A 189,112-nucleotide genomic window follows, 5' to 3' on the forward strand; every position below is an offset into this window, starting at 1 on the left:
TTTTCGCCCAGATCCGGGTGGCCTATCGCCCCTTGCCGGCCCACGTTTTGGGCGGGATCGGCTTTTATGTGGAGCAAGCCTACAGCGGCCATTTGGAGGATCCCTATCGGCAGGCGGTGGTGGAGTTGACTCAGGCAAGCGCTGGGATCGTGATTCGCAACTATCGCCCTTTGGAGCCGCAGCGGTGGCGGGGCTGTGCTCGGGAGAGGGCAGACCAACTGAGTCAACTGAGGGCTGCCGATCTGGCCTATCTAGAGGGGTGTGATGTGCAGGTGAAGAGGCAGGGATCCCTCTTTGTCGGCGTGACGGAGCCGGGGTGCCGGTGTTGCGTGGTGCGCAACGGCCAAACCACTTATCTGCAGACCACCTTGCACCTGAGCGAGAGCGAGTTTTGCAGCCATGACCGAGGGATGGATCCCATCACCCACCAGCAGGTTTGGGGAGCCCTGGCAGGCGCTTTTCGCTTCCAAAAAGTGGTCGATTGGCAGGCGGAGCTAATGCTGTAGGCTGCAGCCTATCCAGCCCCACAACTCCACAGTTGACAGCGCTATTGCGCACTCTCCCTCAGCCAGCTTTGTGTACACTGTCCTTGGCCGGGATCCAAATCCCCCAGGTTTGAGCGTGCTGTTTACCGGTTGCAACCGGGCTAGGCTCCTTTTAATTCAGTGTGGGTATTCAATGCAGGCGAGGTCGGGCCCAAAGGAGGAGCCACGGTCTGGGTGGGCTTGGCACAGCCCTTGGGGAATGGTGATCGCCCTGGTTGGGATCTTGACCTTGCTGCTGCTCGGTGCCGGCTGTTCTGGCCAGGGGGAATCTGCAGCTTCCCCCCCTGCGTTGATCCCTCTCCCACCTCAACCGGGAACCGAGTCGATTCCCATGCCGGTGCGTACCCTGGGCAACAGCCGCTTCAAGCTCCTGGGCCTGACAGTGGGGGTGGCCGGGAGCGGAGCTGAGGTGTTACTGGATACCGGCTCGGCAGGTTTGCGCATCATAGCGACAGCAGCAGGTCGCTTTGGCCTGGAGCGGACGGGGATCCCTTCCACCGTGACGTTTGGAGATGGCACGCAATTTATCGGCGTGTTGGCCCGCGCCCCCTTCAGCATAGGAGGGATCCCCAGTCGGGAGCCGGTAACGATTCAGTTGATCGACCGGATCACCTGTGTGGACGCCCTGGTGGCCAGTTGTTCAGAGAACTTGTTTGGAGAAGGGCGGCCCTTCGCCGGGATCCTAGGCACGTCCTTGGATGAGCGCAGCCCCGACCGCGAGCTGTTTAGTCCGCTCACCCGCCTTCCGGGCAATTTTCGCTCTGGGTACATGATCCAAACGGGGGGCTTCAACTCCACCCAGGGCCTGTTCACGGTTGGCCTAACGGCTGCCAACACCGTCGGCTTCAATTTCCGGCAGTTTCCCCAGGTGGGAAGCTTTCCCGATGGCACACCCATCTGGCGGGATGAGGCTTTGCAAGTGGCCTACAGCATTAGCAACACTTCCATTCAAAATGCCCTCAGCCCCACCGTTTTTGACAGTGGTTCTTCCGACATTTTTCTCAATGTCAGGCTGTTGGGGGCAGCTCCCTTCTCCACCTCGACCTTACCCCCTGGGGCAGAGTGGCGAGCGGTATTGGCGGGAGCTTTCGAGTATCGCATTCGAGTTGGCTTTCCCATTACGCCCAGTCGAGATCGGATTTTCGTCAACGGCAACCAGGGGGTGCAACTGTTGGGCATGCCGCTGTTTTTCAATATCGACGTTGCCTTTGATATTGAAGGCGGTCGGATCGGCTTTCGCGTGCGTTGAGACAAAGTTGTTTTGAACCATCCCAAACGTTAACGTTGGGTTCAATTGCGGAGAAAAACTTGCCATGTTCGGTCGAGCCTTGAAAACCGGGAACAGCACGCCGCGCAGATGGCCTTGGGTTTGGGGACTGCTGTTGTTGTGTTGGTTGGGGCTAGGTGGGCCAGGGTGGGCCGTGAGCTTAGGGGATCCCTTGCCGGAGTGGGCTGAGTCTGTGCAGGTGGGACGACAGCGGCTGCGCGGGGTGGAGCAATACCGCGGCCAGGAACAAATCCGCGCCTATGGCAACGAAGCAGGACGGGTGTTTTGGATTCAAATCAACAGCAGCGCTGACTTGCCCCCGGATTACCGAGACTATTTGGGCGAATACCAACAATTTCTGGTAGAAGCTGTAGAAGTGGTGCCGTTGCGAGCCCGACGGCTACGCTTCCGCCAGGGAAATCGCAGCGCCGAGTGGCAGGTGGTGGGCATGAGCGGTCGGTTTCAGGCGGAGGCGATCAGCAGAGATTTGGCTCCGCCAGGGTTGTTTGGAGATCCCTCGTGAAGAGCAGGAGAATTAGAGCTTATCCTAGAGATCCTAGAGAGAAACTTGAAACTAGAGTCTGCCAATGAATTTACTCCAGAAGAAAGTTGAGGTTACTCTTAATCGCTTCTTCGTTAAGAGGCTAACTCAGGAGGATCTCACCTTCTACGGATACCATTGCAAGCCAAACCCTCTCCCCGCTCCGGGGGAAGAGCACAAAGCCCTCGCAAGGGTTTGTAATCAGCTAGGTGTAGTGGCTGTTCCTCTAGAGGGCTGCATTATAGCCCGGGAAAAGGTTGACCCCGATAAACTTAAGACAAAGGACGGGGAACTAGAGGAAATTGGACAGAGAGTTCTAAACTGCACCAATGTCCAAGAAAAAGATGCCCTCGAAAGCTTTGAGCGTAGGAGGCTACGGCTGTGTCTCAAATCTTTGTACTCTGGGAAAACCGAAGTTGAAACATCAGGAGGCAGCTTACTTTGGTGGAAGAAGGAAGAAGTTGATTGTGGAAAGGGTTGGAAAATCCACGAAGGAAGAAGAATAGATGTTGTTGTCAACCAGGACAGTGAGCTGTACATAGAGATAGATGTTCAGTACCATTTCTACACGCCATGGACCTTGCATGAGTGGCTTGAGAACTATCCAGATGTCCCGATCCAGTGGGTCCAGAATACATACGATAAACGCCAGACTTGGGAATATCTGGGTATCCTTTCCAAACAGTCGCCGTGGGAGATTCAATTGCCAGAGCTGAACATGAGTCTAGCGGAGTATCATTTGCAGAAGCACAGTGCACCTAGAGAGGAAGTGGAAAGCTCCTGGGTAGTCGAAGTATCTTCAGGTCGAGGGTGTTTTCCCCATCTGTCTCGAAGGCTATCGCCTGTCTTAACTTTGGAGATGCTGGCCAGCATAGAAGATGCTAGAAATCCTGGTAAAAAAGTCAGTGCTTCGGTCATCGAGCATTCTAGAAAAAGTTTAGAATATAGACTTCAAGGGTCTAAAAAAGTTGCAGAGACTATCATAAGAAGAATCTACAAATCTCCCATTGCTCAAGAGAGAATTCAGCCTCTGAAAATAGAGGGCTATATCCTGCCAAGGCCAAGACTACTGGGTCGCAACAATCAAGCAATCGAGAACCCAGCCAGAGTTAGGTACCAAGGATGTGCAAGAGTTGGCGAGACAAAGTTTGGACTTCTAAATCTTGACGATAATAAACGTGAGTATCCTACTGAGGTTCGCAAGTGCCTACTTGAAGTAGCTAAAAAGAGCGGAGCAAGAGTTGAAATAGACTTTTACGCAACCCGTCAAGATTTGCCTGAAGGCGACCTTGCTCAACAGAGGTTTTGGCAAAGCTGGGCCGACAAAGGGATCAAAACCGTTCTGGTTGTCATGCCCTTGTCGCCTAATGAGCACAAGCAAAAGATCCGCTTGCAAGCACTTCGAGCAGGAATAGCAACTCAGTTTATGATTCCTGGAGCTGACCCCTACAAAGCTCTAAATGTCGTACTAGGACTTCTGTGTAAAGCTGCGTGGCAACCCGTGTTGCTTGAACCCCTCGATCATCCTGAGTGCTCCGAGCTTACCATTGGTTTTGATGTGGGGACGAATCGAGAGCTTTACTACGGAACCTCTGCCTTCGCGGTACTGGCCAATGGTCAAAGCTTAGGCTGGGAGTTGCCCGATATACAAAGAGGAGAAACTTTTTCCGGCGAGGCAATTTATCAAACCGTGTCCAAGCTCGTCAATAGATTCTACAACAAATTTCATCGATACCCTAGAAAGGTTCTTTTGATGAGGGATGGCTTAGTTCAAAGAGGCGAATTTGATAAAACAATTGAGGAACTAAGAAAAGAAAAGATTGCTGTGGATATTGTTGGAGTGCGCAAAAGTGGCACAGTCAGAATGGGAAGAGAGGAAAAAGGAAGCTATAGAGACGCTGCAATGGGCACTGTCATTTTTGACCATGAACGAAGGTCATTTATGCTCGTAACAAGCCAGCCCATTAAGAAGTCCTCGGTGCCAATTGGCAGCGCAAGACCGCTGCGAGTTGTCCATGAACACGGCAACACTCCTTTGGAAGTTCTGGCTATACAAACTTACCATCTCTCCCAGCTTCATCCCGCCAGTGGTTTTCAAGCCTGTAGGCTTCCTTGGGTATTGCACTTTGCCGACAAAAGCAGTAAAGAGTTCCAGCGCATTGGCAACAGCATTTTTAGTGTGCTGCAGAACATAAACCGAGAGAAGTTGATTGCCGTCTAGCCAAGGGAGGGGATCCCCACCTGCCGGCCTTGCTAGGATTGGGGGGGTGGTTGGTGTTGCGGCTATGGAGATGAATGAGGTCTGGAAGACCTTTCTGAGCAATCCTGTTCCGTTCTGTGGCGGTTTTCTCAGCGGCCTGCTGCGTTTGGATGTGAAGCAAGATCCGCTGCGCAGTTGGCTGGAGTCCCAGGGGCTGAGGGTGGAGGAGCCCCCGCCTTCCGGTCGCTCCGACGGCCCCCAATCCATTTCCATTGAATAGGCGTACTCAATCGGCGGGCAGAGAGTAGGGATCCCTTCCGAACGCTTTCTCTCAGGTGTGGGAAGCGCTCTGATCCGGGCACAAGCAGCGACAAGAAGGGCAGCAAGAGCGGTGTTGCGAGGTGAGCTGATGTTCCCTGAACCCTCCCAATTTAGGAAGCGGCAGGGATCCCTTCGAGGCTGGGGCTATCTCGGCGGGGTGGTGTTCCTGGCAACGGGACTGGTCGGTCTGCCGTCAGGGGATCCAGCCGTGGCCCAATCGGCTCCCTCTTCTCTTGCCAGCCCTAAGCAGGATCCCCAAGCTTGGCTGGAGCGCTACAACGCCGCTCTAGAGCAATTGCCCCCTTTGCCCAACTTGCAATATCGCCAGCAGGTGCGGGTGGAGGGATCCCAAACCTTCACAGCCACGTTGGATGTGCTCTACCGCCGCGACGGCAGTTGGCAGGCTTGGGTAGCCGAAGGGGATCGCATCCGCCTCTTGGATTCGCGCCAATTGGAAGTGGTGAACCAGTCGGATCTGCTGCAGCTGTACTCGGTGTATGTGAGCCGACCGGAAGCCCTCTTGCCCTCGGTGAGCTTTTACTTGAAGGCGGATCCCAGCCGCTACCGCGTCCTCTCCTCAGAACGGGTGGATTTGGCTGGATCCCCTGTCCAACACTTGCGCCTAGAGCCCATTCAGGAAGGCCAGTTGCGGGAGCTGTGGCTGGATCCGCAGTCGGGGCTGCCGCGGCAGGTGTTGCTGTTTTTGTCGGGGGTGTGGGGGCAGGCCTATGTCCTGATGGGGTTTACGGCGGTGCCAGCTCCCGAGGGAGGGGAGCGCTACTGGCTGCCGGAGAGCACCCGCATCAATTTGGGCTATGGCTTTTGGACCCTGGAGGGCCTGAACCGCCGCGTGTTCAGGGGATCCCTGTCCATCCAGCATGACTACCAGGACTACCGCATTTTGCCAGAAGGGACGCAGTTGCGCTTTTTGCCTTCGCAGCCGCCGGTGGATGCGCCGCCGGTGGTAGCCGGCCTGCCGGGGAGCGCTCCTCAAGCGGAGTTGGGAGATGTGCGGGCCTTGGGAGTGGATGAGCAGGGCAACCAGCAGTTCAGCATTGGCCTGGGCCGGCGCTCCAGCCCGGACAATTCCTTGGAAGACCGAATCGTTGCTTTCAACCTAACCCGACCCACCAGCCGCAACGCCCTGACCCAAATCGATACTTTAGCTCTTTTGCCTCTGGGGAATGGCCAGTTGCCCATCTATCTCTTCCAATTCGACACCGGTCGCCCCCTCTCGCCCCTGCAGGGGGTAGAGCGCCCGCAGGTGGATCCCAACGAGGTCTTCGCTCCTAAGCCGCCAGCCATCAAACTCTTTGGAGATTAGCTCCCCAATGCTGATAGATGCTGCCTATGGGGTGATCCCCATCCTGCCCCACCCACCCGCCCAGGAAGCTCCCGGACCCGGCTCTTCGCATTTGTATCTGCTCATCCAGCACCAGAAGGGGCATTGGGCTTTCCCAAAAGGGCACAAGGATGGCTCCGAAAGCGACCTGGAGGCGGCACAGCGAGAATTGCGAGAGGAAACCGGCTTGACCGACTACCAGCTTCTGACCCTGCCCGGCCAGCCTGACCCTCTGACGCTGCAGGAAGCCTACACCTTTACGGATCCCGAGGGGAACCGAGTGGCCAAAACCGTTACCTACTACGTGGCCTTGTTGCCGCCCCAATTTCCTCCTCCGGCCCTGCAGGTGCAACCGGAGGAGGTGGCCGCCTACCGCTGGTGCTCCTACCCCGAAGCCTTGGAGCAGATCAGCTTTGAAGAAAGTCGGCAACTGCTGCGCCGCTGCCAAGCCCACCTGGAGCAGCTTTGGAAATTGGAGAAGACCTAAGTTCCGTATTTTTACGGAAGAGGTTTATCGGGGTTACCTTTATTATCTTGTCCTGCAGGCTTTCCGTGGGAAGTTCCCGAGTAAGAAAGCCAGCAGACAATCTGAGGGCTAGCCTTCACCTTTAGAGATTGGCTGATGAGCAATAGTCATCGATCTCCCCAGGAGGAGAGTTTTTCTGAATACGGATTGAACGCTGAAACTGCCTTTGAGTTCGTGCAGCCTTGGCCGTCTTGTTGGGCTTGGCTCATCTAAAGATCTCGTCTGGGTCAGGGCTGGGCTTGAACTGTATTCTGGAAAGCATTTTTTCACCGGCTTGTGGGGTAGCTAAGACTTCAGTCGTGTCATCAACCTCAGCGCAGGAAATTGTCCGAGCACGTCCTCTCGACCCATGAACTGTCCCCCCGTCTGTACAGAAGTCTCGGCCCATCTGCTGAACGCAGAGGTCAGCTTCACAGGAGTTGTTCGGTATTTCAGTGCCTTGGACAAAGGGGAGGGGCTGGGCACTTGGTCATTGGTGTTTCACCAAGGTCGCCTGGGGTTTGCTCACCACAGCTTGGAGCCCTTGGAGCGCTTGGATCGCCACCTGCGTCGGCTCAGCCATCAAGTCTTTTCTCTGACTCGCCAAAATTGCCTACGCATCCATCGGCAGGTGGAGGCGCTATTGGCTCAGGAGACTGGGCCTCTACCTGCAGACCTTCTGGGGCTGAGTTGGATGGTAACGGAGCAACTGCTGCCTTGGGAAGCTGCGCGCAGGTTGAATGCTTGGATCGGCGAGGAGGTGCTGCAAAATCTGTTGCTGGTTCCAGGGGGCTTTCAGCAGGAGATCATCCCACTGGACAACGTGCCCACCCTGGGCCAGTGGGATGGGGGATCCCTGCTCGACCTGATCCAAAAGCGGCTACGGGCATGGCAATCTTTGGGGCCTGAGATCACCTCCCCCTACCAACGGCCCTACTTTGCCAGCCGGGCCCAGGCAGAACGCCTTCCCGCCGAGCAACAGGAACGGCTAGGCCGGTTACTGAAGGGGTTTAGCTTCCGCCAGTTGAGCGCCCTTCTCGATCAAGACGACCTCCAGATCGCTCGCCGCCTACATCCTCTGGTCAAAGCCGGTATCCTTGTCCTGCGGGATCCCCAGCCCCCCTTTGATCGGCTGCCCAAAACCTACTCGGCCAAGCTTGAGACAGAATCACAGCCCTCAGAAACTCCCACCGTCCCTCTTCACCTGGCCAACGGGCTTGCAGATCTAGGCCCATCTCCCCAAGCCTCGAAAACCTGGATTGTGGCCTGTATTGACGACAGCGAAGCCATGCTCAGCGAGTTGCAGCGGTTGTTGGAAGGGCACAACCTGGTCATTCACACCATCAGCGACTCTTTGAAAGCCCTGATGAAGCTGACCACCCTCAAGCCAGATTTGATCCTGCTGGACGTGGGTATGCCCAACGTGGATGGCTACCAATTGTGCAGCCTCATCCGCAAATCCTCCGTGTTAAAGGATGTGCCGGTGGTGATGGTCACAGGCCACAAAGGTCTGATCGATCGGGTGAAGGCGCGCCTGGCCGGTGCCACCGATTACCTGACCAAGCCCTTTCGGCAGGAAGAATTGCTGCAGATGGTGTTTCGCTATCTCAGCTAGGGATCCCTCTAAAGGTTCGTCGAAAAAGAGATAAGGAGATGTCGATCATGGTGAAAGTTCTTGTGGTGGAAGATGTGGCCTCGGAGCGACAGCTCATCAGCGATTACCTCCGCTCAGAAGGCTATCAGGTGGTAGCGGTGGCCAACGCCCAAGAGGCATTGCAGCAGATCCGCAACGACAAACCCGATGTGGTGCTGACGGACTTGGTCATGGAAGGCATGAGCGGGCTGGAATTGTGCCGCCAAATCAAGAAAAACCCGGAAACCCAAAAGTTGCCCGTTGTGGCCTGTACTTCTAAAAATCAAGAGCTGGACAAACTCTGGGGCATGAAGCAAGGGATCGATCTTTATCTGACCAAGCCTTTTACCCGCGAAGACATTTTGCGGGCCGTGAAATCAGTAGTGCTCAGCCCGAGCTCATGATTTTTGCCACTCCTGTCCTTGCTGAGCTGCGCCTCCAGTTAGGATCCCTGTGATTATCACGAATTGTTCTTAGGAGATGTCTTAGAATTGGCAGAGCGAGAACGGCAATGGCGGTAGCTTTCTCCCCACACAGCCCTACTTCTACCCGTACCGGCGAGCTGTACTTACATCTACAGTTGGGGGTAGACTGTCGGGCCCTTTTGCCCATGGCATTTGCCCAGGAAGCTCTAATTGTTGGCCCGCACCACTTTACCCTTCTCCCCAACCAGCCCGCATGGGTGCTGGGCTTGTTCAACTATCGCAATCGCATTCTCTGGGGACTGGATCTGCCGCAATTTCTCGGCCTAGAGCCCTTGGACTTTGGGCAGCCCGAACACCACTTGGTGGTGATGCGCCCAGAATTTGGGGGCTCTGCATCGCCAGTGCGAACAGGCTTGGGCCTGGCAACCCAACACGTGAAAGGAGTAGCTCGAGTGCCCGCCGAGGAGATCCAACCCTTAACAAAAGCCCAGGCAGCACAAAACAACTTTCGACTGGAGAACTTCTACGACTCTTGCAAAGGGCTGGTGTTGGAAGGGGATGAGCCTCTCTGGGTGCTCGACCCTCTTGCCATTGTCCAAAAGCTCAACTCAGTTGATTCCTCGGCAAACCCTTGATCTTGGCGACCTTTTCCCCGACTTACCCTCACTTAAAGGCAAAATTCTATGGTTTCCTTCCGTCCCCTCTTTCTCAGGCCTGCTCCATCTTCCCGGCCCCAACGCAAAGTCGCAGGATCCCGCCTGGCCCTGGCAATCAGTTTTCCTCTGGGCATCAGCTCCCTGCTGTTTGCCGTCTCTGCCGGCAGCGTAGCCCGCACCTATTTCGAGTTCGAGCCGGCGATCTCGCGGCAGTTCACCCTGCAAAACCTGAGCGATCAGGTGATCTATTTGGATGAAGTCTTGACCATGTCTGCCCGCATGGCCGCTGCCAGCGGGGATCTGTCCTGGGAAGAGCGCTACAACATCCATGTCCCTCAGTTGGATGAGGTGCTGGCGGAGATTCAGCAATTGGATCCCGCCTCTTACGAAGCCTATGCAGCCAAAACCACAGCAGCCAACATCAAGCTGGTGGAGTGGGAAGTGCAGGCTTTTGATCTGATTCGGGCCGGCGAGCAGGAACGGGCTTTCAACTTGCTGCACAGCCCTGAGTACGAAGAGCAAAAGCGCATCTACGCCGAAGGGATCAACCAAACCCTGGAGGCCATTCGCAGCAACATTCAGGCCAGCGTCCAGCTTTACGAGCAAAATCTGCTGCAGGCTTTGATCTTTTCCGGCATCAGCTTCCCGATTCTGCTGCTGAGCTGGGGGATCATTTTGATCCTGGTGCGCAACTTTGTGCGGGAACGCAACGCCACCTACGAGCGACAAGTTTCCGACACCCGACTGGCCCAGCGGTTTGCCGATATTGCCCGGATTCGCCAAGAGCAAGAGCTGATCGATCCCCTAACTGACTTGTTGGGCGAGATGCGCCAGCGCTTCGGTGCCGAACGAGTGGCCTTCTATCGCTTGACCGCTCCCGAAGAGGCGCAGGTTATCGCTGAATCTCACGACAGCCGCCTGCCCGACACCTTGGGCACCCTCCTCCGCAGGATCCCGGCTCCGATCCAGCAGGCTCTCCACGGCGGGCAAGTTTACGCTTTTGGCCCGGTGCCTAGGCCAGATCTGGGCGCCGACTACCTGCAGAGGCTGGCCACAGCCCAACTGAAAGCCGAGATGATAGCGCCGGTGGTGCGTGGCGATGAGCTTTACGGTTTTTTGGCAATAGGCCGCGCCCAAAGCCAGAGCTGGTCTGACGAAGAACAGAAAACCTTGGCAGAGCTGGCCAACCGCCTGGGTCAAGCTTTGGGTAACCTGGGGGCGCTGGAGCAAAAAGCCGTGGCCGCCCAGGAACGGGAGCGGTCGGAAGCGCTGCAAAGAGAGCTGCTGCAGCTTATCAGCGAGGTCACAGAAGCCTCGCGGGGGGATCTCACGGTGCGGGCGCAGCTAACAGCCGGACAAGTTGGCATCATGGCGGACTTTTTCAACGTCATTATCGAGAGCTTACGCGACATCGTGATTCAAGTGCAGCAGGCCGCCGGTCAAGTCAACCAATCCATTGGTCGTGACGAGGCAGCCATTCGCGAGTTGGCCGAAGCCGCTCTCCGACAGGCCACCCAAATCGAAGAGACCTTGCGCTCTGTCGAGCAAATGACGCTCTCAATCGAGGAGGTAGCCGATAAAGCCCAACAGGCCGCCACCGTTGCCGAATCTGCCGCCGCCACGGCCATCAACAGCAGCTTGACTATGGATCGCACAGTGCAAAACATCCTGCAACTGCGGGAAACGGTGGCCGAAACGGCCAAGAAGGTGAAGCGGCTGGGGGAATCTTCCCAGCAGATTTCCAAGGTGGTGTCCTTGATCAACCAGATTGCGCTGAAAACCAACCTCTTGGCGGTGAACGCCAGTATCGAGGCAGCCCGTGCCGGCGAAGAAGGGCGAGGTTTTGCGGTGGTCGCCGAGGAAGTCGGGGCACTGGCGGCCCAGTCGGCAGAAGCCACCCGCGAGATCGAGCGCATTGTGGAAGGGATCCAACGGGAAACCGGCGAGGTGGTACAGGCGATGGAAACCAGCACCGGCCAGGTGGTGGAGGGAACCCGCTTGGTGGAAGCAGCCAAGCAGAGCCTGGGACAAATTGTGGAAGTCTCGCGGCAGGTGAACCAGCTCTTTCAGGCCATTGCCCGCTCCACTGATGCCCAGGCAGATGCATCTCAAACGGTGCGCCAGTTGATGCAGCAAATCGCCAACATTGCCGCCCAGACGGCGGCAGCCTCGCAGCAGGTGGCCAACTCTCTCCAGGCTACGGTGGCGGTTGCCCGTCAGTTGCAGACTTCTGTGTCCACCTTCAAGGTGGGGGAGGCGGTTTAGCATGGGGCCGAATCCCACTTCCCTCGACCCACGCGAGTGGCAGGTTAGGCTGCAGTTTTTGGACGAAGCCCAGGCTTACCTCGACACCCTGGAGGCAGGGGTGTTGGGCCTGGGATCCCAGAGTTTGGATCGCCCCCGTTTGGATCGCTTGCTGCGGGCTGCTCATTCCATCAAGGGCGGGGCGGCCATGATGGGCTTTCCGGTGCTTAGCGACTTGGCCCATCGCCTGGAAGATGGTTTCAAGATCTTGCAGGTGGATCCCCAAAAAGCCGACCCCGCAGTGGAGCGCAACCTCTTGGCGGCGTTGGATTGCATGCGCCAAATAGCCCAGCAGCACCGCCAGCAGCGGCTTTTGGACGAATCTTGGCTGGCAGAGCGGGTGCAGCCTCTTTTCGATCAATTGCGAGAGCAGTTGGGAGAGTTGCAGCCTGAGGACAACGTCCAAGTCCTGGCAGCAGAGGCCGGGGGCGATATGCGGGTGCTGCTGTTTGCAACCGAGGTGGAGGCCTGTCTGCAGCGGTTGGAAGGTGTGCTGGCCCACCCCGAGCAGCCCTGTTTGCGGGAGGAGTTTCTCATTGCTGCCCAAGAGCTGGGGGCGCTGGGGGAAATGTTGGATCTGCCTGCCTTTGCCACCCTGTGCGGCTCAGTAGTCCAAGCTCTGGAGACGCTGCCGCCAAACGCCAAGGAGCAGGTGTTGCCCGTTGCTCAGGCGGCTTTACAAGCTTGGCGACGCTCGCAGGCCCTGGTGCTGGTCGGTCAGGTCGCTCTTCTCCCCAGCTCCTGGGATCCGGCAGAGCCTCCAGTTTCCCCCCCGCCAGAAGCCCCTCCCCCTGCAATGGCAGGAGCCACCGAGCTGCCGGATTCGATTCCAGCCGGGGCCAAAAGCGCTGCCGAGATGCTACGGGTGCCGGCTCGCCCTCTGGAACAGTTGGGGGAGCTGTTGGGAGAGCTCATAGGGGAGCGCAACCGCTTAAACAGTCGCCTGCAACGGCTGCGGGAGCTGGTCAGCTTGTTCAAACGGCGGGTTCGCACTCTAGAAGAAACCAACAGCCGCCTGCGCAGCAGCTACGACCGCGTCGCTGCCACCGTGCCTGCTTCTGTGCTCTTGAAAAAAGAAGGGGATCCCGGCCTGACCTTGGCCGATACCTTTGACCTCTTGGAGATGGATCGCTATGGAGAGATGCACCTGCTGACCCAAGAGGTGATGGAAACCGTTGTGCAAATTGATGAGGTAACCCACGATATCGACACCACCCTGCAGGAGACCGAAGGCAGCGCCCGCCAGCTCAGCCGCCTCTCCAGGCAAATGCAAACCCGTCTCGACCAGGTGCGCATGCAGCCTCTATCGGATTTGACGGATCGCTTCCCCAGAGCGCTGCGGGAGCTGAGCTTAGCCCATGGCAAGCCCGTGGAGCTGCGGGTCTTGGGGGGATCCACCCTAATCGAGCGCTCGATTTTGGAGGCCTTGGCGGATCCCTTGTTGCACTTGGTGCGCAACGCCTTTGACCACGGCATCGAGGCTCCAGACACCCGCCTGGCCCAGGGCAAGCCGGCCAAGGGCCTCATCGAAATTGCCGCCAGCCAACGGGGCAACCGCACTCTGATCACGGTGCGAGACGATGGGGCAGGGATCTGTCTGGATAAAATCCGGGCCCGCGCCTTGCAGATAGGGTTTTCCGCTGCCGACCTGGCTGAGGCCAGCTCCCAGGAGCTGCTGGAGTTGATCTTCCAGCCGGGCTTCAGCACCGCCGAGCGAGTCAGCGAGCTATCTGGACGGGGAGTGGGTCTAGACGTGGTACGCACCAACCTGCAACGAATTGGCGGCCAGGTGCAGGTGGAATCTTGGCCGGGACGGGGCACGCTGTTTACCCTCACTCTGCCCGTTTCTTTGAGCGTCACCCGCGTGCTGCTGACAGAATGCCAGGGGTTGATGTTGGCTTTTCCGGCCAACGCAGTGGAAGAATTGCTTATCCCCCCGCAGTTGCCTGCCGATTCCTTTCTCTGGGAAGGGGAGCAGATCCCTTTAATTCCTGTGGGCCACTGGTTTCGCTTCGCGCGCTGGCAGCCTCGCCGGGAAATTGACGAGACCCCCCTTCTCGACCGACCTGTGGTGCTGCTGGTGGTAGAAGACAACCGGCCCTATGGCCTGTTGGTGGATCGCTTTTGGCGGGAGCAAGAGGTAACTCTGCGCCCGGTGGAGGGAGGTCTGCCTCTGCCGTCGGGATTCTCCGGCTGTACGGTTTTGGCCGATGGGCGAATCGCTCTTTTCGTGGATCCGCCTGCCCTCTTGAGCTGGCTGCTCGCCCAGCGGGATCAGCCCTGTCAGTCGGCAAGGGATCCCCTTCCCCAGCCCAGGTTTGCCGCCCAGCCCACCCTGCTGGTGGTGGAAGATTCGGTCAACGTGCGCCGCTTCTTGGCCATGACCCTAGAAAGAGCAGGGTTCCGGGTTGAACAGGCTCGCGACGGACAAGAGGCCCTCGAGCACTTGCAGAGAGGAATTCCCATCCGAGCGGTGATTACCGACATTGAAATGCCGCGGCTGGATGGCTTTGGCTTGCTGGCCCAGATTCGTGCCCACCCCCTGTATGACCAGCTTCCCGTGGTCATGCTCACCTCCCGCAGTGGCGAGAAACACCGCCAACTGGCCCAGCGGCTGGGAGCCAGCGCCTACCTCTCCAAGCCCTTCCAGGAACAGGAGCTGATCCAAAAGCTGCGGCAACTGCTGCAACCAGCCTCTTCGGCACCTTCCACCGGCGTTTTGATGGCGAGGTAGTCCATGCCCCTGCTTTCCCCTCTGCGCCTGCGTCGTCTGGCTCGGCAAGAACAACTGAGAAACCGGCAGACCTTGATTACTTTCCAACTGGGCTCCTACTGCTTCGGCCTCCCTGTTGATCGGGCGCGGCGAGTTTTTAGCTGGGCAGAGTTTCAGCTTGCTCAGGAGGGCGGCCCCCAGCTTTTGGATACCGGTCGTTTGTTGCTGGGCCGAGGGATCCCTTTTCAACCGGAAGGGGTTATTCTGTTGCAGCCAGGCAGTTCTGAGGACGGATTGTCCGACCAGATCGACAACCCAGAAACAGGGGCTCTGCCCATTCCCACTCAGCCCCTCCTGCGCCGTCTGCCCTCTTCCCAGTTGCAGCCTCTCCCCAGCCGCTATGCAGCTCAGGCCCGCCAACGGGGTATTGTGCAGTGGATCCCGCCAGCCGAAGGCCAGCTCCCCCTGTTGGTGTTCGACCCTCATCTCTGGCCTGTCTGTTCTTGAGCGGGGAGAGGGGGCAGTTGCAGTTCTGGATTCTCCACGCGGGTTAGCTCCCAGCGGAAGTGCTCCCCACCCCGTCGCTGCCAATTCAATCGGAAGGGTTGCTCCAAGGCGTTCACCTGATCCCGCGTCAGGTTGGCTAAGGGGCCGCCGGATCCCTCGATCACAAACCAGAGAGTGGCCTGTCCTTGGCGACTGGGATCCCCTGGGCCGAGCTGCACCTGCAGCGCTTGGGGTTGGAGGCGCAAGCGAAAAAATTGCCCGAAGATCTCGCGGCTGTAGGCCAGCGCCCGCTGCTTATCCAGGCCCCAACCATCGCTATAGGCCTCAGAGACCAGCATCTCCACCTGATCCCAGTTGCGCTGCTCCACCGCCCGCAGCAATCTCTCCGTGTGGACGCGGATTTGTCGCTCAGGCCGCCCGTATTGCCAAAAGGCTCCCACCCCGATAGCCAAGACGACGGATCCCACCACCCCCCAGCGCAGCCAGGGGGGAAGGGGTGAAGGGGGAGAAGAGACAGAAGCAGACAAGGGATCCCTCTTGGGCAGTAGGGGGATTGCTCCCTCTAGCCTACGGGATCTACATGTGAGAAGATCAAAGCCTGACCCCGAAATCTGTGCAGCCTCTGCCGGTCACAGCACGCTCCCGAAATTTAGCCAACCGGTCATGACCAAGTCCAACGACCGCCTACTGCTGGAGTTTGAGCAGCCTGTTGCCGCCCTGGAGCAACGAATTCAAGAAATTCGGGCCTTGGCAGAAGAAAACGACATCGATGCTTCTGAGCAGATTCGCCAATTGGAAGCCAAAGCCGAAGAGCTGCGCCGTGAGATCTTCAGCCAGCTCACGCCGGTAGAACGGCTCCAGGTGGCCCGTCACCCCCGCCGCCCCACCACCCTGGATTACGTACAGACCATCTGTGACGACTGGTTTGAGCTACACGGGGATCGCCACGGCCAGGACGATCCAGCCATTGTGGGCGGGTTGGCCAAGCTAGGGGAGCAGCCGGTGATGATCCTGGGCCACCAAAAGGGTCGCGACACCAAAGACAACATCCACCGCAACTTTGGGATGCCCAATCCCGCCGGCTACCGCAAAGCCCTGCGGCTAATGGAACATGCCCACCGCTTCGGCCTGCCCCTGCTCACCTTCATCGATACGCCGGGGGCTTACCCAGGCGTTAAGGCGGAAGCCGAGGGCCAAGGAGAGGCCATTGCCACCAACCTGCAGACCCTGTTTCGGTTGGAGATCCCCATCATCTGCACTGTCATCGGCGAAGGGGGATCCGGCGGAGCCTTGGCCATTGGGGTGGGCAACCGCATCCTGATGTTCGAGCACGCCGTCTACTCCGTGATCTCGCCGGAAGGCTGCGCGGCTATTCTCTGGAAGGATGCCAAGAAGGCTCCCCAAGCGGCGGCAGCCCTGCGCATTACCGCCCAAGACCTGCTGCAACTGGAGGTGATCGACGAGATCCTGCCAGAGCCGGTTGGCGGCGCCCACCGCGCGCCCTTGGAAGCTGCTCAAACCCTCAAAGAGGCTCTTCTCAGGCATCTCAAGGAACTTTCTAGCCTGAGCGGGCGAGAATTGCGCGAGGAGCGCTACCAAAAGTTTCGCCGCATGGGAGCGTTTCTGGAGCTTTCTGAATAGACTTATGCATCCCTGATTTATAGTCGTTTCAGATTAGGGTGAGACACCTGGGCCATTGATCGCGCCAGCGGGACGGAGTCCTTGAAAAGCCTTTTGGCCCCCTGCATTATTGCTCTGCAACGCCGATGCGACCAACATTTTAGGCGTGGGTGCAGTGTCCTGGTTTGAACTGAAATGACTATATTTGGGGTTTAATTTGGGGTTTATTCGAGGGGAGAGGCCCTTTAGGAGCTGCTCTGGGATGAACTTCCGAAAGCACTCCGCGCCCTCAACCTGACCAAGAGGGGGCTAACTCCTACCAGGTTACCCGATCCCGCAGCTGCTCAATCCGGGCTGGGCCAATGCCATTGACCCGTTGCAGATCCTCCAAAGAGGAGAAGGGGCGGGCCTCGATAATGCGCTGCGCCAGGGCGGGGCCAATGCCGGGCAACTGTTCCAGCTCCGCCGCCGTGGCCGTATTCAGGTTAACGCGAGGGGATCCCCCAGGAGACGCCACCGGAAAAGCAACCGACGGGGAAGGGGATCCCGCCTCAGGAGGAAGAACGACCTCGACTTCCAGCAGCTCCGGCTCCGGTTCAGGCAAGGAAGCGGCAACGGGGACGGGGTTGGGGCAGCGACGGGACGCCTCTTCTGCCTGCTGTTGCAAGCGGCGGCTGGGGCCAAAACGGGCCTCGGCCATCAGCCGGTCGAACTCCCGCACAAAGTGATCCACCACTCGGCTATTGCGGATGATCAGGAAGTTTTCGTCGTTGAGGTGGTTGGCCGAGACCGACCAGTTGTTGGATCCGGTGATCACCGTGGCCTGAGGAGCGCTGGGATCGATGATGGCAAACTTATGGTGCAGCTTATCGCCGGGGGCGAGGTTGGGTATGCCTACAGACTGGGCCGGCAGCGTCCAGGGCAGGCGCGCCGCCTCCACCTGGCACTTTTCGTCGGGGAGCAACAGCCCCCACATCTCCAGGGTGCGGCTGTAGTCTCGGAAGGCAAAACCGGGGTCGAACACCCCGCGGATTTCTACGTTGCGCTCCTGGCGCAGTTGCCTGAGTTGGTTGGCAATGCCCGGATCCGTAAAGACGAACAGAGCCAGATCCACCTGTTGCCGGGCTTGGGCCAGGGTGGCGGCAATAATGCCGTTGGAGGTGGCTTCGTAGGGCAGGGAGCGACTGGCAGGAGAAAAGTGAACCCCCACAATGGCATCGTCAATGTACACCGTTTCCAGGGGACGCTTGAGCTTTTGCACGCCGAAGCGGCTATCGGTCAAGCCACCGGGGCCATCGCCCCACATGAGATCGAATTCCTCGGTGTAGAGGCGGGCCAGCTCCGGGCTGTCCAGCAGCAGCAGATGGTTGGCATTGCCGACACTGCCAGGCGCATCAAAGTCCCCGTGAATATCAGAGAGCGTGAAATTGGCCGATCCGGTCAAGACTTTCTGCCCGTCGATCACCACAAATTTGTGGTGCATCAGGCCGCTGCCCTTGGAGCCATCGGCGGTATCATCCAGCCAGGGCACCTGGCCTCCATCCAGCAAGGCGTACACATCCCGCGTGGCGACCTCCTCAGCCGAAAACCGTCCATCGCGGTTCACATCCACCAGGTTGCGGTACTCCTCGAACTTGCGACGGCTGCGCTCGTCCAGCGCCCGCACTTCGGCAGGGGTGAGCTGGTGCCAGGCTCGCACGTAGGTGTTTTCAGTAATAAAACGCACAGGGATCCCCGCCTGCCGCCGCTCCACCAGAGCCTGGGCAATCAGGGGTAGGTTCAGCTCCTGCACGGCAATATCCACCGACTGCCGAGCGGAGCGAATCTGGGAAATGATCAACTCTTCCAGGTTGTAGCCGTAGCGGCGGATCTGGCGGTAGGGATCCCGATAGGTGCTCTCGCGGCTTTGGTTGAACACCACCCGGATGCGGGGGTGCTGCGGCAGAGGGGCCAGGGTGGGCAGCTCCGGCTCTTGGGGGTAGGGTCTGGGCCGAGGACCCACCCAGTAGCCGATCAAGACCAGAATGAGAAGCAGAGCAGCCCAGGGCAGCCAGCGGCGGAGTTGCCGCAACCACGACGGGATCCCGTTCATGGCCTTTCTCCTCTCCAGCAATCACGCCCCCAGGATACCAAACTTTATCGCAGCCACTTCTACGCGAAGGCGATCCCTGCTCTGCTCTACAGCTAACCGTGCGAGAGCGGCTGCTACCCCTAAGATGATGACAAATGTTTTAGAGTATTAACTTTTGTTATGAACTACAAAGCCCTCACCCTTGGGCTGACGGCGGCTGCTTGCTTAGCCTTGGTAGGCTGTGCCAGTTCCAGCGGCGATACGGCCATTGCCCCGCCGACGCCTACCCCAACTCTCTCTCCCAGCCCTACGCCGCTGCCCAACCTCGTCGCCGTTGCCGCCGCCAACCCCGACTTCAGTACCTTGGTGACGGCCCTGCAGGCAGCGGGCTTGGTGGGGACTTTGCAGCGGGAAGGTCCCTTCACGGTATTCGCTCCCACCAATGCTGCTTTTGCCGCTTTGCCCCCTGGCACGGTGGAATCTTTGCTGCGACCTGAGAACCGGGCAGAGCTGGTGCGCATTCTCACTTACCACGTGGTTCCTGGCTTGGCTCCTTCCAGTGCCCTCAGATCCGGCCAGCAGGTAACGACTTTGCAGGGATCCCCCGTCACCGTCACGCTTCTTGAGGGCGGACGGATTCGCATCAACAACGCCAACGTGATCGCCGCGGATATTCAAGCTTCCAACGGCATCATCCACGTCATCGACACCGTCTTGATCCCGCCTCGCTAGGGGTTTCGGGCATCATAGGATAAAGTCAAGTTCGGCGGTTGACCGAGGAGGCCCGGCGTGGAAAGGCCGAAGTGGGTAGCCATTGTTACAGGGATCCTGGCCATTGCTCTGGGGGTGGGCTACTTGCTGCTGGCACAGCTGTTGGATTATCGCGGGGGCGAGTTTTTGCCGGCACCGCTGGAGCCGCCGGCGATTTTGGGAGAGGGGATCCCTGGCTCATGGGGCCGGTTGAGCTGAGGGCGCTTTTGACTTCCTGCTTCCCCTTCCTCTTTTACTTGCGGGTGGCTGATCCCCAGCAAAACTCTTGACAAAATTGTATGCTCAGCTACAGCAAGCCCTATGCTGGAGAAGCGACTCGGATGGCTCAGCAATTTTGGGTTGCTTGATTTGAAGATTTGGGCAGGCTGTGGGTTGGGATGGTGCTGTCGCGCTCCACTTGGGTGTGGTTGTGGGCAGGGCTGGGTTTGGCGGCCCTGAGCCAATATCTGCAATGGGTTAGCGGGATCTATAGCTTTATCGCCCCCCATTCGTTGCCGCTGGCGGATCTGGCAGTGGCCGGGATCCTGGGAGGGACAGCAGCAGCAGGTCTGGCAGCGCGCCATTGGTGGCAGCAGGCTGGCCGACGGCAAAGTACTCCAAACCAGCGGACACAACCGCTGCGGCGGGTTAAGTTAACTCGGAATCAGGTGCAAGCCGATCTGGAAGATGCCGATCGCCTGATCCAGAAGCTGCAGAATGACATCAGTCGCCGTGCCCTGCGTGCCAAGCTGCAAGAGATCAATCAGCGGCTTAACCAGGAGGAATTGCATCTGGTGGTGTTCGGCACCAGTTCCGCCGGCAAGACCTCGTTGATCAATGCCTTGATGGGCCGACCAGTGGGCGAAACAGCCCCCACCCTGGGCACCACCCGTCAGGGATCCATCCACACCTACCAATTGGAGGGCTGGAACGGCCCCATTTCCCTTACCGACACACCTGGGCTGCTGACGATTGGGGGAGCAGGTGAAGCGGAAGCCCGCGCCCTGGCCCAGAAGGCGGATCTGCTGATCTTGGTGGTGGCCGGAGACCTGCTGGCTTCGGAATATGCCGAAATGCTGGAGCTGGCCCGGCTGGGCAAATCCACCATCCTGGCCCTCAACAAAACCGATCAGATGCTGCCGGAGGATGTGGAGACCATCTTGACCCATTTGCGCCGGCGCACTGCCGGTGTTATCCCTGCCGAACAGGTGGTGGCCATCGCCGCCGATCCAGAGCCCCTCAAGGTTCGCTACTACTCCGAAGATGGCTCTGTGTGGGAAACTTGGGAGCCGCAGCCCCCCGAGACAGAGGCCCTCATTCAACAAATGGCTCACCTGCTGCAGCAGAAGGGATCCCACCTGCGCTTGGCCAATGCCTTGTTGCAAACCCGAACTCTCAGCGAAGCCGTCCAGCAGGCCCTCCAAGAAGAACGTCGCCAACAGGGTCGCCAGATCGTGGAACGGATGCAGTGGGCCACCGCTGCTGCCCTGGCGGCAACCCCTCTTCCTGCTTTGGATGTGCTGGCAGGAGTGGCCATTCAGGCACGCATGATCGGGGAACTGCACCAGGTGTTTGACCGACGCATTACCTTACGCCGGGCCCAGCAAATCGCCCAGAGTTTGGCGCAAATGGTGGTGCAACTGGGGGGGCTGGAGCTGGCCACTCAGGCTTTGGGCTCTCTGCTCAAGGCCAGCCCCTTGATGGTGATGGGGATCCCCCTGCAGGCGGTGACAGGGGCCTACCTGACGCGGGTGGCGGGGCTCAGCTACCTAGAGTGGCTGTCTTCTGGGGATCCCTGGCAAGAGGAAATCCTGCAAGAGCGGGTTAGGCAGCAGCTCCAAAACCGTCATCCTCTGGCTTTTCTCACCCAACTGGCCCGCCAAGCCCATTCCAATAGCTAGTCGAAGCATCCATCTTTTCGCCGCCGCAGGCCCAACCTATCCCGTTCTCCGCCCGCCGCAGAAAATCCATTACACTGAGTACAGCTTTTTCTAACTTAACTTTGTAGAAGTTCTGTAGATTAGCAGGCTCCAGGTCACACAAGAGAGAACATTTGTACCAGCCATACTCAGTGTTGCCGGAAAAAGTTGCACAATTTGTTAATCACAAGTCAAGCCCAGTCCATCATTTTGTAGTCTGCTGCCCTAAACTGGCTCCGTTTGCGCCTTATGTCTTCCATCAACCCGACCTTGCCCATTCAGTGGATCGACGCGGATTCGGGAGAGGTGGTGGAAGAATGCCCTTGGGAGAGCAGTCCCCATCCGGGCACCTACGTCCAACTGGCAGAGCAGCACTACCTAGTTCTGGAAAAGCGTCATTCCTACCGGCTCCGGCAAGGCAAATACCACCTGTGTGGGATCCGCGCCCTGGTGCGTTCGGTCACCCCACCTCAGGAAGTGGGAAGGTTCCTGGGGGATCCCTCCTGTCGGTTTAATGCTCACTCGCCCTTGCTGCGTTGTGCCGTCAACCCCAGCGGGCCCTGTCAGGGCTGCCCCCACTACGAGTCGGCCCCGCGTTGCTAGCCCTCCAGCTCCAGAGCCAACACCTGGGTCAGCGCACGGTTGGTCTTTTCGCGAAACTCGGCCACGCTCACCCGTCCCAGCAAATACACGGCCAGCAACATCACCGCTGCCTCCACCCCAAAGACGGTGGCATAGGCAAGCACTGAAGAAGTGGGGAAGAGAATGCGCCCCAGATCGAGCAAAGCCCCGCCGAGCAAGGTGGAAACCGCCTGGGACATGGCCTGGGCCAGACCCCAAGCCCCGATAAAGGTGCCTGCCGTCTCCGCTGCCGTCAAGTCCAACATGAGGGTAATGGCGCCGTTGGTGGTGATCCCAGAAGCCAAACCAAACAGGATCATGCACAGTTGCAACAGCCGTGAATTGCCTGTAAACCCTGAGGCAATGGTCAGCCCAAAAGAGATGGCCACCAGCAGGCAGCCCAGACGAGCCGTTGTCTGCTTGCCCAGCTTGGGCACAATGAAAAATCCGGTCAGCACAATCCCTGCCAAAATACCCAGGCTCCAAAAGGCATTGAGCTGGGTGCTCTGGGCCACCGTCATGCCAAACACCTCGCCGCCATAGGGTTCTAGGATCGGCTGTTGGATAAACAGGCCCATGGTCATCAACACCAAGAAGCCGAAAAAGATCAGGGTTTGGCGGCTGGCGGTCAGCACCTTGATGGCCGTGCCAAGGGTGATTTGGTCTTCCCGTCCGGCCAAGGTGGAACGGGATCCGTAGCGGGAATAGCGCTTTTCCACTCCCCAGGTGGCAATCACCCCCAGCAGGATCACCACGGCTGGAATGATGACGAAGAGGCGGTTGACGGTGCTCTGCAGGTTGTCTGGCTGCAAGCCCCGCAGCAGCACCGCCGAGCCAATCGCCCCCCCAGCAATCCCCACCATCAACATAGACCAGACGATCCCCACCAACTTAGAGCGGTTGTCCTCGTCTGACACATCCACCAGCAAAGCCGCAAAAGGCGTGGAGCAGGCGCTGAGGCAGAGACCATAGAGGGCAAACATCAAACAGGCCAAGCCTACCCAGCCATAGGTGGCTCCAGACCAACCCGTGGCCGCAAAGCTCTCCCCCAAACCCCACACCACCTGCACCCCCAGGAAGATACAAACGGCAAATAGCACTGATCCCAGGCGCACATAGCCGGTGCGATGCAGGCCAAACAAGGGCTTAGCATCCGAGAGCTGCCCAAACCAAACCCGAGCCGGGGAGACCAACTGGTGCATGGCCAGGGATCCCCCCACCACCGTTGCCGGGATGGCCAGCAGATCCGTGTCGATCATGACACGGTTCAGCACTCCCAAAGTGAGCAACGACATCATTCCCAAGCCCATCTGAAACAGGCCCAGGCGGAACATAACATGCAGCGGCAAGGGCTGAACCTGCGCCTGAGGCTCTGGAGAAGTTGAAGTTACAGAAGCGTTGACCTCGGGATCCCGGCGAATACTGGCCATGATCTGGAATATTTCGAAAGGGTGCTACAGCTTTTTATCGTAGCCCAGGCGGCCTGGGATCCCGGCAAAAGCATGGGGTTGCCAAAAGTGAAACCGCCACACCCTCTCCCCTTTTGGGAGCTATTGTCAGGGTATAGTCCCCCAATTTCCAATCCTCAGGAATATTGCTATGCGCGCCCCCATCCCCTGGCTGCTGAGTTCACTGAGCTGGGTGGGCATTTCCCTGGCCGCTCCGCCGATGGTGTCTACTTCTCAGGCAACCCCTATGGATTTTCCCCTCCACCAGTCCCTTTCTTCCCCCTCGCCTTCAGAGTGGGCGGAATACTTGGCCTACAGGCAGGTCATCGACCGGACGATCTCCATGACCTGGGATCCGCAAGCGCGAGCCTTGGCAGAGCCCTACGGGCTGGATATCGTCGACGTCACTTGGGAAGATACCGGACGCCACAAGGGATCTGCCCTTGGCCCCAACATCAGCGACATGACCATCCAGGTACAACAGCTCAACCCCAGAACGGGTCACTACGAGCTGAGCTTGATGCCGGTGATCCGCTACCCCAACTTTGCCGATCTGTCTGCCGACCTGCCCCTCGACAGCCTACAGGTGCTGGTGGGCAACGAAAAAGGAAAGCCCTTGCAACCCGTGTCGTTGCGAGAGCTGCTGGGGAATCTGCGCCGCTACTTACATGATCCCGGCTCTTGGGCCGGCAACCGCAACTCTCTGCTGGCCCCACGGGATAGCCATGTGTTGGTGAGCGCCCAAGCTGCCTTTTTGCCCATCCCTGCTGGGGGATCCGCTCAATTCAACCCGGTGCTGTTCAACTACCAATCCCATCCCGGCAACCCAGCCGTGCTGGCAATCTTGGCCACCCGCGAGGGCACCAGCATTACGGTGATCGAGAACCGCACTGAAGATAAGGTAGATAAGGTGGGCGAAGCTATTTGGGGCCAGCGCCTTTTCTTCAACCAAAATGGTGAACGGGCCAGCCTCACCGGGCAGCGCCTCAGCGATTTTCGGGCTGAGCAAGCCGCCGACCCAACCCCTCAGGATCCCGATGCTGCGGAAGTGGCAGAAGAAGCCCTGAATCTGGTGATGCTGATCCAAGTGCCTCTTCATCAGCGGCAGCCGCCGCGAAGGGAAGTTGAGGATATCTCTGTCAAGTTTTTCGGACCCGCAGACGACCTGGCCGGCCTCAGCAATGTAGAAGCCGCTGTCATCGGACATGGGCCGGTGGAAGGCCCCTTCACCGAGATCAACAACCTGGACATCGAGCGGGATCCCCGCTTTCCCATTCGGGTCACGGTCCAGTTCTACAAAGCCACCGACAATGGTGTGGTCTCCGCCGAGGACATGGCCCAAATTCACCATCAAATTGCCCGCGTCTATCGAGAGGCCGACTATGTGGGCAGCTTGGTGATTCAGCCGGATACAGGCCGACCTACGGAGTACGACCGTGATGCAGAGACAGAGCGCCCCTTTCCCTTTCCTGGGTGGCCGTGGCGTTAGGGCCTACTGCGCATTCTTCCCACAACCTGCAAGCGAGGGGCAGCATCTTCTCGCCCTAGAGTTTCTCTACTACACTGACAACTGACCTGGTGCCAAGAGGAGGGGGTGTCGGCCCGATATCCTCGGCAAGGTCTGGGTCTGTAGAGGCGGTTGCCAAGGTCTCATTTCTTGAGGCCATGGTGCTTGTCTGTGCCAGCTCTTGCCCAAGGCAGTGGGGAGCTTTTCCTGCAACACTATGGCTGACGCAGTTCCCGTTCGGCGCTACGACCTGTTTGTGCAGGCTTCCCGGCTGCTGCAGCGCTACCGGCAGCTCACGCCGGAACTGCGTCCCATAGGGCTGGAGGTGGCCCTGGCCATCCAGTATCACCGCGCTCAGGCCGGATCGGGATCCCTGCTGCCTTGGGTGGGATCCCCTCGCGGACTGCCCTTGCAGCAAGTGGCCCAGCGCATTTGCGACCCGTTTTACAGCAAAACCCATCCTCTTTTGCCGACCCTACCCGAAACCGGCGAGCCTTTGGTGTGGCCTCTGTTCAACCAAGGGGAAAACGGCTTGATCCGGCCCCTGGCCCCAAGCAAAGTGGGCGGGAAACTGGCGGAACGGCGCTGGCTCAAAGCCTGCAACAGCCAGGAAGGGATCGGCTGTCATGCCTTGGCGGCCCACCTGTGGCAAGACGAGCGCTTTTTGGCCGAAGACCGGGATCTCTGTCCTTTCCGCCTTTATGATGGGCGCTACCCCTTGAGCGTGGATCAAGGGCGGCAGACTTGCGGCTTTGACGATCACCCCTGTGGCTGGCAGCCGGGACACCCCAAAATGTTGCAGGTGGTGGGCAAAGGCAAACAGGCCGAGATCCTGCTCCCCCACTGGACGGATGACATGTGGACGATGCTCATTCCCTCCCATCGTCCGCTGCCGATTTACCCGCTCTTGGTGATGCTTTACTTTGGCCAAGAAACTTTGCAAAAGGGGCGGAGCAGCCTCTCCATCGAGCAATTTCGTCTGGATTTTCAGTTTAGCCAGTCTCAACTGCGCCTGTTGTTCGACACCCACCCTGAGCACCCCTTGAATCGACACCTGCTTACCTGGGCTCAGCAGCCAGAGGTGGAGTGGGGATCCACAGAACTCTTGCCCCAGATGCCGCCCCTCCTGCATCAACCTGCTGGGGGCAAGGTAGTTTTGGATCCCGATGAGCCGCCCCAGTTCCGCAGCAGTGGGATCCCTCACAGCGCCGGGACAGACCCGCTGATGGCAGAACGCCGCCGTCGACGTCAGTTGGAGCGCAGCGAGCGCCACAACGAGATCTTGCACCAGTTTCGCCGCTGGTTCCGCCTGGCAGGATTGGAAGTCCGGGAGGATCAGCATACCTTTGACTTTTTGGCCGTGGCGGACGGGCATCTGCTTTTGGCCGAAGTGAAGCTCCTGCACCACAAGGATGCGGCAGAGGCTTTGCAGGAAGTGGTGGGACAGTTGCTCTACTACGAGCGCTTTGCCCTTGGCCCCTGGATCGAGCAGGGCTTTTCCGTTCAGAAGGCCGCCGTTTTCGATGGACCGCCGCCGGATCCCTATGTGCGATTTCTAGAAGACCTGGGCATTGCCACCTACTGGATCAACGAGCAGCAGATGATCGATGGGCCAGAAAACTCTTTACGCCTGCTGCGCCAGATGGGGGTGCGGGTACGACCGGATCCCGAATTGGGGGATTAGGGGAAAAAGCCTGCCCATGTTCTCCCCTGAGTTTTGACTCAGGCGGGGGTAACTTCTTGTCTTCTTAAGCGTACCTTAGCTGCCCCTTTACTCAGATTCCTTCTTGAAGATGGTATCCATATAGTCCATATAGACGGTAAAAATACGGGATCCTTTGAAGTTTCGGGAGGAGTGAAGCAGATGTGGTCTAGGGTTACTTCGCGTCGTGTTGCCCAATCAATTGCGGTGCTAGTTTTTGGTTTGGTGCTTTTGGTTTCTCTGCAAGGGCGCGGCTCCAGAAGAACTCTTTTGCCAATACTTACACCTGTGCCAGCACCGACCCCGACTTCAACACCCACAGCCACGCCAACACCGACGCCCACGCCGGGAGGCTGTGATCCCAACGCCAACCTGATCCCAGTTGGCACTGTCCAGGGCACTGGCTTCACTTCCCCCCTGGTGAACCAAACAGTCACGGTTTCTGGAATCGTAGTAGGAGACTTTGAAAATGAGGGGGTGGCTGGCCAAACCTATCTCCAGGGCTACTACCTACAAGATGATGGTGACGGGAATCCCGCCACATCAGATGGCATCTTCGTTTTCAGTGGCACAGCTAATAACGTCAGGCTTGGGGATAGGGTTCAGGTGACCGGAACGGTTGCTGAGTTCCGCCAGCAAACCCAGCTCTCCAACGTCACCAGCTTTACTGTCTGTAGCTCTGACAATCCGTTGCCGGCCCCAGTGCAGATCTCTCTACCGCTGACTGCGGAGCAAAGGGAAGCTCTGGAAGGAATGCTGGTCACATTTGGAAATCAGCCCCTGTTTGTAACCGACTCCTTCTTGCTGGGACGCCACGGGGAGCTGAGTGTGGCCACAGAGCGGTTGTTCACTCCTACGCAAATTGCGGCTCCCAGCCAGGCAGCTGCCATTCAAGCGGAAAACGACCGAAAGCGGATTCGCATTGATGACCGGCTGCTCACCCAAAACCCAGATCCGGTTATCTACCCCACTCCGGGTGGCCTGAGCGCGGCTAACACTGTGCGCGGCGGCGATCGCGTCAGCAACATCACCGGGATCATGACCCAGTTGCGAGGCCGGAATGTCAGTGGCGATGTGGATGCGACCATCGACTACCGTATCCACCCCAATGATCCCAACAACTTGCCCAGGTTTACAGCCACCAACCCTCGCCCGCAAAACCCACCCTCAGTAGGGGGCTCCCTGAGGGTAGCTAGCTTTAACCTGTTCAACTACTTCAACACCTTCGGCAACGCCTGCTTCCCCAATAACTCCTCCTGTCGGGGAGCCAGCAACGCCACCGAGTTCACCCGCCAGCGGGATAAGCTCATCGAGGCTATTCGCCGCATGGATGCCGATATCGTAGGCCTCAACGAGTTAGAAAACGATGGATACGGTTCGAATAGTTCCATTCAGGATTTGGTGAACGGGCTCAACCAGGTCATGGGGGCAGGAACCTACGCCTTTGTGAATGTTGGAGTGCCCAACCTGGGCGGCGATGCCATCACCAACGGCTTTATCTACAAGCCAGCTACGGTTGAAATTGCCCCCGGCACTAACCCGGCCTTCCTGGACACAGGGGAATTCACCCAAGGCCCCGGACGCTTCCATCGTCCTCCTCTGGCTGTAACCTTCCGGCAGCGGAGCAACAACGCCACCTTCACTGTTGTGGTCAACCACTTCAAGTCCAAGGGTTCTCCCTGCGATCCTATTGACAACGATCCCTTCCAAGGCAATTGCAACGGCAACCGCACCCGGGCCGCTCAGCAACTCTTGAGCTGGCTCGCCACCAATCCAACTGGCTCCACCGATCCGGATGTGTTGATTATGGGGGATCTCAACTCCTACGCTATGGAGGATCCGATCAAAACTCTGGAGGCGGGCGGGTTCATCAACCTCAATGGCTCCAACAGCTACTCCTTTAGCTTCCAAGGACAGTGGGGATCTCTGGATCATGCCCTGGCCAACAGCAGTCTGAGACCCCAAGTTACAGGCTCAGCTAAGTGGCACATCAACGCTGATGAGCCCGTGAGCTTGGACTACACCCTGAGCTTCAAGAGTCCCTCTCAGCAGAGCCTCTTCTACGCCAGCGATCCCTTCCGCTCTTCCGACCACGATCCGGTGCTCGTTGGCTTGAACCTGACTCCGGCCCCAACACCGACGCCGACGCCCACACCGACACCAACTCCTCCTTCCGTTAACCTGCCTTTGACAGAAGGCTTTGATAACTGCAACCCTGCTCCAGCCGGCTGGCAGATTGTGGATGTGGACGGCGACACCAGTCGTTCCTGGCGTTGTGTCAACTCCCTTGCCGAGGCCAACGCTTTCAACGGTCAGCAACCGGGTAATGACTGGCTGATCACTCCTCCTCTGAACCTGGCTTCCGTCAGCAACCCAGTTCTGACCTTCCGCAATCGGAGTTCTTTTAGCGATAACAGCCTTCCTCCTTCGCAACAACTAAGCGTTCTTTACTCCACCAACTACAGCGGTGCAGGCACTCCAGCGGCAGTGAATGCAGCCACTTGGACTGCTCTGACGATTCCCACTCTCTCTACGGGCAGCTTCGTCGACTCCGGCCCGATTTCTCTGGCTGGGATCCAGCCTTCCAACCGTGTTTACATTGCCTTCCGCTATCGCTCTTCTGGTACAGCTTCCGGCTCGGCCACTCGCTGGCGGGTGGATAGTGTCAACATCTCCGGGAACTAGGTGTGGGATCCTAGTGCCAACCTGAGTCTGATTGGCAGTGGCTGGGAAAGTGGATCTGCTTCCTCAGCCGTAACGCTCTCCTATGTGGTCTTGGCCGGGATCCACCGTTGCTCAGCGGGTTTCGAGCAGAGGGATTGACTTTTGGAGCACGGACTAAAGGGAGAGGAGCCGGGGGTGGTTGCCTTTGGCGGCACGGAGCGCTTAAGACACTTCGGGAGAAAAATGGTTGAGGATCCGGGGGGATTGCAATGTCCTCGTCTCAATCGAAATGACCTCATTATGGGATCCCAGCCTGGGCGCAGATTTGCCCCTGTCGGTCGAACAACGTCACCGCCAACAGCAGGGATCGACCGGCATACTTTTGCACATAGCCTGTGGCTCGCTCCAGGATTTGGCGAGCCAACTCCTGCATCACGGGTGCTGCCCAGCCAAGGCCATCCAGATGGTGCACCGCTGCCTCTACTGTCCGCAACTCCAGCACTTGCCGTGCCTGTTCTGCCGTTCCCCCACGCCGGATCAGGGCTGCCGCCAGAATTTCCAAGCGGGCATCGGCCACGTGGCTGGAAGTGGTGAAGATCCCCCCTGCCAGCTTGATCAGCTTGCCGTGGTAGCCGATCAAATGAATGGACTCCGCCCCCCGCAGCGCCGCTTCCACCAGCAACGGCCCTATCCAATTGGCTACTCGCAGGATCTGGTCTTCCGGGATCCCTTGCCCCAGCGCCACCTGCTGCCCATGGCTGCCCACGCAGAAGATCAAATGCTTGTGCCGCTCCAACTTTTGTTGCAGCTCTTGGCGGGCTTGCTCTAAGCTCTCAACACTTGAGGAAGGCTCCACCTCCGCCCGCGTTCCCAACAGGGCCAGCCCTTCCAGCACCCCAAAAGCAGCATTGGAGGTGCGCTCGGCCAGCAGCTTTCCTTCCGGCAAAATGATGCGCACCCGCAGGCGGCAGCCCTCTGGGATCCCGGGCAAAAGATTGATCTCAAACAAACGGCGGGCATAGGCATAAATGGCCGGGCTGCCATCGGTGCGTCGCCCCAGCCCTTCTCCGGCTTCCAAGATCAAGGGGGGATCCTCGGGATCCCTCTCCTCCAACCTCACCCAAGCCCAGACCGGTGTGTCGCGGGTGAGATCCAGGTGGGGGCCGGGATCCGAGCGGGTAATGGCCAGAGCTGTTGCCTTCTCCAAGGCAGCTACCTGCTCCACCGGGATGTGGATCCGAGCCTCAGGGGACTGGGGCTCAGCCTGCACCGCAATCGCCAAGCGCCCCCCTTCCTTCTCCAAAGGGATCCCCAGAAGGTGGTGAAGAGCAGCTCTGGCCGAAGCAACGGCGAAAACCGGCAAGGTATAGCCCCGCGGTCGGGATCCCTGAACAGCATCCTGCATCTGCACAGATTTTTGCTTGGGAAATGGGTAACCGGAAAACCAAAATCTCCGGAAAATGCACACCTCAATTGTGGCTTGTGAGAGAACCCAGGAGTTTCGGGGAACACCTCCCGGAAGCAATCGTTAAATGATCTGGGGGAAGAAGAGGGGATCCGAAATTTGCCTTTTTCAATGAAGGTAGTCGAAAACTGGGGCAGCTATGAGCGAAGCAGTGCAGCACTACCTTGAGCGTCTGGAGTCGCAAATACAGGAGCTAAAAGCTGCCATCGAGCGGATGCCCGAGCAGGTGGTGGCCGTTCTCCTGGCTACCCAGGAAGCCAAAAAAAACACCCCCGCCCCCTCCCGTTACAGCGTTCTAATCTCAGACTTGGTGGAAGATGGCAGCCACAACTTCCTGCTGGATGATGAACCCACCGTGGTGAGCAACCGCAGCATAGGGCATGAGCTGGCCCCCGAAGCCCAAATACAGCGCCTGAGTGCCCAGTTAACCGCTGCCTACAACCGTATTGCCGCTCTGGAAGAGCAGCTCTTGGCCCAGCGCTTGCAACACTAAACCAAACCGACAGTCGTCCGGACCGGTCTGGAAAGGCTTCAACGGGGAACAGCAGAGGGCTTGCCTTTGCGTTGCACATCCTGCATCTGGAAGCCGTGTTTGCGCAGCTCTTGATCCAGCACCAGCTCGTTTTCCACGTGATCCACAAACAACACGCCGTTGAGGTGGTCGATTTCGTGCTGGATCACCCGCGCCAGCAAATCGTCCGCTCGAAGGGTGCGGGGCCGCCCCGTTTCATCCTTAAACGAAACCACAATCCCTTCTGGGCGCACGACCTCGCAAAACACCCCCGGAATGCTCAGGCAACCCTCCTGCCCGGCAACGGCCTCGCCAATGTACTCCCGGATCTCCGGGTTGATCAGCACCAGGGGTGGCACCTCCGGCTTATCGGGATAAAGATCCACCACAATCATGCGCTTAGGAATGCCAACTTGCGGAGCCGCCAGACCAATCCCATCGAAGCTGTACATGGTCTGTAGCATGTCCCGGGCAAGCTGGCGGATCTCCTCATTGACCTGGCTAACGCGCTTGGCCGGCTGCCGCAGCACCTTGTCCCCCATGCGATAAATGCGCAGGGGCGGATGCTTCAGCTTCACTTTGGGAACAGCAACAGAAAGGGTAGCCACCATCTGGCAGATCTCACAGAATAACAGCAGGTATCAGGCCTGGATCCCCATTCTACATTCAGTCCCAGTTGCGCCGAAACCACTGTTGCCTAACTCTCTTCTCCTTTTTGATTGATTTTGAAGAGGGGGTAGGGACCTGTTTGGGATGATCATGGCTCAGGGTTGCCGTCGCCAGCCTCTGGAAGTCGTTGGGCCTGTTGGTCAATTCCCTGCTTAAAGCCCAAGGCCACCAAAATATTGGAGAGGGTGAGAAAAGCCTCTGCCCCTCCATGCAAGGGATCCACATTGGCCAGGGAAGTGCCGTAGTGCATCTGAGCGTACAGCCCTGCCGGGATGCTGACGGCCACAAAAAGCAACAACAGCCAAAATCCAACCAAAGCCAAACGTGGGATCCGGCGCAGCCGCGACAGGAAGAATAAAAAGACCAGGTAGGGGAACAAAGAAAGGGCAAATAAACTGTTCATCGCCTAGTCGGGATCCCCCTTCTGTGCAGGCTCATCCACCCTTTCAGCCCGCCAAATGCGGTAAGCAGCCCAAGCCAGGGTACAGTTGCCCAGCAAGGTGAAGCTGGCCTGTGCAGTCACCACCCAGTCCAACTTGGGGTCGTTGTCAAACCAGTGCCAGGTGATCGCGCACATCGCCCCCGACAAAGCGGGCAGCATCGCCCAGCTCAAACTTCGCCATTCGGGCTGGCCCACCCGCTCCCCAAATTGCCACACGAGAACAACAGCAGCGATCCACTCCAAAACACTGGCAACGTGAATCCACCAGGTGGGAAGCGAAAGGGCGTGCATCAGGCGCTGAGAGAATGACGCAGCAGTTGGCGGTAAGTGGCCTCCTGCAACAGCATTTGCTTGTGCAGTTTGACCAAAATGTCTTTGGCCTGCTCGAGGCTCATGCGAGAAACCAAGGTCTCGAAAGCCCGCTGGCGAAATTGCTGCTCCAAAGAGAGCTCTAGCGTCTCATCCATCATTATCACCTCAGGGTGCTCAGGTAGAGAGGTCTGCAAAGAGTTCCAACAGCGCAGATCTGGCCAGGTAGTGCAAGCAGGATAATACATATCTTAACAAATCGCAACAACGTGACAAGATGCCGGATCTCGGTGGTGTCTGAGGGTCTGAAGAGGTTTGGCCGAGGCGAGAGCAGAGGCATTCAACCCAATGGCAGAAAAAGCACAGGCCCGTCAAGTTTGACGAAAGCGCATTTTGGATGGGGAAGTGGGAAGATTCTCCGGCAGGGATCCCTTTACATCCCGTCATGTTCGGCGATTCGGCAGGGCTCCATGATAGAAGTGAAGTACTCTGGAGCTTTGTTGCCACCCTTGCTGATTGGTGACTTACTTTGCTTGAATTGCCATGACCATTTTTGTGGGGAACCTAAACTATAAAGCCTCAACAGAAGAACTGAAAGCTTTCTTCCAGCAGAGGTGGAACGTTAAGTCGGTTACAATTCCGATAGACCGAGAGACAGGTCAGACACGAGGCTTCGCGTTTGTGGATCTGGCAACCGAAGCTGAGGAGGACGAAGCCATCGAGAGCGCGAACGGGCAGGAATTCATGGGCCGGCCTCTGCGTTTGGATCGAGCCAGGCCCCGCCGCCAAGCCTAAGCAAAGATTGTTCAACCCTGGGTTTGCCATTCTGGACAACCAAAGGACTCCGTCCCGCTAACGCGAACGGCAAGGTTTATCCCAACAGATGGGAGAGCTGCAAAGTCTCCAAGAGCGCCCAAGATGGTAAGGTTGCTACATCTTTCCGACATTCATCTGGGCAGTGGTCTTGCCTACGGCCACATTAACCCAGCTACCGGCCTGAATACCCGTTTGGAAGATTTTGTAGCTTCTTTGCGCTTGTGCATTGACCATGCTCTCAACCAAGCGGTGGATCTGGTGTTGTTTGGGGGCGATGCTTTCCCCGATGCGACACCCCCCCCTCTCCATCAAGAGCTTTTTGCCCAGCAGTTTCGCCGCCTGGCCGATGCAGGGATCCCAACCGTCCTGTTGGTGGGCAACCACGATCAGTACGGGCAGGGACAGGGAGGCAACAGCCTGGCTATCTACCGCGCTTTGGGGGTCTCAGGCTTTATTGTGGGGGACAGACTGGAAACTCATCGGATCGAAACTCGCGGTGGCCCGGTGCAGGTGACCACTTTACCTTGGCTGAGTCGCTCTGCTCTACTCGCCCAACAGGAAAGCTTGGCGCTTGAAGGGGAAATCCTCGCGCATCAGCTCCTGCAGCGCCTCCGCCTAGCCCTAGAAGGGGAGATCCGCACCCTGCAGCCAGGGATCCCGGCAATTTTGTTGGCTCACGTCATGGTGGAGACAGCCCGCTACGGAGCAGAACGCCATCTTTCGGTGGGCAGAGGATTTACGGTGCCCCTTTCGCTGCTGGCTCGGCCTGCCTATCAATATGTTGCCTTGGGGCATGTCCACCGTCACCAGGTGCTGTGTCGGGATCCCTTGATGCTCTATCCCGGCAGCATTGAGCGGGTGGATTTTGGCGAAGAAAAAGAGGAAAAAGGCTGTGTGCTGGTGGAAGTCACCCCTACGGGGGCCAGCTATGAATTTTTGCCCCTGCCAACCCGTACCTTTCACACCATTCGCCTGGATCTGAGCGCAGATCCACCCCAGCAGGCGCAGTCCAAGCTGCTGGCCGCCATCGCCAAGGCCCCCGTGGCCGGCTCCATCCTGCGGTTGATCTACCGCATACGGCCCGACCAGCTAGAGTGCATTGATGAGCGGGCTCTGCACAACGCTCTTGCCCCTGCTTTTAGCTACACCATCGCCCCAGAAGTGGTCAGCCCCAGCCGCATCCGTCTGCCGGGATGGGATCCCAGCCGACTTGAGCCCCTGACGGCTCTGGAGCAGTATTTGGCCAACCGCAGCGATCTGGCCCCCTTGCACAACGATTTGCTGGCCGCCGCCCGTCAGTTGTTGGAGGAATATGTGGATCCTTTACAAGACTGGGCCCCCAACTGGGAGGAGCTGGGATCTTCAAGCCTTGCCCCAGTGGAAGAGGAGCAGTTGCCTTTGTTTTGATTGGTTTTGAGATGCTCTCTTTGTCGCCTCAGGGTTCATAGGGGTGGGGATGGGGGATCCCTGTACGAAGAAATCAGGACAGGAGTGCTTGCCAAAGCTGCGGGCTCCTCAAGTTTCAAGTGATCTGAATCACTTCGAAATGGCAAAAAGCAACACAAACTGGGAATCGGGTTGAAGACGTTGGCAACGACGGCATCAGCTCACTCACAGGGAACTGACTCAGACTGGTAGACCTCACACTGCCAGTCTTTTTTTGTTTAGGGCCTGGGGGCTGTGAAGTCGCAGCGAGCGGGGGATCCCTTTCTAGCATTCATGAAATTCCCATCTTCTTTTCTATAGAGTCAGCTGGAAATCGCAGGAGCCCCGCACTGTACACGTAGGGTCAGTGCCGGGAGGAATGCGAGGTTACAATAGAACCATGACCCAAGTCCTGACCGTCTCCTGCAAGCTCAAGGTAGCCCAGTCGCAAGCCGCCAAATTGGACGCGACGATGGATGTCTTTGTGCAGGCATTGAACTGGGTCAACCAGAACACGCCGGAGAAGATCGTCAACGCGGTCAAGCTGCAATCCCTTTGCTACTACGAGATTCGAGCCCGGTTTGGCTTGTCCAGTAACTTGGCTCAACAGGTGTGCAGACGGGTAGCGGGTTCCCGCAAAGTGGCTAAGCAGAAAAAGCGTCCCGTCAAGGAGTTTAAGAGCGGCTTTGTTACCTACGACGCTCGCATCTTTTCGTTCCGTCAAAAAGACTGGACGGTGTCGCTGACCACGGTGGAAGGGAGAGAACGCTTTGAACTGGCCATTGGCAACTACCAGTGTGGGATGCTGGCTGGTTCCAACCCCAAATCTGCCACGCTGGTCAAGCGCAAAGATGGCTCCTACTACATCCAGATTTGCGTAGAGAAAAAGCCACCCAAGCAACAAGATACCGACAAGGTGATCGGGGTGGACTTGGGAAGGACAGATATTGCCCATACGTCAGAGGGTGATAACTGGAATGGACAGCAGTTGAACCGAATCCGAGACCACTACTCCCGACTGAGGGCGGCACTCCAACGCAAAGCCAGTAAGGGCACACGCAGTTCGCGGCGCAGATGCCGTCAACTGTTGCAACGGCTGTCTGGCAAGGAGAGACGCTTTCAGTCGCGTCAGCGTTGCGTAGCAAAAACGTGGGTCAATCATCGCATCTCTAAAGCTATTGTCTCTAGGGCAAAAGCTACCAACAGCGCTATCGCTCTGGAAGACCTGACAGGGATCCGTGAAAGGGTCAATCAACAACCCCGCAGCAAAACCGAAAGGCGCAGGGCCAACAGTTGGGCGTTCTACCAGCTACGCCAGTTTCTGGAATACAAGGCGAGAGTTGCAGGGGTTTCTCTGATTCTTGTGCCGCCCGCCTACACGTCGCAGACCTGCCACAAGTGTTTGCATATCCATCCCGATCCTGCGCAATCCTACCGCAGTGGCAAGTCGTTCAAGTGTGGGCACTGTGGATGGGAAGGAGATGCGGACTTGAATGGTGCAAACGTAATTGCGCTCTTGGGGGCTGTCGTAAACCAGCCTAGAGGTCCGGGCTTGTTTTGTTCTCTGGTAGAGCAGAACAGGCTCAGGGCTACTGAAAGCCCGCTCCGTACCGCTTAGCGGTCGGAGTCGGGTAGTTTACTGCAAGTAGGTGTAGGCCCGCAGATTGTCTTCAAAGTGCTGCTGCAAGGCGCGGGCTTGATCCAGCGTGATCTGCCCTCGCTGCAGGGCGGTCTCGGTGGCGTGGTGGAGGGTCTCCACCAGATCTTCGCTGTTGTACTGCACCCAGCTCAGCACCTCGCCGATGGTGTCCCCCTTGATGACTTGGGAAACGTGGTAGCCGCCGGGGCGGGAGCGAATATGCACCGCGTTGGTATCGCCAAACAGGTTGTGCAGATCCCCTAGGATCTCCTGGTAGGCACCCCCCAGAAACACCCCCAGCAGGTAGGGATGCCCGTCAGGATCATGCAGCGGCAAGACCGAGGTGATCTGCCCGTCTTCGCCAAAGAAGCGGTTGATCTTGCCGTCGCTGTCGCAGGTGAGATCGGCCAGGGTGGCCCATTGGCGTGGCTCCTCATCCAGACGGTGGATGGGCATGATGGGGAATACCTGGTCGATGGCCCAGCTATCCGGCAGGGATTGGAATAGAGAGAAATTGCCGTAGTAGATGCTGGCCAACATTTCGTCCAGATCCAAGAGATCCACCGCCACCGGATGCCCCGCTTGGTGCTGCTCGTAGGCCAAGGTGCAGATCTTGTCGGAGCAGTTCCAGAACAGCCGCTCCACTTCAGCTCGCTCCTGCAAGCTGAGGGATCCCTCAGTGAACTGGCGCAGGGCGGCCTCCTTCAGCTCCTGACAACGGCGATAGTTGACCACCAGAGTATCGGGCTGGATTTGGTAGTAGAGCTGGTTTAGCTTCTGGATCACCTCTGCATCGGAAGTAAGCTGGGTGGGCATGGGGTAGGGGCTGGCAGCGTTGACATCTTGCACGTCAAACACCAGCACCGACTGGTGGGACATCAGGGCGCGTCCGCTTTCGGTCACCAGTACCGGCGGCTGGATCCCGTGGGGTTCCAGGGCGGTCAGCACGGTCTGCACCACGGTGGCGGCGTAGTCCTCCATGCTGTAGCTCTGGGAAAAAGGATTGGGGGACTGGGATCCGTCGTAATCAACCCCCAAGCCACCGCCGATATCCAGGTAGCCCATGGGTGCCCCCAGCTTGGTGAGTTCGATGTAGATTTGGCTGGCTTCCCGCACGGCTCGTCCATGCACGCTCACCATCGAGATCTGGGAGCCGATGTGGTAGTGCAACAGGCGTAGACAATGCAGCTTGCCCGCTTCCCGCAGCCGTTCCACCACTTGCAAAATCTCGGTGGCCGTGAGGCCGAACTTAGCCCGATCCCCAGCCGAGGTGCCCCAGCGCCCGCTCCCTTGGGCCGAGAGTTTGGCCCGCACCCCCAAGATGGGGTCGATGCCCAGTTGGTCGGCAGCCTGCAGCACCAGCTCCAGCTCTTGCAGCCGCTCCAAAACGATGATCGGGGTGCGCCCCAGCCGCTGGGCCAAGAGGGCCGTCTCCATAAAGTCGCGGTCTTTGTAGCCGTTGCAGATCAACAAAGCCCCAGGAGTATCCAGCAGAGCCAGGGCAATCAACAGCTCCGGTTTGGATCCCGCCTCCAGGCCAAAGTGGTAGGCACGACCGTGTTTCACCACTTCTTCTACCAGGTGGCGCTGCTGGTTCACCTTGACGGGATAGACCCCTCGATACACGTTGGGGTAGCCAAAGCGCTGGATGGCCTGCTGAAAGCTCTCGCAAATTTGCCGCATGCGGTCGGCCACGATCTCGGGAAAGCGAATCAAGAGGGGCAACTGCAGGCCCCGCGCCACCAGATCCATCACCAAGTGGTACAGGTCAATGCCCGGTTCCTGCTGCTGTAAGCCCTGTGGGGTCACCTCCACATGACCGGCGGCGTTGATACGGAAGTAGGGATCCCCCCAACCTGAGATGCGATAGAGCTTTTCGCTGTCTCGCAGTGTCCAGGGAGAACGAGTCAAAGTCGGCATAGTAGTCCCCCAGATACCGAGATGTGAACAGCGCAGGATTTCTGCACAGAATCCACAATATATTGCCTTATTCCAGAATATGTCAAGATTTTTCTGGTGCGGGGGGACTCAGGCCCAAAAACCGCTAAGCCTTGCCAGACAAGGCTTTGGCTTGAGGATCTCTGTGCAACTGCCGCAGAACTCAGCTCGCTCAATCTCTTGTTTGCGCTGTTTTTCTTGATTTTCCTCTTGAATTCTCCGTTTTCCGTCTCTCCTTTCTGAGCTTGGGTCGGATCCCGACTTTTGCTGGGAAGCGTAGCGAGGAATACGGGGATGGCGCAGAGGGAAAAGACAGCCACCTGGGGAAAGTGGGCCACGCACGGGATCCCAAGAGCTCTCGCCGGCAACCCTTGACAGGGCCCCGTGGGCAAGACAAGGATCGGGGCGGTGACCTCGGAGAACCTGAACCATGGCTCAACTGCCCCGCTTCCGTCGCCGAGAAGTGTTGCTTTCTTTATTGGCCACCGGCGCTACCTTGAGCGCCTGCCAAAGGGGATCCCGTTCTGACCAACCCAGCGGCAGGGATCCCGTTCCTGCCTCCGGCAGCCAGTCCTCCGACAAAGTTTTGCTGATCAACGGAGCCGGGGCCACCTTTCCGGCTCCTCTTTACTTGCGCTGGTTTTCCGATTACCGCCAGGTGGATCCCAAGGTGGAGATCAACTTCCAACCGGTGGGCAGCGCCGCCGGGATCCGGCAATTTATCGACCAAACGGTGGACTTTGCCGCCAGCGACGTGGCCATGACCGACGCCGAGATCGCCGAGGTGAAGCGGGGTGTGGTCATGATCCCGATGACCGCAGGCAGCATTGCCGTAGGCTACAACCTGCCGGGGATCCCTTCTGGACTCAAGCTGTCTCGACCCGTTTTGGTGAAGATCTTTCGCGGCCAAATCGACCAGTGGCGGGATCCGGAGATCCTGGCCCTGAACCCGGAGCTAACCATTCCCGATCTGCCCATCACCGTCTGCTACCGCTCCGATGGCAGCGGCACCACCGATACCTTTACCCGCCACCTGGCGGCCATCGATCCGGCTTGGGCCTCGGAAGTCGGTGCTGGCATGTCGCTGGAGTGGCCGGTGGGCATTGGGGTGAAAGGCAACGAGGGCATGAGCGCCCAAATGCTTCTCAGCGAAGGGGTGATCGGCTACGTGGAGTCGGTCTATGCCTGCGAGCTGGATCTGTCGGTGGCAGCTCTGGAGAACCGCCGCGGCGAGTTCATTCTCCCCTCCCCGGAAGCCTCGGCCCTGGCCTTGAGCGAAATTGAGCTGCCGGAAAACCTGCGGGCTTTTGTGCCGGATCCCGCTGGCCCTGGAGCGTATCCCATCGTCACCTACACCTGGATCCTGACCTACCGCCGGTACTCGGATCCCGCCATGGCCGCTGCCTTGCAAGCCGTGCTCCGCTGGGCCCTCACCGAAGGGCAATCCCTGGCCAAAACTATGGGTTACCTTCCCCTGGCTGAAACCGTTGTGGCCCGCGGCCTGGAGGCGCTGCAGCTTATCCAGAGCTAGCCTGGCAGCAGTCCCCCAAGAGTTGCCAATAGCTGCCAACCCAGGCCATACCCCAAGCGGCACCGAAAGCAAGGCTGCTGCAGGTACGGAGATCCGTAACCGGTCTGCCCTTCAGCCCCGAGAAATGGGCGGCATTCTCGCCCTGGCCTCGCCAACCAGCTGGTTAGGATCGACCCAGGAAGTGACCAAGCATCTGCCGGATTTTCACAGATTGGCTGCCCAAGCTACTTCACACAGGCTGGCGGCGGTAACCGAAGCAATGTACTCAAGAAGAGGAGAATAAGGAGCCGATGGGAAAAGTTGTAGGAATTGACCTGGGCACAACCAACTCGGTTGTCGCCGTAATGGAAGGGGGTGTCCCCACCGTCATCGCCAATGCTGAGGGTACTCGCACCACACCCTCGGTGGTCGCCTTCACCAAAGATGGAGAGCGCCTGGTGGGCCAAATGGCCCGCCGCCAAGCGGTGCTCAACCCGGAAAACACGTTTTACTCGGTTAAGCGGTTCATCGGTCGTAGGTACGATGAGCTGAATGCCGACTCCAAGCGGGTCTCCTACCAGGTGCGGCGGGACGAGCGGGGCAATGTCAAACTGTACGCACCCCGCCTGAACAAGGAATTTGCGCCGGAAGAGATTTCGGCCATGGTGCTGCGCAAGCTAGCGGATGATGCCAGCCGCTACCTGGGCCAACCGGTCACCCAAGCGGTGATCACGGTTCCTGCTTACTTTAATGACTCGCAGCGGCAGGCCACCAAAGATGCGGGCCGCATTGCCGGTTTGGAAGTGCTGCGCATCATCAACGAGCCGACAGCAGCCTCTTTGGCCTACGGCTTGGACAAGCGCAACAACGAGACCATCCTCGTCTTCGACCTGGGCGGTGGCACTTTCGATGTGTCCATCTTGGAAGTGGGGGATGGTGTTTTCGAGGTGAAATCCACCAGCGGCGATACGCAGTTGGGCGGCGATGACTTCGACAAGAAGATCGTCGATTGGATGGCCGAGCAGTTTAAGCAAATGGAAGGGATCGACCTGCGGCAAGACCGGCAGGCGCTGCAACGGCTAACGGAAGCTGCGGAAAAAGCCAAGATCGAGCTGTCCAGCGTTTCCGAAACCACCATCAACCTGCCCTTCATCACTGCCACTGCCGATGGGCCCAAACACCTGGAGCTGAAGCTCTCCCGCGCTCAATTTGAACACCTCTGTGCCGACCTGCTGGAGCGCTGCAAGGGGCCGGTGGAACAAGCCCTGCGGGATGCCAAGCTCACCAAGGCCGACATCAACGAAGTGGTGCTGGTGGGGGGATCCACCCGCATTCCGGCAGTGCAGCGGCTGGTGAGGGAGCTGCTGGGCAAAGAACCCAACCAAAGTGTCAACCCCGATGAGGTGGTGGCGGTTGGGGCGGCCATCCAAGCGGGTGTGCTGGCGGGCGAAGTCAAAGACGTGCTGCTGCTGGATGTCACCCCCTTGTCCTTGGGGGTGGAAACCCTGGGCGGCGTGGCCACCAAGCTCATCCCGCGCAACACCACCATCCCCACCCGCAAGTCGGAGATCTTCTCCACTGCCGAAGATGGGCAGACCTCTGTGGAAATCCACGTGGTGCAAGGGGAGCGGGAGCTGGCCCGCGACAACAAATCTCTGGGCCGCTTCAAGCTGGACGGGATCCCGCCGGCCCCCCGCGGTGTGCCGCAGATCGAGGTCACCTTCGACATCGACGCCAACGGCATCCTGAAGGTGACGGCCAAAGACAAAGGCAGCGGCAAAGAGCAGAGCATCTCCATCACCGGCGCCTCTACTTTGGATAGCAAAGAGGTGGAGCGCATGATTGCTGAGGCAGAAAAATACGCTGCCGAAGACCGGGCCCGCCGGGAGAAAATTGAGCGCCGCAACAAGGCCGACTCGCTGGCCTACCAAGCCGAGCGGCAGTTGAAGGAGTTGGGCGACAAGATCTCCTCCAGCAAACGCAGCCAAATCGAGACTCTGGTGCGAGAACTGCGGGAGGCCATCCAGCGGGAGGACGACAGCGCCATCCAGAGCAAAGAGCGGGAGCTGCAAGAGGCTCTCTACGCCATGAGCAGCGAGCTGTATCAACAGCCGGGGGCCTCCTCTGGCCCCACTCCCGGCTCAGGGAAAACCTCCGGCGGCAGCGATGATGTGATCGATGCCGACTTCACCGAGAGCAAGTGACTGCTCAGGGATCCCTCCGTGGGCCGCGGGCCCAGGGTGGATCCCGCCCTTACTTGTAGCGCCGATAATGAGGAGGGACGGGATGGGCGATGGCGTCTAGCCCGCCTCCTCATTTTCTTCAGTAGGTCGGAGGGAAGGAGCCCTTGCCAGGGACGCCTAGCCTCGTGGTTTTCTGCCCACTCTCAGCGATTTGCCTGCGGACGCCTCCATGCAAAACTTTAAGGACTACTACAAGATTTTGGGGGTCAGCAAAACGGCCACTGCCGATGAGGTGAAACAAGCCTATCGGCGCCTAGCCCGCAAGTATCACCCAGATGTCAACCCCAACGACAAAGCGGCTGAAGAGAAATTCAAAGACATTAACGAAGCCTACGAAGTTCTCTCGGATCCCAGCAAGCGCAGGCAATACGACCAATTTGGCCAATACTATCAGCAGGGCGGGTTTCGCTCCAGCCGCGATGCCTACACCTACAGCAGCAGCCCCTTCAGCCAAGACTTTGGGGGGAGCGGATTTGGGGGGAGTGGCGTCGATTTCAGCCAATTTGATGATTTTCAAGACTTCATCGATCAACTGCTGGGCCGGGTGCGCAGCCAAACCACAGACCGCAGCAGCGGATTTTCGGGATCCACTGGCAACACCAGTTACGATGCTGAGGCCACCATCCAGATCAGCATTCCAGAAGCTTTTGAGGGGGGCAAGCGTCGCCTGCGGGTGGGCGGGGATCGCGTGCTCGAGGTAAACATCCCGCCGGGAATTACGCCAGGGAAGCGGATTCGCCTGCGCGGCCAAGGCCACCCCAACCCCAACGGCGGTGCCGGTGATCTGTACCTTAAAATTGAGCTGAAAGACCACCCCTTCTATCGCCTAGAGGGATTCGACGTTTACTGCGATCTGCCCATCAGCCCCAGCGAAGCGGTTTTGGGCGCCCAGGTGGAGGTGCCCACCTTGGATGGGGTGGTGAAGCTGCGGATCCCACCTGGCATGCAGCCGGGGCGAAAGTTGCGGCTGGCGGAAAGGGGATTTCCCAAAGGCAACGGAGAACGGGGGGATTTTTACGTGGTGGTGCAGATCCATTTGCCCACCCAGATCTCCGAAGAAGAGCGAGAACTTTACGAAAGGCTGCAGCGGGTTCAATCCTACGATCCCCGCGCCACCCTTAAGCTCTAGCATTGATATTCTCCGATATTCTCCCACGGCCAAAGCCTCAAGATTCTTGACAAGCGCTCCGCGCCGCCTGAAAGCAGGAAGCCGCCCTTCTAGCTTGCTTCCGGTAGCGGTAGGGCGGGGCTGGAGGCCCAGCCTTGGGGTCAAGATGGGGTCCTGCTGGAATCTGGTTGCGTCGGCGGGACGGGAGCTGCATTTGCTTCCAGAGGTTCCTGACGAGAGCATCCCTGGCTCCATTGCAGTTGCCGCAGGATCCCGCGCAACAAGGCCACCTCGGCTACGGTCAGGCCGGCTCGCTGGAACAGGGCGCGAAACTTGAGCATTTTGCGGCGGGCTGTGTGGGGGTGCAGGTAGCCAATTTGCAGCAACAGCGCTTCTAAGTGGTCGAAAAATCCCTCCAGCAGCTCGAAGGGGGCAAGCCTTTGAGGCGAGGGCATAGGAGGAGCAGGGGAAGGGCTCTGGCAGACGAGGGTGTACAGCTCATAGCAACAAATGGCCACGGCTTGGGCCAAGTTTAAAGAGGGATAGGTCGCATCGGTGGGGATCTGGATCTGGCGATGGCAAAGGGCCAGCTCCTCGTTGCTCAAGCCGCGATCTTCGGGGCCAAACACGAGGGCGGCAGGGCCGGCGGCCAGCAGAGCGGGAAAGGCTTGGCGGGGGGACTGAATTTGCCATTCGGGTGGGTAGGTTTGGCTGCGCCCCGTTGTCCCGAAAACCTGCACACACCCTTGCAGGGCTTCGGGCAAAGTTTGCACCTTCCGGGCTTGATGGAGCAGGTCTGCCCCATGCACGGCTGTGGTGATCGCTTCCATATCGAGGGGATCGCATTGGGGATCCACCAGCACCCACTGCCTGAAGCCCATGTTTTTCATCACGCGGGCAATGGCGCCGAGGTTGCGCGGCCCAGCCGGCTGCACCAATACAAGCCGTACCTGCGCCAGTTGTTCAGGGCCAGAGTGGGGTAATATCGGCATCAGGTTGGGATCCCCCAGAGTGCCTAGAGTAGAGAAGAGGAGCTTGATTTTGTCATAGATTGCATCCATGGGATCCGCATACCGTTGTTGGCTGAGCTTGATTTGTCTGGTGTTGGTGGGATGCTGCTGGGGATCCCCGGCGCTGGCTGCCCCTTCATCGCTGGCAGGGCCGGCTCAGGTATCGCCCCAGCTCGTTCGCGATAGCGACTCAGAGCGGTTTTCTCTGGCCGAGGCGCGGCAGCGGCTGGAAGCCATTGCCGAGGTCATGCGCTCGATTCGCCTGTGCAATCGGCCCAACTGCCGCTACCGAGATATCGCTGTGGACGTGTGGCCTGTGGACATATCCATCCCCAATGGTGGTGCCGAGCCGTTCTACGAGGGCAGCATCGACGCCATTATCGACCGTCCTTCCGGCAGCTTGGATAAAGCCCACTACCGGCTGCAGTTTCGCCAGGGGCGCTGGCAGTTGCTGGGGGGCGAAGAGGTGTCCGATGTCTCTTCCTTTTTCTTTGAGGGAGATACCTACGAGGTGTTCAGCGCCTACGGCACCCGCAGCCACAAAGCCAAGTTGGCAGATGCCAGCAGCAACCTGCGCGTGGGCTATCGGGAGCTGTATTACCGCGTTTTCGACCAGGGCCAAGAGCGTTTGCACTAGCGCTGCGGAGCACGATGAGAGGCCGGCAACACACCTTAGCCAGCTCTATTGCCCTAGAAGGCGTTGGCCTGCACACCGGCCTGCCAATTGGCTGCAGTCTGCATCCAGCTCCTGCCGGCAGCGGTCGGGTGTTTGTGCGGGTGGATCAACCGGGATCCCCTGAGATCCCGGCTCGGTTGGGATCCCTGGCCCCTGCCCATCTCTGCACCCTGTTGCAGCAGGGATCCCCCTCTGTTCAAGTGCAGACGGTGGAACACCTGCTGGCCGCCCTTTACATCCTGGGCATTGACAACTGCCGCATCGAGGTGGAGGGGCCGGAGCTGCCGATTCTGGATGGCTCTGCCCTGCCCTTTGTAGAGGCCATTGCCCAGGCCGGGATCCAGGCCCAAGATCAGCCAGCCCTGCTGGGGGTGATCCAAGAACCGGTCACTGTCTGGGCGGGGGAAGCCTTTGTCAGCGCCCTCCCCCATCCTACAGCCCGCTTTACCTATGGCATCGATTTTGCCGATTGCCCGATTGGAGAACAGTGGCTGAGCTGGAGGGAGAACAGGCCGGATTTTGTCCAGTCCATTGCGCCGGCCCGCACCTTCGCCCGCCAGCAGGATGTGGAGCTGGCCCGGGAACGGGGGCTAATCCAGGGGGGCAGCCTGGAAAATGCCATTGTCTGTAGCCAAACCGAGTGGTTGGGGCCATTGCGCTACCCAGATGAGCCGGTGCGCCATAAGCTGATAGATTTACTAGGAGATCTCAGCCTCCTGGGCTGCCGACTGCAGGGGCACATTGTGGCCTACAAGGCGGGCCATGCCCTGCACCACCGTTTGGCCGAGCAGTTGCTCAAGAGTGGATCCCTGCTGATCCATGAAGAGTGAGGGGGAGCAAGGGATCCGGTTGCGCAGCCACAACCCTGCCATCCTCAGTTGCGAGAGCGGTGCGGAGCACTTGTCTTCAAGGGGATCCCCAGGGTGGGATCCGCTTCATTCCCCTCCTTTCCGCAGCTCCCTGGGTGCTCTTTTGGCTGAGTTCTGGCCTGCCGTCCTCCCCGTCCGGGATTTGGTTTTGTCCTCTGCCTCTGTGGGTTCACCATGTCCTCTGATGTCTCTCCTCCTCCCCTTCTCTCGGCTGAAGCAGCCGCTCAATTGGCAACCGCTCCCCCCGTCTTCACAACGGAGCAGATTTTGGAGATCTTGCCCCATCGCTATCCTTTCTTGCTGGTGGATCGGGTTGTGGAGTATCAACCGGGGCAACGGGCGGTGGGCCTGAAAAACGTCACCTTCAACGAGCCTTTTTTTCAAGGGCATTTCCCCAACCGACCCATCATGCCCGGCGTCCTAATCGTCGAGGCCATGGCCCAGATAGGGGGGATCGTGTTGACCAAGTTGCCGGACGTGGCCGGGCGCTTGGCCCTGTTTGCCGGGATCGATGGTGTTCGCTTTCGCCGCCCGGTGCTGCCGGGGGATCAACTGCTGCTCTCTGCCGACTTGCTCACCATTCGCCAGAGGCGCATTGGCAAGATGTTCTGCCGCGCTCAGGTGGGAGGGCAACTGGTGACCGAGGGGGAACTGATGTTTTCCCTGGTGGATTGAGGGACAAACAGCGGCCATCCGAGAGGCGCTCTGCTGTGGGTCTTCTCACCAATTGAGATAAAGTGTTGGCATAGGGAGATGGCTCGGGGACTGCTTGCGCCTTTCTGTCGGGATACGGTAGACATATTGCTGCGTTGGGGTGGCAGCCTATTGGTCACGATGGCGGAGCGTAGCTCTAAGGTTGATCTCCCCCGGAGTCAAGCCTTGGTGATCCTTCGCGGGGTTGGGAGCGTAACCACAGTTGCTGGCTAGGTTGGAAATGAGTTCGTTCGCTTCAGCGGGATCCACTCCCAACATCTCTGCAAGTGCGCCGCACCGCTCACGGGAGCGGATTCATCCCACTGCGGTGATCCATCCGAAAGCTGAGCTGCACGAAACGGTGCAGGTTGGCCCCTATGCGGTGATCGGCGAGCATGTTCGCATTGCTGCCCATACGGTGGTGGGGGCCCATGTGGTGATCGATGGCTGGACGGAAATCGGCGAGGGCAACCACATTTTTCCGGGAGCAGTTGTGGGCACCGAGCCTCAGGATCTGAAGTACAGCGGCGCCCCCTCTCAAGTGGTAATCGGCAGAGGCAATCGCATCCGCGAGTTCGTCACCATCAACCGGGCTACCAATGAAGGGGAAGCCACCCTGATTGGAGATTACAACCTGCTGATGGCCTACACCCATGTCGCCCACAACTGCGTCATCGAAAATCAGGTGGTGATTACCAATGCTGTTTCCTTGGCCGGCCATATCCACATCGAGTCTCAAGCCCGCATTGGCGGCATGGTCGGGATCCACCAGTTCACCCGCATCGGGCGCTTGGCCATGGTGGGGGCGATGAGCCGGGTTGACCGCGACGTTCCCCCCTACATGTTGGTGGAAGGACATCCGGCTCGCATCCGCGGTCTGAACTTGGTGGGGCTGCGGCGAGCCCAAGGGATGGAGGGATCCCTGCCCTTGCTGCGGCAGGTCTACCGATTTTTGTACCGCTCAGGGTTGCCTTTGGAAAAAGCGCTGCAAACACTGCGCAGCAGCCTGTGTGTCGTTTGTAACAGCGGTGCGGAGGGAGAGCGCCATGTCCTTTCCCTACAGGGGAAAGAGTGGGTGGACGAGACGGGATCCCTGCAACATCTGCTGCAATTTTTGGAAGACTCCCTCTCCCAGCCCCAACGACGTGGCCCTCTGCCGGCCCTGCGCGGGAGGGGGGAAGATCCGCCGGTGCAGAGCACTTCAGAGCTGGATGATTGAGAACTGCGGTCGGGAGTGTAGCTCTGGTGAGCCACCTGTTCATCTGCACGGGCGAGGTCTCAGGGGATCTGCAGGCCGGCCATCTGATTGAAGAATTGCTGCGCCAGCGCCCTCAGCTGCGCATCACAGCGGTCGGGGGAGAGCGCATGGCTGCTGCCGGGGCCCGTTTATTGCACCGCACTACCGAGATCAGCTCCGTTGGCATTTTAGAGGCTCTTCCCTTTATCGGCCCCGCCCTCTGGACGGAGTGGAAGATTCGCCGCTTTTTAGCCCAAGACCCGCCAGATGTGGCCGTGCTGGTGGACTACATCGGCGTCAACAGCCGCATTGCCCGTCTGCTGCAACGGCGGCAGATCCCTGCCGTCTATTACATTGCTCCCCAAGAGTGGGTGTGGTCGCAGGATGCCCGCCTCACCTACCAACTGGCCCAGCAGATGCGGCTGATGTTGGCGATTTTCCCTGAGGAAGCCCGCTACTACGCGGCGGCAGGAGCCCATGTCCAGTATGTGGGCCATCCCCTGTTGGATATTTTGGCCGCTGTGCCCAGCCGTGCTGCCGCCAGAGCCCAGTTGGGGATCCCTGCCGAGGCTACGGTGGTGGTGGTGGTGCCGGCTTCGCGGCGGCAAGAGCTGCGCTCGGTTCTGCCTGTCCTGCTCAAGGCGGCCCAGTTGCTGCAAGCTCACCTGCCTCAGGCACAGTTTTGGGTGCCCCTGGCCTCGCCCCGTTTTGCTGCCCCGATTGCGCGGGCTGCCCGCCGCCTTGGGCTCAACCTCACCCTTTTGGATCCCCAAGCTCTGCCCTTCTTCTCCCCCCACAAAGCTCATCACCTCGCCTTGGCAGCGGCTGATTTGGTGTTGGCCAAGTCGGGCACGGTGAACTTGGAGACGGCCATCTTGGGGATCCCCCAGGTGGTGATCTATCGCCTCAACCCCCTCACCTTCTGGATCGCCCGCCATTGGCTGAGGGTGTCGGTGCCCTTCATGTCTCCGCCCAACCTCGTGCAGATGCGCCCCATTGTGCCGGAGTTGCTGCAGGAGCAGGCCCAGCCAGAGAAGATTGCCCAACTGGCGCTGGAGTTGCTAACTCGGCCCGAACGCAAAGCCCAACTGCAAGCCGACTACGCCGCGATGCGGGCAGCCCTAGGAGAACCCGGCGTTCTGGCTCGCGCTGCCAAGGCCATCCTAGAGGTGTTGGATGGCGAAGCTGGATCGAAGCAGGATCCCTTCCGCCGCTAACTCCGGCGACCCAGCACCTGGGGCACGGCCCGTCCTCCCGCCAAGGCCGCTGTCGAATCCGCCTCTTCCAGATACTCAGCATCTTGGTTGACCCGCCACCCATCGTAGCGCCGTTCCCCCGCCACAATGTTGCGAGCGGCCAAAAGGCCCGTCATCATGGCGTGATCCTGGTTATTGTAGCGGTGCATGCCGTTGCGGCCTGCCACCTGCAAATTGGGCAGTGCTTCTTCCAAAAAGGTTCGAATGGTCTGGATGTGAGCTTGATAGCCGTGATTGTAAACCGGGTAGGCTTTCGGGGCGCGAATGACTGTGCCGCCCAAAACCTTTGCCTTCCCCAGCAGGCCCAACCGCTGCAATTCCAGCGTTGCCAAGGCCATCAAATCCCCATCGGTTTGTCCCCAAAAGGGATCCGTCGCTGAGCAAAAATACTCCAAACCCAAGCAGGTGACCGAGGGATCCGGAACCATGTCCGCGCTCCAATTCTTGAAGTTTTGGATACGCCCCACCCGCACCGAGGGATCGTGAATGTAGATCCAGTGATCTGGAAATAGGTTGGGCTCATCCACCAGCAAAGCCACCGTCAAAAAATCCCGATACCGCAGTTGTTCGGCAGCCTCTCGCACCGGCTCCGGTGCTGCAGGTACCAAAGCCCGCACCAGAGAGCGCAGCGGCATGGTGGAAATGAACTGCTCGCCGGTCACCCAAAAGGTCTCTCCCCCTTGAGAACGGGCTTGTACAGCTTGAACTCCGGCCCGGTTCCAGTGGATTGCCGTAACCTTGCGATCCAGTTGTACCGGCTGCCCGGCTTCTGCCAGCAAGGTTTGAACGCGCTCCCACATCTGGCCTGGCCCTAGGCGAGGATAGCGAAAGCGATCGATCAGGGTTTTGATCACCCCCTCTCGGTTGGGGAAAAAGGTTTTACGGATCAAAGAAGCCATCGACAGACCCTTGATCCGCTGGGCTGCCCAGTCGGCGCTGATCTCGTGACAAGGGATCCCCCACACTTTCTCGGTGTAGGTCTTAAAAAAAGTGCGATACAGCCGTTCCCCAAATTGGTTAATGACCCAATCTTCAAAAGATACAGGATTGGGCCTGGGAAAGAGGCGCGCCTTTAGGTAACTGAGCAGACAGAGGGTGGTAAACCCTGGCCCCAGTTTGGCAAAAACATCCGTAGGTCGAATTGGATAATCAAAGAAAACACCTCGGTAAAAAATGTGGGAAAGCCGACGGCAAACCTGCATTTCCGAGCCCAAAATCTCCGTCCACAGGGCCTCAATTTCCGCCGACTTGGAGAAAAAGCGGTGCCCACCGATATCAAAGCGATAGCCTTGGTAGGTTACAGTGCGGGATAGCCCCCCTACCTGCACCGGATCCGCTTCCAAAACCGTTACCGGGTAGCCCTGCTTGTTCAGCTCGTAGGCGGCACTCAATCCAGCTGGCCCCGCCCCGATCACCACTGTGGACTGCACTCTGGATAGCTGCCTTGAGGTACAATCTGGTAGTATAGCAAAGGGATTGCAGTTTGACGGCGTTGGCTGTCTTTTGTGGTGTGTTCTGATTCACCCAGTTCAACGCCTGCACAAAGGCATCTATTGTCGCATCCAATTTTGCAGCTTGCGACTGGGACACCTTGAGTTTGCAAGCTACAGTCAGGACTTGGGTCATGCGCCGATTGTACTTCATCAAGGAAGGCCGCATTCCTTCCGGCACTGACCCTGGATAGCGGTGAGTGGGTAGTGACTAGCCACTAGTCACTAGCCACTAATAGAGTGCGGGGCTCCTGCGGGTTCTAGCTGAAAACAACACGTCCCGGTTGGCTGGCCACCAATCAGGATCTGATCTTGGCCCTGGCCGATCACCTCTCCATCGCCATTCGGCAGGCGGAATTGCTCCAACAGGTTCAGGAGCTGAACCGCACCCTGGAAGAAAAGGTACAGGCCCGCACCGCCCAACTGGATCGCCAAGTACAGGAATTGCAGCGGCTGGATCGCCTGAAAAATGACTTCCTTAGCACGGTGTCCCACGAGCTGCGCACCCCTCTTTCCAACATGAAAATGGCCATCCACCTGCTCAGCTCCGTCCTGCTGCCTGCCCAGGGCGCTCCCAGATCCCCGGATCCGGCCAAAATCTCTCAGTACTTGAAGGTGTTGGACAACGAATGTGAGCGGGAGATCAGACTGGTCGAGGATCTGCTGGAACTGCAGCAGTTAGAGGTGCTCAAGGGACTCCGTCCCGCTAACGCGAACGGTTCACAGCAGCCCTGCTGGTTGGAGCTGAAAGAGTGGTTGCCCCAGATCGCAGAGCCCTTTGCTCAGGAGGCCCATAGCCGCCATCAGCGCTTCAGCCTTGGGATCCCTCCAGGACTGTCTGCCATTTTTACCCTGCCGGGAGTGCTAAAGTCGGTGCTGGCGGAATTGCTGAAAAATGCATGTAAATTCACCCCTGCTGGGCACCTGATCAGCCTTCAGGCCACCTGCCATTCCGACCACCTGGACATCCAAGTCCTCAACACCGGCGTAACCATTCCCCTGGAAGAGCAAAAGCGGGTATTTGAGAAGTTCTATCGGGTGCCCAGCGCGGATCCCTGGCGGCAAGGGGGGACAGGGTTGGGGTTGGCCCTTGTGCGGCAGCGGGTAAGCCTGTTGCAAGGAAGCATTCACCTCAACAGCGAGGCCAACCACACCTGCTTTACCTTGCGGCTGCCTCGGGTTCTCCCTGCCTTTGGCCAAGGCAAGCCAGCTCAGCCTAGGGTGTAGGCGTCGGGGTGGCCGGCTTTGGAGAGTTGGAAGCTTCCCCTTCCTGCAAAACTTCTTGCAAGCGGGCCCGAACCCGCTGGTTGAGAACAGGATTTTCGTTCGCCAAGGTCATCAATTCGCGGTATTGAAGCACTGTCAGCCCTTGCTCCTCGACAATGCGGCTGGCTTGGGTTTCTGTGCGCTGCATAATTTGCTCGTACTCCTCCTCGTTCTGGGTTTCCCGCAGTTGGGCGCTCGCTTCCCGGATCAGGGGATCCAACTCCAACAGAATCCGCACCAACTGTTCCACCTGGGCATCGGTGACTTGCTCTGGGGTCAGGGCTGGAGATGCCAGAGGGCTAGGAGTTGCTGTGGCCGGAGCCTCCCCCGAAGTTGGAGAAGCGGTGGCAGCAGGGCTAGGCGACGGGGTTGCTCCCTGTGCCCAAGCCGGCAGGGATCCCAAGCTGAGTCCCAGACCCATCAGCAACGCGAATTTCATCATGCCCAAAACTCCCCAAACCCAGACAAGATAGACCTAAGCCCTTGAGGTGCAGCCAAACCTGAAGCCAGACTAGCAAGATGCCTGAATTCCGTCTAATCGGTTCAACGCAGTCCTGAATGCCCATCAAGCTCATCCCAGCTTGTCGGCACCTGAGGCGGGATCCATCCAATCCCTACGGTACCAGAACTCCTCACTCCAGGGCTCCCAGGATGAACTCGCGAAAGGGCTGTGTGGACATGCTGGGGATCTCTTGTAGAAACAAGAAGTTGGTTGTAGACTTAGCTGATACACTTATAGTGCACTGTTCGAGGGTAGCCTGGCACTGGAGTGCCCTTCTTTCTCGGCAGTTAAGCAGCTTCAGACTTGCAATTGACTCAGCACCTCAACCCAAGGAGGAGCCTCTTAAATCTGAGTTTAGGTATATGTTCTGTTGAGTATCGTTTCTGTTAATGTTAAACTTGAGGGCAAACTTGATGAGGATATCCTACGTCGGCACCTGACTTTCTTTGTAGGCGTCAGAGCCACTGGATTCCCATCAATGTCAACGGTCAACCTAGCATCAGTATAAACGGTCAACATAAAGGGTCAACCTAGCGAGCGCCCAGTCGCCGGCCCTTTTTATAGGCGGTCCTTGCGGGGTTTCTGATTGGATTTTTTAGGGCGCGCCCATAGCTAGCCTTTCGTGGGCGTTGGGGGTAGTTTCTGTTTTTATCGCCTTTGTAAAAGATGATAACAAAAATGGGTAAAAGTTATTGCTTTTCTTAAGCAGCGCTGATATATTCTTTGCGGTTGCGGTTGTTCGGTCATCCTTCTACAGGAGGCTTACATTGGTTAGGAGAAGAAAGCGTAAGAGTCGCCGTCGTCTGGAAGGGCGCAAGATTTTAGATCACATTCCTCAATTTAATTTGGACAGTGGTGAAGAGAAGTCTGTAACCGCTGCTCGAAAGTATATTCAGGAAAAGTCTATTCAGCCCCCCGCGCTGATTTTGGTGCGGCGAAATGAGCATACCGTTGATCGGTTTTTTTGGGCGGAGAAGGGGTTGTTCGGCGCGCAATATGTCGAGGAGAACCACTTCCTTTTTCCCAGCCTTCGAGCTTTGTTAGCAGAGGTTGCGGCTGAAAAGCCAGAGAAAAAATCCTCGAAGACCCTTGCAACTGCCGCTCGCTAGCTTCTGGCCAGCTTTTCCTACAGCAGGAGCCCAGGAAACAGCCCCCCTACCCTGGGGGGTTTGTTGCAGCCGCTCTCAGAAGATCGAAAGAACTGACCCTGTGTACGGGATCCCTCCCCACGGGTTGAGCTTCTGATACCTCACTCCCCATGCTGGATCTGCTGGCGGCAGCGAGGGAGCCACGCGCTACCCTACAAGGGATCCCGTCGGGAGATGCCGGATGAGCCGACTGCCTCAAACCACTGCCCATATCCAAATTACCCGCCGCTCTTGGCAAGAGGGTGCCATTGAGGGGGAAGTCAATGCCAATGGTTGGGTTTGGCGCTTTTGCTGGCGCTTTCGGGCCGGGGAACTCAGAGTGGAGCCTTCTGTGGGGCGAGCTTTGATTTGCGAGCCCTTGAGCCGCTTTCTGGAAAAATCCGACTATCTGCTGGAACCGGGCAGCAACTACTCGTTTGTGATTCGCAGCAGCTTGTGAACTCTCAATCTGAGCAGATCTGAGCAGAGCTTTTGCCCAGCACCAAAGACCGGGGCTGAGCAATGGAAGGCACCTGCTACGGTGACCCAGAAACCAGGTCTCAAGCCCCGTGGGCGAAGAGTGCCTCCCCTCTCACTCCTGTTGCGCCCAAGCTGTTCGCACTTGAAAGAATCCTCGCCCTCTAGGCAGGGGGGTAGTCAATAAAGCTGCAGCAGCCTTTGGTCTTCGGCGGGGGAGGAGGCACATCCAGAGCTGGGTTGCACTCAAAGAAGCCCAGGGGCTTGAGCATAAAGCCGATGTAGCTAACCGGCATCACTGGCCAGTCCTCGGTGCGGGGGAAGTGATTGCAGCCAAAGCTATACCAGAGCACCAGGCGGGTGTTTTCCAGGGAGCGGTTCGCTTGCGTCCATTTCACCAGCCCTTCGCCACCGGGGTGTTGGTTGGGGTAGTCCCCTGCTGGGAACTTCTCGCCGGGATGGTAGGGCGTGGCCCAGAGGTGGTGGGCCAGATAGCCCGCCCGTCGGTACAGCCAAGAGTCGGGGTGGGCCAAAAGCTGGACGTTTTCCCCCGGCATCAGTTTGTAGGCCACCGGCTGTCCCAGGCGGTTGTGGCGATTGGGGTTGACAATCTTCCAATAGCGGCCCCGCAAGGGATCCACCGTTTGCTTAGCCTCCTGCTCGGTTTTGAGCAGGGTGGAGCGGGCGCGAAAGGCGTTGCCGTGAGGGTTATCCGGCCCCAGAGGCAGAGGTTCTGCATGCACTTCATAGAGGGAGTTGCACGGCCCATCCACCGCCATATCGAGGCGGACAGTGAAAAAGTGCTGGTGGTTGAGGCCAGACAATTGGGGTGCCACCAAGACGCCAAACTCCGGCTCTTCCCCCGGCAACGTGGCGCAAGTGTTGATGATGCCGGTGAGCTTGGCTTCAAACTCCAGCGTGCCATCCTGGTAGAAGTACCAGAAAAAGCCGTAGTCGTAGTTGCCAATGGTGGTGAAAAAGGAAAGCACCAACCGCCGCGAGCGCCGCACCTGCGCCCGTTCCGTGCGCCAGTCGGTGTGCTTCCAGAGCACCCCAAAATCCTCCTCGTGCATGCAGACGGCATTTTTCAAAAGCATGGGCTCACCGCTGTTAGTGGGCAGCCAGGCATCGAAGTAGTAGATTTCCCCCAGACAGTCGCAGCCCAGCTGCAGGGAGTTGGCCTGCATCCCGATGCCGTATTCCCCCACATCGAAGGCATTTTTGCGGAAGTGGGGATCCCGCGGATCCCCGTAGGGCACCACCATCTCGGCTACCGAGGCGCGGTAGAGAATGGGGCGAAGGCGGCCTTGATCCTCGTAGCTCACCTGGTGGAGGACGAGCCCCTCTCGCGGGTTAAAGCTGATGCGCAGATCCCACTTCTGCCAGCGGATGTGGTGCCCCTCCACCTGGAAGCTCACCCCTTGGGGCTGAGTGATTTCTAGTGGCTTCAAGTCTTGGCGAAAATCTTTGAAAAACAGCTCGTCGAAGTTACCGGACTCCGGCGGCAAGGGCCACAGACCCCGATCCTCCACCTTGACAACTTGCATGCGGTTGAGGTCAATCCAGGGGTAGAGCCCCTCGATGGGGCGGGCATAGCCGTTGTCGCAAGGGGAAGTACGTAGGAAACAAAAGCCTCGCACCAGCCGCCGCCCTTCTTCTTCCGGGATCCCGAAGTAGCCCACCGTCCAGTAGTCCACCATCACCAAATCCACATCGGCAATCCCCCGCCGCTGCAGAGCCGCCAAAAATTGGGGATCCTCCTTGAGCAGGCGGTCGCAGGCGTACACCTCATCGTCGAGCAGAGGGGGCTGCACGCCCGGAACGAGCTGCCAAGAGCGCACCTGCTGTGTTGACAGAGAGACCACCGCTTCGTAGGTGTTGCCAGCGGCGGGATCCAAAAGCACCACAAAAGCCTGCCGATCCCACGGCTGCCCCGGCTGCCAAGTTTCCATCCAAGGCCGATCCGGCTCGTGTAGCTGGATGGTTACAAAGCGCCCCTGAGAACTGAGGGGCCGTTGCCGGCGCAGGATCTGCACCACTTGCCGCATCTCCTCAGCACTGAGGGGATCCAAGGGGTGGCCTTGGGGCAATGAAGCCTGGCCAAGCAAAGCAGATTCACTCGACTGGCTATGTCGATCCAAACTGGGAGAAACTTTACAAACCACAGCAATAACCTTGAATTCTTCGGTTGGAAAATGATTGAGTTGAGCTAGGAAAAAATAGGGAGAAGTCTGCTGAGAAAGGTCAAAGGGATCCCTTCGCTCGCCATGCCGCGGGCCAGCCCATCAACCCAACTCAGAGAATCCAGAAAACCTAACAGCAGGCTAAACAGACTATCCTGTTGCCATCGCCAACATCGGGCAACTTTGCAAGATATACCCGGGGAAAGGAAAACTTAAGCCAAAGCCCAAGGAAGTGAAGACAACCTCGGCTCTGCCCATTGTCCAGATCTGGAAATCTTCCTACTTCCCTGCCCGCTAACCAAACGAAGAGGGCAGCGGCACTTTGAGAAGCCGCGCCAGGGCGAACAGGAAACCGTCAACCCATCGGGAAAATCTGAATACAGGTCTTACTACAGATAAACCCAAACTCGAGAGCAGGAGAAGTTTTCTGTGATTAAACGTCAGGCTTAACGTTGCACAGGAAAGCATAAAAAAGAGAAAACGCTTCACGCAGGCTAAGGGCAGGATCACACCGAGAAAGCTCAACGCAACGTCAACTCTCGCAAGAGTGCAAAGACATCTCGAAGCCTGCCCTGACCCTACCTGCCAGGGGGATCCCACCACTTGGGATCCGAAATGCAACCGACCATCACTATAGCAGAGGCACCCCCCTTTCCCACAAGCCCGGCCCAGAGTTCCCCGGTCGCATCAGCAGGGTGTGACCCTAGGCCTTCTCCCCGTGAAGTTGAAGTCCAGCTCAAGTTGAAGGTTTGGTGTCGGAGAACACATATCTAAGAGTTACCCTGAAGCCATGCTTAAGGTTAGGAATTTCTAGCAATTCGAATAGTAGGATCCCTCACGTCTCCTGAAAATCGTCCACAATAAGGCAGGGCTTGCGGCAAATTAACCGTCTGGTGAGGGAGATGGCTTCAACTCGATACCGCCTGGTGCCGGTGCGGCCAGGAGACGGCAGCTTTTATCCAGAGCATCTCTATTTGGCCTTAGAAGCCACCCAACTGGGCTATTGGCAACTGGATTTGCGCACCTGGGAGTTGAGTGCCTCTCCCCAATGCAAGGCCAAATACGGGCTGGATCCCGGCCAAGATCTCACCTTAGAAGTGTTTTTGCAGCACGTTCACCCGGAAGATCGCCAAAGGGTGAAAGAAGCTTTGCAGACGGCTGGGCCCAGGGCGGTAGAGGGGGATCCCAACTTTTCGGTGGAATATCGGGTTTACCAGGCCGACGGCCAGATGCGCTGGCAGCTTTCCCAGGGGATTGTGCTCTTGGGGCCGAAAGGGGATCCCGGCCAGGTTGTCGGGGTGACCCTGGATATCAGCGAGCGCAAGCAACTAGAGATCACCTTGGCCGAGCGAGAGCGCCACTATCGCCAGCTCCTGGAAGCCCTGCCCGACATGCTGCTTCGTCTGGATCGCCAGGGCCGATGTCTGGAGTTCAAGCCGCCCAGCCATTTTTCTGTCCCCCATCCCCCTGCCTACTATTTGGGCAAAACCCTTGAAGAGCTGTTTCCTGATACCGGTTGCACCGGTGGGGCGGAACCCATAGCCCAAGCCATTCGCGAGCATCTGGAGCTGGCCTTGGCAACCCGGCAAGCTCAAGAGATCGAATACCCCTGCCCAGAGGGATCCCCTCAGCCCCAATATCGGCAGGCTCGCATCGTCCCCTATGGGGAAGATCAAGTGCTGATGATCATTAGAAACATCACCCCTCGTAAGCAAGCCGAGCTGAAGCTGCAGCGGCAATTGCAGCGAGAAAGGCTGTTCAGCCAGCTCATTCAGGCCATCAACACCTCTCTGGACTTACCCACCCTATTTGATGTGGCGGTGCGGGAAGTGGGGGCAGTGTTGCAGGCAGCACGAGTTACCCTTTATCAGTACCTGCCCGCTGAGGCCGTGTGGTTGGGCATTGCCAGCCATAGCCGATTTCCTAATTTGCCCAACAATCTGAACCTGCGACTGCCGGATAGCAGGGATTTTATGGTTTTCGATCATTTGAAACGGCTGCAAATTTTTCATGTCCAGGATCCGGAGCAGATTGCCGATCCCTTTGCCATTTATGAGAAGCGAGAATACCAACTGGGCCCTTGGCTGGTGATCCCGGTGGCTTGTCAGGAACAAATGTGGGGCGGGCTATCGCTGCGGCGCCTGACTTCAGATCCGGATTGGCAAACCGATGAGATCGAGTTGGCCAAGGCCATTGGGGATCACCTGGCGGTGGCCATTCAGCAGGCAGAGCTTTATCAAAAGCTGCAACAGACAAATGCTGAATTGGATTACCAAGTGCGGGTGTGCAATGCAGAGCTCGAACAAGCTTACAACGACGAAGCGCTACTCCAGCTCATCACCGAAGAAATTCGCTCCACTTTGGACGAACAAAAAATCTTGGAAACGGTAGCCCGAGAACTGGCCCTCAGCTTGAACCTATCCAATTGCACCATTGCCCTCCATGGCCCAGAGCGGCAGGTCAGCGTTTTGGCGGTGGACTATTTGGCCGGAGAAGGGATCCGGCGCTTTCCCCTGGAGATCCCGTTTGCAGATTTTGCCGATGTGCTTCGTCAGCTCCAGCGCGGACAGCTTTGCCACTTCAGCAATCTCCATCACCCCTGCTGGCCCAACCATGACCGCTGTACCCTGATCGTCGCCCCCATCTGTGAAAAAAGGGATCTGGCAGGGCAAGACGAGGAACTGCTTGTTTTGGGGAATATTTGTGGATCCCGTCCGCCAGAGCAGATATTTACCGAGCGGGAACAACGGCTTATCCAACGGGTAGCCGGCCAATGTGCCATCGCCATTCGCCAAGCACGTCTTTATCAAACGATCCAGCGTCAGGTGCAACAGTTGCAGGAGCTCAACCAACTCAAAGATGAGTTTCTGCACATGGTCTCCCACGAAATGCGCACACCTCTCACCAACATGAAGCTGGCCATTGGGTTTTTATCCAAAGCCAACCTAACCGAGCGGGAAAGGCGCTACTTGCAGATTTTGGAGATGGAGACCAACCGCGAGCTGGAGTTGATCAACGACTTATTGGAATTGCAAGCCATCGAGTCCGGAAACAAAGCCCTCAGACTTACCTGTTTATCTCCCCAGGAGTGGATCCCCAATCTTGCCGAGCCCTTCCGGCTGCGGGCTGCGCAGCAAGGCCAACAGTTCCAGGTGGAATGGGATCCCGACCTTTGGCCCCTCTGCACGGATGAGAGCCTCTTGTCGCGGGTGGTCAGCGAGCTTTTAAACAATGCGTGTAAGTACACCCCCACTGGGGAAAGCATCTATTTGAGTGTGAGCCAGGCTAACTCCAATGGCCGTCCCGGCTGGCTGATCACGGTGCGCAATACAGGGGTGGAAATTCCTGCAGAAGCGTTGCCCCGCCTTTTTGAAAAGTTCTATCGCCTCCCCCAGTTGGATTGCCGCAACGCCGGGGGAACGGGCTTGGGTCTATCGCTGGTTCAAAAGGCAGTGGAGCTGATGGGCGGATCCCTGCGGGTGGAAAGCCACTCTCGGCAGGTGATGGTTCAGATGTGGTGCCCCCATCAGGGCAGCTTGTCGGAAACCCCAAGCAAGGCTTAGAGGGCAAGGCCAGCGCCTTGCGCAGGACTCGAACCTGCAACCATCGACTTAGAAGGTCGGTGCTCTATCCTTTGAGCTAGCAAGGCCGAAGAAAAGGGTGCAGAGCCATTATATCCCCGACCCAGTTCCCATTCTCTGACCCCGACCAACCTGCCTCTGACCTTGAGTTCTGCATTGTTGCTTGGGCAAATTGCGCGGTTTGCCTTGGGGAGCCAGGGCGGGATCCCTTCACCATGGGAATGTTGGTTTTCGCTCAGGATATGAACGTCAAAGAGATCGTCTGCCAAGCTCTTGGAACGGGACGTCTGGGCGTCTCTCAGGAAACTTGACTGTACGGATAAGGAAGACTTGCAGACGGCAGATGCTTTGAGCAGATGCTTTGATCAGTGCCTTTTTGGATGGCGCTGTGCAGCGGGAGAGCCACAACTGGGCTCCCTGTGCATCGATCCCTTAAAATGGGCGAGCCGAAAGCAGAAAAGTACTCGTTTGAGTTCGAGGATCCCATGCAACCGAGCTATTGCGTCGGAGATAAGTCCAAAATGGGTGTTGAGGTGTCGAAAATTGGGATCCCCATGCCCTTGCTCCCTGATCCTGGCTCAGTTGGGCGAAAGAAAGCTTCTTCCGGCACTCAATCCCTGTCTCCGGCAGCCAAGCGCCTGTTGCGCCTCTACCACGGCGGTAGCTTCATCTTTCTGGGCCTGTTGTGGCTGGTGGTCGGGATCCCTAGCCTTTGGGCTTTGCGAGCGGATATAGCCCGCCTGTGGGATTACTTTACTTGGACGGGCCTGCGATATGCCTTGTTTCACCGCCCAGGGTGGCCCACCTTGGGGTTATTGCTCTGTGTCAGCTTCACGATGGGGATCCTGATTGCCCAAAGCCGCTATGAGCTGTTCGGCCTGTATCCGGTGGAGCGTCTCATGCTGGAGCAGCAATCCCGCTGGATCCTATCCTTGCCGGTGTGGCATCCGCTGCGGCGCTGGTTGGTGCGCAGGTTGGATACTCAAGATTAGGTTTTGGCTGCTACTTGGGATCCCTGCCGGCATTGAGGCAAAATCTCGTTTGCGTGCGGCTGAAATCCCGCACAAGCACCACTTCCGAAGCAGCAGGAGAAGTCAATCACGCCCACCCAAAGCCTCAGCCTGGGATTTTTCCGAGGAAGCCACAGATAGCTTCACAATCCGGGCCAGCCGAGCCTTACGACGAGCGGCTGTGTTTTTGTGCAGGACGCCGGTTTTGGCAGCTTTATCAATGCGGCTGAAAGCAGCACTCATCGCCGACTGGATTTCCTGCAGAGTTTCTTGCTGTGGGTTGGCGGCATAGGCAGTTGAGAGGGAGATCACTTTCTTCATCAGAGCGCGCACCATGGCTTTGGTGGCTTTATTGCGCAGCCGATTACGCTCTGCGATCTGAACGCGCTTGATGGCAGATTTGATGCGTGGCATGGTTGAAGGGGAAGTTCCAGCGAAGATCCAGCATACCATCAGAGCTGGAAGCTCCACCAGTTCCTATTGTTCTCCGATGGGATCCCCATGTTCCAAGATTGCAGCTCGCAGATCCGCTTTAACCCACCTGCCCTTTTCTACGGGGTTGCCGCTTGCGATTTGGATCGGGATGGGGCCTTTGAGCTGTTTGTGTGCGGGTTCCGCGGCTCCAATCGAGTCTTGAAGTGGGATGGGCAAACCCTGGTGGATCAAGCAGACGACACCCTGGCCGATGCAGGGCGCATGGCAATTGGGGTGGCTGCCGCCGACTTTGACGGGGACGGGCAGGAAGAACTTTATGTCTTGAACACCGATACCTTCGGCGGGCGCAAGCGCTTTGGGGATCGCCTCTTCGACTGGCAGGGATCCGCCTGGGTGGACCTGTTCTCCCTGCCGCAAAACCAAGATGCCCTCAACTTGACGGCAGGTCGCTCTGTAGCTTGTGTGGATCGTCTTGGCCAGGGGAGCTATGGATTTTTCGTAGCCAACTACGGCGGCCCTATGCGCCTCTACGAGTTGGGCCCTAACCAAATGATCGCCGATGTGGCGCCAGAAGCGGGATTGAATCGGGTGACGGGCGGGCGGGGTCTGGTGGCCTTGCCCTTGGTCTCGCAGCGGATGGACATTTTTGCCGTCAATGAGCAGGGACCTAACTTTCTGTTTCGCAACCGGGGGGATGGCACCTTTGAAGAGATTGCCGCTGAGGTGGGCCTGGCGGATCCGGACGAGCACGGACGTGGCGTGGCGGCGGTGGATCTGGATGGGGATGGACGGCTGGATTTGCTCTATGGCAACTGGGAAGGCCCCCATCGCCTCTGGATCCAGACCCCCGGCGGTTTTTTTAAGGATGTAGCCCCCCCGGAGTTGGCTAGGCCCTCCCGCATTCGCACAGTCATCGCTGCCGACTTCGACAACGACGGCTATCCGGAGCTGTTTTTCAACAACATCGGCGAGCCCAACCGTCTGTTTGCATGGCGCTCAGGCCGTTGGCAAGCCATTGACATTGGAGATGCTGCCGAGCCGCAGGGATTGGGGACAGGAGCAGCGGTGGCCGATGTGGATGGGGACGGTCGTCTGGAATTGTTGATTGCCCATGGGGAGTCTGGCGCCCAGCCTCTCAGCTTCTATCGCCCTCAGGCCAATGCCAACAACTGGCTGAGGGTTCTGCCCCTCACCCGCCAAGGAGCCCCGGCCCGCGGCGCGTTGGTAAGGCTGCTCACCTCCACCCGTACCCAGATCCAGGCCATCGACGCCGGCAGCGGCTACCTCTGTCAGATGGAGCCGGTGGCCCACTTTGGCCTGGGATCCGAAACAGGGGTCAAGGAAATCCAGATCCAGTGGCCGGATGGGAAACAGTTGCAGGTGGCCCACCCACCGGTCAACCAGCTTTTGCGGATCCCTTATCCCCGCTAGCCGCCAATCTGAGACATGGTGCGCCGGTAGGATCCCTGGCTGCCGGTGTCCCGTCCTTTGAAGTTGATGTCCGGCTTGATGTCCAGCAGTTCTCGCACCTGCTGTCTTAGCCTTTCGGCAGGGATCCCAGCTCGCAGCGGATCCCGCAGGTTGATTTGGCCGGATTCGTTGAGCAGGCAAGGGCGCAGCCAACCGTCGCTGGACAGCCGCATGCGGTTGCATCGATCACAAAAGCACTCCGACATCTGGCTGATAAAGCCCAAGGTGCCTTTTGCCCCCGGGATTCGAAACACATCCGCCGGCCCATTGCCGGCCACAAACCCAGGTTCCAGGCCAAAGCGAGCGCGAATTCGCTGTCGCAGCACCTCAGACTCCACCCAGCCGGCCTGCTGAAAGAGGGCGGCATTGCCAATGGGCATAAACTCGATGAAGCGCACATGCCATTGTCGCTCCAGAGTAAGGGCAGCCAGATCTTCCACTTCCGATTCGTTGAGCCCAGGGATCACCACCACATTCAACTTGAGGGGATCAAACCCCACTTGGTGGGCAACTTGGATCCCGGCCCAGACCTGCCGCCAGCGATCCCGCCCCGTGATCAGTCGAAAGGTCTCGGGGTTGAGGGAATCAAAGCTGATGTTGATGCGGCGCAACCCCGCTTCATAGAGGAGTTGAGCTTTTTGGCTGAGGTTGAAGCCGTTGGTGGTAAGGGCCACATCTCTCACCCCAGGCAGGCTGCATAGAGCCCGGATGAGGTGCTCCAGCCCCGGCCTGAGCAGGGGTTCGCCGCCGGTGAGGCGAAAGCAATCGATCCCCAACGGCAAAAACACCTCTCGAACCAACGTGAGGATTTCCTCATCCGTTAAACGCTCTGGGGCTTGCAGCCACGTCAACTCCGCCTCGTCAGGCATGCAGTACTGGCAGCGGAAATTGCAGCGATCGATCAAGCTGATGCGCAGATAGTTAACGGTCGGCATGGCAACCTAGGCCAGAAACAGATGGGGCACCCCTCCCCCCAGAGTGCCGAGCAACGCCGAGGACCCTTTCCGTTGCCTCTGGAAAACCTCCCAGCGTCTCCATCCGCAAAGGCAGCGGGGGAACTGTCCCGAGGCTTGCAACTTGCAGTGGCCACACCTCCAGTTTGCAGGATACTACGAAGATTGAGGTGCAAATCTCTACTCGGCAGAGCCAGGGATCCCTGCCCATTCGGGTTGAACAGGCCGCTGCCAGCGTTCCCACCAGGCCAGCACAGACTCAGGTGGGTGGCTGTCGTGGCTGCCGTTGGCATTGGCGGGGAGGGGGGGAGAGGGAGGTGGGGCCGGCGGTGTCAGCCAACTGACAGGCGCGGGGATCAGACAACTGGGGTGGAGAGGGCGCAGATCGCGGTAGTGGCTGCTGCGAATGGCCAGGATCTCCTGCTGAATGATGTCTGGGGGTTCTCCCAATTCCAGCAACACATGGCTGCACAGACCCAAGCTGGCCTCGAATTCGGGATGGACAACTTCTCTGGCCCCCAACTGATAGAGCTGTTCGATGTCTTCCTTGTCGGTAGCTCGCACCACCACATCCAATCGCGGCGCCAACTCCAGAGCTCGTTTTAGGCAGAGGCGGATGCTCATGCGATCCGGCAGAGCAATAACCAGGGCGCGGGCCTGGGGCAGGCAAGCTTTCTCCAGCACCAAGGCGCTGGCGGCATTCCCATACAAGTAAGGGATCCCACGGGAACGCAGGTGTTGGATCACCCGTTCTGACTGATCAATGACCAAGAGGGGGTGACGACGGGCTTCCAGAATGCGCACAATATCTTGCCCCACCTGCCCATAGCCGCACACCACCACGTGCCCCTGTTGAGGAGCATCGGGGGCCAAAGCGCGGGGCCGCTCGCCCGATTCCAACCAGCGGGCCAAGAAGGGGATCCCGTGTAGCCCGGAAAACAGTCGAGGAGCGCCCCTCAGCAGAAAGGGAGTGAGCAGAAGGGTAACGGCTGTGGTGCTGACAATCAACAAATAGATCTGCCGCGACACCAATCCCAAAGCCTGCCCCTCGCTGGCCAGCACAAAGGAGAATTCGCCGATTTGCGATAGGCCCAGCCCCACCACCACCGCTGCCGGCAGAGTGTAACCAAACAGCCGCGCCAAGGGAGCCACGATGCAAAACTTGCCCACCATCACCAGACCCACCAGCCCCAGGATCAGCAACAGATGGCCGAGGATAAAGCTGGGATCGATGAGCATGCCGATGGCCGCAAAAAAGAGAGCGGCAAACACATCCCGCAAAGGCTCCACATAGTCCAGGGTTTGGTCGGCGTATTCCACCTCCGAGATCATCAGCCCGGCAATGAAGGCCCCAATCTCGCTGGAAATGCCCAGCCGCTCCGTCAACAGGGCAATCCCCACGCAGAGGCTGATCACCCCCAGCAGAAACACCTCTTTGCTCTCCTGCTGAGCCAGCAGACGCAGGAAACCGGGAACCAGCCAAATCCCGCCTACCACCGCCCCCAGCCCCACCAAGCCGATTTCTGCCAAGGCCCTGGCCAGGGATCCCGCCAGCTCCGGCAAGGGACAATCCAAAGCCGGCAACACCGCCAGCATCAGCCCCACCGCCAAGTCCTGCACAATCAGGATCCCCAACATGGCTTGGGCTTGGGGAGTGTCCATCTGGTTGGTCTCGGTGAGGCTTTTGAGCACCACCGCCGTGGAAGACAAGGAGAGTACGGCCCCCAAAAAGATCCCTTGCACCGGCGTCAACCAGCCGCTGACCACTGCCAGCACCGCCGTGATCAAAATCGTCAGGCCAATTTGCAAAATGCCTCCGCCAACGGCGATCCCCCGCACTTTGCGCAATTCTTTCAGGGAAAACTCCACCCCCAAGGTGAACAGCAAAAAGGTCACCCCAAATTGAGCCAGGGTTTCCACCTGAACCAACTCTTTGATCCACCCCAACCCGGTTGGCCCCACCAAGATCCCGGCCAGTAAGTAGCCGAGCAACACCGGCTGCCTCAGCAGCGAAGCCAAGAATCCACCTGCTGCCGCTGCCGCCAATACCGTCACAATGTCCAAAATCAGGCGAAAGTCTTCCTGCACAGGGCACCCACCAAGGAATGTGAACTTTTGTAGCCAATCCTGAGGATTCTTCCACGATAATGCTTCCTCTGGCATCTCGGACAGAGTGGAGAACCTGGCCCCAAGCCCTGCACCTTACTTCCCCCAGGGATCCCGGCTGACTAGTCCCGATTAGAGGAAGCTGGCCAGAAACTCAGTGGAAATTTTTGTTAAAAGTTGCTGACAACACCCCAAAACCGTAGCTTATAATACAGAATACAGATAGAAATCGTTCATCCTCTCGCGTGCTGGGCGGCTCATCATGGGTAAAGCGACATCGCAGCCAGAGGACGGAAGTAGGGAGAGATCCCGAAGGAACGCGCCTCAACTCTTCTGGTAACCGTGGGGCTTCTCTTGGGAGAAGGCGAACGGATGAAAACTCAACTCATTTGGAGGCGAAGATCATGGCACTCTTTTACCGTGGCGTCGATTACACCCCCTCTTCTGCAACTGCAGCGGTTTCTCCCGGCAAAGTGGGGGGTCGTTACCGGGGGCTGGACTGGCGGTTCCGCCACCTGAGCAAGCCGGTGGTTTTGCCCACCAACCTTGACCTGCTCTATCGGGGTGTTGCTCATCATCTCAAGGCGGCCGAAGGGCCGGCTCAACCCGTTCAGACGGCAGAGGCATCTGCCCCGGTGGCTGCCAATGGCCGTTCTCATGTCTTGGATGAGCTGTCTCGCCGCTTGATGATGAGCCATCAACGCTTGATTCGGATTCGCCAGCAATCCATGCTGCTCCGCGGTACAGAGCAGATTGGCCTGCATGTCAACGTGCGCAACTTCTGGAACCGCATCCAAGGAAAAGTGCATCCCACCTTCCGGCTCAACTACGACCGTAGCCGTGTCAGCATGAGCTGATCTGTCTGTAACTGTTGATGCTCTGGCATGAGCTCAGCGAGAAGGGATCCCGGCTGGGGATCCCCTTTTGGTTTCTGGGTTGAGCTTCCTCAGGTCGATGGACGGCACAGGACGCTTCAACGCTGGCACGAGGTGCTGTTGACCAAAAGTAGCTAAGTTGCCCAAGGGATCCACAATTGAGGGGTGCTATTTCCTCGGAAAAAAACGGGATCCCATCAGGGATCCCGCTGCAGAATCGGCCACACCGCTTAGGCGTCGAAGTAAAGGGCGAACTCGTAGGGGTGAGGCCGCAGATTGATGGGGTTGATCTCGTTGTCGATCTTGTACTCGATGTAGGTCTGGATCAGATCCTCAGTAAAGACACCGCCCTCTAGCAAGAAGGCATGATCCTTCTGCAAGCTTTCCAGAGCATCCAGCAGGGATCCGGGTGTGGAAGGGATCTTGGCCAGCTCTTCCGGCTCCAGATCGTAGATATCTTTGTCCAGAGGCTCGCCGGGGTGGATCTTATTCTTGATCCCGTCCAGACCTGCCATCAACATGGCCGAGAAGGCGATGTAGGGATTGCAGGTGGCATCCGGGCAGCGGAACTCCAGACGCTTGGCTTTGGGATTGTTGCCGGTCACCGGAATGCGAATGGCAGCGGAACGGTTGCCCTGGGAGTAAGCCAGGTTCACCGGCGCCTCGAAGCCGGGCACCAAGCGCTTGTAGGAGTTGGTGGTGGGGTTGGTGAAGGCCAGGATTGCCGGGGCATGCTTGAGCAGGCCACCGATGTAGTAGAGAGCTGTCTCGCTCAGGTTGGCATAGGTGCCTTCGCTGTAGAACAGGGGCTGGCCATCCTTCCAGAGGGACTGGTGGGTGTGCATGCCGGTGCCGTTGTCGTTAAATAGGGGCTTGGGCATGAAGGTGACGGTTTTGCCGTGCTTGCGGGCCACGTTCCGGATCACGTATTTGTAAACCATCATGTAGTCGGCAGCCGTGATCAGATCGGCAAAGCGATAGCCCAACTCCCCTTGCCCGCCGGTAGCCACCTCGTGGTGATGCTTCTCGATGGGCACCCCCAACTTGCCCATGGTCAGCAGCATCTCGGTGCGGATGTTTTGATGGGCATCGGTGGGCGGGGCCGGGAAATAGCCCTCTTTGTAGCGAGGCTTGTAGCCCAGGTTGCCACCTTTCTCCTCGCGGCCCGAGTTCCAGCGACCTTCGATGGAATCCACGAAGTAGTAGGCCGAGTTTTGGGTTTGGTCGAAGCGAACATCCTCAAAAATGAAAAACTCCGCTTCCGGCCCGAAGTAAGCCGTATCGGCAATGCCCGTCGATTGCAGATAGGCAACGGCACGGGCGGCAAGGCTGCGGGGACAGCGGCTATAGGGCTGGCCAGTGCGCGGCTCAACAATGCTGCAAGTTATGCTGAGGGTGGGCACCTCCAGAAAGGGATCGATCCAAGCCGTTTTGGGATCCGGCACCATGTACATGTCCGACTCGTTGATCGCTTTCCAGCCCCGGATACTGGATCCGTCAAAGGGAAGCCCCTCGGTGAAGGTTTCTTCCTTGATCATCGAGGTGTGGAAGGAAACATGCTGCCAGGTGCCAAAGATATCCACAAACTTGAGATCCACTATCTGGACGTTGTTGTCCTGGATCATCTGAAGCACTTCTTGGGGCGTGGATGCCATTACTCTCTCCTGATTGGGTTGCGGTTAAGACTGGGGGAACTGTGGCTGAAACAAATGGGATCCCAGCAGGTGATCCCCACGCTTCGACCCAGACAGGCCAAAAACGCTCACTCATCCTAGAAAGGCCAACACGGGTATTTTGTAGTTTCTGATACAAAATTCATTTGAGCTCCGCTTTCTGACCAAGACCAAATTGCTGGCCATCTCAGACACCTCTTTTCCTTCTGGCTTGGGTCAATCGGGATTGGGTGTTGGGGATCCAGAACTTGGGCAATGGCCGCCACCCTGCCAACCTCTGGGCAGAAATAACCGGATGGGGCGGGCAAAACCCTGCCCCGGTTGCCTGAGGCGAGCGAAAATTAGGATCAGCAGGCCCCCAGCTCGCCCGGTTTGCCAAAGGGTGTTAAGCTAAAGCGTAGTCGTTATGAGTTTGGCTTTTATTCCCATTGCAGAAGGAGAGACATCGGATGACAGAGCAAAGTCGGGTTGAGAATGTGGTGATTATCGGCTCCGGCCCTGCTGGGTTTACAGCAGCCATTTACGCTGGGCGTGCCAACCTGAAGCCGGTTGTGTTTGAGGGGTTCCAGGCGGGCGGGATCCCGGGCGGGCAACTGATGACCACCACCGAGGTGGAGAACTTTCCGGGCTTTCCCGAGGGCATCACCGGCCCCCAACTGATGAAGAACATGCGGGCTCAAGCGCAGCGGTGGGGGGCAGAACTTTACACCGAAGATGTCACCTTTGTGGATTTAAGCCAGCGGCCCTTTGTCGTCCGTTCTGACGAGCGGGAATTGCGCACCCACAGCCTGATCATCGCCACCGGGGCCACAGCCAAGCGCCTACACCTGCCGGGGGAGGAGACCTACTGGAACCGGGGCATGTCAGCTTGTGCTGTCTGCGATGGGGCTATGCCCATGTTCAGAGGGGTGGAATTGGTGGTGATCGGCGGCGGCGATACTGCCTGTGAGGAGGCCACCTACCTGACCAAGTTTGGATCCCACGTGCACATGCTGGTGCGCAGCGACAAAATGCGGGCCAGCAAGGCCATGCAGGATCGTGTTCTCAACAACCCCAAGATCACTGTGCACTGGAACACCGAGGCGGTGGAAGTGATGGGCGACGGCCTGCGCCTGACCGGGGTGAAAGTGCGGAACAACCAAACCGGCGAAATACGCGAGATGTCAGTGGGTGGCCTATTTTATGCCATTGGCCACAAGCCCAACACCGACTTGTTCAAAGGACAACTGGAACTGGATGAAGTCGGCTACATCGTCACCCGCCCGGGATCCGTGGCCACCAGTGTGGAGGGGGTGTTTGCCGCCGGCGACGTGCAGGATCACGAGTTTCGTCAGGCGATTACCGCTGCCGGCACCGGCTGTATGGCGGCCATGTTGGCAGAGCGCTGGCTCTCGGAACACGGCTTGGCCCAGGAGTATCACGTCCTTCCCCAAAGCCATCCTGAACCCAGCCCTGCTGCGACTTCTGCGGCAGAGTCTGCTGGGGATCCTGCTGTTGAGGAGGCCAGCTTTGAGGAGAATGGACAGGATGACTTAGACTTCAGCAAGACTTGCCATGAGGGGAGCTATGCCCTGCGGCGACTCTACCACGAAAGCGATCGCCTGCTCATGGTCAAGTACACCGCCCCCACCTGTGCCCCTTGTCATGCCCTCAAGCCGATCTTGAACAAGATCATCGATGAGTTCTCGGACAAGCTGCACGTGGTGGAGATCGATATTGAGAAAGATCCGGAGATTGCAGAGGCAGGGGGGGTGGCGGGCACCCCGACGGTGCAATTTTTCAAAAACAAGACGCTGGTGGCCCAGTTGGTGGGCGTTAAGCCCAAGTCCCAATATCGAGAGGTGATCCAGGCCAATTTGTGTGAGGAAAAATCCCCCTAAGGATGTTGTCCTCTCCAACCTCTGGCCCCTCTCCCCAAGGGAGAAGGGAGCTGGGCGCAGAAAACGGTTTCCCAACCGAGGCTCAGCTAGTCCGAAAAGGCACCGTGGTAGGCGGCCTGCATAGCTGCCAAAGACACCACCAGTAAGGGATCCCCTTCTGCCGTCCTTAAGAGCAGGGGATCCGCAGGGGATCCCACCTGTCCCACAAGCTGCCACTGGCCGGCAAGCTGCGCTTCTAAATAGGCTTCCCAAGCAGAGCGCTGGGCCGGATCCACAGAAACCAGGATGCGGCTGGATCCCTCGCCAAACAGGGCCTGATCCCAGCGCAAGGATCCAGGAGCCAGGGAGAGGGTTGCGCCGCGGCCTCCGCTCAAGCAGGCTTCTGCCAAAGCCACAGCCAATCCCCCCTCGCTGCAGTCGTGGGCAGAGCGCACCCAGCCCTGGCGGATTCCATGGCGACAGGCAGCTTGCACCCGCTTTTCCAATTCCAGATCCACTGGCGCGGGCCGGCCCGTAACTTGCTGGTGGATGACCGCCAAATACTCGCTGCCCCCCAAGCTGGTGAGGGCCTGGGATCCCAGGAGGTAAATGAGATCCCCTTCTTGCTGCCACCCCTGGCCACAGATGCATTTCAAGTCGGGAATAAGACCCACCATGCCAATGACAGGGGTAGGGTAGATAGCCTGCGATCCCTGGGGGGTGAGGGTCTCGTTGTAGAGAGAAACGTTTCCCCCCGTTACCGGCGTACCGAGGGCACGGCAGGCATCTCCAATCCCCCGACAGGCCAGGGCCAGCTGCCAGTACACCACCGGGTTTTCGGGATTGCCAAAGTTAAGGTTATCGGTAACAGCTAGGGGATCCGCCCCCACACAGGTGAGGTTGCGGGCAGCTTCCGCCACGGCTGCCTTGGCCCCCTCGTAGGGATCCAAATACACCCAGCGGCCATTGCCATCCAGGGTGGCAGCGATGGCCTTGCGGGAAGCTCGCAGGGGCGGCACCTCGCCCACGCCAAACTTTTGGGAACGGATGCGGATAACCGCCGCATCTCCCTGGCCCGGCCAAAGGACGGTGTTGTTTTGCACCTGGTGGTCGTATTGGCGATAGATCCAGGCTTTGCTGGCCAGGGTGGGGCTGGCCAAAAGCTGCAGCAGCACCTCTTTCCATGCCAGCGTTGCCTGAGCGAGGTGGATCCCCTGGCAATCACAAGAGGGTAGAGTGGCGGGATCCCATTGCCACGCTGCCTGCACGTAGGCTGGCGGCTCTGGCAACACCGGACGGACATAGACGGGGGTGTCTTCGGCCAAAGCCCGCGCCGGCACCTGCACCACGCAGGATCCCTGGTGCCAGATCTCCACCAGCGGCTCGGCAATGACTTCCCCGGCCACACTAGCTTGCAAACCCCAGCGGTGGAAGATCTCCATCACCTCCGCCTCGCGGCCTTTTTGCACCACCAGCAGCATCCGCTCCTGGGATTCCGAGAGCAGGTATTCCCAGGCAGCCATGCCGCTTTCCCGCGCCGGCACTCTGTCGAGGTCAAAGCGGATCCCCACCCCTCCCTTGGCGGCCATCTCCGCGGTGGAGCAGGTGATCCCGGCTGCCCCCATATCCTGGGCAGCCACCACAGCTCCTGTGGCAAAGGCCTCCAGACAGGCCTCGATGAGGCACTTGCCCAGGAAGGGATCCCCCACCTGCACTGCCGGCCGATCCTGCTGCGCATCCTCCTTGAGCTCGGCGCTGGCAAAGCTGGCGCCGCGGATCCCATCCCGCCCGGTGGTGGCGCCCACGTACAAGACCGGGTTCCCCACCCCCCGCGCTGCCGATTTCACCACTGCCGGCGTCTCCAGCAGCCCCAGGGCCATGACGTTGACCAAGGGATTGCCGCTGTAGCAGGGATCCACCGCCACTTCTCCCCCCACTGTGGGTACCCCGACACAGTTGCCGTAGTGGGCGATCCCTTCCACCACCCTGGCCATGAGGCGGCGGTTGCGGGGATCTGTTAGCGGCCCAAAGCGCAGCGAGTTAAGCAGGGCAATGGGACGGGCGCCCAGGGTAAAGATATCCCGCAGGATCCCTCCCACGCCGGTAGCTGCCCCCTGGAAGGGCTCCACTGCCGAAGGATGGTTGTGGGACTCGATCTTAAACGCCAGCCAATCCCCCTCCCCCAGATCCACTACGCCGGCATTTTCCCCCGGCCCCACCACTACCCGCTCGCCCGTGGTGGGAAAGTTTTTCAGCAGAGGGCGGGAGTTTTTGTAGCAGCAGTGCTCTGACCACATCACCCCAAACATGGCCAGCTCGTTGGGGTTGGGATCCCGGCCCAGCTGCTGCTGGATCTGTTGATATTCCGCCGGGGAAAGGCTGTGGGCTTTTAAGTCTTCGAGAGTATAGGGCATAGTGCTCCAATTGCCCCTAGCTTAGGTCAACAACCCAGGGCCCAAGAGACGGGCCTGACGCTCTTCCAGTATGCGGCTTAAGGGGGGCCAGCGCTTCAGGTCGGGGTCTTGGACAATAAGCTGCTCTGCCGCCTGGCGGGCCAGCTGCAGCACCTCTTGATCCTCCATGAGACTGGCCAGGGCAAAATCGGGTAGCCCCGACTGGCGGGTGCCCATCACCTCCCCTGGGCCGCGGAAGCGCAGATCCATCTCGGCAATGAAAAACCCGTCGTGGGACTGCTCCAGCACCTTGAGCCGCCGCAGGGCCTCCTCGCTTTTGGATCCTGTCATCAGGATGCAGTAGGCCTGGTCAGATCCCCGCCCTACCCGCCCCCGCAGTTGGTGCAGTTGGGAGAGCCCAAAGCGCTCCGCATGCTCCACCAGCATCACCGAGGCATTGGGCACATCTACCCCCACCTCCACCACCGTGGTAGAGACCAGAATATCCAGCTCCCGCCGGCGAAAGGCCGCAATGACAGCTTCCTTCTCGCTACTGGTCAAGCGCCCGTGCAGCAGGCCCACCCGAAATTGGGGGAAGACCTTTTCCTGCAGACGCTGGTGTTCCTCGATGGCAGATTTGAGATCCAGCTTCTCCGACTCTTCAATCAACGGCAGCACCACGTAGGCCTGCCGCCCTTGGGCAATTTCCCGCTCGATAAGCCGCATCACCTGCAGGCGATCCCCTGGCCGGGCCACCAGGGTGTGCACGGGCTTACGCCCCGGCGGCAGCTCGTCAATTTGGGTAACATCCAGATCCCCATGCAGGGCCAGGGTGAGGGTGCGGGGGATGGGGGTAGCGGTCATGGTGAGAACATCGGGGTGATCCCCTTTTTGTTGCAGGGCGGCCCGCTGCTCCACGCCAAAGCGGTGCTGCTCGTCGATGACCACCAAGCCCAGGTTGCGAAACTGCACTGCCGGCTGGATGAGAGCATGGGTGCCCACCACCAAGGGCAACTCCCCGGTCTGCAACTGCCGCAGGATCTCCCGGCGCTTAGCAGGGGGCGTGGATCCAGTCAACAGTTCAACGGGCACCTGCAGCTGGCTGAGCCATTCCACCAACTTGCGGTAGTGTTGCTCGGCCAAAACCTCGGTGGGAGCCATGAGGGCCGCCTGCCAACCGGATTGAATGGCTGCCAGCACAGCTGCCACCGCCACCACGGTTTTGCCGGATCCCACATCTCCCTGCAAGAGGCGGTTCATGGGCAAGGGATCCCGCAGATCCGCTAGGATCTCGTCGATGGCCCGCTGCTGGGCAGCGGTAAGCTGAAAGGGCAGGATTTGGTAGAAGCGATCCAACAGCTCCCCTCTAGCCGGCTGGTAACGAGGTATGGCCTGAGCTTGGGCACGATAGCGGTGTCGCCGCTGCAATAGGCTTAGTTGTAGGTAGAAAAACTCATCGAACACCAGCCGCCGCCGGGCCTGGGCCAGCAGCTCTCGGGTCTCAGGAAAGTGGATCTGCTGCAGGGCAACAGGCAAGTCCAAAAGCTGCAACTGCCGCTTGAGATCCGCCGGCAAGGGATCCTCCACCAAGGCCGCCGCCGGCAAAGCCAGTTGCACCGCCTTGCGCACCAGATCGGCGGGGATCCCTTCTGAGAGAGGGTAAACTGGCAAGATCTTGCCCAGCCTGTCCAGCTCCTCGCCCTCTCCCCCCAGCACCTCCAGTTGCGGGTTATCCAGCGTTAGGCCCAACCGGCCCTTTTTGACCAGGCCGCTGGCAGCCACCAGGGCCCCCTTGGGGTATTGCCGCTCCAGGGAAGCTTGCCAACTGCGCTGGGCAAACTGCCGCCCGCTGTAGAAGCGGCTGAGGGTAATTACACCACTTTTGTCGGCAATCTTTAGGTTGAAGATGGTCAGCGAGGGATTCTTGGGGCTGGTAAAGCAACTGCAACTTTTCACCGTCCCTACAAGGGTAACGGTCTCCCCCACCTTGGCTTGGCGGATGAGCACCCGCCGGGAATAGTCCAGGTAGTCGCGGGGGAAGTAGTAGAGGGCATCCCGCACGCTGTGTAGGCCCAGTTGTGCCAGTTTCTCCGCTGACTTGGGACCAATGCCTTTGAGAAACTGCAGCGGCTGCTCCAGGCTGAGGCCGGCGGGGAGAGATGGGGAAATCGTGCTCCGCCCTGCCTCTGGGGGGGTTGTTGCTACGCCTACGGCAGGGAAACCAGAGCGCTGTGGCAACGAGGCTGCAAACGAGCCAGGTTGGTGGGAACTCGGTCGGGACAGCTCTTGCTGACGTCGGACTCGCTCCAGCCAGCGGCGGGTTTCGGCCACCAGGTGCTGGCGTTCGGGCAGCTCCAGCTCGGAATACAGGGTATAGCGGGATCCCAGTTCTTTCCATCGCCGCCGGTCATCTCCATTCAGCACCCAGTCAGAGGGGGGATCCTGTCCGAACACGCTCCCCAAAAATTGGGAGAAGGTCTGCTCTCGCCCCCGCAGGTCGGTAAACCCCACCTCTGCTTCTAGGGAAAGGGCGCGCTGAAGCCGCTGTAGATCCACCTGGCTCAAGTTGCTTGGCTGCCGGGAGTGCTCCTTATCAATCCAACTTTAGCCAACAACGGCAGGACAACCGAAGGAGTGCAGCAGCGCAAGCCACACTTTCCATTCCTTGATAAAGAAAAAAGCCTGCCTTATTACTCCGCAACACTGTCGTGACGGGGCAGGCCGAAGGGATCCAGAGGCACTTTTTGGGAGATGCAGGAGCTTTAGCTGCGGGCCAGGGCGGATCCCAAAAGCAGAGCCATCACTGCCGGCACCAAGGCAATCGCCAGGATGGTGAAAACTTGTGCGTCCGTCATAACCAACTCCCTAACAGTGGAATTGCACAAAAGTCAGCCCCCTCACTCTACCGTAGCTTGAGGGGTAGCCTTGACACCGAGAAGAAAAGCTCAACATTCTTTACAAAGCAGCCCTTGCCCATCCCGCTTGACCGTGGCTCCCAGATCCTCTGCTTGGATCGATGTTGCTCCGCAACGCTGTCGCGACTGACATTCTCCCCACCCCTAAAGCAAGGGATTCTTTCTCAGTTTTGGGGTTTTACCCCAGGCAGAAAGGCCGGGGCCTGCACTGCTGGTTTGCGGGTCATGCTACGATGTTGCTTCGCAACGCTGTTGCGACGGCGAAGCAGTTCTTGCCCATTTCTCCTGCGAAGTTCGGTCTTGGCGTCATCATGGTAGCTGCTCCCCAGAGTCTGACCACCCTACGGGATAACCTGGCCATCCTGGCGGAAACGGATCCCTTGGTTTACCGCCTGATCCAGCAAGAGCTCAACCGACAGCGGGATCACCTGGAGATGATCGCCAGCGAGAACTTCACCTCTCCTGCTGTCTTGGCCGCCCAAGGCTCGGTGCTCACCAACAAGTATGCGGAAGGGTTGCCCGGCAAGCGCTACTACGGCGGCTGCGAGTTTATCGACGAGATTGAGCAGTTGGCCATCGACCGCGCCAAGCAACTGTTTGGGGCGGCTCACGCCAACGTGCAACCCCACTCCGGGGCGCAGGCCAATTTTGCTGTTTTCTTGGCCCTGCTGCAGCCGGGGGACACGATCATGGGCATGGATTTGTCTCATGGCGGCCACCTCACCCACGGCTCGCCGGTGAATGTCTCCGGCAAATGGTTCCAGGTGGTGCATTACGGGGTGGATCCCCAAACGGAGCGGATCGATTTCGATCAAGTGCGGGATCTGGCTTTGCAGCATCGGCCTAAGCTGATCATCTGCGGCTACTCCGCCTACCCGCGGGCAATCGACTTTGCTGCTTTCCGCACCATTGCCGATGAGGTGGGAGCTTATCTGCTGGCCGACATTGCCCACATTGCCGGCTTGGTGGCCACTGGACATCACCCCAACCCCGTGCCCCTCTGCGATGTGGTGACCACCACTACCCACAAGACGCTGCGCGGGCCGCGCGGGGGACTCATTCTCACCCGCGACCCAGAATTGGGCAAAAAGCTGGATAAGGCAGTGTTCCCCGGCAGCCAGGGAGGGCCGCTGGAGCATGTTATTGCTGGCAAGGCGGTGGCCTTTGGAGAAGCCCTGCAGCCCAGCTTTGCCCAGTACTCGGCCCAAGTTATCGCCAATGCCCAAGCCCTGGCGGGATCCCTGCAACGGCGAGGCATTCGACTGGTTTCCGGGGGCACCGACAATCACCTGATGTTGCTGGATCTGCGCTCGGTTTCGGCGGTGCTGGAAAAAACTGGGGCGGCGGATCCGGTAATGACGGGCAAACGGGCGGATCGGCTGATGGGGGAGATCCACATCACCGCCAATAAGAACACCATTCCCTTCGACCCACAGCCGCCCTTTGTAGCTAGCGGCCTGCGTCTGGGATCCCCAGCCTTGACCACCCGCGGCTTGGGGCCAGTAGAATTTGAGGAAATTGGGGAGATCATCGCCGATTGTCTGTTTCAGCCTGAGGAGTCTGCTGTGTTGGAAGAGTGTCGCCAGCGGGTAGCCCGGCTCTGTCGCCGTTTCCCCCTCTACCCCCATCTGGGCTAACCGTCTGCGTAGCGGGACAGAGTCCTCGATACATCTCTGCGGCTTGCCATGCCCTACTTGGTCGCGTTCCTTGCTGCTGCCTGTGTGGTTCTGTGGGCAACCCCAATGGTGAAGGCAGTCGGGATCCGCAGTGGCCAGTTGGATTTTCCCGATGAGCGCAAGATCCACCGGCAGCCGATGGTACGCCTGGGGGGGGTTTCCATCTTTTTTGGGAACTTGGTGGCCCTGCTGTTGCTCTGGGGAGCCGGAGCTTTTGGGGGCTTGCGCACCGAGCAGGAGTACGAGATTTGGGGGGTGACAATTGGCGGGGTTTTGTTTTTCTCAATCGGCTTGGCGGACGACCTGTTTCACCTGTCGCCCTTTTCCCGCTTGTTGATGCAATTCGGCGTGGCTGCTGCCGCCTGGGGGGTGGGGGTGCGCATTGAGTTCGTCAACCTGCCCGGGAGAGGGATCTGGCCCTTTCCGGTGTGGTTGAGCCTGCTGATTACCTTGCTCTGGCTGGTGGGGATGGCCAACGCCATCAACTTTATGGATGGGCTGGATGGGCTGGCGGCAGGGGTGTCGGGAATCGCGGCGGTGGTGATGCTGATCGTAACCCTGCTGCTGGATCGACCGGCGGCGGCCATGCTGGCGGCGGCCTTGGCGGGGGCTTGCCTGGGGTTTTTGCGCTACAACTTCAACCCGGCGCAGATCTTCATGGGGGATGGAGGGGCCTATTTTTTGGGCTTTACCCTGGCTGGGATTGGGGTGATCGGGGTGGCCAAGGGGGTGACCACGCTGGCAGTAGCCCTGCCTTTCTTTATCCTGGCGGTGCCGATCCTGGATATGTCCACCGTGATCCTCAAACGGCTGGCCAGGGGGAAGTCGCCTTTCCATCCCGACAAAGGCCACCTGCACCACCGTCTGCTCAAAGCTGGCCTATCCCAGCGGCATTCGGTGCTGCTGATCTATGCCATGACCCTTTGGGGGGGATCCCTGGCTTTGGCTTTGGCGGGCTTGCCGGCAGGAGGCACCTACCTGGGGGGAGCCTCGCTGGTGCTGGGGGGGGTGGCCTGGGGGGCTTGGCAACGGCATCGCCAACGGCGACGAGCTTTGCCCTCGGAGGACAGGCCCGAACAGGGATATGTTGCTTCGCGCCATCACGACCAGGAATGTCAAGAAGATTGAGCCGGGCTTGTTCTCCATCGCTCGCCTGCCTAGACTGGAGCTGTTTTAGCGTTTTAGCTCTGTGTTGCCCCATGCGCCCCACACCTGAGTTGGCGGCTCTCCTGCGCCGCACCGCGGATCGTATCCAATCCCAACACTGGGGCTTCTGGGACTGGGAGTATTGTTGGCGGGACAGCACCCGCTGCAATTGCGGCCTGCTGGTGCGAGAAGCCCTGGGATGGAACCGGCACCAATTGAGCCTGCGCATTCACCGCGGCACCTGGCGCTCCATTGCCCAAACCGCCTACCGAACTGCTGCCCTGGCCCTGCGGGATCCCTGGCAACCGGAAGGGCGCTGCGAGTCCACGGGCCTACGGCTGGGGTACGTGTTTGAGAAAATGGCAGAGCTGGGGTTTGACCAACCGGAAGACTTTGCCGCCCTGGAAGAGCTGAGCCACCCCGTCATCCTGGCCCGCCTGGCAGAAAAAGGTGTGGAGCCAGCACAGCGCGACCAGGCGATCCATGTGGCGCTTTACATGCGGGAACTGGCGGACTGGATTGACGAACAACTGCAGGCGCAGGCTCAGATCAGCCGCTTGAGCCAACCTTTGCCCAAAACACCAGGGATCCTCGTCCAACAGTCGGTGCACCTTACTTGAGGAACTCAGTTGCCTTCCTCTACCATCACCACATGGGCAGGGATCCCAGGGGGAAGAGCCTTGCAGCCGGACAAAAAGGCCAGCTCGATTAAGAAGGCAAATCCCCCCACCTCAGCGCCGCTCTGGGCCACCAATTGGGCGGTGGCAGCGGCTGTACCCCCGGTGGCAATGACATCATCCACGATCAACACCCGCTCTCCAGGCCGCAGGGCGTGGGCGTGCAGTTGGAGCTGGTCTTGGCCGTATTCCAGGCTGTAGGTCTGGCTGAGCACCGGCGGCGGCAGTTTGCCTGGCTTGCGAACCGGGACAAAGCCCAAGCCCAGGTGTTGTGCCAAAGCAGCCCCTAAAATGAACCCCCGCGACTCGATGCCGACCACATAATCTAGGGATCCCATGCCGGTGGTGCCGGCGGCCAACTGTTCAATAGCCGCCCGGAAGCCTGCCGGATCCTGCAGCAGGGGGGTCATATCCCGAAAGAGGATGCCGGGTCTGGGAAAATCGGGCACCAAGCGAATGAGGGCTCGCAGATCCATCCTGTTTTCCTCGCTGGCCAGTGGCTTGCTGTTCGCGTTAGCGGGACGGAGTCCTCAAAGGACGCTCCAAGCAACCCATCATACTCGGTTAGCTAATGGGCAGATGGGATCCCTTTTGGTCAGTCGAGCAACGGGGAAGATTTTTTATAATTGGCAAGGCTAGGGGCCGCGGCTCACCTGGTCACCCATCTGTGAACTCGGAGACTTCTCATGCGCTACTACATGGCCATCGACTCCAATCCCCTAGCCAGTTTGCCGCTGGCTCTGTTTGGGGTGAGCAGCGAGGCGGCCTATGTCGATCTGCTGCAGGACAAGCTCATTGTGCGGGCGGGCAGCCTGTTCAACGAGACGTTCTCCTTGAGCGAGTTGGGGCGAGGGGAGCGCTTTCCCTGGCCCTGGTACTACGGGGTGGGCGTGCGCACCGATTTTCAGGGGATCGTTGGCCCGGTCACCAGCACCCAAGGGGTAATTGCCATTCCACTGGTGCAGGAAAAGCCTCTTTTTATTCCGTTGCTGGGGCCGGTGGGGCTGCAAGTGCCCTGCAAAAAGCTGGTCTTCAGCCTCAAAGATCCAGACACCTTCCTGGCCAACTTCAATCAGGGTCGCCCAGAGGTGAACGCCGGCCCGAAGAGTGTGGTGATTGAGTAGATGGGGATCCCTGTGAAACCTGAGAGACGGCGGCCTGTCAAGAGCCTACAGAGATCCCCCAGGGGTTGGGGTGACAGGCCCAGAAGCAACGCGGCTTATGCGACGCAAGCCCGGCAAGCCGGCATCCACCACCACCACACTGCCATCCGCTAAGACTACCAAGCCGGCAGGCTGCTCAAACCGGGCCACCGAGGTGGGGCCATCCTGCCAACCGCGCTGATTCTGTCCGGCCAAGGTGGAAACTTGTCCCCCAGGCTGAAGACGACGAATGCGATGGTTATCTCGGTCGGCCACCCAGAGGTTGCCTGCCGCATCGAAGGCCAGCCCCCCCAGGGTTTGAAAACGGGCCTCTGCCAGGGGGCCATCCCGATAGCCTGGCTCTGCCCCGGAGAGGGTGGTCACTCGTCCGCCAGCAGAGAGCCGGCGCAGGCGATGTCCATCGGCAATCCAGAGGTTCCCCTCCTTATCCACCGCCAGAGCCGTGGGCTGCAGGAGCTGGGCCTGTTCTGCTGGGCCATCGACGGATCCCGGCTGGCCGGTGCCGGCAACCGTGGTCACTTCACCTGCAGGGGTGATGCGGCGGATGCGGCGATTGGCGCGGTCGGCAACGTAGAGGCTGCCATCTGAACCCAAAGCCAGCCCAGATGGCTCCCGGAACTGAGCTCGGTCAAGCCCCCCATCTCGGTATCCGGCTATACAAGTGCCGGCAAAGGTGCTCACCTGTCGTTGCAGGTTGATATAGCGCAGGCAATGGTTGCCGCTGTCGGCCACCCACAATCCCCCCTTGGGATCCCAGAGCAGCCCCTGTGGGGAGTCAAACTGAGCTTGATTGGCTGCTCCGTCGCGGCGGCCTGCTTGGCCTGTGCCGGCCCAAACTTCCAATTCCCCCTCTGGAGACAGCCGGAAGATGCGGTGCTGGGCTCTATCGGCTAAATAGAAGGCTCCTTCAGGATCCACAGCAATGCCGCTGATTTGCTGCAGGTAGATCCTGGACTCGGTGCCGGTGTTATCAGGGGCGTTGCCGACAGGATCTGCCGCGGGCGAGGTGCGGCCATCCAGCAAAGTTTCCACCACCCAGGCCGATGCTGCCGGAGCAGTGGGGGTGGGAGAGGGGCTGGGGGAAGGAGTAGCGGCAGGCCAATCGTAGACCAGAGTGCCCAACCCTTGCCCGGAAGCATCCGCAACAGCAACCCAAACTGAGCCGGAAAGAGAAGAAGGCGGCATCACCACCAAACGGTCACCGCTGCGGGAGCGAATTTCCCCCCTCAGGATGCGCTCGGGATTGGCTGCTGCAGCAAAGAGAACTGTTTCCACCCGCTCCAAATTTTCCCCTGAGAGCAGCAACGGCTGGCCAAGGGTGGGCGCTGCCGAGCTGGTGTGCAGCAGCGGTACCCCCACCTCAGAGAGCACCAACATCGAAAGGCGGCGCTGGCGCTCTGTGTCTTGGGGAGGACGATTGACACTGCCAGAACTCCCAGAGCGGACAGAAAGGGTCAGGGATCCCTTCCCCTGCGCCAGAGTGGTGGATCCCCGATAGGCGATGGCGCTGAGCTCCGCTTCTCCGGCAGGGGGGTTGGTGAAGGTGAAGGTGGCCGGTTGCCCTGGGCGCAGAGGGGCAGTGGCGGTTTGGCGATAGGTGCCCAGGGTAATGCTCAGGTCGATCCCTTCCACCCCTGGCCAGGTGGGGGTGCGAGCCAGCCAGCGATCCACCTCTGAGGCCGGTAGCTGGGCCACCAGATCGGATCCCTGTTCCTGGAGCAGCAGAACGATGCGGTTGCTGGGCACCGACAAGCCGGCCTGACGCGCTTGCTCGAAAGTCAGAGAAAGCGGGGAGAGAGGGAGAGGAGTTGGGGTTGAAACCGGCTGTAGGGCCGCAGGGGGAAGAACGCTGGGAGACAGACTAGAAGAAGGAAACTCGCCACAGCCTGAGAGAGCCAGCACCAAGGCACTCAGCGCAGGCCAAGGTAGCGGTGTCAGGGAAGCCCGTCGTGGCATGATGCAGCTCATCCCCTCCCACAAACTGGGAAATGGCGGAAACCCAAACCCCCACGCTTACCTTCATCAGCGTACAAACCGGCGAGAATTGCCCAGCACCCTCTCTGCCGCAGGAGCCACCTCGACCAATGCCTTGGCCCCTGAACCGCATTCCTATTCATGACCAACCATCCTCACCCGCAGGTGAGTCGCACTCCTCACTCCATCTATCCTTACTCAAATCCCCACCGAAAGACCAGATAGCAGTTTCAGCGGCCAGGAAATCATCCAGGCCATAGCGGTAGCGCTGTAAGTCGATGCTGCCCGCGTTCGCCCGGTTCGGCTATAGAGTGGGGACAGGCCACTCTCGCGGATGAATCAAGTAGACGGTACCCCCGGAGTGCTCCAGCCACAACGACTCTAGCTGTTCGCGGCGGTAGGTACGGCGAACCTCTTCGTTGGTTTTGGCCGCCGGATCGTGGACGATGGGATCCCCATGGCTAAACTGCTCCGCACCGCTGCCGCGAGCAAACCCCACCAGCACCGCCAGATGGCCGTTGCTTCTGGGAATTGGCGCCCCTTCCAGTTCTCCCTCACCCCAAGCATAGCTGAGGACCACCGGAACCCCTGCCGCGATCCAGGCTTCTGCTTGGGCCAAGCTCTCCAGCCGCGCCACCACGCCGGACAAACCCTGCTCGGCAGCATGGGCGACGTTGAAAACCCAGTTGCCATGGCCGTCGTAGACCCGGTCGTACACACCGGCCACCGCTGCGCGCACCAACACCTCACAGGGGCGGGGATCCCGCTTCCAGTAGGCCATCACCATCGCCAAAGAGGTGGGGCTACACCAGACTTCTCCCCCATCGGGGTACACCATCTGGGAGCACCAAGGCAGATCCAAGATTTTGCCCCAGCGGCTGGGATCCCCAGGGGATAGGCGGCTGGGCCTGACCGGCTCGTTGGAAATGGCAACTGCCACCTGATCCACAACGGCAGAACGGCCTGGCTCTTGCGTGAACAGGCGCACCCTGACCTGGAAGGCTTCTGCTCCGTTGAGGGTATCCTTGAGCACCAGCAAGTCCGTGTACAGGTTGCCATCCTCATCCCCTTGTCCTTGCACTGAGTGGCTGGCCAGAGTCAAGGGATCCGCAGCCCATACCCCGCCGTGATACCACTTTGTCCAGCGGTCTGAAAGCTTGGCCCGAATCCACAGTTCCAACCAGGTGCCGGGGGGCGTGGTGGCATTCCAGGAAGCGATTGCCCCGACCATAGGGAAGCTGGTGGGGACTGCTGGGCTGGTGGCTTCTCCCACCCAGTAGGGGCCAAGGGGATAGAAAGGGCGCCCCCGTTCGCGTAAGCGGTGCGGAGCATTATCGCGTAAGCGGGACGGAGTCCTTAGCGCCACCTCAGGCTCTTCAAGGCTGACTTCTTGCCGCAAACCCTCTGGATCCAAGACCAATTGCCCTCGGGCGTTCAGGCAGATCCCTTGGGTTGACCAGTCCTGAAACCCCTGAGCTTCTCCTGCCCGCCAGCGCTGAAACCCGGTGCGATAGGTGGAGTGGGTCTGGGCTTGCATCGTCAAGAGTCCTGGAGAAGTTGGGACAGGCTGGGCCAACGTGGGCAACCCGAGCAAGAGCAGCACAACCCCACTGACCAGCCCAGGCAGCCCCTGCCGTTCGCGTAAGCGGGACGGAGTCCTTTAGCCACTGCCTTCTGCGAGCATTGTCCGCCTGCCTCCACTAATAGCGCGACACCGCCGGATGTCCACCAATGTACCAGCGCCAGGGGATCTCGGCTCCTTGGGTGATGCCGATGCGGGTGGTTTGGACGATGGACAACTGCGTTTGCCAAGAGGGGGATCCCTCCAGCCAAATGCCTTCCTGGCCGGCTTCCGCCCGCTCTAGCCGCCAGCCGTTGTGGGATCCGTCGATGCGCAGGGCTTGACAGAGCAGGCCCGGCCCCGCCGCCGCCCGTGCTGGCTGATTCTGTTTGTTGGCCGGGATCCAGTCTGGCAGGCGATCCAACTGAGCTGCCCGGATCAGAACCGCCGCCGGGATCCCTTCTGGCTCGGTAACGATATTTAGACAGTGGTAGAGGCCGTAGATGCGATAGATGTAGAGATGCCCTGGCGGGCCAAACATGACCTGGTTACGTTGGGTCTTGCGGCGGTAGGCATGGCAGGCCGGATCCCCAGCCGTGTAGGCCTCCGTCTCTACGATCTGGGCCCGCACCTGCAGCCCATCGGCAAATTGCCGCACCAGAACCATGCCCAGCAAGGCAGGTGCCACCAGCGGGGCCGGCTGGCTCAACCACTCCACAGCGTCCACGGCAGGCTTGGCAGCCCTCAGCCCCCAGCAACGGCAGGGACGATGCTCACCTCATCCCCATCTTGCAGAGGGGTGTCACATCCCTTGAGGAAGCGAATGTCTTCGCTGTTCACATAAAAGTTGACGAAGCGGCGCAATTCCCCCTTCTCATCGCACAGCCGCGCCTTAATCCCCGGACAGCGTTGTTCCAAAGCATCCAGCAATTCGCGGATGGTGGATCCCTCGCAATTCACCACCCCCTGATCCTGGGTGAGCACCCGCAGCGTGTTGGGAATCAGCACCTTGACTGCCATAGCCCAATGCCTCGTCCATTAACCAACATCAAAAAACTAGGGTAGCAGCACCCCATCGATGCCGTGAATCACGCCGTTGGAAACTGGAATATCCGCCAGGTTCACGTTAGCCCCGTTGACCCGGATGCTGCCATCGGATCCCACCTGCACCTGCAGCGGCAGCCCTGCCAAGGTGGTCAGAGTGGTCGATTGGCCGGGCCGCAGGTCAAACGAGGTAATCCGCCCCGGCACCACATGATACGTGAGAATGCGGGTGAGCTGAGCCCGGCTGGCCGGCTGCAACAGCGTCTCCACCGTACCCGGCGGCAGTTGCCCAAAGGCCACATCGGAAGGGGCAAAGACCGTGAACGGCCCCGGCCCTGCCAACGCCGTATTCAGGCCCGTCGCCCGCAAAGCTGCCGCCAGCGTCGAGTAGCTGCTGGGCAAAGTTTCCAGCTCAACGGCAATGGTGTTTAGCCCTTGAGGCTGGGCCGCAGGAGCAAAGACAAGCGGGGCCACTACAGCCGCCAACGGGATCCAACGGCGAACAAGGCGTTGAACAGAAGGAAAGATAGGCATTGTGCAAAGCTCCTGAGCCAATAGGTCTACGCCAGGGATCTTAACAGTTCTTCATTAAGATTCTGCTAAGAGGCAATGGAGAGGGTCTTCCCTGCAAACCGAGTTCATACTGATGCCTCCTGCCAGTCCAGCCGCTCCAGGGTGCGGGCCCGCTCCAAAGCCTGTTCAAAGCTCTCCAGCCTGGGCGAGATCACCAGCGGATGGCCTACGTGGGGTTGAACCGCCTCCTGGGTCTTCAGGCCGTTGCCGGTAATGTAGGCTACTGTAACCGCCTCCGGATCGATTTGACCGGATTCTGCCAGGTGTTTGAGCACGGCAATGGTGGTGCCGCCGGCGGTTTCGGTGAAGATGCCTTCGGTCTCGGCCAGGAGCTTAATGCCGGCGATGATCTCGGGATCCGTGGCCGTTGCGATCTGCCCACCGGTTCTGCGGGCAATGTCCAGGGCGTAGATCCCGTCGGCAGGGTTGCCGATGGCGATGGATTTGGCGATGGTATTGGGCTTAACCGGAGTGACAAAATCCCGTCCCTCGCGGAAGGCTTGGGCAATGGGCGAACATCCCTGCGCCTGGGCGCCGTGGAAGGTGACCGGCTTATCCGCCACCAGCCCCACCTTCACAAACTCCTGGAAGCCTTTATAAACCTTGGTGTACAGGGATCCCGAGGCCAATGGGATCACCACCTGATCCGGCAGTTGCCAGCCCAGTTGCTCCACCACCTCGTAGGCCAGGGTTTTGGAGCCTTCCGAGTAGTAGGGGCGCAGGTTGATATTGACGAAGCCCCAGCCGTAGCGATCCGCCACCTCGGCGCAGAGGCGGTTCACCTGGTCGTAGTTGCCCTCCACCGCCATGACGGTGGGGTTGTAAATCAGGGATCCCAGCACTTTGCCCGCTTCTAAGTCCGCCGGGATGAAGATGGTGCAGTCCAAGCCGGCGTGGGCGGCAATAGCAGCGGTGGAGTTGGCCAGATTGCCCGTGCTGGCGCAGGAAACGGTGGTAAAACCCAGCTCCTTGGCGCGGGTCAGCGCCACCGACACCACCCGATCCTTGAAGCTAAGGGTGGGCATGTTGACGGCATCGTTCTTGATGTAAAGATTTTTTAACCCCAGCCGCCGACCCAGCCGCTCCGCCTTAACCAGCGGGGTCATGCCGGTGCCCACATCGATGGGCTTTTCAGAAGTTACTGGCAGAAAAGGCCGATAGCGCCAGATAGACAGCGGCCCAGCTTGGATGCTCTGCCGGCTGACGCTGTGCCTCAGCCAGTCGTAGTCATAAGCCACTTCGAGGGGGCCGAAACACAGCTCACAAACATGCTTGGCGACCGGCTCATACTCGGCGCCACACTCCCGACAGCGCAAACGGCTGAAGCCCACCTTGGAGCTGTGCAAGGCAGAGGCCAACGGGGAATCGGCAGGGCTGAGCGGGTGTTGCGAAAGGGTTTGGGACATGGGCAGCCTCAAGGTGAAGGAAAGGGTGGGCGCTGGATTGAACTTACCTATCGTTGGGGGGAATCTTATCACCCGCAATCTGCCGCGTCAACTAAACCCGACTAAAATGGTCTGGATTAGATCCGGTTGAGGATAATGGAATCGGTGCTTGGCTCTCTCAGGCGGGCTGTCTGGTGTTTGTATGAGCCGCAACATCCCTTGGGCGACTCTGCCCTTTCCTCTGGGATCCCCTGCTATCGGCAGCCTTGGGGGAGCTGATCCCAGCGCCCTGAGGTCTCTTCAACTCTTCAATCAGGTGACTTAGGCTGGGAACTGAGCCTCTACCCAACTTTATTTCCCAGGGCAACAGAAAACTTTCCCTACTGCTCTGCCTGCCTCAGGCCGGTCGCAAATAACCCTATCCGTTGCCGCCATCGCTAAGCTGGATAAGCGAGCTGAAATAACCTGAAAATTAAAAGACCGGGGATCCCGGCTATTCATTTTGGAATTGCCACCCTATGCTCAGAGTTGGACGGGACAGCATTGATTTTCTCGATCACTACGATGTGGTGGTGGTCGGCGGGGGGCACTCCGGCTGCGAGGCAGCGTTGGCAGCAGCGCGGCTGGGCTGTAACACCCTCATGCTGACGTTGAATCTGGACAAGATCGCCTGGCAACCCTGTAACCCTGCCGTCGGCGGCCCGGCCAAATCGCAGCTGGTGCACGAAATCGATGCCCTCGGCGGCGAGATGGGCAAAGTTACCGACCGCACCTATTTGCAAAAGCGGGTGCTCAACCGTTCGCGGGGGCCGGCGGTGTGGGCGCTGCGGGCGCAAACCGACAAAAGGGAATATGCGCGGGTGATGCGCTCGGTGGTGGAAAACCAGCCTAACCTGACGATTCGCGAGGGCACTGTCACCGATTTGGTGTTGGGGCGCAACGACGAGGTGGTGGGCGTGGTCACCCATTTCGGCACCATCTTCGGCTGTCGGGCGGTGATCCTGACCACCGGTACGTTTTTGGGGGGGCGCATCTGGATTGGTCGCCACTGGCAAGCTGCCGGACGGGCAGGGGAATTTGCCGTGGAAGGGCTGACCGACACCCTGCGCCAACTGGGCTTTGAAACGGGCCGGCTGAAAACCGGCACCCCTGCCCGCGTGGATCGGCGCAGCGTGGATTTTTCGGTCATGGAGCGGCAACCGGGGGATCCCGATGTGCGCTGGTTTAGCTTCGACCCCGAGGTGTGGGTGCCAAGGGAGCAGATGGATTGCTACTTGACCCGCACCACCCCAGAGACCCACCGCATCATCCGGGAAAATCTCCACGAAACCCCCGTCTATGGCGGCTGGGTAGAGGCCAAAGGGCCCCGCTATTGCCCCAGCATCGAAGATAAAATTGTCCGCTTTGCCGACAAGGAAAGCCATCAGATTTTTATCGAACCGGAAGGGCGGGATCTGCCGGAGCTCTACATCCAGGGGTTCTCCACGGGGATGCCTGAGAAAATCCAGATCCAGATGTTGCGCTCCTTGCCTGGCCTGGAGCGGTGCGTCATGCTGCGGCCTGCCTATGCGGTGGAATACGACTATCTGCCGGCCACCCAGCTCTACCCCACTCTGATGACCAAAAAGGTGCAGGGGTTGTTTTGCGCCGGCCAGATCAACGGCACCACCGGCTACGAAGAGGCGGCAGCTCAGGGGCTCATAGCCGGGATCAACGCCGCCCGCCTGGTTCAAGGCAAGCCCCTGGTCACCCTGCCGCGGGAGTCCAGCTACATCGGCACCCTCATCGACGATCTCTGCACCAAAGAACTGCGGGAGCCCTACCGCATGCTCACCAGCCGCTCCGAATACCGCCTCATCCTGCGCTCCGACAATGCCGACCAACGGCTCACCCCCCTGGGGCGAGAATGGGGCTTGATCGATGACCGGCGCTGGGCCCTGTTCCAAGCCAAGCAAGCCCGTATCGCAGCCGAAATTCAACGGCTGGAAACGCAGCGGGTGAAGGCCCACGACCTGGCCGGCATCCAACTAAGCCAACTGACGGGGCAGGGGATCAAGGGATCCGCCACCCTGGCCGAGATCTTGCGCCGCAACCAGATTCACTACTCCGATCTCCTGGAACTGGGGCTGGGGGATGCGGAGCTGGATCCCTTTGAGCAGGAGGCGGCAGAGATTGCCGTCAAATACAGCGGCTACATCCAGCGGCAGCAGAGCCAAATTGAGCAGGTGAGCAAGCAGTACCACCGCCCTCTGCCCCCCGATCTGGACTACCACTCCATCCCCACCCTCTCCAAAGAGTCGCGGGATAAGCTCTCGGCGGTGCGCCCGCTAACCGTGGGCCAGGCGGCCCGCATCGGCGGTGTCAACCCCGCCGACATCAACGCGCTGCTCATCTACCTGGAAGTGAGGCAACGTCAGAGGACGGCTGCGGCAGATCCCGTCTGTTCTTCTGTATGAGCTCCGCCCCCACCCAGGTAGAGGGAAGGGATCCCTTCCAGGGGCAGGCGAGAGGCCACCCCCAGCTCCAGCGGCGAGACCTCCCCTCTCAGCCAATGGCAGAGACCAGCCGCCCCGATCATGGCCGCATTGTCGGTACAAAGGGCAATCGGCGGGATCACCACCCGCAACCCCTTTTGCCGGGCTGCTTCCCTGAGGCGGGCCCTCAGCTCCCGATTGGCAGCCACCCCTCCGGTCAGCAGCAGTGTCGAGAGGCCCAGCGCTTCGGCACAGGCCACCGCTTTTTGGGCAAGTGCACCGGTCAGGCGGGCTTGAAAGCTGGCGGCAATATCGGCAATGGGCAACTCCTGGCCCTCTTGCCGCAACTGCTGTACTAGGCGCAACACCGCCGTTTTTAGGCCACTGAAGCTGCTGTCGTAGGGATGATCCACTTTGCCCTCTGGCAGCGGGAACCGCTCTGGATCCCCCTGCTGGGCCCAACGGTCGATCTGCGGCCCCCCCGGGTAGCCCAGCCCCAACAGCCGCGCCACCTTATCAAATGCCTCGCCGGCAGCATCGTCGCGGGTGCGGCCCACCGTCTGGTAGTCCCCGTAGTCCTTCATCCAAATCAGGCTGGTATGGCCTCCCGATACCAAAAGGCATAGGCAGGGGGGGCGCAAATCGGGCTCTGCCAAGAAGCCGCTGAAGAGATGGCCCTCCAGATGATGCACCCCGATCAGGGGCTTGTCGTAAAGCAAAGCCAGGGTCTTGGCCCCCATCAGCCCCACCAGCAGGGATCCCACCAGGCCCGGCGCACAGGTTACGGCAATGGCATCTACCTCGGCCACCTCCAATCCTGCCTGTTGCAGAGCCCTCTCCAGCACAAAGGGCAAGGTTTCTACATGCTGACGAGAGGCCACCTCCGGCACCACCCCCCCGTAAGCAGCATGAAGGTCGATTTGGCTGGCCACCACGGAGCTGAGCTGCCGTGGGGCAAACCCCGGCCAGGCTGCATCCGCCGCCACCACAGCCACAGCCGTTTCGTCACAACTGGTTTCGATGGCAAGGACGCGGGGCATGGGAGAGCAAGCTGGGGAAAGGAATAGGAAAGCCTTGGGATCCTTAAATTAAGAATTGTGTGAGCTAAAACTCAGGATCCGTCGGGGCGAGGCGCTCAGGAGTATGATACTAACCGTTTAGTGCCTGTTGCTGCACTTAGCATCCCTTAGCATTTGGACAGATCCTAGACCCCTACCTCAAGGACACATCCTGCTATGCGAACCTTTTTAAGCCTTCTTTTGGCCCTTTGCATCGCGCTTGGCCTCGCCCAATCTGTGCAGGCAGAGCCCTTGATCGGTCTGAAACCTTGCAGCGAAGTTCCCGCCTTTCAGGCCCTGATGAACGAACGCCTGAGCAGCCTAGAGGAGAAGATCCTCAACGCCAGCCCTGCTATGGCCCCTGTTTACCAGCAAAAGCTGGCCCAAACCAGCAAGCGCTTTGAGCGCTACAGCAAGCTGCTCTGCGGCGAAGAGGGCCTGCCCCACCTGGTTACGGATGGTCGGTTGAACCATGCGGGCGAGTTTCTCATCCCCGGCTTGCTTTTTCTCTACATCGCCGGTTGGCTGGGCTGGGCAGGGCGCTCTTATCTGATTGCCGTGCGGAATAGCGACGAACCGGAGATGAAAGAAAGCATCATCGACGTTCCCTTGGCGCTGCGCTGTTTCCTCACGGCTTTGGCTTGGCCTGCTGCTGCTTTCAAGGAGATTGCCAGCGGCGAAATTCAAGAGCCGGAAGCGGCTGTGCCCATCTCGCCCCGCTGAGGAGCTGAGCCCGGCTTTCTAACTCGATTTATTTAACTTTTGAGAGGCGTCTATGGCTGATTTCACCAAGTTTCTCACCACTGCTCCGGTGGCATTTATCCTGTTTTCCAGCTTTGTTTTTGCCCTGTTCATCGAGATCAATCGCTTCTTCCCCGACATTTTGACGTTCTGAGTGTAGGCCAGGGATCCCCAGCGCAACCTACGCCCGGTGGGATCCCTGCTTTTTTAGGCTTTTTTCCATCCTCCTTTGAACTGGACACAGAGTTGCTGAAATGGTCGAACCCAATGCCGATCCTGCTCCGTTGAATAGGTTGAACATGAATAAGGGATACGTCACCGTCCCTGAGGGAGATCCGCAAATTGGGGATCTCTGGACACCGATCAACCACGCGCCTGTTGTCCGGCTGTTGATCGACTGGCTGCCCATCAACCGACCGGGATTGAGTTCCATTTGGCGGGGCTTGGAAATCGGTATGGCCCACGGCTATTGGCTGGTAGGCCCCTTTGCCAAGCTGGGGCCGCTGCGCAACGAGCCCATCGGTCTGCTGAGCGGCTTTTTGGGAGCCTGTGGCCTGATCTTGATTCTGACGGCGGCCCTTTCTCTCTACGGCACTGTCACTTCGCAGCGCAACATAGGGCCGGTAGGGGGATCCCAATCTTGGAGCGAATTGGCTGCCGGCTTCTTGGTAGGGGGCATGGGGGGGGCGGTCGTCGCCTACCTGCTTTTGCTGAATGCAGATCTCCTTGTCCCCGCATCTTAACTGGAGCTATTGGCCATCCGTTGGATCATCCACAACGTCTTTAATCGCTTCTCGAGCATCCTCGACTCCAGGGTGGGTGGCTGCCTTTGTTTGCTCGGCCTTACCTTCCAGCCTTTCACGCTGATCGCTGGCCAGCTCACCCACAATTTCTTGGATTTTGCTCTCCAGATTCTTGGCAGTAACTCCAACTGGCTTTTCAAGGCTCATAACATCAGCCCCTTAACCGGCTTTGCCCTGTCTACTCGATAGCACCTTTTCTCTCTGGGCCTCGTGATCCAAATCACCTGCAAGGGGGGAAAGAGCGCGAGTCAGGCTAGCAGACCAGAGGAAGCTTGTCTTAGCATGGACTGAATCCTGCAATGAGCCGATGACAGCGGTTCTAGACATTTTTTCTGCCTATCTTTCGTGAGCTGCTGTGAACGATCTGCTGTTCGAGCCCACTTCCGAAAGGCCCTCCTTGGCCGAGATTCGCCGCCTATCGCCCGCAGCCTTGGCCTACTTGGGAGACGCCATTTACGAACTGCATGTGCGGCGGCAACGGCTATTTCCTCCGGATCGACTGGAGCGCTATCATCAGCAGGTGGTGAGGCGGGTGCGCGGCTCGGCTCAGGCTAAGCTGCTGTTGGCCCTGTTGCCCCATCTCAACCCCGAAGAGCAGGAAATTGTCCGCTGGGGTCGCAATGGCTGCGGTCGCCCACCCCGGCATCTGCCTCTGGCCGATTACCAAAACGCCAGCGGCCTGGAAACAGTTCTGGGCTATCTCTACCTGGCCAATCCCGAACGGCTGCGCCATATCCTCGCCCTCACTGATGTTTTGGCTGAGACCCTAGGCGAGTGGGAAGGTTAGGATAGTCTTTCCGTCTTTCCATCTTCCACGCCCATGCCCAAGACTTCTCAGCGCAAACCTGCTTCACGGCTGTCTCGCTCGGGCAAACTGCAGCCGCGAAGGGCAGGGCAATCCGTTAGCAAGCGGGTACAGCGGCCCAAACGCCGAGACGGGGATCCCAAGCTTGCCACCCAAGAGGCTCCGGTGAAGCCGATCCGCCGCAACGCACAGCGGCAGTGGCCCCAGGGCAAGGTGGCTCCTCAACCAGTAGGCGAGCTGGATCCCGGCCTCTCTACTGGCGAGACAGGGATCTTGCCAGGGGAAGTTCAGCCTCAGGCCGACGGGAATCCGCAGACCGAGCTGGAGCAAGAGATTATCTACGGTCGCCAGACAGTACTGGCTGCTTTGAAAAGTCAAGCCACCCTCAATCGGGTTTGGATCTTGCCGAAGTTGCGCTACAGCCCCCAATTTTTGTCTCTGTTGGAAGAAGCCAAAGCGCGGGGCACCGTTATCGACGAAGTGTCTCCAAAGCGGCTGAACGCCCTCACGGCTGGCGCCAACCACCAGGGTATCGCTGCCCAAGCCACGCCTTATCAGTACGTGGCCCTGGAGGATTTGGTGGAAAGAAGCCGGCAGGCCAGCCCCAATCCAGTGCTGGTAGTCCTAGACGGGATCCAGGATCCCCATAACTTGGGAGCCATTGCCCGTAGTGTGGAGGCTTTTGGCATGCAGGGGATGGTGATCCCACAACGGCGGGCAGCAGGGGTAACCTCGACGGTGATGAAGGTAGCGGCGGGAGCCCTCTCCACCTTGCCGGTGGCGCGGGTGGTGAATTTGAATCGGGCTTTGGAATACCTCAAAGAGCAGGGGTTTTGGGTTTATGGCACCACCAGCCGAGGGACTGACCTCATCTATAGAGCCGATTTTCAACGGCCCATTGCCTTGGTGGTGGGATCCGAGGGGGAAGGGATTAGCCTGCTCACACAGCGCCATTGTGACCAACTGCTGTCCATTCCCTTGGCAGGCCGTACTGAAAGCTTGAATGCTTCTGTGGCCGCCGGCATTGCCCTCTACGAAATCCACCGGCAGCGCTCTCCCCACCACCTCAAACGCCCTGAGGTTGATACATTCCTCAACAAATCGTCAATAAAAGTAGTAGAATCTAGGGGATTGCAAAAGGACATCCAATGATTGCTAGACTTGATAATGGGGGATGGATCCCGTGAGCAACCTTTTGGCCAATCTGTTGGATAAGCTGCGCGGCCTATCGGTCTGGATCGAGATCACCACCGAGGACTGCACCTACTACTACGGCCCCTTCTCCGATGAAGCCGAGGCAGAGCGGCTCAAAGGCCACTACATCGCCGACCTGCAAAAGGAAGGAGCCAAAAAGATCCAGGCTCTGGTGAAGAAAATGCGCCAGCCACAGTCTCTGACGGTGACCCGTACCCCGTCGGGAGCCTGTTCCTGATGTCTGCTACGGCTTATCAAGTAACCCTTCATCACCGCGGCCAAACCTACCGCTTCCCTGCCTCTGCGGATCAGACGGTTTTACAAGCTGCTCTTGAACACGGGATAGAGCTACCTTCCTCTTGTCAGGCGGGGGTTTGCACCACCTGTGCGGGGCGGCTGAAGTCGGGATCTGTGACTCAGACAGAGGCAATGGGGATTGGGCCAGAACTGCAGGCCCAAGGGTTTGTGCTGCTGTGTGTAGCCTATGCTACCTCCGATTTGGAGGTGGAGACCGATCAAGAGGAGGAGGTTTACCGTTTGCAGTTTGGCTCCTAACCGTGCCGGATTTCTGTTCAGGTCTACTTGTTAGCTTATGGGGGTGTGGGGGTAGCTAAGCCCCGCACTGTAGCCGTAGGGTCAGTGCCGGGATACAGATACCCCCATATGGTGTATGATAGGAGTAGTTGCACAAAACGGCTTTTGCCGGAATCTGGTGCAACTACGCGGTAGGACATTCCGTGTCTGCTCGTGGAGGGTTCTTGCGTAGGCTCCCCGATGAAGCGAGAAGCCCGCTCCGTACTGCCAGCAGTCGGGGTCGGGAGTATGTCACTAGGTGTTGTAGTCATTTCGATTCAAACTAGGACACTGTACCCACAACTAAAACCTTGGTCGCGTCTTCGCGTCAGCGTTGCGGAGCAATAGCGTTGCGGAGCAATAATGCAGGGGCCCAAAAGGTTTTTCTCAGTAGCCCGGCTGTCTCAGCCTAATCTGAAAATACTACATTAGTTTATATTGTTGGATTCTTAGTGTTAGAAGTTATCGCAAGTAAGTCTGTTTCCTTGGCGAGATCAGTTCTCGACTCCTGTGAAGTTGCATTTGTTGCACCTATCTCTGCCGTTGAGCTCGCCTCTCTCTGCCCCGCAACTGGAGCAATCCCTCTGTCAGCAAGTTGACCGGGAGCTGGGCCAGCCGGCTCGGCTTCTGCGCTGGAGCTTGACGGCGGTGGAAGGGAATCAAGCCTGGGTTGAGGTGGTCGCCACCACTGATGAGGGCTACTCGGATTTAGACTAGGACAACTCACTCTTAGTCAGCTTCTTGACAGACGTCTGCAAGAGTTTTCCCAATACCCCAGTGGTCTCAGACCAATCGAGAACCAACAGTTTCATTGCTACGTTAAAGAGATGGTTCATATTGATTGATGGAAATGGCTATCGGTACCCTTGCCCATTTTTGTCGTTTGGCCAATGTCTGTCTCTGCATCTGAACCAACTCCGGCTCCACTGCTGGCCGAGCAGCACCCCCCTGTCGCCCTCACCATCGCTGGATCCGACAGTGGTGGAGGGGCAGGGATCCAAGCGGATTTGCGCACCTTTGCTTTCCAACGGGTACACGGTACCTCTGCCTTGACCTGCGTGACTGCCCAAAATACCCTTGGGGTGAGCCGGGTCGATGCGCTGCCCCCCGAAGCCGTGGCCGCCCAAATTGAGGCCGTGGTGCAGGATATCGGGGTGCAAGGGATCAAGACGGGCATGTTGCTGAATGCCGAGATCGTGCTGGAGGTAGCCCGTCAGGTGGAGCGCTGGGCGTTGCGGCCTCTGGTGGTGGATCCGGTGATGGTGTCCCGCACGGGAGCGAAGTTGTTGGCAGATGAGGCCATTCAGGCCATCCGCGAGCGGCTGATCCCCTTGGCCCAGGTGCTGACCCCCAATCGCTATGAGGCGCAAATTTTAACGGGGCTGGAGCTGCAGTCCCTGGCAGATATGCAAACGGCGGCCCAGCAGATTCACGCCTTAGGCTGTGGAGCGGTGTTGGTCAAAGGTGGGGGTATGCCGGGGGAACTGCAGGGGGTGGATGTGTGGTTCGATGGCGAGCGACTGGAAGTGCTGAAAACAGAGCGGATCCCCACCCGCCACACCCACGGCACCGGCTGTACCCTCTCGGCGGCCATTGCAGCACAGATGGCCTGGGGCAGGGATCCCTTGGCGGCCACGGTGGCGGCCAAAGCCTATGTAACAGAAGCGCTGCGACATCCTTTGGCCATCGGGTCAGGGCAGGGGCCGGTGGGGCACTTCTACCCGCTTCTGTCCGGGATTGGCAAACCTGTGCCATAAGAGAGAGGTCACTCTCTCTGGCTGCTATGGCTAGCCCGTCGAATCTTTCTCAGAAGGGATCCCTGCCCAAATGGCGGTTTTGGCTACCCCTACTGCTGCAGCTGGGTATCGTTCTGCTGATACCGGCTCGGCAAGCGTTGACCCTCGCTGTCGGAACCACGATCTACCTGCAAACGGCCCCCGTGGATCCCTATGACCTTTTGCGGGGCCGGTACGTGACCTTGGGCTACGTCGTCGCTCGACGCTCCACCCTAGAGCAACTGCCGGGTTGGTTACCTGATTTGGAGACGCCAGGGATCCTTTATCTGCGCTTAGCTCCCCCCGCAGGGGATCCCACTCAACCTTGGCGAGCAATCGGTGTCAGCCGGGAGATGCCCAAAGATTTGCAGCCTGAAGAGAAAGTGCTGCGAGGCTGGTTTGACGGGCAGCAGCTCAAGTTGGGAATCGAAGAATTTTTTATTCCCGAAGCGATTGGAGATGCCTTGGAAGAGGATATTCGGCGTTACCCTGAAGCCACGCGGGCAGAAGTGAAAGTGGATCCCTGGGGCAAGGCAGCATTGGTTGGCCTCTGGGTAGGGGAGCATCGGTACTAAGTGCTCATTCTGCCCGGCTTTAACGCTTTAACAATTAATCACCATATTCTGACATCCGAACCCGAAGGAGAGCCGGAAAACTGAATGGGGCAGGGATCCCTATCACTTGCCCCTCGAAACCCTGAAGATGGCGAGAACCGGAGCTGTGCCATTGAGGAGCTTGCTAAGTGCTGCACAGCCTTGCTCACACCTGAATTAGGGTCATCCCAATTGGGTCAAACTTCTTCAGCTAGAAATCGCAGGAGCCCCGCACTGTACCCGTAGGGTCAGTGTCGGGAGGAATGCGGAAGTCACAATAGAACCATGACCCAAGTCCTGACCGTATCCTGCAAGCTCAAGGTGTCCCCGTCGCAAGCCGCCAAATTGGACGCGACTTTGGAGGCTTTTGGCCAAGCCTTGAATTGGGTCAACCAGAACACGCCGGAGAAAGTCGTCAACGCCGTTAAGCTTCAGTCTCTGTGCTACCGCGAAATCCGCGCCCGGTTCGACTTGTCCAGTAACTTGGCAAGGACTACGTCCCGCTTACGCGACCAGCAGGTCTGCAGACGGCTGGCCGGCGCCCGTAAAGTTGCCCAACAGAAAAACCGCCCCGTCAAAGCGTTCAAGGGTGGCTTCGCTACCTACGATGCACGTATCTTTTCGTTCCGCGAGAAAGACTGGACGGTGTCGCTGACCACGGTGGAGGGTCGGGAGCGCTTTGAGCTGGCGATTGGCCGCTACCAGAGAGAACGGCTGGCGGGCTCCAATCCCAAATCGGCCACTCTGGTCAAGCGTAAAGACGGCTCCTACTCTATTCAGATCTGTGTGGAAGCGGAGCCATCCCCACCGCAACGCACGGGTAGAGTGCTGGGGGTGGACTTGGGAAGGACAGATATTGCCCATACGTCAGAGGGGGATAACTGGAATGGACAGCAGTTGAACCGAGTCCGAGACCACTACTCCAAGCTGAGGGCGGCACTCCAGCGCAAAGCCAGTAAGGGCACACGCAGTTCGCGGCGCAGATGCAGAGAACTGTTGCAACGGCTGTCTGGCAAGGAGAGGCGCTTTCAGTCGCGTCAGCGTTGCGTAGCAAAAACGTGGGTCAATCATCGCATCTCTAAAGCTATTGTCTCTAGGGCAAAAGCTACCAACAGCGCTATCGCCCTGGAAGACCTGACAGGGATCCGGGAGCGCATCAACCAACAACCCCGCAGTAAAACTGAACGGCGCAGGGCCAACAGTTGGGCGTTTTATCAACTCCGTCAATTTTTGGAGTACAAGGCTCTGCGTGCAGGGGTTGCTTTGATTCTGGTGCCGCCTGCCTACACGTCGCAGACCTGCCACCGGTGTTTGCACATTCATCCCGACCCTGCGCAATCCTACCGCAGTGGAAAGAAGTTTAAGTGTGGACACTGTGGATGGGAAGGGGATGCGGATTTGAATGGTGCGAATGTGATTGCGCTTTTGGGGGCTGCTGTAAACCAGCCTAGAGGTTCGTGGTTGGCTTGCCAACTGCAGGGCTACCGAAAGCCCGCTCCGTACCGCTTCAGCGGTCGGAGTCGGGTAGTTTACGTTTTCACTTCCGAATCTCTCCTATCCAACAGGTTTTGCAACCACACCTGAATATCCCGCAGGCTCTCCGGGGAAACTTCATGGCCCATCTCGTACTCGCGATAGGTAAAGTTCAGTGGCAGCGGGGCAAAATAATCCCGGATCTGACGGCCAAAAGCAATCGGCAAAACAGCATCAGCAGTGCCATGAACCACCAGGATGGCCAGGTGTTTCATCCGCTCCGGCTCCACCGCCTCGGCCAGGATCTCTGGAGATAGGCGCCCACTCATTGCCACCACCCCCGCCAGCTTCTCCGGCTGGGTCAGAGCCAAGTACAGGCTCATGATCGCCCCCTGGCTAAACCCCAGCAAATACACCTGCCTGGGATCCAGGGCAATACCCGGGATCCCACTGGGCAGCGTCTGTTCTAGAAAGCGGCTCAGGAGCTGGAGGCTATTGCGCGCTTGCTGGGGATCCCCCACCAGCCCTTCTGGCGTCCAGGCCATTTCAAACCAGGCAAACCCGCCCACACTCCAAGGAATAGGGGCTCTCAAGCTAATCACCGCCAACCGGGGATCCAGATAGGGGGCCAACTGGAACAAATCCCCCTCGTGGCTGCCGATCCCGTGCAGCATCACCAACACAGGTGCGGATCCCAAGCCGACCTGTCGAGGCGGCTGAAAGCGGTAGGTGAGGGGCAAAGAAGAAGGCACGCAGCGGATCCTCAAAGGCGGAGACAAGGTATGGCCGGCCTACGCCCAATCCTGGGGCTGGCGGAGCACCTGGTAGAGCTTAGCTTCCCACGTGTCCGGCTGGGGCTCGTAGCCATATTCCCAGCGCACCAATGGCGGCAAAGACATCAAGATCGACTCGGTGCGGCCCTGGGTCTGGAGTCCAAAGATCGTGCCGCGGTCATAGACCAAGTTGAACTCCACGTAGCGCCCGCGACGATAGAGCTGGAATTGCCGTTCTCTCTCCCCCCATTCCATCCCCTGCCGCCGCTCCACAATCGGCACATAGGCCGGCAAGAAGGCGTCGCCACAGGTTTGCACCAACTGGAAAAGATGTTCCCAACTGCGGGATCCCACCCGCACCTGTAACGATGGTGGCTCAGAAGCCAGTTGTTCGGGATCCCCTTCCGCCTGGCCTTCAGGCCGATAGAGCAGCCCAGGGCGTTCATCCTGATAGTCGAAGAAAATGCCGCCAACGCCGCGCGCCTCGCCGCGATGAGGTAGGAAAAAGTAGCGATCGCACCAGATCTTGAAAACCGGGTAGTAGGCGGGATCCAAGCGGTCACAGGCTGCCTTGAGGGTGCGGTGAAAATGGGCCGCATCCTCCTCAAACAGGTAATAGGGGGTGAGATCCATCCCGCCCCCAAACCACCAAACCGGCCCCGCCTCGAAATAGCGATAGTTCAGGTGTACCGTCGGCACATAGGGGTTGCGAGGATGCAACACCATAGAGGTGCCTGTGGCGTAGAAAGGATGCCCTGCCGCTTCTGGACGCTGCTTCAGAATCGAAGGGGGCAGATGGGACCCGAACACCTCGGAAAAATTGACCCCCCCCTGCTCAAACACATCTCCCTGCTGAATGACCCGCGAGCGCCCACCCCCTCCTCCAGGGCGTTCCCAACGGTCTTCCCGAAACTTGGCTTTTCTGTCCAGGGCCTCCAGACGGGCACAGATGTCATCTTGTAGGCGCTGCATGAATTGGCTCACCTGTTGACGGGCATCCACTGGCAGCGCTGTAGGGCTTGAGGCCAGCATCATAGTCTTCCAATCTCTCGAAACTCGACAAAAACCTCTCCAGCCCCCATCAAACCTCTCAGACTGGGAGAGCCGAACTGCCAAACTGAAGAGTTCTAACCTGGCCGGGCAAGAAACTCCCTGGAAATCCAGGCCGCTCTTGGATCTTACGTGGGAACCGCCTCATAGGGACGAAGTCGCGCCCATTTGTTCCGTTCCTCGCGAAAGCTCTGGCAGCCCACCACATCCCATTCCATCTCGGTGCCCCCATTGCGGATATTGACATTGATCTGGGGGCCCTGCGGCTCAAAATCCGGCGTCAGTGTGAGATGAGGTTGCTGATGCTGCGCTTCCACGGCATGGTAGGTGGTACAGCGATCCACGTAGTAGCAGTGAATACAAATACACATGGCTGCTGCCTGCAAGAAACGGTTCCCAATCTTGAGGGTAGCATCCTGCCTCCTTCCAGACGGCGGATCCCCTCTTTCTCAGCCGATTCTTGAGATATTTCTTAGCAAAGAGAGGCATCTCCTCGTCTCTCGTCTAAAATCTCGACATATTTCTCAGGATGGGGCTTGATCTGTCCTTAGGATCGAACCATCCAGGCTATCCAGAGGAACTGCCATGAACACCCACACCCGCTACCGCTTCACCTGCACCCTCTCCTTTGGAGATATCTACGGCCAGATCATCGTTTGGCTGATTGTCATCTTTGCCAGCTTGGCCGCTGCCCTCTCCCTGATGAATAGCCCCCTCTACGCTTTTCTCACCATTGCTCTGATTTTGGTGATCTCCCTGCCTTTCCTGCTCTTCGCCTTCGTGACCACCCTGCTCAATCACATCGAGTTTGCCGTTGTCCCTCCTGAGGAAGAGGAAAATCGCGCTGCTGCTGCCGCTAAGTCGCCCGTGGCCGTCAGTTAGAAACAACTGGCAGTCGGTTGGCGCTTGTCGGATGGATCCCTTGCCCCAAAGACACCTGTGCTGAGTTAAAAAAACCTTGGCTCTCTTGGTCTAGCGCTTGAGTTGGCCCCTGCAAGGCGAGCAAGCGGGTAGCCTTTTATTGGCATTTTATTGGCAATTGTTTTACCAAAGAATTGGGTCTAAAGCCCTGCCGTTCACGGCAGCTTTTGTGCTGTACTCTAGACCAGTAGTAGAGTAGTCAACCACTTAAAAAACCCGGTAGTCCGGCGACTACGCAAGCAACCTGAATAGGTTTTGCCCTTTCTCTTCAACGGTACTTAGGGCAGAAGGGAACTGCCCCGCTTGGGGAGATGGGCACCGCTGTCGTAAAGGGGCAACCCGATACGGCAAGTGCTGTCTTGGAACCAAGAGCCAGAATCCTCTGCCTTTGGGCAGGGGAGTATGGTGACATCCTCCCGGCGCTCGTCCTGTGGACAGAGCGCGGGCCACCCTTCCCGTCAGCAGGACGGAGTCCTTACCTCGCGGTCGGGCATTCCTGCCCCACGCCACTTGTCTGGGTCTACAACCCCCGACAGACCGACTGAACAGGCAGTTTCCCTTCCCCAGCCTCCCTGGCTACTGCCAGCTCGCAAAACAAGTCTAATCCCAGGGAACGGTGCATCGGCAGACAGGATGGACTCCTGCACCCAGGAACCCCTGTCCACCGGCCAAGAGCAAGATGCTATCCACTCGTTGATTTCCGGCAAAGTGTAGTTGTATACGCGCCGGCCAATCTCCAGCCACGCCAACAGCAAGGCCTCCGTCCCGCTGACGCGAGCGGCTTGTTGGGAGGCATCTGGATCAATCCGGTGCTTGTAGGTTACACCAGCATAAGTAGGTTTTGCTACAGATTTCGCTCAGGGGTATGGTGGGGATCCCTGTATCCCGGTGCTTACCCTGCGGGTAGAGCGCAGGACTGATTGCCCCCGCACCACCGTTAGCTAAATCGTTGAGTTGCTCTGCAAGCTAAGATCGGCAAACCCTGTTCCATCGATGAGGATCCGCGTCGGCCATGATGACCGTAATGGAGTTTTTCGCCCTCAGTGCTGGGGAGTGGATGTGCCAACGCACCAGCCATCACTTGGCTTTTCGCCGCTCTGAGGGTGGGAGGTCGCGGCTACAAATTGCCACCCTTGCGGCAACCGATCCAGCAGTCATCCGGGTTTGCGAGTTGTTCAGGGTGGATCCCCGACGAGCTGTGGGAGCAGCGCGGGTGCGGTGGGATGGCGAGCAGGAGTGGGACAACGAAGAGTACAAGGGAGATGTGGTGCTGGTACCTATCCCCGATGAGACCGATCCCATGCGCGGGCAGTTGCTGCGGGATCAGGGCTACGCCGAGAAAGTGCCGGTGGCCAGTACCTATGTCATGGGATCCGATGGCGCCCTTACCCTTTACACCCAGTATGAGATGACTGAGTCGGAAGAGCGCATTTGGTTTGCCAGCCCCAACTTGCGCCTGCGGGCCAGCACTGTCAAGCGGTTCGGCGGCTTCAGCATGGCCTCTTTCTGCTCAGAGGTGCGTAAACTCTCCGCCGGCCCTTCTCCCACCCCTACGGTGGCCGAATCCAGCCCTTTCCGCAGCTAGAGCGTTTTCTCCTCAACCGCAACACGGGTTGTGCCATGCACCAAGTCTTGGATCTGGGGATTGACCTGCTCCACGCCAATCAACACCAGGCCGACCACAACCGGGAGCATTTTGATGCCTGGGGAGTAACCTGTCTGAACCTCATGAGCGCGCCGGGGGCGGGTAAGACGTCTTTGCTGGAGAAAACCGTGGTCGCTCTTGCCGGCTCGCTGCGCCTGGCGGTGATCGAGGGAGACATGACGACCCAACTGGACGCGGAGCGGTTGCGTCGCTACGGGATCCCGGTGATTGCCATCAACACGGGGCGGGCCTGTCATTTGGATGCGGCCATGGTGGCCGGGGGCTTGCAGCAATTGGAAGCACTGCTGGATCCCCAACAACTGGATTTGCTGCTGGTGGAAAATGTCGGCAACTTGGTCTGCCCGGCGGAGTTTGAGGTGGGGGAACACGCCAAGGTAGCCCTGCTCAGCGTCACAGAAGGGGAAGACAAGCCTCTCAAGTACCCAATCATGTTTCGAGAGGCGGATTGTCTGCTGATCACCAAAGTGGATCTGGTTCCTGTGTTGGAGGTGGATTTGGATCGGATCCAGGCCAATATCCGCGAGATCAACCCTTCTGTGCTGATTTTTTGTCTTTCTGCCAAGACGGGTGACGGGCTGGAGCCCTGGCTGGGCTGGATCCGAGAGCAGATTCTCCTTGCCCAACACCGACGGCAGCCGCAGTGAAGGGTATCATACTGAGCATCTAGCCGTGGAACTGATACATTTACGCTGAACACTGCTGAACATCACTGTTCAACTATGCAGCGATAGCATTCTGTTTGTTTCCAACCAGAATGGCGGTATCCCGCAAAGCTTTGAGTAGAATACCCAAAGCGCAGTTTCCGTGTCGTCTTACTACCAATTTTCTGCTTTGCTTTGGCTACCATGTTGGCAGACTCGAAAGTAAACAGAAAGATCAACTGGTAGTAATCCGTACTGAACATATTATACATTATTTTCAGTATAGTTGAGCTTATTATTGACTAGAGTCATGCTCTCCTCACCTGAGCTGGCCAGGCAGGGGATGAGTTAGCACCTCTGGCGGGTCAATTTGCAGATAACTTGTGTGGATGGAAAATCCCGGCTATGGCCAATTTAAGTGACTTTGTACAGGGCATTGAGCAGTTGATCGAGCTGGCTCAGAAGCTGGACGAGAAAAAGCAAAGTGGAGAGCTGCGAACCGAAGTCCGCATCCAGGCCCGTCCTCTGGGCAGTTCTATTCCCCCTTCCGGCTCCATCCCCCGCCGCCGCAGCCCTGCCCAAACGGGGGATCCCCCCTGGAGCAGCGAGCCCCAAGTGATGTCTGCGGTTCGCTTCCAGGAACCGTCCAAGGCCGCTGTGCCCGACCCGCCAGCAACTTCTGCCGACCGCCCAGAGTCTTGGGCTGGGCCACGCCTCAAGGATGTGGGGGGACTGAGGGAACAGCTCCAAGCGCTGCGGGAGATGGTGGAGATCCCCCTCAAGCGGCCCGATCTGCTGGCCAAGCTGGGGTTGGATCCGCCCCGCGGCGTGTTGTTGGTAGGCCCCCCCGGCACCGGCAAAACCCTGACGGCCCGCGCCCTGGCCGAGAGCCTGGGGGTGAACTACATCGCCATTGTCGGCCCGGAGCTGATCGGCAAGTACTACGGCGAGGCGGAGGCGCGCCTGCGGCAACTGTTTGAAAAGGCAGCCAAATCGGCTCCCTGTCTGGTGTTTATTGACGAAATCGATGCCCTAGTGCCCAACCGCGCCACTGTCGAGGGGGAGGTGGAAAAACGCCTGGTGGCCCAGATGCTGGGGCTGATGGACGGGTTTGTGGCCCAAAAGGGGATCGTGGTGCTGGCAGCCACCAACCGGCCCGAGGCTCTGGATCCGGCTCTGCGGCGACCGGGGCGCTTTGATCGGGAGGTGATCTTCAAGGTGCCGGATCGGGAGGGGCGGCGGGAGATCTTGGCCATCCACACCCGCGACATGCCCTTGGCGGAGGATGTGGATCTGGACAGCCTGGCGGATCAGACGCTGGGCTTTGTGGGGGCAGATCTGCGGGGCCTGTGCCAGGCAGCAGCCTATGCGGCTTTGCGGCGGCAGGTGCCCGATTTGGGATCCCCCATCCCCGACTCGTTGACGGTCTCGGCGGCAGATTTTCAACAGGCTCTGCAACAGGTGAAGCCGGCGGTGCTGCGCTCGGTGGAGATTGAATCCCCGCAGGTGAGCTGGGATCAAATTGGCGGCCTGGAGCACGCCAAGCAGATTTTGCAAGAGGCCATCGAGGGATCCCTGCTGCACCCTGAGTTGTACGAGCAGGCTCAGGCCCAAGCGCCCAAGGGCATCCTCCTCAGCGGCCCCCCTGGCACTGGCAAAACCCTGTTGGCCAAAGCCATCGCTTCCCAGGCCAAGGCTAACTTCATTGCCGTCTCCGGCCCGGAGCTCTTGAGCAAATGGGTGGGATCCTCCGAGCAGGCGGTACGGGAACTTTTTGCCCGCGCCCGCCAATGTGCCCCCTGTGTCATCTTCATCGACGAGATCGACACCCTCGCCCCGGCGCGGGGAAGCTACTCCGGGGATAGTGGGGTCAGCGACCGCGTTCTGGGGCAGCTGCTGGCAGAGCTGGACGGGATCCGCCCCAGCCAGGGGGTGTTGGTGGTGGCCGCCACCAACCGCAAAGCCAGTTTGGATCCCGCCCTCACTCGGGCCGGCAGGTTGGAGCTGCACCTGAGCGTGGAGCTGCCGGATCGCAGCGGGCGACGGGAAATTTTGGCCGTTCACAACCGCAAGCGTCCCCTGGGGCCTGATGTGGACTTACAGGGGTGGGCCGAGCAGACCGAAGGTTGGAGTGGTGCCGACCTGGCCCTGCTCAGCAACCGCGCCGCCATTGCCGCCATCCGCCGCCACCGCGCCACTTCCGAGGCGGTGGATGCCAAAACCCTGGTCATCCAACAGGAAGACTTCTGTCGAGCCTTTGCCGAGCTGCAGCAGCAACGCCAAGCCGGCTGATCCCAGCCTGAGGGCTATTCCCATCACGCCAGCGGTTCGGAGCACCTTCAAACTTTCAAAATCAAAAGACTGGGATCCCTTGCCATTCTGGTTGGCTGTGGGCGTGGGCTGACTCACCGCAGGTGCGGGGGGTGGGAAAGATCTTGCCGGGGTTGGCGATGTGCTGGGGGTCGAACACCTGCCGCACCCATTGCATGCTCTCCAGATCCGCAGGCGTAAACATTTCCGGCATGTAGCAGCGTTTGTCTGCCCCGATGCCATGTTCGCCGGAGATGCTGCCCCCCAAGCGCACGCAGAGCTTAAGGATCTCGCCCCCCAGTTTCTCCACCTGCTCCAGGGATCCCGGCACCGACTCGTCGTAGAGGATCAAGGGGTGCAGATTGCCGTCGCCAGCGTGAAACACATTGGCCACCGGATAACCGTACTCACGGCTGAGGCGCTCGATTTCCTTCAAGACAAAGGCTAGCTGGCTGCGGGGGATCACCCCATCCTGAACATAGTAGTTGGGGCTGAGCTTGCCCATGGCGGCAAATGCTGCCTTACGTCCTTTCCACACCCGCGCCCGCTCTTCCGGGTCGGATGCGACTTGCACCTGTCGCGCCCCATTTTTGAAGCACAGCGCCCTCACCTGTTGGCTGGCTTCTTCCACCTCCAGTTCCAGCCCATCCACCTCCACCAACAAAATGGCCGCCGCATCCCGCGGATAGTAGCCCAACTGCACCACATCCTCCACGGCATTGATGCTGAAGTTGTCCATAATCTCCAGGCCGGCGGGGATGATCCCGGCAGCAATGATGTCGGAGACGGTGGATCCCGCCGCTTCCACACTGTCAAAGTCTGCCAGCAAAACCTGCACTTGAGCCGGGGCCTTGAGCAAGCGCAGGGTAATCTCGGTGGCAATGCCCAGGGTGCCCTCGGATCCCACAAACAGCCCCACCCAGTCGTAGCCGGGCATCTCCGGGATCTTGCCTCCCCAGCACACCACCTCCCCATCCGGCAGCACCACCGTCAGGCCGAGAATGTGGTTGGCTGTTACGCCGTACTTGAGGCAGTGGACACCGCCGGAGTTCTCCGCCACATTACCTCCGATGGAGCAAACCGACTGGCTAGAGGGATCCGGCGCATAAAAGTAGCCTTGGGCGGCAACGGCCTGGGTAATCCAAGTGTTGATGACCCCCGGCTGTACCACCATGCAGCGGTTGTCCAGATCGATTTCCAGGATCTGCTTCATCAGGGTGGTGGCGATGACGACGCTATTTTCCACCGGCAGGGCTCCCCCTGAGAGGCCCGTACCGGATCCCCGCGCCACGAAGGGCACCTGGTAGCGGCTGCACAGCTTCACCACCTGCGCTACCTCTTCTGTTGTGCGAGGCAACACCACCAGCGCCGGCCTTTGCCGGTAGCTGACCAGCCCATCGCATTCGTAAACCAGCAGCTCCTCTGGCTTGTTGATCACCCGCTTGGGATCCAAAATCTTTTTGAGCTCAGCCGTCAGCCTAATCCAGTCGAAGGTGAGGCCGGTTTGCAGAGGATGAGAAGAAGTTTTTGCGCTGGCAGTGCGAAGCACTTTCATAACAGTAGGCTCAGCAGGAGTTTGGGAGGGGGATATTGTCACTATAGTCTTGCTGGCTCCAACAGATAGTCCATGCAGCCCAACTCCCCCAGCGCCGAACAAATCCTCAACCAAGTGCGGCAGCTCTACGAGCTCTACCCCTTCCCCCCGCAGCCCATCGGCACTGTTCCCCCGCCAGGGTGGAATTGGCGCTGGAGTTGGCCCCAGGCCCATGCCTTTTGTACGGGATCCCATCCGGGTCGGCGCAAGGTGCGCATTCTGGATGCGGGCTGTGGCTCGGGAGTGGGAACAGAATACATTGCCCACCAAAACCCCAACGCAGAAATTTGGGCCTTTGATCTGAGCAGCCGCGCCCTGGAGATTGCCGAGGCCCGTTGTCGGGCTTCCCAGGCACCGCCGGTGCAGTTTCGCCAGCTCAACGTCTACGACATCGACCAGCTGCCGGGGCAGTTTGACTTCATCAACTGCGTGGGCGTGCTCCACCACCTGCCCGATCCGCTAGCGGGGCTGCAGGCTTTGGCCGGCAAATTGGCTCCCGGCGGGATCCTGCACCTGTTTGTATACGGCGAGCTGGGCCGCCACGAAATCCGCCTCATGCAAAAGGCCATCCGCCTGCTGGTAACAGGTTCTGAACACCAGACCCTTGCCTCGGCGGAGCAATTGCAGAGGGGTCTCCAGGTGGGCCGCCGCCTTTTCGAGATCTTGCCGGAAACCAACCGCATCCAGCAGCAAGAACGGGCCCGCTGGGCCATCGAGAACGTGGACGACGAATGCTTCGCCGATATGTACCTGCACCCCCAGGAAGTGAATTACACCATCGAGACTCTGTTTGAATTAATCCGGGCTTCTGGACTGCAGTTTTTACGCTTTTCCAACCCGGAGTTTTGGCGGCTGGAGCGGGTGTTGGGCCAGGACGAGGCCCTGCTGGCTCAGGCGGCTCAGCTGCCGGAACCGGAACGCTATCGCTTGATCGAGCTGCTGGATCCGGTGGTGGCCCACTACGAGCTGTTTCTCGGCAAGCCCCCCATCTGCTGCTGGGAATGGACAAGCCCGGAAAGTGTAGCATCAGCCATTGCCCACCTCAGCCCCTGTCTGGGCCTGTGGCCGGGGCGGAGCATTTTCAACTATGCTTACGAAGCCATCTCCCTGAGCGAAGAAGCCTTCGCCTTTCTCCAACAGGTGGACGGGATCCGCACCGTCCAAGAGATCCAGGCTGGCCTAGAGTGCCCCCTGAGCTTCGAGCAACTGCAACGCCTGCTGCGCTGGCAAGTGCTGCTGCTGGAGCCGCAAAACTCGGTCTCTTGAGAGTTTCTCGACTGCTGTCATTTGCCTCGGCGGAACGGAGTCCTCGGCATTTGCCCTCTTGTTCTTCTATGGCTTATCCTAGAAAGCTGTGACCTTTAGCTCTGGCCCCGCATATTCTGGGGTTGTCATCATGCCCAAAATCAAAACCCGCAAGGCAGCAGCCAAGCGCTTCCGCCTGACCGGCAGCGGCAAGTTTATGCGTCGCAGGGCCGGGCACAACCACTTGCTGGAGCACAAAACCAGCAAGCGCAAACGCAAATTGGCCGGTGTGGCCCTGGTGGACAAGCGGGATGTGGTCAATGTGCGCCTGATGTTGCCCAACACCCACTAGCCGGGATACCGCTCGCGCCGGCAAGAAGATTTCAGGGGCTGGCATTGGCGACAGCAGTTCCGATCCCGTTAGCAGGACGGAGTGCTTCTACCCTTCAGTTTGAGTTTGTTCAAGTTCCTATTGAGTTACTGCCATGAGAGTCAAACGGGGCAATGTCGCCCGCAAGCGCCGCAAAAAGATCCTCAAGCTGGCCAAAGGCTTTCGGGGAGCTGGTTCAAAGCTGTTCCGCACCGCCAACCAGCAGGTGATGAAGGCTTTGCGCAGCGCCTACCGGGATCGCCGCCGCAAGAAGCGGGATTTTCGTCGCCTATGGATTACCCGCATCAACGCGGCCACCCGTGCCCAGGGCCTGCGTTACCACGAGTTCATCGATGGTCTCAAAAAAGCCAATATCCAGCTCAACCGCAAAATGTTGGCCCGCTTGGCTTTCCTGGATCCAGAGGCCTTTACCCAGGTGGTGGAGGCAGCGCGCCAGTCTCGCGCCTCCTGAGGAGGTTCCGACGGCTATCCAGAAGTCCTTCCTGGCAGCCATTCTGGCCCTCGCCTGCCTGGGGAGAGGGATCCCTACTGTGGCTCGTCCTTGGTCGGAGATTGTGGATTCTGGGCGGCTGCGCGTTGCCGTAAAAGACAACTTGAGGCCGCTGGGGTTTCGCACTCCCCAAGGGGATCTGCAGGGGTTTGAGATCGAGCTGGCTTGTGAGCTGGGATCCCGGCTGTTGGGCTCGGCAGAGGCTGTGGAGTTGGTGCCGGTCTCGAATGTAGAGCGGCTGCAGGTGCTGGCTGACGGCCAGGTGGATTTGGCCATTGCTCAGATCGGCATTACCCCGGATCGGGCGCGCCAGGTGGAGTTCACTTCTGCTTACTATCAGGATGGCCCCAGCTTGGTTGTGGCTCGTTCCCACAACTGGGAAAGCTGGTCGGACTTGCGGGGCGGTCGCGTTGCAGTCTTGCGCGGTTCCAGCGCCATTCCCCTGCTGAATCGATACCTGCCAGGGGTGGAGTTGGTGCCTGTCGATTCCTACCGAGAAGGGGCGGAACTGCTCCTGAAAGGGGCGGTGCAGGGGTGGGCAGCAGATCGCTCGGTGCTGGCAGGGTGGCTAGCAGAGCATCCCCGTCGCGAAAGCGCTGCGGAGCCACAGTTTCAATTTCTGGGATCCCCCTTGGCAACGGTGGGGCTGGGCATTGCCATGCCCAAGGGGCTGCAGCACGCCGAATTGCGGCTGCGGGTGCGCCGAGAACTGGAGAATTTGCGGGCTGAGGGCTGGCTGGCAGAGCGGGCCAGAGCCTGGGGGTTGCCCTAAAGTTGAGGATACTCCCTACTGATACATTTACGCTGAACACTGCTGAACATCACTGTTCAACTATGCAGCGATAGCATTCTGTTTGTTTCCAACCAGAATGGCGGTATCCCGCAAAGCTTTGAGTAGAATACCCAAAGCGCAGTTTCCGTGTCGTCTTACTACCAATTTTCTGCTTTGCTTTGGCTACCATGTTGGCAGACTCGAAAGTAAACAGAAAGATCAACTGGTAGTAATCCGTACTGAACATATTATACATTATTTTCAGTATAGTTGAGCTTATTATTGACTAGAGTCATGCTCTTTGTCTCTCTTGGGAAGATTTCTCTCTTGAGCAGAAAGGCGGGCTCAGTGCAGAAAGTGACGTATGCCGGTGCAAACCATGGCAATACCGGCAGCGTTGGCAGCAGCAATGGAATCGGCATCGCGGATGCTCCCCCCCGGCTGGATGATGGCGCGGATCCCTGCTTGGGCAGCCATCTCCACGCTGTCGGCAAAGGGGAAGAAGCCATCGCTGGCCAAAACAGCTCCTGCTGCTTGGGATCCCGCCTGCTGGAGAGCGATCTCCGCTGCTCCCACCCGATTCATTTGTCCGGCTCCGACGCCGAGCGTCTGTCCCTGCTTGGCAACGACAATGGCGTTGGATTTCACATGTTTGCAGACTATCCAGGCAAATTCCAGATCCGCCCACTCCTCCGGTGTGGGCTGGCGCTGGGTGACCACTTGCCAAGAAGGGGGGCTGTCGGTTTGCGTCGGTTCCTGGTCGCGACAGCGTTGCAGAGCAACAGGTGAATCGGCATCCTGCACCAGAAAGCCCCCGGCCAGGGTGCGGATTGTTTGGGCAGGCCCCACACACAAGTCCGGCAAGATCAAGACCCGCAAGTTCTTTTTGACTGACAGTAGCTCAGCCGCTTCTGGAGTGCAATCGGGAGCCACCACACACTCCAAAAAAGGCTCCACCAGCCGTCGGGCGGTCTCTGCGTCCAAGGGTTGGTTGAGGGCGACGATGCCCCCAAAGGCCGAAACTGGATCAGCAGCCAGGGCAGCCTCGAGGGCGGCAGCCGGCGATGGGCGAATGGCCACCCCGCAGGGGTTGTTGTGCTTAACCACCACCGCCACCGCTTGTTCAGGTTGCAAGAACTCCCTCCGAGCAGAGCCAGAAGACACAGAGCCCTTCCCGTCAGTGGGCCGCGTCGCATCAGCATTGCGGAGTAACAAGGTTAACTCTGCCGCCAGGGCACGGGCCGCCTCCAGATCCAGCAGGTTGTTGTAGCTCAGCTCCTTCCCCTGCAACTGCTTAGCCCGGTGCCAGCCGGGGGCAGCCGGATCCGTCACATACCAAGTGGCAGTTTGATGGGGATTTTCCCCGTAGCGCAGGCGTTGCCACAGGATCCCTTGCAGTTGAAACCTGTCTTCAGCGGCAGCTGCGGAGGACTGGGAGGGACCTGCTAGCTCCAGGCGAGCCAGGTAGGTGACGATGGCGCGGTCGTAGGCCAGCACCTGCTCAAAGGCCCGACGAGCACACTGGAAGCGAAACGCCAGCCGCTCTGTTTCCCCATAGGCCCCGGAGAGCAGTTGCAAATACTGGGGGTACTGGCTGGGATCCGTCAGCACCGTAACGTAGGGATAATTTTTGGCTGCCGCCCGCGCCAAAGTGGGCCCGCCGATATCGATCTGCTCAAAAGCTTCCTCCAGAGACACTCCTGCCTGGGCCACTGTCTGTTCAAAAGGGTAGAAGTTGACCACCACCAGTTGGATGGGAGGGATCCCCAGCGCCTCTAGGTCTGCCCGGTCTTCGCTGCATTCCAGGCGGGCCAAAATGCCGCCGTGGATGCGGGGGTGCAGCGTCTTCACCCTTCCCCCCAAGATTTCCGGCGCGCCAGTGTGGGCAGAGACAGGGGTGACCGGGATCCCAGCTTCTGAGAGCGCCTTGGCGGTTCCCCCACTGCTGAGCAGTTGAAAGCCATGCTCTTGCACGAGGGACTGGGCCAGCGGGATCAGTCCGGTTTTGTCGGATACACTCAACAAAGCCAACGGTACAGAATCCTGTTCGCGACAGCGTTGCGCAGTAGCAAGGGGCATTGGAGGCGTTATCCAGTAGAGAAGGGCCCAGAGGAAAAAGCTGGCCGGGATACCCAGCCCAGCGCTCTCACAGCATACCCCGAAAGCTGGACCCTCTTGTCCAGCCACCTGGTTCAGACAAATCTTCAGATCGTTCGCATCAGCAGGACGGATCAGGAATATTCTGCTTCGCCTCTCACCTGATCCTGCCGGACCTGTTCCTGCTCCCGGTTAAGGCGGGCCACCTGGGCTTCCAGATCTTGGATACGGTGCAGCAACTGTTCGATAGCCCGTCCCACTGGGTCAGGCATGAGATGGTGATCCAGGTCAATGCCATGGGCGGGGATGCGGCGCTGATGGGGCGGGATGACCGCACGGCCTGGGATCCCAACCACCGTCATGCCGGGAGCTACATCCTGAATCACGACCGCGTTGGCTCCGATACGAGCTTTTTCCCCAATGCGAACCGGCCCCAAAATCTTTGCCCCCGTGCCGACAATCACCCCATTTTCCAGGGTGGGATGACGTTTGCCCTTGTTCCAAGAGGTACCCCCCAAGGTGACCCCGTGGTAGAGGGTAACATCATCGCCAATTTCTGCCGTCTCACCGATCACCACCCCACAGCCGTGGTCAATGAAAAAGCGCCGCCCAATCTTGGCTGCCGGGTGGATTTCAATCAATGTGAAAGAACGAGCCAAGAAGCTGAGCAGCCGCGCTAGGAAAAACCAGCGCCGTTTCCACAGCCAGTGGGCGATGCGGTGCAAAAACAGAGCATGCACACCGGGATAAGTGAAGATGACCTCCCAGCGATTGCGTGCTGCCGGATCCCGATCGAAGACACAATCAACATCCTCCCAAAATTGCTGCCAGAACCCCAGTTTTGGCTCCGGCTTGCCAGCAGGGAGAGAATTGCCCTCCCCCGTTTTGGGGCTTTCCACCGCCGACTGCTCGGCCTCCGTCAGCATGAATGGTCTCCGTTTAGGAACCTCCACTCCCCTTTTAGCACTTTTTGCCGGCAGCAAGGAGAGATCTCCAATCGCGCCAAGGGAGCTCCTCGCGCAACTCTCCACTGGGTCGAGCTCAAGCAAATTGCCTTCTGCCCTAGCCTTTACTCAACTGCTGAGCCACCAGTTCTCCAATGGCTTGCGCGGCTCCCGGCCTTCCCCCCAGCCGCTGCAGTTCTGTCTGCATTTGCTGACGGCGCTGGGGATCTTCCAACAGAACTCGCATTTGTGCGGCCACGGCCACCGGGCGCAAGTGGCCCCGCAACTCCGGTACCACCTCTCGCCCTGCCCAGATGTTCGGCCAAGCCAAGTGACCTAGCCAACGCAGAGCAATCCTATTGAAGACGCGGGCCAGCCAAGTGCCCAAGCCTGGAAGGCGGGTCAACAGGCCAAGAATCCCATCCCAGGCGCGCATTGCCTCCAGCTTGTTGGTAGGGATCACCACAACCATCGGCACCCCCAAATAGGCCAGCTCGGCGGTGTTGGCGCCAATGGTGGTCAGACAGAGATCACAGTTGGCCAGCACAGAATAGGCAGGGAAGCTTGTCCACAATTGCACCGTGCTGCCAAAGGGGGTAACAAACTGGGATCCCAGATTGGTCTGCTCCAGAATGGCTGAGGTGCCATAGATCAAAGCCATATCGGGATTGAGCTTGGGATGGGCATAGGCTGCCAACGACTGGGGGGTTTGTCCTGGGGCCACCGGGATCACAAAGCGGACATTCGGCAGCATCTGTCGCAGCTCATCGGCCACAGCCAACACCAATGGCACCCCCAAGGAGAGCTTGGCTGGCTTGGAGCCTGGGAGCAGCCCCACCTGATAGTGGGTGCGGTTCTCATCGCTCAGACGCTGCCAGCCGCGCGGTAGCAATTCTTCAAAGGCCTCCGGCCCGCTTACGCGATCGGTGAAGCGGTTCCCCACTCTCTCTGGCGCAGTTCTTACAGGCTCCCCCTCGCCGATGGAGCTGGGAGATGCATCTTGGAGCAGGCCAAAGGCTTGGGTTGGGGAAGAAAAGCCTGCCGTGGGTTTGGAGGCAGCGGCAGGAGATCTGCTGCCAAGCCAGCCGGAAAGGGGCACCCCCGGCAAATAGACAGCGCTGGCTACGCCATCCGCCATCAAATCCCCGACAACGTGCATTTTGTGGGCCCAAGGGTGGCCCAGCAGCCGTCCGCCATCGTAGCGGCGTTTGATGGCCTCGGTTCGCACGGCGAAAGCATGTACCCAAGGCCGCCAACGGGGTTGATGCTCAGCATAGACCACCAGCCGATAGCGCAAGCGGCGAGCAATCCAGACGGCAAAAAACTGATCCCCCCCCAGAAACAGCACCACCCCTCGCTTGGCCCAATCCCAGGCTTCTTCGGTTTGGCCGGTAAGCAAAAAAGCCAGAAAAAAATCGGGATCCTGCACCCGATCCACGTCGACGAACGCTTGCGCTATCTTCATCTCTTGCCCGGAAGCATGGGGGCAGGGGGACAGCACCAGGGAGAGGCGTGCCTGAGGCAGTTGCTGGCGCAATTCCATCACCACCGGACGCACCCAGGTGGTCAGCTCTCCAGGGCCGTTTGAGAGAATAAGAATGTCATAGGGAGGCTCACCGCTGCTCAGTGGGGCCATCGGAGGCTGGGATCCTGCAATTAATCGTCTCATTCTACCGTTTGCCCATGGCCCTGGGCCGATTCCTGCCAGTCCGGAGATTTGTCGGGATCCCTTCCCAAAGAGGCAGCCCCAGCGTCGGCTGAGGGGCAAGGCGTTCTTCAGAGAGGCATCTGGCCATGCGAGAGGCCAGGGGATCCCTCAGGCCAGCAGGGACCCGCCGATCATCCCCGCCAGCAGAATAAACCCTTGCACCACATTTTGGCCGAAGATGGCCAGGTACAAGGTGGGAGAGGCATTCCTTTGGTGGAGCTGCCAGGTTTGCCGGCCCCAGAGGACAGTGACGATGGCCAAGCTGACAAAATAAACTCCATGCAACCGTAGGCTGAGGCCTACCCCCAACAGCGCGATGGCAGTGCCCAAAAAAAATAGCCCTACCGCCGTCGGCGTCCGCTGCCCGAAAAAACGGGCGCTGGAATGGATCCCGGCCCGCTCATCGTCCTCCCGATCCGCAAGAGCATAGACGGTATCAAATCCCAGTGTCCACAACACCGTGGCCAGCCACAGCCAGCCCAGCCCCTCTTCCCACAGGGGTGTGTTGGCATCTTGGCCGCTCACCGCCGTCCAACTGATGAGCACGGCAAATCCCCACGCCAGAGCCAGCACCAACTGCGGCACCGGAAACACCCGCTTGGCCCCCGGATAGAGCAGGATCACCGGCACCGCCGCCACACAGAGGGCAAAGCTAACCGGGTTGAGAAACAGCGCCAGCCCTGCCGCACAGGCCAAACTCACCACCGCCATCAGGATCCCGACGCCAACGGTCAACTCCCGGCTGGCCAACGGGCGATGGCGGGTGCGCTCCACCAGCGGATCCAAATCTCGATCCCAAAGATCGTTGATGACACAGCCTGCCCCACTGGCAGCCAGGCTGCCCAAAATGATGATCCCGACCAACGGCCAAGGGGGTGTTCCCCGTCCGGCCAAAAAAGCTCCCCACAGAGCCGGGATCATCAAAATCAGTCGCCCTGCCGGCTTGTGCCAGCGCAACAGCCGCAGAATGGCTCCGCCGGTGGCCCAGAGTGCAGAAGGGGAAGCAGACATAACCGGTTTCCGGCCAATCGCGACAGCGGGACAGAGTCCTTAAAGCGTGAGTTGCCGTTCGCGGGAGGGGTGCAGAGCACCATGAGGCGTGGGTAGGGGCGGCTCCACATTAGAGATCTTAAATCAATCATCCTGAATTGCAGGTTTTTGGAATCCTTTCGGTTCCATTCGCCGTCTCAAGGCCCTGTGCAAGTCAGTCCGCCCCTGTTCTCTTTATTGGCCTGCCCTGGAAGTTTGATATCCTATCGGGGGGCTGCTGTTGACGGTGGCGGCACTTGCCCTTCTCACCCTGTGAGGCTGTTATCGCTACGTGACGCTTCCGCGTTCGTGACGGCGGTGCGGAGCACTTGCGTGCAGGCGCAACGGAGTTCTGTATGGAAGCAACCCTCTCCATGACCGGTCCACTTCCTCAAGCCAAGGAAGCTGCTTCCCATCTGGAGACCCTGCTGGTGGTGGATGACGAGGATGCCATTCGGGAAACGGTTGCCCTGGCTTTAGAAGAACAGGGATATCAAGTTTTACAGGCCGCCGATGGTCGGCAAGCCCTTGAGGTGGTACATACGGCTGAGCGGCTGGATTTGATGATCTTGGATTTGATGTTGCCCAGCTTGAACGGTCTGGATCTGTGCAGGCTGCTGCGCAGGGAGGGCAACACGATTCCCATCTTGATGTTGACGGCCAAAAGTAGCGAAACCGACCGGGTGGTGGGCTTGGAACTGGGGGCCGACGATTATCTGACCAAGCCCTTCGGCATGCGGGAGCTGATCGCCCGCTGTCGCTCGGTGTTGCGCCGGCAACAACTGGCCCAAGCCAGCGATGCCACGGTGCTCCGTTACGGGGATCTGTGTATGTTTACCCAGGAGTGCCGCGTGTTGGTGCGGGGCGTCGAGGTGAGTTTTTCCCCCAAAGAGTTTCGCCTGTTGGAGCTGTTTATGTCCAACCCCCGCCGCGTTTGGACGCGGGAGCAGCTTCTGGAGCGCGTCTGGGGATCCGACTTCATGGGCGACAGCAAGACCGTCGATGTACATATCCGCTGGCTGCGGGAAAAATTGGAGCTGGATCCCAGCAACCCAGAGTATTTGGTGACGGTGCGCGGCTTCGGCTATCGCTTCGGCTAGTCTTTTTGCTGGCCACGCCACCGGCGGGCAAAAGAGAGCGCCTCGGCACGAGTTTGAATCTGCCCCCAAGCCTGCGCCTCCTGGAGGTCTTGCAGCAACTGGCCTACCCAGGGGCCGGGTTTGGCCCCCAAGCTGTGCAGCAGATCGCGGCCATCCAGCAGGGGCACCAGATGGGCCAGGGGATCCTGGGGGTCTTCGTAGCGTTTGAGCCAAGACTCCAGCTTTTGAGGGTCGCCGCCCGTAGCCACCGCCAACAGCGCCAGGCCACCGAACAGGGATCCCGCCTGTTGATAAAGCCGCCACTGTTGCGCAGGGGTGGGGGAGTCCGTCAGGAGAAGCTGAAGCTGAGGCAGAAGATGGTGTAGCTTTTGGATGGCCCGCATTTCCGCTCGGCTGAAGCGCAGCCGCTCCAGCTCGGCTTCCACCCCTTCTGCCGTTTGTGTCAGCAAGACAGAGTCCTCGGTTCCCGCTGGATCCCACAACAAGGCCGCCAGCACCACTGCCAACAGCCTGCCGCGCCCTTCGCGTGAGGATGTCAAGGGCTGGGCCAGCTCTGCCAGCGTGCGGGGATAGAGCGGTTGCCAGCGCCCGGCCCACTCCCACACGGCCTGAGCTTGAGGGAAGCCCGGACTTTCCGGCTTCAGGTGGGGCAGCCAAGCCTGCAGCAACCCCGCCGCCACCGCCCCCTGTAGGTGAGCCAGCCCGGGGATCCCTGCCTCCAAGAGGGCCACTACCTCTGCCCGCACTCGTTCTGCCGCCACGTTGGCCAAAAGGGGGGCCCGCTCCCGGATCGCCTCTTGCGTAGCCGGATCCAGCACAAACCCCAGCTGAGCCGCCTGTCGATAACCCCGCAACAGCCGCACCGGATCGGCGCTGAGGTTGTCGGGGTGGATCATGCGCATCCGGCTCTGGCGAATATCGGCTTGTCCGCCTGTGGGATCCAGCAGTTGCTCCCTTTGCAGATCCAAGGCCAGGGCATTGCAGGTGAAGTCCCGCTGCCTCAGATCCGCCTCAGGGGTGGATCCCGCCTGCAGCCCCACGTCCACGGTCAACTTTGCCAACACAATGCGGGCAATCTGCCGTTCGGGATCCAACACCACAAAGCCCGCCCCCAGCCGTCGCGCCACTGCCGCTGCCCAGCCCACGGGATCCACAGCGCACATCAGGTCCAAATCCACCGACGCTGAGGACTCCATCCCACCGTCGCGAACGGGATCTCCAGCAGCACAGCTCCGCAGCCAAGCCAGGTAAGCATCCCGCAGGGATCCCCCTACCCAATAGCTTTTCTGCGGCAGCCACTCTTGGGGGAAAGGCAGCCGTTGGTAAAAATAGGTCAGCAGCCACTTCGTCAGCAAGGCTTCGCTCGGGCTTAGGGTCATTCCCAGTCAAAACTCCATGAAGATGAGACACCTGGGGTGGTAGGAGCATGACTCTAGTCAATAATAAGCTCAACTATACTGAAAATAATGTATAATATGTTCAGTACGGATTGCTACCAGTTGATCTTTCTGTTTACTTTCGAGTCTGCCAACATGGTAGCCAAAGCAAAGCAGAAAATTGGTAGTAAGACGACACGGAAACTGCGCTTTGGGTATTCTACTCAAAGCTTTGCGGGATACCGCCATTCTGTTTGGACTCCGTCCCGCTAACGCGAATGGAAACAAACAGAATGCTATCGCTGCATAGTTGAACAGTGATGTTCAGCAGTGTTCAGCGTAAATGTATCAGAACGCTTCTGGGGGTATGAAGTCAGCGTCCTCGTCTGGTCGCGTCAGCGTTGCAGAGCAACAATGAGCAGAGCAACAATGAAATGCCTGGCGTTCTTCCCTACCGCTCCAGCAGTGAGCTGCCCACAGCAGCAGGGACAAAGGCAGGAGCTGCCAAGCCCGGAGTGAGCAGATGAGGCCGCACCAGCGCCGCCAAGCCAGCAATGAACAGAGGGTCGGTATTTAAGGCGGGCACACGGCGAAAATCGGCAATCCCAGCTCGATGGGCCAGCTCCCGATACTCGATGTCAATCTCCTGCAGGGTCTCGATGTGCTCCGACACAAAGCTAATCGGCACCACCAGCAACTGCTTCACGCCTCGGGAGCCCAACTCCGGGATGACCCGTTCGGTATAGGGTTGCAGCCACCGCACCGAACCCACCCGGCTTTGATAGGAGAGGGTGTGGTCATTGGGGCGTCCCACCTGCTTCCAGATCAGCCGCACGCAGGCTTCCATTTCCCGTTGGTAGGGATCCCCGGCCTCGGTGACATAGCTTTCGGGAATGCCATGGGCGCTGAACAGCACATGCACCCCTTCGGGCTCGGCAAATCCATCCAACTGTTCCCGAATTGCTCTGGCCATCGCCTGCACGTACTGAGGCTGATCGTACCAGGAGTAGATCTGGCAGCGCTCGATGCATGCCAGCTCCGGATCTTCAGCCCAGAGCCGATCCAGCAGCTTAAAGCTGGATCCCGTCGTGCTGATGGAATACTGCGGGTAGAGCGGCAGCACCACCAAGCGGGTGATCCCATCCGACTTGATCTGCTGCACCACCGACTCGATCAGCGGATGCCAGTAGCGCATGGCCACATACACCGGCACGTCATAGCCCTCAGCCACCAGGTGGGCCTGCAGTTCTCGCGCTTGCTCAGCAGTAATGCGCCGCAAGGGGGATCCCCCCCCAATGGCCGCGTAGTTGCGGCGGGATTTTTCGGCCCGCAGTGTGGAGATGGCCCAGGCGAAGGCCCGCTGCAAGAAGGGAAACGGCAGGCGGATCAGCTCAGGATCGGCGAACAGATTGTAAAGAAAGGGCTGCACATCAGCCTGGGTCTCTGGCCCCCCCAAGTTCAGTAGGAGCACGCCGCTTTTGGACATAACAAGGCTCATTGCGTTGGCGGTGCGGAGCACCATGTTCTTCTTTATCCACTGTAGGGGCTCTTATCCCCCAGCGGGAAAGTGACCTTAAGTTTTTTTGCAGTCTTTCTCAGCTTTCCCCTCAGGAGAAACCACCCGCACCCAAACCTACAAGTCCAATCCGGAGACTCCGTCCCGCTGTCGCGAACAAAGTCCAAAAAGGGATCCCCGCCCACAAGGGGATCCCCAGCCTTAAAACTCCACTGTCGTGCAGAGCAGCAGAGCGGTGTTAAAACTCTCGACCTCGGTAAACCCGCTGCAGGGCCGGAGTGACGGGGTAGCGATCAATATCGGCCAGGCTCAACTTCAAGCGCAGCGCATTAAGAAGTCTCCAGTAGGGGGGCACAAAAGCCTTTTCAGGGATGGGTTGGGCGGTAGGAGAGGGATCCCCAGGTCGGGCAACCGTCTCCATGGGGCAGCCGCGGTAGCGGAGCGGACGGGATCCGAGGTGAGCTGAGCGCAGATCTCGGCTGGGAGCCACCGTCAAGCCGCGAAACTGGATCGCCCCCGGACGAGAGGCTTCCCGATAGCGCAGATAGCCAGCCCACACCTGAGTAATCCACTCCGGCAAAGCTTCAGGCCGAATGTGATAGCGCTCCGGCAACAGACGGTCGTTGAGAAAACCAATGAGCCCAGACCAAACTTGCCAGAGGAAAGCTCCGACAACGCCAGCAGCGGGAGACAATGAAATCTTCATGGTGGAAGCTGAAAAATGTAGAGAACCTGAAAAACCGGTGATGCAGCCAGAATTTGCCGTTGATTATATCAGCCTGGATTCATCGGAGCGCTCACTCTGAACGTTTTGGCCTCCAGTTTTTCTGCTCACTGGAAAGCAGAAGCCAGCTTGCGGCCAAGCGCGTTGAGCCACCCAAATCCATCGACTACAATAGGCCCAAGGCTTGGGTGTTGCTTTCTCTTTCCGACCTGTAGCTTGCGGGGATCCCAGAAGCGCACCGACAAGCCAGCTCCAGTAACCATTGCACCTATGGGGATCGACGGATTATGACCTGGCGCGGCGACATCACTCCCATCAATCGGCTGTGGGGATCCCTTCCCTACCTTCTGCCTTTGGTATCGGCTCTGCCCTTGGGCTTTTTGCCCTCTGGGCTGTTTCAATCTCTGCCAGGGCTGATCCCCATTTTTGCGCCCCTATTTCGTCTGGTGCCCCTGGCCACGGGCTGGCTGGGAATGGGGGTGTTTTTGGCTCTCCTGTTCCTGGTGATCCGCAACACCCGCGTAGCCCATTTTGTTCGCTTCAACACCATCCAGGCGCTCTTGCTCAACATTGCCTTGTTCTTGGTGCAGGTGCTGATGCAGGTGTTCGGCATGCTCTTTGGCAGCCTTGGTCTGGCGGCGATGGTCAGCATTTTGGCCACCACGGCTCTCTTGGGGGTGATTGCCATCACCGTCTACGCCTGGGTGCAAAACATTCGCGGCCACTACGCCGAGGTGCCGGTGCTCTCTGATGCCGCCTATGCCTGGATTCGCTACTAGTTGTCAAGTCCCTGCGGGTCTGGTTGCCGATTTGCCGACCTCATCGGAGCCTAAGCCAACTCTTCAGCTCTCAAGGATTGTGGGAGGCCGGGGTGCCATCGGATTCGAGTTCTAGTCGCGCCAGCAGGACAGAGTCCTTTGTTGGGCAAGCCCTCACCCACCTGGACGCCTCTGGCCGAGCACAAATGGTGGAAGTGGGACACAAGCCCATGGTTGCCCGCTTGGCCACTGCCCAAGGACAGGTACGCATGTCAGAAACGACTTTGCAGGCTATTCTGGCCGGTCAAGGGCCCAAAGGGAATGTGGTGGAAACAGCCCGGCTGGCCGGGATCATGGCTGCCAAGCGCACCGCCGATCTGATCCCGCTGTGTCATCCTCTCCCCTTGAGCAGCGTCACTGTGGATCTGGATCCGGATCCCCATCTGCCCGGCTTTCTGATCACCGCTACAGTGAAAACCAACGCCCAAACAGGGGTGGAGATGGAGGCTTTGACAGCAGTTTCGGTGACTGCCCTCACCCTATACGACATGGCCAAGGCCCTGGAGAAGACGATGGTGATCGAAAACATCCGGCTGTTGCGCAAGTATGGGGGGAAGTCTGGGCCCTTCGAGGTAGAGGATGGGGACAACGCCGAGAAATGCTAAAAGCGTTGTGCCAACCGGAGAGGGGTGTTGGGCTAGGGTTGTTGGTGGGCATTGGGGTGCTGCTCTGGCCCATGCTGCGCCAGGGCTATCCCATCACTCATTCCACTCACTTCAACCTCAGTTGGGCCTTTCAGTATCAGCGACAGTTTTTCAGCGGGCAGTTCTACCCCCGCTGGCTGGAGTATTCCAACTTCGGCTACGGCAATCCCACCTTTGCTTTTTATCCCCCTCTGTGCATGGTGGCCCCTTTGCCGTTTCGCCTGCTGGGGCTGGACATGCCCACCTCTTTGGTGGCCAGCATGGGCTTGGCAATGGCGATCTTCGGGACAGGGCTGTATGCCCTTCTCCGGCAACTCATCCCCTGGGCTCTGGCCCTGGTTTTGGCTCTGGCGGGTATGGCCGGCCCCTATTGGCTGGTGGATATCTATCAACGGGGGGCAATTGGGGAAGTGTGGGCCATTGCTGTCTCCCCCTGGATTTTCTGGGCCTCAGTCCAGGTGATCTGCCGGCCCCAGTCCCTTTGGCCGATTGTGGCCTTAGCCATTAGCTACGGCCTGTTGGCCTTATCTCACTTGCCCACTTTGCTGGTCTTTACGCTAACTTGGCTGCCTCTGCCTTGGGTGCTGGGCCGCTGGGATCCCCTCTGGCCCAGGGTGGGGCGCTGCTACTTGGGGTTTGGGCTGGGGCTGGGGTGGACGGCGTTTTATCTGCTGCCAGCCTTTTGGGATCAGCGCCTCATCCAGGTGGAGTTGGTGAATTTTGTCGAAGAGTACATGCCCCAACATCGTTTGATGGTGAGTGGGCTGACCCGGCTCCAGCCGCAACTGACGCAGCACTGGTTTGAAAGCGGCCTGGTAGGGTACTGGATCTGGATGGTGGCCGTTGTCTTGGGTGTTGGAATCCTGATTCTCCCAACTTGGCTGGCCCGCAGGACAAGGGGGATGACCCCGATCCATTCCGCTCGTGCTGGCGAGACGGAGTCCCATGGTGCCTTAGAATCCTCTGCTCCCCTGGCCAAAGCCATCCTGCTCTACAGCTTGGGGGCCAGCTTGGTGGCCCTGCTGATGATGACGGATTTGCTGGGTTGGCTCTACGAGTGGATTTTGCCCCTGCGGCGCATTCAGTTTTCTTGGCGCTGGATGGCGGTGACGGCGGTAACCGTGCCCTGGCTGTTGGGATCCCTGGCCGCCTGGGGGTGGGGACAAAAGGGCTTGAGGATCCTCTTGATTGTGGGGATAGGTCTGGCCATGGGGATACAAAGCTGGCAGGGCTGGCAGGTCTTGTCCAGAGCCTGGTTTGACCCGCAAACCATCCAGACTTTTCAAGAGCTGTCTGCCGCCAAGCAATTTCCCAACGAGCCCCAGCAGCGACCGGGCATTGCTTTTCTCCACATGCACTGGCGCTTTCCCGACGGGCTGGCGCTGGTGGATGTGCTGGAGTACCGACCTCGCCAGGCAACGCTGCCCATGCCGCCCCCAGAGGTGGATCCGCTGCTGCGGTGGCAGGGGGACGTAGTGGATTTTGGACAAGAGCAAGGCAATCTGGAGCCACTGTTGGAAGTGGAACGGTGGAGCTATGGCTATCGTCGTTTTCGGGCCGTTAACCCCACTGCTCAGGATCGATGGGTAGTCCTGCGCACGTTTTACTACCCTGCTTGGTGGGTACAGGTGGATGGTCGCCTCACATCTGCCGAGCACAATGGACTGGGGCTGTTGCAGGTGCGGATCCCGCCGGGGGATCATCGCGTGCAGGTGCGCTATCTGGGTACTGCAGCCGAGTGGATGGGGTGGATCTTGACCGGCCTGACGGGGGTGCTGCTGGTGAAGCTGCGGCGGCTGCTTCGTTTGTTGAATTTGAACGGAGCGCGGAGACAAGAAACTCCAGAGGAGGTAACAGCATGCTGAGTCGCGTGGCCGATTCCATCTACTGGCTCAACCGCTACGTGGAGCGCGCCGAGAACATCGCCCGCTTCATCGATGTCAATCTCAACCTCATCCTAGACTTGCCCAGCGGTCCCGCCCAGCAGTGGGATCCCATCGTCTACACCACCGGGGATCAGGAGCTGTTTTACCAACGCTATGGCCAGGCAACCCAAGAAACAGTCATCCAGTTCCTGGCTTTTGATAGGGATTACCCCAACTCCATCCTTTCCTGTTTGCGGCTGGCGCGAGAAAATGCCCGTTCTGTGCGGGAGGTCATTTCTTCAGAAATGTGGGAGCGGGTCAACCGCTTTTATTTGATGGTCAAAGAAGCGGCTCAGCAAGGCCCCCACCTGAGTCAGCTCCATGATTTTTTCACGGAAGTGAAGCTGGCCAGTCACCTATTCGCCGGGGTGATGGATGCCACCATGACCCATGGGGAAGGATGGCATTTTGGCCAGATTGGCCGTCTTTTGGAGCGGGCGGACAAAACGGCGCGCATTTTGGATGTTAAGTATTTTATTTTGCTGCCCTCTCTGCAGTATGTGGGTACGGCTTTGGATGAGTTGCAGTGGATTGCTTTGCTGAAGTCGGCCAGTGCTTATGAAATGTATCGGAAACACAGCCGCCAGCACCGCATCAATCCCAGAGAGGTGGCCTCTTTCCTGATTTTGGATCGGCAATTTCCCCGCTCTATTCAGTTTTGTCTTATTCATGCCGATCGATCCCTGCACCAGATCACCGGCACCCCAGCCGATACCTGGCGGGATCCCAGCGAGCGAGCTTTGGGCCGCCTGCGTTCTGAGCTGGACTACCTAACCATCGACGACATTATGGAGCAGGGCTTACATGAGTTTCTCGACAAATTGCAGCTACAAATGAACCACGTTGGCGATTGCATCTACGAAACTTTCTTTGCCATTCGCCCCTTGCAACCGTCTGAATCCTCTCCCCTGCTGCAACGGCAGGCTTAGCTAAAATCCCTCACCCCTAGCCCCTCTCCTACAAGAGTTAGAAATTAATCTAACGAACGCTTCCACAGCTATCGACAATGAGCCAAATGTGTTGCTTATATCTCATTGCTATTGTGCAATGGATTGACAATGGTGAAACAGGAGCAAAGGGACGGGTTGATTTTCTGGATCCCTGGCTCCTCTCTTTTTCTGGGACTGGAGGCGGCGCGGAGCGCTGGGGCAGGTCTGGAATTGCCGCACCCCCGGTAGCAGTAGGATTGGGGAAATGGAAGCCGTTGCCAAGGGCGTTTGGAAAGTGGGGTTAGAGCAGCAGCCGAGAGGGATCGACCAGGCAGCCTTTATTGCCGCCAATGCCACACTGATCGGCGATGTCCAACTTGCGGAAGCGGTGAGCATCTGGTACGGGGCCATCTTGCGGGGGGATCTCTCGCCCATTGTGATTGGCCGCCGCAGCAATATCCAAGATGGAGCCATTCTGCACGGGGATCCCGGACAGCCGACCCTGGTTGGCGAGGAAGTGACCGTAGGCCATCGAGCGGTCATCCACAGTGCCCACATCGAGGGGGGATGTCTGATCGGGATTGGGGCCGTTCTCTTGAGCGGGGTCACCATCGGGGCGGGCAGCATGGTGGGAGCTGGAGCGGTGGTCACCCGGTCTGTGCCACCTCGCTCTTTGGCGGCGGGGATCCCGGCTAAGGTTATCCGCACCCTCACCGAGGAAGAGGTCAAGCAACTGCGCCTTCACGCCCAGCACTACGTGGATCTGGCGCTTCAACATGCCAGCCGCTTTGGCCAGTGGAGCAGAGGTTCGGGCGAGCGGCTCTGAACCTATTTTGCAAGCCGTCTCTCAACAGCCGGGATCCGCGCAGAGCACCCAGGTATCTTTGCTGCCGCCCCCCTGGGAGGAGTTCACCACCAGAGATCCCTTCTTGAGGGCGACGCGGGTCAGCCCCCCTGGGTGAACGTAGATCTCTTTGCCGTAGAGGATATAGGGCCGCAAGTCCACATGACAGGGCTCCAGACAGGGGCCTTCTCCCCGATCCACCAAGGTGGGCACGCGAGAAAGGCACAGGGTGGGTTGGGCGATGTAGTTGCGCGGCTGGGCGCGGATTTTCTCAGCAAAAGCAGACCGCTCTGCCGGTGTAGCCTGGGATCCCATCAACATGCCGTAGCCGCCTGACTCGTTGGCTGCCTTCACCACCAGCTTGTCCAGGTTTTCCAGTACGTACGCCTGATCCTTAGGATCCCAGCAGAGGTAGGTGGGCACGTTGGGCAAAATGGCTTCCTCTCCCAGATAGTAGCGGATCATCTGGGGCACATAGGCGTAGATCACCTTGTCGTCCGCCACCCCCGTTCCCAAAGCGTTGGCAATCGCCAGCCGCCCCGACCGGTAGACCTCAAACAGGCCGGGTACCCCCAAGAGGGAATCAGGGCGAAAAGCAAGGGGATCGATGAAGTCATCGTCGATGCGGCGGTAGATCACATCCACCCGCTGCAGCCCTTTGGTGGTGCGCATTTGCAAATAGCCATCGGCCACCACCAGATCCCGCCCTTCCACCAGCTCCACCCCCATCTGCTGGGCGAGGAAAGAATGCTCGAAGTAGGCGGAGTTGTAGATGCCGGGGGTGAGCACCACCACCGTTGGGTTGGCTAGGTGCGGCACCAGGTTAAGCAGAGTATCCAACAAATGGCTAGGGTAGTCGTCCACCGGGCGGATCCCCATGGTGTTGAACAGGGAGGGAAAGGTGCTTTTCATCACCCGCCGATTTTCCAGCACATAAGAGATTCCCGACGGACAGCGCAGGTTGTCTTCCAACACGTACCAAGTCCCGTCCCGATCCCGCACCAAGTCGGTGCCGGTGACGTGGCACCAAATTCTCCCCGGTGGGTTGAGCCCCACACAGGGCCGCAGAAATCCCTTGGCCGTTTCGATCAGCTCGGCAGGGATCACCCCATCCTTAAGGATCTTCTGGTCGTGATAGACATCGTCGATGAACAGGTTGAGGGCGTGGATGCGCTGCTTGAGACCCTTCTCCAGCCGCTGCCACTCGGAAGCCGAGACGATGCGGGGAATGATGTCAAAGGGGAAAATTCGCTCTGTGCCCTGGCTATCGCCATAGACGTTGAAGGTCACCCCCATCTGAAAGAGGGCCGCCTGTGCTGCCGCTTGCCGCTGCTGCAGTTCCCCTTCTTCCAGAGAATGAATGCGCTCAATCAGCGGGATCGCCTCAGGACGGGGCTGGTTACGCCCCAAAAACAGCTCGTCGTAAAACCCCTCGCCCGGGTCGTAGGCATCAAAACGCACGTCTGGGATCCCTGGAACGCTATCATCTTCTTCTACTTCTTCTACTGTTGGCGGCTCTGGATCTGCATAGTGTGCTTTCAGCTACTTTTAGCCTGGTAAAAAGAAAGGACTCCGTCCCGCGAACAGTGGGTTGGCCAAACCAGGGGGGGAGCTCTAGGGATCCGCCACCTCAAAGGCCCATAGCCCCCGCTCAGCAGGGATCCGGTGCAACCGTCCGCTGGGAAAACGCCGTTGCAGTTCTGCCCCTTGCTGATCCCATACCCACTCGTTCATGAACAGGGTAAACGGTGGCTCCAGCGCCTGGATGGGCAACACCTCAGGGGAAAACACCGCTACCTTTTGTTCCCGTCCGGCAAAAAATTGGATCCAGCTTTGCCAATAGTGGGGTTCCCCCCAGCCGAAATAGGGGTAGGCAGCGCTGGCGGCCAGATAGAAGCGGTAGTCGGGATCCATTTGGCGAGCTGCCACATAGCGCCCGGTGGCCCCCACATCGTTGCCCTGCGTCCAGCCTTTGTGGACAAAGTCTCCAAAAATGGCCAGGTTCCACCCCCCAATCAGCAGGATTGCCCCCGCCATCGCCGCCGCCGGCAGCCAACTCCCGGCCCGGGATCCCCAGCGTTCCAGGAGACCTGCCAGCACTTGGATCCCTTCCAAGGTTAGATAGGCTACAAAGGGCAGGATCACCAGCAGGCGGGTGTAGTTGGGGGCTTTGGTGATGGCCAAGCTAAACAGCAGGTAGAGAAATAGGAAGCTGCCGATACAGAGCCAGTCGTGGGGTTGGCTGCGCTTCTTGAAAAGGCGGTAGAGGCCGGATCCCAGCCCCAGCCAGATCAAAATCCCCGTCAAGGGATCCACAAAAGCATGGCCGTAGTTGGGATAGATGTAGCCGCGGTCGTGCTGGCCGGGGTCGTTGAACATACTCAGGCCGTTGAAGATGTTGCGCCAGACCGCCTCCTCTGGCGTAGCCGCATTCACCCACATCTGTTGTAACGCCCGCCCTTCCGGGAAAAAGAGAAATTGTTGGCGAGAGTACTCGGCGCTCACCGCAGGTGCTGTGACCGTGGCCACCAGAATGGGCCCAGCCACCAGAAAAAAGCCCAGCGCCGCGGGCACCGTCAGCTTAGCCAGGACCCAGAGGGGATTAGCTTGCTTGTTTTCTCCTCGGAGATCCTCCCGGCCCAGGAGCAGGTACAGAACTCCAAACAGCAACCCCAGCAGGATCACCACCCGCCCCGGCAAATAGCCGTAGAGGGAGAAAGCCGCCGCTCCTCCCCCCAGATAGAGCAACAGGGGATTTTTTTCCCGCACGCCCTTGAGGAGCAAGGCCAGGGCCGCACACTCCACCAGCACAATCAGGTTTTCCCGCATGGCCATGCGGCTGATGCCCAGCAAGGCGTGGTTGGATCCCAAGAGGGCTGCCCCCGCCAAAGCCAGCCGGGATCCCCAAAATGCCCGAAAAAACCCGTAGGCCACCAGAATGGTGACGACCCCGAAGGCGGCATGTACCGTGCGCACATTGAGCAGCGTGACTCCCCCCATCAGCCGCGTCAGGCCGCCGAAGAGGCTGAACATGAAGCGGGGGAAATAGAAATACTCCGGCATCAGCCCAAAGATATCGGGATAGCGCACCCCTGAGGCGCGACGGGCCATGGAGGTGATCACAATCTCGTCAGTATTGATCTGAAAAGGGATGTTGGGCAGGTCGTAGAGGTAGATCGGGGCAAAGACCAACACCAACAGCCCCAGGTGCAACAGCTCCTGTTGCCAGCGCAGCCGCGTCGGATCCCAAGGGGGTTGAGCCGGGGAAAACTGCGCCCAGTACAGCCCCACCAGCAGGATGCTCAGCAGCCAGAGGCCAATCTGCAGCACGTGGTAGCCAAACACCCCGTACCAGAGGATCAGGGCTACCCCCAAGCCCAAGCCGGATCCCAGCAGGGGCAGATGCCGGGAGGTCATCACCCTATCCCAAACCGCCATAGAACCGATACGACTGGAATCAGGAACGAATCGATCCCTCTCAGCCTACCAGGCGCAAGATGCTCGACAAAACCAGAACTCAGTCAGCGCCCTCCCCCCTAGTCTTTCTCCCAAGGGGCGAGGGGAGATCAGAAAAGGTTGGAATCAAAACTTTGCCCCACCTGTTCTAGGGATCGCCAACAGGGATTCACAAAATCAATAACCCCGCATCGGCTCCGCCTCTGGCTCCAATTCCGGATCTATGAAGTTGGACGGATCGTAGAGGAAGCGGTTGACCTCGTCCTCAATGCGATAGATCTCGAAGGGCTCCAATTGTTTGCCAGTTCGCAAGGCCAGCAGGTAGCCATCCACCAGCAGACGTAGCTCATCGGTGCGCCGGTAGCCCCGCTGCCAGGTATCCACCAGAGCATCGGTCAAAGCCTGATAGTGCCGGATCAACTTTGGGTCTTGCAACATGGTGTTCCCTTGCCCTGCCTGTTTCTATCCTAACGTTTGGTGTCTCTTTGTAAGCGGGGATTGCGAACGGGATCCCGAAGCTTGGTCTCTTCTTGGCTTCAAGCCATGGGCAGGTGCAGCCGCGAAGGCGTCTCGCCACCGCTGCGGAGAGTGATGGTGAGAATGCGGGCCTCAATCAGCCGCTCTTCCCGCATTCCCGTGCCTGTGTTGACAGGATAGGCCGGAAAACAAGCCGCGCTAAGGCTGAGGCGCAGAGCATGACCGCAAGGAATGCGAATACAGGTGGGCTGACAGGGAATCAGAATGGGGGTACTGGGCTGGGGATCCCGTAGGCGACAATAGCCTTGGGAAAAGTTATACACCTGCCCATCGGGCCTTACCACCGAGAGCACAGCGCAAAGATCGAAACTGGGGCTGTCGGCCTCCGCGTACACCTCCACAGCAATGTCCCCGACCAGAACCAGCTCGGCTTGCAGCGGCGGAGTGGTATAGGTCAGGACATCGGTGCGGCAGTCGAGGGCGGAGCGCTCTTGCGGCCCGGCAGGCTGAACTAGGTGGCCCCCCAAGGCCGGCACCGGTCGCCAGGGATCGTGAACAAAGGTATCCGATTGTTGCGTCGGCGAGGGTTCAGGGCGAAGGGATCCCTCTGCTTCTGAAAGGGCAGCCAAGCCGGTGCTGTGTAGGTAAAAAGCTTTTGGCTCAGGGGTAGGCCAAGCATCAAAGCCGCGCCAGCGGTTGGATCCCATCTCGAACAGGCGTACCGGCGGCTCCTGGAGGATCCCTGTATCTTTGCCTTTGAGGAACTGGTCAAACCAGCGCACCTGCAGGCGATCGATGGGGCTGACAGCCTCTGGGCCAAAGTCCAACGCCCCCACTTTGCGCCCCCAAGGGAGATGGATCCAAGGGCCGATGATCAGGTATTGAGGGTTCTGGCTGCGGGCGCTCATTTCCTTGTAGAGGCGCAGGCTACCACTCAGGTAGCTGTCAAACCAGCCGGCAATGTGTAGCATCGGCAGATCCACCACCTCTAGACGGGGAGAGAGCTTGCGCCAGTATTCATCCGGCTCGCTGTGCTCCAGCCAGTCGAAGTAATAGGATTGGGGGGCATACTGCTGCAACACCCCCGGCTTGAGGGGGATAGGGTCGTAGAGGGGGAGATTGCGGGCAGCTTTCAAAAGCGCTTGGTAGGCGTTGGCATCCCCCCTGAGACGCGCCCCTTCGGTCTCCAGTTGCAAGGCCCAACTGAGGTTGTTGTAGAAGGCAAAGGCCCCCCCTGGGTAAGCGGCATCGGCATAGAGATCGTAAGGCAGCATCGCCGGGCAGATGGCCTTCAAGGCGCTGGGACGGGTAGAAGCCGCATACAGCTGGGTCATGCCCTGATAAGAGAAACCGTACATGCCCACTACGCCGTTGCTCCCCGGCAAGGCAGCCGCCCAATTGACGGCGTCAAACCCGTCTTCCACCTCATGGCGGAAAGGGTAGAAGGATCCCTTGGAAGTTCCCCGTCCGCGCACATCCTGGATGACCACAATGTACCCCTGGGCCGCATACCACCTGGGATGGGCATACACCACCGTCGAGGCAATGGCCCGCCCATAGGGCTGCCGCATCAGCAAAACCGGGTAGCTCCCCTCCCCTTGCGGGCGATAGACATCCGCGTCCAGTTGGATCCCGTCGCGGGTGAACATGGAAACGGTTTCGCGGGGGCGAACGGGCAACATGGCCTGGGTTGGGCTAGCGGATCTTGCCAAAGGGATACCAACCAAGGACAACCTAAGGGATCCCTGGGTGGATTCTTCCCAGGATAAAACAGAAGCTTTTAGGAGAGAGGAACTCCCACCTGAGTTTGAGCCTCTTCCCCGGTATTGTCCTTGATCTCCGGCCTGCTGGCGCAAACGCAGCCCCCTCCAGACCCCTCTTTTATGGCTTTTATGGATTTATGGAAACAGAGACCCTGGGAAAAGATTTGTCGGAGCATGACTCTAGTCAATAATAAGCTCAACTATACTGAAAATAATGTATAATATGTTCAGTACGGATTACTACCAGTTGATCTTTCTGTTTACTTTCGAGTCTGCCAACATGGTAGCCAAAGCAAAGCAGAAAACTGGTAGTAAGACGACACGGAAACTGCGCTTTGGGTATTCTACTCAAAGCTTTGCGGGATACCGCCATTCTGTTTGGAAACAAACAGAATGCCATCGCTGCATAGTTGAACAGTGATGTTCAGCAGTGTTCAGCGTAAATGTATCAGTACCCCTGACTTCCAACCTCTACAGCTCCCAGAGCCATTGAGGCCTAAGCCTCAGCAAATGCCCTTCTCCAGCCCCCCGACAGCACCTGCAAATCCTCCTCATCCAAGTCCGCAGGAGTGCCGGAGCGGATGAGCTCGGCAAAATCTTCGTTGGGCACCATGAAGCAGAGGGCGTAGAGGCGGCCTGGGCCGGTATTGTGGATTTCATGTACACCGGTCGGCGGTACCAGAATGCTATCTCCAGTTTTGATGGGAGCCGCTTTTCCATCGCAAATGGCCATGCCCTCACCCTTGAGGATAAAGAACATCTCTACAGCCATTTGATGGCGGTTGGGAGGGGTTTTGCCTCCCTCATCGAAGATCTCCACACAAAAAGTCAGAGAAATCTGAGCATGAGAAGGATCAAACACAATGGCCAAGCGATTGGTATCGTGGGGGCTGATGCGAAAAGCCTGATAATCGGCAGGGGTTTTAACAATTGGAATCACGCAGCGGGAAAGCGTTTGCATCCGGATCCTCCGCTCAAGAGATGAGGGGTGAATAGTGGGCAAGTGCTAACAGGGGAGAGCCGCGAGCAAATCTGAGGAGGAGGCGACAAAGCCAAAGCACTGCTTGACGTTGTAGAGGGTAGCTAGCAAACAGTATTCAGGAGAGGTGGTGGCGGCGCAGTCTTCCAGCAAAATGCAGTCGTAGCCGAGGAAATTGGCATCTTGCAGCGTGGTCATGACGCACTGGTCGATGTTCACGCCGGCAAAAAAGAGGGTGGTGCGCCCCAGGTTTCTGAGAATGCTATCGAGAGGGGTATCCCAAAAGCCGCTCATGCGGAACTTGTCCACCCAGATATCCTCGGGTTTGACTTCCAACTCCTCCACTACGGACGCACCCCAACTGCCGTGAGTGAGAACCAGAGACCCGTTCTTGGGCAAGGGATCCCCGAGTCCCACCCCTTCTCCGGTGGGGTTGTACACATGTCGCAAGCCGGCGCTGATGTTGAGCAAGTCAGGGCGATTGCCCCAGTTCACCCACACAATCGGCACTTGAGCTTGTCGCAGGCGGGGCAGCAGGGCTTTTAGAGGGCCGATGGGAGCCCGCGCCGGTGTGACATCGACGCCGATGCTGGCCAGCCAACCGTCGGGATGACAAAAGTCGTTTTGCATGTCGATCACCAGCAGCGCCGCTTTGGCCAGATCCAAGCGCAGGGTTTTGCTGGAGGTGGGCAGCAGGATGGGCCGGGGATCCAAGGGCGGACGGGTGAGGTCGGCCATTTCGGCATTCACAGCCCAGGCATTGGGAGGGATCCCAAGGGTCTTCAAGGGGCGATTGGGAGTGCTCATGGATTCTCCGCTCGCGTCGCGCAGCAGTGGGATCAGGTGGGGCGGATGACTCACAACTACGCTCGACCTTAATGCACAGCCAACCTCACTTTGGAATCGTAGGCTACACTTTCTCACCTTATTGACGCATGGGATCCCCCAGGGTCAGTCGATAGGGGCTGAGATGGAGATCAGGAGAAGAAAAACCGAGGAGATTTCCGAAAAGCTGCCCAGGGATCCCTCCCTGCACGCTATGCTGTAGAAACTTGAAATGATTATGTAGAAGCATGAGCATCCTGCGGCAATATATCTTTCCCGCTCTCATCCTGCTGGTGTTTCTGTTTACCCTGGTGGTGGTGAGCATTCGCTCGTTTCTGCCGGAGGATATGGCCCAGCCTGCCCCTCTAGAAGAAGCGACGCCTGTGGCCCTTTCTGCAAATGCCTGAGGATGGCTGAACAAGGGATCCCTTTGCCTGTGGGTTATCGTTGGCGCATCGGTTCAGCCTGGGATCGGCCCTGGGTGCGACGAGGATTGCAGGCCACGTTGCAGGAATCTTTTCCAGAGCAAAGCAACTGGGATCACCTAGAAGAGACGCTGGATCGCCTCTTCGACCCACCCCGCACCCCCTGCTGGTGGATCTTGAAAGAAGAAACTGCAGAGCCGGTGGGCTGTGTTTGGGCCGGCATCTCCACCGATCAAGCCACCCATCGGCGGGTAGCCTACATTTTTCTGCTCTGGGTGGATCCCGCCCATCGCCGGCAGGGCCTGGGCAGAGCTTTGATGCAACAGGTGGAACGCTGGGGATCCCAGCAGCAGCTAGCTGCCATTACCCTGCAGGTTTACCATCACAACCAAGCCGCCCTCCATTTCTATCAGCAGGCCCACTTTGCTGTACAAGGCTACTGGTTGTACAAGCCGCTCAGCCCCGCGCCCATAGACGCGCATGTAGAAGAGCATGAATACAAAGGTCATGAAGTTTTGTGAATAAGCCGGGATCCGCTCTCAGTTGCTCCTTTGATGAAAGCGTGATGAAAACGATGGCATCGACCGGAGGGAACGCCCATGTCCAGACCCGTCAAGCTAAGTGAAGCCGAGATCCAGGCCAAGCTGGAGAAACTGCCCGGCTGGTCTTTGCGGGAGGGAAAGCTGCATCGCCAATTTCAGTTTGGTTCCTTTGTCGAAGCCTTTGGCTGGATGAGCAGTGTGGCCTTGGTGGCCGAGAGCATGGGGCACCATCCCGAATGGACCAATGTCTACAACCGCGTGCGGGTGCATCTTACCACCCACGATGCCGGGGGCATTACAGAACTGGACTTTACCCTGGCGCAACGCATGAACGAGCTGGCCAGCTAGACGCTTCAGTACCCAACTTTGGGGATCCCTCAAAGCCGGCTTGGCAGAGGATCCCCATTGGTTTGTTGCTGCCTCTAAGGTTGTGTCGGGAGTTGCGCTGGTCTGATAGACTAAGCCTAAGGTTAAGAAATGATAATTTTATGAACGTGCTGGTTGTGGGGGCGACGGGAACGCTGGGCCGTCAAGTGGTACGCCGAGCCATCGAAGAGGGACACCAAGTTACCTGTCTGGTGCGAAATCCGGCAAAGGCTGCTTTCTTGAGTGAATGGGGCGCTCAACTGAAAGTGGGAAATCTGCTTCAGCCCAGCACCCTCAACTCCGCGATGGAAGGCATCGAGGCGGTGCTCGACTGTGCCACGGTGCGGGTGACCGACACCCTCAGCGCCCGTCAGGTGGACTGGGATGGCAAGGTTACCCTGATCAATGCGGCACGGGCTGCCCAGGTAGGGCATTTTATCTTTTTCTCCATCATGGGCGCCCACCACGAGTATCCCAATGTGCCCCTGATGAATTTCAAGCATCACATTGAGAAGTATTTGGTTGGATCCCAGATGCCCTACACCATTTTCCGGCCAGCGGGCTTTATGCAGGGGTTGATCGGCCAGTACGCCATCCCCATCTTGGAAGAACAAATCGTCTGGGTAACCGGCGAGGGCATGCCAACGGCCTACCTAGACACCCTAGATGCAGCCCGGTTTGCGGTGCGAGCTCTCACTGTAGAAGCTGCCAAGCAGCAAATCTTTCCCTTGGTGGGGCCCAAGGCTTGGACGGCTCGAGAAGTCATTGCCTTGTGCGAGCAGCTCTCCGGCAAAAAGGCCAAAGTCAGCACCATGCCGCTGGGACTGCTGAGAGGGGCGCGCAAGGTGGCGCAGTTTTTTCAGTGGAGCTGGAACATTGCCGACCGGCTGGCGTTTGTGGAGGTGATCGCGGCCAAAGAACCCATGCATGCCGACATGACGGCTGTGTGCGAAACCTTGGGGATCGAACTGGCCTCTCTGACCTCGCTTGAGGATTACCTGGCGGAGTATTTCCAGAAGATGTTGAAACGGCTTCGCGAGCTAAAGGTCAAGCAACCCAAAGTCAAGACGCCCTTCTAGGTCGTTGTTCTCAGTCTTCTCGGCAATTTCACAGCAGCTTGAGCAGCAACCTTGGGAGAAGGGGTGGACGGGGTCGTGTTTGCGTTAGCGGATGCCATAGCCCCAACTACTGGGATGAACTCCCAGACACTTTTTATTGACACTGCGCCATATTCAAGTTGGCGGAGATCAACCCGTACCATAACACAAAGCCGCTCTGTCGCGACAGCGGGCCGTAGGCCTTCGCTTTGGCGGTGCGGAGCGCTAAACCCAGTTTTCTTGATCATTCCCTGTGTCCAAACAATCGCAAATCCTTAGGTTCCCAAGGGGTTCATTTCCATCTACGCTTTAGAGAGTGAGGGGGTGACAACGACAGAGGTTATTCTGCTCCCCCTGCTTGAACTATAGATTTTTGTCTATAGTTTTTATCGGAAAGTTCAATTTTTATCTATCTCGGTTCGCAGCTAAGATGCTGCTTAAGATTTTTTACAGGATCTCAGCAAGTGTTCCAGTTTGGCCAAGATCCCTGGCCGAAGGAGGATTATGAGCTTGAACGGGCTGGTCACAACTGCATGGCTGATTCCCCTCTACGCCTTGGTGGCGTGGGCGGGAGCGCTGATCTGGTCCCCAGGAATCACCCGGCGCACGGGACCACGTCCGGCAGGTTATCTGAATGCGCTCTTGACGTTGATGGCCTTCCTGCACAGTGTGGGAGCGCTGGTGGCAATTTGGGATCAGCCGGCGCAGGTCATTCGGTTGCCCTGGCTACAGGTGGGGGATCTGATGTTAGAGCTGCCGCTGCAGGTGTCATCGGTAACTCTGGGGGCCTGCGCTGTGGTGACGGGGCTGAACCTGGTGGCCCAGATCTACGGCTTTGGCTACATGGAAATGGACTGGGGCTGGGCGCGGTTTTTCTCCCTGCTGGGCCTGTTTGAGGGGGGGATGTGTGCCTTGGCTTTGTGCGACTCCCTCTTTTTCAGCTACGTGATCCTGGAGATTTTGACCCTGGGCACTTACCTGTTGGTGGGCTTTTGGTTCAACCAATCGCTGGTGGTGACGGGAGCGCGGGACGCTTTTTTAACCAAGCGCATCGGCGACCTGTTGCTCTTGATGGGGGTAATCGCCATCTATCCCCTGACCGGCTCCTGGGAGTTTGAGGATTTGGCGGCCTGGGCAGAGGCGGTGCAGGCAGGATCTGTCACTGTGGATCCCACCCTGCTGGCCCTGGTAGGGCTGGGGTTGCTGGCCGGCCCCGTAGGCAAGTGTGCCCAATTTCCTCTGCACCTGTGGCTGGATGAGGCGATGGAAGGGCCGATCCCCTCGACGATCTTGCGCAATGCGGTGGTGGTGGGCACAGGGGCCTGGGTGTTGATTCGCCTGCAACCCCTCTACGAGCTTTCCCCAACAGTGCTGAAGGTGATGCTGACTATCGGCAGCTTGACGGCGGTGGGGGGATCCCTAGTGGCCTTGGCCCAGATCGATGCCAAGCGGGCCCTGTCTTATCTGGTGAGCGCCTACATGGGCTTGATCTTTGTGGCGGTGGGCACCGGTCATCCCCAGCAAGCCTATGGGTTGCTGCTGACCTATGCGCCCGCGATGGCCCTGTTGGTGATGGCGCTGGGCATGGTGATCTGGAACAGCATTACCCAGGATCTGCGCTATCTAGGAGGCTTGTGGTCGCGGCGCCCTATCTCGGGGCTGTGCTTCTTGACCGGGATGGCTGGAATCATCGCTTTGCCTCCCTTCGGCTCTTTTTGGGTGCTGACGGATCTGTGGCAGCAGTTGGTGCAACCGGGGCAGGGGTTGTGGGCGGCAGTTGTGCTGGTTACCAATGCTGTAACGGCCCTAGGGCTGACACGGGTGTTTGGCCTGATCTGGGGGGGCAAGCCGCAGCAGATGAGCGAGCGTTCGCCGGAGGTGCATTGGCCGATGATGCTGCCCATGACGGTCACGATGGGGGTGGCGCTGCACATGCCCATGATCCTGGCGACGCTGGGTCTGATTCCCGCTCTGGAAGGGATCCCTGTTGGGGTAATGACGGGATCCAGCCTGACGGGGATTGCCTTGGGAGCCTGGCTGTATCTGCGTCCGCAGCGGCAGCCGGTGGACTGGGCCTTCTTGGCCGACTGGCAGGATTTGTTGGCCAACGACTTCTACACCCCCAAGCTCTACCGGGCCAGTGTCGTGTTTGCGGTACGCATCATCTCTGAGGTTACAGCCTTGTTCGACCGCTATGTGGTAGACGGCTTGGTAAATTTGACCAGCTTGGCGGTATTGGCGGGTGGACAGGTTTTGAAATACACCACCTCTGGCCAGTTGCAAGCCTACGTGCTGACGATTGTGGTGGGGGTGGCCCTGCTGGGCTGGCTGATTCTCTAGGCTTGGGCAAGGTAGCGGGACGGAGTCCTTAGATAAAGAGGGAAAAGACCATGCTGAGTGCCTTGATTGTGTTGCCGATCTTGGGATCCCTGCTCCTGTTCTTAGGCTTGGGGGGGCGAAAGCTGGCGGTGGCCTTGGCCGGGATCCTGCTGGGGATCTCGCTGCTGCTGTTTGCCAACTTTGACCTGCAAGCGGAAGGGCTGCAGTGGGTGCAGCGGTGGGATTGGATCCCGGCAATTGGGCTGAGCTACTCCCTGGGCCTGGACGGGTTTTCCCTGCTGATGGTGGCTTTGAATGGGCTGCTCACGCTGATTGCGGTGCTGACAGCTGAGCCAGAGGTGAAGCGGCCCAACCTCTTATACGGCTGCATTTTGTTCATGAGCGGGTCGGTCAACGGGGCTTTTGTTGCCCAGAACCTGCTTTTGTTCTTCTTGTTTTACGAGCTGGTGCTGATCCCGATCTATCTGCTGATCTCCATCTGGGGCAGCGGCAAACGGGATTATGCTGCCATCAAGTTTTTGATTTACACCGCCGTTTCCGCCATCTTTCTGTTGGGGGCCTTTTTGGCCATCTACTGGCTGGGGGATCCCCATAGCTTTGAGCTGCTGGAGATCCGCATCACCTCTCTCAGCCCTGTTGCCCAGACCTTGACGCTGTTGGCCTTGATCGTGGCTTTCGGCATTAAGATGCCGCTGATCCCCTTCCACACCTGGTTGCCTGATGCATACGGGGAGTCGTCGCCGCCAGTGGCCATCCTCCTGGGAGGGATCCTCTCCAAGTTAGGCACGTACGGTCTGTTTCGCTTTGGGCTGCAGTTGTTTCCCCAAGCTTGGGCCGACCTGGGCGGGATCCTAGCCTGGTGGGGAGCCATTGCCGTGTTGTCCGGGGCTTTGGCAGCCATCGCCCAAAAAGACATCAAGCGCATGGTGGCCTACAGCTCCATTGGCCACATGGGCTACATCTTGCTGGGCATGGCGGCAGCCACCCCCATTAGCCTGACCGGGGCAATGGTGCAGATGGTCTCCCATGGTCTCATCTTGGCGCTGCTGTTTGATCTGGTGGGCTTGGTGGAGCGCAAAGTGGGAACGCGGGATCTGGATGTGCTCAACGGCCTGCTCAACCCCTTGCGAGGCTTGCCCACAGTGAGCGCCCTGCTCATCTTGGGGGGGATGGCCAGCGCCGGGATCCCTGGCCTGGTGGGCTTTGTGGCGGAGTTCTTGATCTTCCAGGGCAGCTACCAAGATTTTCCTCTGCCCACTTTGATCAGCATCTGTGGCACCGGCTTGACGGCGGTGTACTTTGTGATTTTGCTGAACCGCACCTGCTTTGGCAGGTTGGACAACCGCACCGCCTACTACCCGCGCGTGCATGGCTGGGAGCGGATCCCGGGGCTGATTTTGACGGCCTTGATCGTTTGGTTTGGGATCCAGCCCATGAGCCTGGTGAAATGGCCACAACCCTTGGCCTTTACCCTATCCACCCAGGTGGCTCAGGCCCAAACGCTTATCTTGGCATCAGCCGGTGACCTTGCCCCCATCACCCTCTCTGGAGCCGATCCAGGCAAGCGGGAAACTCCCAGGAATTGAGATCCCAGGGAATGACCTCAAGGAGCCAGAACTTTTGAAGAGTTGGAGACTTCTTCTATGACGACAACCCTCACAGCCCGCAAGCTGCCCCCTTCTACCCATCCTTTTGCGGATGTAGTCCACCGCCTGGAGGCAGGGGGATCCATGCTGCCAGATACGCCGGAAAACCTGATGCAAATTATCGGCCTCTACAAAGCCTATGCCGTGCCAATGGATTTCTACTGGCGGGATCTGCTCTACATTGCCGAGCAGGTGTTTGTGGATCCCTTGCCTTTTTTCAAGTTCATCATTCCTGAAGAGTATCTGAAGCTGGCCAACCACTACGCGGGGGATAACGCGGATTTGCGCATTTGGCGAGGCCAGGCTACGGCCCACCCCGAGCTGCTGGAGTTCATGGAAAAAGGGGAGCTGAAGCGCAAGCTGCCCAGAATTTTGCATCACCTCTGGCATGACCGCATCAACATGGAATTTGCCGAAGAATGTATGCGGGCCATGCTCTGGCACCGGGATATGGGGGGCTTGCTGGATCCCTACATGGATTCCGAAGAATACAAGCAAAATGCCGACCGCGCCATCCGCGCCTATTGCCAGGGCAACCCCTTGTTGATGGGGCTATACAAGCTCTTCCCTGATATGTTCTTGGAGCTGTGCCGCCAGGCCACCATGTACTCGGTGTTGGGCCTGTTTTGGGAGGTGATGGCTCCGGTCTTTTTTGAGATCAGCGATCTCTACGACGAAGGCAAAATTACCAGCGTGCCGGAGGCGATGAACTTTTTGGTCAACGGGATCTTCGCCATTGCCGGACGACCCATCTACCATCGCGTGCGCATTCGGGGAGAATGGTACGATATTGTGCCCAAATCCAAAGGATTCACCTGGCTATATGAGGCTGCCTTCCCCTATGTAGAGGCCGTGTTTTATCGCACCTCTCCTTTCCGCGGCACTAAGTCCTACAACGCCCAGGCCAACGAAGTTCCCACCAACCAGTTGGACTTCCACTACGGGATCCTCTACGCCGATAAGTTTCCGGTGGGCACCGCCGGGATCCCGCCCACGCTCTTGCACCAGGATATGTACCACTTTTTGCCCCAGTATTTGGTGGAGTATTATCGCAAGCATTGCCGCGGCGAAGAGGATATGCTGATTCAATTGGGGGTTAGCTTCCAGCGCTCCATGTACAACGTCACCTCAGCCGTGATTCAGGCGGGAAGGGCCGCTTTCTTGTATCCCCTTGATGATCCAAATCCACGGCACTTGATGATGAACCGCCGCTATTTTGAGGGACAACTCAATCGCTTCACCCGACCGGAATACGGGATCCGAGAAGCCGCCCGTCTTTCCTACATCCAGGATCAGAATTATCGCTAGCCTATGGCAACTTTAACCATCCCAAAACATTTCGAGCAGCAACTTTGTTAGCAGCAACTTCCCAGCCAAAGGATCCCAGCCATGCCCGATATTGTTGATATTGCGGTCTCTGCTGAGGGTTTTTCCACCTTGGTAACTGCCGTTAAAGCGGCAAACCTGGTGGATACTTTGAAAAGCCCCGGCCCCTTTACCGTTTTTGCCCCCACCGATGCGGCTTTTGCCAAGCTGCCCCCTGGCACCATCACCACTCTGGTGCAAAACATCCCCCAACTGACTCGCATCCTGTGTTACCACGTGGTGCCCGGCCGCTTGAAAAAGGCAGATTTGGCCAAGTACCAAAGTGTGGGCTCGGTAGAGGGATCCCCCATCGACTTGTTGATCGAAGGGGACGTTTTCGAGGTCAATAACGCCACCGTTATCCAAGCGGACATCGAAGCCGATAACGGCATCATCCACGTCATCGACACTGTCATCCTGATGCGGCCCCACTGGTTCTGGCCGATCATGAACTCTGCTTTGGCCGCCTCGGCCAGAGGATAGACAGATCTATCCTGAACGGAGGTTGGGGAAAGTGCCTGGGTGAACACTCTCCCCGGCTATGCCTTCCAATGGGTACGGTCAGAGATTTCTGCTCCGCGTGCAGTCTACACCATCCCCCGCCCCCCACAGGGTGGGGATTTTTGTCTCTCGGTAGCAGTGATGTCGCCGTCTTTTAAACCCAGAGATGAATCCGAAGCTGGGCCTGATACGTACCTTATTTAGCCTGTTCTCTGACCGAGGAGCTTTTTCCATGTTGTTGATCGGTTTTGCCCTTCGGCCTCGTTCAATTTTCGAGGCTTTTTGCGGCTTTTGCCTGGTTGCTGTCTTGTTTCTCAGCGGTTAAGGAAGCTTTACAAATCTCACAACCCCACTTCTACCCATTGCTAACTTTGGCCCTGGGCACATTCACATTGCTCAGCCGCAGCCAGGACAATCTTTCGCCCAGGCCACAGGGCCGGTGGCCTTTGTCTTGAACATGTTGCCGAATCCAGGCAATCAGTCGGGGAATTTCCGACTGGAAGCCAACCTCACCCCTGAGCAAGTCTCCAGCTTTTTGGCCGGAGCTTACTACATCAACATTCACACGCAGGCCAACCCGCCGGGCGAGTTGCGAGCCCAGGTGGTTTTCCCTCGCTAAGGTTTGATCCAGTACCCCATCTGGGATCCCCGCAGGTGAGGGGATCCCTAATTTTTGCGGACGGATTGGCTGTTCTGTGAACTCCCCCACGGTCAGTCGTGCCGGCAGGACAGAGTTTCTGTGTAGCTCCTGGCCAGCAGCTTTCGGTAGTCCTGGAGCTGGCCTGCCAGTCCCCTTTACAGAGCGAGCTGTAGGCTTCACCTCTGGGCTAGCTGTGGAGCGCCAAGGGAATAACTACACAGGTTGTTGCCCACCTACAATGGCCCGACAGCGAATGTAGGGGCCGCCCGCATCCACCTTGGCCGGTTGACCCTTGCCGCAATGGCCGGATCCCAAGTCCCACAGGAAGTCCCGCGAGACGGCATCCACCGATTGCAGCACCTCAAAAGCATTGCCGGTGATGGTGACACCGCGCAGCAACTCCGCCAGCTTGCCATCGCGAATGCGGTAGGCCCGCTCTACCCCAAACATAAACTCGCCCGTGGAGTCCGCCTGCCCGTTCCTGGCCCCATCCAGGAAGTAGCCATCGGGAGTGCTGGCGATGATTTCCTCTAGCGTTTGGGATCCGGGTTCAATGAAGGTGTTGCGCATGCGGATCAAAGGCTCATCGGCATATTCCCAGGCGCGGGCATTGCCGGTGGGCTCTACGCCAAAGTGGGCAGCAGTTTCGCGGTTGTGGAGATAGCTGACCAGAATGCCGTTTTGGATGATGGTGGTGCTTTGGGTAGGAACGCCCTCGTCGTCCACAGGAAGGGTTCCCCCTGCCCCCGGCATAAACTCTGAATGGCCGGAGTCTTTGAGGGTAACCCAGTCGCTGGCCACCCGCTGCCCCAGCTTGCCGGCAGCCACAGAACCCGCCAGAACAAAATCCGCCTCGACCGTGTGGCCAATGGCCTCGTGCACCAACAGCCCCACGATGGAAGGCGACAGAATAACCGTGGCCCATCCCCCTTCTGCGTAGCCTGCGGACAACAAGTCAACAGCGGTAGCAGCCGCCTTTTCCGCCATCTGCAAGGGATCCGAGCGGAACAGGCAATCCCATCCCCCCGTTACCCCAATGGCCTCGGAGCCACTGCTGAGCTGGCCGTCCGCTTCGGCCACCGCCTGAACTCGCAGCTCGGGGCGCACCAGACGAAAGGCCACATCCGCCCCATCGGTGGTGACGATGGCTTTTTCCTCGTAAATCTCGTTGTAGGTGCAACTGGCGGAGCTAATTTGGCGGGAAGCCTGCCGGGCCTGCGCCTCGGTTTCCAGAGCCAACTGGATCTTCGCCTCCAGCGGTTTGTTCAACACCTCCTCCACACCGGGCTCGCAGAACTCCCCTTGGGCCAGCCGCACACTGGGCAGGGATCCCAGCTTTTGTTTGCGGTAGTCGGCGCTGGCTTGGGCGGCACGGCGAGCTTCAGCGATGGCCTCCCGAATGGCAGCCGGCGAGGGATCCCCGGTGGCAGCAAAGCCCCAAGTGCCGGCCTCCAACACCCGCACCCCCACTCCGGAACGGCGACGAACCGCGGTGCGCTCAAGGCGGCCCTTCTCGGCAGTGATGCTGCGAAACACCTTGCTGTGGTAGCGCAGTTCCACAAAGCCAGAGCAGTCCCGAAGGATGTCGCGCAGAAGGTCTCGCATAGCAACAGGGAGATGGGTGTAGTCCTCAGTCCAGCATAGCCCGATCCTGGAAAGTCGATGAGCTGCCACGCCGAGTGAAAGCCCCGATCCCGTTCGTGTCAGCAGTGCGGAACATTTTGGCCAGGCCCGCCGTTAGAGGACGAAGTTAACCAGCTTTTTCGGCACCACCACCACTTTTTTGGGTGTTGCCCCCTCCAGGTATTTCTGCGCTGCTTCTGACCGAAGGGCCAACTGTTCCTGCTCCTCCGGCGTTACCTCGGCAGGGGCCTCAAACGAGCCGCGCAATTTGCCGTTCACCTGAATCACAATGGTCACCGTGTCGGCCACCAGCGCTGCCGGGTCATAGCTGGGCCAAGACTGCCGATGCACCGAGTCTGCGCCCCCCAGCGCCTGCCACAGCTCCTCCGCAATATGGGGGGCAAAAGGCGCCATCAGCAACACCAGCGTGCGGATCCCCTCTGCATAGACCGGCGAATCCGGGATCCCGGCCTCCCCCAGAGCATTGCTCAGCTTCATCAGCTCGGCAATGGCAGTGTTGAATTGATAATCGTTTTCCAGATCTTCGCTGACTTCCTTGATGGCGGTGTGGATGGCCCGGCGCAGATCTTTTTCCGCCTTGGTCAGGGATCCCACCTCGACCTTGGCCGGCAACAGCTCTGAGACCCTGCCCCGCCAGGACTCCGTCCCGCCACCCCGAACGACAAACTCGTACACCTGCCGCCAGACGCGGTTGAGAAAGCGAAATTGCCCTTCCACGTCGGCATCGTCCCACTCCAGATCCTTCTCCGGCGGGGCCTTGAACAAGATAAACATGCGGGCCGTATCCGCCCCGTAGTGGGCCAGCACCTCCTCAGGATCCACGCCGTTGCCCTTGGACTTGGACATGGTAGCGTAGATAACTTGCAGGGGCTCGCCCGTTTCCGGATCCCGCGGGTCGTTGGGATCCTTCACCAGAGCTGCCGGGATCCAGCGATCCTTGCCGGACTTGTTGGGGTTGTAGTAGGTGCGCCCTTGCACCATCCCCTGGGTGAGCAGACGCAGGAACGGCTCGTCAAAATCCAGCAGCCCCCGATCCCGCAACACCTTGGTAAAAAAGCGGGAATAGAGCAGGTGCAGGATGGCGTGCTCGATGCCGCCCACGTACTGATCCACCGGCAGCCAGGCGTTCACCTGGTCTTTGCGGAAGATCTCTCGGTCGTTGCGGGCATCGCTAAAGCGCAGGAAGTACCACGACGAGCAGACAAAGGTGTCCATGGTATCGGTTTCCCGGCGAGCCTCCGCGCCACAGGTGGGGCACTTCACCTTCACCCAGTCCTCCAACTGGGCCAACGGGGATCCCCCTCGCCCCGTCAGCTCCACATCCTCCGGCAAGAGCACCGGCAGATCCTTCTCCGGCACCGGCACAATGCCACACTGGGGACAATGGATCACCGGGATGGGACAACCCCAGTAGCGCTGCCGCGAGATCAGCCAATCCCGCAGGCGGTAGTTGATCTGCTTTTCCCCCAGCCCCTGGGCTTCCAGCCAGGCGATGGCTCTTTCCACGCTTTGCCCTGGGCCTTTGCCCACCGGGATCCCGTCTAGGGGGCCAGAGTTGATCATCACCCCTTCCCCCGTCCAGGCAGCCTGCAGTTCTGAGGACTCCGTCCCGCTGGCGCGATCCGCTGAGGCCGGAGAACCCTCCGGCGGCTGCACCACCCGCTTGATGGGCAGGCCGAACTTGCGGGCAAACTCGAAATCCCGCTGGTCGTGGGCAGGCACGGCCATGATGGCCCCCGTCCCGTAGCCCATCAACACATAGTCGGCAATCCAGATGGGGATCCGCTCTTGGTTAACGGGGTTGATGGCGTAGGATCCCGTCCAAACCCCTGTCTTTTCCCGGTCTTCGGCGCTGCGCTCGATCTCGCTGCGGGCAGCGGCCTGGGCTTGATAGGCTCTGACGGCCTGCAGTTGCTCGGCAGTGGTGAGCTTGTCCACCAAGGGGTGCTCCGGCGCCAGCACCATGAAGGTGGCCCCCCAGAGGGTATCGGGCCGGGTGGTGAACACTGCCAGCTCGTCCCCTGCCTCGGTTTTGAAAATCACCTTAGCCCCCACCGATTGGCCAATCCAGTTCTCCTGCATGGTGCGCACCCGCTCCGGCCAGCCGGAGAGCTTTTCCAGATCCGCCAGCAGTTGGTCGGCATAGGCGGTGATTTTGAAAAACCACTGCTTGAGCATGCGCTTTTCCACCAGGGCACCGGATCTCCAGGAGCGCCCCTCCGCATCCACCTGCTCGTTGGCCAACACCGTCTGATCCACCGGATCCCAGTTCACCGCCGCCTCTTTCTGGTAGGCCAAGCCGGCCTTGAAAAATTGCAGGAAGATCCACTGCGTCCACTTGTAGTAGTCCGGCGAACAACTGGTAATCTCCCGCTCCCAGTCGTAGGACAGGCCCAACCGCTGCAACTGATCCCGCATCTGGGCAATGTTTTGGTAGGTCCACTTGGCCGGTGGGATCCCCCGGTCGATGGCGGCATTCTCCGCCGGCAGGCCAAAGGCATCCCAGCCCATCGGGTGCAGCACTGCGTACCCCTGCATTCGTTTGTGGCGGGCAATTACATCGGTGATGGTGTAATTGCGCACATGCCCCATGTGCAGGTTGCCGCTGGGGTAGGGGAACATAGACAGGGCATAAAATTTGCGGCTCCCGTCCTTCAGCTCTGGGGTGCGATCCAGCCCAATTTCACGCCAGTGGGCCTGCCACTTGCTCTCAATGGCCTGGGGATTGTAGCGCGCGTCCACGGTTCGATGCTCCTGGGAAAAAAGCGCATACGCTGGGAGATAGAAGCATTTTGACATACTCCCCACGCCAGTGCTCTCAAGCAAGGAACGGGATCCCTATTGGCGCTGACAAACCGACAAGCAGGGATCACAAGCAGGGATCAGTAGGTTTCTTCGTGCCACCTGTCTGCTTTCTTCAGTTCCTTCTGGAACTTGCTCCAATCCTGACCGGCTTGTTCGGCCAAAGGCCCCATGACGTTGTTGATCCCGTCCTCCATCCCCTTGAGGCCGCAGATGTAGGTGTAGGTGTTGGGCTGTTGCAGCATCTCCCACAGCTCGGCGCCGTACTCGGCCATGCGGTTTTGCACGTACATTTTCTTGCCATCGGGGGTTTGTTGCTCGCGGCTGATGGCGTAATCGACGCGGAAGCGATCCCCGTACTGGGCTTTCCAGGCCTCCAGATCCCCGTGGTAGAGCAAGGTGGAGGTGGTGGGCACCCCAAAGAACAGCCAGATCTTGCCCTGATAGTTGGGATCCTCTTCAAACAGGTGCTTGATGAAAGCGCGAAAAGGAGCAATGCCGGTGCCGGTGGCGATCAAGATCAGGTTGGCATTCTCATCTTCAGGCAACAGGAAGGTTTTCCCCGATGGCCCCGTAATCATCACCTCATCGCCCGCCTTCAAATCGGTGAGGAAGCCGGAGCAGACCCCCACCCCCGGCTGGCCTGTCTCTCTATCGACATATTCAGCCCGCTTCACGCTCAAAGAGACGGTGCGCCCCTCGCCATCATCGCCAAAGCGGGTGGAAGCAATCGAGTAGAGGCGGGGCTTGTGGGGCTTGCCCTTGGCATCTTCGCCAGGAGGGATAATGCCAACGCTTTGCCCTTCTAGGTAGCGGTAGTTGGGATCCGGCAAGCTGAGCACAATGTGCTTAGTCAGTCCGGGTGCTCCTTCGCCGACAATGGAGTAGGTCTCCACACATTGGCCGATCAAGGGGGCGTTGGGACGATACAGATTGACGACAACCTCTCGCTTTTCTGCGCTGGCAACCATACCTGCGATCTGCTCCTGGCACTGGGAGGAAATGAGTTTACATATAGCAAAATAGCAAACACCACAGCAGCCCGGCTGCTCAAATGGAACTTGTTCAGAGGAGAAGCAGACGACCTTCGCCAGCCCCCCAGGCCGTCCTGAGAGCGGCAACCCCGGAAAAATAATCCCGGCCAAGCTCATCGGCCAAAAATATGGATTTTTTGTTAAATTGTTGCTTAGGGTGCCCACAGCTCTGGCCTGCCAGCGGCTTGTGATGTAACGGCTTTATTTGGTATCATGCAAGATCGTAACAGTTGGTAACTTTCTAGAGCCTTTTTCTCAGTTTTGCCCTGCCCGTCCCCAAGGAGTTCCCATGGCAAGCAGTCCTGATCGTGTTGTGATGATTGGTGTCGCCGGAGATTCTGGCTGTGGCAAGTCCACCTTTTTACGCCGGCTGGGGGATCTATTTGGCCGGGATCTGATTACCACCATCTGTCTGGATGACTATCACTCCTTGGATCGCTACCAGCGCAAAGAGAAGGGCATCACGGCGCTGGATCCCCGCGCCAACAACTTCGACCTGATGTACGAGCAGGCCAAGGCGCTTAAGAACGGCCAAAGTGTGATGAAGCCCATCTACAACCACGAGACGGGGCTGATTGACCCACCGGAGCTGGTGGAGCCCAACCGCATCATCGTCCTGGAGGGGCTGCATCCCATGTATGACGAGCGGGTGCGCCAGCTGCTGGACTTCAAGGTGTACTTGGATCTGGCCCCAGAGATCAAGATTGCTTGGAAAGTGAAGCGGGACATGGCGGAGCGGGGCCACACCTACGAAGATGTGTTGCGCTCAATCGAGGCTCGCCGCCCGGACTTTGAAGCCTATGTCGATGTGCAGAAGCAGTACGCCGATGCCGTCATTGAGGTTTTGCCTACCCAGTTGTTGCCGGAGCTGGATCCAGAGCACAAAGTACTGCGGGTGCGGCTGATCCAGCGGGAAGGGGTGAAGTACTTCGACCATGTTTATCTCTTTGACGAAGGCTCCACCATTGATTGGATCCCCTGCGGCAAAAAGCTGACTTGTTCCTATCCAGGGATCCGCCTCCACTATGGCCCTTCCACCTACTTCGAGCACCCGGTTTCGATTCTGGAGATCGACGGCACCTTCGACAAGCTGGAAGAGGTCATCTACATCGAGAACCACCTGAGCAACTTGTCCACCCGCTACTATGGCGAGCTGACGGAACTGTTGCGCAAGCACCCGGAATACCCGGGATCCCGCAATGGCTCTGGTCTGATTCAGATCATCGTGGGCCTGAAGCTGCGCGCCCTCTACGAGCAAATTCGGGCAGAAGCCAAAGAGCTGGCGGTGGCTTCCTAGTGTTTGCCCCGCTTAGGGGATCCCTTCGGTAAAGTGTTGGTGCAGGTCGGCTGACCCAGCATAGGTCGGCAGTAGGGCTTCGGTGTATGCAGGGATTCCAGTTGGAGATCTTTCCGGAGGGCCCCGTCTTAATCCAACGGGCCATCGAGATTTGGCAAGCTCGGTCAGCCGCTGCCATTCGCGAGCGGGGACGCTTTACGGTGGTCTTGGCCGGGGGAAGCACCCCCAAGAAGCTGTATGCTGCCCTGGCCCAAACCCCAGGGATCCCTTGGCAACAAACCTGGCTGTTCTGGGGAGACGAGCGCTATGTTCCCCCGGATCACCCTGAGAGCAACTACCGTATGGTGCGGGAAACCTTGCTGGAGCAGATCGGGATCCCGGCGGCTCAAGTTTTCCCTATGCCCACCCAAGCGGGGGATCCCCTTCGCGATGCTGCCGAATACGAGGCGACCCTGCGGCAGATTTTCGGTACAGAGTGCCCTTCTCTCGACCTGGTATGGCTGGGAGTGGGGGAAGATGGCCACACAGCTTCCTTGTTTCCCGACACAGCCGCTCTGCAGGTGCAGCACCGCTGGGTGACAGTGGGGCAAAAAGGGCAGGAGCCGCGTCTAACCTTGACCTATCCTGTTCTGAACCAGGCAGCCCAGGTGGTGTTCCTGGTAACCGGAGCGAACAAAGCCCCCATCGTGAAAGAGGCGCTGACCACCGAGGCCCACCTACCCTGCCAGCGCATAAACCCCAGAGGACGGCTGCTGTGGTTGCTGGATGCGGCGGCAGCAGCTCAACTGCCCCTGCCCTGTGTCCCGCTGCTCAGCTAAACAACAGGCGGGCTAACTGCCGATGGGATAGGATCCCCAGGCCCACCGCCCCCAAAATCATCCCAGCCCATTCCAGTGGCCACAGGTTTGATAGCCCCAGCGGCCAACCCACCAGGTTTCATGGGTCGAGAACCGGCGGGGCAGGGATCCCTCAGGGGTTGCCGGGCAAATTCTTCAGTACTGGAATCACCAGCTCTTGGACGGGCAGCGCTACGGGCTGGGCGGAGTCACTGCTCAGGGAGCTGGATGGCGCAGAAGGAGAAGAGCTGGGGATCTCGCCCATGGGCCGCAGTTGCCAGCGGATGATCTGCTCGCCGCGGTAAAAGGTGACCAACAACTGATCCCCTTGCGATTGGATTTGCCAAGTGCCATCGCCGCTGGTTACCGAAATATGGCCGCCGGAAAAGGGTGCATCCAAAGCCGGCCCCGATTGGCTCCAGATACGCCCGCCACCCGTTTCCAAGATCAATTGCACCGTCGCCCCCTGCCCCTGGCCGCTCAAAATTTGGCCGGTTCCGCTCCAAACTCGGGTTTCCGTCTGAGCCACGGCGGGTTGCCCAAGCTGCAGAACCATGAGCAACAGCCCTGCCCAGCTCCAGTGATTTCGCAGCCTCCCTCTCCCATCAGGGAAGAAGGAAGAAGAGCGAGAGAAACAAGCCATTGCACTCACGTTGATACCACGCGCCGCGATAGGTCTAAAACAGACGAAGAAGAAGGCGAAAAGGTGTCGCAGGAAGCAATCCTTTACACAGTCTTTTTCACAGTCTACCGAGAGGCTCCGGGATCCCTCTGCGCTCTCTTGGCTCTGGGTTAAGCCTGCTGCTGGAATCCTCCCTCGGCTTGATCCCAATCTAGCAATCTCCATACCCCCAGCCAGGATGTAACCTGAGACTCTGGCTGCGGGGATCCCCAGCAACTGTTTCGTCAATGCGCAGAGTCAAGGCCCAGGGTATCTCCGACGCGATCCCGATCCTCACGACTTGAGAGAAAGGAAACGCTCCAGAGCTGCCACCATCGCCGGTGGCCAACGGCGGACGGTTTTCACCCATTCCAGGTCGGCGTAGCGGGGATCCAGTCCTTGCACAGCCACCCAGTGACTTTCAGCCTCTCCCTGGCGACCCTGCGCCCAAAGAATGGCGCTGAGAGCAGCCCGCATATCTGGAAACTTCGGGTACTTGCGCACCAGAGCCCGCATCAAGCGCAGGGCAGCTTCTGTTTCGCCCACCTGGTAGAGGCTCAGAGCATAGTTGGCCTGAGCGAAGGCGTAGTCGGGAGCCAATTCTGTGGCGCGGCGGTAGTCGGCCAAAGCCTGTTGCCATCTGCCCAGCCCTGCTTCCGCATTGCCACGGTTGTTGTAGGCCGCGGCATCGTTGGGATCCAACTGCAACACCCGCTCATAATCGGCAATTGCTTCCTGCCACCGCCCCAGCCCCTCCAGAGCAGTTCCTCGATTTAGATAGGGATCCGGCGCCTCAGGGGCCAAACGAATGGCCTCAGCATAATCCTCCAGAGCTGCCTGCAGTTGGTGCTGGCTGACACGGGCATTGCCCCGGTTGCTCCACAGGGCTGGGTTGTCCGGCTGGATCTGCAACAGTTGAGTCCACAGGGCTTCCGCCTGGGCAAAATCTCCCCTCTGAGTTGCAGCAAAGGCTTCCTCAAACAGTCGATCGATCTGGCGATCCACCTTGTGGCTCGCCGCCGTTGCCACAACACCCGATCCAGGCCAGATAGGGATCCCCAACCAAAGCAGCAGCCCCAGCAACAGAGCCGAGAGGACATTGGAGACAGACTTCATGGCCGCCAAAACCACCTCAGATGGGGTGTTTCCACCTTAAGCCATTGCCACAGAAGGGGGTCTGATGGTTAGCGCGCCCTGGAGGACTCGAACCCCCGACATCCGGTTTTGGAGACCGACGTTCTACCAACTGAACTAAGGACGCATTGGCCAAAGGTTACACCCGCCTACCCAGTGTAGCAGGTACACCCACCTTTCAAAGAAGCTGTTCCTTGCTATCCGCACTCTCTGTCTTGGCCTTGATACGAGTGGCTTTGCCCACCCGATCCCGCAAATAGAACAGCTTGGCCCGACGCACTTTACCCCGCCGCAGCACCTGAATCGACTCGATGCGCGGGGAGTGAATGAGGAAAACCCGCTCCACACCGATCCCTTGGAAAACCTTGCGCACCGTAATGGTGCGGTTGATACCGGAGTGGCGCATGGCAATGACCGTGCCCTCAAAGGCTTGTACCCGCTCCTTGCCCCCCTCTTGAATGCGAACTCCCACCCGTACCTGATCCCCAACCCGAATCTCCGGCAGATCCGGCTTCATCTGGGCAGCTTCAATGGAGCGGATGATCTCCTCAGCGTTGATGCGAACGTTCATGGCCTTCCCGCGCTACCGGCAGTTAACCATGGTAACAATCGTCGCTGTTTTTTGTACAGAGCTGGCCGACATAGAGCTCAAGAGGTGGGAGACTGTGTTTACGCTTCCCCCATTTTTCCAATAGGCTAGACAAAGATAAAGCTTTTGTTACAAACGGGAGACTTTTGTGATCCTGCACACCGATGAGCCCAAGACGGGATCCCTGTCTACTCCCAGGCCTGCAGATCAGCCTCTGCCCCAGAGCAAACCCCGCCCCAAGAGATTTCCCTTCGGTTGGATGCTCTTGGGCTTGCTGTTGGCCGGCCTAGGGGGCAGCGGTCTCCTGATCCAGCGTCAGCTGCAGCAGCAGAGGGCAGAACGGCTGGAAAGATTGACGGTACCGGTTCAAGTGGTGGATCTGACCCAACGCCTGCGGGTGAGCGGCCAGGTGCAGCCGATCCGCCAGGTGAATGTCAGCCCCCGCGAGTCGGGTCGCTTGGCGGAGCTGTTGGTGGATCAGGGAGATGAAGTGGTGGCAGGGCAGTTGTTGGCCCGGATGGACTACGGCGATCTTGCCAGCGGCATTCGGCAAGCCCAGGCCCGCATTCAAGAGCTGCAAGCTCGTCTGGCGGAGCAACAGGCCGGAGAGCGCCCCCAGGTGATCGCGGCGGCCCAGGCCAGGGTGGATGCTGCCCGGTCGCAGGTGGACTTGGCTCAGAGGGAGTTAGAGCGCATCCAGGCCCTGGTGCAGGCGGGGGTGGTAGCCCGCAGCGAGCTGGATCAACGCTCGGCCCGCCTGGAACAAGCGCAAGCGGATTTGCGAGCTGCTCAACAGGAGTTGGAGCGATTGCAACTGGGGAGCCGCCCGGAAACCCTACAGCAAATTCAAGCCCAAATTGCCCAGGCACAAGCCGAGCTGGCCCAACGGCAATCCCGGCTGGCCGAGGCCGAAGTCCGCGCCCCCTTTTCCGGTGTGGTGGTGCAGCGCTTTGCCGAGGTGGGATCCTTTGTAGCTCCCACAACAGCAGCTTCCGATGCCACCGCAGCTTCTTCCAGTTCCATTTTGGCGCTGGCTCAGGGAATTGAGGTGCGGGCAGAAGTGCCAGAAGCCCAGATTGCCCAGGTGCGGGTGGGTCAGCCGGTGGAGATCCGCTCCCTGGCCTACCCCGACCGCCTGGTGCAGGGGCGGGTGAAGCGGATTGCACCCGCTACGGTGGTGGTGCGAGAGGTAACCGTCTTTCGGGTCTTCGTTGAACCGGAGCCTGGGGCCGACTTTTTGCGCACCGGCATGACTGTTTCGGTGGATTTCATTGGGGATCCCCAGCCTCAGGCTCTGACGGTGCCCTCAGTGGCTATCCTCCGGGAGGAAAGCCAGGAAGGCGTGCTCCTGCTGGATCCCCAAAGCCGGCAACCTGTCTATCGGCGCGTGGAAACGGGCATCACTCAGGGTGGAGTTACCCAAATCCTCTCTGGTCTGCAGGCAGGGGATCGGGTCTTTACTGCCCTGCCTCCTGGGGTGAACCTAGAGACCTTGATTCAAAGAGCGGAGCAACAGCCATGAGCCTGGCAACGGCGGCCAAAATGGCCTGGCAAATGGTGCGACGACATCGCCTGCGCACCGGGCTGAGCATGCTCGGGATCCTCATCGGCAATGCGGCGGTGGTGGCCATTGCCGGATTTGGCTATGCTGCCCAAGAGATGGCAGTGGATCAATTTCGCTCTCTGGGCACCAACTTGCTGATCGTCTTTTCGGCCAACTTGGGCCTGGTCGATGCCGGCAACATCCGCCCCCTCACTTTGGAGGATGTGCGAGCCATTGCTGCGGAAGTGCCTGCCGTGTCAGCAGCCGTCCCCAGCCTGGGCACCAATGTGCGCGCTGTGCGAGGTGGAGTGGATCGCCGCTATGAGGCCACCGGCACTTGGCCGGAGTACTTGTCGGTGTTGAACTTAGAGATCGAGGCAGGCCGCTTTCTCTTGCCCTCCGACATCGAGGAACAGCGCCCGGTGGTGGTGCTGGGCAGCGATGCCGCCAGCCAGTTGTTCGGCCTGGATCCCGCCGCTGCCATTGGGGAGACCGTCCTGCTGAACAACTTGCCCTTCGAGGTAATCGGCACTTTGCGCTCGAAGCCGACGGTGTTTGGCAACAGCGATGCCGGAGTGTTTCTGCCGGTGGATGTGGTGGCCAATCGGTTGGTCGGGCGACGCTCCCCCTACGGCACAGAGCTGACGGCGATTTTCGTCTCGGCCCGCTCTGAAGCCGATCTGCCTGCTGCCGAGTTCCAAATCCGCAACCTGCTGCGCCAGCGGCACCAATTGGTGGGAGAAGATGACTTCATCATCCGCAACCAAAAGGTGCTCCTGGATGGGTCGGCCAGGATTTTGAGCCTGCTGCGGGTGCTGCTGACGGGCACGGCGGCCCTCTCCCTGCTGGTGGGAGGGGTGGGGATCATGAATGTGATGCTTATCTCGGTTGCGGAACGCACCCATGAGATCGGGCTGCGCAAGGCGATTGGGGCGGATAGCCGGCAGATTTTGCAGCAGTTTGCCGCCGAAGCGATTTTCATTGCCGTGACCGGGGGGGTGCTCGGGATCCTCCTCAGCAGCGGCCTGCTGGTGGCGGTGCAGGTGTTCACCCCCTTGGCCACCCAAGTCGATGGGGTGGCAGTGGGAGTGGCGTTCTCCCTGTCCACTGGGATTGGGCTAGTCTTTGGCATTTTCCCGGCCCGCAAAGCGGCGCAACTGGATCCCATTGAGGCCCTGCGGGCTTAGAGATCGTATCCAAACAGGCGGGGATCCGCCGGCTGCCCATCGAGATCCGCCAGGCCATATTCTGCCCAGCGGCGATCCACCAAGCGGGCCACCTCCGGATCTGGAGCAAGGGGCTCCCGCCAGGGAGCATCGGTTTCTGGGGGAATTTTGGTGGTGGCATCAATGCCCATCTTGCCCCCCAGACCCCGTTTTTCGGTGGCAAAGTCCAAGGTGTCAAAGGGGTTGTCCGCCAGAATAAACACATCCCGCTGCGGATCCACCCGCGAACACAGACACCAGAGCACCTGCCGTGGATCCCGCACATTGATATCCTTGTCCACCACGATCACAAACTTGGTGTAGCTAAATTGGGGCAGGGCGCTCCAAAAAGCCAAAGCCGCCCGCCGCGCCTGGCCAGGGTAGGCCTTGTCGATGGAGAGGATGGCTGCTTTGTAGCCCAGCGCCTCCATCGGCAAGAAGAAATCCACGATCTCCGGCACCTGCTGCCTGAGGATGGGGGTGTAGATGCGGTTCAGGGCCAGCGCCATCATGTCGTTTTCTTTGGGGGGCTTGCCGCTGAAGGTGGTGAGATAGATGGGATCCCGGCGGTGGGTCAAGCAGTGGAAGCGAATCAGAGGGGCCTGCTCGTTGCGGGGGCCATAGTAGCCGATGTGATCCCCGGCAGGCCCATCGGGGGCCACTTCCCCAGGGGTGATGGTGCCCTCCAAAACGATCTCAGCATGAGCCGGCACCTGCAGATCCACCGTTTTGCACTGGGCCAGGTGCAACCCTTCTCCGGCGTAGAGACCGGCAAACAGCCACTCCGACAGATCCACCGGCAGGGGTGTGGCCGCCGCCAGAATCACCACCGGATCCACCCCCACCGCCACCGCCACCTCCAACTTTTGGCCCAGGGCCGCCGCTTTGCGCAGATGCCGAGTCGCCCCCCGCACCGACAGCCATTGCACCGTCATGGTGTTGCGGCTTTGCAACTGCAGGCGGTACACCCCCACGTTGGGGATCCCGTTTTCCGGGTCTTTGGTGACCATTAGGCCCAAGGTCAGCACCCGTCCGGCATCGCCGGGGTAGACCCGCAACAGGGGCAATTGGGTGAGATCCACTTCCTCTCCCCGCCGCACCACCTGCTGACAGGGAGGGATCAGATCCCGGCTGGGTTTAGCTTTGAGTACGCTAAACAGAGCTTGTCCCAACTCCACCGCCTGGGCAAAGCTCCGCGGTGGCCGCGGCTGGTAAAGCAGGGCCAGCTTTTTCCCCAGTTCCTCCAGATCCTGAGGCTGCTCCATTCCCAAAGCCCAGCAAATGCGCTCCACCGTGCCCAAAACATTGATCAACAGCGGCATACGGGATCCCTTCACCCGCTCAAACAGCAGCGCCGGCCCCCCGCAGGCCAAGAGGCGATCGGCGATCTCGGCAATTTCCAGATCCGGATCCACTTCTGCCGAAATGCGGCGGAGCTGACCACGGGATTCCAGCAGAGCAATAAAACGGCGTAGATCTCTGGGCATGAAAGGGAACCTAAGGGCTTACTTGTCGCGATTGAGGGCTAACCCGCTCATGAAGGGCTTCTGCAGCGCAATAAACACCAGCAGCGGCGGGATACTGGCGATGATCGCTCCCAGCATCATGGGGCCATAGGAGGCCGAGCTATCCAGATTGAGCAGGGATTGCAGCCCCACCTGCACCACTTGTCGCTCTCGGCCTTGCACGATCAAGCGGGGCCACAGGTACATATTCCAAGCGTAAACGAAGTGAATCACCGCCTGCGCCCCGATGGCGTTCCAGCTCAAGGGGATCAGCACCTGGGTGAGAAATTGCAGCGGGTTGGCCCCGTCCAGTTGGGCCGCCTCCGCCAGCTCGCGGGGAATGTTGGAAAAATGCTGGCGGAACAAAAACGTGGCCGTGGCGCTGGCCAGAAAGGGCACGATTAAAGCGTAGTAGGTGGATCCCCAGCCCAAGTTGGTGACCAACCGCAGCAGGGCAATGATCAAGATTTCTGTGGGCATCATCAGCGTGATCAGCACAAAGCCAAAGGCCAGCCCTTTGCCGGGAAAGCGGAAGTACACAAAGGCCAGCCCGGCTAGCAGCGACAAAACCGTCTTGCCCACGGTGATCGCCACCGCCACGATGGTGCTGTTGACCATGTAGTGGCCCAAGTGCCGCGCCACCATCACCTGATGCCAGTTGAAGGCAAAAGAGGAGCCAAAGGTCAATTGATAGCGGAACACCTCGGCATTGTTCTGGGTGCTCACGATCAGGGCATACAACACCGGAAATCCCAGAACCAAGCAGGCCAGCACCAGGCCCAAATGCACATACCAACGCTCCGGGATCCAGCGCCGCCAACGCCAGGGAGAAGGCTCCACCCGAGTTGAACTGGGCTGGGCTACTTGAGATCGGGGATCCTGCAACAGTTGGGCCATGGCACCTCCGGACAGCAAACGCTGATGAGCAGATGGAGTTTCTGGGTCGATCTTCGGCTTCTCTTGTGAGGATAATCTGCCAGAGTTAAGGGCAACCTAAGGAAGGCCGGTCGCCTTAGCGGTGCGGAGCACCTCTGCCCAGACTTGCGAGTGCTTTCACCGGCGATGGGGAAACGGGTAGAGTAGAACAGCAGTATCTGGATAACCCAAGAGAGGATCCCATGACTCGAGGCTTTGGCCCCTTCGGCAAAATCCAAGAAGCGCTCAAGAAAGCCCAAGAGGTGCGCGATGGCGCTCAAAGGCTGCAAAAAGAGCTGGAAGAGATGGAGATCGTCGGCGAAGCCGGCAATGGGCTGGTGAAAGTGACGGTAAACGGCAACCAAGAACCCCTTAAGGTCTCTCTGGATCCCCAAGTGCTCCAGGAGTCGGTGGATGTGGTAGAGGACTTGCTCCTGACGGCGATGGTGAACGCCTACACCCAATCTGCCGAGACGATGCGCAAACGCATGGAAGAGCTGACCGGAAACATCAGTCTGCCGGGGTTGGGACTGGGTTGAGCCCCACTTGCTTAACCCCGCTTGCTTAACTCTGTATGTACACTCATGTACACTCGCCCCTTGGCTCGCCTCATCGAAGAGCTGCAACGGCTGCCCGGCATTGGCTCCAAAACCGCTCAGCGCCTAGCTCTCCACTTGATCAACCGGCCTGCCGGCGAGATCGAGGCCCTGGCCAAAGCCCTGCTGGAAGCCAAGCAGACGGTTCGGCACTGTTCCATCTGCTTCAACTGGTCGGCGGAGGATCCCTGTGAGATTTGCCGTTCGCCACAGCGGGATCCCTCGCTGTGGTGCGTGGTGGCCGATGTCAAAGATTTGATTGCGATGGAACGCACCCGCGAGTTCAAGGGGCTTTACCACGTTTTGGGTGGCCTCATCTCCCCCATGAACGGGATCGGGGTCGATCAACTGCACATCCGCGAGCTGGTGGCTCGGGTGGCACGGGAAAAACCGCAGGAGCTGATCTTTGCCATCAGCCCCAGCGTAGAGGGGGAAGTAACCATGCACGTGGTCAAGGATTACCTGAAGCCGGTTGCCCCCACCTTGCGCATGACCCGCCTGGCCTTCGGCCTGCCCATGGGATCCGAGCTGGAATACGCCGACGAGGTCACCCTGGCCCGTGCCTTGGAAGCGCGGCAGGAGTTGTGAGCCGCCCAGCCCATCAATCGCAGCCGGTTACCCCCTCCGCGCAGTAGGTGCTCCACCAGGGGTTGAAGTTGGCAGGATCCTCGGGCAGAGTGCTGATGTTCAGAAGTTCCTGGAAGCTGCTGTTGCGGCCTCCGTAGCGCAGGTGCATGTGCACCGGATCCCCGTGGGGTGCCCGCAGAATCACATAGGTGAAGGTCTCGCAACTGGCGTCTGCTCCAGGCTGCAACTGAAACAGATCCCAGATGGAACTGAGGGAACGATCGGGGTAGTAGAAGGGATCCGGCGCAGCCCCCCGATAGGCGTAGCGACAATTTTCCGCCAGGGGCTTTTTCCCCTCCAGATCGGCGTAGAAGGAGAAGAACTCCATCTTCTCAAACTTCACCCGCTTTGGATTGCGCGGATCGTTGGCCGATTGTTCCAGGGACGTATCCAGAGTGAAAACACCATCAATTCCCAGGTAGGGCACTTTATAAGCATTGGGGGAGACAATCTGCAACTCCAAGGCTGCCGCAGCCGCTCCAAAATCCAAGAGACTCAAGCTGCCGATCAGCCAGGCTAGGGCCGTTGAAGAACAAACTTGACGAGAGGGCATAAAACTTCGTCGTGCCTGTATTGTGCAGTGAAGTCCAGACCAGTCTAAGAAAAGCTTTGAGCTCGTACTATCCCACTGGGGGGCATCTGGCGAGAAATTCGCCGACTGCAGGTGCAGCTCTGAGGAACGGGATCCTAAGACAAGGCGGTAGAATTGAGGTCAGGCTCACCGTAGAGGGGCCAGGTTGGCTGCCCAAGCCTGACTGTCTGGAAACTGTTTTGATTTGAAAGCGAGGAAAACCCCGTGGAGCTAGCTGAGATTGAGGAGTTGATGAACAAAGCTGTGCAAGCCACACAGCGCTCCTTTAATACGGTGCGCACCGGGCGGGCCAATTCCAGCCTGCTGGATCGCATTCAGGTGGAGTACTACGGCGTGCCCACTCCCCTCAAGGCCCTGGCCAGCCTCACCACGCCAGACTCCAGCACTCTCTTGATCCAGCCTTTTGATCCCTCGACCTTGGCAGCCATTGAGCGGGCCATTGTCACCTCTGACCTGGGTCTAACCCCCAGCAACGACGGCAAGGTGGTGCGGCTCAACATTCCCCCCCTGACAGAAGAGCGGCGCAAAGAGCTGAGCAAACAGGTGGCCAAGCTGGCCGAAGAGGGGCGAGTCTCGATCCGCAACATCCGGCGGGATGGCATTGACTCGGTGCGCAAGCGAGAGAAAAATGGCGAGCTGTCTGAAGATGAGTCCAAAAGCTTGCAGGATGCCATCCAGAAACTAACTGACCGCTACATTAAGAAGATCGATGAGCTGCTGGCAGAAAAAGAAAAGGAGCTGACGACCCTGTGAAGGCTCCTTGCTGGCATCCTCCCCACTCTACTGGATTGCTTCTGCGCAGCGGTAGGACGGGGTTATGACCCAATTTTTTGATAAAAACCCGGACACCCGTCCTGAAACTTAGCTTCGAGGTTTTCACTTGCCCCTCGGAGTTGAGCAGCCGTTCATTTCTTCTTGTCCGACTCCAACAAGAGGGATCCCGGCTTAGGCCAGGATGGAAGAGCGGAATACGACAACTCTTGCCGCAATGGATCTGATCCTGTGCCATCAATCGGCGGATTTCGACACCCTGGGGGCGGCGGTGGGAGCGGCCCGCCTGTATCCGGGTGCCCGCATCGCCTTGACCGGGGGATCCCTGCCGGGGGTGCAGGAGTTTTTGGCCTTGTACCGAGATGAATTTCCCCTCATCGAGCTGCGCTCTGTGGATCCGGGACAGGTGCAGCGGTGGATTGTGGTGGATTGTCACGATCCGGATCGCTTGGGAAAAGCTGCCGCTTGGTTGAGCGTCCCCGGCACCCAAATCGAGATTTTCGACCATCACCTCAGGGATCCGGAAACCCCACCGGATGGCTTTTGGCCGCAGCAGCAGGTGAACTGTCATATCGAGGCCGTGGGGGCCACCTGTACCTTGCTGGTGGAGCGGCTGCAGGCTGCTGGGATCCCTCTCAGCCCTTTTGAGCGGCTGGCGCTGGCTTTGGGCATTCACATGGATACGGGATCCCTGACCTTCCCGGAGACCACCGCCCGCGATGCTGCTGCCCTGAGCTGGCTGTTGGATCAGGGGGTGAACCTGGTCTTGTTGCGGCGCTTTTTGGGGGATGGCCTCACCCCAGAGATGCGCGAGCTGCTCAGCCAGGGGTTGGCCCAGATGCAGGTGCAGCAGGTGGGGGAGTATCGCCTGGGAGAATGGCTGCTGGAGCTGCCGGAGTTTGTGCCCGGCTTGGCCGGCCTGGTGATGCGGCTGATGGATCTGACGGGAGTGGATGTGCTGCTCTTGGTGGCGCGGCAGGGGGAGCGGCTCAGCCTGATCGGGCGGGCGCGGCAGGAGTTTGCCCAGTTGGGCAGGGTGATGGCCCCCTACGGCGGCGGTGGACACGATTGTGCTGCAGCAGCCACGTTAAAAGCCAGCCCAGAGCAGCCTTTGCCCGACCCAGCCCAAGTCATGGCGGCCCTCAGGCAGGCTGTCCAAGAGCGGATCCCGCCCCCGGTGACGGCCAAAGATTTGATGTCGGCTCCGGTGCGCACCATCCGACCGGAGATCACCATCGACGAGGCCCAGCGGGTGCTGCTGCGCTACGGCCATTCCGGCCTGGTGGTGGTGGACGCTCAAGGTCGCCTGGTGGGGGTGATCTCGCGGCGGGATATCGATATTGCCCTGCACCACGGGTTTGGCCATGCCCCCGTCAAGGGCTACATGACCACCGACGTGAAAACCCTCTCCCCCGACACCCCCTTGGCGGAGATTCAGCGGTTGATGGTGCAGTGGGATATTGGCCGCCTGCCGGTTCTCCAGGATGGACAGTTGGTGGGCATTGTAACTCGCACCGATGTGTTGCGGCACCTACACGAGTTGCCGGCCCTCTCACCCCAGTTGGCTTTGCCCACCCTTTCCTGCCCCTTGGATCTCACCTTCGCCGCTCTTTCGGAACGGCATCGACAGTTGCTGGAGCAGGCCGCCCACATCGCCGATGAGAAGGGCCTGAGGTTGTATCTGGTGGGGGGAACGGTGCGGGATCTGCTGCTGCATCGGTGGGGACGGCAGCCCTCGCCCAACCTGGAGCGGCTGGATCTGGACTTGGTGGTGGATGGGCCCTACTCTCCGGCCCCGGATGGGATCGATCCCCCGGGCTGGGGCTTGATTTTGGGACAAGCGCTCAAACAACGCTTCCCGGAAGCGCGGCTGGAGATCCACGGCAAATTCCAAACGGCGGCCTTGATCTGGCCAGGCGGCTTTTGTGTGGATATCGCCAGCGCCCGCACGGAGTTTTATCCCTACCCGGCCTCTCCCCCCGAAGTGGCCATGGGATCCATCCAGCAAGACCTCTATCGGCGGGATTTTTCCATCAACGCCTTGGCCTTGCGCCTCAACGGCCCCCAGCGAGGACAGGTGCTGGATTTTTTCGGCGGACAAGCAGATCTGCAACAGGGGATCATCCGGGCATTGCACCCCAACAGCTTCATCGAGGATCCCACCCGCATTTATCGGGCGGTGCGCTTTGCGGTGCGCTTGGGCTTCGCCCTGGACTCGACCACAGAAAAATGGATCCGCGCTGCCGTGGCCAGTGGTCTGCACGATGCCGTCGGCGGGGATCGCCTCAAGCAGGAGCTGGCCTACATTCTCGGATCCCGCGATTGGCCCCAAGCCTTTGAGCGGCTGGCAGAATGGGGAGCTTTGCGCTGTATTCACCCCGACCTGGAGTGGGATCCCTCCCTGTGCCGGCGGTTGCAACGGGTGGGCCGCTGGGCTTATCACTTTCGCCGCCGCTATCCTGAGCTGGGATCCCAGGAGATCTGGCAACTGCGCCTAGAGGCTCTCCTCCTCACCCTACCCCAAGCCCCCCAGGTGGCCAGCCAACTCCACCTCACCCAAGCAGGCATCGAACGCCTCAGCCATTCCTCCTATTACCAAACCCTGTTGGCCCAACTGGATCCCAGCACCCTCTCTCCGGCCCAGGTGGTGCAACTGCTGCAGGGGCTGCGGATCCCGGCGGTGATTTTGTTGGCCGGGATCGCCCCCAAGCCGGCCCGGCGGCTGATCTGGCGCTATTTGCAGGAGTGGTACTGGGTGAAGCCGCTGCTCAACGGCCACGATCTGCGTCGTCTGGGTTATAAGCCAGGTCGCCCCTTCCAAGCCATTTTGGAGCAACTGCGTTGCCTCACCCTGAACGGCGAACTCCTCACCCCGGCAGAAGCCGAAGCTTGGCTGCAAGAACACTTCCCCCTGCCACAGGCTGGGCCAAAGTAGAAGGTCGAATCAGTCGAAATAGAAGAGAGTCACCAACTTGTGTTGCTCCTCGGCGTGCTTGCAGGCATCCAGCAGCGTGACGCTGTCGTGGAAAACAAAGCAGATCAACTGCTGGCACTTGCCGATGATCTCCAGGTTGCACAGGCGGCTGGCCTCCGCCAAGGGAAGATGGTCGTTTTCCGGATGCTCCACCAGATGCAGCACCTGCTCCAGGCTGGCCCGCGACTCTGCCGGCTGTCGCTCCAAACTCTGCGGCAAGATCACCGTCAAGGACTTCATGTCCGCCCGCATCGCCCCCCGAATGACGGCCAAGTTGGTGCCAATGGCCCCGGATGTGAGGATCTGATTGCCGGTAAGAGCCAGGGCATAACTGAGGGTCTCGATCAAATACTGATGGGTAATGGGCACATGACGGCTGCCCAGGATGGCCACTCGCTTCGGCCCAACTTGCTGAATGGCGGCCAACTCCTGCAAAAACGTATCAACGCTGGTGGGGACATCAATAGACTGGGTCAACGGGATCCCTCGGCAGATTCTCTAGATCTTGGCTAGGCTATGCTATCTCAAATTTTCGCTTTGGGATCCGGCCAAGTTGACGCTCTACAACTTCAGCTCCGCACTTTTGGTGGAGTGCTCAGGCTGTCTGCAGCAAGCTGGGCTTGGCTGTGGGCGGAAGATCCCGCCTGAATGTGGATGGTGTAGCTCATGCTGCTGTGAACGCCCCTGCCCAGCCAATGGCCGTAGAGAGGGGCAGCATCTCTGGGATAAGCGCTGGCCGCCAAAGCCACATGACCATCGGCCACGGCCAACCCTTGGGTGGGATCAAAGCCCCGCCAACCGGCCCCTGGCAAGTACACCTCCGCCCAAGCGTGCAAATGACGGCGCACAGGCTCTGGGGGTTCTCCACCCCTGCTCTCCCCCGAAGGCTGCGAGGGGCTGACCTGGTAGCCACTGACAAAGCGCGCGGCCAAGCCTACCGTACGGCAGACCTCCATGAACACCAGGGCCAAATCGCGGCAGGCTCCGGTTTTGCGATGCCAGGTCAAGCCGGCAGGCCAGGGATCCCCCTTTTCCCGCAAGATGTGGCGGCATTCTGAATAGATGCGCTGGTTCAGCGCCGGCAGAAAAGCTGTCGTTTCCCCCTGCACGTGATCCCATAGCTCCCAGGCCAAGGCCTGGATGCCGGGATCCGCCTGAGCCGTCAGATAAGGCTGTAATTGGGCTGCCAGCGTGCTGGGATAGTCGATGGGGAGATGGGTGGCCCAATCGCAGAGCAGGTAGTCGAAGGGATTCTGCCGCAGGGTGAGCACCGTGGCCTGAGTTTGGATGCGCAAGTGCTCGGTGGGATCCCCAAACCAGAGCCGAACCGCCGCGTTGCCCTCCAGGTCCACCAGCGCCGATTGGCCCACCGGCTGCGGATCCACCTGCAACTCAAAAGCCAGGAGAGTTTGGATCCCGTCGCAGCGCGGTCGCAATCGCACCGTGTGGGGCTCCAGTTGGACTGGACGACTGTAGCGATATTCGATGAGATGGCGGATCTGAATTTGCACAGGCCAAATGACGGGCAAGGAGTTTTATCACAGGCAAAGGAGCACCGAGATCAGGCAACCCAAACTGCTCCCAGATCAAAGCCAAGAAGCGGTTGCATCGTCTGCCCGAGATCTCTAGACTTCAGGGATCCCGAGTTTGAGATCTCGGAGAGCTTTGCCCTGCCTTCCCAATCATCGAAACCTCCAGCTTAGAGCGGATGTACTCCCCAGCCTGTACAGGAGCATAGCGAGGGGGGTTTGCTGCATTCTGGCATGTGGGCAGGCATTCAATCCAAGCATCGTCCCGAGGAGCTGTAAAGTAAACCAAAGACAGGCGGCGACTGGAACCGAAAGCCGATCGGGGTGGATTGACCACGCGGTGCAACGTGGAGCGCCAACGGTCATTGGTCCAACGGGATAGCAGATCGCCAACGTTGATGACAAAGGCGTTGGGAACAGCCTGCACATCAATCCACTCTCCTGCTTTGGAGTACACCTGCAGCCCTCCCGGCGCCCCATCCTGTCGCAGAATCGTGAAGCCACCGTAGTCGGAGTGAGCCCCATAGCGTAGCTGTCCCGGGATGGGCTCCACCTCCTGTTCAGGATAATGCACAGCCCGCAGCACTCCCCCTTTCCCCTCCATAAAAGGCAGAAAATAGGTTTCCGGCAGATCCAAAGCCAACGCGCCCATGCGCATCAAGGTTTGGGTGAGCTGAAGCAGAGCCGCATCATAAGCCAGAAGAGCAGCCCGCAGTCCTGCTGGATGGGTGGGCCAAAGGTTGCCCGAATCCGGATCCACCCCTGCTTGGGGCCGTTGTGGATCTTCCCGAAACAGGTCATTGAACACCAGCGCCTCACAGAGATCGTAGGGAACCTCTGCCCCACGGGTAGCGGCTACACTTTCGATGCCAATCGGCAGGTATCCCTGGTTTTTGACGCGATCCGGAGTCACCACCTCCATTTTTTGTTCCAGCGGCAGGTCGAAGAAAGCCCTCGCTCTCTCGTAGGCTGTTTGTATGATGGCCTCCGGGATCCCATGCCCTGTGATCACCACAAACCCCACCTCCTCCAAGGCTGCCCCAAAAGCCTTTGCAACCCCTAGCGGATCCGTGCCCTCCCGAAAGGGGGTCAAATCCAGACAAGGGATCCCAGCTTGCTCAAAGGAAGAAACTGGAGACATAGCCGACATAGAGACAGGTGCTCAGAACAGCTCCTACCCTACAAAGAGAACTTGCCCCAAGACTGTGTGGGCGGATACCCCCTCAGAGCTGGCACCGGCTCAACCCCACATCCAGAAACGAAACTAGGGATATTTTTGCTTGGCCTGTTGCCAGAGGACTTCCAGCTCCTGGAGACTGCGCCCTTTCAGAAGGGAGCTTATGCCATCGCCGGGCAGGGATCCCGCTGGTTCCTGAGCCAGCTCTTCCATGCGCAAAAAACGGCGAGCAAAGCGCAGGTTGGTTTGGGTTAGAGCATGACTCTAGTCAATAATAAGCTCAACTATACTGAAAATAATGTATAATATGTTCAGTACGGATTACTACCAGTTGATCTTTCTGTTTACTTTCGAGTCTGCCGACATGGTAGCCAAAGCAAAGCAGAAAATTGGTAGTAAGACGACACGGAAACTGCGCTTTGGGTATTCTACTCAAAGCTTTGCGGGATACCGCCATTCTGGTTGGAAACAAACAGAATGCTATCGCTGCATAGTTGAACAGTGATGTTCAGCAGTGTTCAGCGTAAATGTATCAGCTTGGGCAGCATCCAAACCATACCAACGGCCCAAGTTGACCAGGGCAAAAAGCAGATCCCCCAGTTCGGCTTCCTGCCGAGTTGGATCGGGGGGATCCCTCTCCAATTCTCGACGCAGCTCGGCTTCTTCCTCGCGGATCTTGGCCCAGATCCCCTCCACCGTTGGCCACTCAAACCCTGCCCCCACCACTTTGCAGGAAATTTTCAGGGCAGCCATTAGGGGAGGCAAACTTTGGGCATAGTGCAGCAGTTTTTGGCCAAGGCTTTGATCCGGTCGCTCCCCTTGCTTGATCTGTTCCCAGGAGCGGTGCAACTCCGGAAGGTCTGCCGGCACAGCATCCCCAAACACATGGGGGTGACGGCGGATGAGCTTATCGGCAATTCCCGCAGCCACAGCTTCCAGATCAAAGTGGTTCTGCTCGGCAAAGATCTGAGACTGCAACACCACCTGCAACAACAAATCCCCCAGCTCTTCGGCAATTGCTGCCGGATCCCCGGCTCGAATGGCAGCTACCGTCTCATACGCTTCTTCAAGAATGTAGGGGGTCAGAGACTCCGGAGTTTGGGCCCGATCCCAGGGACATCCATCGGGGGCACGCAACCGAGCAACAACAGCCGCCAAACGACTCAGGTGCGAGGTAGAGGCGGAACGCTCCAGATAGAGGTGGGCAAAATGCCCCGTTGCTTGGGGATCCCAGCTTTGCAGCGTCAATGGGCCGGCCACCACCTCTAAGCCCTCCGTTAACAACGTAACAGGCTGGACAGGAGCACAGACCTGTTGCAAAACACTGCGCAGCTCCGCCGGATCCTTTCCCCCACAGCTTTTCAGCAGTAGGGATCCCTGCTCCGCAGTAGACCACCGAGCCAGAGCTTGTTGCCAGTCGGGCTGAAGACTATCCAGCGTTTGCAGCATGGTCAAAAGGGTAGGTGCGGCCCAAATCCAAAAGGCGGCTGAGCTGCTCCAGATCGATGAAACTCAACTCCAAAAGAATCATCAGCAACGGCCCTTGCTGGCGATGTTGCAGCTTCTTGGCCAGGCTCAGTTGAGAACGGTCGATGATGCCCGTTTGCAAGAGATATTCCTCAAGGGCTGGGGGGGGAATGGGATCTAGCATGGTCGTTTCGCAGCGCTGAAGTAAGGACGACTATGAAAACTGAGAAGATAGCAAACCAATGTAACTATTCTTAACACTTCTACAGAATTTCGGCAAAGATCTGGCTGGTGCGTAGGCCGAAGGCGAGCTTGCTAAGCGCTGCGCCCACAGCTCCAGGACAAGAGAACCCCTAAATTGCCTCGGCAAATGAGGTTTCCGTATCCAAGGACACAAAAAATGGGTACCAAGAGTTCATGGTATGGTAGCAAATTGGCGATCAGTTGGCAGCACCCCGAAAGGCCGACTGCTTTTTCTTTGTGGGAAAAACCAACTCACCTTGCAAGATGTTACCTTTTTATCTCGTTGAATCCTCGTGCTTGATAAAAATCTTACAACAATTCTTCGGGGATCCAATCTGTTCGGCTCCTCTGGGATCTGCCCTAATGCTGTCATCCTGCTCGGGTTCGGTTTTGGGCATACATCGTCCTACGTTCAGCTAAGCTAGAGACACTTGCCACATGGACTCCCGTTATGTCTGAAGCCCAGGGTTTACTGCCAGTGGGGGCAACGGTTCAAGTGGTGGAGATGCCTCCTTACCTAAAAACGGCTGACCCAATGCCGATGTTGCGCCCGGCCCATTTGATCCGCTTGCACGAACAAGGGGTGATCCTGCAGCGGCGGCTGTTGGGCACCTACAGCGTGCAGTTTGCCAATGGCATCTTTCTCATAGACGGAAAATATCTCGCGCCGGTGGGATCCCTGTCCTGACACGCCCATCTCTCCTCCGAGCCAGCTGGATGGGTTTGCCGACCTTTAGAACCTTTGGGAGCTGGCAGCTTTCTGCAGAAGCGAGCCTTCAACTGGCCGGCGGACTTTCGCGATAGCCTGAACCGCGGCTAGCCGCTTCTGACGCTTCAGCGAGCTCAGCTAGAAATCGCAGGAGCCCCGCACTGTACCCGTAGGGTCAGTGTCGGGAGGAATGCGGAAGTTATGATAGAACCATGACCCACGTCCTGACCGTCTCCTGCAAGCTCAAGGCGTCCCAGTCGCAAGCCGCAAAGTTGGATGCGACAATGGATGCCTTTGTGCAGGCGTTGAACTGGGTCAACCAAAACACACCAGAAAAAGTAGTCAACGCAGTCAAACTCCAGTCCCTTTGCTATTACCAGATTCGCGCTCGGTTTGGCTTGTCCAGTAATCTGGCCCAGCAGGTCTGCAGACGGCTGGCCGGTGCCCGTAAAGTTGCCCGACAGAAAAACCGTCCGGTCAAAGCGTTCAAGAGAGGCTTTGCGACCTACGATGCCCGTATCTTTTCGTTTCGCGAGAAAGACTGGACGGTGTCGCTGACCACGGTGGAGGGTCGGGAGCGCTTTGAGCTGGCGATTGGCCGCTACCAGAGAGAACGGCTGGCGGGCTCCAATCCCAAATCTGCCACCCTGGTCAAGCGTAAAGACGGCTCCTACTCCATTCAAATCTGTGTGGAAGCGGAGCCATCCCCACCGCAACGCACGGGCAGAGTGCTGGGGGTGGACTTGGGGAGGACGGATATTGCCCATACGTCAGACGGGGACAATTGGAATGGACAGCAGTTGAACAGAGTCCGAGACCACTACTCCAAGCTGAGGGCGGCACTCCAACGCAAAGCCAGTAAGGGCACCCGCAGTTCGCGGCGCAGATGCAGAGAACTGTTGCAACGGCTGTCTGGCAAGGAGAGGCGCTTTCAAGCGTGGGTTAATCATCGCATCTCCAAAGCTATTGTCTCCAGGGCAAAAGCTACCAACAGCGCTATCGCTCTGGAAGACCTGACAGGGATCCGGGAAAGGGTTAATCAACAGCCACGGAGCAAGACAGAGCGTAGACGGGCCAACAACTGGGCGTTTTATCAACTCCGTCAATTTTTGGAGTACAAGGCTCTGCGTGCGGGGGTTGCTTTGATTCTGGTGCCGCCTGCCTACACGTCGCAGACCTGCCATCGGTGTTTGCACATCCATCCCGACCCTGCGCAATCCTATCGCAGTGGTAAGTCGTTCAAGTGTGGACACTGTGGATGGGAAGGGGATGCGGATTTGAATGGTGCGAATGTGATTGCGCTTTTGGGGGCTGCTGTAAACCAGCCTAGAGGCCCGTGGTTGGCTTGCCAACTGCAGGGCTACCGAAAGCCCGCCCTGTACTGCGAAGCAGTCAGGGTCGGGTAGTTTACGTTAACTCATGTTAATTTGGGGGCGTCTTCCTCTTCTATCCTGCGATCTCTATGAGCATTCAACTTCCTCGCTGGCTAGAACTGGCCTTGCCTTTCTTTCATCCTGTGCTGATGATTTTGGCATTTGCGCTGGCCCTGTATGCCCTTTACCTGGGTCTGCAAGCGCGACGGGTGCGCACTGCCTCAGCAGAAGAACGCAAGGAGCTGATCAAAGGGAAGTTTGGTCAGCGGCATTTCCTCGCCGGATCCCTGTTCTTGGTGTTGATGGTGTTCGGGGCGCTGGGCGGCATGGGGGTTACCTACCTGAACAATGGCAAGCTGTTTGTTGGGCCTCACCTGCTGGCCGGGTTGGGCATTGTGGCCTTGGTGGCCAGCTCTGCGGCTCTAGCACCGCTGATGAAAGACGGGCAAAAGGTCTGGGCGCGTAATGTGCATGTCCTATTAAACGTGGTGATCCTGGCGATCTTGGGTTGGCAGGCGGTGACCGGCTTTCAGATTGTGCAGCGCATCGTCAACCAAATGCTGACCACACCCCAGGTGGCTTAATCTCCCCGAAAGACCCATGCAACCCTGAACAGGGCTGAGCTTTGGGAGGACTTTGTCCCGCTGGTGCGAGCCGAGAAGTCCGTCGACCCAAAGACTTCGGCCTCCCCTTTTCGGAACCCAGAGCTTCATCATGTCAGAATGGCAGAGCAGGCGCTGCATCCTTCGGCTGTAGAGGGGCGCTATCTTGCTGCTGCTACCCAGCTTCAACGCAATGGTTCTTCCCATGTCGGTTAGCCCTCTTCCCAATTGGGTCAAGCGTTCCATCGGCAAAGCCAGCGAGACTTCAGCGGTGCAGCAGGTGATCAAGCAGCGGGGCCTGCACACCATTTGCGAAGAGGGGCGCTGCCCAAACCGAGCCGAGTGCTACAGCCAAAAAACCGCTACATTTCTGTTGATGGGAGGGATCTGTACCCGCGCCTGCTCTTTTTGCCAGGTGGCCAGTGGACGGCCCGCACCGTTGGATCCCACAGAGCCGGAGAAAGTGGCCGAGGCGGTTGAGCTGCTGGGGCTCAGCTATGTGGTACTCACCTCGGTGGCCCGCGACGATCTGCCCGACCAGGGATCCGGTCGCTTTGTGGAGGTCATGGAGGCAATTCGGCGGCGCTGCCCCGGCACCCAGATCGAGGTGCTCACCCCCGACTTTCGCGGGGATCGCGAGTGCATTGCCCGTGTGGTGGCTGCCCAGCCTGTTTGCTACAACCACAACATCGAAACGGTGCGACGCCTCTCCCAGGCAGTACGGCGCAGCTCCGGCTACGACTTGTCCTTGCGGGTTTTGCGAACGGTCAAGGAGCTGAATCCCGGATTACCCACCAAGTCTGGGCTGATGCTGGGGCATGGGGAGACCCGCGCAGAAGTGCTGGAAACTTTCCGGGATCTGCTGGCGGTGGGATGCGATCGTCTGACTCTGGGGCAATACCTACAACCTTCCTTGGCCCATCGCCCTGTGGAACGCTACTGGACTCCGGAAGAGTTTGCCGAGCTGGGCCAGATAGCCCGCCAGATGGGGTTTCGCCAGGTGCGCTCGGGGCCATTGGTGCGCAGCTCCTACCACGCTGCTGAAATGGTTGAGAACTAGGCCAGGGAGCTTGGCAGAGAGGCTGTGCAGTCTGTCATAGCCAACCTTTCCCGTCCGATCAAGGCACGAAGGCCCGCTTCCAGGCCGAACGCTCGGGCTGCAAACCGGCTGAGCACCTGTGGCGCCAGGGATCCCAGGCGATACAGGCTGACCCCCGCCACCAGACCCGGCAAAAGGCCGTTGCCCCAGTCTCCCCACAGCCAGGAACTTACTCCTTCTGCTAGCAGCAGCAAAGCCCCATTGAGCAGCAGCGGTCGCCACAGCCCCTCGCGAAAGGAGACCAGCCCCCTCCACAAGGCCGTCCGGGGTAGGTGAAGCCGCACTCCCAAGCCCAACAGCCAAAGGCCATCCAGCAGTGGGGCCAACAGCAAATCCAACCCCAGCGGAGCCAAGCCCACCACAATCCCCTTGCCAAGGGCGAAAATCCTGCCCCATTGCTCCACAAAGGGGGCATGGTGCTGCCACTGTTTTTCCAGAATCTGGGCCTGAACCCGGTCCAGCCGCTTCAACACATTCAAAGCCAGGAGGGATCCCGCCTCGGTTTGCAAAATCTGCAGAATTCGCCCCCGCAGGGCTTCAATTTGGGGTGCAGGCCGTTCCCATTCCAGGGTGATGCGGCCATCCGGCCAGTGGGTGCGGACTTTCAGAGGTTTTGGGCAAGCGGCCACGGTCAAAATCTCCTGCGGCGATACCCAGCCTAGGTGGCGGCTGATCTGGGCACAAATGGCCTGCAACTCCGCTTCGGAGTAGAGATCGCATTTGTTCAACACCAGCAGGATGGGCTTGTATAGAGTGCGCAGCTCCGAGAGAGCTTGGTATTCCAACTGGGTCAGGTCGGTGGCGATGACAAACACGATCAAATCCGCCGAGCGGGCCACATCCCAGGCCAACTGTTCGCGGGCTTCTCCTTCCACTTCGTTCAAACCCGGAGTATCCACCAGCTTCACTCGCCAAGGGATCCCTGGCTCCGGCTGCCACAGCAGGGATTGGGGCTGCTGAGTGACCCCATTGAGGGGGCCCACCTTCAATCGCTCCTCGCCGGTTAGGGCGTTCAGGACGGCCGACTTGCCACGGTTGACCAGCCCAAACACCGCAATGGAAAACAGCCGCGCGGTGAGGCGCTTGCGCAAAGTGGATAGAGCCCTGAACTCCGGTTGTAAATCCCGACGGCTGGCCAGAGATTGCCAATGATCCCAGCACCTTTGCAAAACGGTTTCGGCTTGGGTCAAGGGAGTGGTCATAGACAGGGGCAATGGACTAACCCTCACTCTAGAGGGAATTGCCCCTCAGGGCTAGCCGTTTCTCCCCCCCAGCGTGGGGAATCCAAACCCCACAAAATAGGGCATGATCACCCTAGGGTTCCGCCGAATCTCCTATGCTGTGCCGCCTTCCCCAATCTCTGAAATGGCTTCGTGTGGGTGGATCCCATCGTTCTAAGCAAGAGCGCCAGATCGTGCGCAGCCTGCTGGCCTTTGCTGGGGCGCTGCTGGTTATAGATGTTGTGCTTCTGAGCGCCCTTCGCTAGTCCAACTTGGCAAGCCCATCGTTAGGTGATTCCGAACAAGTCTAAGTCTGAGGCATTCCTCTAGCACTGCTACAGGCAAGCACTCCCAGCCCCTTGCCGATTATGAGGAGAGGGGATCCCAGAATTGGCAAACAGTTGCACTGCAACTCGAAATAACCCCAACCCGATCAGAGGGTGGGAAGGGTTTTCCAAGTTACCAAGTTGCCTGTCAGGCAACTGTTAATTGACCAGCAAAAGGCTAGCTGGGATCCCTTGTGCTGCGAAGGCAAGCCGCCGGGGATGGGGGCCGGATCGGGAATAATGGAAGCGGTCCAAGCCGGGGGAGTTAGGTTTTCCCCAAGCTGAGGCTGCTGTTTCTCTTCATCTTGAGGCCGGTTATGGTTTTGCAGGAGGCGGCGGGCGTGCCCCGCATCAACGCGCGCGAGTCGGATGTTTTCGACATTTTCAACCTGAAGCATTATCTCGGCCCTAACCCCTATCTCAATACAGCCGCTTTCACCTTCGACTTTGCCCTCACCCAGTGCCCACAGCCGCTGCCCATTGATGTCTACCTGTCCAAGGTCTGCTTCCATTTCCCCCAGTTGCAGGAGGGATCCTATCCTTCCTACGCCCACTTGTTTGCCCGGCTGGTGGCGGAGGTGAACCGGTTGCAGATGGATCTCCACTTGCAGAAGTGGAGCTGTCACCTGTTTCCAGAGTATGTGCGCATCGCGGTGCAGACCTTGCATGGCCGTACCACTTGTGCCGCGGTTTATTTTGCTTGGGATTGGCTGGAAGCCATCGCCCAGGGGCAGCCCTTCGATTTTGAAGGGGAGATGCGCCGCCTGCAGCAATTGTTTCGCGACTCGGTGTACGGCGGGCCGACGGTCTATGCCCTCCTGCGGGCTGCTCACGAACGCGGGATCCCTACCTACTACCTATGGGATGAAGGGGTGATGCAGTATGGCTATGGTCGCAACCAGGTGCGAGGGGTGGCCACCACCTTTCACTGCGACAGCCATCTCGACTCTGACTTCACCACCCGCAAAGACGATTGCAAAGCCTTTCTGGCGGCGCAAGGGTTCCCCGTGCCCCAGGGAGAGGTGGTCGCCTCTTTGGCAGAAGCTTTGCAGCAAGCGCAAGAAATCGGCTATCCGGTGGTGCTCAAGCCGGTGGCCGGCCACAAGGGGATGGGGGTAACAGCAGGCATTCAAACCCCAGAAGAACTGGCCTTTGCCTACGAGGTAGCCGTGGCAGCCCTTCCCCCTGAGGAGCCCATCCGGCTGATCCTGGAAAAGCATCTGCAGGGCACTGATTTTCGCCTGTTGTGTGTGGGAGGCCGCTTTGTGGCGGCTACAGAACGACGCCCCGCCTCAGTGACGGGAGATGGCCAAAGCACCATCGGGCAGCTCATCGAGCAGGCCAACCGGGATCCCGTCCGTTGGGATACCCCTACTTCTCCCCTGGGGCCGATCCAATGGGATGAGGCAATGGAGCGCTTTCTGGCAGAGCAAGGCTTGACAGTGGACAGTGTGCTGGAACCGGGGCGGACGGTCTATCTGCGCAAGGTATCCAATCTCTCGGCGGGAGGAGTGAGCCGCGATGTCACGGCCACCGTCCATCCCGACAACGTGGTTTTGGCCCAAACCATTGCCCAGCAGTTCTCGCTGGTGTGCTTGGGCATCGATGTCATTGCCCCCAGCCTGGAGCGCTCCTGGAAGGAGGGATCCCTGGGGATCATCGAGATCAATGCTGCGCCAGGTGTGCTCATGCACCAAAAACCTGCCATTGGCGCGGGAGTGGATGTGCCGGGGGCAATCCTCGACCATCTGTTTCCCAAGACGGCCCGCATCCCGATTTTGACCTTTAACCGCCTTACCTTGGCCGAGGCGCACACCTTGGTGGAGCATATTTTGTCCCACCGCCCCAACGCATGTGTGGGATCCGTCTGTCGGGAGGGTGTGCTGCTGAACCACAGCTCTAGACCCCTGCAGGGCAGCCTCTTTCGCCAGGTGAAAACCCTGCTGCGCCATCCCCAACTGGATCTGCTTTTGGCGGAAGCCGACGAAGAGACCCTGGAGCGGGAGGGCTTGGCCTACGAAGGCAGCGATCTGGTGGTGCTGCGGGATCCCTCCGATCAAGAGCTGCAAACCCTGAAACGGGATCTCAACCCCGGCGGCGCCCTCTTCCTGCAGCGGGGATCCACCCTAACTTTGACGGTGGCGGGCCAGGCGGAGCGATTTGAATTGCCGGGGACAGACCTTCAGATGGGGATCCTGCTGCGCTCCATGACCCTGCGGATCATCTGCAGAACCATTAGCCAGATGCTGAAGAACTGGTCTGGCTGAGGGGTTTTGGATTTTCTTCAGATTCTTGTAAAAGGGTAGGCAAAACAAGGGATCCCTGCTGGGGAAAAAGGCCGGCCAGCCAGTCAGCTCTACACCCCTCGGAAAGAAGCGCTATCATAGAAGTCCGTCGAATAAACTCCCTTCGTAAAACCTCGCGAGGCAGATCGGATGGATTGGGTAGAAAAGGTGCTGGAAAAGATCCGGGAATGGGTGGAACGTGTGATCGACACCCTGCTGGGGAACCCCCAGCCTCAACCTGCTCCCATTCCGGTAGAAGATGGATCCCATCGTCGTCGTTAATCCGACTGCCATTGCCCCCGGCGGCGAGCCTCTGAGCCTTTTGGTACTGCATGGCCCCAACCTCAACCTGCTGGGGGTGCGAGAGGTGGGCATCTACGGCTCAGTATCCCTAGAGCAGATCGATCAGGCTCTGCATCGGCAGGCAGAAATGCTAGGGGCGAAGCTGGAGATTCTCCAGTCCAACCATGAGGGGGTGCTCATCGATGCCATTCACCGTGCCCGCCAGCAGCATGTCGGCATTCTGATCAACCCTGGGGCCTATACCCACACCAGCATTGCTCTCCGAGATGCCATTGCAGCCGTAGGATTGCCCACTGTGGAAGTCCACCTAAGCAACATCCATCGCCGCGAGCCCTTCCGCCAGCACTCTTACATTGCTGCCGTAGCGGTTGGGCAAATCAGCGGCTTCGGGGCACAAAGCTACCTGTTGGGACTACAGGCTCTGGTGCAACACCTGCGCCTGCAATCTGTGTAGGATCTGTGTAGGTGCCCTCAGCTCTCCAGGAACTCCTGCACGGCTGTGCGGATAAAAGCTTCATCCTCGGGGTTTTGATGAGGATTACCGGCCCGGTGCCCCCAAATGGAGGGGATGATCTTGTAAACCGCGTTCGGGATCCATTCTGCCTCAGCCCGACAATCTTCTGGGGTGAAGTACAGATCCGTTTGGGCGGGCATCACCAATGTTTGGGCCTGAATTGCCCTCAAAGCAGCCCGATAATCTCCCCGGTGAATGGGGTTGTCGCTGATATCGCAGCGGATCCAAGTTTCGATCATCGATAGCAAATTCTGCGGATCCCGGCGGCGGTAATTGGCCTCCCAGCCTCGCTCTAGATAATCTTCGAGAGAGGCATACCCCAAGGATTCATAGCATTTTTGGTTGAAAAAAGGTTGGGAAACAGCCCAACTGGCGTAGATGTGGGCAAAAGCTCGCAGACCTCGCTCCGGGACACCCGTAAATCGACGACCGTTCCAGGCGGGATCGGCAGTTAGGGCTGAGCGCAAACTCTCCAGAAAAACCCGATTGTGAACTGTGGTCTTGGCGGTGCCACAGAGGGCTACGATCCGTTCCACCCGCTCAGGAAACAGGGATCCCCAGTGATAGGCTTGCTGAGCCCCCATCGACCAGCCGTAGATCAGGCGGATGCGTTCGATCCCAAAGTGTTGGCGAATCAGGCTCTCCTGCAGGCGCACATTGTCCCAGTGGCTAAACCAGAAGCCATCTTCCCGCAAGCCACAGGCTGGATCGTTGCTGGGGGAAGTGGAAAGGCCATTGCCCAGCATATTGGGAATGAGGATAAACCACCGCTGCGGGTTGAGGATGCCGTCGGGACGAATCAGCCACTCCAGGTCGGGATGCTGAGCCCCATAGGAGGTGGGGTAGAGGATCAGGTTGTCTTTTCGGGGGGAAAGAGTCCCGTAGGTGGCGTAGGCGAGCGTGATTTGGGGCAGTTGGATCCCGCACTGTAGCTGAAAATCGTTCAGGCTCCAGGTGTAGTGAGTCATGCCTGAAATTGTTCAATCACCTGACGATGAACCCGCACATACCCCTGCCCTAGATGAGCCAGATGGGGCTTGAGGTATTGATGGGCATCGGCCAAAGCATGAAATGGAATGGAGGGGTAAAGGTGATGCTCAGCATGGTAAGGCATATTCCACATCAAAAAGCGGATTGGCCAAAGGGTAAGGGTGGTACGGGTATTGGAGAAGGGATCCTCGGTTTGGCTACAGCCTGTGTGCTCTGCCAGCAAAATGAAGCGCAAGATCGGCTGCCCTACCGCCAAAGGCAACAGCCACAGCCACACTATCCAGGGATCCCCCAGCAGAAGGGAGAGCAAGCTCCCAAGGCCGTAGACCCCTAGCTGCAACCGCACCGAACGAATGACCTCTTGGCGGGCCGATTCAGGAATGTAGGGATAGCCTTGCAACTGGCCGCTGGCTATGCGGATGTAGGTCTTCACCTTGCCGATCCACCAAGTCAAGCCGCTCAGCTCGAGCAAATACTCCGGCCAGCTCTGGGGTTTGGGATCCTCCAGCTCCGGATCCTTGCCCGGAATCTGGGTATAGCGGTGGTGCCATTTGTGGTATCGGCGATAAAAAGTGCTGTTGTAAAATGAGAGCAAGCCCGCCACCCAGGCTACCCCGTCATTCAGTTTTGGGCTGGCAAAAGCGGTGCGGTGTACACATTCGTGCAAAGCAGCAAACATCGTCGCCAAACTGGCCCCGTAAACCACCAGCGCCGGCAGGGCAATCCAGCCATTGACACCTTTCTGGGTCACCCACAGGCTGCCACTCACCGCCATCACCGCCAAATGTCCCAAAAGCTGCCGGAGCCCGGCTGAATTGGAGCGGACATTCAGCTAGAAATCGCAGGAGCCCCGCACTGTACCCGTAGGGTCAGTGTCGGGAGGAATGCGGAAGTTACGATAGAACCATGACCCAAGTCCTGACCGTCTCCTGTAAGCTCAAGGTGTCCCAGTCGCAGGCCGCAAAGTTGGACGCGACCTTGGATGCCTTTGTGCAGGCGTTGAACTGGGTCAACCAAAACACGCCCGAGAAAGTCACCAACGCCGTTAAACTTCAATCTCTGTGCTACCGCGAAATCCGTGCCCGGTTCGGCTTGTCCAGTAACTTGGCTCAGCAGGTCTGCAGACGGCTGGCCGGTGCCCGCAAGGTTGCCCGACAGAAAAACCGCCCCGTCAAAGCGTTCAAGGGGGGCTTCGCGACCTATGACGCTCGTATCTTTTCGTTCCGCGAGAAAGACTGGACGGTGTCGCTGACCACAGTGGAGGGTCGAGAGCGCTTTGAGCTGGCGATTGGCCGTTACCAGAGAGAACAGTTGGCGGGCTCCAATCCCAAATCGGCCACTCTGGTCAAGCGCAGAGACGGCTCCTACTACATCCAGATTTGCGTAGAGAAAAAACCACCCAAGCAACAAGATACCGACAAGGTGATCGGGGTGGATTTGGGAAGGATAGATATCGCTCATACCTCAGAGGGGAAGAACTGGAATGGACAGCAGTTGAACAGAGTCCGAGACCACTACTCCCGGTTGAGGGCGGCACTCCAATGCAAAGCCAGTAAGGGCACACGCAGTTCGCGGCGCAGATGCAGAGAACTGCTGCAACGGCTGTCTGGCAAGGAGAGACGCTTTCAGTCGCGTCAGCGTTGCGTAGCAAAAACGTGGGTCAATCATCGCATCTCCAAAGCTATTGTCTCTAGGGCAAAAGCCACAAACAGCGCTATTGCTCTGGAAGACTTGACAGGGATCCGGGAAAGGGTCAATCAACAGCCACGCAGCAAAGCTGAACGGCGCAGGGCCAACAGTTGGGCGTTCTACCAGCTGAGGCAGTTTCTGGAATACAAGGCTCTGCGTGCAGGGGTTACCTTGATTCTTGTTCCGCCTGCCTACACGTCGCAGACCTGCCACCGGTGTTTGCACGTCCATCCCGATCCTACGCAATCCTATCGCAGTGGGAAGCAGTTCAAGTGTGGGCACTGTGGATGGGAAGGGGATGCGGACTGGAATGGGGCCAACATGATTGCCAAGCTTGGGGCTGTCGTAAACCAGCCTAGAGGCCCGTGGTTGGCTTGCCAACTGCAGGGCTACCGAAAGCCCGCCCTGTACTGCGAAGCAGTCAGGGCCGGGTAGTTTACTTGTCTGAGGCGCTCGCTCGGGATCAACCGTTGCGGATCCGGCAAAATCGGTGTTGTCTCGACAGCCATGGCCTGTTCTTGTGAGCTACGAGAATGGATAGAAGTTATCCAATATCAAACCGAGGCCAGACCTTTCCGCCTGTGTCCAAGACAACAAAACCCTGGACCAAACTCCTAACCATGACTGCGGGGATCCGGCTGACTGGGGAGGGCGCGCCTGCCCCGCTCCAGCTCAGACACCGGCCCGATGTTGGTCAACTGCAGGGGCTGTCCAGTTGCCAGAGCCAACACATTGGCTCGCAAAATCGGCGGCGGCTGTTCTCCAATCGCCGATCCCAGCACTTCTCCCTGCCGATCCAAAAACAGAAAATGGGGGATGCCGTTCACCCGGTAGCGGCTCAGTTCTGGAAGCCACTTGGGATTATCCACATTGAGCATGACAAAGTTGACTTGATCGGCAAATTCCTTTTTGAGATTGGCCAGGAGGGGCGCCATCGCTCGGCAGGTGGTGCACCAATCGGCGTAGAACTCCACCAAAGAAGGTTTGCCATTGGCCTGAGCTTGCTCCCAAGGTATGGCCTCTTGGGCTAGAGCCTCTAGGTTGCTGCCCGCCTGACGACCCTGGCTGGCCAAAAACAAACCCACCGCTAAGAGCACAGCTGCCGCGGCAACCAGCCCGTTGCGCAACCGTTTTGCCCAGTCTTCCTTCATCTTTCCTCACCTTGCCATCCGCTGGATCTGACCTTAGCCGTCGCCTTCACCGTTTTAGCATCCCACCCTGTCCCACCGGTTCCGGCCAGAACCGGGTCTATGCCATCCCACGATCTTGGGCCGGGATCCCGGCTGGAGAAGAGGGCCAGGTGAGCGATAATGGGTGCGGCGTTTGCACCGATGGCTCAGCGATGCGCATCTCCTTGAAGTGGCTGCGAGAACTGGTGGATTTCCAACTTTCACCCGAAGAACTGGGAGAGGCCCTCACCCTGGCGGGGTTTGAAGTGGAAGAGATCGAAGACCGCCGCACCTGGGCAGATGGGGTGGTTTTGGGCAGGATCCTGGCTGCCGAGCCTCACCCCAACGCCGACAAGCTGCAGGTTTGCCAGGTGGACTTGGGATCCAATCGGCCTGCCACCATTGTCTGTGGAGCTGCCAACGCCCGCCCTGGGATCCTGGTAGCAGTGGCCACGCCCGGCACCCATTTGCCCGCCCTCTCCCTCACCATTGCCAAAGCCGACAAGCGGGGGGTGATCTCGGAGGGCATGATCTGCTCTCTGGCCGAGCTGGGGCTGGAGAAATCTTCCGAAGGGATCCACGAATTCCCGCCCGACTTGGATCTGGAGGTTCATCCGCTTGGCTCTGATGTGCGCCCCCTTCTAGGCTTGGACGATGTGGTGCTGGATCTCACTTCCACCGCCAACCGGGCCGATGCCCTGAGCATGGTGGGGATCGCCCGCGAAGTGGCTGCCCTCACCCGCAACCCGCTGCGCCTGCCCCCCGTCCAGCCTCTCCAAACCAAGCCCATCCCCAACTTTCAGTTGCGCATTGCCGACGCCAAAGCCTGCCCCGCCTACAGTGGCGTGTTGATCGAGGGGGTGAAAGTCGGCCCTTCCCCCGACTGGCTAAAACACCGACTGGCCGCCGCCGGGATGCGCTCCATCAACAACGTAGTGGATGTTACCAACCTGATCCTGCTGGAATGGGGCCAGCCCTTGCACGCCTTTGACTGGGAGCGCCTGCTCCAGGTCATGGGCAAGAAGAAACCCACCATCGAGGTGCGCTTTGCCCAGCCGGGAGAAACCTTAAAGACCTTGGACGGCCAAACCCGCACCTTGCAAGCCGATAGCCATCTCATTGTGGCCGGCAGCCAACCGGTAGCCCTGGCCGGGGTCATGGGAGGGGAAGAAACCGAGGTCGGCTCGACCACCACCCGCATTTTCTTGGAAGCAGCCGTATTCGATCCGGCGGTGACGCGGCGCTCGGCCCGGTCTCAAGGTCTGCGCACCGAGGCTTCGACTCGCTATGAGCGAGGGGTTAACTTTGCCACCCTCGATCAGGCCCGAGATCGGGCGGTGCAGTTGATCCTGGAACTGGCAGGGGGAGCAGTGGCCGGCCTCACCACCTTTGACCGGCGGCCCCCCCTGGAACGCAGCCTGAAATTGCGGCTGTCGCGGCTGATCGATGTGTTGGGGGACGAGGTGCAGGCGGCGGATGTGGAGGAGATCCTATCTGCCTTGGGCTTTCAGCTCTCCCGTTGCGAAGGGGCCAATTCCCAGAGTGCCCTCTCCCCCGCTACCGAGACGGCAACCGTGGCCAGCTGCGTTTGGCAGGTCGTCGTTCCCCCCTATCGCCTGCGGGACATTGAGCGGGAGATCGACCTCATCGAGGAGTTTGCCCGTCTCTACGGCTATGACCGCTTCTCAGAAACCCTACCCACCGAGCCGCAGGTGGGATCCCTTTCGGCGCGGGAAACATTCACCCGCCAGATCCGAGAAGTGCTGCGGGGCATTGGCCTGACGGAGGTGTATCACATCTCCCTCTGCCCAGCGGAGGAGGATGGATCTTTGGTGAGGATTGCCAATCCACTTTCGCCTGAATATTCAGCCGTGCGCAATGCGCTACTTCCCGGCCTGGTGGAGGCCTTCCGCTTCAACTGGGATCAAGGCAACGGCCCGCTCCAAGCCTTTGAAATCGGTCGTGTTTTTGCCCATGCCCTTCCCCCCAACCCCCACCCTTACCGAGAGGCCGAGCACATCGGCGGCATCTTGGGCGGGGATCCCAATCCCCACGATTGGCAGCACCGCAACCGACCCATGGACTGGTTCGAGGCCAAGGGACTGCTGGTCTCTGCCCTGGAGCGGCTGGGATTTGGCCCGGAGTTTCGTCTGGATCCCCCTGAAGAGCAATCGTCCCTGCTTCACCCCGGTCGCCAGGCCAGTTTGTGGATTGAGGGATCCCGCATCGGTTTGTTCGGGCAACTGCACCCCCGCCTCTGTCAGGAAAAGGGGCTGCCAGATCAGGTCTATGGGTTTGAGCTGCAGTTGGATCCCTTGCTGGAAAGCCTGGAGAGACGGGGCATTGTGCAATTTGTCCCCTTTTCGCCCTTTCCTGCTGCCGATCGGGATATCGCCTTCTTTGCGCCACTCGACCTTGCCGTTGGTGAGATCGAGAAGGTTATCCGTCGAGCGGGCGGAGAACTTCTCCAATCGGTGCAGCTTTTCGACGAGTACCGGGGCCAAGGAGCACCTGTAGGGCAGCGCAGCCTTGCCTTCCGCCTAGTGTACCGCGCTCCCGATCGCACCCTCACGGATGCGGAGGTAGAAGCTCTGCAAAACCAGGTGAGGGCGCAGTTGGCAACACAATTTCCGGTGACCTTGCGCAGCTAGCCGACCCCTCTGTAGCTACTATAACATCCTCCCGGCGCTCGTCCTGTGGACAGGGCGCGGGACTGATTGCCCCTGCACCCCGTTAGCTACACCGCTGGGAAGCCCCGCCCTCTATTAGGGGCTAGTGACTAGTGGCTAGCCACTATCCAGGGTGAGAGTCGGGATGAAAGGCGGGGACATGATGTTTTGTCCTTGACTGGTGCCATAAACATAAAAAGTAGCGGGGTTTTATACACTGCCGCTATAAACATCAAGTACAGGGTGGTGGGGCATCCCGTCCTTTTCGCGCTAGCAGCGCGGAGCGCTAACCGGAGTCACTGTTCGCGTTAGCGGGACGGAGTCCTTGAAGCCCGCACTCTCTCGCTTTAGCGGCGCGGAGCGCTTTGCATCAGTATGAGTGCGGGAGTATGTCACTTAAACCAGAAGCAGATCTCAGCTTTTGCCCAGCTTCAGCATCTGATCCACCACCCCTAGGGTTTCTTCGTAGAGGTAGTCGGGGCCAAGCCGCTGCAACTCGGCAGCCAGCAGGGTGTCGAGGGAGTCTTGCTCCAGGGGAGCCACCTGGCGAACCACACATCTCTGAGCACCCCCCATGGCTTCCATGCGCATACACCCTGTGATTTCGGAGCACAGCACAGTACAGGCGTCGGCTTCTTGGTTGCTGGAGGTGAGGCGCAGCCCGATGAGATCCCCCGGCTGGCTGATTTCCGAGGCCAAGGGCACAGCCGCCAGTTCTGCCATCACCTCACCGCCCATTTGGGTTTGAAAGCGGATGCGGTCAATCTTGTAATCGTGTTCTTGAGCCTGAACCCGCTCTGTGGGAGTCCATCCCAGGCGACCGGCCAGCCAGCCCAGGAAAAGGAACGCCTGGCAGGGATTGCCGGCTTTGTAGTCGAGGTTCACGCGATCTACGAGGTATAGGGACTCCCGCCGGTCGGGAGGGTCAAAGGCTTGGGCGGTGAGTTCCTGCCAAGGCAGCAGCCGCCGCCAGTTGAGATCCCCACAGTGGCGCCCCTCACCCACCAAGAGGTGGATTTCCTGCAGATCTTCTTCTGGATTGACAAAGCCCCGTGAATCGACGATGACCCGGTTGCTCAGAGCCACCAATTTTTGAAACAGCAAGCTGTTCAAATCCAGATCCCCTTGCCACCACAAAAAGGTGGGCAAGTTGGGGATCAGCAGCGAGGCAACGGTGCTGCAGGCCCGCACAAAGGCCGATTCGGGCGCTTTCAGGGTGATGTATTCGCAACAGACCAACGAGCTGCGCTGCTCACGGGTCACCGGACAGTAGGCGGCCACCTGGGCCTCGATGGCGTCGTCTGCAGATCCCTCCCGTTTGGCTCGCAGGTCAATGACGCGACAGGGGTTCTGGGTGGCGATGGCTTCGACGGTGGGGGAAGGCAGCAACAGCGCATCGTCCAGAGATTCGTACACCACCAGGGTAAAGGTGGCAGCGCGGGCGGCAACGCTCTCTCCTTTGGAAGACCAGATCTTGTTCAGCTCCTGCTCAATATCTTCGATGGAGACATCTTTCGGGGTTTGTAGGGGCAGGACGGCAGCAGATTGATCCATAGTCTCCTCCTGGAGTGGACTCTTGCTCGATTCTAGGCAGGGGGGTCGGCTGGCTGGGAAGGGCTTAAGGCCAGGTACAGATTGGCCAACTCAAGCCTGCGCTCCACACCCAATCCAGGAAATCAGAGGATCAAGCGGGCCGGGGCTGGATGCTCAGCTCCAAGGGGCAGGCGGGATCCCCTGTCAAGAGCACTCCGCGGCCATTGGCGTGCAAGTGCCGCACAATCCAGTACAGGGTTTCTATGCGCTCCGGGCAGCCCAGTTTCTCTGCCAGTTGGGGCAAAGTCAGGGATCCCTGGTGCTCCTGCACCGTCTCTAGCAATCGCCGTTGCAGCTCCAAGACAGCGCTGGCGGCTTTCTTGCCTGCTTCCACCCCCGGTTGATGGTAAGCGTTGATCTGGATTAGGGAGGCGTAGAGGCCCACGGCTCGCTCGTAGAGGGCAATCAAGGCCCCCACCGAGCGGGCATCCACCCGTGGCAGCGTCACGGTAATGGAGTCGCGACCGTTTTCGTAGAGAGCCTGGCGGGTGCCCTGCAGCAGGCCGCTCAGGTAGTCGCCACTGGTCACCTGCGGCTCCACGAAGGGGGAAGGGATCCCAGGCTCCCGATCCTGAAGCACCTCGATGAAGGTGACAAAGAAGTTGTTCAAGCCATCCCGCAACTGTTGGACGTAGGCATGTTGGTCGGTGGTGCCCTTATTGCCGTAAACGGCGATGCCCTGCTCCACGCGGTTGCCGTTTAGATCGTGGGATTTGCCCAGGGATTCCATCACCAACTGTTGTAAGTAACGGCTAAACAGCAGCAGGCGATCCTTGTAGGGCAAAACCACCATGTCCTTGCGCCCTTGCCCTTGACCGACGATGTACCAGGCCATGGCCAGTAGAGCGGCAGGGTTGCGCTCCAGGTGGGGCAGGCGGGTGGCCTCATCCATGGTGGCGGCCCCGGCCAGCAAAGCCCGGATATCAATGCCCTGCAACGCTGCCGGCAACAGGCCCACCGGGGACGTTTCGGAGGTGCGCCCCCCCACCCAGTCGAAGATGGGGAAGACCTCCAACCACCCCTCCTGCCGCGCCTGCTGCTCCAATTGGCTGCCGGGGCCGGTGATGGCCACCGCATGCGCAGAAAAAGGGATCCCAGCCTTTTGGTAGGCCAGCTTCACCTCCACCAAGCCATTGCGGGGCTCTGGGGTGCCGCCGGATTTGGAGGTGGTGATCACCAGCGTTTGCCCCAGTTGGTCTGCCAGCCGCCCCAGCACCCGATCGAACCCGTCGGGATCCGTATTGTCGATGAAGTGGATGTTCAGGGGGGGGTGCAGCGGAGCCAGGGCCTCCGCCACAAATTGCGGCCCCAGAGCTGAGCCGCCAATGCCGATGCAGAGCAGCTCGGTGAACCGTCCCCCCCCGCTGGCCGGGATGGTTCCGCGATGGATCTTTTCGGCAAAGGTTTCCACTCGCTCAATGGAATCCTGAATGGCCTGCCGGATTTCAGGGGTGGGAGCCAGCTCGGGCGCCCGCAGCCAATAGTGGCCCACCTGGCGGCCTTCGTCGGGGTTGGCAATGGCTCCTGCCTCCAAAGCCTGCATATCGGCAAAAGCCTGGGCAAAGCGAGGCCGCAGCGCTTCCACCTGAGGGGGAGTGAAACGGATGCGGCTGATATCGACGAAAATCTCCAGGCCGGGATGGTAGTAAAGCCAATCGCAGTAGCGCTGCCAGAGTTGGAGGCTGTCCATGGGATCCCTTTTGCCGAAATCCCTAACCAGCTTACCAAACTCTTTCTTACTCCCAGCCGAGGGTTGTGCGCTCCAGCCAGGACTGATCCAAACTGATGAGTGCCTCTTTGACCCCCACACCGGTCTCAGGGTGACGCCAGTCGGGAGCGATCTCCCCCAAGGGAGCTAAGACAAAAGCACGTTCCATCATGCGGGGGTGGGGCAACGTCAGCTCAGGGCTGTTCAGGATCCGGTTACCCACGGCCAGCAGATCCAAATCCAGGGTTCTGGCCTCCCAGCGGATGCGCCGCACCCGTCCTGCCTCCTGCTCGATGGCCAGCAGCGCCCTTAGTAACTCCAGGGGAGACTGGTAAGGGGGGAAGGGATCCAAGGCCACCACTGCATTGAGGTAATCAGGCTGTCCGGGTGGCCCCCCTTGGGCTGGGCTGCGGTAGAGACTGGAACGGGCCGCCACCTCTCCCAGCTGGGGCAGCTTCTGCACAGCCAGGCGCAACTGCTGCAGCGGATCCCCCAAGTTGCTTCCCAGGGCAATGTAGGCCAGGTCGGGATTCATACAGATCGGCGACGGTCGATCTCTACGTAAACATCATCGAACAGCCCCGGCAGGGGAGCTTGGGGCTTGTGAACCCGCACGGTCAGGGCCTCCAGCTGGGGATAGCTCTGCCACAGCCGCTCTGCAATCTGGTCTGCCAAGGTCTCGATCAAGCGGCGGCGCTGGCCGGTCACCTCTTGCCGCACCATCTCATACACTTGGGCATAGTCCACTGTGCCAGAGAGGTCATCCTGGATCTGGGCCAGGGAAAGCTGCATCTCCACATCCACCACAAAGCGCCCGCCCAAAACTGCTTCCTCCGGGCAGTGGCCGTGGTAAGCATGAAAGACAAGGCCCTGCAGCACCAGCCTACCCTGCATCATGGTGCAGAGCTTCCCAAGTGGCGAGGGCGGAAACATGAGCCGGCACGTTGTGAACCCGTACCAGGGCAGCTCCCCGGCTGGCCGCAAACAGGTGGACGGCCACGCTGGCGCTGTCTCGCTCGCTGGGCACGGCAATGCCGGAAAGCTTGCCCACAAAACTTTTGCGGGATGCCCCCACCAAAACTGGGTAGCCGTAGGCCACCAGCCGCGGTAGGGCTTTGAGCAGGGTTACATTCTGCTCAGCAGTTTTGGCAAAGCCCAAGCCCGGATCCAAAACAACGCTGGGCACGCCCGCTGCCAGGGCCCGCTCTGCCTGTTCCCTGAGAAAACCGAAAACCTCCCCCTCCAGGTCAGCATAGTCGGTCTGCTGCTGCATGGTGCGCGGTTCTCCCCGCATGTGCATGATCACCGCCGGCACCCCCTTTTCGGCACAGACCTGTATCATTTGGGGATCCCGCAGCCCGCTGACATCGTTGATGATGTGCGCCCCGGCAGCCAAAGCCGCAGCCGCCACCTCCGTTCTGCGCGTATCGACGCTGATGGGGATCCCGGATCCTTCCAGGGCCCGGATCACGGGCAAGACTCGGTCGCATTCCACCTCCACCGATACCGGCTCGGCTCCCGGACGGGTGGACTCGCCGCCAATATCCACGATCAAGGCCCCTGCCGCTGCCATGGCTTTGGCTGCCTGCACAGCCGCTTCTGGGGATCCCCACTGGCCGCCATCGCTGAAGCTGTCGGGGGTAACGTTTAGCACCCCCATCACCCCAACGCCCCGCCAAGAAAGACGGTAGCCCCCTGGCGTCTGTTCTGCCCCAGGCAGAGGACGTCGGGAGATCAAGCTGGTAACACCCATAACCGCTGCAGGCTGCCGTGTTGCAAAAGCAGGGGGAAAAGTCTCCCACTGCCTAGGATGGTATTGCCGTCAATCCCAAGGCTGGCGCAAGCCCAACAGGATTCTACAAAATTTTTTACAACGTCCTTACAGAGCCACGATTGGTGAAAGGCTGCCCCTGCCGGCTCAAGCGCAAGGAATGGCCCCCGCCGACAGAGGAAGCTCTCCCGCTCTGGCTAGAACATGATGTCGTCTTCCGAACGACCCCAAATACACCAAATGATAGAGGCAAAGATCGCCATGTAAACCCAGGCCATCGGGCCGTATTGCAGCAGATCCATCAATACATCCCTAAAACATTTGTTTATCTAGTCCAATTATTGTGATGTTTCGTTACAGCGTCAACCGTTTTCTTAGGAAAAGGCCCCCTCTCAGACCCAGCCGGAGCTGCGCTGGGATCCCTTGTCCAGGGCGGGTTAAGTCTTTTTGCCTAAAGACAGGGAGCAAGTCTTCAGTTTCTGAGAAAACCCAGCTTGCCTGAGAGATGCAGGAGGATAGGGAACTAGACATTGAAGCGGAAGTGCATCACGTCCCCTTCCTGGACGACGTAGTCTTTGCCTTCGCTGCGCAGCAGGCCCTTTTCTTTGGCGGCATTCAGGGATCCCGCCGCCACCAGATCGGCATAGGCCACCGTCTCGGCCCGGATGAAGCCCCGCTCAAAATCGGAGTGGATCACCCCGGCTGCCTGAGGGGCTGTGGCGCCGACTGGAATCGTCCAAGCGCGGGTTTCTTTGGGGCCAGAGGTAAAGTAGGTGCGCAAGCCCAACAGCTCGTAGGTGGCTCGGATGAGAGATTTCAGCCCGCCCTCTTTTACCCCTAACGAATCCAGATAGGCCTGTCGCTCGTCGGGGGGCAGCTCCACCAGTTCCGCCTCCACCTGGGCTGAGACCACCACCACACCTGCCCCTTCCGCCTCGGCAAATTGCCGCACCTGCTCCACCCAGGCATTGCCGCTGGCCAGATCCGTTTCCGCCACATTGGCGGCGTAGATGACTTTTTTGCGGGTGAGCAGCCCCAACCCTTTGATCAACTGCTCTTCTTCTGGGCTGAGGGGTACCAGGCGAGCCGGCTTGCCCTCGTCCAAGGCAGCCTGTAATTGTTCCAGAGCCTGCAACTCGAGTTGGGCGGTTTTGTCGGACTTTGCCTGCTTGCGCACCCGCTCTATGCGCCGCTCGATCTGGGCCAAATCCGCCAAGGCTAGCTCCAAGTTGATCACCCCGATATCCCGCAAGGGATCCACCGAACCCGCCACATGCACAATGTTCTCGTCTTGGAAGCAGCGCACCACGTGCACCACGGCGTCCACCTGGCGAATGTGGGAGAGAAACTGGTTGCCCAGACCCTCCCCCTTGCTGGCTCCAGCCACCAGCCCGGCAATATCCACAAACTCGATTTGGCTGGGGATGATCTCGGCAGAACCGCTGATCTTGGCCAGCACCTGCAAGCGCTCGTCGGGCACCGCCACCCGCCCCACATTCGGCTCAATGGTGCAGAAGGGAAAGTTGGCCGCCTCGGCTTTGGCATTTTCACAGAGGGCGTTGAACAAGGTAGATTTGCCTACGTTGGGCAGGCCGACAATTCCAGCTCTCAACATCCAGATCTTGGGGAAAAAGCCAAAAACCAGGGTAACGGGATCCCTTGCCCAGCGGAAAGATCCCTACTCTGACGTTAGCATTTGCCGCCCCTTTCCCAACCGGTGGATCCGCTCCCAAGCGCTCCGCGCCGCCAACGCCACCACCCTCGGCTCCTCTCCCAAGAGAACTGTATTTTTTGTCAGCTGCACAGTGTTGGGCAGCTGAGGTCTTTTGACATCCTCCCCGGCCTTTAGGCCGGAGATTCCTACCACGCTGCGCATGGATGGCTCCTTGCGCAGTCGTCTCGGCGGGTTCCTGCTTCCGACCGCCCGTGCAGTTCGATCCAC

General features: G+C 59.0%; 170 protein-coding genes, 2 tRNA genes, 3 pseudogenes and 1 riboswitch (1 of these 176 running past the window's edge). Of the genes and pseudogenes, 98 read left to right on the forward strand and 77 right to left on the reverse strand.

From position 1 onward, the window contains the following. The 13 genes from ACVWY9_RS01710 to ACVWY9_RS01770 form a co-directional block, all read left to right on the forward strand. A protein-coding gene (locus tag ACVWY9_RS01710; protein WP_457387328.1) for a CpcT/CpeT family chromophore lyase crosses the window boundary here: on the forward strand, window positions 1–506 show its 3' portion. The gene continues 106 nt to the left of window position 1, outside the view; only the last 506 of its 612 coding nucleotides appear in the window; the start codon falls outside the window, past its left edge; the stop codon is at window positions 504–506. A gap of 238 nt (window positions 507–744) precedes the next feature. Beyond that, window positions 745–1,794 (forward strand): hypothetical protein, encoded by a 1,050-nt coding sequence (locus tag ACVWY9_RS01715; protein ID WP_457387329.1) that lies wholly within the window; start codon window positions 745–747, stop codon window positions 1,792–1,794. 64 nt (window positions 1,795–1,858) lie between these two features. After that, on the forward strand, window positions 1,859–2,335 hold the full coding sequence (locus ACVWY9_RS01720; protein ID WP_414374281.1) for a hypothetical protein: 477 nt from the start codon (window positions 1,859–1,861) through the stop codon (window positions 2,333–2,335). A gap of 64 nt (window positions 2,336–2,399) precedes the next feature. Then, window positions 2,400–4,574, forward strand: coding sequence for an argonaute PAZ domain-containing protein (locus ACVWY9_RS01725; protein WP_457387330.1), 2,175 nt, complete (start codon window positions 2,400–2,402; stop codon window positions 4,572–4,574). Window positions 4,575–4,644: 70 nt separating this feature from the next. After that, on the forward strand, window positions 4,645–4,833 hold the full coding sequence (locus ACVWY9_RS01730) for a hypothetical protein (protein WP_414374286.1): 189 nt from the start codon (window positions 4,645–4,647) through the stop codon (window positions 4,831–4,833). Between the two features lie 129 nt (window positions 4,834–4,962). Continuing rightward, window positions 4,963–6,198 (forward strand): LolA-like protein, encoded by a 1,236-nt coding sequence (locus ACVWY9_RS01735; RefSeq protein WP_011434288.1) that lies wholly within the window; start codon window positions 4,963–4,965, stop codon window positions 6,196–6,198. A 7-nt stretch (window positions 6,199–6,205) separates the two neighbouring features. Beyond that, complete coding sequence (locus ACVWY9_RS01740; protein ID WP_457387331.1) at window positions 6,206–6,703, forward strand: bis(5'-nucleosyl)-tetraphosphatase; 498 nt, start codon at window positions 6,206–6,208, stop codon at window positions 6,701–6,703. A 388-nt stretch (window positions 6,704–7,091) separates the two neighbouring features. Further along, window positions 7,092–8,336, forward strand: a complete 1,245-nt coding sequence (locus tag ACVWY9_RS01745) for a response regulator (RefSeq protein ID WP_414413063.1) — start codon at window positions 7,092–7,094, stop codon at window positions 8,334–8,336. Between the two features lie 47 nt (window positions 8,337–8,383). Next, a complete protein-coding gene (locus ACVWY9_RS01750) occupies window positions 8,384–8,758 on the forward strand; it encodes a response regulator (RefSeq protein WP_011434291.1) in 375 nt (124 codons plus the stop codon). Window positions 8,759–8,964: 206 nt separating this feature from the next. Next, window positions 8,965–9,414 (forward strand): chemotaxis protein CheW, encoded by a 450-nt coding sequence (locus ACVWY9_RS01755; protein ID WP_240527341.1) that lies wholly within the window; start codon window positions 8,965–8,967, stop codon window positions 9,412–9,414. A gap of 48 nt (window positions 9,415–9,462) precedes the next feature. Beyond that, window positions 9,463–11,700 carry a methyl-accepting chemotaxis protein gene (locus ACVWY9_RS01760; RefSeq protein ID WP_414402785.1) on the forward strand — a complete coding sequence of 746 codons (2,238 nt, stop codon included), beginning with the start codon at window positions 9,463–9,465 and terminating at the stop codon, window positions 11,698–11,700. 1 nt (window position 11,701) lies between these two features. Next, window positions 11,702–14,473, forward strand: a complete 2,772-nt coding sequence (locus tag ACVWY9_RS01765) for a hybrid sensor histidine kinase/response regulator (protein ID WP_011434294.1) — start codon at window positions 11,702–11,704, stop codon at window positions 14,471–14,473. Between the two features lie 3 nt (window positions 14,474–14,476). Next, window positions 14,477–14,959, forward strand: coding sequence for a hypothetical protein (locus tag ACVWY9_RS01770; protein WP_099812950.1), 483 nt, complete (start codon window positions 14,477–14,479; stop codon window positions 14,957–14,959). On the opposite strand, the gene ACVWY9_RS01775 is transcribed toward ACVWY9_RS01770, so the two are convergent. Continuing rightward, the gene (locus ACVWY9_RS01775) at window positions 14,935–15,486 is read right to left on the reverse strand and encodes a hypothetical protein (protein WP_414408734.1); all 552 of its coding nucleotides are present in this window, start codon (window positions 15,484–15,486) and stop codon (window positions 14,935–14,937) included. The two genes, ACVWY9_RS01770 and ACVWY9_RS01775, sit on opposite strands and share 25 nt — an antisense overlap. A 136-nt stretch (window positions 15,487–15,622) precedes the next feature. On the opposite strand from ACVWY9_RS01775, the gene ACVWY9_RS01780 reads away from it, so the two are divergent. Next, entirely contained in the window at window positions 15,623–16,600 is a 978-nt protein-coding gene (locus ACVWY9_RS01780) for an acetyl-CoA carboxylase carboxyltransferase subunit alpha (protein WP_414349729.1), read from the forward strand. Window positions 16,601–16,895: 295 nt separating this feature from the next. On the opposite strand, the gene ACVWY9_RS01785 is transcribed toward ACVWY9_RS01780, so the two are convergent. Next, window positions 16,896–18,671 carry a phospholipase D-like domain-containing protein gene (locus ACVWY9_RS01785; protein ID WP_457387332.1) on the reverse strand — a complete coding sequence of 592 codons (1,776 nt, stop codon included), beginning with the start codon at window positions 18,669–18,671 and terminating at the stop codon, window positions 16,896–16,898. Window positions 18,672–18,830: 159 nt separating this feature from the next. On the opposite strand from ACVWY9_RS01785, the gene ACVWY9_RS01790 reads away from it, so the two are divergent. The 4 genes from ACVWY9_RS01790 (at window position 18,831) to ACVWY9_RS01805 (ending at window position 21,922) form a co-directional block, all read left to right on the forward strand. Next, window positions 18,831–19,382 (forward strand): fasciclin domain-containing protein, encoded by a 552-nt coding sequence (locus ACVWY9_RS01790; protein WP_457387333.1) that lies wholly within the window; start codon window positions 18,831–18,833, stop codon window positions 19,380–19,382. A gap of 57 nt (window positions 19,383–19,439) precedes the next feature. Next, window positions 19,440–19,619 carry a hypothetical protein gene (locus ACVWY9_RS01795; protein ID WP_414341967.1) on the forward strand — a complete coding sequence of 60 codons (180 nt, stop codon included), beginning with the start codon at window positions 19,440–19,442 and terminating at the stop codon, window positions 19,617–19,619. 179 nt (window positions 19,620–19,798) lie between these two features. Further along, the gene (locus ACVWY9_RS01800) at window positions 19,799–21,301 is read left to right on the forward strand and encodes a DUF697 domain-containing protein (protein ID WP_457387334.1); all 1,503 of its coding nucleotides are present in this window, start codon (window positions 19,799–19,801) and stop codon (window positions 21,299–21,301) included. Window positions 21,302–21,568: 267 nt separating this feature from the next. After that, window positions 21,569–21,922, forward strand: coding sequence for a DUF6464 family protein (locus tag ACVWY9_RS01805; RefSeq protein ID WP_414349734.1), 354 nt, complete (start codon window positions 21,569–21,571; stop codon window positions 21,920–21,922). Here the strand turns inward: ACVWY9_RS01805 and ACVWY9_RS01810 are convergent. After that, on the reverse strand, window positions 21,919–23,370 hold the full coding sequence (locus ACVWY9_RS01810) for a BCD family MFS transporter (protein ID WP_457387335.1): 1,452 nt from the start codon (window positions 23,368–23,370) through the stop codon (window positions 21,919–21,921). The two genes, ACVWY9_RS01805 and ACVWY9_RS01810, sit on opposite strands and share 4 nt — an antisense overlap. Window positions 23,371–23,539: 169 nt before the next feature. Here ACVWY9_RS01810 and ACVWY9_RS01815 point away from each other — a divergent pair, with 169 nt between their 5' ends. The 3 genes from ACVWY9_RS01815 to ACVWY9_RS01825 all read left to right on the forward strand — a co-directional run bounded on the left by ACVWY9_RS01815 (window position 23,540) and on the right by ACVWY9_RS01825 (window position 29,282). Beyond that, a complete protein-coding gene (locus ACVWY9_RS01815; protein WP_457387336.1) occupies window positions 23,540–24,877 on the forward strand; it encodes a hypothetical protein in 1,338 nt (445 codons plus the stop codon). A gap of 235 nt (window positions 24,878–25,112) precedes the next feature. Then, window positions 25,113–26,579: a hypothetical protein gene (locus tag ACVWY9_RS01820; RefSeq protein WP_414412658.1), complete on the forward strand. Its 1,467-nt coding sequence runs from the start codon at window positions 25,113–25,115 to the stop codon at window positions 26,577–26,579. 306 nt (window positions 26,580–26,885) lie between these two features. Further along, window positions 26,886–29,282: an ExeM/NucH family extracellular endonuclease gene (locus tag ACVWY9_RS01825; protein ID WP_457387337.1), complete on the forward strand. Its 2,397-nt coding sequence runs from the start codon at window positions 26,886–26,888 to the stop codon at window positions 29,280–29,282. 277 nt (window positions 29,283–29,559) lie between these two features. On the opposite strand, the gene cbiD is transcribed toward ACVWY9_RS01825, so the two are convergent. Next, on the reverse strand, window positions 29,560–30,666 hold the full coding sequence (gene cbiD, locus ACVWY9_RS01830; RefSeq protein WP_457387338.1) for a cobalt-precorrin-5B (C(1))-methyltransferase CbiD: 1,107 nt from the start codon (window positions 30,664–30,666) through the stop codon (window positions 29,560–29,562). Between the two features lie 199 nt (window positions 30,667–30,865). On the opposite strand from cbiD, the gene ACVWY9_RS01835 reads away from it, so the two are divergent. Then, window positions 30,866–31,219 carry a hypothetical protein gene (locus tag ACVWY9_RS01835; RefSeq protein ID WP_457387339.1) on the forward strand — a complete coding sequence of 118 codons (354 nt, stop codon included), beginning with the start codon at window positions 30,866–30,868 and terminating at the stop codon, window positions 31,217–31,219. Between the two features lie 38 nt (window positions 31,220–31,257). On the opposite strand, the gene def is transcribed toward ACVWY9_RS01835, so the two are convergent. The 4 genes from def to ACVWY9_RS01855 all read right to left on the reverse strand — a co-directional run bounded on the left by def (window position 31,258) and on the right by ACVWY9_RS01855 (window position 32,815). Next, window positions 31,258–31,848 (reverse strand): peptide deformylase, encoded by a 591-nt coding sequence (gene def / locus ACVWY9_RS01840; protein ID WP_414341682.1) that lies wholly within the window; start codon window positions 31,846–31,848, stop codon window positions 31,258–31,260. 146 nt (window positions 31,849–31,994) lie between these two features. Next, window positions 31,995–32,309, reverse strand: coding sequence for a DUF3593 domain-containing protein (locus ACVWY9_RS01845; RefSeq protein ID WP_011434312.1), 315 nt, complete (start codon window positions 32,307–32,309; stop codon window positions 31,995–31,997). Window positions 32,310–32,312: 3 nt separating this feature from the next. After that, window positions 32,313–32,639: a DUF2499 domain-containing protein gene (locus tag ACVWY9_RS01850; protein ID WP_414357678.1), complete on the reverse strand. Its 327-nt coding sequence runs from the start codon at window positions 32,637–32,639 to the stop codon at window positions 32,313–32,315. Then, window positions 32,639–32,815: an NblA/ycf18 family protein gene (locus tag ACVWY9_RS01855; RefSeq protein ID WP_457387411.1), complete on the reverse strand. Its 177-nt coding sequence runs from the start codon at window positions 32,813–32,815 to the stop codon at window positions 32,639–32,641. Before ACVWY9_RS01855 ends, ACVWY9_RS01850 begins: the two co-directional genes overlap by 1 nt. A gap of 385 nt (window positions 32,816–33,200) precedes the next feature. On the opposite strand from ACVWY9_RS01855, the gene ACVWY9_RS01860 reads away from it, so the two are divergent. The 3 genes from ACVWY9_RS01860 to ACVWY9_RS01870 all read left to right on the forward strand — a co-directional run bounded on the left by ACVWY9_RS01860 (window position 33,201) and on the right by ACVWY9_RS01870 (window position 36,516). Then, window positions 33,201–33,452: an RNA recognition motif domain-containing protein gene (locus ACVWY9_RS01860; protein ID WP_011434316.1), complete on the forward strand. Its 252-nt coding sequence runs from the start codon at window positions 33,201–33,203 to the stop codon at window positions 33,450–33,452. Between the two features lie 123 nt (window positions 33,453–33,575). Then, window positions 33,576–34,880, forward strand: coding sequence for a metallophosphoesterase family protein (locus ACVWY9_RS01865; RefSeq protein WP_457387340.1), 1,305 nt, complete (start codon window positions 33,576–33,578; stop codon window positions 34,878–34,880). Window positions 34,881–35,298: 418 nt separating this feature from the next. Beyond that, complete coding sequence (locus ACVWY9_RS01870) at window positions 35,299–36,516, forward strand: RNA-guided endonuclease InsQ/TnpB family protein (RefSeq protein WP_457387341.1); 1,218 nt, start codon at window positions 35,299–35,301, stop codon at window positions 36,514–36,516. Window positions 36,517–36,534: 18 nt separating this feature from the next. Here the strand turns inward: ACVWY9_RS01870 and speA are convergent, their stop codons facing one another. Then, window positions 36,535–38,457, reverse strand: a complete 1,923-nt coding sequence (gene speA, locus ACVWY9_RS01875) for a biosynthetic arginine decarboxylase (RefSeq protein ID WP_457383948.1) — start codon at window positions 38,455–38,457, stop codon at window positions 36,535–36,537. Window positions 38,458–38,905: 448 nt separating this feature from the next. Here speA and pstS point away from each other — a divergent pair, with 448 nt between their 5' ends. The 3 genes from pstS (at window position 38,906) to ACVWY9_RS01890 (ending at window position 43,357) form a co-directional block, all read left to right on the forward strand. Then, window positions 38,906–40,006, forward strand: coding sequence for a phosphate ABC transporter substrate-binding protein PstS (pstS, locus tag ACVWY9_RS01880; protein WP_457387342.1), 1,101 nt, complete (start codon window positions 38,906–38,908; stop codon window positions 40,004–40,006). Between the two features lie 290 nt (window positions 40,007–40,296). Next, window positions 40,297–42,189, forward strand: coding sequence for a molecular chaperone DnaK (dnaK, locus tag ACVWY9_RS01885; protein ID WP_414329477.1), 1,893 nt, complete (start codon window positions 40,297–40,299; stop codon window positions 42,187–42,189). 208 nt (window positions 42,190–42,397) lie between these two features. Beyond that, window positions 42,398–43,357, forward strand: a complete 960-nt coding sequence (locus ACVWY9_RS01890; protein ID WP_414382310.1) for a DnaJ C-terminal domain-containing protein — start codon at window positions 42,398–42,400, stop codon at window positions 43,355–43,357. A 140-nt stretch (window positions 43,358–43,497) separates the two neighbouring features. Here ACVWY9_RS01890 and ACVWY9_RS01895 read toward each other — a convergent pair whose 3' ends face one another. Continuing rightward, the gene (locus ACVWY9_RS01895; protein ID WP_414349957.1) at window positions 43,498–44,328 is read right to left on the reverse strand and encodes an RNA methyltransferase; all 831 of its coding nucleotides are present in this window, start codon (window positions 44,326–44,328) and stop codon (window positions 43,498–43,500) included. 67 nt (window positions 44,329–44,395) lie between these two features. On the opposite strand from ACVWY9_RS01895, the gene ACVWY9_RS01900 reads away from it, so the two are divergent. From ACVWY9_RS01900 to lpxB, 5 genes are all read left to right on the forward strand, one after another. Then, complete coding sequence (locus ACVWY9_RS01900) at window positions 44,396–44,983, forward strand: hypothetical protein (protein ID WP_414329482.1); 588 nt, start codon at window positions 44,396–44,398, stop codon at window positions 44,981–44,983. Window positions 44,984–44,997: 14 nt separating this feature from the next. Further along, window positions 44,998–45,852, forward strand: coding sequence for a UDP-3-O-acyl-N-acetylglucosamine deacetylase (gene lpxC / locus ACVWY9_RS01905; protein ID WP_011434326.1), 855 nt, complete (start codon window positions 44,998–45,000; stop codon window positions 45,850–45,852). Window positions 45,853–46,065: 213 nt separating this feature from the next. Continuing rightward, a complete protein-coding gene (fabZ, locus tag ACVWY9_RS01910) occupies window positions 46,066–46,566 on the forward strand; it encodes a 3-hydroxyacyl-ACP dehydratase FabZ (protein WP_011434327.1) in 501 nt (166 codons plus the stop codon). 259 nt (window positions 46,567–46,825) lie between these two features. Beyond that, a complete protein-coding gene (gene lpxA, locus ACVWY9_RS01915) occupies window positions 46,826–47,803 on the forward strand; it encodes an acyl-ACP--UDP-N-acetylglucosamine O-acyltransferase (RefSeq protein ID WP_414382304.1) in 978 nt (325 codons plus the stop codon). A 26-nt stretch (window positions 47,804–47,829) separates the two neighbouring features. Then, window positions 47,830–49,038: a lipid-A-disaccharide synthase gene (lpxB, locus tag ACVWY9_RS01920; RefSeq protein ID WP_457387343.1), complete on the forward strand. Its 1,209-nt coding sequence runs from the start codon at window positions 47,830–47,832 to the stop codon at window positions 49,036–49,038. Here the strand turns inward: lpxB and ACVWY9_RS01925 are convergent. After that, entirely contained in the window at window positions 49,035–50,507 is a 1,473-nt protein-coding gene (locus ACVWY9_RS01925) for an NAD(P)/FAD-dependent oxidoreductase (protein ID WP_457387344.1), read from the reverse strand. The genes lpxB and ACVWY9_RS01925 overlap by 4 nt on opposite strands. A 34-nt stretch (window positions 50,508–50,541) precedes the next feature. After that, window positions 50,542–50,703 (reverse strand): annotated as a pseudogene (locus ACVWY9_RS01930) (RNA-guided endonuclease TnpB family protein); the annotation flags it as partial. Window positions 50,704–50,879: 176 nt separating this feature from the next. Here ACVWY9_RS01930 and ACVWY9_RS01935 point away from each other — a divergent pair. After that, window positions 50,880–51,794 carry a sensor histidine kinase gene (locus ACVWY9_RS01935; RefSeq protein ID WP_457387345.1) on the forward strand — a complete coding sequence of 305 codons (915 nt, stop codon included), beginning with the start codon at window positions 50,880–50,882 and terminating at the stop codon, window positions 51,792–51,794. Here the strand turns inward: ACVWY9_RS01935 and ACVWY9_RS01940 are convergent. Further along, window positions 51,784–52,275 (reverse strand): DUF4168 domain-containing protein, encoded by a 492-nt coding sequence (locus tag ACVWY9_RS01940; RefSeq protein ID WP_457387346.1) that lies wholly within the window; start codon window positions 52,273–52,275, stop codon window positions 51,784–51,786. The two genes, ACVWY9_RS01935 and ACVWY9_RS01940, sit on opposite strands and share 11 nt — an antisense overlap. 827 nt (window positions 52,276–53,102) lie before the next feature. Here ACVWY9_RS01940 and ACVWY9_RS01945 point away from each other — a divergent pair. Both ACVWY9_RS01945 and ACVWY9_RS01950 read left to right on the forward strand, forming a co-directional pair. Then, window positions 53,103–53,444 (forward strand): DUF3155 domain-containing protein, encoded by a 342-nt coding sequence (locus tag ACVWY9_RS01945; RefSeq protein WP_049749658.1) that lies wholly within the window; start codon window positions 53,103–53,105, stop codon window positions 53,442–53,444. 220 nt (window positions 53,445–53,664) lie between these two features. After that, window positions 53,665–53,922 (forward strand): DUF3146 family protein, encoded by a 258-nt coding sequence (locus ACVWY9_RS01950; RefSeq protein WP_414329773.1) that lies wholly within the window; start codon window positions 53,665–53,667, stop codon window positions 53,920–53,922. Window positions 53,923–54,103: 181 nt separating this feature from the next. On the opposite strand, the gene ACVWY9_RS01955 is transcribed toward ACVWY9_RS01950, so the two are convergent. Continuing rightward, window positions 54,104–56,047: a primary-amine oxidase gene (locus ACVWY9_RS01955; RefSeq protein WP_457387412.1), complete on the reverse strand. Its 1,944-nt coding sequence runs from the start codon at window positions 56,045–56,047 to the stop codon at window positions 54,104–54,106. Between the two features lie 977 nt (window positions 56,048–57,024). Between ACVWY9_RS01955 and ACVWY9_RS01960 the strand changes: the two genes are divergently transcribed. Continuing rightward, the gene (locus ACVWY9_RS01960) at window positions 57,025–59,685 is read left to right on the forward strand and encodes a sensor histidine kinase (RefSeq protein ID WP_457387347.1); all 2,661 of its coding nucleotides are present in this window, start codon (window positions 57,025–57,027) and stop codon (window positions 59,683–59,685) included. Window positions 59,686–59,698: 13 nt separating this feature from the next. Here ACVWY9_RS01960 and ACVWY9_RS01965 read toward each other — a convergent pair. Further along, a tRNA-Arg gene (locus ACVWY9_RS01965) sits at window positions 59,699–59,771 on the reverse strand. Window positions 59,772–60,257: 486 nt separating this feature from the next. Here ACVWY9_RS01965 and ACVWY9_RS01970 point away from each other — a divergent pair. Further along, window positions 60,258–60,695, forward strand: a complete 438-nt coding sequence (locus ACVWY9_RS01970) for a hypothetical protein (RefSeq protein ID WP_414329770.1) — start codon at window positions 60,258–60,260, stop codon at window positions 60,693–60,695. Window positions 60,696–60,797: 102 nt separating this feature from the next. Here the strand turns inward: ACVWY9_RS01970 and rpsT are convergent, their stop codons facing one another. Beyond that, on the reverse strand, window positions 60,798–61,127 hold the full coding sequence (gene rpsT / locus ACVWY9_RS01975) for a 30S ribosomal protein S20 (protein ID WP_457387348.1): 330 nt from the start codon (window positions 61,125–61,127) through the stop codon (window positions 60,798–60,800). 87 nt (window positions 61,128–61,214) lie between these two features. On the opposite strand from rpsT, the gene ACVWY9_RS01980 reads away from it, so the two are divergent. Continuing rightward, window positions 61,215–62,579: a CRTAC1 family protein gene (locus ACVWY9_RS01980; protein WP_457387349.1), complete on the forward strand. Its 1,365-nt coding sequence runs from the start codon at window positions 61,215–61,217 to the stop codon at window positions 62,577–62,579. Here ACVWY9_RS01980 and moaA read toward each other — a convergent pair. Together moaA and ACVWY9_RS01990 are read right to left on the reverse strand one after the other, a co-directional pair. Continuing rightward, window positions 62,576–63,553: a GTP 3',8-cyclase MoaA gene (gene moaA, locus ACVWY9_RS01985; protein ID WP_011434340.1), complete on the reverse strand. Its 978-nt coding sequence runs from the start codon at window positions 63,551–63,553 to the stop codon at window positions 62,576–62,578. The genes ACVWY9_RS01980 and moaA overlap by 4 nt on opposite strands. 198 nt (window positions 63,554–63,751) lie before the next feature. Further along, complete coding sequence (locus ACVWY9_RS01990) at window positions 63,752–65,659, reverse strand: cation:proton antiporter (protein ID WP_457387350.1); 1,908 nt, start codon at window positions 65,657–65,659, stop codon at window positions 63,752–63,754. 246 nt (window positions 65,660–65,905) lie between these two features. Beyond that, window positions 65,906–66,001: riboswitch (Glutamine riboswitch) on the forward strand. A gap of 80 nt (window positions 66,002–66,081) precedes the next feature. Here ACVWY9_RS01990 and ACVWY9_RS01995 point away from each other — a divergent pair. Then, entirely contained in the window at window positions 66,082–66,534 is a 453-nt protein-coding gene (locus ACVWY9_RS01995) for a DUF4278 domain-containing protein (protein WP_011434342.1), read from the forward strand. Between the two features lie 248 nt (window positions 66,535–66,782). Here the strand turns inward: ACVWY9_RS01995 and glnA are convergent, their stop codons facing one another. Then, a complete protein-coding gene (gene glnA / locus ACVWY9_RS02000) occupies window positions 66,783–68,207 on the reverse strand; it encodes a type I glutamate--ammonia ligase (RefSeq protein WP_414342228.1) in 1,425 nt (474 codons plus the stop codon). Between the two features lie 467 nt (window positions 68,208–68,674). On the opposite strand from glnA, the gene trxB reads away from it, so the two are divergent. Next, window positions 68,675–70,105, forward strand: a complete 1,431-nt coding sequence (trxB, locus tag ACVWY9_RS02005; protein WP_414328790.1) for a thioredoxin-disulfide reductase — start codon at window positions 68,675–68,677, stop codon at window positions 70,103–70,105. 86 nt (window positions 70,106–70,191) lie between these two features. On the opposite strand, the gene purL is transcribed toward trxB, so the two are convergent. The 3 genes from purL to psaM form a co-directional block, all read right to left on the reverse strand. Next, on the reverse strand, window positions 70,192–72,498 hold the full coding sequence (gene purL / locus ACVWY9_RS02010) for a phosphoribosylformylglycinamidine synthase subunit PurL (RefSeq protein ID WP_457387351.1): 2,307 nt from the start codon (window positions 72,496–72,498) through the stop codon (window positions 70,192–70,194). Between the two features lie 21 nt (window positions 72,499–72,519). Beyond that, the gene (recG, locus tag ACVWY9_RS02015) at window positions 72,520–75,033 is read right to left on the reverse strand and encodes an ATP-dependent DNA helicase RecG (protein WP_414408264.1); all 2,514 of its coding nucleotides are present in this window, start codon (window positions 75,031–75,033) and stop codon (window positions 72,520–72,522) included. A gap of 206 nt (window positions 75,034–75,239) precedes the next feature. Beyond that, the gene (gene psaM, locus ACVWY9_RS02020) at window positions 75,240–75,332 is read right to left on the reverse strand and encodes a photosystem I reaction center subunit XII (RefSeq protein ID WP_011434349.1); all 93 of its coding nucleotides are present in this window, start codon (window positions 75,330–75,332) and stop codon (window positions 75,240–75,242) included. 371 nt (window positions 75,333–75,703) lie between these two features. On the opposite strand from psaM, the gene glyA reads away from it, so the two are divergent. The 3 genes from glyA (at window position 75,704) to ACVWY9_RS02035 (ending at window position 78,834) form a co-directional block, all read left to right on the forward strand. After that, a complete protein-coding gene (gene glyA, locus ACVWY9_RS02025) occupies window positions 75,704–77,029 on the forward strand; it encodes a serine hydroxymethyltransferase (RefSeq protein ID WP_457387413.1) in 1,326 nt (441 codons plus the stop codon). A 48-nt stretch (window positions 77,030–77,077) separates the two neighbouring features. After that, a complete protein-coding gene (locus ACVWY9_RS02030; RefSeq protein ID WP_414356525.1) occupies window positions 77,078–78,196 on the forward strand; it encodes a glycosyltransferase family 4 protein in 1,119 nt (372 codons plus the stop codon). A 71-nt stretch (window positions 78,197–78,267) separates the two neighbouring features. Further along, the gene (locus ACVWY9_RS02035; RefSeq protein WP_457387352.1) at window positions 78,268–78,834 is read left to right on the forward strand and encodes a hypothetical protein; all 567 of its coding nucleotides are present in this window, start codon (window positions 78,268–78,270) and stop codon (window positions 78,832–78,834) included. 5 nt (window positions 78,835–78,839) lie between these two features. On the opposite strand, the gene ACVWY9_RS02040 is transcribed toward ACVWY9_RS02035, so the two are convergent. Continuing rightward, on the reverse strand, window positions 78,840–79,367 hold the full coding sequence (locus ACVWY9_RS02040) for an adenine phosphoribosyltransferase (RefSeq protein ID WP_011434353.1): 528 nt from the start codon (window positions 79,365–79,367) through the stop codon (window positions 78,840–78,842). Between the two features lie 210 nt (window positions 79,368–79,577). Between ACVWY9_RS02040 and ACVWY9_RS02045 the strand changes: the two genes are divergently transcribed. Then, a complete protein-coding gene (locus ACVWY9_RS02045) occupies window positions 79,578–80,015 on the forward strand; it encodes a hypothetical protein (protein WP_011434354.1) in 438 nt (145 codons plus the stop codon). A 45-nt stretch (window positions 80,016–80,060) separates the two neighbouring features. On the opposite strand, the gene ACVWY9_RS02050 is transcribed toward ACVWY9_RS02045, so the two are convergent. From ACVWY9_RS02050 to thrC, 6 genes are all read right to left on the reverse strand, one after another. After that, entirely contained in the window at window positions 80,061–82,010 is a 1,950-nt protein-coding gene (locus ACVWY9_RS02050; RefSeq protein ID WP_457387353.1) for an NHL repeat-containing protein, read from the reverse strand. Window positions 82,011–82,332: 322 nt separating this feature from the next. Continuing rightward, window positions 82,333–83,565 (reverse strand): peptidase C39 family protein, encoded by a 1,233-nt coding sequence (locus tag ACVWY9_RS02055; protein WP_457387354.1) that lies wholly within the window; start codon window positions 83,563–83,565, stop codon window positions 82,333–82,335. 163 nt (window positions 83,566–83,728) lie between these two features. Then, window positions 83,729–84,307 carry a DNA-3-methyladenine glycosylase gene (locus ACVWY9_RS02060; protein WP_011434357.1) on the reverse strand — a complete coding sequence of 193 codons (579 nt, stop codon included), beginning with the start codon at window positions 84,305–84,307 and terminating at the stop codon, window positions 83,729–83,731. A gap of 26 nt (window positions 84,308–84,333) precedes the next feature. Beyond that, window positions 84,334–84,609, reverse strand: a complete 276-nt coding sequence (locus tag ACVWY9_RS02065) for a ubiquitin-like small modifier protein 1 (protein WP_457387355.1) — start codon at window positions 84,607–84,609, stop codon at window positions 84,334–84,336. Window positions 84,610–84,645: 36 nt separating this feature from the next. Beyond that, entirely contained in the window at window positions 84,646–85,167 is a 522-nt protein-coding gene (locus tag ACVWY9_RS02070; protein ID WP_011434359.1) for a fasciclin domain-containing protein, read from the reverse strand. 104 nt (window positions 85,168–85,271) lie between these two features. Further along, window positions 85,272–86,612: a threonine synthase gene (thrC, locus tag ACVWY9_RS02075; RefSeq protein ID WP_457387356.1), complete on the reverse strand. Its 1,341-nt coding sequence runs from the start codon at window positions 86,610–86,612 to the stop codon at window positions 85,272–85,274. A 497-nt stretch (window positions 86,613–87,109) separates the two neighbouring features. On the opposite strand from thrC, the gene mnmG reads away from it, so the two are divergent. Then, complete coding sequence (gene mnmG, locus ACVWY9_RS02080; protein ID WP_457387357.1) at window positions 87,110–89,047, forward strand: tRNA uridine-5-carboxymethylaminomethyl(34) synthesis enzyme MnmG; 1,938 nt, start codon at window positions 87,110–87,112, stop codon at window positions 89,045–89,047. Here the strand turns inward: mnmG and tsaD are convergent. After that, window positions 89,005–90,105, reverse strand: coding sequence for a tRNA (adenosine(37)-N6)-threonylcarbamoyltransferase complex transferase subunit TsaD (gene tsaD, locus ACVWY9_RS02085; RefSeq protein ID WP_414408198.1), 1,101 nt, complete (start codon window positions 90,103–90,105; stop codon window positions 89,005–89,007). The genes mnmG and tsaD overlap by 43 nt on opposite strands. A 195-nt stretch (window positions 90,106–90,300) precedes the next feature. On the opposite strand from tsaD, the gene ACVWY9_RS02090 reads away from it, so the two are divergent. The 3 genes from ACVWY9_RS02090 (at window position 90,301) to ACVWY9_RS02100 (ending at window position 91,607) form a co-directional block, all read left to right on the forward strand. Then, a complete protein-coding gene (locus tag ACVWY9_RS02090; protein ID WP_011434364.1) occupies window positions 90,301–90,846 on the forward strand; it encodes a photosystem I reaction center subunit III in 546 nt (181 codons plus the stop codon). A 52-nt stretch (window positions 90,847–90,898) separates the two neighbouring features. Next, window positions 90,899–91,018: a photosystem I reaction center subunit IX gene (locus ACVWY9_RS02095; protein ID WP_011434365.1), complete on the forward strand. Its 120-nt coding sequence runs from the start codon at window positions 90,899–90,901 to the stop codon at window positions 91,016–91,018. Window positions 91,019–91,118: 100 nt separating this feature from the next. Then, on the forward strand, window positions 91,119–91,607 hold the full coding sequence (locus ACVWY9_RS02100; RefSeq protein WP_414332284.1) for a photosystem I reaction center protein subunit XI: 489 nt from the start codon (window positions 91,119–91,121) through the stop codon (window positions 91,605–91,607). A 6-nt stretch (window positions 91,608–91,613) separates the two neighbouring features. Here the strand turns inward: ACVWY9_RS02100 and ACVWY9_RS02105 are convergent, their stop codons facing one another. Further along, window positions 91,614–91,814 (reverse strand): CsbD family protein, encoded by a 201-nt coding sequence (locus ACVWY9_RS02105; RefSeq protein ID WP_041436874.1) that lies wholly within the window; start codon window positions 91,812–91,814, stop codon window positions 91,614–91,616. A gap of 208 nt (window positions 91,815–92,022) precedes the next feature. On the opposite strand from ACVWY9_RS02105, the gene ACVWY9_RS02110 reads away from it, so the two are divergent. From ACVWY9_RS02110 to ACVWY9_RS02145, 8 genes are all read left to right on the forward strand, one after another. Then, complete coding sequence (locus tag ACVWY9_RS02110) at window positions 92,023–92,454, forward strand: ribonuclease III domain-containing protein (protein WP_011434368.1); 432 nt, start codon at window positions 92,023–92,025, stop codon at window positions 92,452–92,454. Between the two features lie 33 nt (window positions 92,455–92,487). Beyond that, entirely contained in the window at window positions 92,488–93,624 is a 1,137-nt protein-coding gene (gene rlmB / locus ACVWY9_RS02115) for a 23S rRNA (guanosine(2251)-2'-O)-methyltransferase RlmB (protein WP_457387358.1), read from the forward strand. 22 nt (window positions 93,625–93,646) lie between these two features. Beyond that, the gene (locus ACVWY9_RS02120; RefSeq protein ID WP_457387359.1) at window positions 93,647–93,904 is read left to right on the forward strand and encodes a DUF1816 domain-containing protein; all 258 of its coding nucleotides are present in this window, start codon (window positions 93,647–93,649) and stop codon (window positions 93,902–93,904) included. Beyond that, the gene (locus tag ACVWY9_RS02125) at window positions 93,904–94,221 is read left to right on the forward strand and encodes a 2Fe-2S iron-sulfur cluster-binding protein (protein WP_011434371.1); all 318 of its coding nucleotides are present in this window, start codon (window positions 93,904–93,906) and stop codon (window positions 94,219–94,221) included. Before ACVWY9_RS02120 ends, ACVWY9_RS02125 begins: the two co-directional genes overlap by 1 nt. Before the next feature lie 528 nt (window positions 94,222–94,749). After that, on the forward strand, window positions 94,750–94,956 hold the full coding sequence (locus tag ACVWY9_RS02130; RefSeq protein ID WP_414522991.1) for a hypothetical protein: 207 nt from the start codon (window positions 94,750–94,752) through the stop codon (window positions 94,954–94,956). A gap of 173 nt (window positions 94,957–95,129) precedes the next feature. Next, complete coding sequence (gene thiD, locus ACVWY9_RS02135) at window positions 95,130–95,996, forward strand: bifunctional hydroxymethylpyrimidine kinase/phosphomethylpyrimidine kinase (RefSeq protein ID WP_457387360.1); 867 nt, start codon at window positions 95,130–95,132, stop codon at window positions 95,994–95,996. A 26-nt stretch (window positions 95,997–96,022) separates the two neighbouring features. Further along, window positions 96,023–96,589 carry a GDYXXLXY domain-containing protein gene (locus ACVWY9_RS02140; protein WP_457387361.1) on the forward strand — a complete coding sequence of 189 codons (567 nt, stop codon included), beginning with the start codon at window positions 96,023–96,025 and terminating at the stop codon, window positions 96,587–96,589. A 303-nt stretch (window positions 96,590–96,892) separates the two neighbouring features. Next, a complete protein-coding gene (locus ACVWY9_RS02145) occupies window positions 96,893–98,191 on the forward strand; it encodes an RNA-guided endonuclease InsQ/TnpB family protein (RefSeq protein ID WP_457387362.1) in 1,299 nt (432 codons plus the stop codon). On the opposite strand, the gene ACVWY9_RS02150 is transcribed toward ACVWY9_RS02145, so the two are convergent. From ACVWY9_RS02150 to ACVWY9_RS02160, 3 genes are all read right to left on the reverse strand, one after another. Then, window positions 98,137–98,832, reverse strand: coding sequence for an alpha/beta hydrolase (locus ACVWY9_RS02150; protein WP_457387363.1), 696 nt, complete (start codon window positions 98,830–98,832; stop codon window positions 98,137–98,139). The genes ACVWY9_RS02145 and ACVWY9_RS02150 overlap by 55 nt on opposite strands. Before the next feature lie 39 nt (window positions 98,833–98,871). After that, window positions 98,872–99,885: an oxygen-dependent coproporphyrinogen oxidase gene (gene hemF, locus ACVWY9_RS02155; protein ID WP_457387414.1), complete on the reverse strand. Its 1,014-nt coding sequence runs from the start codon at window positions 99,883–99,885 to the stop codon at window positions 98,872–98,874. 146 nt (window positions 99,886–100,031) lie between these two features. Further along, on the reverse strand, window positions 100,032–100,274 hold the full coding sequence (locus tag ACVWY9_RS02160; protein ID WP_011434378.1) for a Ycf34 family protein: 243 nt from the start codon (window positions 100,272–100,274) through the stop codon (window positions 100,032–100,034). A gap of 214 nt (window positions 100,275–100,488) precedes the next feature. On the opposite strand from ACVWY9_RS02160, the gene ACVWY9_RS02165 reads away from it, so the two are divergent. The 3 genes from ACVWY9_RS02165 (at window position 100,489) to hypB (ending at window position 103,134) form a co-directional block, all read left to right on the forward strand. Continuing rightward, entirely contained in the window at window positions 100,489–100,785 is a 297-nt protein-coding gene (locus tag ACVWY9_RS02165; protein ID WP_011434379.1) for a hypothetical protein, read from the forward strand. Between the two features lie 1,054 nt (window positions 100,786–101,839). Beyond that, complete coding sequence (locus ACVWY9_RS02170; protein WP_457387415.1) at window positions 101,840–102,409, forward strand: phycobiliprotein lyase; 570 nt, start codon at window positions 101,840–101,842, stop codon at window positions 102,407–102,409. A gap of 35 nt (window positions 102,410–102,444) precedes the next feature. Beyond that, entirely contained in the window at window positions 102,445–103,134 is a 690-nt protein-coding gene (gene hypB / locus ACVWY9_RS02175) for a hydrogenase nickel incorporation protein HypB (protein WP_457387364.1), read from the forward strand. Window positions 103,135–103,207: 73 nt separating this feature from the next. Here the strand turns inward: hypB and ACVWY9_RS02180 are convergent. Beyond that, a pseudogene (locus tag ACVWY9_RS02180) lies at window positions 103,208–103,391 on the reverse strand (hypothetical protein); the annotation flags it as partial. A gap of 145 nt (window positions 103,392–103,536) precedes the next feature. On the opposite strand from ACVWY9_RS02180, the gene ACVWY9_RS02185 reads away from it, so the two are divergent. Continuing rightward, complete coding sequence (locus tag ACVWY9_RS02185) at window positions 103,537–105,423, forward strand: AAA family ATPase (RefSeq protein WP_457387365.1); 1,887 nt, start codon at window positions 103,537–103,539, stop codon at window positions 105,421–105,423. Between the two features lie 61 nt (window positions 105,424–105,484). On the opposite strand, the gene glcD is transcribed toward ACVWY9_RS02185, so the two are convergent. Beyond that, window positions 105,485–106,996 (reverse strand): glycolate oxidase subunit GlcD, encoded by a 1,512-nt coding sequence (glcD, locus tag ACVWY9_RS02190; protein ID WP_457387366.1) that lies wholly within the window; start codon window positions 106,994–106,996, stop codon window positions 105,485–105,487. A 72-nt stretch (window positions 106,997–107,068) separates the two neighbouring features. Between glcD and ACVWY9_RS02195 the strand changes: the two genes are divergently transcribed. The 4 genes from ACVWY9_RS02195 (at window position 107,069) to ACVWY9_RS02210 (ending at window position 109,933) form a co-directional block, all read left to right on the forward strand. Beyond that, entirely contained in the window at window positions 107,069–108,301 is a 1,233-nt protein-coding gene (locus tag ACVWY9_RS02195) for a class I SAM-dependent methyltransferase (protein WP_457387367.1), read from the forward strand. A gap of 130 nt (window positions 108,302–108,431) precedes the next feature. Then, window positions 108,432–108,632, forward strand: coding sequence for a 50S ribosomal protein L35 (rpmI, locus tag ACVWY9_RS02200; protein WP_011434387.1), 201 nt, complete (start codon window positions 108,432–108,434; stop codon window positions 108,630–108,632). A 133-nt stretch (window positions 108,633–108,765) separates the two neighbouring features. Next, complete coding sequence (rplT, locus tag ACVWY9_RS02205; RefSeq protein ID WP_011434388.1) at window positions 108,766–109,122, forward strand: 50S ribosomal protein L20; 357 nt, start codon at window positions 108,766–108,768, stop codon at window positions 109,120–109,122. 79 nt (window positions 109,123–109,201) lie between these two features. Continuing rightward, window positions 109,202–109,933 carry a transporter substrate-binding domain-containing protein gene (locus ACVWY9_RS02210; RefSeq protein WP_457387368.1) on the forward strand — a complete coding sequence of 244 codons (732 nt, stop codon included), beginning with the start codon at window positions 109,202–109,204 and terminating at the stop codon, window positions 109,931–109,933. A gap of 60 nt (window positions 109,934–109,993) precedes the next feature. Here ACVWY9_RS02210 and ACVWY9_RS02215 read toward each other — a convergent pair. The 5 genes and pseudogenes from ACVWY9_RS02215 to ACVWY9_RS02235 form a co-directional block, all read right to left on the reverse strand. After that, window positions 109,994–110,177: pseudogene (locus tag ACVWY9_RS02215) on the reverse strand (hypothetical protein); the annotation flags it as partial. Between the two features lie 101 nt (window positions 110,178–110,278). After that, complete coding sequence (purH, locus tag ACVWY9_RS02220) at window positions 110,279–112,012, reverse strand: bifunctional phosphoribosylaminoimidazolecarboxamide formyltransferase/IMP cyclohydrolase (protein ID WP_457387369.1); 1,734 nt, start codon at window positions 112,010–112,012, stop codon at window positions 110,279–110,281. Window positions 112,013–112,164: 152 nt separating this feature from the next. Beyond that, on the reverse strand, window positions 112,165–112,956 hold the full coding sequence (gene cysE / locus ACVWY9_RS02225; RefSeq protein WP_457387370.1) for a serine O-acetyltransferase: 792 nt from the start codon (window positions 112,954–112,956) through the stop codon (window positions 112,165–112,167). Between the two features lie 136 nt (window positions 112,957–113,092). After that, complete coding sequence (locus ACVWY9_RS02230; protein WP_457387371.1) at window positions 113,093–114,610, reverse strand: hypothetical protein; 1,518 nt, start codon at window positions 114,608–114,610, stop codon at window positions 113,093–113,095. Window positions 114,611–114,790: 180 nt separating this feature from the next. Next, a complete protein-coding gene (locus tag ACVWY9_RS02235; RefSeq protein WP_011434393.1) occupies window positions 114,791–115,693 on the reverse strand; it encodes a 4-hydroxybenzoate solanesyltransferase in 903 nt (300 codons plus the stop codon). A 392-nt stretch (window positions 115,694–116,085) separates the two neighbouring features. Between ACVWY9_RS02235 and ACVWY9_RS02240 the strand changes: the two genes are divergently transcribed. Continuing rightward, complete coding sequence (locus tag ACVWY9_RS02240; RefSeq protein ID WP_414380636.1) at window positions 116,086–116,811, forward strand: response regulator; 726 nt, start codon at window positions 116,086–116,088, stop codon at window positions 116,809–116,811. Here ACVWY9_RS02240 and ACVWY9_RS02245 read toward each other — a convergent pair. From ACVWY9_RS02245 to ACVWY9_RS02255, 3 genes are all read right to left on the reverse strand, one after another. Continuing rightward, entirely contained in the window at window positions 116,808–118,190 is a 1,383-nt protein-coding gene (locus tag ACVWY9_RS02245; protein ID WP_457387372.1) for a CCA tRNA nucleotidyltransferase, read from the reverse strand. The two genes, ACVWY9_RS02240 and ACVWY9_RS02245, sit on opposite strands and share 4 nt — an antisense overlap. Before the next feature lie 448 nt (window positions 118,191–118,638). Further along, window positions 118,639–119,673, reverse strand: a complete 1,035-nt coding sequence (hemH, locus tag ACVWY9_RS02250; RefSeq protein WP_457387416.1) for a ferrochelatase — start codon at window positions 119,671–119,673, stop codon at window positions 118,639–118,641. A gap of 268 nt (window positions 119,674–119,941) precedes the next feature. Continuing rightward, complete coding sequence (locus ACVWY9_RS02255) at window positions 119,942–120,409, reverse strand: hypothetical protein (protein WP_457387373.1); 468 nt, start codon at window positions 120,407–120,409, stop codon at window positions 119,942–119,944. 305 nt (window positions 120,410–120,714) lie between these two features. Here ACVWY9_RS02255 and ACVWY9_RS02260 point away from each other — a divergent pair, with 305 nt between their 5' ends. From ACVWY9_RS02260 to ACVWY9_RS02280, 5 genes are all read left to right on the forward strand, one after another. Continuing rightward, window positions 120,715–121,206, forward strand: a complete 492-nt coding sequence (locus ACVWY9_RS02260; RefSeq protein WP_011434398.1) for a Tic20 family protein — start codon at window positions 120,715–120,717, stop codon at window positions 121,204–121,206. Between the two features lie 92 nt (window positions 121,207–121,298). Beyond that, window positions 121,299–121,850 (forward strand): cyclic pyranopterin monophosphate synthase MoaC, encoded by a 552-nt coding sequence (gene moaC / locus ACVWY9_RS02265; RefSeq protein WP_457387374.1) that lies wholly within the window; start codon window positions 121,299–121,301, stop codon window positions 121,848–121,850. After that, a complete protein-coding gene (locus tag ACVWY9_RS02270; RefSeq protein WP_457387375.1) occupies window positions 121,844–123,754 on the forward strand; it encodes a hypothetical protein in 1,911 nt (636 codons plus the stop codon). Before moaC ends, ACVWY9_RS02270 begins: the two co-directional genes overlap by 7 nt. After that, window positions 123,748–124,743: an alpha-E domain-containing protein gene (locus ACVWY9_RS02275; RefSeq protein ID WP_414375235.1), complete on the forward strand. Its 996-nt coding sequence runs from the start codon at window positions 123,748–123,750 to the stop codon at window positions 124,741–124,743. The genes ACVWY9_RS02270 and ACVWY9_RS02275 overlap by 7 nt, the downstream gene beginning before the upstream one ends. 265 nt (window positions 124,744–125,008) lie before the next feature. Then, window positions 125,009–125,569 (forward strand): gamma carbonic anhydrase family protein, encoded by a 561-nt coding sequence (locus ACVWY9_RS02280; protein WP_457387376.1) that lies wholly within the window; start codon window positions 125,009–125,011, stop codon window positions 125,567–125,569. Between the two features lie 21 nt (window positions 125,570–125,590). Here ACVWY9_RS02280 and ACVWY9_RS02285 read toward each other — a convergent pair whose 3' ends face one another. The 6 genes from ACVWY9_RS02285 to ACVWY9_RS02310 form a co-directional block, all read right to left on the reverse strand. Then, a complete protein-coding gene (locus ACVWY9_RS02285; RefSeq protein ID WP_414351103.1) occupies window positions 125,591–127,048 on the reverse strand; it encodes a circularly permuted type 2 ATP-grasp protein in 1,458 nt (485 codons plus the stop codon). Window positions 127,049–127,201: 153 nt separating this feature from the next. After that, complete coding sequence (locus tag ACVWY9_RS02290; protein ID WP_457387377.1) at window positions 127,202–129,004, reverse strand: glycosyltransferase family 39 protein; 1,803 nt, start codon at window positions 129,002–129,004, stop codon at window positions 127,202–127,204. Between the two features lie 216 nt (window positions 129,005–129,220). Further along, complete coding sequence (locus ACVWY9_RS02295; RefSeq protein ID WP_011434405.1) at window positions 129,221–129,481, reverse strand: DUF6761 family protein; 261 nt, start codon at window positions 129,479–129,481, stop codon at window positions 129,221–129,223. Between the two features lie 98 nt (window positions 129,482–129,579). Then, window positions 129,580–131,202, reverse strand: coding sequence for a CocE/NonD family hydrolase (locus tag ACVWY9_RS02300; protein WP_457387378.1), 1,623 nt, complete (start codon window positions 131,200–131,202; stop codon window positions 129,580–129,582). Window positions 131,203–131,779: 577 nt separating this feature from the next. Continuing rightward, complete coding sequence (locus ACVWY9_RS02305) at window positions 131,780–132,244, reverse strand: cupin domain-containing protein (RefSeq protein WP_457387379.1); 465 nt, start codon at window positions 132,242–132,244, stop codon at window positions 131,780–131,782. Between the two features lie 45 nt (window positions 132,245–132,289). Next, on the reverse strand, window positions 132,290–133,069 hold the full coding sequence (locus ACVWY9_RS02310; RefSeq protein ID WP_457387417.1) for a cysteine hydrolase family protein: 780 nt from the start codon (window positions 133,067–133,069) through the stop codon (window positions 132,290–132,292). Between the two features lie 266 nt (window positions 133,070–133,335). On the opposite strand from ACVWY9_RS02310, the gene ACVWY9_RS02315 reads away from it, so the two are divergent. The 9 genes from ACVWY9_RS02315 to ACVWY9_RS02355 all read left to right on the forward strand — a co-directional run bounded on the left by ACVWY9_RS02315 (window position 133,336) and on the right by ACVWY9_RS02355 (window position 141,988). Further along, complete coding sequence (locus ACVWY9_RS02315; protein WP_011434410.1) at window positions 133,336–133,494, forward strand: hypothetical protein; 159 nt, start codon at window positions 133,336–133,338, stop codon at window positions 133,492–133,494. A 2-nt stretch (window positions 133,495–133,496) separates the two neighbouring features. Next, window positions 133,497–134,033: a GNAT family N-acetyltransferase gene (locus tag ACVWY9_RS02320; RefSeq protein WP_011434411.1), complete on the forward strand. Its 537-nt coding sequence runs from the start codon at window positions 133,497–133,499 to the stop codon at window positions 134,031–134,033. Window positions 134,034–134,111: 78 nt separating this feature from the next. Further along, window positions 134,112–134,402, forward strand: a complete 291-nt coding sequence (locus tag ACVWY9_RS02325; protein ID WP_457387380.1) for a 4a-hydroxytetrahydrobiopterin dehydratase — start codon at window positions 134,112–134,114, stop codon at window positions 134,400–134,402. A 140-nt stretch (window positions 134,403–134,542) separates the two neighbouring features. Then, the gene (locus tag ACVWY9_RS02330; RefSeq protein WP_457387381.1) at window positions 134,543–135,499 is read left to right on the forward strand and encodes an NAD(P)H-binding protein; all 957 of its coding nucleotides are present in this window, start codon (window positions 134,543–134,545) and stop codon (window positions 135,497–135,499) included. 522 nt (window positions 135,500–136,021) lie between these two features. Further along, the gene (locus ACVWY9_RS02335; protein WP_457387382.1) at window positions 136,022–137,857 is read left to right on the forward strand and encodes an NAD(P)H-quinone oxidoreductase subunit F; all 1,836 of its coding nucleotides are present in this window, start codon (window positions 136,022–136,024) and stop codon (window positions 137,855–137,857) included. A 50-nt stretch (window positions 137,858–137,907) separates the two neighbouring features. Beyond that, window positions 137,908–139,443 (forward strand): NADH-quinone oxidoreductase subunit M, encoded by a 1,536-nt coding sequence (locus ACVWY9_RS02340; protein WP_457387383.1) that lies wholly within the window; start codon window positions 137,908–137,910, stop codon window positions 139,441–139,443. Between the two features lie 57 nt (window positions 139,444–139,500). Continuing rightward, the gene (locus tag ACVWY9_RS02345; RefSeq protein WP_457387384.1) at window positions 139,501–140,811 is read left to right on the forward strand and encodes a CO2 hydration protein; all 1,311 of its coding nucleotides are present in this window, start codon (window positions 139,501–139,503) and stop codon (window positions 140,809–140,811) included. 81 nt (window positions 140,812–140,892) lie between these two features. After that, a complete protein-coding gene (locus ACVWY9_RS02350; RefSeq protein WP_414357838.1) occupies window positions 140,893–141,351 on the forward strand; it encodes a fasciclin domain-containing protein in 459 nt (152 codons plus the stop codon). Between the two features lie 379 nt (window positions 141,352–141,730). After that, entirely contained in the window at window positions 141,731–141,988 is a 258-nt protein-coding gene (locus tag ACVWY9_RS02355; protein ID WP_414357840.1) for a CHRD domain-containing protein, read from the forward strand. 234 nt (window positions 141,989–142,222) lie between these two features. On the opposite strand, the gene ACVWY9_RS02360 is transcribed toward ACVWY9_RS02355, so the two are convergent. The 3 genes from ACVWY9_RS02360 to ACVWY9_RS02370 all read right to left on the reverse strand — a co-directional run bounded on the left by ACVWY9_RS02360 (window position 142,223) and on the right by ACVWY9_RS02370 (window position 147,426). After that, window positions 142,223–143,614: a TldD/PmbA family protein gene (locus ACVWY9_RS02360; RefSeq protein WP_457387385.1), complete on the reverse strand. Its 1,392-nt coding sequence runs from the start codon at window positions 143,612–143,614 to the stop codon at window positions 142,223–142,225. A gap of 132 nt (window positions 143,615–143,746) precedes the next feature. Next, window positions 143,747–146,395 (reverse strand): leucine--tRNA ligase, encoded by a 2,649-nt coding sequence (gene leuS / locus ACVWY9_RS02365; protein ID WP_457387386.1) that lies wholly within the window; start codon window positions 146,393–146,395, stop codon window positions 143,747–143,749. Window positions 146,396–146,535: 140 nt separating this feature from the next. Then, on the reverse strand, window positions 146,536–147,426 hold the full coding sequence (locus tag ACVWY9_RS02370; protein ID WP_414418557.1) for a ferredoxin--NADP(+) reductase: 891 nt from the start codon (window positions 147,424–147,426) through the stop codon (window positions 146,536–146,538). 352 nt (window positions 147,427–147,778) lie between these two features. Between ACVWY9_RS02370 and ACVWY9_RS02375 the strand changes: the two genes are divergently transcribed. Continuing rightward, window positions 147,779–148,786 carry a phosphoribulokinase gene (locus ACVWY9_RS02375; RefSeq protein ID WP_414351832.1) on the forward strand — a complete coding sequence of 336 codons (1,008 nt, stop codon included), beginning with the start codon at window positions 147,779–147,781 and terminating at the stop codon, window positions 148,784–148,786. Between the two features lie 86 nt (window positions 148,787–148,872). Next, entirely contained in the window at window positions 148,873–149,604 is a 732-nt protein-coding gene (pgl, locus tag ACVWY9_RS02380) for a 6-phosphogluconolactonase (protein ID WP_457387387.1), read from the forward strand. Window positions 149,605–149,755: 151 nt separating this feature from the next. Here the strand turns inward: pgl and ACVWY9_RS02385 are convergent, their stop codons facing one another. From ACVWY9_RS02385 to rplS, 4 genes are all read right to left on the reverse strand, one after another. Continuing rightward, window positions 149,756–150,178, reverse strand: a complete 423-nt coding sequence (locus ACVWY9_RS02385; protein ID WP_414344534.1) for a hypothetical protein — start codon at window positions 150,176–150,178, stop codon at window positions 149,756–149,758. Window positions 150,179–150,577: 399 nt separating this feature from the next. Beyond that, window positions 150,578–151,399 (reverse strand): tetratricopeptide repeat protein, encoded by an 822-nt coding sequence (locus ACVWY9_RS02390; protein ID WP_457387388.1) that lies wholly within the window; start codon window positions 151,397–151,399, stop codon window positions 150,578–150,580. A gap of 72 nt (window positions 151,400–151,471) precedes the next feature. Beyond that, window positions 151,472–151,544: transfer RNA gene (locus ACVWY9_RS02395), tRNA-Trp, on the reverse strand. Window positions 151,545–151,595: 51 nt separating this feature from the next. Continuing rightward, complete coding sequence (gene rplS / locus ACVWY9_RS02400) at window positions 151,596–151,988, reverse strand: 50S ribosomal protein L19 (protein ID WP_414515783.1); 393 nt, start codon at window positions 151,986–151,988, stop codon at window positions 151,596–151,598. A gap of 166 nt (window positions 151,989–152,154) precedes the next feature. On the opposite strand from rplS, the gene ACVWY9_RS02405 reads away from it, so the two are divergent. After that, a complete protein-coding gene (locus ACVWY9_RS02405) occupies window positions 152,155–153,528 on the forward strand; it encodes an efflux RND transporter periplasmic adaptor subunit (RefSeq protein WP_457387389.1) in 1,374 nt (457 codons plus the stop codon). Then, window positions 153,525–154,736, forward strand: a complete 1,212-nt coding sequence (locus ACVWY9_RS02410; RefSeq protein WP_414424043.1) for an ABC transporter permease — start codon at window positions 153,525–153,527, stop codon at window positions 154,734–154,736. The genes ACVWY9_RS02405 and ACVWY9_RS02410 overlap by 4 nt, the downstream gene beginning before the upstream one ends. On the opposite strand, the gene ACVWY9_RS02415 is transcribed toward ACVWY9_RS02410, so the two are convergent. Both ACVWY9_RS02415 and ACVWY9_RS02420 read right to left on the reverse strand, forming a co-directional pair. Beyond that, the gene (locus ACVWY9_RS02415; protein ID WP_457387390.1) at window positions 154,733–156,241 is read right to left on the reverse strand and encodes a UbiD family decarboxylase; all 1,509 of its coding nucleotides are present in this window, start codon (window positions 156,239–156,241) and stop codon (window positions 154,733–154,735) included. The genes ACVWY9_RS02410 and ACVWY9_RS02415 overlap by 4 nt on opposite strands. A gap of 18 nt (window positions 156,242–156,259) precedes the next feature. After that, window positions 156,260–157,156: a carbohydrate ABC transporter permease gene (locus tag ACVWY9_RS02420; RefSeq protein WP_414351824.1), complete on the reverse strand. Its 897-nt coding sequence runs from the start codon at window positions 157,154–157,156 to the stop codon at window positions 156,260–156,262. A gap of 221 nt (window positions 157,157–157,377) precedes the next feature. Here ACVWY9_RS02420 and ACVWY9_RS02425 point away from each other — a divergent pair, with 221 nt between their 5' ends. Both ACVWY9_RS02425 and recR read left to right on the forward strand, forming a co-directional pair. Further along, entirely contained in the window at window positions 157,378–157,713 is a 336-nt protein-coding gene (locus tag ACVWY9_RS02425) for a YbaB/EbfC family nucleoid-associated protein (protein ID WP_011434432.1), read from the forward strand. A gap of 45 nt (window positions 157,714–157,758) precedes the next feature. Beyond that, a complete protein-coding gene (recR, locus tag ACVWY9_RS02430) occupies window positions 157,759–158,358 on the forward strand; it encodes a recombination mediator RecR (protein WP_011434433.1) in 600 nt (199 codons plus the stop codon). 13 nt (window positions 158,359–158,371) lie between these two features. On the opposite strand, the gene ACVWY9_RS02435 is transcribed toward recR, so the two are convergent. Further along, window positions 158,372–158,950, reverse strand: coding sequence for a hypothetical protein (locus ACVWY9_RS02435; RefSeq protein ID WP_457387391.1), 579 nt, complete (start codon window positions 158,948–158,950; stop codon window positions 158,372–158,374). 243 nt (window positions 158,951–159,193) lie between these two features. On the opposite strand from ACVWY9_RS02435, the gene frr reads away from it, so the two are divergent. Then, entirely contained in the window at window positions 159,194–159,742 is a 549-nt protein-coding gene (gene frr, locus ACVWY9_RS02440; protein ID WP_457387392.1) for a ribosome recycling factor, read from the forward strand. Window positions 159,743–159,977: 235 nt separating this feature from the next. Next, on the forward strand, window positions 159,978–162,695 hold the full coding sequence (locus ACVWY9_RS02445; protein ID WP_457387393.1) for a CBS domain-containing protein: 2,718 nt from the start codon (window positions 159,978–159,980) through the stop codon (window positions 162,693–162,695). A gap of 9 nt (window positions 162,696–162,704) precedes the next feature. Here the strand turns inward: ACVWY9_RS02445 and ACVWY9_RS02450 are convergent, their stop codons facing one another. The 6 genes from ACVWY9_RS02450 to ACVWY9_RS02475 form a co-directional block, all read right to left on the reverse strand. Further along, entirely contained in the window at window positions 162,705–163,211 is a 507-nt protein-coding gene (locus ACVWY9_RS02450) for a hypothetical protein (RefSeq protein ID WP_011429595.1), read from the reverse strand. Window positions 163,212–163,303: 92 nt separating this feature from the next. Then, window positions 163,304–164,245, reverse strand: coding sequence for a transglutaminase family protein (locus ACVWY9_RS02455; protein ID WP_457387418.1), 942 nt, complete (start codon window positions 164,243–164,245; stop codon window positions 163,304–163,306). Between the two features lie 121 nt (window positions 164,246–164,366). After that, window positions 164,367–165,404 (reverse strand): isopenicillin N synthase family dioxygenase, encoded by a 1,038-nt coding sequence (locus tag ACVWY9_RS02460; protein WP_414408676.1) that lies wholly within the window; start codon window positions 165,402–165,404, stop codon window positions 164,367–164,369. 123 nt (window positions 165,405–165,527) lie between these two features. Further along, window positions 165,528–165,653 (reverse strand): hypothetical protein, encoded by a 126-nt coding sequence (locus ACVWY9_RS02465; RefSeq protein WP_457387394.1) that lies wholly within the window; start codon window positions 165,651–165,653, stop codon window positions 165,528–165,530. Window positions 165,654–165,920: 267 nt separating this feature from the next. Then, window positions 165,921–166,889 (reverse strand): nucleoside triphosphate pyrophosphohydrolase, encoded by a 969-nt coding sequence (gene mazG, locus ACVWY9_RS02470; protein ID WP_457387395.1) that lies wholly within the window; start codon window positions 166,887–166,889, stop codon window positions 165,921–165,923. Continuing rightward, entirely contained in the window at window positions 166,870–167,091 is a 222-nt protein-coding gene (locus ACVWY9_RS02475; RefSeq protein ID WP_414332365.1) for a DUF2949 domain-containing protein, read from the reverse strand. Before ACVWY9_RS02475 ends, mazG begins: the two co-directional genes overlap by 20 nt. Before the next feature lie 510 nt (window positions 167,092–167,601). Between ACVWY9_RS02475 and ACVWY9_RS02480 the strand changes: the two genes are divergently transcribed. The 4 genes from ACVWY9_RS02480 (at window position 167,602) to lipA (ending at window position 170,894) form a co-directional block, all read left to right on the forward strand. Next, entirely contained in the window at window positions 167,602–167,838 is a 237-nt protein-coding gene (locus tag ACVWY9_RS02480; protein WP_011429589.1) for a DUF3148 domain-containing protein, read from the forward strand. Window positions 167,839–168,071: 233 nt separating this feature from the next. Next, window positions 168,072–169,265 carry an RNA-guided endonuclease InsQ/TnpB family protein gene (locus tag ACVWY9_RS02485; RefSeq protein WP_457387396.1) on the forward strand — a complete coding sequence of 398 codons (1,194 nt, stop codon included), beginning with the start codon at window positions 168,072–168,074 and terminating at the stop codon, window positions 169,263–169,265. Window positions 169,266–169,321: 56 nt separating this feature from the next. Further along, window positions 169,322–169,816: a DUF4079 domain-containing protein gene (locus ACVWY9_RS02490; RefSeq protein WP_011429588.1), complete on the forward strand. Its 495-nt coding sequence runs from the start codon at window positions 169,322–169,324 to the stop codon at window positions 169,814–169,816. A gap of 223 nt (window positions 169,817–170,039) precedes the next feature. Beyond that, a complete protein-coding gene (gene lipA, locus ACVWY9_RS02495) occupies window positions 170,040–170,894 on the forward strand; it encodes a lipoyl synthase (protein WP_457387397.1) in 855 nt (284 codons plus the stop codon). Here lipA and ACVWY9_RS02500 read toward each other — a convergent pair. Beyond that, window positions 170,891–172,135: an Era-like GTP-binding protein gene (locus tag ACVWY9_RS02500; protein ID WP_457387398.1), complete on the reverse strand. Its 1,245-nt coding sequence runs from the start codon at window positions 172,133–172,135 to the stop codon at window positions 170,891–170,893. The two genes, lipA and ACVWY9_RS02500, sit on opposite strands and share 4 nt — an antisense overlap. Window positions 172,136–172,269: 134 nt before the next feature. On the opposite strand from ACVWY9_RS02500, the gene ACVWY9_RS02505 reads away from it, so the two are divergent. The 4 genes from ACVWY9_RS02505 to aroQ all read left to right on the forward strand — a co-directional run bounded on the left by ACVWY9_RS02505 (window position 172,270) and on the right by aroQ (window position 175,521). Continuing rightward, entirely contained in the window at window positions 172,270–172,419 is a 150-nt protein-coding gene (locus ACVWY9_RS02505) for a hypothetical protein (protein WP_457387399.1), read from the forward strand. A 377-nt stretch (window positions 172,420–172,796) separates the two neighbouring features. Next, window positions 172,797–174,746, forward strand: a complete 1,950-nt coding sequence (locus ACVWY9_RS02510; RefSeq protein WP_457387400.1) for an acetate--CoA ligase family protein — start codon at window positions 172,797–172,799, stop codon at window positions 174,744–174,746. Between the two features lie 168 nt (window positions 174,747–174,914). Continuing rightward, entirely contained in the window at window positions 174,915–175,046 is a 132-nt protein-coding gene (locus ACVWY9_RS02515; RefSeq protein WP_011434447.1) for a hypothetical protein, read from the forward strand. Then, a complete protein-coding gene (aroQ, locus tag ACVWY9_RS02520; RefSeq protein WP_049749607.1) occupies window positions 175,024–175,521 on the forward strand; it encodes a type II 3-dehydroquinate dehydratase in 498 nt (165 codons plus the stop codon). The genes ACVWY9_RS02515 and aroQ overlap by 23 nt, the downstream gene beginning before the upstream one ends. A gap of 17 nt (window positions 175,522–175,538) precedes the next feature. On the opposite strand, the gene ACVWY9_RS02525 is transcribed toward aroQ, so the two are convergent. Both ACVWY9_RS02525 and ACVWY9_RS02530 read right to left on the reverse strand, forming a co-directional pair. Next, a complete protein-coding gene (locus ACVWY9_RS02525; RefSeq protein WP_011434449.1) occupies window positions 175,539–176,549 on the reverse strand; it encodes an alpha/beta fold hydrolase in 1,011 nt (336 codons plus the stop codon). Next, entirely contained in the window at window positions 176,546–177,346 is an 801-nt protein-coding gene (locus tag ACVWY9_RS02530) for a fatty acid desaturase family protein (protein ID WP_457387419.1), read from the reverse strand. The genes ACVWY9_RS02525 and ACVWY9_RS02530 overlap by 4 nt, the downstream gene beginning before the upstream one ends. A gap of 131 nt (window positions 177,347–177,477) precedes the next feature. On the opposite strand from ACVWY9_RS02530, the gene ACVWY9_RS02535 reads away from it, so the two are divergent. Then, window positions 177,478–178,695, forward strand: coding sequence for an RNA-guided endonuclease InsQ/TnpB family protein (locus ACVWY9_RS02535; RefSeq protein WP_457387401.1), 1,218 nt, complete (start codon window positions 177,478–177,480; stop codon window positions 178,693–178,695). Between the two features lie 179 nt (window positions 178,696–178,874). Here the strand turns inward: ACVWY9_RS02535 and ACVWY9_RS02540 are convergent, their stop codons facing one another. Then, a complete protein-coding gene (locus ACVWY9_RS02540) occupies window positions 178,875–179,411 on the reverse strand; it encodes a thioredoxin domain-containing protein (protein ID WP_457387402.1) in 537 nt (178 codons plus the stop codon). A gap of 191 nt (window positions 179,412–179,602) precedes the next feature. Here ACVWY9_RS02540 and pheT point away from each other — a divergent pair, with 191 nt between their 5' ends. After that, window positions 179,603–182,080 carry a phenylalanine--tRNA ligase subunit beta gene (gene pheT / locus ACVWY9_RS02545; protein WP_457387420.1) on the forward strand — a complete coding sequence of 826 codons (2,478 nt, stop codon included), beginning with the start codon at window positions 179,603–179,605 and terminating at the stop codon, window positions 182,078–182,080. A gap of 432 nt (window positions 182,081–182,512) precedes the next feature. Here pheT and ACVWY9_RS02550 read toward each other — a convergent pair whose 3' ends face one another. The 7 genes from ACVWY9_RS02550 to ACVWY9_RS02580 form a co-directional block, all read right to left on the reverse strand. Next, window positions 182,513–183,652 carry a glucose-6-phosphate dehydrogenase assembly protein OpcA gene (locus tag ACVWY9_RS02550; protein ID WP_414350034.1) on the reverse strand — a complete coding sequence of 380 codons (1,140 nt, stop codon included), beginning with the start codon at window positions 183,650–183,652 and terminating at the stop codon, window positions 182,513–182,515. A 130-nt stretch (window positions 183,653–183,782) separates the two neighbouring features. After that, window positions 183,783–185,381, reverse strand: coding sequence for a glucose-6-phosphate isomerase (locus tag ACVWY9_RS02555; RefSeq protein ID WP_457387403.1), 1,599 nt, complete (start codon window positions 185,379–185,381; stop codon window positions 183,783–183,785). Window positions 185,382–185,427: 46 nt separating this feature from the next. Beyond that, window positions 185,428–185,934: a 2-amino-4-hydroxy-6-hydroxymethyldihydropteridine diphosphokinase gene (folK, locus tag ACVWY9_RS02560; protein ID WP_457387404.1), complete on the reverse strand. Its 507-nt coding sequence runs from the start codon at window positions 185,932–185,934 to the stop codon at window positions 185,428–185,430. Next, window positions 185,931–186,296, reverse strand: coding sequence for a dihydroneopterin aldolase (gene folB / locus ACVWY9_RS02565; protein WP_414417813.1), 366 nt, complete (start codon window positions 186,294–186,296; stop codon window positions 185,931–185,933). Before folB ends, folK begins: the two co-directional genes overlap by 4 nt. Continuing rightward, window positions 186,283–187,152: a dihydropteroate synthase gene (gene folP, locus ACVWY9_RS02570; protein ID WP_457387405.1), complete on the reverse strand. Its 870-nt coding sequence runs from the start codon at window positions 187,150–187,152 to the stop codon at window positions 186,283–186,285. The genes folB and folP overlap by 14 nt, the downstream gene beginning before the upstream one ends. A gap of 541 nt (window positions 187,153–187,693) precedes the next feature. Next, window positions 187,694–188,785: a redox-regulated ATPase YchF gene (ychF, locus tag ACVWY9_RS02575; RefSeq protein WP_011434459.1), complete on the reverse strand. Its 1,092-nt coding sequence runs from the start codon at window positions 188,783–188,785 to the stop codon at window positions 187,694–187,696. A 63-nt stretch (window positions 188,786–188,848) separates the two neighbouring features. Then, window positions 188,849–189,046: a hypothetical protein gene (locus tag ACVWY9_RS02580; protein WP_457387406.1), complete on the reverse strand. Its 198-nt coding sequence runs from the start codon at window positions 189,044–189,046 to the stop codon at window positions 188,849–188,851. Window positions 189,047–189,112 lie beyond the last annotated feature (66 nt).

The sequence above is a fragment of the Thermostichus sp. OS-CIW-31 genome (assembly GCF_054060305.1).

Coding starts and splice junctions, on each gene's coding strand:
- def (WP_414341682.1), bottom strand. CDS start 31,848: ATGGTGGCTACCCTTTCTGTTGCTGTTCCCAAAGTGAAGCTGAAGCAT.
- ACVWY9_RS01940 (WP_457387346.1), bottom strand. CDS start 52,275: ATGATGAAATTCGCGTTGCTGATGGGTCTGGGACTCAGCTTGGGATCC.
- ACVWY9_RS02425 (WP_011434432.1), top strand. CDS start 157,378: ATGACTCGAGGCTTTGGCCCCTTCGGCAAAATCCAAGAAGCGCTCAAG.
- fabZ (WP_011434327.1), top strand. CDS start 46,066: ATGTCCTCTGATGTCTCTCCTCCTCCCCTTCTCTCGGCTGAAGCAGCC.
- ACVWY9_RS02300 (WP_457387378.1), bottom strand. CDS start 131,202: ATGTTGCCCGTTCGCCCCCGCGAAACCGTTTCCATGTTCACCCGCGAC.
- folP (WP_457387405.1), bottom strand. CDS start 187,152: ATGGGTGTTACCAGCTTGATCTCCCGACGTCCTCTGCCTGGGGCAGAA.
- ACVWY9_RS01730 (WP_414374286.1), top strand. CDS start 4,645: ATGAATGAGGTCTGGAAGACCTTTCTGAGCAATCCTGTTCCGTTCTGT.
- aroQ (WP_049749607.1), top strand. CDS start 175,024: ATGGATCCCATCGTCGTCGTTAATCCGACTGCCATTGCCCCCGGCGGC.
- ACVWY9_RS02275 (WP_414375235.1), top strand. CDS start 123,748: ATGCTGAGTCGCGTGGCCGATTCCATCTACTGGCTCAACCGCTACGTG.
- ACVWY9_RS02460 (WP_414408676.1), bottom strand. CDS start 165,404: ATGTCTCCAGTTTCTTCCTTTGAGCAAGCTGGGATCCCTTGTCTGGAT.
- trxB (WP_414328790.1), top strand. CDS start 68,675: ATGACAGAGCAAAGTCGGGTTGAGAATGTGGTGATTATCGGCTCCGGC.
- ACVWY9_RS02230 (WP_457387371.1), bottom strand. CDS start 114,610: ATGGCCCCACTGAGCAGCGGTGAGCCTCCCTATGACATTCTTATTCTC.
- ACVWY9_RS02420 (WP_414351824.1), bottom strand. CDS start 157,156: ATGGCCCAACTGTTGCAGGATCCCCGATCTCAAGTAGCCCAGCCCAGT.
- ACVWY9_RS02415 (WP_457387390.1), bottom strand. CDS start 156,241: ATGCCCAGAGATCTACGCCGTTTTATTGCTCTGCTGGAATCCCGTGGT.
- ACVWY9_RS01845 (WP_011434312.1), bottom strand. CDS start 32,309: ATGAACAGTTTATTTGCCCTTTCTTTGTTCCCCTACCTGGTCTTTTTA.
- ACVWY9_RS01865 (WP_457387340.1), top strand. CDS start 33,576: ATGGTAAGGTTGCTACATCTTTCCGACATTCATCTGGGCAGTGGTCTT.
- ychF (WP_011434459.1), bottom strand. CDS start 188,785: ATGTTGAGAGCTGGAATTGTCGGCCTGCCCAACGTAGGCAAATCTACC.
- ACVWY9_RS01765 (WP_011434294.1), top strand. CDS start 11,702: ATGGGGCCGAATCCCACTTCCCTCGACCCACGCGAGTGGCAGGTTAGG.
- ACVWY9_RS02040 (WP_011434353.1), bottom strand. CDS start 79,367: ATGGATCTGCGAGCCCTCATTCGCTTGGTGCCCGATTTTCCCAGACCC.
- ACVWY9_RS02555 (WP_457387403.1), bottom strand. CDS start 185,381: ATGGACAGCCTCCAACTCTGGCAGCGCTACTGCGATTGGCTTTACTAC.
- ACVWY9_RS01740 (WP_457387331.1), top strand. CDS start 6,206: ATGCTGATAGATGCTGCCTATGGGGTGATCCCCATCCTGCCCCACCCA.
- ACVWY9_RS01815 (WP_457387336.1), top strand. CDS start 23,540: ATGCGCGCCCCCATCCCCTGGCTGCTGAGTTCACTGAGCTGGGTGGGC.
- ACVWY9_RS02280 (WP_457387376.1), top strand. CDS start 125,009: ATGGAAGCCGTTGCCAAGGGCGTTTGGAAAGTGGGGTTAGAGCAGCAG.
- ACVWY9_RS02515 (WP_011434447.1), top strand. CDS start 174,915: ATGGATTGGGTAGAAAAGGTGCTGGAAAAGATCCGGGAATGGGTGGAA.
- ACVWY9_RS02295 (WP_011434405.1), bottom strand. CDS start 129,481: ATGTTGCAAGACCCAAAGTTGATCCGGCACTATCAGGCTTTGACCGAT.
- ACVWY9_RS02335 (WP_457387382.1), top strand. CDS start 136,022: ATGAGCTTGAACGGGCTGGTCACAACTGCATGGCTGATTCCCCTCTAC.
- ACVWY9_RS02550 (WP_414350034.1), bottom strand. CDS start 183,652: ATGGATCAATCTGCTGCCGTCCTGCCCCTACAAACCCCGAAAGATGTC.
- ACVWY9_RS01785 (WP_457387332.1), bottom strand. CDS start 18,671: ATGAACGGGATCCCGTCGTGGTTGCGGCAACTCCGCCGCTGGCTGCCC.
- hypB (WP_457387364.1), top strand. CDS start 102,445: ATGCACCAAGTCTTGGATCTGGGGATTGACCTGCTCCACGCCAATCAA.
- ACVWY9_RS01895 (WP_414349957.1), bottom strand. CDS start 44,328: ATGCCGATATTACCCCACTCTGGCCCTGAACAACTGGCGCAGGTACGG.
- ACVWY9_RS02530 (WP_457387419.1), bottom strand. CDS start 177,346: ATGGCGGTGAGTGGCAGCCTGTGGGTGACCCAGAAAGGTGTCAATGGC.
- ACVWY9_RS02490 (WP_011429588.1), top strand. CDS start 169,322: ATGAGCATTCAACTTCCTCGCTGGCTAGAACTGGCCTTGCCTTTCTTT.
- ACVWY9_RS02290 (WP_457387377.1), bottom strand. CDS start 129,004: ATGACCTCCCGGCATCTGCCCCTGCTGGGATCCGGCTTGGGCTTGGGG.
- ACVWY9_RS02535 (WP_457387401.1), top strand. CDS start 177,478: ATGACCCAAGTCCTGACCGTCTCCTGTAAGCTCAAGGTGTCCCAGTCG.
- ACVWY9_RS02125 (WP_011434371.1), top strand. CDS start 93,904: ATGTCTGCTACGGCTTATCAAGTAACCCTTCATCACCGCGGCCAAACC.
- ACVWY9_RS02320 (WP_011434411.1), top strand. CDS start 133,497: ATGGCTGAACAAGGGATCCCTTTGCCTGTGGGTTATCGTTGGCGCATC.
- ACVWY9_RS02260 (WP_011434398.1), top strand. CDS start 120,715: ATGACCTGGCGCGGCGACATCACTCCCATCAATCGGCTGTGGGGATCC.
- ACVWY9_RS02480 (WP_011429589.1), top strand. CDS start 167,602: ATGTCTGAAGCCCAGGGTTTACTGCCAGTGGGGGCAACGGTTCAAGTG.
- ACVWY9_RS01855 (WP_457387411.1), bottom strand. CDS start 32,815: ATGGATGAGACGCTAGAGCTCTCTTTGGAGCAGCAATTTCGCCAGCGG.
- rpmI (WP_011434387.1), top strand. CDS start 108,432: ATGCCCAAAATCAAAACCCGCAAGGCAGCAGCCAAGCGCTTCCGCCTG.
- ACVWY9_RS02390 (WP_457387388.1), bottom strand. CDS start 151,399: ATGAAGTCTGTCTCCAATGTCCTCTCGGCTCTGTTGCTGGGGCTGCTG.
- ACVWY9_RS02185 (WP_457387365.1), top strand. CDS start 103,537: ATGGCCAATTTAAGTGACTTTGTACAGGGCATTGAGCAGTTGATCGAG.
- thiD (WP_457387360.1), top strand. CDS start 95,130: ATGTCTGTCTCTGCATCTGAACCAACTCCGGCTCCACTGCTGGCCGAG.
- ACVWY9_RS01890 (WP_414382310.1), top strand. CDS start 42,398: ATGCAAAACTTTAAGGACTACTACAAGATTTTGGGGGTCAGCAAAACG.
- ACVWY9_RS01735 (WP_011434288.1), top strand. CDS start 4,963: ATGTTCCCTGAACCCTCCCAATTTAGGAAGCGGCAGGGATCCCTTCGA.
- ACVWY9_RS01770 (WP_099812950.1), top strand. CDS start 14,477: ATGCCCCTGCTTTCCCCTCTGCGCCTGCGTCGTCTGGCTCGGCAAGAA.
- folK (WP_457387404.1), bottom strand. CDS start 185,934: ATGAATCCCGACCTGGCCTACATTGCCCTGGGAAGCAACTTGGGGGAT.
- ACVWY9_RS01805 (WP_414349734.1), top strand. CDS start 21,569: ATGTCTTCCATCAACCCGACCTTGCCCATTCAGTGGATCGACGCGGAT.
- cbiD (WP_457387338.1), bottom strand. CDS start 30,666: ATGCAGGATGCTGTTCAGGGATCCCGACCGCGGGGCTATACCTTGCCG.
- ACVWY9_RS02510 (WP_457387400.1), top strand. CDS start 172,797: ATGGTTTTGCAGGAGGCGGCGGGCGTGCCCCGCATCAACGCGCGCGAG.
- purL (WP_457387351.1), bottom strand. CDS start 72,498: ATGCCCTATACTCTCGAAGACTTAAAAGCCCACAGCCTTTCCCCGGCG.
- ACVWY9_RS02350 (WP_414357838.1), top strand. CDS start 140,893: ATGCCCGATATTGTTGATATTGCGGTCTCTGCTGAGGGTTTTTCCACC.
- rpsT (WP_457387348.1), bottom strand. CDS start 61,127: ATGCCACGCATCAAATCTGCCATCAAGCGCGTTCAGATCGCAGAGCGT.
- ACVWY9_RS01820 (WP_414412658.1), top strand. CDS start 25,113: ATGGCTGACGCAGTTCCCGTTCGGCGCTACGACCTGTTTGTGCAGGCT.
- ACVWY9_RS01790 (WP_457387333.1), top strand. CDS start 18,831: ATGAACTACAAAGCCCTCACCCTTGGGCTGACGGCGGCTGCTTGCTTA.
- ACVWY9_RS01950 (WP_414329773.1), top strand. CDS start 53,665: ATGAGCCGACTGCCTCAAACCACTGCCCATATCCAAATTACCCGCCGC.
- thrC (WP_457387356.1), bottom strand. CDS start 86,612: ATGTCCCAAACCCTTTCGCAACACCCGCTCAGCCCTGCCGATTCCCCG.
- pheT (WP_457387420.1), top strand. CDS start 179,603: ATGCGCATCTCCTTGAAGTGGCTGCGAGAACTGGTGGATTTCCAACTT.
- ACVWY9_RS02315 (WP_011434410.1), top strand. CDS start 133,336: ATGAGCATCCTGCGGCAATATATCTTTCCCGCTCTCATCCTGCTGGTG.
- ACVWY9_RS02525 (WP_011434449.1), bottom strand. CDS start 176,549: ATGACTCACTACACCTGGAGCCTGAACGATTTTCAGCTACAGTGCGGG.
- psaM (WP_011434349.1), bottom strand. CDS start 75,332: ATGACGGACGCACAAGTTTTCACCATCCTGGCGATTGCCTTGGTGCCG.
- ACVWY9_RS02030 (WP_414356525.1), top strand. CDS start 77,078: ATGCCCTACTTGGTCGCGTTCCTTGCTGCTGCCTGTGTGGTTCTGTGG.
- ACVWY9_RS02445 (WP_457387393.1), top strand. CDS start 159,978: ATGGATCTGATCCTGTGCCATCAATCGGCGGATTTCGACACCCTGGGG.
- ACVWY9_RS01780 (WP_414349729.1), top strand. CDS start 15,623: ATGACCAAGTCCAACGACCGCCTACTGCTGGAGTTTGAGCAGCCTGTT.
- ACVWY9_RS01750 (WP_011434291.1), top strand. CDS start 8,384: ATGGTGAAAGTTCTTGTGGTGGAAGATGTGGCCTCGGAGCGACAGCTC.
- ACVWY9_RS02435 (WP_457387391.1), bottom strand. CDS start 158,950: ATGCCCTCTCGTCAAGTTTGTTCTTCAACGGCCCTAGCCTGGCTGATC.
- ACVWY9_RS01980 (WP_457387349.1), top strand. CDS start 61,215: ATGTTCCAAGATTGCAGCTCGCAGATCCGCTTTAACCCACCTGCCCTT.
- ACVWY9_RS01725 (WP_457387330.1), top strand. CDS start 2,400: ATGAATTTACTCCAGAAGAAAGTTGAGGTTACTCTTAATCGCTTCTTC.
- ACVWY9_RS02330 (WP_457387381.1), top strand. CDS start 134,543: ATGAACGTGCTGGTTGTGGGGGCGACGGGAACGCTGGGCCGTCAAGTG.
- ACVWY9_RS02370 (WP_414418557.1), bottom strand. CDS start 147,426: ATGGTTGCCAGCGCAGAAAAGCGAGAGGTTGTCGTCAATCTGTATCGT.
- ACVWY9_RS01900 (WP_414329482.1), top strand. CDS start 44,396: ATGGGATCCGCATACCGTTGTTGGCTGAGCTTGATTTGTCTGGTGTTG.
- ACVWY9_RS01760 (WP_414402785.1), top strand. CDS start 9,463: ATGGTTTCCTTCCGTCCCCTCTTTCTCAGGCCTGCTCCATCTTCCCGG.
- speA (WP_457383948.1), bottom strand. CDS start 38,457: ATGCCGACTTTGACTCGTTCTCCCTGGACACTGCGAGACAGCGAAAAG.
- ACVWY9_RS02580 (WP_457387406.1), bottom strand. CDS start 189,046: ATGCGCAGCGTGGTAGGAATCTCCGGCCTAAAGGCCGGGGAGGATGTC.
- recR (WP_011434433.1), top strand. CDS start 157,759: ATGTACACTCGCCCCTTGGCTCGCCTCATCGAAGAGCTGCAACGGCTG.
- ACVWY9_RS02165 (WP_011434379.1), top strand. CDS start 100,489: ATGAACACCCACACCCGCTACCGCTTCACCTGCACCCTCTCCTTTGGA.
- glnA (WP_414342228.1), bottom strand. CDS start 68,207: ATGGCATCCACGCCCCAAGAAGTGCTTCAGATGATCCAGGACAACAAC.
- dnaK (WP_414329477.1), top strand. CDS start 40,297: ATGGGAAAAGTTGTAGGAATTGACCTGGGCACAACCAACTCGGTTGTC.
- moaA (WP_011434340.1), bottom strand. CDS start 63,553: ATGCCGACCGTTAACTATCTGCGCATCAGCTTGATCGATCGCTGCAAT.
- rplT (WP_011434388.1), top strand. CDS start 108,766: ATGAGAGTCAAACGGGGCAATGTCGCCCGCAAGCGCCGCAAAAAGATC.
- mnmG (WP_457387357.1), top strand. CDS start 87,110: ATGCTCAGAGTTGGACGGGACAGCATTGATTTTCTCGATCACTACGAT.
- ACVWY9_RS02045 (WP_011434354.1), top strand. CDS start 79,578: ATGCGCTACTACATGGCCATCGACTCCAATCCCCTAGCCAGTTTGCCG.
- glyA (WP_457387413.1), top strand. CDS start 75,704: ATGGTAGCTGCTCCCCAGAGTCTGACCACCCTACGGGATAACCTGGCC.
- ACVWY9_RS02035 (WP_457387352.1), top strand. CDS start 78,268: ATGCGCCCCACACCTGAGTTGGCGGCTCTCCTGCGCCGCACCGCGGAT.
- ACVWY9_RS02475 (WP_414332365.1), bottom strand. CDS start 167,091: ATGCTAGATCCCATTCCCCCCCCAGCCCTTGAGGAATATCTCTTGCAA.
- ACVWY9_RS01810 (WP_457387335.1), bottom strand. CDS start 23,370: ATGGCCAGTATTCGCCGGGATCCCGAGGTCAACGCTTCTGTAACTTCA.
- ACVWY9_RS02385 (WP_414344534.1), bottom strand. CDS start 150,178: ATGGTTCTGCAGCTTGGGCAACCCGCCGTGGCTCAGACGGAAACCCGA.
- ACVWY9_RS02485 (WP_457387396.1), top strand. CDS start 168,072: ATGACCCACGTCCTGACCGTCTCCTGCAAGCTCAAGGCGTCCCAGTCG.
- ACVWY9_RS02310 (WP_457387417.1), bottom strand. CDS start 133,069: ATGAGCACTCCCAATCGCCCCTTGAAGACCCTTGGGATCCCTCCCAAT.
- glcD (WP_457387366.1), bottom strand. CDS start 106,996: ATGAAAGTGCTTCGCACTGCCAGCGCAAAAACTTCTTCTCATCCTCTG.
- ACVWY9_RS02325 (WP_457387380.1), top strand. CDS start 134,112: ATGTCCAGACCCGTCAAGCTAAGTGAAGCCGAGATCCAGGCCAAGCTG.
- ACVWY9_RS02245 (WP_457387372.1), bottom strand. CDS start 118,190: ATGACCCTAAGCCCGAGCGAAGCCTTGCTGACGAAGTGGCTGCTGACC.
- lpxC (WP_011434326.1), top strand. CDS start 44,998: ATGAGAGGCCGGCAACACACCTTAGCCAGCTCTATTGCCCTAGAAGGC.
- lipA (WP_457387397.1), top strand. CDS start 170,040: ATGTCGGTTAGCCCTCTTCCCAATTGGGTCAAGCGTTCCATCGGCAAA.
- ACVWY9_RS02055 (WP_457387354.1), bottom strand. CDS start 83,565: ATGCAAGCCCAGACCCACTCCACCTATCGCACCGGGTTTCAGCGCTGG.
- ACVWY9_RS02360 (WP_457387385.1), bottom strand. CDS start 143,614: ATGCGAGACCTTCTGCGCGACATCCTTCGGGACTGCTCTGGCTTTGTG.
- ACVWY9_RS02195 (WP_457387367.1), top strand. CDS start 107,069: ATGCAGCCCAACTCCCCCAGCGCCGAACAAATCCTCAACCAAGTGCGG.
- ACVWY9_RS02105 (WP_041436874.1), bottom strand. CDS start 91,814: ATGAGCCTTGAAAAGCCAGTTGGAGTTACTGCCAAGAATCTGGAGAGC.
- ACVWY9_RS02465 (WP_457387394.1), bottom strand. CDS start 165,653: ATGGAAGAGCTGGCTCAGGAACCAGCGGGATCCCTGCCCGGCGATGGC.
- hemH (WP_457387416.1), bottom strand. CDS start 119,673: ATGTCCAAAAGCGGCGTGCTCCTACTGAACTTGGGGGGGCCAGAGACC.
- ACVWY9_RS01970 (WP_414329770.1), top strand. CDS start 60,258: ATGCCCTTGCTCCCTGATCCTGGCTCAGTTGGGCGAAAGAAAGCTTCT.
- purH (WP_457387369.1), bottom strand. CDS start 112,012: ATGCCCCTTGCTACTGCGCAACGCTGTCGCGAACAGGATTCTGTACCG.
- ACVWY9_RS02145 (WP_457387362.1), top strand. CDS start 96,893: ATGACCCAAGTCCTGACCGTATCCTGCAAGCTCAAGGTGTCCCCGTCG.
- tsaD (WP_414408198.1), bottom strand. CDS start 90,105: ATGCCCCGCGTCCTTGCCATCGAAACCAGTTGTGACGAAACGGCTGTG.
- ACVWY9_RS01860 (WP_011434316.1), top strand. CDS start 33,201: ATGACCATTTTTGTGGGGAACCTAAACTATAAAGCCTCAACAGAAGAA.
- ACVWY9_RS02070 (WP_011434359.1), bottom strand. CDS start 85,167: ATGCCTATCTTTCCTTCTGTTCAACGCCTTGTTCGCCGTTGGATCCCG.
- ACVWY9_RS01715 (WP_457387329.1), top strand. CDS start 745: ATGGTGATCGCCCTGGTTGGGATCTTGACCTTGCTGCTGCTCGGTGCC.
- ACVWY9_RS02160 (WP_011434378.1), bottom strand. CDS start 100,274: ATGTGTATTTGTATTCACTGCTACTACGTGGATCGCTGTACCACCTAC.
- ACVWY9_RS02255 (WP_457387373.1), bottom strand. CDS start 120,409: ATGAAGATTTCATTGTCTCCCGCTGCTGGCGTTGTCGGAGCTTTCCTC.
- ACVWY9_RS02120 (WP_457387359.1), top strand. CDS start 93,647: ATGGATCCCGTGAGCAACCTTTTGGCCAATCTGTTGGATAAGCTGCGC.
- mazG (WP_457387395.1), bottom strand. CDS start 166,889: ATGCTGCAAACGCTGGATAGTCTTCAGCCCGACTGGCAACAAGCTCTG.
- ACVWY9_RS02540 (WP_457387402.1), bottom strand. CDS start 179,411: ATGAAGGAAGACTGGGCAAAACGGTTGCGCAACGGGCTGGTTGCCGCG.
- ACVWY9_RS02140 (WP_457387361.1), top strand. CDS start 96,023: ATGGCTAGCCCGTCGAATCTTTCTCAGAAGGGATCCCTGCCCAAATGG.
- ACVWY9_RS02095 (WP_011434365.1), top strand. CDS start 90,899: ATGGCTGATTTCACCAAGTTTCTCACCACTGCTCCGGTGGCATTTATC.
- ACVWY9_RS01720 (WP_414374281.1), top strand. CDS start 1,859: ATGTTCGGTCGAGCCTTGAAAACCGGGAACAGCACGCCGCGCAGATGG.
- ACVWY9_RS01835 (WP_457387339.1), top strand. CDS start 30,866: ATGAGCGAAGCAGTGCAGCACTACCTTGAGCGTCTGGAGTCGCAAATA.
- ACVWY9_RS02410 (WP_414424043.1), top strand. CDS start 153,525: ATGAGCCTGGCAACGGCGGCCAAAATGGCCTGGCAAATGGTGCGACGA.
- lpxA (WP_414382304.1), top strand. CDS start 46,826: ATGAGTTCGTTCGCTTCAGCGGGATCCACTCCCAACATCTCTGCAAGT.
- ACVWY9_RS02100 (WP_414332284.1), top strand. CDS start 91,119: ATGGTCGAACCCAATGCCGATCCTGCTCCGTTGAATAGGTTGAACATG.
- ACVWY9_RS02270 (WP_457387375.1), top strand. CDS start 121,844: ATGCTAAAAGCGTTGTGCCAACCGGAGAGGGGTGTTGGGCTAGGGTTG.
- folB (WP_414417813.1), bottom strand. CDS start 186,296: ATGATGCAGGGTAGGCTGGTGCTGCAGGGCCTTGTCTTTCATGCTTAC.
- ACVWY9_RS01755 (WP_240527341.1), top strand. CDS start 8,965: ATGGCATTTGCCCAGGAAGCTCTAATTGTTGGCCCGCACCACTTTACC.
- ACVWY9_RS01850 (WP_414357678.1), bottom strand. CDS start 32,639: ATGCACGCCCTTTCGCTTCCCACCTGGTGGATTCACGTTGCCAGTGTT.
- ACVWY9_RS01745 (WP_414413063.1), top strand. CDS start 7,092: ATGAACTGTCCCCCCGTCTGTACAGAAGTCTCGGCCCATCTGCTGAAC.
- ACVWY9_RS02240 (WP_414380636.1), top strand. CDS start 116,086: ATGACCGGTCCACTTCCTCAAGCCAAGGAAGCTGCTTCCCATCTGGAG.
- ACVWY9_RS01870 (WP_457387341.1), top strand. CDS start 35,299: ATGACCCAAGTCCTGACCGTCTCCTGCAAGCTCAAGGTAGCCCAGTCG.
- ACVWY9_RS02375 (WP_414351832.1), top strand. CDS start 147,779: ATGGCAAGCAGTCCTGATCGTGTTGTGATGATTGGTGTCGCCGGAGAT.
- rplS (WP_414515783.1), bottom strand. CDS start 151,988: ATGAACGTTCGCATCAACGCTGAGGAGATCATCCGCTCCATTGAAGCT.
- ACVWY9_RS02090 (WP_011434364.1), top strand. CDS start 90,301: ATGCGAACCTTTTTAAGCCTTCTTTTGGCCCTTTGCATCGCGCTTGGC.
- ACVWY9_RS02235 (WP_011434393.1), bottom strand. CDS start 115,693: ATGTCTGCTTCCCCTTCTGCACTCTGGGCCACCGGCGGAGCCATTCTG.
- hemF (WP_457387414.1), bottom strand. CDS start 99,885: ATGCTGGCCTCAAGCCCTACAGCGCTGCCAGTGGATGCCCGTCAACAG.
- ACVWY9_RS02500 (WP_457387398.1), bottom strand. CDS start 172,135: ATGACCACTCCCTTGACCCAAGCCGAAACCGTTTTGCAAAGGTGCTGG.
- ACVWY9_RS02065 (WP_457387355.1), bottom strand. CDS start 84,609: ATGGCAGTCAAGGTGCTGATTCCCAACACGCTGCGGGTGCTCACCCAG.
- ACVWY9_RS02170 (WP_457387415.1), top strand. CDS start 101,840: ATGACCGTAATGGAGTTTTTCGCCCTCAGTGCTGGGGAGTGGATGTGC.
- pstS (WP_457387342.1), top strand. CDS start 38,906: ATGGCTCAACTGCCCCGCTTCCGTCGCCGAGAAGTGTTGCTTTCTTTA.
- ACVWY9_RS02505 (WP_457387399.1), top strand. CDS start 172,270: ATGCTGTGCCGCCTTCCCCAATCTCTGAAATGGCTTCGTGTGGGTGGA.
- ACVWY9_RS01995 (WP_011434342.1), top strand. CDS start 66,082: ATGGCACTCTTTTACCGTGGCGTCGATTACACCCCCTCTTCTGCAACT.
- ACVWY9_RS02345 (WP_457387384.1), top strand. CDS start 139,501: ATGACGACAACCCTCACAGCCCGCAAGCTGCCCCCTTCTACCCATCCT.
- ACVWY9_RS01960 (WP_457387347.1), top strand. CDS start 57,025: ATGGCTTCAACTCGATACCGCCTGGTGCCGGTGCGGCCAGGAGACGGC.
- cysE (WP_457387370.1), bottom strand. CDS start 112,956: ATGCTGACGGAGGCCGAGCAGTCGGCGGTGGAAAGCCCCAAAACGGGG.
- pgl (WP_457387387.1), top strand. CDS start 148,873: ATGCAGGGATTCCAGTTGGAGATCTTTCCGGAGGGCCCCGTCTTAATC.
- ACVWY9_RS02340 (WP_457387383.1), top strand. CDS start 137,908: ATGCTGAGTGCCTTGATTGTGTTGCCGATCTTGGGATCCCTGCTCCTG.
- rlmB (WP_457387358.1), top strand. CDS start 92,488: ATGCCCAAGACTTCTCAGCGCAAACCTGCTTCACGGCTGTCTCGCTCG.
- ACVWY9_RS01800 (WP_457387334.1), top strand. CDS start 19,799: ATGGTGCTGTCGCGCTCCACTTGGGTGTGGTTGTGGGCAGGGCTGGGT.
- ACVWY9_RS02305 (WP_457387379.1), bottom strand. CDS start 132,244: ATGCAAACGCTTTCCCGCTGCGTGATTCCAATTGTTAAAACCCCTGCC.
- ACVWY9_RS02050 (WP_457387353.1), bottom strand. CDS start 82,010: ATGCCACGACGGGCTTCCCTGACACCGCTACCTTGGCCTGCGCTGAGT.